General features: G+C 47.5%; 224 protein-coding genes, 2 tRNA genes, 1 other RNA gene, 1 pseudogene, 1 riboswitch and 6 other annotated features (2 of these 235 cut by a window edge). Of the genes and pseudogenes, 38 read left to right on the top strand and 190 right to left on the bottom strand.

Going from position 1 to position 230686, the window contains the following annotated elements; translation table 11 throughout:
* From udk to L3V45_RS12820, 10 genes are all read right to left on the bottom strand, one after another.
* On the bottom strand, nucleotides 1–363 hold the 5' portion of the coding sequence (gene udk, locus L3V45_RS12775) for a uridine kinase (RefSeq protein WP_003152763.1). 273 nt of this gene lie to the left of the window's left edge; only the first 363 of its 636 coding nucleotides appear in the window; its start codon is at nucleotides 361–363; the stop codon falls past the left edge of the window.
* A gap of 6 nt (nucleotides 364–369) precedes the next feature.
* Complete coding sequence (locus tag L3V45_RS12780) at nucleotides 370–1638, bottom strand: peptidase U32 family protein (RefSeq protein WP_057080457.1); 1269 nt, start codon at nucleotides 1636–1638, stop codon at nucleotides 370–372.
* Between the two features lie 17 nt (nucleotides 1639–1655).
* Nucleotides 1656–2585 (bottom strand): peptidase U32 family protein, encoded by a 930-nt coding sequence (locus L3V45_RS12785; protein WP_003152757.1) that lies wholly within the window; start codon nucleotides 2583–2585, stop codon nucleotides 1656–1658.
* Between the two features lie 6 nt (nucleotides 2586–2591).
* Complete coding sequence (locus tag L3V45_RS12790; RefSeq protein WP_060387070.1) at nucleotides 2592–3245, bottom strand: O-methyltransferase; 654 nt, start codon at nucleotides 3243–3245, stop codon at nucleotides 2592–2594.
* Nucleotides 3246–3396: 151 nt separating this feature from the next.
* A complete protein-coding gene (gene mltG / locus L3V45_RS12795; protein ID WP_057080455.1) occupies nucleotides 3397–4488 on the bottom strand; it encodes an endolytic transglycosylase MltG in 1092 nt (363 codons plus the stop codon).
* 110 nt (nucleotides 4489–4598) lie between these two features.
* Nucleotides 4599–4880 carry a DUF1292 domain-containing protein gene (locus L3V45_RS12800; RefSeq protein ID WP_003152751.1) on the bottom strand — a complete coding sequence of 94 codons (282 nt, stop codon included), beginning with the start codon at nucleotides 4878–4880 and terminating at the stop codon, nucleotides 4599–4601.
* Nucleotides 4881–4892: 12 nt separating this feature from the next.
* Complete coding sequence (ruvX, locus tag L3V45_RS12805; RefSeq protein ID WP_003152750.1) at nucleotides 4893–5309, bottom strand: Holliday junction resolvase RuvX; 417 nt, start codon at nucleotides 5307–5309, stop codon at nucleotides 4893–4895.
* 8 nt (nucleotides 5310–5317) lie between these two features.
* The gene (locus L3V45_RS12810) at nucleotides 5318–5584 is read right to left on the bottom strand and encodes an IreB family regulatory phosphoprotein (RefSeq protein ID WP_003152749.1); all 267 of its coding nucleotides are present in this window, start codon (nucleotides 5582–5584) and stop codon (nucleotides 5318–5320) included.
* Nucleotides 5585–5668: 84 nt separating this feature from the next.
* On the bottom strand, nucleotides 5669–8305 hold the full coding sequence (gene alaS, locus L3V45_RS12815) for an alanine--tRNA ligase (protein ID WP_022552894.1): 2637 nt from the start codon (nucleotides 8303–8305) through the stop codon (nucleotides 5669–5671).
* A gap of 80 nt (nucleotides 8306–8385) precedes the next feature.
* Nucleotides 8386–8593, bottom strand: a binding site (T-box leader).
* 43 nt (nucleotides 8594–8636) lie between these two features.
* Nucleotides 8637–9698, bottom strand: a complete 1062-nt coding sequence (locus L3V45_RS12820; RefSeq protein ID WP_060387072.1) for an AI-2E family transporter — start codon at nucleotides 9696–9698, stop codon at nucleotides 8637–8639.
* Between the two features lie 219 nt (nucleotides 9699–9917).
* Between L3V45_RS12820 and L3V45_RS12825 the strand changes: the two genes are divergently transcribed.
* The 4 genes from L3V45_RS12825 to L3V45_RS12840 are packed head-to-tail and all read left to right on the top strand — an operon-like array spanning nucleotide 9918 to nucleotide 12876.
* A complete protein-coding gene (locus L3V45_RS12825) occupies nucleotides 9918–10646 on the top strand; it encodes an amino acid ABC transporter ATP-binding protein (protein WP_003152746.1) in 729 nt (242 codons plus the stop codon).
* 20 nt (nucleotides 10647–10666) lie between these two features.
* On the top strand, nucleotides 10667–11494 hold the full coding sequence (locus L3V45_RS12830; RefSeq protein ID WP_003152745.1) for a transporter substrate-binding domain-containing protein: 828 nt from the start codon (nucleotides 10667–10669) through the stop codon (nucleotides 11492–11494).
* 56 nt (nucleotides 11495–11550) lie between these two features.
* A complete protein-coding gene (locus tag L3V45_RS12835) occupies nucleotides 11551–12201 on the top strand; it encodes an amino acid ABC transporter permease (RefSeq protein WP_003152744.1) in 651 nt (216 codons plus the stop codon).
* Between the two features lie 18 nt (nucleotides 12202–12219).
* Nucleotides 12220–12876: an amino acid ABC transporter permease gene (locus L3V45_RS12840; protein ID WP_024085646.1), complete on the top strand. Its 657-nt coding sequence runs from the start codon at nucleotides 12220–12222 to the stop codon at nucleotides 12874–12876.
* Between the two features lie 35 nt (nucleotides 12877–12911).
* On the opposite strand, the gene L3V45_RS12845 is transcribed toward L3V45_RS12840, so the two are convergent.
* The 8 genes from L3V45_RS12845 to cymR all read right to left on the bottom strand — a co-directional run bounded on the left by L3V45_RS12845 (nucleotide 12912) and on the right by cymR (nucleotide 19677).
* A complete protein-coding gene (locus L3V45_RS12845; protein WP_003152741.1) occupies nucleotides 12912–13043 on the bottom strand; it encodes a YrzQ family protein in 132 nt (43 codons plus the stop codon).
* A gap of 21 nt (nucleotides 13044–13064) precedes the next feature.
* Nucleotides 13065–13256 carry a hypothetical protein gene (locus L3V45_RS12850; RefSeq protein ID WP_003152738.1) on the bottom strand — a complete coding sequence of 64 codons (192 nt, stop codon included), beginning with the start codon at nucleotides 13254–13256 and terminating at the stop codon, nucleotides 13065–13067.
* Between the two features lie 12 nt (nucleotides 13257–13268).
* A complete protein-coding gene (locus L3V45_RS12855) occupies nucleotides 13269–13727 on the bottom strand; it encodes a PRC-barrel domain-containing protein (protein ID WP_236837025.1) in 459 nt (152 codons plus the stop codon).
* A gap of 118 nt (nucleotides 13728–13845) precedes the next feature.
* Complete coding sequence (gene recD2, locus L3V45_RS12860; protein WP_236837026.1) at nucleotides 13846–16224, bottom strand: SF1B family DNA helicase RecD2; 2379 nt, start codon at nucleotides 16222–16224, stop codon at nucleotides 13846–13848.
* Between the two features lie 18 nt (nucleotides 16225–16242).
* Nucleotides 16243–16863, bottom strand: a complete 621-nt coding sequence (locus tag L3V45_RS12865) for a tetratricopeptide repeat protein (protein ID WP_088005508.1) — start codon at nucleotides 16861–16863, stop codon at nucleotides 16243–16245.
* 87 nt (nucleotides 16864–16950) lie between these two features.
* A complete protein-coding gene (gene mnmA, locus L3V45_RS12870; RefSeq protein ID WP_024085647.1) occupies nucleotides 16951–18066 on the bottom strand; it encodes a tRNA 2-thiouridine(34) synthase MnmA in 1116 nt (371 codons plus the stop codon).
* Between the two features lie 36 nt (nucleotides 18067–18102).
* A complete protein-coding gene (locus tag L3V45_RS12875; protein ID WP_003152731.1) occupies nucleotides 18103–19242 on the bottom strand; it encodes a cysteine desulfurase family protein in 1140 nt (379 codons plus the stop codon).
* Nucleotides 19243–19260: 18 nt separating this feature from the next.
* Nucleotides 19261–19677, bottom strand: a complete 417-nt coding sequence (gene cymR, locus L3V45_RS12880) for a cysteine metabolism transcriptional regulator CymR (RefSeq protein ID WP_003152730.1) — start codon at nucleotides 19675–19677, stop codon at nucleotides 19261–19263.
* Nucleotides 19678–19871: 194 nt separating this feature from the next.
* Between cymR and L3V45_RS12885 the strand changes: the two genes are divergently transcribed.
* Nucleotides 19872–21140: a replication-associated recombination protein A gene (locus tag L3V45_RS12885; RefSeq protein ID WP_044053489.1), complete on the top strand. Its 1269-nt coding sequence runs from the start codon at nucleotides 19872–19874 to the stop codon at nucleotides 21138–21140.
* Nucleotides 21141–21215: 75 nt separating this feature from the next.
* Here L3V45_RS12885 and L3V45_RS12890 read toward each other — a convergent pair whose 3' ends face one another.
* From L3V45_RS12890 to L3V45_RS12910, 5 genes are all read right to left on the bottom strand, one after another.
* Nucleotides 21216–21980 carry a tRNA threonylcarbamoyladenosine dehydratase gene (locus L3V45_RS12890; RefSeq protein WP_003152728.1) on the bottom strand — a complete coding sequence of 255 codons (765 nt, stop codon included), beginning with the start codon at nucleotides 21978–21980 and terminating at the stop codon, nucleotides 21216–21218.
* A gap of 71 nt (nucleotides 21981–22051) precedes the next feature.
* Nucleotides 22052–22244: non-coding RNA, 6S RNA (gene ssrS / locus L3V45_RS12895), on the bottom strand.
* Nucleotides 22245–22306: 62 nt separating this feature from the next.
* Nucleotides 22307–24085, bottom strand: a complete 1779-nt coding sequence (gene aspS / locus L3V45_RS12900; protein WP_236837027.1) for an aspartate--tRNA ligase — start codon at nucleotides 24083–24085, stop codon at nucleotides 22307–22309.
* 14 nt (nucleotides 24086–24099) lie between these two features.
* Complete coding sequence (hisS, locus tag L3V45_RS12905) at nucleotides 24100–25374, bottom strand: histidine--tRNA ligase (RefSeq protein ID WP_003152726.1); 1275 nt, start codon at nucleotides 25372–25374, stop codon at nucleotides 24100–24102.
* Nucleotides 25375–25437: 63 nt separating this feature from the next.
* Nucleotides 25438–25670: a binding site (T-box leader), on the bottom strand.
* Nucleotides 25671–25730: 60 nt separating this feature from the next.
* Nucleotides 25731–25901 (bottom strand): YrzK family protein, encoded by a 171-nt coding sequence (locus tag L3V45_RS12910; protein ID WP_003152722.1) that lies wholly within the window; start codon nucleotides 25899–25901, stop codon nucleotides 25731–25733.
* Nucleotides 25902–26031: 130 nt separating this feature from the next.
* On the opposite strand from L3V45_RS12910, the gene L3V45_RS12915 reads away from it, so the two are divergent.
* On the top strand, nucleotides 26032–27594 hold the full coding sequence (locus tag L3V45_RS12915) for an N-acetylmuramoyl-L-alanine amidase family protein (protein WP_015387900.1): 1563 nt from the start codon (nucleotides 26032–26034) through the stop codon (nucleotides 27592–27594).
* A 26-nt stretch (nucleotides 27595–27620) separates the two neighbouring features.
* Here L3V45_RS12915 and dtd read toward each other — a convergent pair whose 3' ends face one another.
* The 8 genes from dtd to L3V45_RS12955 all read right to left on the bottom strand — a co-directional run bounded on the left by dtd (nucleotide 27621) and on the right by L3V45_RS12955 (nucleotide 36944).
* A complete protein-coding gene (gene dtd / locus L3V45_RS12920) occupies nucleotides 27621–28064 on the bottom strand; it encodes a D-aminoacyl-tRNA deacylase (RefSeq protein ID WP_069448893.1) in 444 nt (147 codons plus the stop codon).
* 12 nt (nucleotides 28065–28076) lie between these two features.
* Complete coding sequence (gene relA, locus L3V45_RS12925) at nucleotides 28077–30281, bottom strand: GTP diphosphokinase (RefSeq protein WP_003152716.1); 2205 nt, start codon at nucleotides 30279–30281, stop codon at nucleotides 28077–28079.
* Between the two features lie 157 nt (nucleotides 30282–30438).
* On the bottom strand, nucleotides 30439–30951 hold the full coding sequence (locus L3V45_RS12930) for an adenine phosphoribosyltransferase (RefSeq protein WP_003152714.1): 513 nt from the start codon (nucleotides 30949–30951) through the stop codon (nucleotides 30439–30441).
* A 5-nt stretch (nucleotides 30952–30956) separates the two neighbouring features.
* Entirely contained in the window at nucleotides 30957–33317 is a 2361-nt protein-coding gene (gene recJ / locus L3V45_RS12935; protein WP_196616048.1) for a single-stranded-DNA-specific exonuclease RecJ, read from the bottom strand.
* Between the two features lie 55 nt (nucleotides 33318–33372).
* The gene (locus L3V45_RS12940) at nucleotides 33373–33699 is read right to left on the bottom strand and encodes a LapA family protein (RefSeq protein ID WP_003152709.1); all 327 of its coding nucleotides are present in this window, start codon (nucleotides 33697–33699) and stop codon (nucleotides 33373–33375) included.
* 63 nt (nucleotides 33700–33762) lie between these two features.
* A complete protein-coding gene (locus L3V45_RS12945; RefSeq protein ID WP_236837028.1) occupies nucleotides 33763–34260 on the bottom strand; it encodes a cation:proton antiporter regulatory subunit in 498 nt (165 codons plus the stop codon).
* A gap of 131 nt (nucleotides 34261–34391) precedes the next feature.
* Complete coding sequence (gene secDF / locus L3V45_RS12950) at nucleotides 34392–36611, bottom strand: protein translocase subunit SecDF (protein ID WP_003152704.1); 2220 nt, start codon at nucleotides 36609–36611, stop codon at nucleotides 34392–34394.
* A 36-nt stretch (nucleotides 36612–36647) separates the two neighbouring features.
* Nucleotides 36648–36944 (bottom strand): post-transcriptional regulator, encoded by a 297-nt coding sequence (locus tag L3V45_RS12955; protein WP_003152702.1) that lies wholly within the window; start codon nucleotides 36942–36944, stop codon nucleotides 36648–36650.
* A 115-nt stretch (nucleotides 36945–37059) separates the two neighbouring features.
* Here L3V45_RS12955 and spoVB point away from each other — a divergent pair, with 115 nt between their 5' ends.
* Entirely contained in the window at nucleotides 37060–38616 is a 1557-nt protein-coding gene (gene spoVB, locus L3V45_RS12960; protein ID WP_236837029.1) for a stage V sporulation protein B, read from the top strand.
* A 7-nt stretch (nucleotides 38617–38623) separates the two neighbouring features.
* Here spoVB and L3V45_RS12965 read toward each other — a convergent pair whose 3' ends face one another.
* On the bottom strand, nucleotides 38624–39280 hold the full coding sequence (locus L3V45_RS12965; RefSeq protein ID WP_003152699.1) for a DUF421 domain-containing protein: 657 nt from the start codon (nucleotides 39278–39280) through the stop codon (nucleotides 38624–38626).
* Between the two features lie 166 nt (nucleotides 39281–39446).
* Between L3V45_RS12965 and L3V45_RS12970 the strand changes: the two genes are divergently transcribed.
* Nucleotides 39447–39833, top strand: coding sequence for a TIGR04086 family membrane protein (locus L3V45_RS12970; RefSeq protein WP_003152697.1), 387 nt, complete (start codon nucleotides 39447–39449; stop codon nucleotides 39831–39833).
* 51 nt (nucleotides 39834–39884) lie between these two features.
* Here L3V45_RS12970 and yajC read toward each other — a convergent pair whose 3' ends face one another.
* The 13 genes from yajC to nadB form a co-directional block, all read right to left on the bottom strand.
* Entirely contained in the window at nucleotides 39885–40145 is a 261-nt protein-coding gene (gene yajC / locus L3V45_RS12975) for a preprotein translocase subunit YajC (protein ID WP_003152695.1), read from the bottom strand.
* A gap of 30 nt (nucleotides 40146–40175) precedes the next feature.
* A complete protein-coding gene (gene tgt, locus L3V45_RS12980; RefSeq protein WP_014305500.1) occupies nucleotides 40176–41321 on the bottom strand; it encodes a tRNA guanosine(34) transglycosylase Tgt in 1146 nt (381 codons plus the stop codon).
* A 27-nt stretch (nucleotides 41322–41348) separates the two neighbouring features.
* Nucleotides 41349–42377, bottom strand: coding sequence for a tRNA preQ1(34) S-adenosylmethionine ribosyltransferase-isomerase QueA (gene queA / locus L3V45_RS12985; RefSeq protein ID WP_003152692.1), 1029 nt, complete (start codon nucleotides 42375–42377; stop codon nucleotides 41349–41351).
* A 25-nt stretch (nucleotides 42378–42402) separates the two neighbouring features.
* Complete coding sequence (locus L3V45_RS12990; protein WP_196616052.1) at nucleotides 42403–42603, bottom strand: DUF2905 domain-containing protein; 201 nt, start codon at nucleotides 42601–42603, stop codon at nucleotides 42403–42405.
* Entirely contained in the window at nucleotides 42596–43600 is a 1005-nt protein-coding gene (ruvB, locus tag L3V45_RS12995) for a Holliday junction branch migration DNA helicase RuvB (RefSeq protein WP_003152685.1), read from the bottom strand. The genes L3V45_RS12990 and ruvB overlap by 8 nt, the downstream gene beginning before the upstream one ends.
* 10 nt (nucleotides 43601–43610) lie before the next feature.
* Nucleotides 43611–44216 carry a Holliday junction branch migration protein RuvA gene (gene ruvA / locus L3V45_RS13000; RefSeq protein WP_003152683.1) on the bottom strand — a complete coding sequence of 202 codons (606 nt, stop codon included), beginning with the start codon at nucleotides 44214–44216 and terminating at the stop codon, nucleotides 43611–43613.
* A 134-nt stretch (nucleotides 44217–44350) separates the two neighbouring features.
* Nucleotides 44351–44860, bottom strand: coding sequence for an intercompartmental signaling factor BofC (locus L3V45_RS13005; protein ID WP_012118093.1), 510 nt, complete (start codon nucleotides 44858–44860; stop codon nucleotides 44351–44353).
* Between the two features lie 131 nt (nucleotides 44861–44991).
* Complete coding sequence (locus L3V45_RS19675; protein ID WP_374700710.1) at nucleotides 44992–45111, bottom strand: hypothetical protein; 120 nt, start codon at nucleotides 45109–45111, stop codon at nucleotides 44992–44994.
* A 133-nt stretch (nucleotides 45112–45244) separates the two neighbouring features.
* Nucleotides 45245–45838 (bottom strand): YhcN/YlaJ family sporulation lipoprotein, encoded by a 594-nt coding sequence (locus L3V45_RS13010; RefSeq protein ID WP_003152677.1) that lies wholly within the window; start codon nucleotides 45836–45838, stop codon nucleotides 45245–45247.
* Nucleotides 45839–45986: 148 nt separating this feature from the next.
* Nucleotides 45987–47189, bottom strand: coding sequence for a SafA/ExsA family spore coat assembly protein (gene safA, locus L3V45_RS13015; protein ID WP_043867317.1), 1203 nt, complete (start codon nucleotides 47187–47189; stop codon nucleotides 45987–45989).
* A gap of 126 nt (nucleotides 47190–47315) precedes the next feature.
* Nucleotides 47316–48419, bottom strand: a complete 1104-nt coding sequence (gene nadA, locus L3V45_RS13020; RefSeq protein ID WP_024085652.1) for a quinolinate synthase NadA — start codon at nucleotides 48417–48419, stop codon at nucleotides 47316–47318.
* 1 nt (nucleotide 48420) lies between these two features.
* Complete coding sequence (gene nadC / locus L3V45_RS13025) at nucleotides 48421–49269, bottom strand: carboxylating nicotinate-nucleotide diphosphorylase (RefSeq protein ID WP_058906216.1); 849 nt, start codon at nucleotides 49267–49269, stop codon at nucleotides 48421–48423.
* Complete coding sequence (nadB, locus tag L3V45_RS13030; protein WP_003152671.1) at nucleotides 49251–50816, bottom strand: L-aspartate oxidase; 1566 nt, start codon at nucleotides 50814–50816, stop codon at nucleotides 49251–49253. Before nadB ends, nadC begins: the two co-directional genes overlap by 19 nt.
* A gap of 105 nt (nucleotides 50817–50921) precedes the next feature.
* Here nadB and L3V45_RS13035 point away from each other — a divergent pair, with 105 nt between their 5' ends.
* The gene (locus tag L3V45_RS13035; RefSeq protein WP_025853099.1) at nucleotides 50922–52073 is read left to right on the top strand and encodes an IscS subfamily cysteine desulfurase; all 1152 of its coding nucleotides are present in this window, start codon (nucleotides 50922–50924) and stop codon (nucleotides 52071–52073) included.
* A complete protein-coding gene (locus tag L3V45_RS13040) occupies nucleotides 52070–52612 on the top strand; it encodes a transcription repressor NadR (protein ID WP_014305508.1) in 543 nt (180 codons plus the stop codon). The genes L3V45_RS13035 and L3V45_RS13040 overlap by 4 nt, the downstream gene beginning before the upstream one ends.
* A 29-nt stretch (nucleotides 52613–52641) precedes the next feature.
* Here the strand turns inward: L3V45_RS13040 and pheA are convergent, their stop codons facing one another.
* The 20 genes from pheA to L3V45_RS13140 form a co-directional block, all read right to left on the bottom strand.
* Entirely contained in the window at nucleotides 52642–53499 is an 858-nt protein-coding gene (gene pheA / locus L3V45_RS13045; protein ID WP_003152668.1) for a prephenate dehydratase, read from the bottom strand.
* Nucleotides 53500–53512: 13 nt separating this feature from the next.
* Nucleotides 53513–53956 carry a transcriptional regulator ThrR gene (thrR, locus tag L3V45_RS13050; protein WP_007408173.1) on the bottom strand — a complete coding sequence of 148 codons (444 nt, stop codon included), beginning with the start codon at nucleotides 53954–53956 and terminating at the stop codon, nucleotides 53513–53515.
* Between the two features lie 53 nt (nucleotides 53957–54009).
* Entirely contained in the window at nucleotides 54010–55296 is a 1287-nt protein-coding gene (gene obgE, locus L3V45_RS13055; RefSeq protein ID WP_236837030.1) for a GTPase ObgE, read from the bottom strand.
* Nucleotides 55297–55327: 31 nt separating this feature from the next.
* The gene (locus L3V45_RS13060; protein WP_025853104.1) at nucleotides 55328–55906 is read right to left on the bottom strand and encodes a sporulation initiation phosphotransferase B; all 579 of its coding nucleotides are present in this window, start codon (nucleotides 55904–55906) and stop codon (nucleotides 55328–55330) included.
* Between the two features lie 317 nt (nucleotides 55907–56223).
* Complete coding sequence (rpmA, locus tag L3V45_RS13065) at nucleotides 56224–56508, bottom strand: 50S ribosomal protein L27 (RefSeq protein ID WP_003152662.1); 285 nt, start codon at nucleotides 56506–56508, stop codon at nucleotides 56224–56226.
* 12 nt (nucleotides 56509–56520) lie between these two features.
* Nucleotides 56521–56862 carry a ribosomal-processing cysteine protease Prp gene (locus tag L3V45_RS13070; RefSeq protein WP_012118103.1) on the bottom strand — a complete coding sequence of 114 codons (342 nt, stop codon included), beginning with the start codon at nucleotides 56860–56862 and terminating at the stop codon, nucleotides 56521–56523.
* Between the two features lie 2 nt (nucleotides 56863–56864).
* Nucleotides 56865–57173, bottom strand: coding sequence for a 50S ribosomal protein L21 (gene rplU, locus L3V45_RS13075; protein ID WP_003152660.1), 309 nt, complete (start codon nucleotides 57171–57173; stop codon nucleotides 56865–56867).
* A gap of 13 nt (nucleotides 57174–57186) precedes the next feature.
* Nucleotides 57187–57260: a sequence feature (ribosomal protein L21 leader region), on the bottom strand.
* A gap of 58 nt (nucleotides 57261–57318) precedes the next feature.
* Nucleotides 57319–58185: a M50 family metallopeptidase gene (locus tag L3V45_RS13080; RefSeq protein WP_003152659.1), complete on the bottom strand. Its 867-nt coding sequence runs from the start codon at nucleotides 58183–58185 to the stop codon at nucleotides 57319–57321.
* A complete protein-coding gene (locus L3V45_RS13085) occupies nucleotides 58178–58981 on the bottom strand; it encodes a M23 family metallopeptidase (protein WP_007408168.1) in 804 nt (267 codons plus the stop codon). The genes L3V45_RS13080 and L3V45_RS13085 overlap by 8 nt, the downstream gene beginning before the upstream one ends.
* A gap of 127 nt (nucleotides 58982–59108) precedes the next feature.
* The gene (minD, locus tag L3V45_RS13090) at nucleotides 59109–59912 is read right to left on the bottom strand and encodes a septum site-determining protein MinD (protein WP_003152655.1); all 804 of its coding nucleotides are present in this window, start codon (nucleotides 59910–59912) and stop codon (nucleotides 59109–59111) included.
* A gap of 2 nt (nucleotides 59913–59914) precedes the next feature.
* Nucleotides 59915–60595: a septum site-determining protein MinC gene (minC, locus tag L3V45_RS13095; protein ID WP_003152653.1), complete on the bottom strand. Its 681-nt coding sequence runs from the start codon at nucleotides 60593–60595 to the stop codon at nucleotides 59915–59917.
* 51 nt (nucleotides 60596–60646) lie between these two features.
* A complete protein-coding gene (gene mreD, locus L3V45_RS13100; protein WP_003152650.1) occupies nucleotides 60647–61165 on the bottom strand; it encodes a rod shape-determining protein MreD in 519 nt (172 codons plus the stop codon).
* Nucleotides 61162–62025, bottom strand: coding sequence for a rod shape-determining protein MreC (gene mreC, locus L3V45_RS13105; protein ID WP_003152649.1), 864 nt, complete (start codon nucleotides 62023–62025; stop codon nucleotides 61162–61164). Before mreC ends, mreD begins: the two co-directional genes overlap by 4 nt.
* 30 nt (nucleotides 62026–62055) lie before the next feature.
* Nucleotides 62056–63069, bottom strand: coding sequence for a cell shape-determining protein MreB (gene mreB, locus L3V45_RS13110; protein WP_003152647.1), 1014 nt, complete (start codon nucleotides 63067–63069; stop codon nucleotides 62056–62058).
* 91 nt (nucleotides 63070–63160) lie between these two features.
* Nucleotides 63161–63856: a RadC family protein gene (radC, locus tag L3V45_RS13115; protein WP_003152646.1), complete on the bottom strand. Its 696-nt coding sequence runs from the start codon at nucleotides 63854–63856 to the stop codon at nucleotides 63161–63163.
* A gap of 31 nt (nucleotides 63857–63887) precedes the next feature.
* A complete protein-coding gene (locus L3V45_RS13120) occupies nucleotides 63888–64457 on the bottom strand; it encodes a Maf family protein (RefSeq protein WP_003152645.1) in 570 nt (189 codons plus the stop codon).
* A 140-nt stretch (nucleotides 64458–64597) separates the two neighbouring features.
* Nucleotides 64598–65599, bottom strand: coding sequence for an SPOR domain-containing protein (locus tag L3V45_RS13125; RefSeq protein ID WP_025853114.1), 1002 nt, complete (start codon nucleotides 65597–65599; stop codon nucleotides 64598–64600).
* Nucleotides 65600–65725: 126 nt separating this feature from the next.
* A complete protein-coding gene (locus tag L3V45_RS13130) occupies nucleotides 65726–66478 on the bottom strand; it encodes a prepilin peptidase (protein ID WP_003152643.1) in 753 nt (250 codons plus the stop codon).
* A 139-nt stretch (nucleotides 66479–66617) separates the two neighbouring features.
* Nucleotides 66618–67910 carry a bifunctional folylpolyglutamate synthase/dihydrofolate synthase gene (locus L3V45_RS13135; protein WP_003152642.1) on the bottom strand — a complete coding sequence of 431 codons (1293 nt, stop codon included), beginning with the start codon at nucleotides 67908–67910 and terminating at the stop codon, nucleotides 66618–66620.
* A 58-nt stretch (nucleotides 67911–67968) separates the two neighbouring features.
* A complete protein-coding gene (locus tag L3V45_RS13140) occupies nucleotides 67969–70611 on the bottom strand; it encodes a valine--tRNA ligase (protein WP_236837031.1) in 2643 nt (880 codons plus the stop codon).
* Nucleotides 70612–70669: 58 nt separating this feature from the next.
* Nucleotides 70670–70891, bottom strand: a binding site (T-box leader).
* A gap of 172 nt (nucleotides 70892–71063) precedes the next feature.
* Between L3V45_RS13140 and L3V45_RS13145 the strand changes: the two genes are divergently transcribed.
* Nucleotides 71064–71255 carry a hypothetical protein gene (locus L3V45_RS13145; RefSeq protein ID WP_003152639.1) on the top strand — a complete coding sequence of 64 codons (192 nt, stop codon included), beginning with the start codon at nucleotides 71064–71066 and terminating at the stop codon, nucleotides 71253–71255.
* 14 nt (nucleotides 71256–71269) lie between these two features.
* Here L3V45_RS13145 and ysxE read toward each other — a convergent pair whose 3' ends face one another.
* The 8 genes from ysxE to hemA form a co-directional block, all read right to left on the bottom strand.
* On the bottom strand, nucleotides 71270–72292 hold the full coding sequence (gene ysxE, locus L3V45_RS13150) for a spore coat protein YsxE (protein WP_012118110.1): 1023 nt from the start codon (nucleotides 72290–72292) through the stop codon (nucleotides 71270–71272).
* Between the two features lie 33 nt (nucleotides 72293–72325).
* A complete protein-coding gene (locus L3V45_RS13155; RefSeq protein WP_236837032.1) occupies nucleotides 72326–74239 on the bottom strand; it encodes a LysM peptidoglycan-binding domain-containing protein in 1914 nt (637 codons plus the stop codon).
* A 132-nt stretch (nucleotides 74240–74371) separates the two neighbouring features.
* Nucleotides 74372–75661, bottom strand: a complete 1290-nt coding sequence (gene hemL, locus L3V45_RS13160) for a glutamate-1-semialdehyde 2,1-aminomutase (RefSeq protein ID WP_003152633.1) — start codon at nucleotides 75659–75661, stop codon at nucleotides 74372–74374.
* 28 nt (nucleotides 75662–75689) lie between these two features.
* The gene (hemB, locus tag L3V45_RS13165) at nucleotides 75690–76664 is read right to left on the bottom strand and encodes a porphobilinogen synthase (RefSeq protein WP_095315573.1); all 975 of its coding nucleotides are present in this window, start codon (nucleotides 76662–76664) and stop codon (nucleotides 75690–75692) included.
* A 2-nt stretch (nucleotides 76665–76666) separates the two neighbouring features.
* A complete protein-coding gene (locus L3V45_RS13170) occupies nucleotides 76667–77449 on the bottom strand; it encodes a uroporphyrinogen-III synthase (protein WP_046559968.1) in 783 nt (260 codons plus the stop codon).
* Nucleotides 77439–78380 carry a hydroxymethylbilane synthase gene (hemC, locus tag L3V45_RS13175; protein ID WP_003152630.1) on the bottom strand — a complete coding sequence of 314 codons (942 nt, stop codon included), beginning with the start codon at nucleotides 78378–78380 and terminating at the stop codon, nucleotides 77439–77441. The genes L3V45_RS13170 and hemC overlap by 11 nt, the downstream gene beginning before the upstream one ends.
* Before the next feature lie 34 nt (nucleotides 78381–78414).
* Nucleotides 78415–79245 (bottom strand): cytochrome c biogenesis protein, encoded by an 831-nt coding sequence (locus L3V45_RS13180; RefSeq protein WP_003152629.1) that lies wholly within the window; start codon nucleotides 79243–79245, stop codon nucleotides 78415–78417.
* Nucleotides 79246–79252: 7 nt separating this feature from the next.
* On the bottom strand, nucleotides 79253–80620 hold the full coding sequence (gene hemA, locus L3V45_RS13185; RefSeq protein ID WP_015387890.1) for a glutamyl-tRNA reductase: 1368 nt from the start codon (nucleotides 80618–80620) through the stop codon (nucleotides 79253–79255).
* A gap of 194 nt (nucleotides 80621–80814) precedes the next feature.
* Between hemA and L3V45_RS13190 the strand changes: the two genes are divergently transcribed.
* Nucleotides 80815–81306 (top strand): hypothetical protein, encoded by a 492-nt coding sequence (locus L3V45_RS13190; protein ID WP_014305520.1) that lies wholly within the window; start codon nucleotides 80815–80817, stop codon nucleotides 81304–81306.
* Nucleotides 81307–81338: 32 nt separating this feature from the next.
* Here L3V45_RS13190 and yihA read toward each other — a convergent pair whose 3' ends face one another.
* The 13 genes from yihA to ilvB form a co-directional block, all read right to left on the bottom strand.
* On the bottom strand, nucleotides 81339–81926 hold the full coding sequence (yihA, locus tag L3V45_RS13195) for a ribosome biogenesis GTP-binding protein YihA/YsxC (protein WP_003152626.1): 588 nt from the start codon (nucleotides 81924–81926) through the stop codon (nucleotides 81339–81341).
* The gene (gene lon / locus L3V45_RS13200; RefSeq protein WP_003152624.1) at nucleotides 81923–84247 is read right to left on the bottom strand and encodes an endopeptidase La; all 2325 of its coding nucleotides are present in this window, start codon (nucleotides 84245–84247) and stop codon (nucleotides 81923–81925) included. The genes yihA and lon overlap by 4 nt, the downstream gene beginning before the upstream one ends.
* 199 nt (nucleotides 84248–84446) lie before the next feature.
* Nucleotides 84447–86105 (bottom strand): ATP-dependent protease LonB, encoded by a 1659-nt coding sequence (lonB, locus tag L3V45_RS13205; RefSeq protein WP_003152622.1) that lies wholly within the window; start codon nucleotides 86103–86105, stop codon nucleotides 84447–84449.
* 149 nt (nucleotides 86106–86254) lie between these two features.
* Nucleotides 86255–87517 carry an ATP-dependent protease ATP-binding subunit ClpX gene (clpX, locus tag L3V45_RS13210; protein WP_003152620.1) on the bottom strand — a complete coding sequence of 421 codons (1263 nt, stop codon included), beginning with the start codon at nucleotides 87515–87517 and terminating at the stop codon, nucleotides 86255–86257.
* 271 nt (nucleotides 87518–87788) lie between these two features.
* Nucleotides 87789–89063, bottom strand: a complete 1275-nt coding sequence (gene tig / locus L3V45_RS13215; RefSeq protein WP_003152618.1) for a trigger factor — start codon at nucleotides 89061–89063, stop codon at nucleotides 87789–87791.
* Between the two features lie 216 nt (nucleotides 89064–89279).
* Nucleotides 89280–90284, bottom strand: a complete 1005-nt coding sequence (gene ddcA / locus L3V45_RS13220; protein ID WP_025853137.1) for a DNA damage checkpoint antagonist DdcA — start codon at nucleotides 90282–90284, stop codon at nucleotides 89280–89282.
* 118 nt (nucleotides 90285–90402) lie between these two features.
* Nucleotides 90403–91002: a 3-isopropylmalate dehydratase small subunit gene (leuD, locus tag L3V45_RS13225; RefSeq protein ID WP_007408146.1), complete on the bottom strand. Its 600-nt coding sequence runs from the start codon at nucleotides 91000–91002 to the stop codon at nucleotides 90403–90405.
* A gap of 15 nt (nucleotides 91003–91017) precedes the next feature.
* The gene (gene leuC / locus L3V45_RS13230) at nucleotides 91018–92436 is read right to left on the bottom strand and encodes a 3-isopropylmalate dehydratase large subunit (RefSeq protein ID WP_014305523.1); all 1419 of its coding nucleotides are present in this window, start codon (nucleotides 92434–92436) and stop codon (nucleotides 91018–91020) included.
* Nucleotides 92437–92486: 50 nt separating this feature from the next.
* Nucleotides 92487–93584 (bottom strand): 3-isopropylmalate dehydrogenase, encoded by a 1098-nt coding sequence (gene leuB / locus L3V45_RS13235; RefSeq protein WP_024085663.1) that lies wholly within the window; start codon nucleotides 93582–93584, stop codon nucleotides 92487–92489.
* A gap of 20 nt (nucleotides 93585–93604) precedes the next feature.
* Nucleotides 93605–95161, bottom strand: a complete 1557-nt coding sequence (locus tag L3V45_RS13240; protein ID WP_052586402.1) for a 2-isopropylmalate synthase — start codon at nucleotides 95159–95161, stop codon at nucleotides 93605–93607.
* Nucleotides 95148–96176, bottom strand: a complete 1029-nt coding sequence (ilvC, locus tag L3V45_RS13245) for a ketol-acid reductoisomerase (protein WP_003152600.1) — start codon at nucleotides 96174–96176, stop codon at nucleotides 95148–95150. The genes L3V45_RS13240 and ilvC overlap by 14 nt, the downstream gene beginning before the upstream one ends.
* Before the next feature lie 22 nt (nucleotides 96177–96198).
* On the bottom strand, nucleotides 96199–96717 hold the full coding sequence (ilvN, locus tag L3V45_RS13250) for an acetolactate synthase small subunit (RefSeq protein WP_003152598.1): 519 nt from the start codon (nucleotides 96715–96717) through the stop codon (nucleotides 96199–96201).
* A complete protein-coding gene (ilvB, locus tag L3V45_RS13255; protein WP_213390973.1) occupies nucleotides 96714–98438 on the bottom strand; it encodes an acetolactate synthase large subunit in 1725 nt (574 codons plus the stop codon). Before ilvB ends, ilvN begins: the two co-directional genes overlap by 4 nt.
* 119 nt (nucleotides 98439–98557) lie before the next feature.
* Nucleotides 98558–98809, bottom strand: a binding site (T-box leader).
* Between the two features lie 422 nt (nucleotides 98810–99231).
* Here ilvB and L3V45_RS13260 point away from each other — a divergent pair.
* On the top strand, nucleotides 99232–99582 hold the full coding sequence (locus L3V45_RS13260; protein WP_014305527.1) for a hypothetical protein: 351 nt from the start codon (nucleotides 99232–99234) through the stop codon (nucleotides 99580–99582).
* A 39-nt stretch (nucleotides 99583–99621) separates the two neighbouring features.
* Here the strand turns inward: L3V45_RS13260 and L3V45_RS13265 are convergent, their stop codons facing one another.
* The 14 genes from L3V45_RS13265 to sdhC form a co-directional block, all read right to left on the bottom strand.
* Nucleotides 99622–99807 carry a hypothetical protein gene (locus tag L3V45_RS13265; RefSeq protein ID WP_003152588.1) on the bottom strand — a complete coding sequence of 62 codons (186 nt, stop codon included), beginning with the start codon at nucleotides 99805–99807 and terminating at the stop codon, nucleotides 99622–99624.
* 250 nt (nucleotides 99808–100057) lie between these two features.
* A tRNA-Arg gene (locus L3V45_RS13270) sits at nucleotides 100058–100131 on the bottom strand.
* A 122-nt stretch (nucleotides 100132–100253) separates the two neighbouring features.
* A tRNA-Arg gene (locus L3V45_RS13275) sits at nucleotides 100254–100327 on the bottom strand.
* A 113-nt stretch (nucleotides 100328–100440) separates the two neighbouring features.
* Nucleotides 100441–100950, bottom strand: a complete 510-nt coding sequence (locus tag L3V45_RS13280; RefSeq protein ID WP_236837033.1) for a YfcE family phosphodiesterase — start codon at nucleotides 100948–100950, stop codon at nucleotides 100441–100443.
* A gap of 15 nt (nucleotides 100951–100965) precedes the next feature.
* Entirely contained in the window at nucleotides 100966–101562 is a 597-nt protein-coding gene (locus L3V45_RS13285; RefSeq protein WP_095315571.1) for an XTP/dITP diphosphatase, read from the bottom strand.
* A gap of 11 nt (nucleotides 101563–101573) precedes the next feature.
* Nucleotides 101574–102311, bottom strand: a complete 738-nt coding sequence (gene rph / locus L3V45_RS13290) for a ribonuclease PH (RefSeq protein WP_003152583.1) — start codon at nucleotides 102309–102311, stop codon at nucleotides 101574–101576.
* A gap of 109 nt (nucleotides 102312–102420) precedes the next feature.
* Nucleotides 102421–103506 (bottom strand): GerMN domain-containing protein, encoded by a 1086-nt coding sequence (locus tag L3V45_RS13295; protein WP_003152582.1) that lies wholly within the window; start codon nucleotides 103504–103506, stop codon nucleotides 102421–102423.
* Nucleotides 103507–103613: 107 nt separating this feature from the next.
* Complete coding sequence (racE, locus tag L3V45_RS13300; protein ID WP_012118125.1) at nucleotides 103614–104432, bottom strand: glutamate racemase; 819 nt, start codon at nucleotides 104430–104432, stop codon at nucleotides 103614–103616.
* A gap of 7 nt (nucleotides 104433–104439) precedes the next feature.
* On the bottom strand, nucleotides 104440–104880 hold the full coding sequence (locus L3V45_RS13305; RefSeq protein ID WP_003152580.1) for a MarR family winged helix-turn-helix transcriptional regulator: 441 nt from the start codon (nucleotides 104878–104880) through the stop codon (nucleotides 104440–104442).
* Nucleotides 104881–105066: 186 nt separating this feature from the next.
* Nucleotides 105067–105291, bottom strand: coding sequence for a spore germination transcription factor GerE (gerE, locus tag L3V45_RS13310; RefSeq protein ID WP_003152579.1), 225 nt, complete (start codon nucleotides 105289–105291; stop codon nucleotides 105067–105069).
* Nucleotides 105292–105411: 120 nt separating this feature from the next.
* Nucleotides 105412–105849 carry an acyl-CoA thioesterase gene (locus L3V45_RS13315; RefSeq protein WP_003152577.1) on the bottom strand — a complete coding sequence of 146 codons (438 nt, stop codon included), beginning with the start codon at nucleotides 105847–105849 and terminating at the stop codon, nucleotides 105412–105414.
* A gap of 59 nt (nucleotides 105850–105908) precedes the next feature.
* The gene (sdhB, locus tag L3V45_RS13320) at nucleotides 105909–106667 is read right to left on the bottom strand and encodes a succinate dehydrogenase iron-sulfur subunit (RefSeq protein WP_003152575.1); all 759 of its coding nucleotides are present in this window, start codon (nucleotides 106665–106667) and stop codon (nucleotides 105909–105911) included.
* 2 nt (nucleotides 106668–106669) lie between these two features.
* Nucleotides 106670–108430 (bottom strand): succinate dehydrogenase flavoprotein subunit, encoded by a 1761-nt coding sequence (gene sdhA / locus L3V45_RS13325; RefSeq protein ID WP_003152573.1) that lies wholly within the window; start codon nucleotides 108428–108430, stop codon nucleotides 106670–106672.
* 33 nt (nucleotides 108431–108463) lie between these two features.
* A complete protein-coding gene (gene sdhC / locus L3V45_RS13330; RefSeq protein WP_003152571.1) occupies nucleotides 108464–109072 on the bottom strand; it encodes a succinate dehydrogenase cytochrome B558 in 609 nt (202 codons plus the stop codon).
* A gap of 296 nt (nucleotides 109073–109368) precedes the next feature.
* Between sdhC and L3V45_RS13335 the strand changes: the two genes are divergently transcribed.
* Nucleotides 109369–109815, top strand: coding sequence for a YslB family protein (locus tag L3V45_RS13335; RefSeq protein WP_003152568.1), 447 nt, complete (start codon nucleotides 109369–109371; stop codon nucleotides 109813–109815).
* Between the two features lie 46 nt (nucleotides 109816–109861).
* Here the strand turns inward: L3V45_RS13335 and L3V45_RS13340 are convergent, their stop codons facing one another.
* The 9 genes from L3V45_RS13340 to L3V45_RS13380 all read right to left on the bottom strand — a co-directional run bounded on the left by L3V45_RS13340 (nucleotide 109862) and on the right by L3V45_RS13380 (nucleotide 120489).
* Nucleotides 109862–111091, bottom strand: a complete 1230-nt coding sequence (locus L3V45_RS13340; RefSeq protein ID WP_014305531.1) for an aspartate kinase — start codon at nucleotides 111089–111091, stop codon at nucleotides 109862–109864.
* Nucleotides 111092–111216: 125 nt separating this feature from the next.
* Nucleotides 111217–111396, bottom strand: a riboswitch (Lysine riboswitch).
* Nucleotides 111397–111457: 61 nt separating this feature from the next.
* Nucleotides 111458–113230, bottom strand: coding sequence for an excinuclease ABC subunit UvrC (gene uvrC, locus L3V45_RS13345; protein ID WP_024085669.1), 1773 nt, complete (start codon nucleotides 113228–113230; stop codon nucleotides 111458–111460).
* Nucleotides 113231–113372: 142 nt separating this feature from the next.
* Nucleotides 113373–113687 carry a thioredoxin gene (trxA, locus tag L3V45_RS13350; protein ID WP_003152560.1) on the bottom strand — a complete coding sequence of 105 codons (315 nt, stop codon included), beginning with the start codon at nucleotides 113685–113687 and terminating at the stop codon, nucleotides 113373–113375.
* A gap of 152 nt (nucleotides 113688–113839) precedes the next feature.
* A complete protein-coding gene (locus L3V45_RS13355) occupies nucleotides 113840–115330 on the bottom strand; it encodes an alpha-N-arabinofuranosidase (protein ID WP_025853172.1) in 1491 nt (496 codons plus the stop codon).
* A 208-nt stretch (nucleotides 115331–115538) separates the two neighbouring features.
* Nucleotides 115539–116516, bottom strand: a complete 978-nt coding sequence (locus L3V45_RS13360) for an electron transfer flavoprotein subunit alpha/FixB family protein (protein WP_015387882.1) — start codon at nucleotides 116514–116516, stop codon at nucleotides 115539–115541.
* 31 nt (nucleotides 116517–116547) lie between these two features.
* A complete protein-coding gene (locus L3V45_RS13365) occupies nucleotides 116548–117321 on the bottom strand; it encodes an electron transfer flavoprotein subunit beta/FixA family protein (RefSeq protein WP_025853174.1) in 774 nt (257 codons plus the stop codon).
* Nucleotides 117322–117334: 13 nt separating this feature from the next.
* Nucleotides 117335–118114, bottom strand: coding sequence for an enoyl-CoA hydratase (locus L3V45_RS13370; RefSeq protein ID WP_003152548.1), 780 nt, complete (start codon nucleotides 118112–118114; stop codon nucleotides 117335–117337).
* A gap of 13 nt (nucleotides 118115–118127) precedes the next feature.
* On the bottom strand, nucleotides 118128–118712 hold the full coding sequence (locus L3V45_RS13375; RefSeq protein ID WP_014470798.1) for a fatty acid metabolism transcriptional regulator FadR: 585 nt from the start codon (nucleotides 118710–118712) through the stop codon (nucleotides 118128–118130).
* An 88-nt stretch (nucleotides 118713–118800) separates the two neighbouring features.
* A complete protein-coding gene (locus L3V45_RS13380; protein ID WP_003152545.1) occupies nucleotides 118801–120489 on the bottom strand; it encodes an AMP-binding protein in 1689 nt (562 codons plus the stop codon).
* Between the two features lie 105 nt (nucleotides 120490–120594).
* On the opposite strand from L3V45_RS13380, the gene L3V45_RS13385 reads away from it, so the two are divergent.
* Nucleotides 120595–121155 carry a DUF2711 family protein gene (locus L3V45_RS13385; protein WP_003152543.1) on the top strand — a complete coding sequence of 187 codons (561 nt, stop codon included), beginning with the start codon at nucleotides 120595–120597 and terminating at the stop codon, nucleotides 121153–121155.
* Nucleotides 121142–121273 (top strand): DUF2711 family protein, encoded by a 132-nt coding sequence (locus tag L3V45_RS19525; protein WP_231135842.1) that lies wholly within the window; start codon nucleotides 121142–121144, stop codon nucleotides 121271–121273. The genes L3V45_RS13385 and L3V45_RS19525 overlap by 14 nt, the downstream gene beginning before the upstream one ends.
* A 138-nt stretch (nucleotides 121274–121411) precedes the next feature.
* On the opposite strand, the gene L3V45_RS13390 is transcribed toward L3V45_RS19525, so the two are convergent.
* From L3V45_RS13390 to zapA, 5 genes are all read right to left on the bottom strand, one after another.
* A complete protein-coding gene (locus L3V45_RS13390; protein WP_003152541.1) occupies nucleotides 121412–121816 on the bottom strand; it encodes a DUF350 domain-containing protein in 405 nt (134 codons plus the stop codon).
* A 16-nt stretch (nucleotides 121817–121832) separates the two neighbouring features.
* Nucleotides 121833–124190, bottom strand: coding sequence for an endonuclease MutS2 (locus L3V45_RS13395; RefSeq protein WP_015387880.1), 2358 nt, complete (start codon nucleotides 124188–124190; stop codon nucleotides 121833–121835).
* A gap of 20 nt (nucleotides 124191–124210) precedes the next feature.
* Nucleotides 124211–125923: a DNA polymerase/3'-5' exonuclease PolX gene (gene polX, locus L3V45_RS13400; protein WP_063174688.1), complete on the bottom strand. Its 1713-nt coding sequence runs from the start codon at nucleotides 125921–125923 to the stop codon at nucleotides 124211–124213.
* A gap of 105 nt (nucleotides 125924–126028) precedes the next feature.
* Nucleotides 126029–126562, bottom strand: a complete 534-nt coding sequence (locus L3V45_RS13405; protein WP_003152534.1) for a CvpA family protein — start codon at nucleotides 126560–126562, stop codon at nucleotides 126029–126031.
* Between the two features lie 7 nt (nucleotides 126563–126569).
* Nucleotides 126570–126827 carry a cell division protein ZapA gene (gene zapA / locus L3V45_RS13410; protein ID WP_043867333.1) on the bottom strand — a complete coding sequence of 86 codons (258 nt, stop codon included), beginning with the start codon at nucleotides 126825–126827 and terminating at the stop codon, nucleotides 126570–126572.
* Nucleotides 126828–126960: 133 nt separating this feature from the next.
* On the opposite strand from zapA, the gene rnhC reads away from it, so the two are divergent.
* Nucleotides 126961–127902 (top strand): ribonuclease HIII, encoded by a 942-nt coding sequence (gene rnhC / locus L3V45_RS13415; RefSeq protein ID WP_012118136.1) that lies wholly within the window; start codon nucleotides 126961–126963, stop codon nucleotides 127900–127902.
* 37 nt (nucleotides 127903–127939) lie between these two features.
* Here rnhC and pheT read toward each other — a convergent pair whose 3' ends face one another.
* From pheT to L3V45_RS13430, 3 genes are all read right to left on the bottom strand, one after another.
* Complete coding sequence (gene pheT, locus L3V45_RS13420; RefSeq protein ID WP_014305542.1) at nucleotides 127940–130354, bottom strand: phenylalanine--tRNA ligase subunit beta; 2415 nt, start codon at nucleotides 130352–130354, stop codon at nucleotides 127940–127942.
* Nucleotides 130355–130367: 13 nt separating this feature from the next.
* Nucleotides 130368–131402 carry a phenylalanine--tRNA ligase subunit alpha gene (gene pheS, locus L3V45_RS13425; protein WP_236837034.1) on the bottom strand — a complete coding sequence of 345 codons (1035 nt, stop codon included), beginning with the start codon at nucleotides 131400–131402 and terminating at the stop codon, nucleotides 130368–130370.
* 361 nt (nucleotides 131403–131763) lie between these two features.
* Entirely contained in the window at nucleotides 131764–132510 is a 747-nt protein-coding gene (locus tag L3V45_RS13430; RefSeq protein WP_003152529.1) for a TrmH family RNA methyltransferase, read from the bottom strand.
* A gap of 120 nt (nucleotides 132511–132630) precedes the next feature.
* Here L3V45_RS13430 and sspI point away from each other — a divergent pair, with 120 nt between their 5' ends.
* The 4 genes from sspI to L3V45_RS13450 all read left to right on the top strand — a co-directional run bounded on the left by sspI (nucleotide 132631) and on the right by L3V45_RS13450 (nucleotide 136829).
* On the top strand, nucleotides 132631–132846 hold the full coding sequence (sspI, locus tag L3V45_RS13435) for a small acid-soluble spore protein SspI (RefSeq protein WP_003152527.1): 216 nt from the start codon (nucleotides 132631–132633) through the stop codon (nucleotides 132844–132846).
* Nucleotides 132847–132907: 61 nt separating this feature from the next.
* On the top strand, nucleotides 132908–133993 hold the full coding sequence (locus L3V45_RS13440) for a CdaR family transcriptional regulator (RefSeq protein ID WP_014305544.1): 1086 nt from the start codon (nucleotides 132908–132910) through the stop codon (nucleotides 133991–133993).
* A gap of 98 nt (nucleotides 133994–134091) precedes the next feature.
* Nucleotides 134092–135504: a glycolate oxidase subunit GlcD gene (gene glcD, locus L3V45_RS13445; protein WP_236837035.1), complete on the top strand. Its 1413-nt coding sequence runs from the start codon at nucleotides 134092–134094 to the stop codon at nucleotides 135502–135504.
* Nucleotides 135501–136829, top strand: a complete 1329-nt coding sequence (locus L3V45_RS13450) for a (Fe-S)-binding protein (RefSeq protein WP_236837036.1) — start codon at nucleotides 135501–135503, stop codon at nucleotides 136827–136829. Before glcD ends, L3V45_RS13450 begins: the two co-directional genes overlap by 4 nt.
* Nucleotides 136830–136897: 68 nt before the next feature.
* Here L3V45_RS13450 and cstA read toward each other — a convergent pair whose 3' ends face one another.
* The 12 genes from cstA to L3V45_RS13510 form a co-directional block, all read right to left on the bottom strand.
* Complete coding sequence (cstA, locus tag L3V45_RS13455; RefSeq protein ID WP_236837037.1) at nucleotides 136898–138694, bottom strand: carbon starvation CstA family protein; 1797 nt, start codon at nucleotides 138692–138694, stop codon at nucleotides 136898–136900.
* A 111-nt stretch (nucleotides 138695–138805) separates the two neighbouring features.
* Complete coding sequence (gene arfA, locus L3V45_RS13460) at nucleotides 138806–140305, bottom strand: arabinosylfuranosidase ArfA (RefSeq protein WP_015387875.1); 1500 nt, start codon at nucleotides 140303–140305, stop codon at nucleotides 138806–138808.
* Between the two features lie 18 nt (nucleotides 140306–140323).
* Complete coding sequence (locus L3V45_RS13465) at nucleotides 140324–141151, bottom strand: arabinooligosaccharides ABC transporter permease AraQ (protein ID WP_007612991.1); 828 nt, start codon at nucleotides 141149–141151, stop codon at nucleotides 140324–140326.
* Between the two features lie 18 nt (nucleotides 141152–141169).
* Nucleotides 141170–142111, bottom strand: coding sequence for an arabinooligosaccharides ABC transporter permease AraP (locus tag L3V45_RS13470; protein WP_003152513.1), 942 nt, complete (start codon nucleotides 142109–142111; stop codon nucleotides 141170–141172).
* Between the two features lie 41 nt (nucleotides 142112–142152).
* Nucleotides 142153–143448 carry an arabinooligosaccharides ABC transporter substrate-binding protein AraN gene (locus L3V45_RS13475; RefSeq protein ID WP_196616062.1) on the bottom strand — a complete coding sequence of 432 codons (1296 nt, stop codon included), beginning with the start codon at nucleotides 143446–143448 and terminating at the stop codon, nucleotides 142153–142155.
* A 31-nt stretch (nucleotides 143449–143479) separates the two neighbouring features.
* The gene (locus L3V45_RS13480) at nucleotides 143480–144664 is read right to left on the bottom strand and encodes a sn-glycerol-1-phosphate dehydrogenase (protein ID WP_236837038.1); all 1185 of its coding nucleotides are present in this window, start codon (nucleotides 144662–144664) and stop codon (nucleotides 143480–143482) included.
* Nucleotides 144661–145467 carry a sugar-phosphatase AraL gene (locus L3V45_RS13485; protein WP_370880546.1) on the bottom strand — a complete coding sequence of 269 codons (807 nt, stop codon included), beginning with the start codon at nucleotides 145465–145467 and terminating at the stop codon, nucleotides 144661–144663. The genes L3V45_RS13480 and L3V45_RS13485 overlap by 4 nt, the downstream gene beginning before the upstream one ends.
* A complete protein-coding gene (araD, locus tag L3V45_RS13490) occupies nucleotides 145445–146134 on the bottom strand; it encodes an L-ribulose-5-phosphate 4-epimerase (protein ID WP_003152509.1) in 690 nt (229 codons plus the stop codon). Before araD ends, L3V45_RS13485 begins: the two co-directional genes overlap by 23 nt.
* Nucleotides 146127–147812, bottom strand: a complete 1686-nt coding sequence (gene araB, locus L3V45_RS13495) for a ribulokinase (protein ID WP_052586414.1) — start codon at nucleotides 147810–147812, stop codon at nucleotides 146127–146129. The genes araD and araB overlap by 8 nt, the downstream gene beginning before the upstream one ends.
* Nucleotide 147813: 1 nt before the next feature.
* On the bottom strand, nucleotides 147814–149307 hold the full coding sequence (gene araA / locus L3V45_RS13500; RefSeq protein ID WP_003152506.1) for an L-arabinose isomerase: 1494 nt from the start codon (nucleotides 149305–149307) through the stop codon (nucleotides 147814–147816).
* Between the two features lie 184 nt (nucleotides 149308–149491).
* Nucleotides 149492–150457 carry an arabinan endo-1,5-alpha-L-arabinosidase AbnA gene (locus L3V45_RS13505; RefSeq protein ID WP_015387871.1) on the bottom strand — a complete coding sequence of 322 codons (966 nt, stop codon included), beginning with the start codon at nucleotides 150455–150457 and terminating at the stop codon, nucleotides 149492–149494.
* Between the two features lie 142 nt (nucleotides 150458–150599).
* Entirely contained in the window at nucleotides 150600–151685 is a 1086-nt protein-coding gene (locus tag L3V45_RS13510) for a M42 family metallopeptidase (protein ID WP_007408096.1), read from the bottom strand.
* 183 nt (nucleotides 151686–151868) lie between these two features.
* Between L3V45_RS13510 and L3V45_RS13515 the strand changes: the two genes are divergently transcribed.
* Nucleotides 151869–152261 (top strand): hypothetical protein, encoded by a 393-nt coding sequence (locus L3V45_RS13515; RefSeq protein ID WP_014305553.1) that lies wholly within the window; start codon nucleotides 151869–151871, stop codon nucleotides 152259–152261.
* A 13-nt stretch (nucleotides 152262–152274) separates the two neighbouring features.
* Here L3V45_RS13515 and L3V45_RS13520 read toward each other — a convergent pair whose 3' ends face one another.
* The 8 genes from L3V45_RS13520 to L3V45_RS13555 all read right to left on the bottom strand — a co-directional run bounded on the left by L3V45_RS13520 (nucleotide 152275) and on the right by L3V45_RS13555 (nucleotide 157854).
* Nucleotides 152275–152541: a DUF1294 domain-containing protein gene (locus L3V45_RS13520; protein ID WP_043867340.1), complete on the bottom strand. Its 267-nt coding sequence runs from the start codon at nucleotides 152539–152541 to the stop codon at nucleotides 152275–152277.
* A 57-nt stretch (nucleotides 152542–152598) separates the two neighbouring features.
* Nucleotides 152599–152958, bottom strand: a complete 360-nt coding sequence (gene rplT / locus L3V45_RS13525) for a 50S ribosomal protein L20 (RefSeq protein ID WP_003152495.1) — start codon at nucleotides 152956–152958, stop codon at nucleotides 152599–152601.
* A 31-nt stretch (nucleotides 152959–152989) separates the two neighbouring features.
* Complete coding sequence (gene rpmI, locus L3V45_RS13530) at nucleotides 152990–153190, bottom strand: 50S ribosomal protein L35 (protein WP_003152493.1); 201 nt, start codon at nucleotides 153188–153190, stop codon at nucleotides 152990–152992.
* A 12-nt stretch (nucleotides 153191–153202) separates the two neighbouring features.
* Nucleotides 153203–153724: a translation initiation factor IF-3 gene (infC, locus tag L3V45_RS13535; RefSeq protein WP_071543361.1), complete on the bottom strand. Its 522-nt coding sequence runs from the start codon at nucleotides 153722–153724 to the stop codon at nucleotides 153203–153205.
* Between the two features lie 58 nt (nucleotides 153725–153782).
* Nucleotides 153783–153913, bottom strand: a sequence feature (ribosomal protein L20 leader region).
* A 181-nt stretch (nucleotides 153914–154094) separates the two neighbouring features.
* The gene (gene lrgB, locus L3V45_RS13540; protein WP_003152487.1) at nucleotides 154095–154778 is read right to left on the bottom strand and encodes an antiholin-like protein LrgB; all 684 of its coding nucleotides are present in this window, start codon (nucleotides 154776–154778) and stop codon (nucleotides 154095–154097) included.
* 12 nt (nucleotides 154779–154790) lie between these two features.
* Nucleotides 154791–155231 carry an antiholin-like murein hydrolase modulator LrgA gene (lrgA, locus tag L3V45_RS13545; RefSeq protein ID WP_003152485.1) on the bottom strand — a complete coding sequence of 147 codons (441 nt, stop codon included), beginning with the start codon at nucleotides 155229–155231 and terminating at the stop codon, nucleotides 154791–154793.
* 129 nt (nucleotides 155232–155360) lie between these two features.
* Complete coding sequence (locus tag L3V45_RS13550; RefSeq protein ID WP_014305554.1) at nucleotides 155361–156095, bottom strand: LytR/AlgR family response regulator transcription factor; 735 nt, start codon at nucleotides 156093–156095, stop codon at nucleotides 155361–155363.
* On the bottom strand, nucleotides 156073–157854 hold the full coding sequence (locus L3V45_RS13555; protein WP_024085678.1) for a sensor histidine kinase: 1782 nt from the start codon (nucleotides 157852–157854) through the stop codon (nucleotides 156073–156075). Before L3V45_RS13555 ends, L3V45_RS13550 begins: the two co-directional genes overlap by 23 nt.
* Before the next feature lie 186 nt (nucleotides 157855–158040).
* On the opposite strand from L3V45_RS13555, the gene L3V45_RS13560 reads away from it, so the two are divergent.
* The gene (locus L3V45_RS13560) at nucleotides 158041–158835 is read left to right on the top strand and encodes an HAD family hydrolase (RefSeq protein ID WP_234949422.1); all 795 of its coding nucleotides are present in this window, start codon (nucleotides 158041–158043) and stop codon (nucleotides 158833–158835) included.
* Between the two features lie 54 nt (nucleotides 158836–158889).
* On the opposite strand, the gene thrS is transcribed toward L3V45_RS13560, so the two are convergent.
* The 9 genes from thrS to L3V45_RS13605 all read right to left on the bottom strand — a co-directional run bounded on the left by thrS (nucleotide 158890) and on the right by L3V45_RS13605 (nucleotide 168222).
* The gene (gene thrS / locus L3V45_RS13565; RefSeq protein ID WP_003152480.1) at nucleotides 158890–160821 is read right to left on the bottom strand and encodes a threonine--tRNA ligase; all 1932 of its coding nucleotides are present in this window, start codon (nucleotides 160819–160821) and stop codon (nucleotides 158890–158892) included.
* A gap of 408 nt (nucleotides 160822–161229) precedes the next feature.
* Complete coding sequence (gene ytxC / locus L3V45_RS13570; RefSeq protein WP_057080669.1) at nucleotides 161230–162060, bottom strand: putative sporulation protein YtxC; 831 nt, start codon at nucleotides 162058–162060, stop codon at nucleotides 161230–161232.
* A 65-nt stretch (nucleotides 162061–162125) separates the two neighbouring features.
* Nucleotides 162126–162767: a TVP38/TMEM64 family protein gene (locus L3V45_RS13575; RefSeq protein ID WP_014305557.1), complete on the bottom strand. Its 642-nt coding sequence runs from the start codon at nucleotides 162765–162767 to the stop codon at nucleotides 162126–162128.
* Nucleotides 162768–162798: 31 nt separating this feature from the next.
* Nucleotides 162799–163734, bottom strand: coding sequence for a primosomal protein DnaI (dnaI, locus tag L3V45_RS13580; RefSeq protein WP_007408085.1), 936 nt, complete (start codon nucleotides 163732–163734; stop codon nucleotides 162799–162801).
* Nucleotides 163735–163758: 24 nt separating this feature from the next.
* On the bottom strand, nucleotides 163759–165168 hold the full coding sequence (locus L3V45_RS13585; RefSeq protein WP_003152474.1) for a replicative helicase loading/DNA remodeling protein DnaB: 1410 nt from the start codon (nucleotides 165166–165168) through the stop codon (nucleotides 163759–163761).
* Between the two features lie 111 nt (nucleotides 165169–165279).
* On the bottom strand, nucleotides 165280–165738 hold the full coding sequence (gene nrdR, locus L3V45_RS13590; protein WP_003152473.1) for a transcriptional regulator NrdR: 459 nt from the start codon (nucleotides 165736–165738) through the stop codon (nucleotides 165280–165282).
* Nucleotides 165739–165986: 248 nt separating this feature from the next.
* On the bottom strand, nucleotides 165987–166367 hold the full coding sequence (gene speD, locus L3V45_RS13595) for an adenosylmethionine decarboxylase (RefSeq protein WP_003152471.1): 381 nt from the start codon (nucleotides 166365–166367) through the stop codon (nucleotides 165987–165989).
* A gap of 238 nt (nucleotides 166368–166605) precedes the next feature.
* Nucleotides 166606–167628 carry a glyceraldehyde-3-phosphate dehydrogenase gene (locus tag L3V45_RS13600; RefSeq protein WP_014305558.1) on the bottom strand — a complete coding sequence of 341 codons (1023 nt, stop codon included), beginning with the start codon at nucleotides 167626–167628 and terminating at the stop codon, nucleotides 166606–166608.
* 207 nt (nucleotides 167629–167835) lie between these two features.
* Nucleotides 167836–168222: a winged helix-turn-helix transcriptional regulator gene (locus tag L3V45_RS13605; protein WP_003152469.1), complete on the bottom strand. Its 387-nt coding sequence runs from the start codon at nucleotides 168220–168222 to the stop codon at nucleotides 167836–167838.
* A 183-nt stretch (nucleotides 168223–168405) separates the two neighbouring features.
* Here L3V45_RS13605 and L3V45_RS13610 point away from each other — a divergent pair, with 183 nt between their 5' ends.
* Together L3V45_RS13610 and L3V45_RS13615 are read left to right on the top strand one after the other, a co-directional pair.
* Nucleotides 168406–169605, top strand: coding sequence for an MFS transporter (locus tag L3V45_RS13610; RefSeq protein ID WP_201489037.1), 1200 nt, complete (start codon nucleotides 168406–168408; stop codon nucleotides 169603–169605).
* Between the two features lie 58 nt (nucleotides 169606–169663).
* Nucleotides 169664–170506, top strand: a complete 843-nt coding sequence (locus L3V45_RS13615) for an aldo/keto reductase (RefSeq protein ID WP_003152464.1) — start codon at nucleotides 169664–169666, stop codon at nucleotides 170504–170506.
* A gap of 38 nt (nucleotides 170507–170544) precedes the next feature.
* Here the strand turns inward: L3V45_RS13615 and coaE are convergent, their stop codons facing one another.
* The 12 genes and pseudogenes from coaE to L3V45_RS13675 form a co-directional block, all read right to left on the bottom strand.
* On the bottom strand, nucleotides 170545–171138 hold the full coding sequence (gene coaE, locus L3V45_RS13620; protein ID WP_032858078.1) for a dephospho-CoA kinase: 594 nt from the start codon (nucleotides 171136–171138) through the stop codon (nucleotides 170545–170547).
* Nucleotides 171139–171153: 15 nt separating this feature from the next.
* Complete coding sequence (gene ytaF, locus L3V45_RS13625) at nucleotides 171154–171786, bottom strand: sporulation membrane protein YtaF (protein WP_014305562.1); 633 nt, start codon at nucleotides 171784–171786, stop codon at nucleotides 171154–171156.
* Nucleotides 171787–171922: 136 nt separating this feature from the next.
* Complete coding sequence (gene mutM / locus L3V45_RS13630) at nucleotides 171923–172753, bottom strand: DNA-formamidopyrimidine glycosylase (protein WP_015387866.1); 831 nt, start codon at nucleotides 172751–172753, stop codon at nucleotides 171923–171925.
* A 24-nt stretch (nucleotides 172754–172777) separates the two neighbouring features.
* Entirely contained in the window at nucleotides 172778–175417 is a 2640-nt protein-coding gene (polA, locus tag L3V45_RS13635; RefSeq protein WP_052586427.1) for a DNA polymerase I, read from the bottom strand.
* A gap of 246 nt (nucleotides 175418–175663) precedes the next feature.
* A complete protein-coding gene (gene pnpS, locus L3V45_RS13640; protein ID WP_236837039.1) occupies nucleotides 175664–177403 on the bottom strand; it encodes a two-component system histidine kinase PnpS in 1740 nt (579 codons plus the stop codon).
* Nucleotides 177396–178115 carry a response regulator transcription factor gene (locus L3V45_RS13645; protein WP_201489038.1) on the bottom strand — a complete coding sequence of 240 codons (720 nt, stop codon included), beginning with the start codon at nucleotides 178113–178115 and terminating at the stop codon, nucleotides 177396–177398. Before L3V45_RS13645 ends, pnpS begins: the two co-directional genes overlap by 8 nt.
* A gap of 215 nt (nucleotides 178116–178330) precedes the next feature.
* A complete protein-coding gene (gene mdh, locus L3V45_RS13650; protein ID WP_003152455.1) occupies nucleotides 178331–179269 on the bottom strand; it encodes a malate dehydrogenase in 939 nt (312 codons plus the stop codon).
* A 45-nt stretch (nucleotides 179270–179314) separates the two neighbouring features.
* A complete protein-coding gene (icd, locus tag L3V45_RS13655) occupies nucleotides 179315–180586 on the bottom strand; it encodes an NADP-dependent isocitrate dehydrogenase (RefSeq protein ID WP_003152454.1) in 1272 nt (423 codons plus the stop codon).
* Between the two features lie 160 nt (nucleotides 180587–180746).
* Nucleotides 180747–181865: a citrate synthase gene (citZ, locus tag L3V45_RS13660; protein WP_014305566.1), complete on the bottom strand. Its 1119-nt coding sequence runs from the start codon at nucleotides 181863–181865 to the stop codon at nucleotides 180747–180749.
* 737 nt (nucleotides 181866–182602) lie between these two features.
* Nucleotides 182603–183013 (bottom strand): YjdF family protein, encoded by a 411-nt coding sequence (locus L3V45_RS13665; RefSeq protein ID WP_236837040.1) that lies wholly within the window; start codon nucleotides 183011–183013, stop codon nucleotides 182603–182605.
* Nucleotides 183014–183175: 162 nt separating this feature from the next.
* A pseudogene (locus tag L3V45_RS13670) lies at nucleotides 183176–183312 on the bottom strand (peptidoglycan-binding domain-containing protein); the annotation flags it as partial.
* A gap of 124 nt (nucleotides 183313–183436) precedes the next feature.
* Complete coding sequence (locus tag L3V45_RS13675; protein WP_003152447.1) at nucleotides 183437–183901, bottom strand: DUF441 domain-containing protein; 465 nt, start codon at nucleotides 183899–183901, stop codon at nucleotides 183437–183439.
* Nucleotides 183902–183998: 97 nt separating this feature from the next.
* Between L3V45_RS13675 and ytvI the strand changes: the two genes are divergently transcribed.
* The gene (gene ytvI / locus L3V45_RS13680; protein WP_003152446.1) at nucleotides 183999–185114 is read left to right on the top strand and encodes a sporulation integral membrane protein YtvI; all 1116 of its coding nucleotides are present in this window, start codon (nucleotides 183999–184001) and stop codon (nucleotides 185112–185114) included.
* A gap of 32 nt (nucleotides 185115–185146) precedes the next feature.
* On the opposite strand, the gene L3V45_RS13685 is transcribed toward ytvI, so the two are convergent.
* The 7 genes from L3V45_RS13685 to dnaE all read right to left on the bottom strand — a co-directional run bounded on the left by L3V45_RS13685 (nucleotide 185147) and on the right by dnaE (nucleotide 195460).
* Entirely contained in the window at nucleotides 185147–185530 is a 384-nt protein-coding gene (locus L3V45_RS13685; protein ID WP_012118168.1) for an FxsA family protein, read from the bottom strand.
* 110 nt (nucleotides 185531–185640) lie between these two features.
* A complete protein-coding gene (gene pyk, locus L3V45_RS13690) occupies nucleotides 185641–187398 on the bottom strand; it encodes a pyruvate kinase (RefSeq protein WP_014305569.1) in 1758 nt (585 codons plus the stop codon).
* 39 nt (nucleotides 187399–187437) lie between these two features.
* A complete protein-coding gene (gene pfkA, locus L3V45_RS13695; protein ID WP_003152443.1) occupies nucleotides 187438–188397 on the bottom strand; it encodes a 6-phosphofructokinase in 960 nt (319 codons plus the stop codon).
* 190 nt (nucleotides 188398–188587) lie between these two features.
* Nucleotides 188588–189565, bottom strand: a complete 978-nt coding sequence (gene accA, locus L3V45_RS13700; protein ID WP_003152442.1) for an acetyl-CoA carboxylase carboxyl transferase subunit alpha — start codon at nucleotides 189563–189565, stop codon at nucleotides 188588–188590.
* On the bottom strand, nucleotides 189550–190422 hold the full coding sequence (accD, locus tag L3V45_RS13705) for an acetyl-CoA carboxylase, carboxyltransferase subunit beta (protein ID WP_003152441.1): 873 nt from the start codon (nucleotides 190420–190422) through the stop codon (nucleotides 189550–189552). The genes accA and accD overlap by 16 nt, the downstream gene beginning before the upstream one ends.
* Nucleotides 190423–190749: 327 nt before the next feature.
* Nucleotides 190750–191982: an NADP-dependent malic enzyme gene (locus L3V45_RS13710; RefSeq protein WP_003152440.1), complete on the bottom strand. Its 1233-nt coding sequence runs from the start codon at nucleotides 191980–191982 to the stop codon at nucleotides 190750–190752.
* 139 nt (nucleotides 191983–192121) lie between these two features.
* Nucleotides 192122–195460 carry a DNA polymerase III subunit alpha gene (dnaE, locus tag L3V45_RS13715; RefSeq protein WP_003152439.1) on the bottom strand — a complete coding sequence of 1113 codons (3339 nt, stop codon included), beginning with the start codon at nucleotides 195458–195460 and terminating at the stop codon, nucleotides 192122–192124.
* Between the two features lie 142 nt (nucleotides 195461–195602).
* Here dnaE and L3V45_RS13720 point away from each other — a divergent pair, with 142 nt between their 5' ends.
* From L3V45_RS13720 to L3V45_RS13730, 3 genes are all read left to right on the top strand, one after another.
* A complete protein-coding gene (locus L3V45_RS13720; RefSeq protein ID WP_003152438.1) occupies nucleotides 195603–195944 on the top strand; it encodes a sporulation membrane protein YtrH in 342 nt (113 codons plus the stop codon).
* A complete protein-coding gene (gene ytrI / locus L3V45_RS13725) occupies nucleotides 195941–196444 on the top strand; it encodes a sporulation membrane protein YtrI (RefSeq protein ID WP_003152437.1) in 504 nt (167 codons plus the stop codon). The genes L3V45_RS13720 and ytrI overlap by 4 nt, the downstream gene beginning before the upstream one ends.
* A gap of 105 nt (nucleotides 196445–196549) precedes the next feature.
* Nucleotides 196550–196741, top strand: a complete 192-nt coding sequence (locus L3V45_RS13730; protein WP_003152436.1) for a YtzJ family protein — start codon at nucleotides 196550–196552, stop codon at nucleotides 196739–196741.
* 17 nt (nucleotides 196742–196758) lie between these two features.
* On the opposite strand, the gene L3V45_RS13735 is transcribed toward L3V45_RS13730, so the two are convergent.
* Complete coding sequence (locus L3V45_RS13735; protein ID WP_003152435.1) at nucleotides 196759–197700, bottom strand: DHH family phosphoesterase; 942 nt, start codon at nucleotides 197698–197700, stop codon at nucleotides 196759–196761.
* Between the two features lie 116 nt (nucleotides 197701–197816).
* Between L3V45_RS13735 and L3V45_RS13740 the strand changes: the two genes are divergently transcribed.
* Entirely contained in the window at nucleotides 197817–198119 is a 303-nt protein-coding gene (locus tag L3V45_RS13740) for a YtpI family protein (protein ID WP_003152434.1), read from the top strand.
* Between the two features lie 28 nt (nucleotides 198120–198147).
* Here L3V45_RS13740 and L3V45_RS13745 read toward each other — a convergent pair whose 3' ends face one another.
* From L3V45_RS13745 to sppA, 14 genes are all read right to left on the bottom strand, one after another.
* Nucleotides 198148–199464 (bottom strand): CBS domain-containing protein, encoded by a 1317-nt coding sequence (locus L3V45_RS13745; protein ID WP_003152433.1) that lies wholly within the window; start codon nucleotides 199462–199464, stop codon nucleotides 198148–198150.
* A 139-nt stretch (nucleotides 199465–199603) separates the two neighbouring features.
* Complete coding sequence (locus L3V45_RS13750) at nucleotides 199604–200290, bottom strand: metal-dependent hydrolase (RefSeq protein ID WP_003152432.1); 687 nt, start codon at nucleotides 200288–200290, stop codon at nucleotides 199604–199606.
* A gap of 60 nt (nucleotides 200291–200350) precedes the next feature.
* Nucleotides 200351–201118: an SDR family oxidoreductase gene (locus L3V45_RS13755; RefSeq protein WP_003152431.1), complete on the bottom strand. Its 768-nt coding sequence runs from the start codon at nucleotides 201116–201118 to the stop codon at nucleotides 200351–200353.
* 137 nt (nucleotides 201119–201255) lie between these two features.
* On the bottom strand, nucleotides 201256–201384 hold the full coding sequence (locus L3V45_RS19530) for a hypothetical protein (protein ID WP_003152430.1): 129 nt from the start codon (nucleotides 201382–201384) through the stop codon (nucleotides 201256–201258).
* Between the two features lie 74 nt (nucleotides 201385–201458).
* Nucleotides 201459–202835, bottom strand: a complete 1377-nt coding sequence (argH, locus tag L3V45_RS13760; RefSeq protein ID WP_003152429.1) for an argininosuccinate lyase — start codon at nucleotides 202833–202835, stop codon at nucleotides 201459–201461.
* On the bottom strand, nucleotides 202832–204043 hold the full coding sequence (locus L3V45_RS13765) for an argininosuccinate synthase (RefSeq protein WP_003152428.1): 1212 nt from the start codon (nucleotides 204041–204043) through the stop codon (nucleotides 202832–202834). The genes argH and L3V45_RS13765 overlap by 4 nt, the downstream gene beginning before the upstream one ends.
* A gap of 151 nt (nucleotides 204044–204194) precedes the next feature.
* Nucleotides 204195–204707 (bottom strand): MogA/MoaB family molybdenum cofactor biosynthesis protein, encoded by a 513-nt coding sequence (locus L3V45_RS13770; protein WP_003152427.1) that lies wholly within the window; start codon nucleotides 204705–204707, stop codon nucleotides 204195–204197.
* 99 nt (nucleotides 204708–204806) lie between these two features.
* On the bottom strand, nucleotides 204807–205994 hold the full coding sequence (locus L3V45_RS13775; RefSeq protein WP_003152426.1) for an acetate kinase: 1188 nt from the start codon (nucleotides 205992–205994) through the stop codon (nucleotides 204807–204809).
* A 311-nt stretch (nucleotides 205995–206305) separates the two neighbouring features.
* Nucleotides 206306–207292 carry a class I SAM-dependent methyltransferase gene (locus L3V45_RS13780; protein ID WP_003152425.1) on the bottom strand — a complete coding sequence of 329 codons (987 nt, stop codon included), beginning with the start codon at nucleotides 207290–207292 and terminating at the stop codon, nucleotides 206306–206308.
* Nucleotides 207293–207353: 61 nt separating this feature from the next.
* Nucleotides 207354–207857 carry a thiol peroxidase gene (gene tpx, locus L3V45_RS13785; protein ID WP_003152424.1) on the bottom strand — a complete coding sequence of 168 codons (504 nt, stop codon included), beginning with the start codon at nucleotides 207855–207857 and terminating at the stop codon, nucleotides 207354–207356.
* 115 nt (nucleotides 207858–207972) lie between these two features.
* Nucleotides 207973–208413, bottom strand: a complete 441-nt coding sequence (ytfJ, locus tag L3V45_RS13790) for a GerW family sporulation protein (protein ID WP_003152423.1) — start codon at nucleotides 208411–208413, stop codon at nucleotides 207973–207975.
* Between the two features lie 12 nt (nucleotides 208414–208425).
* Nucleotides 208426–209115 carry a DUF2953 domain-containing protein gene (locus L3V45_RS13795; RefSeq protein ID WP_003152422.1) on the bottom strand — a complete coding sequence of 230 codons (690 nt, stop codon included), beginning with the start codon at nucleotides 209113–209115 and terminating at the stop codon, nucleotides 208426–208428.
* A 76-nt stretch (nucleotides 209116–209191) separates the two neighbouring features.
* Nucleotides 209192–209683: an RDD family protein gene (locus L3V45_RS13800; RefSeq protein WP_003152421.1), complete on the bottom strand. Its 492-nt coding sequence runs from the start codon at nucleotides 209681–209683 to the stop codon at nucleotides 209192–209194.
* Between the two features lie 13 nt (nucleotides 209684–209696).
* Nucleotides 209697–210704: a signal peptide peptidase SppA gene (gene sppA, locus L3V45_RS13805; RefSeq protein ID WP_003152419.1), complete on the bottom strand. Its 1008-nt coding sequence runs from the start codon at nucleotides 210702–210704 to the stop codon at nucleotides 209697–209699.
* A 181-nt stretch (nucleotides 210705–210885) separates the two neighbouring features.
* On the opposite strand from sppA, the gene L3V45_RS13810 reads away from it, so the two are divergent.
* A complete protein-coding gene (locus tag L3V45_RS13810) occupies nucleotides 210886–211692 on the top strand; it encodes an NAD kinase (RefSeq protein ID WP_095315558.1) in 807 nt (268 codons plus the stop codon).
* A 16-nt stretch (nucleotides 211693–211708) separates the two neighbouring features.
* Here the strand turns inward: L3V45_RS13810 and L3V45_RS13815 are convergent, their stop codons facing one another.
* The 5 genes from L3V45_RS13815 to L3V45_RS13835 form a co-directional block, all read right to left on the bottom strand.
* Nucleotides 211709–213304 carry an amidohydrolase gene (locus tag L3V45_RS13815; RefSeq protein ID WP_032858465.1) on the bottom strand — a complete coding sequence of 532 codons (1596 nt, stop codon included), beginning with the start codon at nucleotides 213302–213304 and terminating at the stop codon, nucleotides 211709–211711.
* A gap of 23 nt (nucleotides 213305–213327) precedes the next feature.
* On the bottom strand, nucleotides 213328–214914 hold the full coding sequence (mbcS, locus tag L3V45_RS13820; RefSeq protein ID WP_014305574.1) for an acyl-CoA synthetase MbcS: 1587 nt from the start codon (nucleotides 214912–214914) through the stop codon (nucleotides 213328–213330).
* A 148-nt stretch (nucleotides 214915–215062) separates the two neighbouring features.
* Entirely contained in the window at nucleotides 215063–215284 is a 222-nt protein-coding gene (locus tag L3V45_RS13825) for an alpha/beta-type small acid-soluble spore protein (RefSeq protein WP_007408043.1), read from the bottom strand.
* An 80-nt stretch (nucleotides 215285–215364) separates the two neighbouring features.
* Nucleotides 215365–216570, bottom strand: a complete 1206-nt coding sequence (gene thiI / locus L3V45_RS13830; protein ID WP_014305575.1) for a tRNA uracil 4-sulfurtransferase ThiI — start codon at nucleotides 216568–216570, stop codon at nucleotides 215365–215367.
* A 3-nt stretch (nucleotides 216571–216573) separates the two neighbouring features.
* The gene (locus L3V45_RS13835) at nucleotides 216574–217719 is read right to left on the bottom strand and encodes a cysteine desulfurase family protein (RefSeq protein WP_003152413.1); all 1146 of its coding nucleotides are present in this window, start codon (nucleotides 217717–217719) and stop codon (nucleotides 216574–216576) included.
* 193 nt (nucleotides 217720–217912) lie between these two features.
* Between L3V45_RS13835 and brnQ the strand changes: the two genes are divergently transcribed.
* On the top strand, nucleotides 217913–219253 hold the full coding sequence (brnQ, locus tag L3V45_RS13840) for a branched-chain amino acid transport system II carrier protein (protein ID WP_003152412.1): 1341 nt from the start codon (nucleotides 217913–217915) through the stop codon (nucleotides 219251–219253).
* A 113-nt stretch (nucleotides 219254–219366) separates the two neighbouring features.
* On the opposite strand, the gene ezrA is transcribed toward brnQ, so the two are convergent.
* Nucleotides 219367–221058 (bottom strand): septation ring formation regulator EzrA, encoded by a 1692-nt coding sequence (ezrA, locus tag L3V45_RS13845; RefSeq protein WP_014305576.1) that lies wholly within the window; start codon nucleotides 221056–221058, stop codon nucleotides 219367–219369.
* A 195-nt stretch (nucleotides 221059–221253) separates the two neighbouring features.
* Between ezrA and hisJ the strand changes: the two genes are divergently transcribed.
* Nucleotides 221254–222066 carry a histidinol-phosphatase HisJ gene (gene hisJ / locus L3V45_RS13850; protein ID WP_014305577.1) on the top strand — a complete coding sequence of 271 codons (813 nt, stop codon included), beginning with the start codon at nucleotides 221254–221256 and terminating at the stop codon, nucleotides 222064–222066.
* Here the strand turns inward: hisJ and refZ are convergent.
* Nucleotides 222056–222679 (bottom strand): forespore capture DNA-binding protein RefZ, encoded by a 624-nt coding sequence (gene refZ, locus L3V45_RS13855; protein ID WP_007408038.1) that lies wholly within the window; start codon nucleotides 222677–222679, stop codon nucleotides 222056–222058. The two genes, hisJ and refZ, sit on opposite strands and share 11 nt — an antisense overlap.
* A gap of 125 nt (nucleotides 222680–222804) precedes the next feature.
* Here refZ and L3V45_RS13860 point away from each other — a divergent pair, with 125 nt between their 5' ends.
* Nucleotides 222805–223287 (top strand): GAF domain-containing protein, encoded by a 483-nt coding sequence (locus tag L3V45_RS13860; RefSeq protein WP_025853271.1) that lies wholly within the window; start codon nucleotides 222805–222807, stop codon nucleotides 223285–223287.
* 34 nt (nucleotides 223288–223321) lie between these two features.
* Here L3V45_RS13860 and L3V45_RS13865 read toward each other — a convergent pair whose 3' ends face one another.
* Nucleotides 223322–225070, bottom strand: coding sequence for a sensor domain-containing diguanylate cyclase (locus tag L3V45_RS13865; RefSeq protein WP_003152407.1), 1749 nt, complete (start codon nucleotides 225068–225070; stop codon nucleotides 223322–223324).
* Between the two features lie 290 nt (nucleotides 225071–225360).
* On the opposite strand from L3V45_RS13865, the gene rpsD reads away from it, so the two are divergent.
* A complete protein-coding gene (gene rpsD, locus L3V45_RS13870) occupies nucleotides 225361–225963 on the top strand; it encodes a 30S ribosomal protein S4 (RefSeq protein WP_003152406.1) in 603 nt (200 codons plus the stop codon).
* 338 nt (nucleotides 225964–226301) lie between these two features.
* Nucleotides 226302–227672: an aldehyde dehydrogenase gene (locus tag L3V45_RS13875; protein ID WP_025853277.1), complete on the top strand. Its 1371-nt coding sequence runs from the start codon at nucleotides 226302–226304 to the stop codon at nucleotides 227670–227672.
* A 137-nt stretch (nucleotides 227673–227809) separates the two neighbouring features.
* On the opposite strand, the gene L3V45_RS13880 is transcribed toward L3V45_RS13875, so the two are convergent.
* A complete protein-coding gene (locus L3V45_RS13880; RefSeq protein ID WP_015387850.1) occupies nucleotides 227810–228367 on the bottom strand; it encodes an SMI1/KNR4 family protein in 558 nt (185 codons plus the stop codon).
* Nucleotides 228368–228623: 256 nt separating this feature from the next.
* Nucleotides 228624–229814 carry an NO-inducible flavohemoprotein gene (gene hmpA / locus L3V45_RS13885; RefSeq protein ID WP_044053527.1) on the bottom strand — a complete coding sequence of 397 codons (1191 nt, stop codon included), beginning with the start codon at nucleotides 229812–229814 and terminating at the stop codon, nucleotides 228624–228626.
* 236 nt (nucleotides 229815–230050) lie between these two features.
* Here hmpA and L3V45_RS13890 point away from each other — a divergent pair, with 236 nt between their 5' ends.
* Together L3V45_RS13890 and L3V45_RS13895 are read left to right on the top strand one after the other, a co-directional pair.
* Nucleotides 230051–230278: a hypothetical protein gene (locus L3V45_RS13890; RefSeq protein ID WP_003152402.1), complete on the top strand. Its 228-nt coding sequence runs from the start codon at nucleotides 230051–230053 to the stop codon at nucleotides 230276–230278.
* A gap of 154 nt (nucleotides 230279–230432) precedes the next feature.
* On the top strand, nucleotides 230433–230686 hold the beginning of the coding sequence (locus tag L3V45_RS13895; protein WP_003152401.1) for a type 1 glutamine amidotransferase domain-containing protein. Its footprint extends 256 nt past the window's final position; 254 of the gene's 510 nt are visible here — the first part of the coding sequence; it begins with the start codon at nucleotides 230433–230435; its stop codon lies beyond the right edge, outside the window.

Consider the following 230686-nt stretch of genomic DNA (forward strand, 5'->3'; position numbering starts at 1 on the left):
AAGTCTTTTATCTTCGAGAACGAGAATGCCTTCCAGAATAATGACATCCTTCGGCTCAACCGGAATGGTTTCCTCAGAACGCGTATGCAGTTTATAATCATAAATCGGCTTTTCTATCGGCCGGTAATTCAAAAGCTCTTGAATATGCTCGATTAAATAGTCATTATCAAATGCGAGCGGGTGATCATAGTTTGTGTTCAGCCTTTCTTCAAACGGAAGATGGCTTTGGTCTTTATAATAAAGGTCTTGCTGGATCATTAAAATCGAGTGTCCTTTAAACTGTTCATAGATGGAACGGGTGACGCTTGTTTTTCCTGATCCGGAACCTCCTGCGATGCCTATAACTACAGGACTCTTACCCATTGGTGATTACTTCCCCTTTCTCATCATGTTGCTCGGATAAATCTTTTTGTCTACTTTAAATCTAACGATTTGCAGGGGATGGCGGGCAGCATCAAGCTCGTTTCCGTCTTCGTCCCAAATAGTGCCGATTGTGAATGTGAAATTGTCGATTTCAGGACCGAAAAATTCCACTTCGTCACCTTGTTTAAAGAAATTGCGCTGCTGGAGCGTCACCATTTGAGTTTCCTCGTCATACGCGAGCACGAGACCGGCAAAATCAAATGTTGTTTTCTTTCCGTGTTCGCCGAACATCTGCTCTTCATACCCGGGCGTGCCTTCAAAGAAAGCAGGCGCGGTATCCCGGTTTGCACATTTGTCCAGCTCATCCAGCCATTCTTTTTGAATGACAAAGTTTTCAGGATCAGCGCAGTATGCGTCGATGACTTTGCGATACACGCTGACAACCGTCGCAACGTAATGAATCGATTTCATCCGGCCTTCAATTTTCAGGCTGTCGATACCCATCTCAATCATTTGCGGAATGGATTCAATCAATTTTAAATCTTTCGGGCTCATCGCAAACGGAGCGTCTTCTTCGTCATAAAGCGCGACCGCGTTTGCACCGTCTGTCTGATACAGGTCATAATCCCAGCGGCAGGACTGACAGCAGCCGCCGCGGTTGGAATCCCGGGCTGTCATGTGATTGCTCAGCACGCATCGTCCTGAATAAGCGATACACATGGCGCCGTGGATAAAGGTTTCGATTTCAATGTCCACCTTTTCCTTCATTTCTTTAATTTCCAGTCCGCTCGTTTCACGGGCAAGCACCACGCGGTCAAGCCCTTCTTCTTTCCAGAACTGCACCGCTTTCCAGTTGGAAAGGGACTGCTGTGTGCTGAGGTGAATTTCTACGTCCGGGGCCACTCTCCGGCATGTTTCAATAATCAGCGGATCAGCGACGATAATTCCGGCAACTTTTGCGTCTCCCAACGCTTTTAAGTATTCTTCCAGACCGTCCATATTTTCATTATGGGCGAAAATGTTTGTTGTCACATATATTTTTGCCCCGTATTTTTTGGCAAATTCTACGCCCTCTGCGATTTCTTCTATTGAGAAGTTATCCGCATTTGAGCGGAGTCCGTATTCCTGTCCTCCGATAAAAACCGCGTCCGCTCCGTAATGAACGGCAATTTTTAATTTTTCAAGGTTTCCTGCCGGAGCAAGGAGTTCAGGTTTTTTCGTAATGACGCGTTTTCCGTTTACGACTTTGGAAATGGTTTGATTTACGGCTGTCATCCGTTGCACCCTCCTTTTTAATAGACCGTTTCTTTAAAGAAGAATCCTGTGTCGATGCTTCTGTTCACAGGCTGAATGCTTTCAATCCGCTCTATCCAGCTCTCTTTTTTCTCTTCGTATGTCTCTCGGCTTTCGAAGCACAGATCGATTGCTTCTCTGTACATGCGGGTCACTTCAGTTAAGTATTCAGGAGACTTCAAAACTCCGTCGATTTTGAAAGAATCGATGCCGGCGTCCATCAGGTCCTCTAATTCATCAATCATGCACACATCGTTCGGGCTCATGATGTGCGTGCCGTTTTCATCTTCAAAAATCGGGTATTTATTGCCCCGTTCCTTGTCATGCAGAAACATTCCCGCTTCTTTTTTCTTCTGTTCGATGTCCATGACTTTTCCCTGGTATTCGAAGTAATGGCCCACTAAAGAACGCTTTGATTGGAACATGCACGTCATGCCGTGGATTTGAATTTCAATTTCAACTTCGGCGTTTTCTTTTATGTCAATGATGCTGTCCATATTTAATTCCTTAGCCAGCACTGCCCGCCGTGCGCCTTTGCGTCCCCAGTAATTGCAGGAATAGTAGTTGGTACCCGTTGTTTCCGTGCTCCAGTGCAGTTTAAGATCGGGAGCCGCTTCACGCGCCGCCATTAAAACGGCCGGATCACCGAAAACAGCCGCATCAACGCCGGCCTCCTGCAAAAAGGCAAGATAGCCGTTCAGCTCGTCCACTTTTTCGTTGTGAAAAATAGCATTGACGGCGGCGTACACTTTCGCGCCTTCCTGATGAGCTGTCTTTACGGCTTCTTTTATATCTTCTCTTGAAAATTCACCGGCCAGTCTCAGGCCGTATCTCTGTTCTCCGACTAACAGGGCCGTTGCGCCCGCTTGAATGAGCGGAAGAATATCCTGTACAGAAGTCGGAGTCACCAAAAGTTCAGGTTTTTTCATGATCATTCACCTCTTCTTTTTACTGATGGCGATGCCGTCTCCGACCGGCAGTATGACCGTTTGATAGTCAGGCCGGTTCATCAGCCATTGGTTATATTGATCAATTTTTTCAACAAGCTTCCGTCTTCTTTTCGGCTCAATGTCCGAGTGATTTTGTGCCACCAGTCCTTTAAACAGAACATTGTCTGTAAAAATGACTCCATCCGGCGCAAGCATCGGTTCATAGAGCTCAAAAAAGTTCGTGTACTGGCCTTTGGCCGCGTCGATAAAAATGGCATCATAAGGAGCCGTGACACGGACAGACTCAGAAAGTTCCAGCGCATCCCCGTGCATTACGTGAACCCGGTTTTCCATTTCAAAGTCTTTTATATTGTTCACAGCTTCTTCATAGCGTTTGTCGTCCCGTTCAATCGTGTAAATATTCGCATCCGGAAGCTCAAGCGCCATCCGTATGGCGGAATATCCGATTGCCGCGCCGATTTCCAAAATGTTTTTCGCCTGTTGAATCGACAGCATTTGAAGCAGCACTTCAATGCCCGCTTCTTCCATAATCGGAACATGGTGCTCTTTTGCATAGGCTTCAAGCTTTTTCACTTTATCAGGCCGAGGCTTCAGCATCGCGTTTATATACTCGTTTATTTGTTCATACCGATCATTCACGGCAAACAGCCTCCGTTCTAAAAAGGAGTGCCCCTGACGAATCCGCGGGGACACTCTCTTAAGACACTTCTTTATCCATAAGTAAACAACCCGATATATTTTATCATAAAACCTTTCAGAATGGAATAAAAGGAGAGCTTTTGCCCTCCTTTTATTCGCTGTCTTTTTTGGAAATATACTTTTCCTTCGCTTTATTATGGTCTTTTAATGTTTTGGTGAAAACGACCTCGCCGTTTGGTTTTGCAAGGAAATAGAGATAATCCGTTTTGTCAGGGCGGAGAGCCGCTTCCCATGATGAATCACCGGCATTTGCAATCGGTCCCGGCGGCAGCCCCTTATGTTTATACGTATTAAACGGAGAATCAATTTTCAGGTCTTTGTAGTAGACCCGGCTTTTATGCTTACCGGCCGCATATAATACCGTCGGGTCAGTCTGCAGCGGCATTTTTTCTGCAAGCCTGTTGTAAAAAACGCTGGCGATTTTGTGACGGTCGGCTTTGGCGGTGGCTTCTTCTTCAATAAGCGATGCCATCGTCAGCGCGTTATGGACGGAAAGTTTCTTTTTTTCCAGTTCAGATTTATACGTTTCGATACGGGTATTTGTTTCCTGAACCATTGCCGTCAAAATCGTGTCAAGCGATGCATCCGGATCATTAAACGGATATGTGGCCGGATACAGATAGCCTTCGAGCGGATGCTTGAGCTTCTTGTTTGAAAGTGCGTCCGTTATTGTATCAGGAAACTGTTTTTTCAGTTTGCCGATGAATGTTTTGTCATCCAGTTTTGCCATGATCTCTTCTTTTGAATATGATGTTTCTTTTGCGATCGCATCCGCAATCTGTGTAAGCTGTTTTCCTTCAGGAACGGAGATCTGAAAGGCATATCCCGTTGATCCCGCGGTCAGTTTTTTGATAATCGCATCCGCATCCATTCCTTTATTCAGGTGGTAAAATCCCGCCTGAAACCCGGAAGCGCCTTTATACTTCACATACAGCTGAAATGCTTTTTTGCTTTTGATGACATGCTGATCCTCAAGAATTTCAGCGATTGCCGAAACGGAAGAACCGCTCGGAATATTAATATTGACTGCCGTTTTGCTGCCTTTGTCAACCGGGGACAGCAGAGATTTTCCATAGAAAAAAGCACCGCAAATGATGATAAGCAGAGCAATCACGGAGGACAGTATTATCGTTGTTTTTTTGTTTTTACGCGGAAATGAATTTTTAGTCTGATTGATATTCATACAAGTATTTTCCTCCCAACAGCTCTTATACTACATGATTCATGTGCATTCGGCAATTTATTACAAAAAAAAGCCGAAGCGCATATGCGCTCCGGCTTTTTCCGTTCATTTTATTCTTCGTCTTCTTCCGCTAAAAACGTGTTCAGCGTTTCTTCGATCATTTCCCACTCTTCATCGGTTTCAATCGGCATCAGTTCGCCGTCTTCACCGTTTTCGTTCGGTTCGAAGCTTGAAGCGTGAATTTCGATTTCATCATCGTCTTGAGCATCAATCGGATAATAAAGTACGTAAGATTTGTTGAATGTGTCGTTTTCAAATGTGAACAGCACTTCGCAAAGCTGTTCGTTGCCTTGATCATCGACAATTGTAATATGTTTTTCGCCGTGTTCCATTTCTTTCACCTCTTAGTTTAAACTGTCCAGATATCCTTGAAGGATCATGACAGCCGCCATTTTATCAATGACTTTTTTTCGTTTTTGCCTGCTGACGTCAGCCGCGATCAGCATTTTTTCAGCCGCCATCGTCGTCAGACGCTCGTCCCACAGCACAACAGGGACATTGTACGCTGTTTCAAGCAGTTTCGCAAATGTTTGGCTGGCTTCGCCTCTCGGACCGATCGTCCCGTTCATGTTTTTCGGAAAACCGAGCACGATCTTCTCTACATTATAGTCTTTCATCAGCTCGGATAAACGGTCCAGACCGTAATCTCCTTCAGCCTCGTTTATTTTTATCGTCTCAATGCCCTGAGCGGTCCAGCCCATTTCATCGCTTAAAGCTACGCCGAGTGTTTTCGTTCCAAGATCAAGTCCCAATATTCTCATGAATGTATTTACGCCTCTTTATGCTGTTCTAGATAGGATTTTACCAATTCCTCGATTAATTCGTCACGTTCCAGTTTGCGAATTAAGTTCCGGGCGTCGCGATGCCTAGGAATGTATGCAGGATCTCCAGACAGCAAGTATCCGACAATCTGGTTGATAGGATTGTACCCCTTTTCCTGAAGCGCATCATATACCGTAATCAGCACTTCTTCGACGTTTGTTTCAGCAGAATCATCGGAGAAATTAAATTTCATCGTTTTATCAAACGAGCTCACCGTTTTGCACCTCTTTCCCAAATTCGCAGGCAAAGTTCAGCCTGAGGTCCTCATCTTATCATCATTCTACACTAGTTGAAAGGATTATAAAACGGATTTTATCCAATCTTCCGCAGATGCGAGCGCCTCTTCCAATTTTTCAGGCTGCTTTCCGCCGGCCTGCGCCATGTCCGGACGGCCTCCGCCTCCGCCTCCGCAGACTTCAGCCGCTTGTTTGACCATTTTGCCGGCGTGAAGGCCTTTTTCAATCAGGTCTTTTGTTACGCCTGCTGAAAGGTTGACTTTCTCGTTTTGCACGGCGCCGAGAATGATGACCGCAGAACCGAGCTTCGCTTTCAGATCATCCACCATAGTGCGAAGGTGGTTCATGTCTTTCGCATTTACTTTTTCAGCCAGCACTTTTACGCCGCCGATGTCTTTTACTTTAGACAGAATGGCTCCGGCTTCCACATTGCCAAGTTTGCTGAGCAATGATTCATTTTCTCTTTGCGCTTCCTTCAGCTCCGCTTGAAGAGACTGAATTCGCTTCGGTACGTCTTTTACGTTTGATTTCAGCTCATCCGCAGCGTGCTGCAGAAGGCTGAGCTGGCTGTTCATTTCCTGATAAGCGCCTTTTCCTGTTACGGCTTCGATTCTTCGCGTACCTGCGCCGATCCCTGATTCGGATACGATTTTAAACAGGCCGATTTCAGCCGTATTCGTGACATGGCATCCGCCGCAAAGCTCCAGGCTGTAATCTCCGACTTGTACGACGCGGACGATATCGCCGTATTTCTCGCCGAACAGGGCCATCGCGCCCATTTCTTTCGCTTCATTGATCGGTTTCAAATCAATCGCTACCGGAATGCTCTCCCAGATTTTTTCGTTGACGATTCCTTCAATGCGTTCAAGTTCTTCTTTCGTCACTTGACCGAAATGAGAGAAGTCAAAACGCAGACGATTTTCGGTAACGAGTGAACCCGCTTGGTTGACATGTGTGCCGAGAACGTCTTTCAGCGCCTGGTGCAGAAGGTGGGTTGCTGTATGGTTTTTCACCACACCGCTTCTCATTTGATCTTCAACTTCAGCCGTCACGCTTGCGCCTTTTTGAATCGTGCCGCTATCCACCGTGCCTTCGTGTACATGCTGACCGTTCGGAGCTTTTTTCACGTCTTTAATGGTTACGACAGCCTGCTCGCTTCTCAGCACTCCTCTGTCACCGATCTGTCCGCCGCTTTCAGCATAGAAAGGCGTTTTGTCAAGAAGAATTTGGACGGTATCCCCTTCATGCGCCTCGCTGATTAATTGCCCGTCATGAAGAAGCTCGATCACCTTCGCTTCAGCTTTTACGGCACTGTAGCCGACAAATGTGCTTTCTGCGGTAATGTCGCGCAATGCGCCGCCCTGCACCTGCATGCTTCCTACATCTTGGCGCGCATTTCTCGCCCGTTCACGCTGTTTTTCCATTTCGGCTTCAAAGCCTTTATGGTCAACCTTCATTTGTTCATCTTCCGCGTATTCCTCCGTCAATTCAACCGGGAATCCGTACGTATCGTACAGTTTGAATACGTCTTTTCCGGAGATGATGCCGCTGCCTTTTTCCTTCTCTTTCTTTATCACGTCAGATAAAATAGCCAGACCTTCGTTTAATGTTTCGTGGAAGCGCTCTTCCTCCGTTTTGATGACTTTGGCGATAAACTCTTGCTTTTCTTTCACCTCCGGATAGAAAGCGTCCATAATTCCTGCAACAGTCGGTACCAGCTCGTACATAAACGGACGGCTGATACCGATGGTTTTCGCGTATCGCACCGCCCGGCGCAAGAGGCGTCTCAGTACATACCCGCGCCCTTCATTTGACGGCAGAGCTCCGTCGCTTACCGCAAATGCGACCGTTCTGATATGATCGGCGATCACTTTAAAGGCCGTATCCTTCACTGCGTCCTTTCCGTAAGCATCTCCGGAAATGCGCTCTGTTGCTTCAATAATCGGCATAAACAAATCAGTGTCAAAGTTTGTCGGGACGTCCTGAATCACGGAGACCATCCGTTCAAGCCCCATGCCCGTATCAATGTTTTTCTTCGGAAGCGGTGTGTACGTGCCGTCCGGGTTGTGGTTGAACTCTGAGAATACCAGGTTCCATACTTCAAGATAGCGGTCATTTTCGCCGCCCGGATACAATTCAGAATCTGACGGGTCATTGCCGTATTTCTCGCCGCGGTCATAGAAAATTTCCGTATTCGGTCCGCTCGGGCCTTCGCCGATATCCCAGAAGTTCCCTTCCAGACGGATGATTCTTTCTTCCGGAACGCCGATTTTTTCCGCCCATAGCGTATAAGCTTCTTCATCCTCAGGGTGAACCGTTACAGACAGCAGCTCCGGATCAAAGCCGATCCACTTTTCGCTCGTTAAAAACTCCCATGCCCACGTGATGGCTTCTTCTTTAAAATAATCACCGATGGAAAAGTTTCCGAGCATCTCAAAGAACGTGTGGTGGCGCGCCGTTTTCCCCACATTTTCAATATCATTTGTGCGGATTGATTTTTGCGCGTTTACAATTCTCGGATTCTCCGGCACAACGCGGCCGTCAAAGTACTTTTTCAGCGTCGCAACGCCGCTGTTGATCCACAGTAAAGACGGATCTTCATGCGGAACCAATGAGGCGCTCGGTTCAACGGCATGACCTTTTTCTTTAAAGAAATCTAAAAACATTTGACGTACTTCAGCAGAAGTTAAGTGTTTCATCTATATTCCTCCTTATCACTACCCGAAATTCTCTTTTGCGACAGCAAAAAAGCTCTCTCCCTATGCAAACCATGCGTTCACACAGGGACGAGAGCTGTCTCGCGGTACCACCCTGATTACAGGCCGAAAAAGGCCTGTCACCTTTCATCCCGTAACGCAGGATTGCGGCAGCCTTTAACTGCACTCAGGATTAGCTTCGGCCGATCTTCTGCTGAAGCTCCTCTCAGCGTATCGGAGCTTCTCTCTTAAACAGGGCTTCGGCGTACTCTTATCCGTCACTCGAGATTCGTATGTATTCTACTCGAAATTATAGACAAGCAGAACCCGAATGTCAATGTTCCGTCCTGATCCGCAAAAAGTGAATGGCCGTCACTTTTAAAACGGCTGCCGCCGGAACAGCGAGAATCATGCCGGGAATGCCCGCGAGCTCTCCTCCGGCAAGAAGCGCAAGCATGATCACGACGGGGTGCATTTTGAGACTTCGCCCGACAATGAGCGGGCTCAAAATGTTTCCTTCTATAAATTGAAGAATAAAAATCGTGACGATTACGATGATCACAGCCTTGGAGGAAATCGCCAGCGAAAGGAGCAGCGCCGGCACAGCGCCGATAAACGGACCGAAATACGGGATAACATTCGTAATCCCGATGGCAAGGCCCAAAATCAGCGGGTAAGGAAGCCCGAACAGCCAAAATGAAACACCGGCTATTAACCCGAGCAAAAAACAAACGAGAAGCTGACCGCGGATGTAATCACCGAGAGAGTCGTCCACATCCCGCAGAAATTCACTCCCCCTTTTTCTCCAGGACTTCGGCGTCAAATACCAGACCGTCTTTTTCATGACGCCTATATCCTTCACCATATAGAACACGAGAAAAGGAATCGTCGCCGCGATCAGGATATAATCAAGCACGAAACGGATGCTTCTGATCGTGCTTTCAATCGTGCCGGCAAGAAACGTTTCTGTCTGCTGAATCATTTTGTCCATCCGATGGTGCATGCCGTCAGGCCAATGATCCGTGTGATTATGCAGATGCCTCAGCATGCTGTTGTAGTTTTCGGCAAGACCGGGAATGCTCTCAGACAGATCCTGCAGCTGTTCAATTAAAACAGGAACCCCTTTATAAACCCCCCAGCCGATTCCGCCGAAAAACAGGCAATAAATCAGAAGCAGGCTTAAAGTTCTAGGCATCCCTTTTCTATGAAGCCATTCAGTAATCGGAAGTAAAAGATAAGCAATAAATACTGCGATGAATATAGGAATAAAGAGAGATTTTATAACAAGCCAAATGGGAGACCATAACATATCGAGCATGCAAAAGACATACACTGTTAACAAAACGAGCAGACATACAGCCGTCCACAGTAAGAGCTGCAGCGGTTTTTGAAGCATGACGTTTCACCTCTTGCTTTATCTTTTGACAGAAAGCCGGAATTATTCTCGTTTCATAAACTCCGCCTTATGACGCAGATCTCTTGACGGGAATAATTATCAGAAATTACGAAATAATCTAAATAATATTCGTAAAAGTCTGTATAACCATCGTAATGTGTTAAAGGATTTCAAAACTGTCCAGTCAATATGACTCATGTTTTTTTAAGGAGGATGGCCATGATTTCATTTCAGGATGTAAATAAGCACTACGGACATTTCCACGTGCTGAAAAACATTAATCTGCACATTAAAAAAGGGGAAGTCGTCGTTATCATCGGACCTTCAGGATCGGGAAAAAGCACGCTTCTCCGCTGCATTAATCAGCTGGAAACAGTTGATGGAGGCGCCTTAACGGTAAACGGCGTCTCCATCCGTGACAAGAAAACGGATATAAATCAGGTCCGCCGGAATATCGGCATGGTGTTTCAGCATTTTCATCTGTACCCGCACAAAACCGTTCTGCAAAATATCATGCTCGCACCGATCAAAGTGCTCAAGCAATCAAAAGAAGAAGCAAAGGAAACGGCCTTATACTATTTGAAAAAAGTCGGTATACCGGACAAAGCGGACGCTTATCCTTCACAGCTTTCCGGCGGCCAGCAGCAGCGTGTCGCCATCGCCAGGGGGCTTGCGATGAAGCCCGAAATTATGCTGTTTGATGAACCCACATCCGCGCTTGATCCGGAAATGATCGGGGAAGTGCTGGATGTCATGAAAACACTCGCAAAGGAAGGCATGACCATGGCAGTCGTCACACATGAAATGGGATTCGCAAAAGAAGTGGCGGACCGCATCGTGTTTATCGACGGCGGATCCATCTTAGAAGAAGCTGCACCGGCTGAATTTTACGAAAGCCCCCGTGAAGAGAGGGCGCGTTTATTCTTAAGCCGTATTTTAAATCACTGAAAAGAAACGGAGGAGCGCTTATGTCACGCGCAACAAAATGGTTGTCATTCGGATTGATATCACTGCTGGCCGTCTTTATGCTGGCAGCCTGCGGAGGGAAAGAAACGTCCGGGGATTCAAAAGGAACGGGAAAAGACACGTTAGCCTCTATTAAAGACAGAGACAAAATCATCTTCGGCGTCAAAACCGATACGAGGTTATTCGGGCTGAAAAACCCAAGCTCTGGTGATATTGAAGGCTTCGATATTGATATCTCAAAACAGCTCGCAAAAGATATTCTGGGGGATGAGAAGAAAGCGGAATTTAAAGAAGTGACGTCAAAAACGAGGATTCCGATGCTGCAAAACGGCGATATCGACGCCATCACCGCCACGATGACGATAACGGATGAGCGGAAAAAAGAAGTTGATTTCTCAGATGTTTATTTTGAAGCCGGGCAATCCCTGCTCGTCAAAAAAGGAAGCAGCATCAAAAGCACCGAAGACCTGGGAAAAGGCTCAAAAGTATTGGCGGTAAAAGGCTCCACTTCCTCACAGAACATCAGAGAAAAAGCGCCTGACGCCTCAGTGCTGGAATTTGAAAATTACGCCGAAGCGTTCACTGCGCTTAAAGCGGGACAGGGAGATGCGCTCACAACCGATAATGCGATTTTATACGGCATGGCCGATGAAAATAAACAATATCAGCTGACGGGCGAAACCTTTACCGATGAACCTTACGGAATCGCCGTCAAAAAAGGCCAATCCGGCCTTGTCAAAGAAATCAACGCCTCTTTGAAAAAAATGAAAGCCGACGGCAGGTACGAAAAAATCTATAAAAAATGGATAAAAGAAGAACCGGCAAAATAGGACGGACCGCGGGATGAGCATGCATGCTCATCCCCGTTTTATAAGGAGTGACATAGATGAACTTTTCAATTTTAACGGAAAACTTCGATATGTATATGGACGGTTTCCTGCACACATTGCTTGCGAGCTTCATCGCGCTGGCAGGCAGCTTTGCGCTGGGCGTTCTGATCGCAGTCATGAGAATCACGGCTTTCAAACCCCTTCAATGGATCGGCACTGCGTATGTGGAATTTATCCGTAACATCCCGCTTCTCCTCATCACATTCGTTTTTTATTTCGGACTTCCGAACGCCGGGCTGAGACTGGACGGCTTTCAGGCGGGAACGATTGCGCTTACGATTTACACGTCCGCCTTTATCGCAGAAGCCATCAGAGCCGGAATTCAGACTGTCCCCAAAGGGCAGATGGAAGCGGCCAGATCGTCAGGCTTCACCTACAGTCAGGCGATGAGATATATCATTCTTCCTCAGGCCGTAAAAATCGTCATTCCCCCGCTCGGAAACCAATTTCTCAACCTTGTCAAAAACTCATCAATACTCGGAGTGGTGGCGGGACTCGATTTGATGTATCAGGCGGATCTCGTGTCCTCGAGCACTCTTGTCGTGTTTGATGTCTATATTTTCGTCGCGCTTTTTTATTTGATATTAACGATCCCGCTCAGCATCGGGGTTCACTATTTGGAAAGACGTCTCGGAAAAAGTTATTAGAGAAGGAGAGTGAATAACATGGATTTTAGCGGCGCCTATACACCTGACCATCTGCTGTTTTTATGGGACGGCTTTTTGGTCACACTTTATGTTGCGCTGATCTCCATTGTCCTGAGTTTTATGTTCGGGCTTGCCGCCGGCACTTTGCGCTATGCGAACATTCCTATCGTCTCGGGCATTATAGCGGCCATTGTGGAAACCATCCGCAACCTGCCGCTCTTATTAATCATTTTCTTTACGTTTTTTGCCCTTCCGGAAATCGGGATCAAACTGGAAATTACCGCGGCCGCCATCACGGCGCTGACGATTTTTGAATCGGCCATGCTGTCAGAAATCATCAGAAGCGGTTTGCAATCCGTTGACAAAGGACAGATTGAAGCGGCGCGTTCTTCAGGACTGACGTACACGCAGACTCTTTTTCTCGTCGTCATGCCGCAGGCGCTCAGGCGTATGGTTCCTCCGATTGTGAGCCAGTTTATCTCCTTATTAAAGGATACGTCACTTGCGGTCGTCATCGCTCTGCCCGAACTGATTCATAACGCGCAGATTTTAAACGGACAAAGCGCTGACGGGGGGTATTTTTTCCCGATCTTTCTGCTGGCGGCCCTGATGTATTTCGCGGTCAATTACAGCCTGTCTCTCGCTGCCAGACGGCTGGAAGCGAGACAAACGTAAAAAGGATACTTCCGGAGAAGTATCCTTTTTTCCGCTTAAAACATTTTCATGACTCGTCTTCTCATCCGTTTCATACCTTTTTTATTCAGCATATCGGACTGAGAAGCCATACGATACATAACGGCTCCAGCTCCTAAAGCCAACAGAGAGGTCATTGTTCTGCCCATCGCGCGTATCTCCTTTCAACTTTAAAAATTGATACTGCGTTCGTCTTCAGAAAACAAATCATCAAGACTGCTTAACGTGCCGTCTTCCTCTACTTGATGTGTCGCAATTTTGCCTTTGGCCACCGTCAGCTCAATGAAGCAGCCCCAGCAATAGTATTGGTTTACGCCGATTTTGCCGATATCTTTACTTTTGCAGTTCGGACATACAAGCACAGACTACACCTCTTATCCGTTCAGGACGATGCCTTCTTTCCCCGCTTCAATAAGCATATCGGCGGCGCGGCGCACTTGGCGTCTGCCAGCCAGATCTGAAAAGAAGCCGTCCGAGAGTTCATATGCTACGATTATGCCCTTGTCCAAACAAAAGTATACATCTTCCAGCAAACCGAACATTTCACCATCAGGCGATTTCACCGGCTGCATTTTAATCTGTTCAAAGGTGAAACAGCTCTTCGGCAAAGGCTGCAAATGAGCATGACCGGCAGCTACGGCTTCTTGATCCATCTCTTTTATATCACTTGCCCCTAAAAAAAGATGACGGTTGTGAAACAGGCGTTTCTGCTCCAGCACGAAACCGAGAAACCGGCCGTCCAGAGAGAAACATACATCCGATATCATCCCGAGACTGCGCCCGGTGTTTTCGTCATATACTGTTCGTCCTTCAGCTGCATGGCATGTTCTCAAAGTGTGATCAACCACCTTTTGTTGAACACGTATAGGTTTTGCCAAGAAGCCGGGTAGCATACTTTGAAATGACTTCCACAGGCGAAAACCCGGCGCATGAACATGTGCCGGGTTTTATTTACGCTTTTTCTTCCATAAAGTCAAAAGGCGTGATGCCTTCCATTCCGATGTTCGCATCATATACACTGAACGGCAGCTCTTTTTGCAGGGCGGCCAGTTCTGCATCCATCTCTTCAGTCTGCTCTGTGAGCCTGTCTTTAAGCGACGTCTGTCTGACGGTGGCATCATTGTTTTTAACGCCCCATTCAAGCGCTTCTTCTTCTCCGCAAAGAATCAGGAATTTTTTGGCTCTTGTAATGGCGGTATAAAGCAGATTTCTCCTGAGCATTCGATAGTAGCCTTTGACGACAGGCAGGACGACAATCGGGAATTCGCTCCCCTGCGACTTATGAATGGAACAGCAGTAAGCGTGGGTAAACTGGCTGAAATCCTTTTTCGTAAAGGTGATTTCGTTGCCGTCAAACGAGACGACGACCATGTCTTCTTTTTCTGTATTTTCTTTGGCATAAAAAATGGACACGATTTCGCCGATATCGCCGTTAAACACATTGTTTTCCGGCTGGTTGACAAGCTGCAATATTTTATCGCCCGTCCTGTAGACGACATCTCCGAATTTCAGCTCCCGCCTTTTTTCTTTCGGCGGATTCATGATGTCCTGAAGAAGCATATTCAGCTCGTTAATTCCCGCTTTTCCCCTGTACATCGGGGCAAGCACTTGAATATCTCTGGAGGTATACCCCTTTTTTAACGCGTTCGAGACGACCTGATCCACGACTTCTTTAATCTGTGAAGAATTACAGCGGATAAATGAGCGGTCCTTTGTCGGCGCGGTCAGCCCCTTTGGAAGCAGTCCTTTTTTCATATCATGGGCAAGTTCCACAATGGATGATCCTTCAGCCTGACGGTAAATATCTGTCAGGCGCACGGTCGGCAGCACTTCAGAAGCCAAAAGATCTCTGAGCACCTGCCCCGGTCCTACTGAAGGAAGCTGGTCTTCATCACCGACAACAATGAGCTGAATGTGCTTAGGAAGCGCCTTAAACAAATGGCTGGCGAGCCAGATATCGAGCATACTCGCTTCGTCTATAATGATCAGTTTCCCTTCAATCGGCTGATCTTCGTTGTAGGTAAAGCCTTCAGCGCCATTCCAGCCGAGCAGCCTGTGAATCGTAACAGCCGGCAGACCCGTAGATTCGCTCATCCGTTTTGCGGCTCTTCCGGTCGGCGCGGCAAGCAGCACCGGAAACGCCTCGTCTTTTTTATAATCACCGGGGTCAAGGGATACGCCGTGCAGTTCACTGTATAATTCCACGATTCCTTTAATAACGGTCGTTTTCCCCGTTCCAGGTCCCCCGGTCAGTAAAAGCATCGGTGAAGACAGCGCTTTTTGAATGGCATCCTTTTGGCTTGGTGCGTATTGAACATTCATCCGTTCTTCCAGTTCACCGAGTGCAAGCAGAAATTCCGATTCAGGAAATTGATCGGCATACTCCGTCTGAGCCGCAATGTCGAGCACGCGTTTTGCGACGTTTTGTTCCGCGTAAAACAAGGACGGAAAATAGCAGCGCTCTCCTTCGATGACGATATCCTTACTCTCCCCGAGGGCGATGATGCCGTCAGCCGCATCCATTTCCGTGACGCGGCCGCCTTCAGCTGACTGATTCAGGAGCGTTTGCGTATTGATAATCAGCTGCTTTGTCTCTATGTACGTATGGCCCTCTGAAAGACAGGTCGATTCAATCGTATATAAGATTGCCGCTTTGATCCGCTCCGGGTGGTTTCCTGACAGACCCATTTTTCCGCCCAGCTCGTCAGCTTTCACAAAGCCGATGCCTTCAACGTCTTTTACAAGCTGATAAGGATTTTCCTGAATTTTCTCCAAGGTTTCCGTTTCGTAGGCCTGATATATTTTCATGGATAGCTGGGGCCCGAAACCGTATTGGTTCAGAGAGATCATAATCTGTTCAAGCCCCTGATGCCGCTGCAGCTCTCCCGCCAGTTTGTCCGCTTTCTTTTTTGACATTTTCGGCACATCATAAAGCACCGACGCATCAGCCAGAATTTTATTGAGCGCGCCGTCTCCAAGCTTTTTGACGATTTCTTCCGCCGTTTTTTTTCCGATTCCTTCAAACAGATCACTTGATAAATAGTGAATGATTCCTTCTTTTGTGGTCGGAATTTCTTTTTTAAAGTGTTCAGCCTGAAATTGCAGGCCGAACTTAGGATGCGTGGCAGTTTTTCCGTAAAATGTATAGGTCTCATCTTCTTGCAGCAGAGGGAAGTAGCCCGTTACGGATACGACCTTGTCTTCGATCGCCTCAGACGTTTCTGCAACCTTGACTTTCAGCACTGTATACAGGTTGGTGTCATTATGATAAATGACCGTATGAATGACGCCTTTTACATACGGCTGTTCTTCGATGTTCAGCTGATCCACGAGCCTTCCCTCCTTTTGTTATGACTGGGTGATAAGCTGTTTCGCATGAAGCGCAAGCATATGATCAGGCTGTATGCCGATTGCGCCTTCCAGCATCTCAAGCGCCTTTTCACGATTTTCTTTGTATGCGTAAGCGACCCCGGCATTATAAAATGCGTCCGCGTGGCCTGGATCCTGCTCGATCACCGTCTCAAACTGCGCAAGAGCTTCATCCAGCATTTCTTCATTTGCAAGACACATTCCGAACTGGAAGCGCGCTTCCGTGTCATTTTCGTTTAATTCAACGGCACGCTGCAGATACGGCAGTGCAAGCTTCGGCCGCTCTAATTTAACGAGAACGGTCCCCAGCATATAAAACAAATCTCCGTTTTCCATTCCGGAACGAAGCGCTTTTTCAAACATATCCTTCGCTTCGGAAAACGATTCTTTCATCACATATACGTTTCCCGCACCGTAATAAGCGGCTGCCGCCGAATTGTCCAATTCAAGCGCTCTGTTATAGAATGCAAGCGCCCGTTCGAGTTCGTTCACAGAAGAAAGCAGATTTGCGAAGTTGATGTACGGCACCGGGTCTTGGCCGTTTTCCTCAATCGCTTTCGTAAAAGCCTCTGCCGCTTTTTCAAAATCGCCCTCCTGCATGGCGTCAATCCCGATTTTATTATAATCCATTTTTAACTTCCTTTCGCTAAAAAACCCCAACATGCGAGTTGAGGTTTTTTACATGTGTTATACGTACCACAGTTTTGTTCCGTCTTTATAAACGTCATCTATCGTTCCGCCGCCGAGGCACTCTTCTCCGTCATAAAAAACGACGGCTTGTCCCGGCGTAACGGCGCGTACCTGCCCGTCAAAAATGATTTCCGCTTCATCATCACCCGTCATTTTCACCGTTACTTTGTGATCTTCCTGACGGTAGCGGAATTTCGCCGTGCATGTCATTTCGCCGCCGTCCATCAGACCGGGACGCGTCCAGCTGACATTTGTCGCCGTGATCTTATCGGAATACAGAAGCGGATTATGGAATCCTTGATCAACATACAGAATGTTTTTTTCAAGATCTTTACCGACGGCGAACCACGGCTCGCCGCTTCCGCCGATTCCAAGACCGTGGCGCTGTCCGATTGTATAATACATCAGACCGTCATGACGCCCTTTTATTTCTCCGTCCATTGTCATCATATCGCCCGGCTGAGCGGGGAGATATTGGCTGAGAAACGTTTTGAAGTTGCGTTCGCCGATAAAGCAGATTCCCGTGCTGTCTTTTTTCGCAGCTGTCGCAAGTTCTGCTTCTTTGGCAATTTCCCGCACGCGGCTTTTTTGCAGATCACCGATCGGGAACATGACTTTACTGAGCTGTTCCTGATTGAGCTGATTCAGAAAATAAGTCTGGTCCTTGTTTTCATCCAGACCGCGGAGCATGCGCACTGTACCTGCGCTTCTGTCCACGCGGGCGTAATGGCCCGTCGCAAGATAATCCGCGCCGAGTGACAGAGCATGATCCAAGAAAGCCTTAAACTTAATTTCTTTATTGCACATGACATCCGGATTGGGGGTTCTTCCGGCTTTATATTCATCAAGGAAATATTGAAATACCTTTTCCCAATATTGCTTCTCAAAATTGACGGCATAATACGGAATTCCGATCTGGTTGCAGACCCGGATGACGTCTTCATAATCTTCCGTCGCCGTGCAAAAACCGTTTTCGTCCGTATCATCCCAGTTTTTCATAAAGATTCCGATTACATCGTAGCCCTGCTCCTTCAGCAGAAGGGCCGCCACGGAAGAGTCCACGCCGCCGGACATGCCGACTACGACTCTTGTATCCTCCGGCCGTTTTTCCATTTGCATTCACTCCATTAAAAACGTAAGTCCGCCGTTTTAAGCAAGCCGTTTAACGACGGCGGCAAGCTTTTCGGCGGCTGTTTCGATTTGTTCCGCCGTATTGCCGAGGCCGAAGCTGAGGCGGATTGACGAAGTCAGCCTGCCGCTCTCACTTCCGAACATGGCCGTAAGCACATGGGACGGAAGAACGGATCCCGCTGTACAAGCAGATCCGCTGGATACGGCAATGCCTTCCATGTCAAGATTGACCAGCAGCGCTTCCACCGGCACACCGGGAAAGTAAAGGTTTAAAATATGAGGCAGGCATTTCTCGGCATCTCCGTTCACCTCCGCTGTAACGCCAGCTTCTTCCAGCGTGCTCATGATGATGTTCTTAAACTCCTTATACTTCGCTGTTTTCTCTTCCCTCTCACGGTTTGAAAGGACGACCGCTTCTTTTAAGCCGGCGATGCCCGGTACATTTTCCGTCCCCGCGCGGCGCTTTCGTTCCTGCTCTCCCCCAAGAAGAATCGGTGACAGCTTCACCTCTTGATTTACATATAAAAAGCCTGTCCCTTTAGGCCCGTTAAGCTTGTGACCGGAAACAGACAGCATGTCAATTCTGCTTTTTTTCACATCAATCGGCATATAACCGAATGCCTGGACGGCATCTGTGTGAAAATAGGCCTGATGCCCGCTTAACAGCTCTCCGATTTCGTCAATCGGCTGAATGGTTCCGACTTCGTTATTGCCATACATGACGGTAACAAGGATTGTATCATCACGGAGCGCTTCTTTCACCTGATTTGCACTGATCCGTCCTGAAGGGCCGGGCATGAGGTATGTCACCTCAAAGCCGTCTTCTTCCAGCTTTTCGCAGGCGTGCAATACAGCATGATGCTCAACAGCGGTCGTAATGATATGCTTTCCTTCATTCTTCCGGGCGGCAGCCGTTCCGAAAATGGCTAAATTATCAGCCTCCGTACCGCCGCTTGTGAAAATAATTTCCTGTTCTTTCGCACTGATTTCGCGCGCGATGTCCGCTCTCGCTTCATCGACCCATTTCCGGGATTCTCTCCCGAATGAATGAATGCTTGACGGGTTGCCGAAACTGCCGAAGAAATGGGGCTTCATTTCTTCGAGCACACGTTCATCCATGGGGGAAGTCGCGGCATGATCTAAATAAATCCGTTCCATTGTCTTTACACCTCTGGTTTAAATATAGAACATATAAGCTTCCTGCTCGCCGTCCGTGTAGCTCGCAAGGTCTTCTAACGTCGTGCTGTCCAGCACGTCTTTTACAGCGTCGCGGATGCGGATCCATAACTCCCGCTTGGCAGGCTCTTCATCCTCAAGCACTTCTACCGGGCTGATCGGCCCTTCCAGCACTCTGATAATATCTCCGGCCGTTATCTCTTCAGGCTGGCCCCCGAGCACGTAACCCCCGTAAGCGCCTCTGATGCTTTTTACGAGTCCGGCGTTTCTGAGCGGTGATACAAGCTGTTCCAAGTAATGCTCAGAAAGGCTGTTTGTTTGGGCGATGCTTTTGAGCGACGTCGGACCGTCTCCGTGCTTTTTCGCCAATTCAATCATAATGGTGAGCCCGTATCTTCCCTTTGTCGATATTTTCAATATGAACACCCCAGTCAATTCTAATTGTTAATTTATACAAGTAAATGGATATGAATAATCTGTTTAGTATCTTATAGACCAACTGTTATTATAACATAACTTATCCTAATTTTCATTGAAACACGGGGCCCGCCGCAATTCGCTTTTCTAATCGTCCGTTTTCCGTTACCCTGTATATGTAAGGAGAGATGTTCATGAAACCATTGGCGTATCGGATGCGGCCTGCCAATATCGAAGACATTATCGGTCAGGAACATTTGGTCAAAGAAGATAAAATCATCGGCAGAATGGTGCGTGCGAAGCACTTATCATCCATGATCCTGTACGGACCGCCGGGCATCGGAAAAACGTCCATCGCCACAGCGATCGCAGGATCGACAAGCATCGCATTCAGGAAATTGAATGCCGTCATTCATAATAAAAAAGACATGGAGATTGTCGTACAGGAAGCGAAAATGTCAGGCCAGGTCATTTTAATCCTTGATGAAGTGCACAGACTTGATAAGGGAAAGCAGGATTTTCTGCTGCCCTATTTAGAAAACGGCATGATTATTTTAATCGGCGCGACGACCGCCAACCCTTATCATGCCATTAACCCGGCCATCAGAAGCCGGACCCAGATATTTGAGCTTGAACCGTTAACACCCGATCTGATCAGGCAGGCATTGAAAAGAGCGCTCACAGATGAACACCGGGGACTCGGTTCCTACAGCGTTTCGGTGGACGACGACGCGATGGATCATTTCGCACAAGGGTGCGGAGGAGACGTCCGCTCCGCTTTGAACGCACTGGAGCTTGCCGTGCTCTCCACAAAGGAATCAAGCGACGGGACGATCCGGATTACACGGGAAACGGCGGAAGAATGTCTGCAGAAAAAAAGCTATACCCATGATAAAAACGGCGATGCGCATTATGACGTCTTATCCGCGTTCCAAAAATCGATCCGGGGCTCGGACGCAAACGCCGCCCTTCATTATCTGGCCCGTCTGATCGAAGCCGGAGACCTTGAAAGCATATCAAGAAGGCTTCTCGTGATCGCCTATGAAGATATCGGCCTCGCAAGCCCGCAGGCAGGCCCCCGGGTGCTGAGCGCGATTCAGACCGCAGAACGGATCGGCTTTCCGGAAGCGAGAATTCCGCTGGCCAATGCGGTAATCGAATTATGCCTCTCGCCGAAATCAAACTCCGCCATTTCAGCCGTTGATGAGGCGCTCAAAGACATCAGGACGGGTAAAATCGGCGATGTGCCGAAACATTTAAAAGACGCCCACTATAAAGGGGCCCAAGAGCTCGGACGCGGGATCGGCTATCAATATCCCCACGATTTCGAGAACGGATGGGTCGAACAGCAATATTTGCCCGATCCGTTAAAAAACAAGCAATACTATAAACCGAAACAAACGGGGAAATTTGAAGCCGCCATAAAGCAAGTGTATGAAAAACTGATGAAGCAGAAAAAATAACCGGACAAGATCTTTCGTGTAAACGGCGGATTCAAATAAAAAAACAGCCTTTCCTGAAGAAGGCTGTTTTTCTTTTTACTTATCTTTAACCCGTTTAATGTCGATGTCCTTTAAGAGCTCCATGACAACATGTCCGCCCATAATCAGACCGGCCACTGACGGAACCCAGGCGTTGGAAGACGGCGGCATTTGCGCTTTGCGGATTTTCGCTTCATCATTCCCGACTTCTTTTCTGACGTCTTCACGGATGACGATCGGGCTTTCATCAGAAAAAATGACCTGTACGCCTTTTTTAATGCCCTCTTTACGAAGCCTTGTGCGGACGACTTTGGCAATCGGATCAGTATGGGTTTTTGAAATATCAGCAATCTGAAAGCGTGTCGGGTCTGTTTTATTCGCCGCTCCCATGCTTGAAATCAGCGGAACATTCCGTTTCAGACATTCTTTCATCAGATGAATTTTATAATGAATCGTATCCGACGCGTCAATGACGTAATCGAGCGGATACTCAAAGAACTGCTCATACGTCTCTTCTGTATAAAACATTTTTAAGGCGACGACGTCACAATCCGGATTAATATCAGCGATCCGCTCTTTCATCAATTCTGTTTTCGGCTGTCCCACCGTCGACAAGAGCGCATGCAGCTGGCGGTTTACATTTGTAATATCAACATCATCTTTATCGACAAGCACGATCCGCCCCACTCCGGACCTCGCCAATGCTTCGGCTGCGAATGAACCGACTCCGCCGACGCCGAGAACGGCCACCGTGCTGTTTTTTAACGTGTCCAACCCTTCTTTTCCAATCGCTAGCTCATTTCTGGAAAACTGATGTAACAAGAACCTCACTCCACATTCTGGTTTTATAAACTCGGCTTGTCAAAAAGCCGCTGGTTTTAGCGCACAAAAAATAAAGTCCCAATTGTGCCGTTGCAGCTTTCCTTCGTTTTGAACCCGCTCTCAGCAGGTGGGTGCCCTTTTTTAAATCTTGTAAGTCCTCTTTAGCGAATGAAAAGAGGCATGTACGCCATTTAAAAATGCGGGCTCCCAAATCAAAAAAATGTTCGGTCAAAACTAGGTGTACAACTAACACATCAGGACTTTATTTAACTTGTCAAAATCATATCACAGCAGATTTTGATTTTCAAGAAACAAACTGCCGATCTTTACTGTTTCACTTTTCTTTTGACAGAAAGGTGAAGTTCTTCAAGCTGGGCGTCGCTCACTTCGCCGGGCGCTTCCGTAAGAAGGCAGCTTGCGCTTGCCGTTTTCGGGAAAGCGATCGTATCTCTTAAGTTAGTGCGGCCTGCAAGAAGCATAACCAACCGGTCTAAGCCGAGCGCGATTCCGCCGTGCGGAGGGGCGCCGTATTCAAAGGCTTCAAGAAGGTATCCGAACTCCTGCTCCGCTTCTTCTTTTGTAAAGCCGAGAAGCCCGAACATTTTTTCCTGAACGTCTTTTTCAAAAATACGGATTGAGCCTCCGCCGAGTTCATAGCCGTTTAAGACGAGGTCGTAAGCCTGCGCTTTCATATCTTCAGGCGCCGTTTCAATCCGGTCAAGATCTTCACGGACAGGCATTGTAAACGGATGGTGAGCCGCATAGAAACGGCCTTCTTCCTCGTCATGCTCCAATAACGGCCAGTCCACAACCCACAGGAAGTTGAAGAGGCTTTCGTCAATCAGGCCGCGTTCTTTGCCGAGCTTTAAGCGAAGCGCGCCGAGGGATTGAGCCACAACCTCAAACTTATCAGCGCCGAACAGGAGCAGATCGCCTTCAGAAGCATCAAGCGCTTCAGCCAGTTTTGCCTGCTTCTCTTCATCAAAGAATTTCGCAATCGGGCCTTTTACGCCGTCAGCTTCTACTTTCACCCAAGCGAGACCTTTCGCGCCGTAATTTCCGGCAAAAACGCCGAGCGCATCGATATCTTTTCTGGAATAGTCGCCGGCAGCGCCTTTGACATTGATCGCTTTTACAACGCCGCCGTTTGCCACGGCTGATGAGAACACCTTAAATTCAGTATCTCTCACTATGTCTGACACGTCCGTCAGCAGCATGCCGAAGCGGGTATCGGGTTTGTCGGAACCGTAGCTGTTCATCGCTTCTTCATATGTCATTTGCGGAAGCGGAAGCGATACTTCAACGCCTTTTGTTTCGAGCATGACTTTCGCCATCATCTCTTCCGCCAGAGCCATGATGTCCTCTTGACTCATAAAGGACATTTCAATATCAATCTGCGTAAATTCCGGCTGGCGGTCGGCACGCAAGTCTTCATCGCGGAAGCAGCGGGCCACTTGATAATACCGTTCAAAGCCCGACACCATCAGAAGCTGTTTAAAAATCTGCGGCGATTGCGGAAGGGCGTAAAATTCCCCTTCATGCACCCGGCTCGGCACTAAGTAATCACGGGCGCCTTCGGGAGAACTTTTTGTTAAAATCGGTGTTTCAATATCAAGAAATCCGTTTTCATCCAAGAAATGGCGGATGGATTTTGTGACTTGATGCCGCATTTGCAATGTTTGAAACATCGCCGGGCGGCGCAAATCCAAATAGCGGTGTTTTAACCGGACGTCTTCAGAAACGTCAGCCGCCTGGTCACTGATCGGAAACGGAGGCGTTTTCGCCGTACTGAGCACCGTCACCGCTTCAGCTTTGATTTCAATTTTACCGGTTTTCAGGTTGGGATTCACCGTGCCTTCTTCACGGGCAGAAACCGTGCCTTCGATATCAAGCACATATTCGTTTCTGATTGCTTCCGCTGCGGCAAGGGCTTCCTTCGATACGTCAGGGTTGAACACGACTTGCACAATACCCGAGCGGTCACGCAAATCAATGAAAATCAAGCCGCCGAGATCGCGCCGCTTCTGCACCCACCCTTTCAGTTTGACGGTTTCGCCAATCGCTTTTTCAGTTATCTCGCCACAATAATATGTTCTTCCAAACATAGCGTTCCTCTCCTTCACTGCTTTTGATCTGCCTTTAACACTTGTATCAGCTCGTCTAACACCACTTCACGCTGCTCTCCTGTTTCCGCATCTTTTACATTGATTTTATTTTGGGCAAGCTCATCTTCCCCTAAAATCGCAATAAAACGTGCGCCGAGACGGTCAGCCGTTTTGAATTGGCCCTTCATCTTTTTATTTTCATAATCGATTTCACTTGAGATGCCCGCTTCTCTCAGTTTGTACACGAGGGAAACGGAATAATCCTTCGCTTTTTCTCCGAGCGTCACGATGTAGCAGTCGATCCCCTGATTGACGGGAAGGTCTGTTTTCTCAGCGTCAATGGCTGCCAGCAGTCGTTCGATGCTCATCGCAAATCCGATACCCGGCGCTTCAGGTCCGCCGATCTGTTCAACAAGCCCGTCATAGCGGCCCCCGCCGGCAAGGGTTGTAATCGCTCCGAATCCTTCGGCATTGCTCATAATTTCAAAAGCGGTATGGTTATAATAATCAAGCCCTCTGACAAGGTTCGGATCTATTTCGAACGGGATGCCGAGACCGTTTAAGTATTGTTTTACTTTCTCAAAATAAGCGGCTGATTCTTCATTTAAGTAATCAAGAATGGACGGAGCCGTTTTCATCAGTTCATGCTCTCTGTCTTTCTTGCAGTCAAGAATTCTGAGCGGGTTTGTGTGCAGACGCGATTGGCAGTCTGAGCAAAATTCTCCGATGCGCGGTTCAAAATGTTTGACGAGCGCTTCCCGGTAGGATTTGCGGCTCTCCTGGTCACCAAGGCTGTTCAGCACAAGCTTGACATGTTTCAAACCGGCTTTACGGTAAATACTCATCGCAAGCGCAATGACTTCTGCATCCACGGCCGGATCTTTGGAGCCGATCGCTTCAATTCCGAATTGATAAAATTGGCGGAAACGCCCTGTCTGCGGACGTTCGTAACGGAACATCGGTCCGACATAATAAAGCTTCGTCGGCTGCACCGGGTTCGCAAATAATTTATTTTCATTGAACGCGCGGACTGCGGCGGCTGTTCCTTCCGGCCGAAGCGTCAAGCTTCTCCCTTTGCGGTCTTCAAACGTGTACATTTCTTTCTGCACGATATCTGTAGACTCACCGACGCCTCTTGCGAATAATTCCGTATGTTCGAAGATCGGCGTGCGGATTTCTTTATATTGATAAGTGCGGCACGTCTCCCTCATAATTTGTTCGACGAACTGCCATCTGTCTGATTCACCCGGCAGTATGTCCTGTGTGCCTCTTGGAATGTGATATGCCATGTTACAGGCCTCCTTAATGTCTTTCTTCAAATAAAAAAACTCCCGCTCCTACTATACATGTATAGTAGGGACGAGAGTTATACCCGTGGTGCCACCCTAGTTGGAATGCCGAAGCATCCCCGCTCTGACCTTTAACGCAGGTTCACGTCCGCTGCCTAATGACTTGCAAAAGCGTTCAGCAGGGAACCTCCGGAGTGTTGTTTCGAGAAAGATGCAGTGCGGATCCGCTTTCAGCCCGGGACGGTTCCTCTCTTTTCCATGCATTCTGACCTACTCTTCTCCATTATCGGTTCAAAATCGTTATCATGAGTTATGTACATCAATTTCTATTATAATAATGGGATTGCACTCCCCTGTCAAGTTTTATTCCGTCTGTTTTTCCTTGCGACCGCTTCTTTCGATAAGAGACCGAACTCCGTCGCCGTCTCTTCAAGAAAACCCGCCTTTTCTCTATCGCTCTGATCACTGAAATGCAGATTTCCTTCCGCATCGTGCAGCGCGCGCCCCATTTTTGGTTGATATTTCATGATTTGCACACCTTTTCGCTGTATTTATGACTAGTATAAACAAACCATTTTATTTTTATTTAACATTCAGCAAGGAAAATACGATATTATACAAGAATGTATTTTAGTTAGTTCAGAAAGGAGGACAGCCATGAAGAAGAGAACTCTTGCTCTTATTTTATGCGGCGTCATCATCACAGCGCTTCTTCCGTCATTTCACACCGCAATCGCCGCAGAGGGAGAAGCGGTCATCGCGACAGACAAGATCAATGTCAGAGGCGGTCCCGGCCTGAGCTACGGAATAAAGGCTGAAGTAAAAAAAGGGGAAAGATACCCGATCGTTAAAGAAGAGGGAGACTGGGTACAGCTTCAGCTGAGCCCCGGTAAAACCGGATGGGTCGTTTCCTGGCTGATATCAAAAACAGCCGGGGGAGCAGACAATTCATCCGCAACAAGCGGAACGGTCACTTCCACTGATCCTGACCTCCGCATCAGAAAAGGCCCGGGGACATCGTATGAAGTCATCGGCAAACTTCCGCAAGGCGCGCATGCATCCGTGCTGGACAAGAACAGCGGATGGGTGAACATTTCTTATCAAGGCACAACCGGGTGGGTTTCTTCCGAATACGTCACCGCGGACAGCGGCGGATCGGATACGAAAGCAACTTCGGCCCGAAGCGGGTCAAAAAGCGGAACGGTCGGCGTTTCTTCATTGAATGTCAGAAGTGCAGCGTCACATGATTCAGCGATTATGACTAAATTATCACGCGGAACAAAGGTTTCCATCTTAAGTGAAGACCACGGCTGGCTGAAAATTGAAGCAAACGGTCAAAAAGGCTGGGCAGCAAGCCACTACATCATAAAGGATTCTGACTCATCGGGCAGCGCATCCGGCTCAGGAGACGGTTCTGCGGGCTCAGGCTCCTCGAAAAAAGCGTATATTGTTTACGGCGGCACCAACTTAAGGAGCTCGGCCTCGACTTCCGCTTCTATCGTAAAAAGAGCAGATAAAGGCGCAGCCTACCCGATTGTCGGCTCAAGCGGCAAATGGTATGAAGTCCGGCTTGAAAACGGACAAACCGCATATGTGGCAGACTGGGTCGTACAAACGTCAAAAAGCGGTGAGGAAACAGGCGAAGCACCTTCTCCCAACACGTCAGGCGGCAGCGGCTCACTTAAAAACAAAACGATCGTCGTTGATCCCGGACACGGAGGAAAAGACAGCGGAACGATCGGCTACTCCGGAAAGTTTGAAAAAAACGTAACGATTAAAACCGCTAAGCTGTTAGCCGGAAAATTGAGAGCGGCCGGTGCAAACGTGTATATCACCAGACAGGATGATACATTTATCAGCCTGCAGGCCAGGGTTTCAACCTCTCATTACCGGAATGCGGATGCCTTTATCAGCATTCACTATGACAGTTATGCCGATACGTCAACGCGGGGAAGCACGGCTTATTATTACAGTCCGTCTAAGGACCGCCAGCTTGCCTCAGACGTCCATTCTGAAGTAGTGAAGCGTTCCCCTATTCCTGATCGCGGCGTTCTGTTTGGCGATTATTACGTCCTGAGGGAAAATAAACGGCCTGCCATGCTGTATGAGCTCGGCTATCTCAGTCAACCGCAAGAAGAAACAATCATACATAGCGGCTCTTATCAGGAAAAAGTGACAGACGGAATTGAAAGCGGATTGGAACATTATTTTCAATCATAAAAAAAAGCTGCCGAACGGCAGCTTTTTTATTGTTTAGAATCCATAATCAATGTAATCGGCCCGGAATTCGTCAGCTGAACATCCATCATGGCTCCGAATATTCCGGTTTTCACTTTGACTCCTTTTTCCCGAAGGAGTTCGTTCCACTTTTCATAAAGGAGCACAGCCTGATCCGGTTTAGCCGCATTCATAAAATTCGGGCGTCTCCCTTTCTTTGTTTCGCCGTAAAGCGTAAACTGGGAAACGGATAAAATCTCCCCGCCCGTATCCAAAAGCGATAAATTCATCTTGCCGCTTTCATCATCAAATATCCGAAGATTCACGATTTTATCCGCCAAGTAAGCGGCATCTTCTTCTGTATCTTCATGAGTGATGCCGACAAGCGCCATAATACCGGGTCCGATCCGGCCGGCGACAGCGCCGTCAACCGTCACACTCGCTTCTGTTACACGCTGAACAACTAATTTCATAGCAAGCTCCTTTTAGTTCATTACCCGCCGGACTGAATAGATGTCTCTGATCTGCTTAATCCGCTCGACCACTTTGTGCAGATGGTTAATGTTTTGAATAAAAATCGCCATATGAATCGTAGCGACTTTATTGCGGTCGGATTTGCCGGAGACAGAGGAGATGTTGGTTTTCGTTTCATTTACGGCTTGGAGCACCTCATTTAAAAGCCCGAGACGGTCATACCCCAAAATCTCAATCTCAACGTTATATTCTTTGCGTCTTTGAACCTGTGATTCATGCTCCCATTCAACGGGAATCAGACGTTCCTGCGCTTCATTCGTTTTGACGTTCGGACAGTCATCCCGGTGAACGGATACACCGCGCCCTTTTGTAATAAAACCGACGATATGGTCGCCCGGCACCGGGTTGCAGCATTTCGACAAGCGGACGAGAAGGTTGTCAATGCCTTTTACGCGCACACCCGCTTCCCGTTTTCTCCCTTGAGGATAATGTTTCGGCTCGGAAGTGACTTCCTGAACGATTTTTTCCTGCTCTTCCTGGTCACGCAGCTTCCGTTCTTTTTCGGTGAGCCTGTTGGCCACCTGAAGAGCGGTAATGCCGTTATATCCGACCGCCGCGTACATATCCTCTTCATTTGAGAAATTGAACTTGTCGGCAACTTTTTGAAGATTTTCGAGCGTTAAAACATCTTTCACTTCAAAATCAAGATTTTTAATTTCTTTCTCGACAAGCTCACGGCCTTTTTCGACATTTTCTTCACGGCGCTGTTTCTTAAAGAATTGGCGTATTTTGTGTTTCGCCTGGGACGTCTGCGCCAGTTTGACCCAGTCTTGGCTCGGACCGTAAGAATGCTTGGACGTCAGAATCTCGACGATGTCGCCCGTCCGGAGCTTATGGTCAAGCGTCACCATTTTTCCGTTCACTTTCGCCCCGATTGTTTTGTTGCCGATCTCTGAGTGGATCCTGTAGGAAAAATCAATCGGCACAGAGCCTGACGGCAGTTCAATGACATCGCCTTTTGGCGTAAATACGTATACCATGTCAGAAAACAGATCGATTTTCAGCGATTCCATAAATTCTTCCGCATCCGTAGACTCGTTTTGGAATTCCAAAATTTCACGGAACCAGGACAGTTTTTTCTCAAATGTCGCTTCTTCGTTTGCAGCCTTGCCTTCTTTATAAGCCCAGTGTGCGGCCACCCCGTATTCAGCGATCTCATGCATCTCAAACGTTCTGATCTGCACTTCCAGCGGATCGCCTTTAGGCCCGATTACGGTCGTATGCAGAGACTGATACATATTCGGCTTAGGCATCGCAATATAATCTTTGAATCTGCCAGGCATCGGCTTCCAGCACGTATGAATAATGCCGAGTACGGCGTAGCAGTCTTTAATGCTTCCGACAAGAATACGGACGGCGAGCAGATCATATATTTCATTGAACTGTTTATTTTGCAGCGCCATCTTGCGGTAAATGCTGTAGATGTGTTTCGGACGCCCTGAAAAGTCCGCTTTAATATTCACTTCTTCAACGCGTTTTTTCACTTCATTGACAACCTCTTCGACATAAAGTTCGCGTTCCGCGCGCTTTTTCTTCATGAGGTTGACGATTCTGTAATATTGCTGAGGATTCAAATAACGGAGAGCGGTGTCTTCCAGCTCCCATTTGATCTTAGAAATCCCGAGCCGATGTGCCAGCGGAGCGAAAATCTCCAGCGTCTCATTTGAAATTCTCCGCTGCTTTTCCTGCGGAAGATGCTTTAACGTCCGCATATTGTGAAGGCGATCCGCCAGCTTGATCAATATGACTCTGATATCCTGAGCCATAGCGACAAACATTTTTCGATGGTTTTCCGCCTGCTGCTCCTCTTGAGATTTATACTTAATTTTACCGAGCTTCGTCACGCCGTCGACAAGCATCGCCACTTCTTCAGAAAATGCTTCCTTCAGGTCGTCGAGGGTGACATCCGTGTCCTCCACCACATCATGCAGAAATCCGCCCGCAATTGTGGAAGGGTCCATTTCCAGATCGACGAGGATCCCCGCCACCTGAATCGGATGAATGATGTACGGCTCACCTGATTTGCGGTACTGTTCGCGATGCGCGTTTTGCGCATACAGGTAAGCTTTCTCAACAAACGCAATCTGCTCCTCCGGCAGATAAGTGCGCGCTTTATCTATTACTTGCTCGGCAGTCAATACTTGTTCGTTCGCCATGGAATCACCTTTTTTAAATGTAAACTGTATTAGTTTATTATCAAGAAAAAAACGAGAGATGTAAAGGGCAGAAGTTCAAAACACCTAAAGAATCTGTCAGGATGATGAAATAATAGGAAAAAAGCACCCTGACACGAGTGCTTTTTTCCATATGCGGTTAATATTTCATTAATGTTAAAATATCATAATCGTCAAGCTTGTCTCTGCCGTCAAGGTAAGAAAGCTCGATTAAGAATGCAATACCGGCTACGACGCCGCCCAGTTCTTCGACCAGCTTAATCGTTGCTTCGATCGTGCCGCCTGTTGCAAGCAAGTCATCAGTAATCAGCACACGCTGTCCCGGCAGGATCGCATCTTTATGAATCGTCAGTACGTCTTTTCCGTACTCCAAACCGTAATCGACTTTAATGACCTCACGCGGAAGTTTTCCTTCTTTCCGAACCGGCGCAAAGCCGACTCCGAGTGCGTATGCAACCGGACAGCCGATAATAAAGCCGCGCGCTTCAGGCCCGACAACTAAATCAATTTCTTTTTCTTTTGCATATTCAACAATTTGGTCAGTGGCGTAACGGTATACGTCGCCTTTGTCCATCAATGTCGTAATATCTTTAAATTGTACGCCTTCTTTCGGGTAATCGGGCACAATTGTTACGTATTTTTTAAGATCCATCTGTTCTATGTCCTCCTCGTACTTTCATAAGCCTCTGAACCTTGGTTCATCAGCTTATTCAGCCATTCCTTCAGCTCATGGGCTGCGGAATAATTGAGCTTCTGGTCTAATTCCATCAGCTGCTGTTTTACCTGATAGGTTTGCGAATCTGCCAGGTCGCGTTTTTTCGCACCGCTCACGACAGACAGCACACCATCTTCTATTTTAACAAAACCGAGATCAAAAAACACCTTTGTCATGAAATTGATTGTGTCAATTGACCATCCTCTGTGTCTCGCAAGCTCTGAACCATGCTTGCCGAAGTCAAAAGCGCCCCTTTTCAAGAGAAATGCGTAAAACCACTTGAAATCATTCCGCGATGGAAATGAGGACAGGAAATGTTCTTCATGATTGATAAAAACAAAATAAATCCGTTCCGGCTTCTTTCCGTCAAGCAAATGCTGCAGGCGATCCGCTGACGGCGGCACATCCAGAAAAACGGCATATTTTCCGTCAAGCTGGAGAGCTTCCGCCTCGGATTCCGAAGTGATCTCGGCAAGCTCGCCCGTCAGCTCTTTTTCACGGAGCTTCTGAGCGGTTTTTTCGTTAAAGCTGATGAGCACCCGTTTTTCCTTCGGCAGTGCGGTGACCGTATCTTCCCACGTCCGCTTGCCTCGAATATCAAAAAGCTGCCATTCCGGCACCGCAGCATCTTTAATCATCAGCTGGGGCTTCTTTCTGTTGTTCCATTCATTAATGGACATCTCGCCGACAATGGAAATCGTTGATCCGGGAACAACTCCGGCTTCCAGCTCTCCTTTGTTAAAGCCGATGCAGTCAAGGACGGCGGAATCACTTTTCACCGTCATTTTCACGTGGTTTTTATTCGCTCCGATCAGGCGCACATCATCAAGCACGGCATTTTTCACCATCACATGCGGTTTAGGGTTAAGCATGCCGAACGGCGACAGCATATTCAATTCTGTAATGCTTTCAACGGTTATGTCTTCAACGCCGCAGACAAGATCAACCTCCTGAACGGGAATAAAATCCTCTTCCGTAAGGGTTTCTTCAGCCATTTGATTCAGCCTGTCCCTTAATTCCGCCACATCTTCAGCCTTCAGCGTCATTCCGGCCGCCATCGGATGCCCGCCGAAATGAGGAAGAATGTCTCTGCACTGTGAAAGGCTCGTAAAAAGGTTGAAACCTCTGATGCTTCGCGCCGACCCTTTGGCGATTCCCTGCTCCTCATCTATCCCAAGCACAACAGCGGGCCGGTAAAAACGTTCAGCCAGCTTCGATGCGACAATACCGACGACGCCCGGATTCCAGCCGGCTTTTGCCACTACAATGGCAGACGGGTTTCCGCCTTGCTGCTGTACCATTTCAACAGCCTCTTCGGTCATGGTTTTCACCATTTTCTGCCGCTCTTTATTCAGCCGGTCAATATCCGAAGCCAGTTCCTCCGCTTCAAACTGATCTTCGGTCATCAGCAGGTGCACAGCGGGATCGGCCTGTTCTATTCTTCCGACGGCATTAAGCCTCGGTGCGACCTGAAATCCAATCGTTTCCTCATCAGCTTGTCCGATATCTCCGCCGGAAAGCTTAATCAGAGCTTTGAGGCCCGGCCGATTTGTCGTACGAAGCCTTTCAATTCCGAGTGACGCAATTAATCTGTTTTCATCATGAAGAGGCACCAGATCTGCAACCGTACCGATTGCCGCCAAGTCCAGCATAGCTTCCGGCAAAGAACCCGTAAGCGCGTGGGCAAGCTTAAACGCCACACCGACGCCGGCCAATTCTTTAAACGGATAGCCGCATCCCGGCTGCTTCGGGTGGATGATCGCAAATACGTCAGGAAGCTCGGGTCCCGGCTCATGGTGGTCGGTAATAATGACGTCTAAGCCCAGCTCTTTTGCGACTTCAGCTTCATGGACGGCGGCGATTCCCGTATCCACTGTAATGATCAGCGAAAATCCCCGCTCTTTTATGGAACGGAAAGCTTGTTCATTCGGGCCGTAGCCTTCTGTAAAACGGTCGGGAATATAAAAGTCAACGTCCGCCGACAGCTGTCTGAGTGCCGTCAGCATCACTGACGTGCTTGTAACGCCGTCTGCATCGTAATCTCCGTAAATCATAATCGGTTCCCCTTGAGAAACCGCCAGTTTTATCCGATCAACTGCTTCCCGCATTCCCTTTAATTCATACGGGTCATAAAAGTCTGCATCCTTTGTATGTAAAAACAGCCTTGCGCTTTCGGCAGTATCAAAACCTCTTTTTACAAGCAGTGATGCCACAAGAGGTGTTATGTCCAATTGTTCTGTGAGTGATTTGACTTTTTCCTGATCCGGCTGCTGGATTTCCCAGCGCATTTTTGACGCTAACATAAATTCACCCCTCAACCACCCTATTATACTAGAGCGGACTGAGGGGTTTCAAATGTTATTCTGATCCTTTTTTCTCTTCAAGCATTTCTTCCGGCGGCGCGGCTGTTTTTTTGCCGTCCGAATCAGCCGTCAATTCACCTGCGGATCTGTTTTCTTTCCGCAGCATTTTAATTTCGCGCTTCAGTTTCATCACTTGAAATATACCGGCTGAAAACACGATCAGCGCTCCCATTAACACAGAGCCTAAAATGACTAAAATCAGCGGCCATTCAGCGGTTCCGAACAGATAATCAACCTCAACCGCCCGCACGTTAATGACTGCAAAGATGGCGACAATCAGAGTAAATAGTAAAGCGAATATAATAGTCCATTGTTTATTCATGCGTCTGCCCCCAATTATTGATTCTTATCTTTTCCCCCATTTTCCCGGGAGTAAACCCCGGTCTCAGGAAATCCGGGCCGTTAATTGCTCGCGGACCAGCTTTTTCAGTCCGCTTCTTTCTCCCGATATAACGAGGGTGTCCCCTTCTTCAATTACGGTATCAATGCCGGGGCTCAGCTGTTTTTGCCGGTTTTTCTTCACGATCGCAATAAGCTGGACGTTGTAATGTTTCTTGATCTCCAAATCTCCGATTGTGCGGCTGACAGCCGGTGCATGAGATTCGGCTTTAAACCACTCAATGACGAGGTCATCAAGCGCGACTTCCACAGATTCCAGCGCTTTCGGCTTATACGTCATCCCGCCTAAAATAGCGGAAATCTGCCTCGCCTCTTCGTCGTTAAATTCAACAGATGCCAAGCATTCGTCATAATCATTCTCATCGAAGTAATAGAGCTCTTTTCTGCCGTCATCATGAAGAATAATACTGATTTTATCGTGATTTTTCGTAATGACTTCTACTTTCTGGCCGATGCCCGGAAGCTCCGACTCACGAACGTTCATAAGAACCCCCCTACATGTTTTTACAATGATGATTGATTATGTAAGCGTATGTCATTATAGCAAATGCAGGTTTTAAGTTCAATGCGGCCTAAAAAAAACAGGCTGCCTTCCGGAAGACAGCCTGTTTCCTTTTACTCTTCGATTGATTTTTTCCCTTTAAATTCTTTTCCTTTCCATACAAGCCACAGCTGCGCGGCGATGTAAAGAGAGGAATAAACGCCCGTCAATAAACCGACCAATAAAGCGACGGAGAAGTTTGTAATTGACGATGAGCCCAAAATGAGCAGCACGACGACCACAATCACAACGGTCAAGACCGTATTGATCGAACGTGTAAAGGTTTGCTGCAAGCTCAGATTCACGATATGTTCCAGATCGGCAAATGACTTCGGCTTGCGTTTTTTCATCTGCTCGCGTATCCGGTCAAATGTAACGATCGTATCATTTATCGAGTAACCGATTATGGTGAGAATAGCGGCGATAAAGGTTACGTCAACCTCCAGCCTTGTAATGCTGAAAAACGCGACGATAAAGAAAGCGTCATACAGCAGGGATACAATCGCGGCGATTGCCATTCTGTACTCGAAACGGATTGACACGTAAATAATGATGCCGATTGATGCAATTGCCACGGCATATAAAGCATTACGGGCCAGTTCTTTTCCGACTGTCGGCGATACCGTGCTGACGTTCGGTTCAGATCCGTATTTGTCCTTAAAGTACGTTTTGATTTCAGCGATTTTTTCTTTAGATGGCTCTCCGACAAAACGGGCCGCGGCAACATGGTTCTCTTTACCCGAGAGCACGATGTTTTCCGGATCCATGCCGAGAGAGTCAAAGTCTTTTTCAACCTGCTGCGCCGTCAATGCATGATTGCTCTGCACATCAATCCGCGCACCGCTTGCAAAATCGATTCCCAGGTTGAGTTTAAAGACCAGTAAGATGATAATTCCCGCAATGGTTACAGCGCTTGAGAAAATAAAGAAATATTTTCGTTTGCTCGTGAAATCCCATTTCTGGAATGCCGTATGCGGTTCAGTATTTTCATCTGTTTTTTGAATGTCCATAATATGTTTTTTCTTGACGCCGAACCAGCTTTTTTTCCGGTCAAGCCATCTGCTTTCCACAAGAAGGGCGAGCAGGAATCTTGAAAGGAAGACAGCTGTAATAAAGCTTGTCAGTATTGACAAAATCAGCATCGTCGCAAACCCTTTTACAGAGCTTGTCCCGAAAATAAAGAGCACGACCGCTGCGATGATCGTTGTGATGTTCGCATCAAAGATCGTCGCAAATGACCGTCTGTTCCCTGAACGGAAAGCTGAGCGGACGGATTTGCCGAGTTTCAGTTCTTCTTTTATCCGTTCATAGGTGATGATGTTGGCGTCAACCGCCATCCCGACACCCAAAATGAGCGCCGCAATACCCGGAAGCGTCAGCACCGCCTGCATCCAGTCAAACACTTGAAGCGTAATATACACGTATACAGAAAGCGTAATGACCGCTATGAGTCCAGGCAGTCTGTAATAAAGCAGCATAAATAAGAAAACAATTGCAATACCGATGATGCCGGCCTCTACCGTATCATGCAAAGCCTGCTGTCCGAATTGCGCCCCTACTGAAGTAGAGTATTTTTCGGTCAGTTTCACAGGCAGCGCACCCGCGTTTAAAATATTGGCCAAGTCCTTCGCTTTTTGAACGGTGAACTGACCTTCAATCGTGACATCCTTCGTGTTTAATTCCTGGCTCACATTCGGAGCGGATACATATTTCGGATGTTTTTTGCCGACTTCTTTTTTAAATGAATCGCCCTTTTGGTAATCAAGCCAGATCACAAGCTGATTATTAGGGGCCATTTTCTTGACTTTTTTCGTCACTTCTCCGAACTTATCCGCATCCTTCAGCTTAACGCTGACAATCGGTTCGTTCGTCGTCGGATCAAAGGTTTGCTTCGCGCCGTTTTCCACGAGATCAGAGCCGTTTAACAGCTCTTTATCATTCGTATCCCTGAACGAGAGCTGCGCTTCCGTTGACAGAATTTCGCGCGCCCTGTTCTGATTCGTGACGCCCGCCAGCTGAACGCGTATGCGGTTATTTCCTTCAATCTGAATGTTCGGCTCGCTTACGCCGAGAACGTTAGCCCGGCGGTTCAGCGCCTGCACCGTGCTGACGAGCACGTCTTTTGTGATTTTATCGCCTTTTTTGACGGGCTGCACATCGTACAGAACTTCAAACCCGCCGCGTAAATCCAATCCTAACGTAATATTATTGGCAGCCGGTTTTGTAAAATACCCCAGCCCTGTGCCGATCAATAATACGATCAGGAAAAACGCAATCAAGCGTCCTTTTTTCATTATGTATTTCCTCCTTAAACCTATGCCGTCAAATCATTATCTCAGCAGTTCATCCAAAGCTTCCTGACCCTCATCGCTTTCCAGCCAATTAGACGACTTAAAAGCTTCAACGGTTGCATAGTTCATAAAATCGCCAATTTTAACTGATAAAATATTACCGGCCAATTCATGCAGCGGCAGTTCCTTTTTCTGTTTCCACTTTTTATGTATTAAGTATGACCATAAACTCTCGTGCTCAACATCATCGTATCCGAGGATTTTGAACTCTTCAAGTTTACTGTACAAGAAAGGCCGCAAATGATCTTTGTACATTTCGGCGGGATGTTTCTCCACTGGGCGCTCGCTCCTTTTTCCATTTTTCTCGAAGACTTGTCATGCTCGGACGACATCGGCGCATATCTTTATTGTATATGATTCCAGGTAGTTTGAGAAGGCAGGGGTTTATAAAATGGGAAAACAGACTTTTTTAAGGGGCACTCTTATTCTCATTGCAGCCGGGATGATTACGAGAATGCTCGGCTTTGTCAACCGGGTGGTTATCGCCCGGTTTATCGGTGAAGAAGGGGTCGGTTTATACATGATGGCTGCCCCGACATTTTTCTTGGCCACCACTTTGACTCAATTCGGCCTCCCCGTTGCCATCAGCAAACTTGTCGCTGAAGCAAGCGCGCGGGGGGACCGGCAGAAAATGAAACACATTTTAGTGATGGCGCTTACCGTCACCGGGATATTAAGTCTCATCTTCACGCCGCTGTTTTTATGCTTTGCGCCGATTATGTCAGAAACGATGCTGACGGATCAGCGCACGGTTTACCCGCTTCTGGCGATTACGCCCGTCGTGCCGATTATCGCGATATCCAGCGTGCTGCGCGGTTACTTTCAGGGCAGGCAGAATATGAACCCGCTGGCGTTTTCCCAAGTGCTTGAGCAGATCGTGCGGATTTCACTTGTCGCAGTCTGCACGACGGTGTTTCTGCCGTACGGAATTGAATATGCCGCAGCAGGAGCCATGATTTCGTCTGTCATCGGGGAGCTTGCCTCTCTTATTTATTTATTCATTTGTTTTAAAGCAAATAAAACAATCAGAATCAGAAAACAATTTTTCAAGTCGATTGCAAATGGAAAAGAAACCTTCCGCCAGCTGATGAGCGTGTCGCTCCCGACAACCGGAAGCCGCTTCATCGGAAATTTATCTTGGTTTTTTGAACCTATTGTCGTCGCGCAGAGCCTTGCGATTGCAGGAGTGGCCACCGCTGCCGCCACCAGCCAGTACGGGGAGCTGACCGGATTTGCCATGACGGTTTTGACGCTGCCCAGCTTTATAACCTATTCTCTGTCAACGGCGCTTGTTCCTGCGATCAGTGAAGGAATGGAGCAAAAAAAGCTGCAAGTTGTCGAATACCGTCTGGAACAGGCGATGAGGCTGTGTCTTTTAAGCGGAGGCATTTCGGTGGTTATTTTATTCTCTTTCGCTGATGAACTGATGTCCGTCATGTACGGATCAACTAATGCGGCGGTATTTGTTAAAGTGATGGCGCCGTTTTTTCTGCTTTACTATTTTCAGGGGCCTCTTCAGGCGGTGCTGCAGGCTCTCAATTTAGCCGGGGCCGCCATGATGAACAGTTTTATCGGCGCCGCTGTCAAAACCGGCCTAATTTTTGTTTTGGCGACCAGGCCTTCCTTAGGCATCATGGGCGCCGCACTTGCGATTGTAACGGGGATGGTCCTTGTCACCCTGCTGCATGCGGCCACCGTAAGCAAGGTGCTTCCGATCAGCATTAAAATAAAAGAATACGCGCTCTGTTTTGCCGTCATATTCATTTGCGGTTATGTCAGCCGCATCATCAAGCACACCGTTCATTTTTCAGGATCAGAGGCTGTTAATCTCACAGGCTGGATTGCAATGACCGCGATTTTGTACATTGCGCTGCTTCTGTTATTCAGGCTGATTAAAAGGGAAGAGCTGATCCGGATTCCGGTCATCGGCAAGTTCGTGACGCGGTGAAGCCGATTTATGGCTCCCCTTTTTCATCTTTGAGATCAATAAAAAAAGCGCCGTCCGTAAACGTGCAGAATGATATAACCGAAAGATCGCGATATCCTCTTTTTGCTAAATTTTTTTCAAGCCAGTGTTTATCTTTCCCGATTCTGTCCAGATGCTCATTCTGAATGACCCCGTCAACGATAAGCGATGTTTCCATCTGCTTATCCTTATTGTTTTTCTTTTTGACGATTGACAGTTTGCCCGAAGACTCCAAAATGGCGTACGACACGTCAGAGATTCTATCGATGTTATTCTCCCTCAGCTGCATAAGAAGATCGTCAAAATTGTAGCGCTGCGATCTCATCGCCCGTTCATCAATTTTTCCCTGTTTTATAATAATGGTGGGTTTTCCGTCAAGCAGCTGCCGTATTTTTTGGCTTTTGAGAGAAATAAAAGCAAGGCTTACTTGAATAATCATTAAAACGACAATCGGCACAATTGTATGCAAAAGCTTATCTTTTACATTTTCAATTGCCAATACGGCAATCTCGGCAATCATAATGGAGACGACAAGGTCTAAAATGCTCAGTTCTCCGATTTCCCGTTTTCCCATCAGTCTGAAAATCACAAGAATGATAAAATAAAGCACAATCGTACGAAACGTAATAATGAAAATATCTTCCATATCGCACCTCCAACGGTCATAGCATTTGCCATCGGCTCTGAATTATGTAAGAAACGGGCTGAACATCATGCATTTACGTCTAATTCGAACATTCAGAGAATACATTTAGAAAAAGACGGGCTCCGGCTTGTCATATATCAGGCCGCAGAGCGGAGAGGAGATAAAAATGGAAGAAACGAAACAAGTGGGAAGAGGCGTCTTGTACGGCTTAGTGGCTATTTTTGCGGTGATGCTTCTTACGAGTTTGGCGATTTCGCTTTTACTGACAGTCACCTCAATGGAAGAATCATCTTTCAGCTGGCTGATCACCGCGCTTTCTTTTCTTTCTTTATTTGCGGGAGGTTTTATATCGGGCGGCAAAGCGAAGGAAAAAGGCTGGATGATCGGAGCGTTAACCGCCGTCTGTTTTTCATTAATCATCTTGCTTTTTCAATATTTAGGGTTCGGAAAAACGTTTACATCCGGTCAGCTTTTGTTTCATCTCGGCTTTTTGGGAGTCAGTATGCTGGGCGGCATTTTCGGAGTGAATTTGAAAGGAAGCAGATCAGCGTAATAAAAAAAGAGCGGATTCTCCGCTCTTTTTTTGTATGTATGAGCTTCGCTGTTATTCAGCGGAAGCTTCTCTGATTGCGCGGCGGTCAAATGTTAAACGGGTGTTATCACCTGTTTTAATGACGACCTTGCTTTCATCAATTGAATCAACAGTGCCGTGCAATCCTCCGATTGTCACCACTGAATCCCCTTTTTTCAGCTCTTCCTGCATCTGGCGGACGGCCTTCTGCTGCTTTTGCTGCGGACGGATGAGCAGGAAATAAAGCACTGCAAACATTAAAATAATAGGAACGATTGTGCCTAAAGTACCCATCTGTTTCCCTCCTTTCATGAATGGTTTTATTTAGAAGCTTTTCGCATTTGGCTTATTATAGCCGTAACGCTCAAAGAACTCTTCTCGGAAATCACCAAGACGATCCTCCCGGATGGCTTGTCTGACCTGCTCCATTAAGTGTAACAGAAAATGAAGGTTATGGTAAGTTGTTAATCGAATTCCAAACGTTTCATTACAGCGGATCAAATGTCTGATGTAAGCGCGGGAGTAATTTTGGCATGTATGGCAGCTGCACTCTTCGTCAATCGGACGGAAATCACGCTCATATTTGGCGTTTTTCATATTCAGACGCCCTTCATTCGTAAACACCGTGCCGTTTCGGGCAATCCGGGTCGGCAGTACGCAGTCAAACATATCCACGCCGCGGATGGCGCCGTCAATTAAGGCATCCGGTGAACCCACACCCATTAAATATCTCGGCTTGTCCTTCGGTAAAAGCGGGGTTGTAAACTCAAGCACTCGGTTCATGACGTGCTTCGGCTCGCCGACAGATAATCCGCCTATGGCATACCCCGGAAAATCAAGCGAAACCAAGTCTTTTGCACTTTGTGTCCGCAGGTCTTCGTATTCTCCGCCCTGTACGATTCCGAACAGCCCCTGCTCATCTGAGCGCCCGTGCGCCTCCAGGCAGCGTTCCGCCCAGCGGCTGGTCCGTTCCACAGAGCGTTTCATGTAATCATACTCTGCCGGATACGGCGGACACTCATCAAACGCCATCATGATATCAGAGCCGAGGGCGTTTTGAATTTCCATCGCTTTTTCCGGAGATAAAAACAGCTTGTCTCCGTTTAAGTGATTGCGGAAATGAACACCTTCTTCTTCTATATTACGAAACTTGCTCAATGAAAAGACCTGAAAACCGCCGGAATCTGTTAAAATCGCGCGGTCCCAGTTCATAAACTTATGAAGCCCGCCCGCTTCTTTTACAATGTCGTGTCCCGGGCGGAGCCATAAATGGTACGTATTGCTTAAAATAATGCCCGCATCCATAGATTTCAGCTCATCCGGAGACATCGTCTTTACCGTAGCAAGCGTGCCGACCGGCATAAATACAGGCGTCTCAAAGGAGCCGTGGGGCGTATGAACTCTGCCCAGCCGCGCTCCCGTTTGTTTGCATTCCTTTATAAATTCATAACGTATCGGTTGTTCAGCCACTTTGTATGAGGCCTCCTGTCATTCAAATTAGATAATCAGCATGGCGTCGCCAAAGCTGAAGAAACGGTATTCCTCCTCTACCGCATGACGGTAGGCGGAAAGAACATGCTCTCTGCCGGCAAGCGCAGAAACGAGCATGATAAGGGAAGATTTCGGCAGATGAAAATTGGTGATCATGCCGTCAATCGCTTTAAATTCATATCCCGGATAAATGAAGATGGACGTCCAGCCGCTTGAAGCGGTAAATACGCCGTCATGCTCGCCGGCAATGGTTTCCAGGGTGCGCGTTGATGTCGTCCCGACCGACACGATGCGCCCTCCCGCCTTTCTGACCTCGTTTAAAGAGGCGGCGGTTTCTTCCGTCATTTCATAAAATTCCGCGTGCATGTTATGCTCTTCCACATCATCCGCACTGACCGGGCGGAATGTGCCGAGTCCCACATGAAGTGTGATAAATTCAATCCGCACACCCTTTTGCTTCAGCTCGTCCAGAATCTCTTCCGTAAAATGAAGTCCGGCCGTCGGAGCTGCGGCAGATCCGATTTCTTTTGAAAAGACGGTCTGATACCGTTCTTTATCATCAAGCTGCTCTTTAATATAAGGAGGCAGCGGCATTTCACCGAGTGATTCAAGCACTTCGTAAAAAATCCCGTCATACCGGAATTCTATTTTTCTGCCTCCGTGATCAAGCTCCTCCGTGCAGACCGCTGTCAGCCGGCCGTCGCCAAATGTCAGGACCGTTCCTTTTTTTACGCGTTTCGCCGGCTTTACGAGCGTTTCCCATGTATCATTTTCTTCCTGTTTTAATAACAGAAGCTCCACTTTCGCTCCCGTATCTTCTTTTGTGCCGAATAATCTTGCAGGCAGCACACGGGTATTGTTCAAGACGAGACAATCCCCTTCATTAAAAAAGCTTACAATCTCTTTAAATGAACTGTCCGTCAGCCCGCCCGTCTGTTTGTCGAGCACCATCAGCCGCGATGCGTCACGTTCTTTCAGCGGCACTTGGGCAATGAGGCGTTCAGGCAGTTCAAAATCAAATAAATCGACTTTCATCATTTCACCTTTATTCTGTCTATTGTTATTTCATTCTGCCGAAAAAATTAAGCAGAATGGATAGTATCACACTGATCACAATACAAGTGACAACGGGAAAGAAAAATGTAACATTTCCCTTCTTAACGAAAATATCTCCGGGCAGCCTTCCGACAAAGTGCCAGACTGCGCCGGCCATAAGCAAAACGGCACCGAGAAACATGAGAACCTTCGGAAAGTCAGTCACGGGCGGGCGCCTCCAATCGAAAATGTTCATACACAGCCGGAGTCACGACCCGTCCCCTCGGCGTCCTCTGGAGAAATCCGATCTGCAGCAGATACGGTTCGTACACATCCTCTATTGTATGCGGTTCTTCGCCGATTGTCGCGGAAATCGTATCAAGGCCGACGGGACCGCCGCTGAATTTTTCGATCATGCCCATCAGCAGCTTATGGTCGATATGGTCAAGGCCGAGCGCATCGACTTGAAGACGTTCGAGCGCGTCGTGAGCGATTTCTTCCGTGATGCGGCTGTCGCCGAGCACCTGGGCAAAATCCCTCACCCTTCTGAGAAGCCGGTTTGCAACCCGCGGCGTTCCCCTTGACCGTCTGGCGATCTCCAGAGCCGGAGCTTCTTCGATATCCACTTCAAAAACGTCAGCCGTTCTTGACACGATATCTGTCAGCTCTTCCTGCGTATAGTATTCAAGACGCGACAGCACCCCGAACCGGTCTCTGAGCGGTGCGGTCAATAATCCGACCCTTGTCGTCGCTCCTACAAGCGTAAAAGGGGGAAGGTCGAGACGGACGGAGCGGGCGGACGGGCCTTTTCCAATGACGATATCAAGGCAGAAATCCTCCATCGCCGGGTACAGCACTTCCTCAATCGAGCGGTTCAGCCTGTGAATTTCGTCTATAAACAGCACATCCCCTGGTTCGAGCGCCGTCAAGATGGCTGCCAAATCTCCCGGTCTTTCGATGGCGGGACCTGACGTCGTCCGCATCTCCACCCCCATCTCATTGGCCACGATAGACGCAAGCGTTGTTTTCCCGAGACCCGGAGGCCCGTATAAAAGAACGTGGTCCAGCGTTTCCTGCCTCATTTTCGCCGCATCGATAAACACGCGCAGATTTTCTTTCACCTTCTTTTGGCCGATATACTGGGCGAGATTCTGCGGCCTGAGGCTTTGCTCGATTATTGATTCATGGCTGTCTGCTTCACTTGAAACGAGCCGTTCATCCATGAACATCACCTTACTTTAATAATTTTTGCAATGCTTTTTTCACATATTGATCTGTTGAAAGCGCCGTTTCCTCTTTTAAGTGAGGAAGCACTTTTTTAATTTCTTTTTCGGCGTAGCCGAGAACCCTAAGCGCTTCAAGCGCCTCGTCAAGCGCCGTTTCAGCCTCTTGTTTTTCAATGCGCGCTTCATGATTGAACAGGTTGTCAATCATTTCAGGCACGACGTCGGCCAGTTTGCCTTTCAAATCAAGAATAATCTGCCGCGCCGTTTTTTTGCCCACACCCGGAAATTTCACCAAAAAGGCTTCATCTTCCTGTTCGATCGCTTCGATGACGGCTCCGGGGTCACCGGAACCGAGGATGGCGAGCGCCCCTTTCGGCCCGATGCCGGTGACGTTCAGCAGCTTTGTGAAAAGCGCTTTTTCTTCCCGGGTTGAAAAACCGTACAAAGAAAAGGCGTCTTCTTTTATATGATGATACGTAAAAATGGTCTCTTGATTGCTTACCTTATAAATAAACGGGTTCGGAGTGAAGACCTGATAGCCGATTCCGCCGTTTTCAATCACGATGTATTGGGGAGATACATAATCAATCGTCCCCTTCACGAATTCAATCACACCTATTCACCTCTTTGACTGCTTATCATTGTAACACAAAAACAGCCAAAGTCTTATAGAAAAGTTAACGTATGTTCGCTTTGACATCTTCCATTCAGAAAAAAAAGACATGTGTCACATGTCTTGCGTCAAAGTCATCCGCTGTAAGTCTTAATATGATCGATCACGCTCTCAAACTCCGCTTTTGTCCTGTACGGTATGCCGTGTTCCAAGTGCTTTTGCAATCGGCTTTCCAGCCTTTCTATATCAATCTGGAAGAAAGATTGGATCGGCTCGGCCAGCGATCCGGGACGGCCGTGAAAAGTGGAGATGACGCCTCCGTCCGTGACGCCGATATAACCGTTAACCTTACTGAGCGGAGAAATGTCATCAACATGCTTACGGAAAAGAACGAAGCCTTTTTTCTGCTCAACGAGCGTCCAACCCGCATATGCGGCCCAAAAATCCTCCATCGCCAAAACGGTTTCATCCGTATGTTCGATGCCGACATCACCGTCCAGATAGACCTTTTCCAGCTGGACGTGCACCCGAAGCGGCCCGTAATGCTCAACCTCCGCCCCGTATGCGCCTTTTCCTCCGCAAATCAGGACTGCAGCCGATAAGATAAGCATAAACAATAGACGAGCACCGCAAATTCGTTTCACCAATAACACCTCTTTATTCAATCAAACTCTTGATGCTAGTTTGACCAAAGATGCCGGTGCTTAACCGTTTTCTTTCATTTGTCTGTTTCAGCCAAAAAAAAGCAGCCTCTACATGAAGGCTGCCCCGATGATTATGTCCGGCCGGCTGAAATCAGTTTCATTTGTCCGGACGTCAGTTTGAGCCGGTATCCCCTTACGGTCAGATACACAGTTTTTTCTCCGAGGCTTTTGTCATGCTCCGTTTTTTTCATTCCGGCCCCTCCGTTACGTTTTATTACTTTTATGTTAACACCGCAACATAAAGAGCGTTTTAAGAATATGTAAAGAAATGATGAAGCTTTATCCATAAAAATACTGCCGGATGAAATCATCCGGCAGTCCCGTTTAACGGCTGTTTCTGTTCATGTCTTGCAGCTTTGTAAAAGTAGCGTTGTCGGTAAACACTTGAATTGTACGGCCGTCCGCAAATCTTTTGGCCGCATGTTTGACATGTTTATCATCATTTTTCGTAAAAGGATGATTTGTTCTGACGGCAATGACGACTCTCGTGTCAGTCACGATGACCTGACTATCCTGTACGCCTTTTACTTTTTTCACGCGGTTTGCAACTTTTGCCGCCAGCCTGATGTTTTCGGCGTTGTCATACCCATTATAAGACATAGCTGCCGGCGGCGTATTGACATTTCGGCCGTTATATGTGCCGTCCGTCGTTAACGGAACCCCGTCATTAGGCGCATACTGGTCAGACACGTTTGTCGTATTATGACGGCCGTTTCGGTTTTCCATCATTTCAGAAACGGGTCCTTGATGGTCCATTCCGTACTGGCGTCTGCCGTTATCATTATCATTCGAATAATATCCGACCGGACGTGTTGACTGATTGTAGCGTCCGTCATTCATGGCATTATTTGCTCCGCATGCCGTTAAGCTTGCCGTCACGGCTAAAACGCCTGCGATCGTCATCAGTTTTTTACCCAATGGAAAAACCCCCCGTGGATTCATCGCTGTTTGAGCGTTTTCCGCTCATGTTTAGGATGTGCGGCCGACGGCGGGTTTAAGCTTGTCAGTTATGTCCATTCCTCAGTTGGACATAAAAAAAAGGAACGACATACATCGTCCCGAAACATTAATCTTCTTCTTCCTCCGGCCGTCCGAATACTTGATTTGGACTCGGCTGATTCGGTGCGGCATTAGGATTTGCTCCGCCGTAAGGCATAAAATATCCGGCGTTTGCACCCATATTCGGATACGGCTGCACAGGCATATTTGCGTGATGGTGATGTGAACCGTGGTGATGATGGTGGTGGTGATGTGAATCATGGCAGCCGCAATCATCATCCTTAAATTTCCCATCATGATGAGGCGCGTTTGCGTAATGTGACGAATATCCGCCGTAATACGGCATTTGACCGTACGGAGCACCGCCGAAACCGGATGCACCATCATAATGCTCTGCATTTTCATGGGCCTGGTTTTCATATTCACCGTAACCCGCTTGCGGCCCAAATCCCGGATGATGGAATCCGTGATGATGGAATCCGTACGGTAACGGCATCGGCATTACCGGAAAGCCTCCATAACCTCCTCCAAAACCGCCGAAACCTCCGCCTACCGGGAAGCACGGATGGCATAGTCCCGAACCCGGCAGCATCGGTGTCACCGGAACCGGACAAGGACAAGGCATGCACGGCATCGGGTAATGCATAAAAGGCGGTTCAACGGCCGGCATATTCGGAAACGGGACATTCGGAATGTTTGGCATGTTCGGCAGATGATAAGCGGCGTTTTCTTCTTCCATCTTTCCGGCTTCAGGCGCCTTCGGCATATTCGGGTAATTCGCGTTTTCCATGTTGATCATTTCCTCCTGTTGTGGAATGTTATTGTCATGCTCTTTTTCTTTCGGCTCGACAAAATGTGTCACCGGTTCCTCCGGCTTAGGAGGCGACCACGGCTGAAACAGCTGATTGGACGGATAATATTGGTTCATATCAGCTTCCGGCAGCACATTTTCATGCTTTTCAGGGATTGGCGGCACATACGGAATTGACGGCTTCGGTTCTTCCGGTATGGTGTCTTCAATGTCCACAACTGATTTCGGTTTTTCTTTGGCATATGGATGCTCATGCTTATGCGCAGACGTTCCGAAGCCGGCCTTGGGTTCTTTTCTGACCGGAACGGCTTCTGAAGGCACCTTTATCTTCATTCCAGGCATAATTAAGTCTGGATTGCTAAGCTGATGATTCAGTTTTTTTAACTCTTCAAGATCAACTCCGTATTTTTCAGCTATTTTCCAGAGCGAATCGCCTTTTTGAACGATATGAATTTTCAACGTTTTCCCCTCCTATGCACAAAACGTGAACGGTACATTTGTCATTACAATACGTTTCTTCACACTATATGCCGGTGGACTGGGCATGATGATAAAAAATTTGGGAAGGAGGGGAAATTTTTATGATTACGTATGACTCAGCATTCTGTTCAAAGCACGAAGCGCTTCTGTCCGAACCGCTTCCGGAACTTTAATGACACCCTTCGGCTCGCCTTTTTCAAGCTGCTCAAGCGACCACAATAAATGCGGCAGGTCGATTCTGTTCATTGTCAGACACGGACACATATCGGGATTCAATGATTCAATCTGTTTATCCGGGTGCGAGTGAATGAGGCGCTGAACAAGATTCATTTCCGTGCCGATCGCCCACTTGCTTCCCGGTTCAGCCTGTTCAATCGTATCAATAATATATTTGGTAGACCCGCTGTCGTCACTGAGCGAGACCACTTCCCGCGAACATTCCGGATGAACGATAATGCGGATGCCGGAATCCCGCTGCCGCAGCTGAGAAATATTTTCCGCTGTAAACTTTTCGTGTACGGAGCAATGTCCTTTCCAAAGGATGACTTTAATGTTTTCCGGATGGTCAGTAAGCAATCGATTCTGCCCCGGGTCCCATACAGCCATTTCTGTCAGCGGAATGCCGAGGTCATAGGCTGTATTTCTGCCTAAATGCTGATCCGGCAAAAATAAAATTCTTTCTTTTTGTTTAAAAGCCCATTTCAGCACACTCCGGGCATTCGAAGAGGTGACGGTCGCTCCTCCGTGCCGACCGACGAATGCTTTAATTTCCGCCGTCGAGTTAACATATGTTAACGGAATGATGGTGTTACCGTACAGTTCTTGAAGCTCTTGCCATGCTTTGTCCGTCTGCTGAATATCTGCCATATCAGCCATCGAGCATCCGGCGCGCATGTCGGGCAATATGACGGTTTGGTTATCATCAGTCAGCATATCAGCGGTTTCCGCCATAAAATGCACGCCGCAAAACACAATATATTCCGCCTCTTTATTTTTTTCTGCCACTTGAGCAAGCTGCAGGGAGTCACCTGCCGTATCGGCGAATTGTATCACTTCGTCTTTTTGATAGTGATGCCCCGGAATGAACAGGCGCTTTCCGAAATCCCGTTTAATGGCGGCGACACGCTTTTCCATTTCTCCGGTGCTCATGTCTTTATAATGGCTCGGCATCATTTCGGCTGATGCAGTTAACACGTCAAAAATAGACATCTTAAAAATCCCCCTGTTCCGCAGCCTCAACATCCATGCTGATGTCGGCGCTTTTTACTGAATGAGTCAGAAATCCGAGTGAAATATATTGGACGCCCGTCCCTTTATAAGCGGGCAATGTGTCGAGCGTTATGCCTCCGGATGCTTCCGTTTTGATATGGCCCGGTGTCATGCCTGCAAAACGCCGGACGGACTCAGGCGGACAGTTGTCAAACATAATAATGTCTGCGCTCGCTTCAATTGCCTCGAGCAGCTGCTGTTCGGATTCGATCTCGACTTCCACCGCAAGCATCTGCCCTGCCGTTTTTCTTGCCCGCTCCACGGCCGCCTTTATCGATCCGCAGGCGGCAATATGATTATCTTTAATCATGATGCCGTCATATAAGCCGAAGCGATGATTAAAGCCGCCTCCGACCCGAACGGCGTATTTTTCCAGCATTCTGAGCCCCGGTGTCGTTTTTCTCGTATCACAAAGCTTGATGGACGGATCATCAAGACGCCTTTTAGCCTCGTCCGTCATTGTCGCAATGCCTGACATTCTTTGTATGAGATTCAGAATGACCCGCTCTCCCGTAAGAAGAGCTGCCGCCCGGCCTTCCATTTCAGCGAGCACGTCTCCTTTTTTCATCCGTTCTCCGTCTTTTTTCAGAGGGCGGATGCGGATATCATCGTGTAAAAGCTTCCATCCTTCACGGATAACGTCTTCTCCGGCAAACACGCCGTCTGTTTTTGCGATGATCCGCGCTTTACATTGCTGATCAGAAAAAATCGCTTGTGACGTCGCATCACCCGTTCCGATATCTTCCTGAAAAAAATGAGTCAGCATTTGTTTCAGCTGCAGAATGTCCATAGTTCCCCAATCCTTTCGTTTTTTCTGATAACCGTTCCAGATGTTGAATGAATGATTTGTTTTCCGTGCCAATCTTTCTCCGTCCCAGGAAAATCAGTGCGAAAATGAGCGCCTCTGCTTTCTTCCCGAATAAGGGCTGAGGTGACAACAAATTGCGCAGTCTTCCATAGGCAGGATAGCTCGGCTTGTTCCATTGTGATATCCTTCACATTTATATGACGCACAGATACGTTGTTAAGCCAGGATGCCAGCGCCTGCAGGTTTTCTTTTTCCCTGACGATGCCCACTCCGGTTGTCATTTTGGCTTGAAGCACATGAAGCGTTGTGTCCGGCACTTGTAAGATGACATCAGTTTTCTTCGGGGTTTTTTTATATCTTCCGTTTAACGGTGTTTGAATGATATGTTCAGCACATCGTTGCCCGCTTGCCAGCGCTTCCAGCAGTGAGTTGCTCGCAAGGCGGTTCGCCCCGTGCAAGCCTGTGCAGGCGGTCTCGCCTATGGCGTACAAATCAGGCACGGACGTTTTCCCCCATGTATCGGCTTTTACTCCGCCCATTAAAAAATGCATTCCGGGTGCTATGGGGATCCCGCTTTCAAGATCAACGCCGGCTGTTTGACAAATTTCTGTTATGGTCGGAAAACGTTTGTTAAAATCGGCTATTCGGCTGCAATTTATAAAAACAGGATTTTCTTTCATCATTTCTTCATAAATCGCCCGTGAAACCACATCCCGGGGCGCCAAATCCTCAAGCGCGTGTCTGCCAGCCATGATCCTGCGCCCGAAGCGATCCGCTAAATATCCGCCTTCTCCTCTCACTGCTTCAGAAATCAGACCGTAAACAGTCCCGTTTTTCACAAGGAGGGTCGGGTGGAACTGGGTGAACTCCATATCCGTGATCTCAGCTCCCGCGCGGAAGGCAAGAGCGATGCCGTCTCCCGTTATGGCGGAATCATTTGTGTGATATTGGTACAGACTGCCGCAGCCGCCTGAAGCAAGCACTACACAATCCGCTCTTCTGTAAGAAACGGCGCCTGAAGCATCCTTTACGGCAACGCCTGCGCATCGCCCGTGTTCAATCAGCAGATCAACAACCGTCTCGTGTTCAATGATCCGAATGCCGTCCCTCAGCTGCCGAACCAGAAACTCAACCAGCATCCGTCCGGTCGCATCTCCCCCGGCGTGCAGAATCCTCCTTTTGGAATGAGCGCCTTCCCTGCCGAGACAAAACGTTCCATCCGACTTCGTATCAAAAGGGAAAAGGCCTTCTATCAGCCTGTTTATCATGCTCTGTCCGCTTTGCAGCAAATGCCGCACGGCTGTCACGTCATTGTGTCCGCATCCCGCATACAGTGTATCGTTCACATGGGATTCTATCGAGTCATCTTTTGCGTATGAAACAGCAATCCCGCCTTGAGCATAATACGAATTGCTGTTCGTTACGTTTCTCTTTGTGATGACGGTTACTTGGTATGACGGAGGAAATGAGGAAGCACAGGCAAGGGCCGCCGTCCCCGTACCAATGACGATAATTGTTTTTTCAGACATACATCACCCTCCCATTATATTTACACCTGTCTTGACACCTATATTTACACAACGATAAAATAAACTCAAGCTTTTTTTAACATAAACGGATAGGAGACGGGCTGTATGATTTATCTTGATTACGCGGCGGGAACGCCTTTAAGCAAAGAAGCCGCAAAAGTCTTTCAGCATCTCAGCACAGAGGTATACGGCAATGCTAGCAGCCTTCATGACGCCGGAGGAAGAGCGGCGGACGTGCTGGAATATTGCAGACATTCTGCAGGAAAATTGATCGGCGGAGCGGCAGACGGCATTCACTTTACAAGCGGCGGAACGGAAGCGAACATCTTGGCCGTCCAATCATTGCTGTACGGTCTGCCCGATCATAAAAAACATTTTATTACGACCGCACTGGAACACCACTCGATCCATAATGCCGCGGCGTTTTTAGCTGACCGGGGAATTGATGTCACCATCATATATCCCGACGAAAACGGCCTTATAACCGAGGACATACTGGCGGCTCATATCCGTCCTGACACGGGGCTCGTTTCCATACAGCACGCCAATTCAGAAACCGGCCTCATCCAGCCTGTGAATCGTCTGGCCGCTTTTCTTCACCAGAGAAACATTTTACTGCATTGCGATTGTGTTCAAAGTTTCGGCAAACTGCCGATTGATGCGGATCAGGCGGGAATCGACGCCCTTTCCGTCTCCGGTCATAAAGTATACGGCCCGAAAGGCACCGGGGCTGTTTACATTCGGCCCGGTGTCAGCTGGAATCCGGTTTATCCGCATACCGTGCATGAAAACGGGTTCAGGCCCGGTACGGTGAATGTGCCGGCCATCGGCGCTTTTACCGCTGCTGCGGAGTATGCAGTGAAACATATGGAGGAACACCGTGAGCATGCTGACAGGCTGAGGAATTATTTGTATGACCAAATTAGGCGTCAAGGCCTCCCCATTTCATTTTCAGAGAAAGAAACCGGCGGTGAATGCCTGCCCCACATTGTCGGGTGTTTTTTTCACTCCTTTGAAGGACAATATATTATGTTAGAATGTAATCGTAACGATATTTGCATCTCAACCGGGAGCGCATGTTCCGCCGGCAGCCACGGCCCTTCTTCAGCTATGAAGGCGCTGAGAAAAACCGAACGGGAAGCGCGGCAGTTTTTCCGGATCTCATTCGGAAACGAAACAACATGTGAACAGCTCGATATGCTGATACATACATTTACAGCGCTATGGGAGCAAAAGAAAGGAGAATCAGCAATTTGACAGAAGGAACGAAGCTTACTGGGGCGAAAAGACGCGACATGCTGCTTCATTGGCTGAAAGAAGCCGGCTCGCCATTAACAGGAGGCGAATTGGCCAAAAAAGCAAATGTTTCAAGACAGGTGATCGTGCAGGACATATCGCTCTTGAAAGCAAAAAGCGAACCGATTATCGCGACGAGCCAAGGCTATTTATACATCAGCATGAATGCCGGCGGCGAAAAAAACGCCGAACGGATTGTCGCCTGTCTGCACGGCCCGGAGCGGACGGAAGAAGAGCTTGAACTCATTGTCGATGAAGGCGTCACCATAAAGGACGTCATTATTGAACACCCCGTATACGGCGATTTAACCGCCGCCATAAGAGTCAGCACACGGAAAGAAGTCAAACAATTCATGGATCACATTAACTCGACAAATGCCGCTTACCTTTCACAGCTGACCGGAGGCGTGCATCTCCATACATTAAGCGCCCCGACAAAAGAGCGGATTGACCAAGCCTGCCAAGCGCTGGACGACGCGGGTATTTTAATAAAAGATTAAAAAAAAAGCCCCCTGAAGGGGAGCTTTTTTTATATCGAATAGGATTGATATGTTCCCAGAAGCTTGACCCGGCAGCCGAGGGCTTCCATCTCTTGAACGGCACCGGGAATGAGAACCTGATCCATCGCCTGTTCAATATCAATAATAAAGAAATAGTTGCCGAGACCCGTTTTGGTCGGGCGCGATTCGATCTTTGATAAATTCAGGTTTCTCCATGAAAAAGCGGACAGCACCCTGTGCAGCGCGCCTGATTGGTCATCTTGGGGAAGCGTTACCATCATCGTCGTTTTCGGCCGTGAAGACAGTTTCGCATTCACTTCGAATGAGACGTCTTTTTCAGGCGAAAGAATGACAAATCTCGTGTGGTTGTCCTGATAATCCTGAATATCCCGCTTCACGATGCTCAATCCGTATGTAGCGGCCGCCATTTCATTTGCAATCACGCCGATCGGAAGGTCCGAATGCTCACTGACATACTTGGCAGCCGCACCTGTTGACTTCGCATACTCATAAGGAACGGACGAAAAATGCCGGTGAAGAAATTTGTGGCATTGCGCAATCGCATGGGAATGAGAATAAATTTTCTCAAGCTTTTTCCACTCATTTTCTCTCGAAGGGTGAACGAGCAGATGCTGGTGAATCGGCAGCGTCATTTCCCCCACGATCGCAAGAGGCTGCTCATGAATCAAGTAGTCAATCGTTAAGTTAACCGAGCCTTCCAGCGCGTTTTCCAAAGGAACAAATGCAAGATCAACTTCTCCCGCAACCGCCGCATCCATGCATGCCGGTATTGTTTGATAAGGTGCTTGTGTCACGCTGTTTTGAAAGCAGGAACTGACTGCTAGATGTGTAAATGTGGCTTCTGGCCCTAAATAACCGACTTTCATGTCTCTTCTCTCCTTACGCGCCTGACCCTAAGATCTCAACTTTTTCTATAAAATCAAATTTTCTCAGTTTATTCATTAACGTATGAATGTTTTCTTCCATTGCGGACGTACTGATTGAGAGCGTGACATTCGCCCTGCCCTGAAGCGGAATCGTCTGGTGAATGGAAAGCACGTTGCTTCCTGAGTCAGCCACCGCCTGCAAAAGCTGGGATAACGCGCCTGACCGATCCTCCAAATGAAAGAAAAGTGTGATTATTTGTTCTTTAACCATCGTGTAAAAAGGGAAAACCGCATCTCGGTATTTGTAAAAAGCGCTTCTGCTTAAATCAACTTTCTGCACGGCATCTGCAACCGATTCAGCCTTTTTTCTGTCGAGCAGCTTTTTGACTTCAAGGGTTTTCCGCATCGCATCAGGCAGAACGTCTTCACGCACTAAATAAAATGTCTCTTCTTTCACCTGCACCCCTCCCTTTTACATCAGAGAGCCTGCATTGCAAGCTCTCCGTCTTTTTAATCAATAAATTCAAATTCAAATTCCAGCAGCCGGATGATATCGCCGTCTTTAGCACCGCGTTCTCTGAGCGCTTCATCAACGCCCATACCGCGCATCTGTCTTGCAAAACGCTTGACGGATTCGTCACGGGAGAAGTCAGTCATTTTAAAGAGACGTTCCAGACTGTCACCTGAAAGCACAAACGCGCCGTCCGGATCACGGGTAATGTCAAATGGAATTTCTTCATCTTCCATCGTGTACATTACACGGTTTTCCGCCAGTTCTTCTTCATCATACAGCGGGAATTCAGGCGTTGTTTCCAGCTGGTTGGCGACTTCAAACAGAAGATCGCGGAGTCCTTCTCTCGTCACCGCGCTGATCGGGAAGACAGGATGGTCATCCTGAAGCTTTTCTTTAAACGTTTTTAGATTTTCAGCCGCTTCGGGCATGTCCATTTTATTCGCAACGATAATTTGCGGACGCTCCGTCAGCCGCAGATTATATTCACTGAGCTCCTGATTAATGGTCACATAATCCTCATACGGATCACGGCCTTCCATCGCTGACATGTCAATGACGTGAACGATGACACGCGTCCGTTCGATATGGCGGAGAAATTGGTGGCCTAAGCCGACTCCTTCGTGCGCTCCTTCAATCAAACCGGGCAGGTCCGCCATGACGAAGCTTCTTCCGTCATCCGTTTCCACCATGCCCAGATTCGGAACAAGCGTCGTAAAATGATAATCGGCGATTTTCGGCTTTGCTGATGAAACGACAGACAGAAGCGTAGATTTTCCGACGCTCGGGAAGCCGACGAGACCTACGTCTGCAAGCACTTTCAGTTCAAGCACGATATAGCGCTCTTTTCCGGGCTCTCCGTGCTCTGACAGCTGCGGCGCCGGGTTGGCCGGGGTCGCAAAGCGGGTATTTCCGCGTCCGCCGCGTCCGCCTTTTGCGATGACGGCGCGCTGCCCGTGCTCTGTCAGATCGGCAATGACCTGTTTTGTATCGTCATCCGTTACGACTGTGCCGGGCGGAACTTTAACAACCATATCGTCCGCATTTCTGCCGTGCTGGTTTTTAGACATGCCGTGCTCGCCGCGTATCGCTTTGAAATGGCGCTGGTACCGGAAGTCCATGAGCGTGCGCAGTCCTTCATCAACCTCAAAAACGACGTCGCCTCCATTACCTCCGTCACCGCCGGCAGGCCCGCCTTTCGGCACATATTTTTCACGGCGGAACGCAACCATTCCGTTACCGCCGTCGCCGCCTTTTACATATACTTTCACCTGATCTACAAACATAATATCCTCCGTTCTAAACCGTAAAAAACCGCTAGTTCATTCCAATTTCGGCCACACATTCATGGCCGGTCAGCTCAAATTGCATGACATCAAAGTCCTCATACCGCGATTTGCGAAATTCATCAAACACATCTGCATTTGCAATCGTTCCATGAAAATCGAGATATACAATAAGCTGTCTGTCAGGGTGATCCGTCTGCAGCGATACGGTCAGATGATTTTCACTTTCATTGCTTACCGCCAGACCGAACAGATGAAACAGTTTTCTCATCAGGTTCGACAGCTTTTGATCATATGCCGATAAATCTTTAATTTCTCCGAGCACTTCGTATTCGAGCCTCATATAACGGGACTTCCAATTAAATGTCAGAAAGTCAAACGCCAAGTGCGGGGTTTTCAGGTTTGAGAGCTTTGACTCGTGCTTTGCATCTATGACCATTTCGTCGATTATTTCAACGACCCTGTCATACTTCTGCAAACTTAAGTTTCCTTTTATCAGCTGCAGCTTATTCATCCAATCATGACGGAAATGGCCCATTAATTGGATCAGTTCATTGATCAGAGCCGCATCGCTTACAGATTCTTCTTGTTTCTTCGATACATCCTTCATTTTCGCACTCCCAATCGTTTAATTTCTTTTTAGGAGTCTTGATAAGTGTGTACTATGAATTATAACAGAGAAGGCTTTGTTAAAAAAACACTTGTTTTTCCTGGTTCATCATGTTCCTTTTTCGGATCGCATACAATGCGGATGCCAGGCAGAAACATTTTTGGTATCACTGCTTGGGGAACATATCCAGTGGGTATGAGAAGCTGATGTCCTCATTCAAGGCGGGGTTCACTCACGCATCCTCTGCTTTTCATTCTTGATGTTACTCCGCTTACTGCAAAAAAAACTCCAGTCAACGACCGGAGTTTTTTGTGTCATTATTGAGCTACAGGATATACGCTCACTTTTTTGCGGTCACGGCCGAAACGTTCGAATTTAACAGTTCCGTCGATTTTAGCAAAAAGAGTGTCATCTCCTCCGCGGCCCACGTTTTCACCTGGGTAGATTTTCGTTCCGCGTTGACGGTAAAGGATAGATCCGCCTGTTACGAATTGACCGTCTGCACGTTTAGCGCCTAAACGTTTAGATTCAGAGTCACGTCCGTTCTTTGTAGAACCTACACCTTTTTTAGAAGCGAAAAACTGAAGATCTAATCTAAGCATGTAACTCACCTCCTATATTTGGTTTGCAGTCAACCGTAAGTGTTCACTGTAATCCCGCTCGATCGTTTCAAGAGAAACAATCATGCCTTCAATCAGCAGCTGCGCTTTTTGCAAAGCTTCCTGATCTGCGGCTTCAGGGAATTCAAAGTAGAAATAACCCCCGTCCTCGCCTATATCAAGAATCGGTTCGAGAGGAGCCAGCGCGATAACCGCATTGACCGCTCCGAAAACGACAGCCGTGACCCCGGCGCAAACGAGATCTCGTCCATGTTCAGCAAAATCGGCATGTCCCGTCATTTCAAAGGACAAAATGCCCCCGTCATTCCGGGATCTTCGAATTGTTGCCTCAATCATGCTTACGCGTTGATTTTTTCGATTGTCAATTTAGTATAAGGCTGACGATGACCTTGTTTTTTATGAACATTTTTCTTTGGCTTGTAACGGAAAACAGTGATTTTTTTCGCACGGCCTTGTTTTTCAACTTTAGCTGTAACTGTCGCGCCTGCAACTGTTGGGTTGCCGACTTTCACGCTGTCTCCGCCAACAAACAATACGTCTTCAAACGTCACTGTTTCACCTGCTTCAGCAGCAAGTTTTTCGATGTAAACAGTTTGACCTTCTTCAACTTTGATTTGTTTTCCGCCTGTTTTAATGATTGCGTACATTCTCTGCACCTCCTATTAGACTAAGACTCGCCAGCAACAGGGGGCTTTAAAGCTCTTATCACCTGTCCCGAGCGGTTGTAGCATTGGTGCTACATCCATAACATTAAAAAATATATCAGAACCAAAAGGATATGTCAATCTATTTCTAGTAAGGCAGCAGCAGGTCTTCCATAGAGGAATCTGTCCGTTTATCGGCAAAATACGCATGAAGCACTTCATTTTCATCGAGCTGGCTGAGCTTTTCGCCGGCTTTTTCAATGATAATGGGATGCTTGCATCCCCGTTTGAATTCGGCCATGACATGCTTTACTTTGGCATCGGCCGCGACCGTCAAAGGATGCAGCATGGCGACATCGCGGTTTTTGCCGTAGTATCTCTCCAAAAGAAACCTCAGCTGAATATAATGCCGCTTCCGGTATTCATCCCATAAAGAAGCGGCGAGAAAGACGAACAGCACCCATGCGCTGACCTGAAGGGGGACGGCCAGCACAATCCAGCAGCAGAGCAAAAGCGCGGAAACGGCCGATGTCTGCAGGCTGAGGAGATGCGCTTTTTGAAAAGCCATTTGTTTAGAGAAGTATAAAAACACGAACTTGCCGCCGTCAAGCGGCCAGATCGGCAAAAGATTGATGAAAAGAATGGAGAGATTATAAAAGGTAAACATCTCAAATGTCTGCTCACTTGCAAAGCCTGACATGAAAAAGAGCCAGGCTGCCGCCTGAAGCCACACATGCTGAAGCGGGCCCGCCAAAATGACCGCGAATTCCTCTTTAAGCGGCCGGTTTCCGTGCTCCTCCACCTCAACCGTCCCGCCGAAAGGGAGCAGAAAGATTCGTTTAATGCGCCACGAAAAAAACACAGCCAGAGCAGCATGCCCCAGCTCATGAACGGATACGACCAGCAAAAGACACAGCAGCGCTTTGATGTGCCCCGTCATAAGACCGAGCCCCATAATAATCCAAAGAAAAGGATGGACATGAATTTTAAAAAGGAGGATGAGCCATTTATTCATCAAATGTGATCACCTGGATCGGATCTATGAATTTATCGCCATCCTGGATCGCGAAATAGTACTGGCCTTTACTTTTATCGTTGAGCTTGATCGAACCGATCTTTTTCCCTTTATCGACAAAGTCGTACAATGAAACGTTAACATCTTTCAGCCGGCCGTAAATGCTGCTTGTATTGTCGGCGTGCTGCACCTTCACCGTCAGCCCTGTTTTTTTATCTTTGCTCACTTCCATAATGTAGCCTTCTTTTACGCTGTCAATGGCTTCACTGGCGGTTTCGACGACGACGCCCTCTCCGTTATTTTGAAAGTCCTGCTGGATTTTCCCCGCGGCAGGAACGGCCATATCCTGACTGACCGCCACCTGACCGTCCTTCTTTTTAGTTCCCGGCGTAAGAAAAGCGAGCGGGTTTCCGAAGGAAGATACGAACCAATTGCTTACGGCAGCAAACTGAAATTCTTTTTGAAAGGTTTGTGCGATTGCCGGTTTGATCTGACTCAGCGGCTGTTTGTCAGTTTTATAGGCAATAGCGGAGATTAGTACGAGACAGGCGGCCAGCAGGCATTTTAAAATAATAGAATGAGCGCTGATCAATGGATGCCGCCCGTTAAATTCGGGCGGGTGTTCCGTTTGATATTCGTAGTCCGGAAGAAGCTTGTGCTTTTCCTGCTCCTTGACCGTCTGCCACGCGGGAAAATTCTGCGTTTGAGCGTTTTGAACGAAAGTCCGTTTTGATTCAGGCCGCTGTTTTCTTCTTTTGGCCAGTCTTTTTCTAATTTCATCAGCTCTGTGACTCATCGCCATCATCCTTTGCAATCGTTGGGTTTGTACATCCTATGTCTTGTCCATTGCAAATATGCGCTCTTAAAAAACAAAAAAGACCTGATAAGCTGGGCTTCATCAGATCTTTGTATTCTGGTATATATTATGAACGCACGCCGAAAAATGACTTGATTTTCGCCATCATCCCTTTTTGCTGCTCTTCAAGCACCTGCAAAGGAACGGATTCTCCTAAAATGCGCCGGGCGATATTGCGGTACGCAATGCTGGCGCGGTTTTTGGAATTCATGGCAATCGGTTCGCCGATATTTGAAGCCCTGATCACTTCATCATCGTCAGCAACGATTCCGAGGAGATCAATAGACAGATGATGAACAACTTCATCCACATCCATCGTGTCACCGTTTTTCACCAGGTGATTTCTGATACGGTTCACGATAAGGCGCGGCGGTTCGATATCTTCCTGCTCCAAAAGTCCGATAATGCGGTCAGCGTCCCGCACCGCTGATATTTCCGGCGTCGTCACAACAATCGCCTTATCAGCTCCGGAGACGGCATTTTTATAGCCTTGTTCAATTCCCGCCGGACAATCAATAATGACATAATCAAATTCCTGCTTAAGCTCCTGCACAAGCGATTTGATCTGCTCAGGGACAACAGCCGTCTTGTCGCTTGTCTGGGCAGCCGGCATTAAATGAAGCAGATCATCAAAACGTTTGTCTTTGACAAGCGCCTGATGCGTCTTGCATCGGCCTTCAATTACATCTACTAAGTCGTAAATAATTCTGTTTTCAAGACCCATTACGACATCAAGGTTGCGCAGTCCGATATCTGTGTCTACCAAACAGACGCGCTTCCCTAAAATGGCTAAGGCGGTACCGAGGTTTGCAGATGTTGTTGTTTTACCTACTCCGCCTTTTCCCGAAGTTATTACGATAGCCTCACCCAATTTCACATTCCTCCCTCAAGCCTTGTTAGATCAGGTCTTAAATGAGCCAATTGCTGAAGGCGTTCAATGACCATATTTCCGTCAGTATCTAAATAAGCACATTCCATGTCGTTCCCTTTCTGAATGTGGTCTGGGGAGCGATTTAACACGTGATTGATCCTCAATTGTGTCGGCATCATTTCGGATGCGGCGATCACAGCCCGGTTATTTCCGTTATAACCCGCGTGGGCAATCCCTTTTAATGAACCGAGAACAAATATATTTCCTCCGGCTCTGATCGTACCGCCGGGATTCACATCTCCGATTAAAAGCAAATCTCCCGTCACGTGAAGCACCTGGCCCGAACGGACGATTTTGGAAACCGAAACAATTTCCTGCTCCTCTTTCATCCGCTGCGCTTCTTCTTTGGCGATGACTTCACTGTCAATTGAATGCACGACTAAATCTTTCTTTGACGCGATCAGATCAGTCAGCTGCTCTGCCTGTTCCTGATACAGATACCGATGCCCGAGTTTAATATGAACACTGATTTTTTGGCCTTTGCCATCAGTATATTGTTCAATCGACAGCATGTTTTGAAGACCATCGAGGAGCTCATCAAAAGAACACGCATCATCCAGATGCAATGTTAAGCCGTTTTTTGTTCCTTTTATTGTTACATATTGCTGCTTTTTGGTCTTCATCAATGTTCACCTCAACAACACTCTTTTCGTCAAAAAAAGATAAAATCCTTTTTACTCATCTCTTAATTCTTTCTTCAGACTTATATAAAACAGCCTGAAGGGCAGGACTAATATAACGGCTCCCGCGATATTCAGCAAAGCGGTCGGCAAGAACCGCTGAATGACAAAATCGTTAAACGTCATAGTGCCGCTGCGGATTAACGTCTGAATGCCGTAGACGTAAAATTCAAGCACACATACGCTCAGCACCGCGACCAGAATGACCATCAGGGCGTTTGTCTGCAGCACTTTAAACGCTTTGGCCGCCAGATAGCATAATCCGGCAAAACCAAACATATAAACGCCTAAAACACCCGTATAATTGATGTCATAAAGAAATCCGAAAATGAAACCGTAGATCACCGCATGCTTTTGGTTGATATAAGCCGACATAAAAATCAGCGCAAGCAAAAGAAAATGCGGAACGACCTGCTGCTCGACGGAAACGAAAGGAAAACGCACCAGATCGGTATAGATGCTTTCCGCACAAAAGACCAAAATCATAATCAAAGGGAGAAGGAAACGTTTCACGATCCTTCCTCCCCTGTTGCTACGCTTCGGTTCACGACGATGACATGGTCAAGATCGTACAAGTCGGCAGCCGGTTTCACATAAGCGATTTTCGTCAGGCCGTAAGCATCTGATTCTACATCGGTCACTTCGCCGACCGTCAGCCCTTGAGGAAATACGCCGCCCGTTCCGGAGGTTTCCACGAGGTCGCCTTTTTTCACTTCACGTTTTTCATCCGGTTCAAGGATGGTCATTTTCAGGGTCTGTTTCTTTTTATCATACCCTTCAATTAAACCGTAGCCTTTGCTTCCCTTTTTGCCGGAGATTTTGGTGGCCACTCTGTTATTGCGGTCAACATCGCTCAGCAGCTGAACGGCGGATGTGAAACTGTTGAGTCCGCTGCTTTTGATCTTCCCGACCAGCGCACCCTTTTCGTTCGTGACAGCCATGTCTTTGGCCACTTTGTGCTTCGTTCCCTTATTGATCATGATCTGCTTGTACCATTGATCAGGGTTTCTGGCGATAACGGTCGCTAAAATCGGATCATAGTCGGAAATTGATTTGACATGCCCGAGTTCATCACGCAGCTTCTTGTTTTCATCTTTGAGTTCTTGGAGCTTCGCTTCATATTGTGTCTGTCCGTCCAGCTTTTGTCTTAAGCGTTCGTTTTCTTTGTACGTGTTTTTCAGGTCTTTTATGTCCCCGAAGAACCCTGCAAAATATTCGGCAGGCGTGTGAAAAATGTTTTGAAATACTCCCGTCGTATCACCGATCAGCTTTTCAGGCCAGGTGGTATTACGGCCGTTCTTCAGCGAGAATCCAATCATAGCCACCAATATGATAATACACAGAAGTAATAGCATTAACCGTTTGTTCGGCATCGTGATACACCTCTTCTATTTAACTCCTGATTATCTTGTTTTTCCTTTGAAAAGATGGATGTGCTCCAGTGCTTTTCCAGTGCCGATCGCAACACAATCCAGCGGATCTTCAGCGATAAGAACAGGCATTTTCGTTTCGTCACTGATGACTTTGTCGAGATTGCGGAGCAGGGCGCCTCCCCCTGTTAATACAATACCTCTGTCCATAATGTCAGCGGCCAGCTCAGGCGGTGTTTTTTCAAGCGTGCTCTTCACCGCATCAACGATTGAGAGAACTGTATCACGCAGTGCATTTGCAATTTCCGTTCCCGTGATTTCGATCGTTTTCGGCAGACCTGTCAGAAGGTCGCGGCCGCGGATTTCCATTGACGCATTTTCTTCACCGGTTTCTGCTGAACCGATTTCCATTTTAATGGCTTCCGCCGTACGGTCACCGATCATCAGATTATATGTTTTTCTGATATAGCTGATGATTGAGTCGTCCATTTCGTCACCGGCTACGCGGATTGACTGAGACGTGACAATGCCGCCTAAAGAAATGATCGCCACTTCAGTTGTTCCGCCGCCGATATCAACGACCATGCTGCCCGTCGGCTCCCATACCGGAAGATTCGCGCCGATTGCTGCCGCAAACGGTTCTTCAATCGGATAAGCGTCACGTGCGCCCGCTTGTCTTGTCGCGTCGATGACCGCCCGTTCTTCAACGGCCGTAATACCTGACGGCACACACACCATAACGTATGGCTTTCTCGCAAACAATCCTTTATTTTTCACAGCCTGATTAATGTAGTATTTCATCATTGTCGCAGTTGTTTCATAGTCAGCGATAACGCCGTCTTTCATCGGACGGAGCGCAACCACGTTGCCCGGAGTTCTTCCGATCATGTTTTTCGCATCGTTACCGACCGCAACGATTGACTTCGTATCCGTTTGCAGAGCAACGACAGACGGCTCTCTCACTACGATTCCTTTACCTTTAACAAACACAAGCGTATTCGCGGTTCCCAAATCTATACCAAGGTCTCTTGTACCAATTCCGAACATATGTATGTATCTTCCTTTCTTAAAGCAAAAATACCCTAAAGGGAAAAACTCATAAAATCTATTATATCTTAAATCAACGAAAAAAAAAGTGTTACAAATATCCTTTTTCCTTTAAACTCACAAATTTTTTATCACCAATGACCAAATGATCCAGCAGCTCGATGCCGATTAAATTTCCGCACTCAAAAAGCCGCCTGGTTACCTCTATATCTTCCCTGCTCGGTGTAGGATCTCCTGAAGGATGATTGTGAACGCAAATGAAGGACGCGGCGGATCGTTTGAAAGCTTCTTTAAACACCTCCCGCGGGTGGACAATAGATGAATTCAGACTTCCGATAAAAACGGTGCGTTTATGAATGACTTGATTTTTGGTATTTAAATATAAACAGACAAAATGCTCCTGGGTTAAAAAGCGCATATCCTCCATCACATACTTCGCCCCGTCTTCCGGAGAGCGGATGACGCAATGCTCCCCGGCGGATGTCTTATGAATGCGGCTCCCCAGCTCAATTGCGGCAAGAATCTGAACGGCCTTCACCGTTCCGATTCCCGGAATGCTGGAAAGCTCCTGGGCAGAGGCGCCTTTTAACAGGCGCAGCCCGTCAAACGTCCGCAGCAGCCGGTGAGCGAGGTTCATGACGGACTCATGTTTCGTTCCCGTCCGCAGCAGGATGGCGAGCAATTCATTGTTAGAGAGATGTTCGGCTCCGAAGTGCAGAAGCCGCTCTCTCGGTTTTTCTTTTTCGGGGAAATCTCTTAATTTTAACGGCAGATCACGGATGATCAACCCCTCCTTGTTCCCCTTCCCGGTTTGAACATCAAGCTTTTATATTAAATTCTTTCAAGGCTCTCATTGTTTTAGCGACAGGAAGCCCGACGACAGAATAAAAATCACCGTCTATTTTTTTCACTAAAAGCGCGCCTTTTCCTTGGATGCCGTATGCACCTGCTTTATCCATCGGTTCTTTTGTTTCAATGTAGAGCTGTATGTCGTCTTCACTGAGCGGCCAAAACGTCACTTCCGTCGTGTCACAGAATGTTTCTTTCCGGTCATGCGTCTGAATGCTGACCGCCGTAATGACTTGATGGCTTCGGCCGGAAAGCCTCCGCAGCATCTGTGCCGCTTCTTCCCTGTCACGCGGTTTGCCGAGGCACTCGCCGTCTGTGCACACCATCGTGTCAGCCCCGATAACGACTGCATCGGGATTTTCGGCCAATACAGCACTAGCTTTTTGCTCGGCCAAACATTGGACGTTTTCTTCCGGCGAAAGGTTTCGATTTAATTTTTCTTCTGTGCGGCTCGCAATAATGCTGTAAGGAATCTGAAGAAGATTAAGGAGTTCTTTTCTTCGCGGAGATTGTGATGCGAGTATTAAGCGTTTTGTCATGGTTGTCATCCTTTCAGGGTTTGCTTAAGAAAAAAAGATACTTGTCTATCCTACCAAATCAAACGGGCAACCACAATTTCAGAAAAATAACTTTTTGATGACAAAATAAAAAATCCCGCCGGATGACGGGAAATGAGATACTATTTTACAACACTTAAAAGCTCTTTTTGGGCTTTCCAGCCGGATTCCGAACCCGACGTTTCCAGTTCTTTCAGCGCTTGAAGCACGGCCTCTTTCTGCTTTTTGTCAGCGGCGTCTGCGCCGTCTGCCGCTTTTGCCGCTTCAGCCACTTCCGTTTTTGAAAGATTTTTGCCGGTAATCGCTTTGGCGGAGAGCTCAGATGCCTGTTTAAAAGAGTCTTCCAGCCCTGAATCGACCGCAAAGCTGAGCTCCTTTCCGCCCCAAGCCTCAAAATCATGGTCTATCAGTGTCTGACCCAATTGCTGTGATAAGCTTTTTTCCGCTGCAAGCCCGGCGATCACGTATGTGTATCCGTCTTCTTTTGCCAGAGAGACGGCCGAGTATCCTTTTTCAGTCAGCTGGTCAACAAGCGTTTGCGCTCCTTTTTCTGATGAAAATTTTCCGGCCTGCACCGCATATGTTTTATAGTTTCCCGCTGAAGATTCCGCATCTCCTGTGCCGGCTGTTTCAGATTTGCCTTTAGAAACATCTCCCGCTTTCACCGTCTGCCCTTGTGAACCTTTGTCAGCTGATGCCGGAGCGGAGGCTTCTTTACTTCCCGACATATTTAATGCGACAAGGCCGAGCCCGGTGCCTAAAACAGCCGCAACGGCAATTGTCGTGACCGCCTTTTTAACTGGAGACGACGGCTGCTTTTTTTTCGGAAAATGAGGGCCGTTTTTTTTCTTCTGGTATGGCGGAACGACTTTCGGGTCATCTTCAAATACCTCAGAATTCTTCTCATGATCCCAATTGAAATCTTCTTCTTTCGGATCTTCATGGGATGCGGCGGTCTCCTGTTCCGCCTTTTTTGTTTCTTCCCAATTGGAAAATGTGACGGTCTTCTCCCCGCCTTCATTCACATCTTCTTGTCCATACATCGTTTCTTCTTGTCCGTTAATGGTTACTTTAAGGGCATTGTTTTTAGCTTTGCTGTGCTTTTTGCTCTTCCTTTTTTTCAACGTCTCTTCCCCCTTGCATTCGTCTTGGCCGTACCTTGAACTGATCATGGTTCACACTTTAGCATAGGCGAAAAAAAAAAGAACAAGACTTTTGTCGTCTTGTCCAAAAAACGTTCGCCAAATTTTTCAAGCCCCGCCTGAAGCGAGCTTGATGTAAAACGAAAACAGCTCATCACCGTATAAATAACTCAAAGCGCTCCCGGCTGAGATGGCCGGCGCAAACGGAAATGGCTGCTTTTTACCAAGACTGCCCCGGGCTGCGGCGCACATACCGTATACCGCTCCGATCATAACGGAAAGAAAGAATGCAATGAGCACGAGCTTCACGCCGAGCGTCAGGCCGATCACCCCAAACAGTTTCACATCACCTGCGCCGATGCCTCCTTTACTGACAAACATGATAAAAACAAGCAGAAAAAATCCGCAAACGGCTCCGGCAAACCCCGCATACCATGAATCCAGCGGAGAAAACATACGGCCGGCGATGAAAAGCGGAAGAAAAAACAGCAGAACTTTGTCAGGAATCAGCATATATTGCAGATCCGTCATAGTAACAATCATGAGGAGAGACAGAAATAACAGCGCGACTAACAGTTCTTTTGAGAAACCGAAATGAATGCCTGCAGCCGTGAATAAACACGCCGTCCAGCATTCCGCCGCCGGATACATAACCGACAGCTTCGCACGGCAGTTTCTGCATCTGCCTCTTTGCAGAATATAGGAGACGACGGGCACAAGCTCCCCCCAGGAGAGCGGCAAGCGGCAAAACGAACAGGATGAACGCGGCGAAATAACCGAGATTCGCAGCGGGATACGGCACGCTGCTGTATAAAAAAAAGAACCGAAAATCAAGCCGAGAAAAAACAGAATTAAAAGCACTCAGACCACACCTTTACTATCAATCTGGCTCAGATTATAGCAAAGAAAAACACCATGACTGAAATGGCTGAAAATATATTTTCAGCATAAAAACACCCGGCAAAACCGGAAAATGGTCTGCCGGGCATCCGAGGGGCTGTCAGATAAGCCGCTTTCTCATCTCTGAAATAAAATATAAGGAGCCGGTAATGATGATGACATCATCCGCCCCGTCTTTTTGTTCTATCCATTCTTTCACACTGTCCGGGTTCTCATCGAAGCTCTTAGATGCAAGACTGCTTGCATTGTAAAGGGCTTCGGCGCTTGAAGCACGCGGAAAGTCAAATGATACAAAGTGAATGGAATCCGCTTCGGTTTCAAGCTTTTTAATCATTTCCTGATACGGTTTGTCTTTTAATGCGCTGAATACGACATGGACGTTTTTACCGGCAAAGCGCTGCCGGATCGTTTCTGTCAGCGTTTCAACACCCTCTTCGTTATGGGCGCCGTCCGCAAACACTAAAGGGCGGCTTTGAAGACGTTCAAACCGGCCCGGCCAGGAAGCTTTTTTCAGGCCGTTTCGCATCGCTTCTTCTGAAATGACTGCGGCTTCCAGGCGGTTCAGCCATTCAGCGGCCAATATCGCCAATGCCGCATTCTGCCTTTGGTGAATGCCGATCAGCGACGTTTGAATGTCTTCATAGCATTTCGTTTCTGTTTCCAGCGAAAAGCTTTCGCCGGACGGAAGCGCCGCTTCATTAAACAGTCTGCACGTTTTATAAAGTGACTGATACGGAGCCTGCTTTTTTTCGGCTTCCGCTTCAATAACGCCGAGTGCTTCCGGCTGATTGACGCCCGTAATGACCGGAATGGAATTTTTAATAATACCGGCTTTCTGCCCGGCGATCTCCTCGATGGTATTGCCTAAAATGGCCATATGGTCATGTCCGATACTTGTAATGACCGACAGAAGCGGTTTCACAATATTGGTTGAATCAAATGTGCCGCCGAGCCCCGCTTCAAAAATGACAAAATCGATATCAGCCCGCTTCGCAAAATATAAAAATGCACACGCTGTAATGATTTCAAATTCCGTCACCGTTCCGGCATCGGTCTTATCAAGCTCATCGACTATCGGTTTTATGTCATTAACGAGCGTTCTCCATTCCTCATCGGTAATCGGCGTGCCGTTGACGCTGATTCGCTCATTAAACGTAATCATGTAAGGCGATGTGAACGTGCCGACCGTATAACCGGCTTCTTGAAGGACGGAACGGATAAAAGAAACGGTTGATCCTTTGCCGTTTGTGCCCGCCACATGAATGGCGCGAATGTTCTTTTCCGGGTGTTCCAGTTTTTCCATCAGCTTTTCCATACGGAGAAGGCCCGGCTTAACGCCGAACTTGAGTCTGCCGTGAATCCAGCTGATCGCTTCTTTGTACGTATTAAACAATGAAATCCCCTCTTTTATACGACAAGGCGGTTTCTTAGGAAACCGCCCCGCTGTTTTATCAGCCTTTCAGCTCTGCAATCCGCTGCCGGACAGCTTCGCGTTTTGCCGTGTAGTCTTTCTCTTTTCCGCGTTCTTCTTCAATGACATGCTCAGGAGCTTTTTTAATGAATCCTTCGTTGCCGAGTTTTTTCTGAACGCGTTCGACTTCTTTTGTCAGCTTGTCGAATTCTTTTTGCAGACGGGCGATCTCCTCATCAATGTTAATCAGCCCTTCAAGCGGCAGAATGACTTCCGCTCCGGTGACGACAGCTGTCATCGCTTTGTCTGCCGCAGCGATATCCGTCCCGATTTTCAGCGTGCTCGGATTCGTAAAGCGTTCAACGTAAGAACGGTTCTTCTCAAGGCGGCCGGCAATGTCTTCGGTAGATGTTTTAATGTAAAGTTCAACCTGCTTGCTCATCGGCGTGTTGACTTCGCTCCGGATATTGCGGACAGAACGGATTAATTCAACGAGCAGTTTCATATCCGCCGCTGCCTCTTTATCCGTATGTTCCGGCACCGGAACCGGCCAAGAGCTGATCGTGATTGACTCGCCTTCATGAGGAAGGTGCTGCCAGATTTCTTCCGTTAAGAATGGCATAAACGGGTGAAGAAGACGCATCGTCTGGTCAAGCACGTATGCCAGAACAGACCGGGTTGTTTTCTTCGCCGCTTCATCTTCCCCGTACAGCGGAAGCTTCGCCATTTCGATATACCAGTCGCACACATCGTCCCAGATAAAGTTGTACAGGTGGCGTCCGACTTCACCGAATTCATAACGATCCGCAAGCTGTGTCACGTCTTCTATCGTTTCATTCAGTCTTGTGAGGATCCACTTATCAGCAACTGATTTTTCACCGGACAGATCAAGCTCGTCATACGTCATGCCGTCCATGTTCATTAATGCAAAACGGGAGGCGTTCCAAATTTTATTTGCGAAGTTCCATGTGGATTCCACTTTTTCATAGCTGAAACGGAGATCCTGTCCCGGTGAACTTCCGGTTGCCAGGAAGTAGCGCAGGGAATCCGCTCCGTACTTGTCGATGACATCCATCGGGTCCACGCCGTTCCCAAGGGATTTACTCATTTTTCTGCCCTGCTCGTCACGGATTAAGCCGTGAATCAGCACGTCTTTGAACGGACGCTCGCCGGTAAACTCAAGACCTTGGAAAATCATCCGGGATACCCAGAAGAAAATGATGTCATATCCCGTTACAAGTACATCGGTTGAGTAATACCGCTTAAAGTCTTCAGCGTTTTCATCAGGCCAGCCCATTGTAGAAAACGGCCAAAGCGCGGAGCTGAACCATGTATCAAGCACGTCTGAATCCTGCTCCCAATTTTCGCTGTCCTCAGGCGCCTCAAGGCCGACGTACACTTCTTTTGTTTCTTTATGATACCAAGCCGGGATGCGGTGGCCCCACCACAGCTGACGGGAAATACACCAATCACGGATGTTTTCCATCCAGTGCAGGTACGTTTTCTCGAAACGGTCAGGAACGAAGTGAACTTTCTCTTCTTTTGCCTGAAGGTCAACCGCAGCATCGGCCAGCGGCTGCATTTTGACAAACCATTGTGTGGACAGGTACGGCTCAACAACGGCGCCGCTTCTCTCACTGTGGCCGACAGAATGCATATGGTCTTCGATTTTAAAGAGAACGCCGGATTCCTGAAGATCTTTGACGAGTTTTTTGCGGCATTCAAACCGATCCATGCCGTTATATTGCAGCGCTTTTTCATTCATTGTTCCGTCTTCATTCATGACGAGAATCCGCTCTAAATTGTGGCGGTTTCCGAGTTCAAAGTCATTCGGGTCATGGGCAGGCGTGATTTTAACGGCGCCTGACCCGAATTCCATATCAACATAATCATCGCCGACAATCGGAATTTCGCGGTTTGTAATCGGCAGAATCACCGTTTTGCCGATTAAGTGCTTGTAGCGCTCATCTTCAGGATGAACCGCGACAGCCGTGTCGCCAAGCATCGTTTCCGGACGGGTGGTCGCGATTTCAATTGAGCCTGAACCGTCTGCTAACGGGTAGCGCAAATGATAAAACGCGCCCTGTACGTCTTTGTAAATCACTTCAATATCGGATAAAGCCGTTTTTGTGGCAGGGTCCCAGTTGATGATATATTCGCCTCTGTAAATCAAGCCTTTCTCGTACAACTTGACGAAGACTTCACGCACGGCTTTGTTCAGCCCTTCATCAAGAGTAAAACGTTCACGTGAATAATCGAGTCCGAGTCCCATCTTGGCCCATTGGCTGCGGATGAAATCAGCATACTCTTCTTTCCACTTCCACGTTTCTTCTAAAAACTTTTCACGGCCGAGGTCATAACGGCTTGTGCCCTGTTCGCGGAGTTTCGCTTCGACTTTTGCCTGAGTGGCGATGCCGGCGTGGTCCATGCCCGGAAGCCAGAGCACGTCATAGCCCTGCATGCGTTTCATACGCGTAACGATATCTTGCAGCGTCGTATCCCACGCATGTCCGAGGTGCAGCCTGCCCGTCACATTCGGCGGCGGAATGACGACAGAATACGGCTGTTTCGTTTGATCGCCGCCCGCTTCAAAATATTTTCCTTTCAGCCAAAAATCATAGCGGCCTTTTTCAATCGCAGACGGATCATATTTTGTCGGTATTGTTTGTTCGTTTGTATCCATGATAACCCTCCAGCATGTTTAGAAATGGCTGAGCAACTAAAAAAGAGCCTTCATCCTGATAAAGGACGAAAAGCTCTTTCGCGGTACCACCTTTTTTCATGAACAGATTTGTTCATGCACTTAAACGGATAACGGGTGCGGCCCGAATTTCTCTACTGTATGTTCAAGAAATTATGCTCCCGGGCGACCTTCCAATGAGACGGCATAAGAAGCCTTTCAGCACAGTAGCTTCTCTCTCTTCATGCGTCTTTCTTGTACTCTTCCCGTTCAAAGCAGGTGTATTTATATCAGCTCATGATCTTATTTATTATGTTCTTTATTATAGTAAAAGTGTTTTTGATTCGTCAATCATCTTTTCCAAAAACCGCTGCCGTCATACATAAATGGGCATGCACCCCGCTCTTCCCCTTACATACGATACATAGAAAGGCGAATGTGAGGAGGAATTGCCCGTGAGAAAAAAATTCAATTCTTATTCGCTCCCCCAGTGGGCCAGACAGGTCCGCCTTGTATCCGTGCAAGTCATTATCCCGATTACGATCTTTCAGGGGATCAGGACGATTTTCTTTCCGACGACTTTTGATGTCCTGCTGCTTGCCATCCTGCTGTTTTTAGCGTGCGCCCTGCATTTGGAATGGATATAAAAAAACGAGTCCCGTTATGAAGAGGACTCGTTTTCCGCTTTTATTTTTTTCTCCCGTTCAATCTGATGAACCTTCATGAGAAAAGGCTCAACGTTTTTCATCTGCCAAAACGCTCTTAATAATTGCGTGCACTCTTCTTTTTCAGAGCCCCTTTGGCCGGTCTGATACCGTTTCAGCACTTTGTACATGGCGGACGGATAAGCCATATAGCTGAGAAACAGACTGATTTCCGCTTCACGGAGCGGGAATGATTTGTGATACGTATAAAACCAGTCCAGACATTCCGGACATGCTTTCGGATAGCTTCTGAACATTCTGGAGTAAAAGCCGAGCAGGTCATTTTGCGGAGGGCCCAGTGCAGCTTTCTCGAAATTCGTGAAAAAGCCCGATCCCGCATCATTATACAGAAAGTGGCGGCTCGATAAACTGCCGTGGTTGATCACCGCTCTCGTCTTGTCATGATCCTTTGCTGCGTCAAACCATTCTTCCAGACGTTCCAGAGCAAAATTGACGGCGGAAACCGTTTCTGTAAGATACGTAACGGCCTGCAGTTCAAAAGGTGAAAGGTACCACTCTTTTTCCGCCCGGTCGGCGAATTGTTCATAGACAAGCTTATCATTTTCCCAATCTCTTTTCGTTGCTTCATAAAAGCCGCTGATATCTTCAGTCCGGATTTGGATGTCCCGCACAGTCGCAGAATGGAGCTTCGCGACCTCTTTAAAAAGGTAAACATGTTTTTGGTCCCGTTCTTCCTCCTGATCGTACTGAAGCCAAGGCATTAAATAATAAGAATTCTCCGTCTGTCTTCCCGCAAAAAAATCGCCGGCATACGTGCGGCAGATCGGCACAAATGATCGGTAGCCTTTCTCCTCAATCTCAATCATAAGATCCGTAAATTCACTGCTGCGGGCCGGCTTGAGCTGTTTCAAAGCAAAAATGCCGTAGTTTGAGTAGACCTTCCAAACATGCGGGCTGACAGGCTCAATATACTCAGCCGCCAGCCCGTATTCCTGAAGCACTGATTGGACTGCTTCCATTCCATTCACCACATTTTTACGGCCTCTTTGTGCTTACACATGGCTGTTATTATATTCAGGTATATACAGAAGCTGACCTTCCTCAAGCTCGTCATCAAACGATAAAGCATTCGTTCGGATGAGCTGCTGGGATGTAATGTCATATCGTTCACACACCCGGTCGATTGTATCTTGCTGCTGCACGATACAAATTTTCATTCTTGAAAACTTTTCTTCTTCCCTTGTAAATAATTTTGTCAAGTAATGAGAGTTGTCATTTTCCTTCTGCTCGGTTCCCGGTGCCGCTTCTTCATTCTTTCTTTCAGGCTTAAGCGGCTCAGGCTGTTCAGCTTGCGCCGGCTCCTCAGGCGGCAGTTTGGAAAACTGAAAAGACAAATCGAGAGGCTTCCCGGTTTCCTCCTCCGGCGGCGCCATCTTCCTTACCTCAATTTCAAACCCATCTTCACCATGATCCTCTTCTTCAAGCAGCTTAGGAGCGCTGTAAAACTCCTCTTCCTGCCGTTCCGGAACGAACTCGCGATAAACGGGCGCCTGCTCCTCTTGAAAAACCGCAGGCTCATCTTCGTCTTCTGCCGCCTTATGATCGCTCTGACGGAGAAGCGGCTCGGCCTCTGGCTGCTCTTCTTTTTGAAGGAAGGGCTGTTCCGCAATTTTTGGTTTTTCTGCATGCGGAGTCAGAGTGAAAGCAGGGAAAACCGGTTCGATATCATCTTTCGGCTCTTCCTGCACTTCTGCTGAATCATCCTCAAATACGGGTTCATTCCTCACAGCTGACATGATTGCAGGCTCCTCAGCTTCTTCCGGCTCTTCTTCGTGCTGGAAGGAAACGGGAGGAGGAGGCTCAGTAAAGGAAACAGGTTTCGGCACCTCTTCTTGCTCCCTCAAAACCGGGGCTGCTTCCTGCTCTTCTTCCCGCTCCCTCAAAATCGGGGCTGCTTCCTGCTCTTCTTCTTCTTGCTCCCTCAAAACCGGGGCTGCTTCCTGCTCTTCTTCTTCCCGCTCCCTCAAAATCGGAGCTGCTTCCTGCTCTTCTTCCTGCTCCCTCAAAATCGGGGCTGCTTCCTGCTCTTCTTCTTCCCGCTCCCTCAGAATCGGAGCTGCTTCCTGCTCTTCTTCCTGCTCTCTCAGAAGCGGGGCTGCTTCCTGCTCTTCTTCCTGCTCCCTCAGAATCGGGGCTGCTTCCTGCTCTTCTTCTTCCCGCTCCCTCAAAATCGGAGCTGCTTCCTGCTCTTCTTCCTGCTCCCTCAGAATCGGGGCTGTTTCCTGCTTTTCTTCTTCCGGCTCCCTCAGAATCGGGGCTGTTTCCTGCTCTTCTTCCTCCTGCCTGAGTAAAGGCGGGATTTCTTCCTCGTTCTTCTCTGTTTCTTGTGCTGCTTCTTCTGATACAGTCAAAGGTATTTCAGGCTCATGGCGTATCATTAATTCTGGTTCATTTTCGTCCTCAGAATGATGTCCGGCAAGATTGATCATTTCTTCTCTGGCAAATTCAGGCGCCACGTACAAAGGGATCTCCGGCTCTTTCGGCTCGGATTCCTCAAGCAGCCCTTCAATTGCCAAATCAGCTTGAATGGTTAAGATCCTTGAATCCGTCAGCTGATAATCAAAGGCATCAATAAATACGAAAACATCATTGAGGTGGCTCACTTTATTTTTCGGAATCGTGATGTCCACCGGGAAACAATGAATGAGCTCGGCCGTGCCATCCTCCCTCGCCCTCACTTCCTCTACATGCCTCAGCTCCCTATCAAGCTCTTCAAAATGACTGCTGTGATCTATGTTGTACTCGCCAGTAAGTTCTAATGATCCTTTAATTGAGACATAATCATTTACTTCCTGCACCCTGATGTCAGGGTCTAATGAAATCGAAAGTAATTCAGAAACTTCCTGTCCTTTTTGGAAACAGATTGATTCTTCAACAGAAAATTGCAATCGGTGATTATGCGGCAAGTTCATATCCTCCTTTCATCTAATCCATACAATTAGATGTCACTAAAGGTGTATGCCGCAATCCGGGAAAATATGATAATGGAGGCATTGAAAAAAGCCGATACAAGTCTTGCTTGCATCGGCTTTTCGGTATCAGCGGCTGATCGCCTGGAACACTTTCTCAGCGGCTTGAATGGTATTTTCAATATCCTCCATTGTATGCGCAGTGGAGAGAAACAATCCTTCAAATTGAGACGGCGGCAGAAATACGCCTGCGTCGGCCATCCCTTTATAATACTTGGCGAACAGCTTTAAATCAGAAGATTTGGCTGCTTCATAGTTAATGACAGGCTCATTGGTGAAAAAGAAGCCGATCATTGACCCCGCCCGGTTAAACGTGTGCGGAATGCCGTGTGCTGCAGCTGCTTTTGAAATGCCTTCTTCAAGCATATCGCCTTTTTTCACAAATTCTTGGTATGATTCAGGTGTGAGCTGCTGTAACGTCTCAAGTCCCGCTGTCATGGCAAGCGGATTTCCAGACAATGTTCCCGCCTGGTAGATCGGACCGCTCGGCGCGATTCGTTCCATAATGTCAGCTTTGCCGCCATACGCACCGACAGGAAGACCTCCGCCGATGACTTTGCCGAGACACGTTAAGTCAGGCGTCACGCCGAAATACCCTTGCGCACAGTTATAATCCACGCGAAAACCGGTCATGACCTCATCAAAAATGAGCAGCGCGCCATACTGTTCCGTAATGTCGCGAAGTCCTTGTAAAAAGCCTTCCTGCGGCGGAACAACGCCCATATTGCCTGCTACCGGTTCAACAATGACCCCGGCAATATCTTCACCGTACTCCCGGAATGCGAGTGCAACGCTTTCCAAGTCGTTGTATGGAACGGTAATCGTATTCATTGCTATTCCTTCCGGCACGCCCGGGCTGTCCGGAAGGCCGAGTGTCGCCACTCCGGATCCCGCTTTGATCAGCAGCGAATCACCATGGCCGTGGTAACAGCCTTCAAATTTCAAAATTTTGTTGCGGCCGGTGTATCCTCTTGCCAGACGCAGGGCGCTCATTGTCGCCTCTGTGCCGGAGCTGACCATCCGCACGATTTCAACAGACGGCACACGGTCAATGACCAATTTGGCCAGTTCGTTTTCCACTTCAGTAGATGCCCCGAAACTTGTCCCGTTCTCGGCTACTTTTTTCAGGCTTTCAACGACCCTGTCGTTCGTGTGGCCCAAAATGAGCGGCCCCCAGCTCAGCACATAGTCGATATATTCATTGCCGTCAATATCAAAAATTTTCGATCCTTTGCCGCGCTGCATAAAGATCGGGTCCATATCAACTGATTTAAACGCGCGCACCGGGCTGTTCACTCCGCCCGGCATCAGTTTCTGCGCTTCTTTAAAAGCGGCTTTTGATTTTTCATAGCTTCTCATCTGCCTCAGCTCCCGTCAAATGAAATCGTTACTCAGCAAGCCATTTCGCTGCGTCTTTTGCATGATACGTCATAATCAGATCGGCTCCTGCACGTTTCATGCCCGTTAAAATTTCCAGCACCATTTCTTTTTCTTTAATCCAGCCGTTTTGGGCTGCCGCTTTCACCATGGAATACTCCCCGCTCACATTATATGCGACCAGCGGCAGGTGATGGCGGTTTTTCACATCACGCATAATATCTAAGTATGACATAGACGGTTTGACGATTAAAAAGTCAGCGCCTTCTGCCACGTCTGATTCAGCCTCACGTAGCGCTTCCAGGCGGTTGGCCGGATCCATCTGGTATGTTTTTCGGTCACCGAACTGCGGCGTGCTGTCAGCCGCGTCGCGGAACGGGCCGTAAAATTCACTTGAATATTTCACGGCATAAGACATAATCGGAATATTCGTGAATCCTTCTTTGTCGAGCGCTTCCCTGATCACTGTGACAAAACCGTCCATCATATTTGAAGGAGCGATGATGTCAGCGCCGGCTTTAGCCTGGCTGACGGCTGTCTGCGCCAGCAGCTCAAGCGACTCGTCATTGAGGATTACTCCGTCTTTCACGACCCCGCAATGGCCGTGATCCGTGTATTCACAGAGACATGTATCAGCGATGACGATCATTTCAGGATAATGCTTTTTAATTTCAGCAATCCCTTTCTGCACAATGCCATGATCGTGAAAAGCCTGGGTTCCGCAGGCGTCTTTTTCTTCCGGCACGCCGAAAACGATGACCGACTTAATGCCGAGCGATATCAGCTCAGCCATTTCATCCTTTAACAAATCGAGTGATACATGATAAACCCCCGGCATGGAAGGAACTTCTTTTTTTCCTTCGAGTCCTTCAACGACAAATAACGGGTAAATAAAATCTGAAGGGTGAAGACGTGTTTCTTTTACTAGATCTCTCATCGCAGCGTTCGCGCGCAAACGGCGGTGTCTGTTAAATGTTTGATTCATCATTATCTATCCTTTCCCGACATGCTGCACATGACGTCCAGCATGCCTTCAATCGTATAGGTGTCAGGCACATGGGATGAGATCCCGTATTCCAAGAGCGCTTTCTCTGTCAAAGGGCCGATGCTGATATAGCTCGCACCGCTGTTTTCCCACGCTTTTTCTCCGTCTCCGACCGCGTGCATAAACGTATGCACCGCCGATGAACTGGTAAACGTAATAAAATCAAAATGAGAGCGGGATGCAGCCCGTCTCAGCTCGTCCATGCCTTTTTCATCCTGAATGGTATTGTATAACACCCATTCCCTTATTTGATAGCCAAGCGGCTCAAGCTCCGCTTTTATGACATCGCGTGATAAATTGCCCTTTATCAATGAAACGGGTTCGGCAGCTGATGCGTGCCGTTTTAAAGTATCAGCCAGACATTCCGCCACATACTCGTCAGGCATCGCATCCGTCCGGGCTCCCCGCTCTTTCAGGGCGCGCGCTGTCTTTTCACCGACGGCTGCAATTTTTTTCCGTTCCGGAAGCGCAAGGCCATGCTGATCAAGGTAGGAAAAAAAGAACCGGACACCGTTTACGCTTGTAAACACAAGCCAGCCCGGTTCAGAAAGGTCTTCCTGCAGACTGTCCGCACATTCATCCGGGAGCGCTTCCTGAAAAGCGATCAGAGAGGCGGAAACAGCCGTTCCGCCGAGCGCCTCCACTTTTTTTCGGAACGGTGCTGCCTGTCTTTTGTTCCGGGTGACGAGCACGGTCTTTCCTTGTAAAGGAAGGTCATTTGCCATCCTGTTCGAGCTCCTGTTTCACGCTGTCGATTAGTGCTTTGGCTCCTTTTTCAGACATCATCGCCGCACAGCGTTTCCCGATTTCTTCCGGATCATGTCCCGCCGCTGTTTCTTTATAAATCGTCTTTCCGTCCGGAGACGCGACAAGACCGACCAATTCAACCTCATCCCGGTCATTGACAGACGCATACCCGGCTATCGGCACTTGGCAGCCGCCTTCCATCGCGTGTAAGAAAGCCCGTTCGGCTGCCACCGTGCGCTGCGTATACTCATCGGTAAATTGCGCAAACAGCTTCAAAAGCTCTTCATCCGACTCTCTGCATTCAATGGCAAGAGCGCCTTGGCCGACCGCAGGCAGACAGCGGTCCGGTTCGAGGAATTCCGATACGACATCATCTTTCCAGCCCATTCTCGAAAGCCCCGCAGCCGCTAAAATAATAGCATCGTAATCTTCCGTTTCAAGCTTTTGAAGTCTCGTATCGATATTGCCTCTGATCCACTTAATTGTAAGATCAGGGCGTTCAGCAAGAATCTGGGCGCTTCTTCTTAAACTGCTGGTGCCGATGATGCCCCCTTCTTTTATGCCGTCCAGCTTTTGATGCCCTTTTGAAATGAGCGCATCACGCGGATCCTCACGTTTCGGTATGCAGCCTATGACAAGACCCTCAGGCAAAACGGCGGGCATGTCTTTCATGCTGTGAACCGCCATATCAATCTCCTGATGCAGCAGCGCCTGTTCAATCTCTTTGACAAACAAACCTTTGCCGCCCACTTTTGACAGTGTAACATCGAGGATGCGGTCGCCTTTTGTGACAATCTCCCGGATTTCAAAGTCATAGGAAGGATTCAATTCCTTCAGTTTGTTAATCACCCATTTTGTCTGGGTCATAGCCAGTTTGCTCCGTCTGGAACCTACCTTAATCGTTCTCATTTTCTTTCCTCCCGAATCTGTTTGGGCGCGTGCGTTAACTGAACCAATGGAATTGTGACAGGCTTCCGAGCAGGAAGTAATTAATCATCAGCACGAGAAAACATGCTGAATTCCATAACGCCGCCACTTTCCCCTGCAGTTCCTTAATCATTCTGATATATAAATAGTAGCTGTATAAAAGCAGCACAATAAACGAGCCGAGCACTTTTGAATCAAACCAGTACAGCGTTTCCAGCGACACATACGCCCAGATCACGCCTAATATCAGGCTCAACAGCAGCATCGGAACCCCGATGACATTTAAAACGTAAGCCATATAATCAAGTTTTGACAAATCTTCAATTCTCAACAGCCATTTTCCCCATTTTTTCTTCTTTAATAAAGAATATTGAAACTGATAAAGAAGCGAAAAGACAAAAGAAAGGGAAAAAGCGCCGTAAGACAGAATCGCCATTGTAATATGAATGACCAAAAGCTCTGAGACCAGCTGGCCGGAAAAGGCGGCCGAATGCTGATCCGTCGGTGAAAACGTATGGATCGCAATCATCGAGAAACCGATGACATTCGTGAAAAACACGATAAAATCAACCCGCAGAATCTGCGTGACCACAAGTGAAAGCGTGACAAGCACCCACGCATAAAAGTAAAGGGCCTCTGTAATATTCAAGACCGGAAATCTGCCCGTCTGCCACATGAAATAAGAAAGATAGACAGTTTGCAGAGTCCAGACAATAGAAAGCAACCAGAAGGCTATTTTTCCAGCCTTCCGGTTGTGTTGAAGAAAATCTATAAAGTAAAAAAGGACGCTTACTGCATAAATAACAATTGTCGCTTCATTAAGTCTTGCCATTGCTGTATCAATCATACAGCCCTCACTCACTTACAAGCGGACGTAAGCCCGTTTTTGCTTCTGCCTTTTGAAACGAATGAACCGTCTGGCGGTTATCCAGGCTTTTGTCCAGCTGGCGGCCGGCCTCTTCCTCAATATCGAAAATCTGCATAAACAGCTTCAGCTTTTCATCTGAATCCGCTTCAGCCGCAAGCTCTTTCGCTTTCAGAATCGGGTCGCGCAGCATTTGGTTAATGATGCTTTTCGTATGTTTGCTGAGAAGTTTTTTCTCTCTTACCGTCAGATGAGGCAGCTTGCGCTCAATGCTCTGCATCGTATCGGACTGGATGGACAGCGCCTTTTCACGCAGCGCCGAAATAACCGGCACGACGCCGAGTGTATTAAGCCACTGCTTAAACTCAACAATTGCCGCTTCAATAAACAGCTCGACTTTTTCAGCGGTTTCGCGGCGTTCTTGTAAGTTGGCTTCAACGATTCCTTCAAGGTCATCAATATCGTACAGAAAAACACCTTCAAGATCGTTAAGCGCCGGATCGAGGTCTCTCGGCACAGCGATATCCACCATAAATAACGGACGGCCTTTCCGCTGTCTGCCCGCTCTCTCCATCATTTCTTTAGACACGACGAAATCACTTGCGCCTGTCGAACTGATTAAAATATCAGCTTCAGCAAGTGCATGTTCAAGCTGGTTTAAGCTGCGCGCTTCTCCGGAGAAACGGTCAGCAAGCGCTTTTGCCTTCAAAAACGTTCTGTTGATGACCGTTACTTTGCCGATACCCTGACCGTGCAGGTTTTCTGCGGCGAGCTCGCCCATTTTTCCCGCACCGAGAATCAAAATGTGCTTATTTGACAATGAGCCGAAGATTTTTTTCGCGAGTTCAACGGCGGCGTAACTGACGGAAACGGCATTGGAGCCGATATCGGTTTCGGCATGCGTGCGTTTGCCGACGGTCACCGCCTGTTTAAACAGCTCATTGAAAATGGTGCCGATCGTCTTTTCTGCCTGCGCCGTTTTAAAGCTCGAGCGGACCTGGCCGAGTATTTGCGTCTCTCCGATGACCATGGAATCCAAACCGCATGCCACACGGAATAAATGCTCGATCGCCGCGTCGCTCTCATAAAATTTCAGAAACGGAGACAGCTCTTCTTTCGGCAGCGAGAACCATTCGGATAAAAATGTCTTTATATAATAACGGCCGGTATGAAGCTGGTCGACCACCGCATATATTTCGGTGCGGTTGCAGGTTGACACGATAATGTTTTCTAGAACGCTTTTTTCTTCTTTTAAGCGGAGCATCGCTTCTGCAAGCTCATCCGGCTGAAAACTTATTTTTTCGCGTATTTCAATAGGGGCGGATTTATAATCTACTCCCACAACAAGAATATGCATCGCTTTCATGCACCCCCGTACATCGCAATTTATTTATAATCATTCTAACATAGAATTTATTATTTATAATAATTATAACATAGTTTCTTCGGGAAAATGTGAACAGATTTCAAAAATGTTATGCTATAGTATAAAAAGCTCGTTCCCACTGTAATCATCATACTAAAAATCCTTTACTGCGGGTAGGTGACAGGATGAAAAAAACATCAATTTTATTACCGGGACTTCTGCTTGCCGCTTCATTATTCGCATGGCTTCAGAGCGGACAGGTTCACCTGTTTGCGAATCAGGGGGAATGGCCGGTGCTCCTTATGCTCTTGGGGGCCGTGCTCTTGTATCAGGGCAAAAAGGAAGCGGCCGGGCCTCACGTCCTGATCGGCATGCTTCTTTTCGGCATAGGTTTACACTTTTTCGCCAAACCTGAGCTCTCATGGTGGCCGGGAGATTTTGAAATGATTCTCTTCGTCTTCGGATTCTCCTTATTTGCGGCTGCCAGAAAAGAATATGTATACGAAGCGGCTGCCATGATTGGTTTTTCCCTCTTTTTATACTTCTTTAAACAAATTACGGCGTGGCTGGAGTCCGTCCATATTCCGACGGAACACTTCAAAACATACTGGCCGTATGTTTTCATCGGAATCAGCCTTTTATTATTGTTTATCAAGCGGAACAAAACTATACGATAAAACCCAAAACGCACTGCGTTTTGGGTTTTTCATTACCGGCTGATCATTTTTTTAATGGCTCCCCATGCTTCATCTTTGCCTTTTTTCGTTTCAGAGGAAAATAAAATCAGCTCATCTTCAGGATCCATATCAAGCGTCTGTTTGACAACCTTTAAGTGCTTGTCCCATTTTCCTTTTGGAATCTTATCCGCTTTTGTCGCAATGACGATGACGGGAATGCCGTAATACTTCAGGAATTCATACATGTTCACGTCTTCAGCAGACGGCGCGTGTCTGAGGTCGACAATCTGCACGCAGGCTTTCAGCTCTTCGCGGGTCGTCATATAGGTTTCAATCATTCTCCCCCATGCTTCCCGCTCGCTTTTGGAAACTTTCGCAAATCCGTACCCGGGAACGTCGACAAAATGCAATTCATCATTGATGATGTAAAAGTTTAAAGTCTGTGTTTTCCCCGGTTTTGATGACGTTCTGGCCAAGTTTTTCCGATTGATTAATGAATTGATAAAAGATGACTTTCCTACATTTGATCTGCCCGCCAGCGCGATTTCCGGAAGCCCCCCATCAGGGTACTGTTCGGGTTTGACCGCGCTGATCACGATTTCTGACTTTGTGACTTTCATTTCTTCTCTCCTACTAAGGCATGTTCCAAAACGTCATCCAGGTGAGAAACGAATATAAACTTCAGTCCTTCTCTGACGCTTTCTGGAATATCCTCTATATCTTTTTCGTTATCTTTAGGCGCAATAATAGTGGTCAGGCCCGCTCTGTGCGCGCCGAGCGCCTTTTCTTTCAGTCCGCCGATCGGAAGCACGCGCCCCCGCAGCGTGATTTCTCCCGTCATACCGACTTCGCGTTTTACCGCACGGTCCGTTAATGCTGAAACGAGCGCCGTAGCCATCGTAATTCCGGCAGAAGGGCCGTCTTTCGGCACCGCTCCTTCAGGGACATGGATATGAATGTCATACTTCTCATGGAATTTCGGGTCGATTCCGAACTGTTCCGCTTTCGAACGGACATAACTGAAAGCGGCCTGCGCTGATTCCCGCATGACATCTCCAAGCTTCCCTGTCAGAACCAGCTTTCCTTTTCCCGGTGACAATGACACTTCGATTGACAGCGTATCTCCGCCGACCGTCGTATACGCGAGCCCCGTGACAACCCCGATTTGATCTTCGGTTTCCGCCTGTCCGTATCTGAATATCCGTTTTCCGAGATAGTCGGCCAGATTTTTCTCTGTAACGGTAATGCGTTTTCTCTCCTCAGACACAATGGCTTTCGCAGCCTTTCGGCAAATGGCGGCAATCTGGCGTTCAAGCGTTCTCACGCCGGCTTCCCTCGTGTAGTAGCGGATGATGTCCGTAATCGCCTGATCCCGAATCTGCAGGTTGCTCTTTGTGAGCCCGTGCTCTTTAATTTGTTTCGGAAGCAGGTGATCTTTCACGATCTCCAGCTTTTCGTTTTCAGTGTAGCCTGACAGGCTGATAATCTCCATTCTGTCTCTGAGAGGGCCAGGGATGGAAGCAAGGTTATTCGCAGTCGCGATAAACAGTACTTTCGATAAATCGAACGTCTCTTCAATATAGTGGTCGCTGAATGTGCTGTTTTGTTCCGGATCCAGCACCTCAAGCATCGCCGAAGACGGATCGCCTCTGAAATCAGACGACATTTTGTCGATCTCGTCGAGGAGAAAGACCGGATTTTGTTTGCCGGCTTTTTTCATCCCCTGTATAATACGGCCCGGCATCGCCCCGACGTATGTGCGCCGGTGCCCGCGGATTTCAGACTCATCGCGCACTCCGCCCAGTGAAATTCTCACAAAAGTGCGCCCCATGCTCTTACTGATTGATTTTGCAAGAGATGTTTTACCGACTCCCGGAGGTCCGGCCAGACAAAGAATCGGCCCTTTCAGCGTTTTCGTCAGCTGTTTCACGGCCAAATACTCCAAAATCCGCTCTTTCACTTTCTCTAAGCCGTGATGCTCTTTATCTAAGATTTCCCCGGCTTTTTTAATATCAAGTTTATCTTCTGTTTCATCCGACCACGGAAGGGCGATGAGCCAGTCAATATAGTTGCGGATAACAGAGCTTTCCGCTGAGCTTGACGGCACTTTTTCGTAACGGCTTAATTCCTTAAGCGCCGTTTCTTTGACACGCTCAGGCATGCCTGCTTCTTCTATCTTTTCCGTGAGCGACTGAACTTCGCCGGTTTTTCCTTCTTTGTCGCCAAGCTCCTTCTGAATGGCTTTCATCTGTTCGCGCAAATAATATTCCTTTTGAGTGCGTTCCATCGAACGTTTGACGCGCTGACCGATTTTTTTCTCAATCTCCAGCACTTCTTTTTCATTATGAATGGAACGAATGACCTTATTCAGACGTTCTTTAATATCCGCCGTTTCTAAAATGTCCTGCTTGTCCTTTAATTTCAGCGGGAGATGAGAAGCGACGATATCCGCCATTCTGCCGGGCTCTTCAATATCAGTCACAGCCGCATACGTTTCTGCGGAAATTTTTTTAGAAATTTTTATGTACTGGTCAAAATGGTCCAGCAGCGTCCGCATAAGCGCTTCGTCTTCCACGTCTTTTGAATCATCCTCATGCATCAGCTGTATATCGACCGAAGTATAATCTTCGAGTTCGGTGTATTCAAGGATCTGCGCCCGCTGAATTCCTTCTACAAGCACTCTGATCGTACCGTTGGGCAGCTTCAGCATCTGTTTAATTTTTGTATAAGTGCCGACGGCGAAAATATCCTCTTCACCCGGTTCGTCTATCGAAATATCCTGCTGAGTGGCTAAAAAAATCATATGATCATGCATCATTGCCTGTTCAAGAGCCTGAACCGACTTGTCACGGCCTACATCTAAATGTAAAACCATTGTCGGGTATACCAATAAGCCTCTTAAAGGGAGGAGCGGGATGCTGCGTTTTGTATCTTCTGCCATGTGACTGACACCTCCGTGACTTTAGTATGAACCATTATAATACAACTTTTTCATCGTTGTACAATTCCGGGATCGGGCTTTAATCGGCTTATCCGCCTGCCCTGTATATAAAACAGTCTCTTCGTAGTATACCCTTTCTTTCTGTTCTGAAAAAGGAAAAGATGTCCTCCATAAAAAAACCCCATTATAAAAATGGGGTTTATACGGATTCTTTATTCATTTGGATATCAAACGGTTTTTGTTCTGAAGGAGGGTCAACCAATATGACGTCAAGCACTTCCTGGAACGTTTTTACCGCTTTAATGGTGATTCCGTCTATTCGTTTCAGAATGGACTGCTGATTTTCATATGGGATAATGACCGTTTTTGCTCCGGCCTGTTTTGCGGCTTTAATTTTCGGAATGACGCCGCCGATCGGTTTGACAAGCCCCGTCAGGCTGATTTCTCCCGTCATCGCCACCGTATGGTCGATCGGGATGCGGTGAATCGCGGAAAAAATCCCCGCGGCCATCGCGATACCTGCTGAAGGTCCGTCAATCGGGCCTCCGCCCGGAAAATTGACGTGAATGTCATAGTCTGAAGGTTTGATGCCCATTGTGCGGAGAACCGTCAGCACATTTTCCACAGATCCCTTCGCCATGCTTTTGCGGCGGATCGACTTCGATTGGCTGCCGATGCTTTCTTCCTCTGCAATTCCCGTGATATTCAGGCTTCCTTTGTCCTGCGCAGGTGTGACATTCACTTCGATTTCCAGCAATGCGCCGCTGTTCGGCCCGTAGACGGCAAGTCCGTTCACGATGCCGACTTGCGGTTCATCGGCGATTTTCTGCTCATTTTTAGGTGTGAGCTGACTGGAATGAACAACCCATTCTATATCTTCAGTCGTGATTTCTTTTCTGTCCTCAGTCACCGCCATGCCGGCAGCGATCTGGATCATATTGACGGCTTCACGTCCGTTTCTCGTATATGCGGTCAGCACGCTGAGAGCTTCGTCAGAAATCTCTTTCTGAATTTTGTCGGCTGCTTTTTTCGCAACGATTTTAAGTTCATCCTTTTCCAGCTCGCGGAAAAATACTTCAAGACAGCGCGAACGGATGGCCGGAGGAATTTCAGTCGGCATTCTCGTTGTCGCTCCGATCAAACGGAAATCCGCCGGAAGCCCATTTTGAAAAATATCATGGATGTGATTCGGTATTTGCGTATTTTCTTCACTGTAATACGCACTGTCTAAAAATACTTTTCGGTCTTCAAGCACCTTCAGCATTTTATTCATCTGAATCGGGTGAAGCTCGCCGATTTCATCAATAAACAATACCCCGCCGTGAGCATGGGTCACAGCCCCCTGTTTCGGCTGCGGAATGCCTGCTTGGCCCATCGCACCCGCTCCCTGATAAATCGGATCATGCACTGAACCGATAAGCGGATCGGCAATCCCCCGTTCATCAAATCGCGCGGTCGTCGCATCAAGTTCAACAAAAACAGCCTGCTTTTGAAACGGTGACTGTTTATGCTTTTTCGCTTCTTCCAATACCAACCGCGCCGCAGCCGTTTTACCGACTCCCGGAGGACCGTAAATAATGACGTGCTGCGGGTTCGGTCCGCAAAGCGCTGCTTTTAACGCTTTAATTCCGTCTTCCTGGCCGACAATGTCCTGAAAGCTTTTCGGCCGCACCTTTTCTGATAAAGGTTCTGATAAACTGATGGCGCGCATTTTGCGCAGCTGTTCCATTTCCTTTTTTGATTCTTTATCTATCGTCACTTTTTGTGTTCGCTGGTTTTTGAGCAGATTCCAAAAATATAGTCCGATGACTATCCCGAAAAACAGCTGTACAAATAATGCGATCCCTGTCCAACTCATGCTGGTCCCTCCTGAAAAAACGATTTATGTATCCAATTCATTCCTCTGTCCGCTAGTATCTCCCAGCAAAGCCCGGAATAAACATTTTCAGAAGGGTCAGGACAAGAAAAAAACCTCCTGATTAATTCGGGTCAGGAGGTTTTGTCGTGTTATGCTGATGTTTTATCTTGGCCGACAACAGTGCCGTCTTTTAATACAAGACGCGGCGCTTCACCGTCTGCGACTGTCGCTCCGGTAATGACACATTTTTCAATATCATCGCGGGACGGCAGATCAAACATGACGTCAAGCATGATGCCTTCAATGATAGAACGCAGGCCGCGTGCGCCTGTTTTACGCTCGATCGCTTTTTTCGCAATTTCAGATAATGCCTCGCCTTCAAATTCAAGCTCGACATCATCAAGTTCTAACATTTTCTTGTATTGTTTGACGAGTGCGTTTTTCGGTTTAGTCAGAATTTCAACCAGTGCCGTTTCGTCAAGCTGCTCAAGGCTTGCAATGACAGGAAGACGGCCGATGAATTCAGGAATCAGACCGAAACGGAGCAGGTCTTCCGGAAGAACTTTAGAAAGCAGTTCTTCTTTTTCCAGGTCTGCCGCTTTATTATCAGAGCCGAAGCCGATGACTTTTTGTCCGAGACGGCGTTTGATGATTTGTTCGATGCCATCAAATGCACCGCCGCAAATGAACAGAATGTTCGTCGTATCGATCTGGATGAATTCCTGATGAGGATGTTTGCGTCCTCCTTGAGGCGGCACGCTTGCAACCGTTCCTTCAAGAATTTTCAGCAGCGCCTGCTGAACGCCTTCGCCTGATACATCGCGTGTAATGGACGGGTTTTCAGATTTTCGCGCTACTTTATCGATTTCATCGATATAGATAATGCCTTTTTCTGCTTTTTCCACATCATAGTCTGCTGCCTGAATCAGCTTGAGGAGGATGTTTTCTACGTCCTCACCGACATATCCGGCTTCAGTCAGAGATGTAGCGTCCGCGATCGCAAACGGAACGTTCAGAATACGCGCAAGCGTCTGGGCAAGAAGTGTTTTCCCGCTTCCAGTCGGTCCGATTAAAGAAATATTACTTTTAGAAAGCTCAACATCATCCACTTTACTGTTGGAATTGATGCGTTTGTAATGGTTGTATACCGCAACCGCAAGTGATTTCTTCGCCTGATCCTGTCCGATGACATATTCATTCAGAATCTCACGGATTTCCTGCGGCTTCGGAACGTCTTTAAATTCGACTTCTTCTTCCGTACCAAGCTCTTCCTCTACGATTTCTGTACAGAGCTCAATACATTCGTCGCATATATATACACCCGGTCCTGCAACCAGCTTACGAACCTGATCTTGCGTTTTTCCGCAGAACGAGCATTTCAATTGTCCTTTTTCCTCGTTGAATTTAAACATTCTTTCACCCCTTAATCTTGTCTCACTTTTTCTTTTACCTGAAGGGCAAAAGAAAACGGTTCTTGCTACGATCGAGTATGTATTGCATTTTACCATACTTTCCAGTAAGACGGTAACAATGTGTTTCGCACTTGCACATTCTATATGTATGACGAAAAACAGCCCGGCAATGACTATCTTGCCCCAAGAAAAAGAGTTATATCATAATTGTACAAAACAAGGCACGAATTAATCGCGCCCTGTTTTATTATGTCTATTATTATGAACCATATTAACGGTTTTCTACAAGAAAATCAATTGCTTTTCGAACTTTTAAATCTTCTTTCATCGCGTCAGTTGAACCGATTGCCTGCTTGATGTTTTCAACCGGCATGTTGTAAGCTTCAGCCATTTTAGTCAGCTCTGCTTCAACTTCTTCGTCCGTTACTTCAAGGTTTTCTGCTTGAGCGATCGCTTCAAGAGTCAGGTTTGATTTTACGCGTTTTGCGGCATCTTCTTTCATTTGCTCTTTTAACGCGTTTTCGTCTTGGCCTGAGAATTGAGTGTAAAGCTCAAGGTTCATGCCTTGCATTTGCAGACGCTGTTCGAATTCTTTCAGCATGCGGTCAAGCTCAGTGTCGATCATCGCTTGAGGAACATCAGCTTCAGCGTTTTCAGATGCTTTCAGAACAAGCTCTTCACGCAATTTAGCGTCAGCTTCGTTTTCTTTTGCTTCTTCAAGGCGTTTTTTTGTTTTCTCGGTTAATTCAGCAAGCGTTTCAACTTCTTCGTCAATGTCTTTTGCGAATTCGTCGTTAAGCTCAGGAAGCTCTTTCGCTTTGATTTCATGAATTTTCACTTTGAAAACAGCTGGTTTTCCGGCAAGCTCTTCAGCGTGGTACTCTTCAGGGAATGTTACTTCAACATCCTTTTCAGCGCCTGCTTCAAGGCCTGTTAACTGCTCTTCGAAGCCCGGGATGAATGAACCTGATCCTACTTCAAGTGAGTAGTTCTCAGCTTTTCCGCCTTCAAACGCTTCGCCGTCAACGAAACCTTCGAAGTCAAGAACGACTGTATCGCCGTTTTCAACAGCGCCTTCTTCTTTCACGACAAGCTCAGCCTGACGCTCTTGAAGCGCTTTAAGTTCGTTTTGTACATCTTCGTCAGTAACGGCAGTGTCATCTTTTTCGATTCCTAAGCCTTTGTAATCGCCAAGTTTCACTTCCGGTTTTACAGTCACTTTTGCAGTGAAAATTAAGCTTTCGCCTTTTTCGATTTTTTCAACATCGATTTCAGGGCGGTCTACAGGCTCAATGCCGGCTTCTTCAACCGCTTTAGGGTATTCTACAGGAAGTAAAATATCTAAAGCATCCTGGTAAAGAGCTTCAACGCCGAAACGCTGTTCGAATAAACCGCGGGGAACTTTCCCTTTGCGGAATCCAGGAATAGAAACCTGTTTTACTACTTTTTTAAATGCATCATCAAGAGCTGTTTTGAACGTATCCGCATCAACTTCAACCGTTAATACGCCTTCGTTGCCTTCTTGTTTTTCCCATTTTACAGACATGTGTTTCCCTCCAAAAATCTATTCAGGTTGTGTCGGTCTTCCATTCTAAAGCAATCCGCGGCTTTGTCAAAGAAAAAACCGCTTTGAATCAGAATCATTATGTAATGAACTGGCAGCCTGTCCAACCGTAATTCTCATTTCAGTTAAACCGCTATACATAAATACAACCACTATATTATAACATAACGCCTACCGCTTTCAACTATATGGTGTGATTTACAAATAAGAAATTTCTTCAATATCCTTAATCATCGTGCAGGCTTCTTCGAGTTCGCGGCTGTCAAACTCGTACATCATATGAAGTTCCTCCGGCTCAATGTCAATGCCGTGCATCTCGTAACCGACCTTATGAAGCGCCGCCGCCCATAAATCCGCGTTCAAAAACTTCGGCATAAAAGGGTGCAGGACGTACAGATGTCTTCTCCACAGCTCCTCGACGGCAGCATATAATGTAGGGTTTTCATTGCCCAGCGTTTCATCAAGCACCCGGAGAACGCGATGCAAAATCGGAGCCGCATCAGGCTGGACCGTTTCACTCGGTATCGCGGTCATTGAATCGCCGAATTTTGTAATATGGACCGGTTTACTGTAGTCGTGCTCGGCCATCAGCGTCAAAATCATTGTCTTAATAAGAGGATGCGCGCCCGGATCTTGAAGAATCGTTTTTAAGAGACCCGTGTATTTTGCAATATTGCGGTCTTTAAGAGAATGAATCAGATTCATTTGTTCAGCGGGGCTGTTCAGCACTTTTTCCGTATCAAGAATGTCCTCGTATTCCTCCTCCCACGCCTCCTCCTGCTGATCGGGATCGGTCATTTTGCGGCTGAATTCGAGCAGCCGGTAGAATTGCTCCGCACTTTCTGCGGGCAGCTGGTTTTCTTCCAGCACAGCTTCAATTGTGCTTTTGACTTCTTCATATTGTTTCAGCTGAATTAAAATGGTCATGTACACCTGCAATACGGTGAAATAATGGCCGTACCCTTCATTCAGCATTTTCTCGCAAACTTGTTTTGCTTCTTCCAATTCCCCGAGTTCCAGAAAACAAATCGCCATGCCTAAATGTACGTCGGACTCGGTATCGCCGTGGCTTACCGCCTCTGAAAACAGTTCGAGGGCCTCCTCATACTGTTTATCCTTCATGGCGGCCATCCCTTTATCAACCAAGCGTTCTTTCAGACGGGGGAAAGGAATGATATCAGCTTTTTTCTTGTCATGCGTCATACTTTATTTCCTTTCAGGCGCTTATTTTGTTCAAGTGTATCAACACGCGTCATGAAACACAAGAAAGGATGATGCACACGGTAAAAAAAGCCGCCGGACAGATGCCGGGCGGCTTTTTTCAGGCTTGAAGCCATGAACTTCTTTTCGATTCAAACTGCTGAATGTCGTCCTCCAGCAGAAGCGTTAATGAAATTTCATCATAACCGTTAATCAGCATTTCCTTCCAGTGCGGATCGACTTCAAATGAAATCTCTTTTCCTTCACTGTCGTGAATGAGCTGGTTTTCCAAATCAACCGTCATATTTAGAGACTGATTTTCATATTGACCGGCGAGTTTTTTCCACTGATCATACGGCATACGGATGGGAAGCATACCGTTTTTAAAACAGTTCTGATGAAAAATATCGGCAAATGACGGAGCAATGATGATTTTGAAGCCGTAATCATCCAGCGCCCAAGGAGCGTGCTCACGGGATGATCCGCAGCCGAAATTCTCTCCGGCAATTAATATGGACGCGCCTTCATAGACTTTGCGGTTTAATTCAAATTCAGGATCAGGCTCACCGTTCTCAAGGTATCTCCAATCAAAAAACGCGAATCTGCCGTATCCGGTTCTTTCAATTCTTTTCAAAAACTGTTTCGGAATAATCTGGTCCGTATCGACGTTGATCCGGTTTAAGACGGCCGCTTTTCCCGTATGCGTTTTTAAAGGTTCCATCTTTTCGCGCACTCCTTACACAACTGTTTTTTCTTGATAAAACTTTCTTACATCGACGAAATGCCCGTGAATGGCCGCCATTGCCGCCATCGCCGGACTGACAAGGTGTGTTCTCGCGCCTTTTCCCTGTCTGCCTTCGAAGTTGCGGTTGGAAGTGGAAGCGCATCGTTCCCCTTCAGGCACGACATCATTGTTCATACTGAGGCACATGCTGCAGCCTGATTCCCTCCATTCAAAGCCGGCCTCGAGAAACACGCGGTGCAGCCCTTCTTCCTCGGCCTGCTGTTTCACGCTTTGAGAACCCGGCACCACAATGGCTCTGACGCTGTCGGCGACTTTTCGGCCTTTGATCATATCCGCAGCCTGGCGAAGATCGGTCATCCGTGAATTTGTACAGGAGCCGATAAACACATGCTCGACTTTAATATCTTCAATTTTTTGATTCGGCGCGATCCCCATGTATTCGTAAGCGCGGATGGCTTCTTTTTTACCGTCTTCAGAATCAATCGTTTCCGGCGCAGGTATTTGGGCATCGACCGGAAGAACCATGCCGGGATTGACACCCCATGTTACCATTGGAGAAATCTCGCTGCCGTCTAACACGATGGAATGATCGTATACGGCGCCCGGATCGGTTTTTAACGCTTTCCATTCTGCGGCGGCTTTTTCAAATTCCTCGCTTTTTGGCGCGTATTTACGGTTTTTACAGTATTCAATCGTCGTGTCATCAGGAGCGATCAGTCCCGCACGGGCTCCCGCTTCTATTGACATATTGCAGACAGTCATGCGTTCGTCCATAGACATGTTTCTGAATACTTCCCCGGTGTATTCAATGACATATCCGGTACCGAATTTCACCCCGTATTTTCCGATGACCGACAAGATGACATCCTTCGCTGTCACTCCTTTTTGGAGCGTTCCGTCAACGCGGATTTCAAGCGTTTTCGGCCGCTGCTGCCATAATGTCTGTGTGGAAAGAACATGTTCCACCTCACTTGTGCCGATACCGAAGGCAAGCGCTCCGAACGCGCCGTGAGTCGATGTATGGCTGTCTCCGCAAACGATCGTTTTTCCCGGAAGTGTCAGACCAAGCTCAGGCCCGACCACGTGAACGATTCCCTGGTCTGCGCTGTGAAGATCCGCAAGACGGACGCCGAACTCCTCGCAATTCCGTTCAAGCGCGGTTACTTGGCGCTTTGCGACTTCATCTTTAATGTCAAAACGGTTGACGGTCGGAATATTGTGGTCCATCGTCGCGAATGTGTTCTGCGGCCGTCTGACCTTTCTTCCCTTCTGCCTTAACCCTTCAAACGCCTGAGGAGACGTCACCTCATGAATGAGGTGCAGATCAATATAGAGAAGGTCGGGTTTTCCTTCACCGCTTTTTACAACATGCCGATCCCAAATCTTTTCGATGATTGTTCGAGGCATCATCTTTGTTTCCTCCCTCTACCTATTGAACTAAGACCGCTTTCTTTAAAGCGTCATACTATAGATTTTGTATTCGAGCCGGCTAATGCGGCTTTTACTTTTTCAGTAATGTCATGCGTTCCGGCATATTGGCCGTCCCGGGCGATATCACGTGTACGGCTGCCGTCTGCAAGCACCTTTGCGACCGCCTTTTCCACCGCCTGCGCTTCGTTTTCAAGTCCGAAAGATGTTCTCAAAAGCATCGCCGCTGATAAAATCGCCGCAAACGGATTGGCCATCCCTTTACCGGCGATGTCAGGCGCAGATCCATGCACGGGTTCAAACAAGTGAAGACCTGAACTTGATAAACTGGCTGACGGCAGCATGCCGAGCGAGCCTGTCAGCATGGAGGCTTCATCGCTTAAAATATCGCCGAACATATTTTCAGTTACGATGACGTCAAACTGGCTCGGAGCGTAGATGAGCTGCATCGCGGCATTATCGACAAGCATATGTTCAAGCGTCACATCAGGAAATTCTTTTGCGATTTCATCTGCCGTTTCACGCCACAGTCTGCTTGAAGAAAGCACATTCGCCTTATCAACGGACGTCACTTTTCCTTTTCTGCCGGCAGCCATCTTAAAGGCTTCTCTGACAACGCGTGCGATTTCTTCTTTCTTATAAAAAAGGGTATCGACCGCTTCCTTTTCTCCCGCTTCATTGACATACTGTCTGCTCGGTTCTCCGAAGTAGAGGCCGCCCGTCAGTTCCCTGACGATTACAAAGTCGACGCCGCTGATATATTCTTTTTTCAGCGGAGACGCCTCAGACAGGCTTTCAAATACGGTCACAGGACGCAGATTGGCAAACAGGCCGAGCTTTTTTCTGATGCCGAGCAGGCCTTTTTCCGGTCTGAGCTCCGGAGGGTTTTGGTCCCATTTCGGCCCGCCGACTGCCCCGAGCAGGATGGCGTCGGATCTTTCACAAAGAGCCACCGTCTCCTCAGGAAGGGGGTTTTGATGGGCGTCAATCGCCGCTCCCCCGATCAGCCCGTTTTCAAATTCAAATTCATGTCCGAATTGTTCGGCAACTCTTTTCAATACATCTGCCGCTGATTCCGCCACTTCCGGTCCGATTCCGTCACCTGGAAGCAAAGCAATGCGTTTTTTCAAATCAAACGTTCTCCTTTCTATTACGAGCCGACCGCAGTCCGTCTCTTTAATCCGTCTATATTGCAATCCAGCACCAACTGCCGGTTCACGGCGTTCAGATAAGCTTTTGCAGAAGCTTCCAGAACATCCTGCGCGATTCCCCGTCCTGATGTTTCTTTTCCGTTCACGGTCACTCTGACATAAACTTGAGCCAGCGCGTCTTCGCCTTTCCGGTTGGATTGGATGCGGTAGTCTGTCAGTTCAATATTTTTATCGATGCAGCGCCCGAGCGTATTATAAACGGCTTCTACGCTGCCCGCCCCCGTTGCCGCCTCTTGAATCAGCTGTTCGTTTTCCTGATTTTTCAAAGAGACTGTTGCAGTCGGCACCTGAGACGTTCCGTAATGCACTTGCAGAGACAGAAATTCATAGCCGATTTTTTTGTCCGTCACTTTTTCTTCTAAAATAAGAGAAATCAAGTCATCATCGGTGATTTCTTTTTTCTTTTCGGTCAGTTCTTTAAACATCGTAAAAAATTTATTGATTTCCTCACTATCAAACTGGAATCCAAGCGCATTCAGGCGGTCTTTGAACGCATGGCGTCCGGAATGCTTTCCGAGTACGAGCGCATCAGCAGTCACGCCGACAAGTTCCGGTGAAATGATTTCATATGTTGATTTTTCTTTCAGGAAACCGTCTTGGTGAATGCCGGATTCATGTGCGAAAGCGTTATCTCCGACGATTGCTTTATTGCGGGGAACGGCCATGCCCGTCAGTTTGCTGACAAGATCACTCGTCCGCTTCAATTCATGAAGATTGAGAGATGAATCAGCTTGATGCGCGTCATTTCTGACATGAAGCGCAACGGCGATTTCCTCTAGCGCGGCGTTCCCGGCTCTTTCTCCTATGCCGTTAATGGCGCATTCAATTTGATCAGCGCCGTTCTCAATTGCCGAAAGTGAGTTGGCAACCGCCATTCCGAGATCATCGTGGCAATGGGCAGAGAGCTTTACCCGGCTGATATTCGGAACGTGTTCCTTCATATATTTAAAGATGTTTCCGTATTCAGCAGGCGTCAGGTAACCTACAGTGTCCGGCAGGTTGATGACGCTCGCGCCGGCATCAATCACTTTTTCTACGATTTCAGCCAGAAACGGAAGTTCGGTGCGGCATGCGTCTTCTGCCGACCATTGAACGATCGGAAAGCGTTCTTTTGCATACTTCACCATTTCAACCGCTTTTTCCTTAACCTCTTCCCGCGTCATTTTCAGCTTATGCTTCAGATGAATGTCAGAGGTGGCGATAAAGATGTGAATGCGCGGGCTGACCCCGTCTTTCAGCGCTTCCCAGGCTGCGTCAATGTCACCTTTGACAGATCGGGCAAGCCCTGTTACCGAACAATTTTTAATCGTTCTTGCGATTTCCTGCACGGCTAAAAAATCACCTCGGGATGAAGCGGGAAATCCCGCTTCAATAATGTCCACCCCGAGTCTTTCAAGCTGCTTGGCTATCGCCAGTTTCTCCCGGGAATTGAGGTTGACCCCGGGAGATTGTTCACCGTCACGAAGGGTCGTGTCGAAAACATTAATTTTGCGCAACGGAGACCACCGCTTCCTTCTTTTTGCCTTGTTTGACAAACGGCATCATTTCACGAAGCTGTCTGCCGACCTTTTCAATCTGATGCTCGTTTTCGCTTGCATTGATCGCATTGAAACGAGGACGGTTCACTTGGTTTTCCACGATCCATTCTTTTGCGAATGTACCGTTTTGAATATCCGTTAATACTTGTTTCATCGATTCTTTTACCTTCGCATCGACTACGCGCGGTCCTGATACAAAGTCTCCCCATTGAGCCGTATCGGAGATAGAGTATCTCATGCCCGCCAATCCTTCTTCATACATCAAGTCTACGATCAGCTTCAGTTCGTGCAGACACTCGAAGTATGCGAGTTCAGGCTGGTAGCCGGCTTCTGTCAGCGTTTCAAAACCCGCTTTGACAAGCGCCGTTAAACCTCCGCACAGAACAGCCTGCTCACCGAACAAATCCGTTTCCGTTTCTTCCTTAAATGTTGTTTCAAGAACCCCCGCACGCGCTCCGCCGATTCCTTTTGCATAAGCAAGAGCCGTATCTTTCGCTTCGCCTGATACATCCTGGTAGATGGCAAACAATGCCGGTACGCCCGCGCCTTGTTCATATGTTCTTCTGACAAGGTGTCCAGGTCCTTTAGGGGCGACAAGGAATACATCCACATCAGCAGGAGGCACGATCTGATGGAAATGGACGTTAAATCCGTGTGCGAATACCAATGACTTGCCCGCCGTCAATTCATCTTTGATTTCAGCTTCATATACTTTTTGCTGCTGCTCATCCGGAAGAAGAACCATAATGATATCAGCCTGGGCAGCCGCTTCTCTTACCGAAAAGACTTTATGACCGTCTTCTTGGGCCTGTGTAAATGATTTGCCTTGTCTGACGCCGACAATGACATCAATTCCGCTTTCTTTTAAGTTCAGCGCGTGTGCATGACCTTGTGAACCGTAACCGATAATCGCTACTTTTTTACCTGCCAATACGTTCTCTTTGATATCACCGTTATAATATACTTTTACCATTTTAATCTCTCCCTTTTTTGTGTTATACAATTGAAATTGTTTTATTGGATGACGCCTTCTGCTGGGTTCCCCTCGCAAAAGCCGTTGTGCCCGTTCTCGCGATTTCTTTAATTCCGTAAGGTTTGAGAAGCTCTATGAGCGCTTCGATTTTATTAGATTCGCCGGTAACCTGAACGACGATGCTGTCTCTTGAGACATCAACGACGGAAGCTCTGAACGGCTCAATGATTCCATTGATTTCCGTTCTGGCCGACGGTGCGGAAACAACTTTGATTAATGCCAGCTCACGCTGTACAATCGATTGGTTTGTAATATCCGTCACTTTCAGGACGTCAATTTGTTTGTTAAGCTGCTTTGTCAGCTGCTCTACGTCATTTTCGCCTTCCACATGGACGACAAATGTAATCCTTGAAACACCGCTTGTTTCCGTGTGGCCTACAGTGATGCTTTCGATATTATAGTGTCTTTTTGTAAACAGGCCGGTGATCCGGTTTAATACCCCCGAGCGGTTGACCACCGTTAATGTGATAATGCGTTTCAAGGTTTCACCCCCACCATTTCATGAAGTCCTTTACCCGGCGCAATCATCGGGAATACTTTCTCGCTTTTGGCGACCCGGACGTCAATAACGGCCGGTTCTTTTGATGAAAGCGCCTTTTTAAGCTCTTCTTCCGCCTCTTCTTCCGATGAAATCCGAACGCCTTTAATGCCGTAGGCTTCTGACAATTTGACAAAGTCAGGCTGCGCCGAGAATTTGGATTCAGAATAGCGTTCTTCATAGAAGATTTCCTGCCACTGTCTGACCATGCCCAGACATTCGTTGTTCAAGATAACCACTTTGACAGGAAGATTCAGCTGCCGGATGACATCTAATTCCTGAAGGGTCATCTGAAAACCGCCGTCTCCGAGGATGGCAACGACCGTGGCGTTACGATCGGCCAGCTGCGCTCCGATGGCCGCCGGAAGGCCGAAGCCCATTGTGCCGAGCCCCCCCGAGGTCACCCACTTATCAGCCTTTCGGAAAGGATAAAACTGAGCCGCCCACATCTGGTGCTGGCCGACATCCGTCGCCACAATCGCCTCACCGTTTGTGAATTGGTGAATATACTCAATCAGCTTTTGGGGTTTCAAGCCCTCTTCTCTGTCGTCTGTATACCAAAGCGGATATTCTTCTTTCCATTCTGAAAGCTGCTGTTTCCATTCCTCTGTCTGTCCCTGTTTTCCGTTTTGCTTCAATAATTCCTGAAGGACGATTTTACTGTCGCCGACCACCGGAATCTGCGTTTCGATAATTTTTCCGATTTCAGCAGGATCAATATCGATATGCGCTACTTTGGCCGATTTTGCAAAATGCTTCAGATTTCCGGTCACGCGATCATCGAACCGCGCTCCGATGCTGATCAGCAAGTCACAGTGGTAAAGCGCCATATTCGCTGTGTATGTGCCGTGCATCCCCGCCATTCCCAGAAAAAGAGGATGGTCTGCCGGGAAACCGCCCAGACCGAGAAGCGTGTGCGCTACCGGAATTTGCTGCTGTTCGGCATAATTTTTTAAATCTTCTGAAGCTTTACCGTGCAAAACACCCGCTCCGGCTAAAATAATCGGCTTTTTCGCACTGCTGACAGCTTCCACGAGCTTTCGGATCTGCAGATAGTTAGGCTCTTTTACCGGCTGATAACCCGGAAGGCTGATCTCGTGATCATATCTGAATTCTCCTTCAAATGCTGCGACATCCTTCGGTATATCAATTAATACCGGGCCCGGTCTTCCCGTCGTGGCAATATGGAACGCCTCTTTAATCACACGGGGGAGATCTTCCGGACGGCGGACTTGGTAGCTGTGTTTCGTAATCGGCATCGTAATTCCTAAAATGTCGGCTTCCTGGAAAGCGTCGCTGCCGATGACCGAAGTGGCGACCTGACCGGTAAACACTACGAGCGGCAGTGAATCAATCATCGCATCCGCAAGACCGGTAACTAAATTTGTCGCTCCGGGTCCGGAGGTAGCAATCACAACCCCCGGCTTTCCGGAGACTCTCGCATACCCTTCTGCCGCATGAATCGCGCCTTGCTCGTGGCGGGGCAGGATGTGAACCAATCCTGATTGATACAGTTTATCGTAAATCGGAAGGACGGCTCCCCCCGGATAGCCGAAGATCATCTCGACATTTTCTTTCTTTAATGATTCAATCAGCATCAGAGCCCCGTTCATTGTTTTTGTACAATCGGCAGACAAAGAATCCGCCTGTACATTTGTGCCCATTTTCAGTTCCTCCTTTTCAATGTTCCCTTCTAAAATCCAATTCATAAAACGCAGCGCCGGCTGACGCAAATAAAAAAGCCTTCCCACCCACATTCAGCCAAGCATTTCATGCGATAGCCAAAAGGGGCGAAAAGGCTTTGCTCTCCGCGGTACCACCCTTGTTTACGGTCATATGCAGACCGTCTCATGGATAATGATTATCCGTTTTGATAACGAGTAAACATTGCGTTCACTCGGCCGAGTCCTACTCTTTACATTTCAGACCGGCACTCTGAGGGGAGTTCACTTTGATTTGTTTTACCGGCTCTCAGCGTTACCGGCTCTCTGTGAAAAACTTCAGCAAAGCTACTTATCCTCTTCTGCGCTTTTTATTATGGCAGCTCTTTTATTAAAAAAGAACCTTCATTTGTTTGTTTTTTCAGTGTTTTATGATTTTTCTTTTTAGCGTGAATCATTTATTTATTTTTGTTTGAACTCATATTACGCCCGTTTGCAGACAGTGTCAACAGCATTTTTATAATTATTAGACAATTTAGATTAATCAATCTATTTTGTATACGCTTTCATTACTGATATAAAAGGATCGGCAAATGTTAAAAGTTTTTATATTTTTTTTATTAATCTCTCAAGATTACATGAAATTTTTCCGTTCATATACGAATATGTCACATTTTATTACGCGATTTTTCTCTGTCCTTCCGGCATGCTTGTCAGATATTCCGTTCGATTGAACAGGCTCTTTATACAGACATACGCATACACTGTTCTTATCTCGTAAGAAATGAGTGATGTCATGAATAAGATGTTATCAGGCATGCAGGGCCTGCCTCCTGGATTTCCGCCTTTACCGGTCTTACCGCCGCAGTCTTACTATCCTCCGGCCCCGATGCATACAGCACCATATCAAGGCGGCCCTTCTTTTCAGCAGGGATTTCCGCCATCCGGATACGGACAGCAGACCCCGCAAAGCACACTGTCATTCGCCGGACAGCAATTCGTTCCGTACCCTTATACATCCGGGTACTACGGCCAAACCTTCAGTGACGTCGGCGGAAGCCTCGGCGCCGGGGCACATCCCGGCGCGCTCGGTGGCGGTTTCAGCGGCCATGCCGGGGGCTTCAGCGCTCCGAGCGGATTCAGATGATACAAAAACCGGTCTCACACGGCCGGTTTCTTTTCTTATTCACAGAGTATAACGTTCATTCCACTGATTCATTTCCTGCTCCGTATAGTAATCAGCCCTTGAAACCTCAACAATGATTAAACCGCATTGAGTGATTAAAAATTGTTTCAGTTCCTCAAACAGCTCGTCTTTTCCGCAAAAGATCGTTTCTATATTGTGATTTTTATATGCAAATGCGTACTTCAAAAGCTAATTCCTCCTGCTGTCTTTCTATCAATCATCAACAAAACGTATGATAGAAATCAGATAATTTATCACTCAAGGGCGCCTTAAGTATCTTTATACATATATTTATTACGGTAAATATTACATTAAGTTTCATTTACATTAAAATTACTTTACAATTTTCATCAAATACGGAACTTTTGTTTCGTAAAACTAAAAATAAAATACAAAAAAACCTCAAACCCATTGTCAGGGCTTGAGGTTTTTTATACGTCCCAGGAGAGATTCGAACTCCCGACCGACGGCTTAGAAGGCCGTTGCTCTATCCGGCTGAGCTACTGGGACATGAAAAACAAATATCTGCTGATTATTTTACCATGATATCAGTGAATTGACAATATAGTCATCCGATAAAAAAGGCCAGCGGCATCAGTTTTCACTCTGATGTCACCAGCTCTTTTTTTGTACGTCCCAGGAGAGATTCGAACTCCCGACCGACGGCTTAGAAGGCCGTTGCTCTATCCAGCTGAGCTACTGGGACAGCTTTTGCTTTATGTATCAGCGACAAGATTTATTATATACAGGTTCAAATCATAAGTCAATATTTTTTTAAAAACTTTTGATGGGGAAGAATGAAATCTCCCCCATCACTTGTTAAAAACTGATTGTATTCCCCAAGTCCTTCAATTCCCGACCCGTTTCGTCGTAAAATGTCACGGCGCCTTCTCTTTCTGTAAGAGTAAGAATGGCATAGCTTTTCACATTGCGGACTCTCGGAAGACGGATGCTGCCCGGATTAATCAAAAGCTTGCCCCGAAGCACTTCACTCCCCGCAATATGTGAATGGCCGAAGCAGACGATATCCGCCCCAAGCTCTTCCGCCCGGTAAAAAACAGTTAAAAGTGACTGTTTAATGCCGTGAAGATGCCCGTGAACGGCCAGAATTTTCTTTGAACCGGCATCCAGAAGGAGTTCATCCTGAAACCCGCCGCCAAAGTCGCAATTGCCTTTCACCTTGTGATACGGCGTGAGTGCCGGATGTGCGGCGTCAAGCTCTGAATCACCGCAATGAATCATCAGATCCGCTTCGTCTTCGTGCCGCTTTGCAATCGTCTCCAGCTCGTCTTCAAGGTCGTGACTGTCACTTATTATCAGCACTTTCATTGCATACGCTCCCCCTTATGAATCAAGCAGCTTTGACAGTTTCTTGAGCGCCTCAGCCCTGTGGCTGATTTTGTTTTTCTCAGCGCTTGTCAGCTGGGCCATGGTTTTATCTTTATCTTTTACAATAAAAATGGGATCATAGCCGAACCCGTTATCTCCTTCGGGTCCTTCCGCAATATACCCTTCAACATGACCTTCGACCGTTTTTGTTTCCTGCCCCGGCATGCTGACGGCAAGGGCGCAGCGGAAACGGGCCGTGCGCTGCTCTTTTTCGATGCCTTTTAATTCTGACAGCACCTTGTCCATATTCGCCTTATCATCTTTTGCTTCTCCGGCATAACGGGCTGAATAAACGCCCGGTCTGCCTCCAAGGTTGTCCACTGATAAACCGGAGTCGTCTGCAATGACCATTTTGTTGACGGCTTTTGCCACGGCTTCCGCTTTTAAGATGGCGTTTTCTTCAAAGGTATGTCCGGTTTCCTCAATTTCTTCCGTAAATCCGATTTCCGCCAAAGAAGAGACGCTGTAGCCTTTCGGTTCGAGTATTTCCTTGAATTCTTTCACTTTTCCCTGATTGTGTGTCGCAATAATGACTTCTTTCACGCTGATCAGGCCTCTCTTTCTTATTTCAGTTCAGGCAATGTTTCTCCCAGCACTTCTTTTTGCTTTTGAATAAGCGTCTGGATTCCTTTTTCGGCAAGGCTTAACAGTCCGTTTAAATCTTCACGGGAGAATGTGGCTTCTTCGCCCGTCCCTTGAAGCTCTACAAAACGTCCGCTTCCCGTCATGATGATATTCATGTCGACTTCAGCCGCCGAATCCTCTTCATAATTCAGATCTAAAAGAAGGCCTTCTTCTTTATCCATCCCGACAGAAATGGCCGCGAGATAATCTGTCACGGGAGAGGTTTTGATAACGCCGCTTTTTACGAGTTTGCCGGTCGCAATGGCCATTGCCAAGAATGCGCCGGTAATGGAAGCCGTTCTTGTTCCGCCGTCAGCTTGAATGACGTCACAGTCGATCCAAATCGTCCGTTCGCCGAGCTTCTCCAAATCAACGACGGCCCGGAGCGCGCGCCCGATCAGCCGCTGAATTTCCATCGTTCTGCCGGAGACCTTTCCTTTTGAAGATTCTCTTATCGTTCTTTGATTCGTCGCGCGGGGAAGCATGCTGTATTCCGCTGTGATCCAGCCTTTTCCTCCGCCGCGTAAAAATGGCGGCACCCGGTCTTCCACAGACGCATTACAGATGACCTTTGTATTTCCCGCTGTAATTAAAACAGAGCCTTCCGGGTGAGTGATAAAATCCAAATCAAATGTGATAGGGCGCAGCTCATCGTGCTGTCTTCCGTCGTGTCTCATATTTTACCTCCGATTATATGTACATAAACCTTTTGTTCCGGATTGCGAATAAAGAAAGAGGCAGCCGGAACGCTAACCTCTTTTTTACTAGTATATCAAAAATCGCAAATTAAAAACTACCCGTATTCACTTGTGCCGGCCTCGAAACAGGTTTTGAAAGGGATTCTCCTTTTTCATTCACCAGTTCTGATTTTCCGTTTACTTTTATAGAAACACTTTTAATCGACGGCTGTTCGGTTAACGTGAGAACGATGCTGTCCAGTACGCCCGATGACACCATTTTTGTTTTTTCGTCGGCGCTTCCGTAAATAGAGCTGTTAAAGTCCAGTGTAACCTGGCCGTCTTTCACTTTCGGCTTGCTGAGAAGCTTAACATCGTTATTAAAGTCCGTCAAAAGCCCGCTTGCTTTGCCCGGTCCGTCGGTGAGCTGTTCAACGGCAGCGGTGATGTCATTTGTTTCCGAATTGTCAATCCGCTTTGTAACAGGCACGTAGTATTCGCTTGTCTCTGTTTCCGCCAGATAATATACAGTCAGCGGATGGGTGTCTGTCAGATCATTCACTCCGGCCGTTTCAATATTAATCCCGTCTTTTCTGCTTAAGTCGCCCGTAATCGGCGTGCCGCCCACAGGCATTTCTTTCAGTTCGTGCCCGTTGATTCTGATTTTGACTTTATCTATTGAGCTGAATTGGGTAAGCGTCCACGTAATCGATTGCAGGATTTTTTGTTCGTCTTCTTTTTTATAGTTTTTAAATTCCTTCGAAAAATCAGCGACGGCAGTGCCGTCTTTTTTAATATCGACATTTACCGTCGTATCCGCAGGGAGCACCGCTCTGAAGCCGTTCGGCAGGATTTCTGATACAGGCCCTCCCTGAACCAAGTACTCAAGGGCCTGCTTTGCGGTTCCCTCACTGTTTGGAAGAGGCAGTGTCTGTGCTGCGACATAGCCGTTTTTATCAATCAGATACAGTTCTCGCATGACTGTATTGGCCGGCTGGTCGGCTTTAGAAGTGCCGTTTTTCTCTGACTGCTTTGGTTTTGCCTGAATTCCCGCTTCATCCTTTACATATGAAATGTCTTGAGGCGGGTCAATTTCCCCGGCTGTTTTATCGGATTGAAATAAACCGCATCCAGATAATACAAAAGCCGAAGTAAGACATGTTGCAGCAATGACTGCAGGTCCTTTTTTCAGCATACTTTTCCCTCCTAAGGCTGTTTGTACTATGATGTATACGAGCCCTGTCCGGGAAATAGACCGGGAAGCGCAAAAAAACCCGCTGTAAACAGCGGGGTTTTTTTGATTTATTTTCTGACCGGCTCTTGAAGGGAGATGCACTCGACATGGCCGATTTCGTGACCGAACCAGTCTTCGGCAATTTTTGCGAAGCCGTTCCGCTCTCCCGTTGTAAGAAATTGATGCTCCGGTGCATGTTTCGATTGGTTTAACAAACCTTTATAAGACAAGATGGTGCTCACTTCTCTCGCCGTCTCGTCTCCGGAGGAAATGATTTTCACATGCTCTCCCATATAATTCTGAATCGGGTCTTTTAAGATCGGATAATGCGTACATCCTAAAATCAAGGTGTCAATTGATGTACCTTTTAAAGGTTCAAGCGATGCTTCAACCGCTTCCTCCGCTGATTCCTGAAGAAACCGTCCGCTTTCCACAAACGGCACGAGCAGCGGACAAGCCGTGTTCTCAACTTGAAGTTCTGCGTTTAACCCGAGCAGCGCCTGCTCATACGCTCTGCTTTTAATGGTATTGACCGTGCCGATGACGCCGATATGCTGGTTTTTCGTGACCTTTATCGCCGTTCTCGCACCCGGCTGAATGACGCCGACAACCGGAATATCCGTTTTGCGCTGAATATCCTCCAAGGCAATGGCCGTGGCCGTATTACAGGCGATCACGAGCATTTTGATATGGTGGTTTTCCAGCAGGTAATCGGTCATTTCCCACGTGTATTGAAGAACTTCTTCTTCAGGACGCGGGCCGTACGGGCAGCGTTTTGTATCTCCCACATAGATGATATTTTCCTTCGGTAGCTGTCTCATGATTTCCTTAGCAACGGTTAACCCGCCAACCCCGGAATCAATGACTCCTATCGGCTGTTCCAACAAAATCGCCTCATTTTCTTTTCATTTCATGCTGTAGTTTCAATAATGATTTTTCGAAAGCGGCTGTTTCTTCTTCGGAAAATGTCGCAAACATATCCCGCAAATAAGCCTGTCTTTTCAAAATCACTTCTTGGATAATGCGCTCTCCTTCAGCGAGAAGATGAATTCTGACGACCCGTCTGTCAGCCGGGTCTTTGACCCGCTCGACAAGCTTATTTTTTTCCATGCGGTCTATCAGATCCGTCGTCGTGCTGCAAGCCAAATACATTTTGCCTGATAATTCGCCTATTGTCATATCCCCCAATTCATAAAGCCATTGAAGCCCCACGAATTGCGGCGGTGTAATTGCATATTGGTTAAGGATTTCTCTTCCTTTTTGTTTAATGATCGCAGCGATATGGCGGAGTGATTTTTCGATATCCGCAACATGCTCTACAGATTTTGATGTCATTTGTCCATCCCTCACTCAAGGATCTTTCTGGGCTATGCGCTCCGTGTCTATTTTCCTTCTTTTTTTAAGAAAATGCAAGACTGACGGAGAAAAAGGAAAAACCGGGATTTTCACCGCATGCCCATCAGCCCGGGCGCCAACGCAAATAACCGGCTCCTTCTCGTAAAGAAGGAAAACCGGCAAGAATCAGAGCTCTAGCTCACCCATTCTAAGAAGCTCGACAACAGCTTGCGAACGCCCTTTCACACCTAACTTCTGCATGGCATTTGAAATGTGATTCCGTACAGTTTTTTCACTGATAAATAGCTCGCTTGCAATTTCCTTTGTTGTCTTGTCTTGAACGAGCAATTCGAATACTTCTCTTTCTCTTTTGGTCAGCAGCGGCTTTGATTGAAAATCTTTCTCCTTCAAGTATTGTAACCCTCCTTGCTAAGGTGAGAGCGAATCTGAAACGAATGGGTTTATATAGTCAAGATATCATATGTAAAGGGCGCTTCGGAGGTGACGTCTCTTAGAGAAATAGTTATCCGTTCAGGCGAGCAGAATGCCTTTCTCCCGCTCCGTCCAGCTGACCGCTTTGCCGCTTTTTTTCGACACTTGAACCATAACGACGGAACCTGTAAAGCACGGCAGGCCCGACTCATTTTCTCCAAGGTAATGAAGGGTGACGGACGCATTTCCGGCAGCGCTTGCTTTCACATAAATCCGCAGATTTTCATACGGCATCACCTGACGCATATAGTCGCACTGCTGGCTTGCGACGACCGTCATCGTTTCCGAGTTTTGCGCCGTCATGCCCCGCTGTTTAAAATAAGCGATCCGTGCTTCTTCAAAATAGATGAAAGGGGTTACATTATTCATATGGCCGAACATATCCGTTTCTGAAAAACGAACCGATACTTCAGTAAAGAAAGAAAACGACTGTCTCCATTCTTCAAACGGGATATCAATATATTGCGGTTGTTTCATCACCTTCAGCTCCTTATAAAAAAACCTCTCCCGTGCGGAAGAGGCTCTTTTTCTCTTTCTTATACTCTGTCGCTTCCGAAGAAATTACGGAATGCTTGTAAATTGGTATCTCTGTTCAAAGCAGCGATTGAAGTCGTAAGCGGAATGCCTTTCGGGCAGGATTGAACACAGTTTTGTGAATTCCCGCAATCTCCGAGGCCGCCGTCTGTCATTAAAGCTTCTAAACGTTCTGCTTTGTTCATCGCGCCCGTCGGATGGGCATTAAACAGACGCACTTGTGACATCGGGGCAGGCCCCATGAATTTCGACTTGCTGTTGACGTTCGGGCAGGCTTCAAGGCAGACGCCGCATGTCATGCATTTAGACAATTCATATGCCCACTGGCGGCGTTTTTCCGGCATTCTCGGCCCCGGCCCCAAATCGTAAGTTCCGTCAATCGGCACCCATGCTTTCACTTTTTTCAGTGAATCAAACATTCTGCTGCGGTCAACCTGAAGGTCACGGACAACCGGGAATGTTTTCATCGGCTTCAGACGGATCGGCTGTTCCAGCTTATCAATCAGCGCCGTACACGACTGGCGCGGTCTTCCGTTGATGACCATGGAGCAGGCGCCGCATACTTCTTCAAGACAGTTCATGTCCCATGCGACCGGAGTGGTTTTCTCTCCTTTTGCATTCACGGGATTTCTGCGGATTTCCATCAGGGCGGAAATCACGTTCAGATTCGGGCGGTAATTGATTTCGAATTCTTCATCGTATGGCGCGCTTTCGGGCGTATCCTGGCGTGTAATGATAAACCGTATCTTTTTCTCACTCATGATTATTTCGCCACCTTCTTCTTCGAGTAGTCGCGTTTACGGGGCGCAATCAGTGATACATCGACATCCTGATATTCAAATTCTGGAGCTTCAAACGGACCGGCATGTTTAGCCATCGTCGTTTTGAGCCACTCATCGTCATTTCTTTCAGGGAAATCCGGTTTATAGTGCGCTCCCCGGCTTTCATTTCGGTTATATGCGCCGAGCGTGATGACTCTGGCAAGCTGAAGCATATTGGAGAACTGGCGGGTAAACATCGCCCCTTGGTTGCTCCATTTTGTCGTATCGTTGATATTGATTTTCTTAAAGCGTTCCATCAGCTCTTGGATTTTGTCATCCGTTTTCAAAAGCTTGTCGTTGTGGCGGACCACCGTGACGTTGGCCGTCATCCATTCTCCGAGCTCACGGTGAAGCACGTAGGCATTTTCGTCGCCGTCCATCTTCATGATATCGGCCCATTTTTCTTCTTCTTTTTTCACATAGGAATCAAATAATGAAGAAGACAGGTCTTCCGCTGATGTTTCAAGTCCGGAAACATATTTCACCGCATTCGGTCCGGCCACCATTCCTCCGTAGATGGCGGAAAGCAGAGAGTTCGCCCCTAAACGGTTTCCTCCGTGCATTGAATAGTCACATTCACCCGCTGCGAACAGTCCGCGGATGCTTGTCATCTGATCATAATCAACCCACAGTCCGCCCATCGAATAGTGAACGGCAGGGAAAATTTTCATCGGAAGCTTGCGCGGGTCATCGCCCATGAATTTTTCATAGATTTCGATAATGCCGCCAAGCTTAACGTCAAGCTCTTTCGGATCTTTGTGCGACAGATCGAGATACACCATGTTTTCTCCGTTGATGCCGAGTTTCTGATTCACGCACACGTCAAAGATTTCACGTGTCGCAATATCCCGCGGCACGAGGTTTCCGTAAGCCGGATATTTTTCCTCGAGGAAGTACCAAGGTTTTCCGTCTTTGTACGTCCAGACTCTACCGCCCTCGCCGCGCGCCGATTCACTCATCAGACGCAGTTTATCGTCCCCCGGGATTGCTGTCGGGTGAATTTGGATAAATTCGCCGTTTGCATAATAAGCGCCCTGCTGATAGACGATTGATGCGGCAGATCCCGTATTGATCATGCTGTTTGTTGATTTTCCGAATACGATTCCGGGTCCTCCCGTCGCCATAATAACGGCGTCAGAACGGAATGACTCGATTTGCATATTGGTCAGATTTTGGGCTACGATACCGCGGCACGTGCGCTCATCGTCAAGAACGGCGCCGAGGAATTCCCAGCCTTCGTATTTTGTGACGAGACCCGCCACTTCATATCTGCGCACCTGCTCGTCCAGTGCGTAAAGAAGCTGCTGACCCGTCGTCGCTCCCGCATAAGCGGTTCTGTGATGCTGTGTACCCCCGAAACGGCGGAAGTCCAAGAGCCCTTCCGGCGTTCTGTTAAACATAACCCCCATGCGGTCCAATAAGTGGATAATGGACGGCGCCGCTTCACACATCGCTTTTACAGGAGGCTGGTTTGCCAAAAAGTCGCCTCCGTATACCGTGTCATCAAAATGCTCAAACGGAGAGTCTCCTTCCCCTTTTGTGTTGACAGCTCCGTTTATCCCGCCCTGCGCGCAGACCGAGTGAGAGCGTTTGACCGGAACGATGGAAAACAATTTAACGGCCGTGCCTGATTCCGCTGCTTTAATTGTCGCCATGAGGCCGGCTAGACCCCCGCCGACTACGATAATGCTTGATTGACTCATGATAGCCCCTCTCCCTCTAGTAATCTAGTTCTCTTACACAAACGCAAAAATCGCTTTTAAACCTACGTATGAAAGCGCTAAAAATATAATCAGCGTCACGTAAGTCGAAATTCTTTGAGAACGCGGCGTAACCGTGATCCCCCATGTGACCGCAAAAGACCATAAGCCGTTTGAAAAGTGGAAAATGACCGATAAAACGCCTACAATGTAAAAACCGAGCATAAACGGCGAGCTCAGAATATTCGCCATCATATCGAAGTTGACTTCAGCGCCCATCTGCGCGGCAATCCGCGTCTGCCACACATGCCAGCTGACGAAAATAAGGGTGAGAATACCAGTGACACGCTGAAGCACAAACATCCAGTTTCTGAAATAACTGTAGTGGCCAGCGTTGTTTTTCGCAGTAAATGCTATGTACACACCGTAAACCGCATGATAAATTAAAGGTAAGAAAATAATAAAAATTTCTAACGCATACCTGAACGGCAGACTGTCCATAAAGCCGGCCGCCTTGTTAAACGCATCCGCTCCCCTTGCGGCAAATTGGTTGACGACTAAATGCTGGATCAAAAAGATGCCGACCGGAATAACACCGAGCAAGGAATGCAATCTTCGAAAATAAAACTCTCTGTTCCCAGACATTACTTTACCCCCTGTTTGATTTAAGTGCGAAATGTACTAAAATCTCTGCCCCCACTTCGTTTCAATTGTAAGCACTTTATTAAAATTTATTGACAATTTCATTTTACTCCTCCCTCAAAAGGGCGTCAAGAAAACGTGTACATAAATTATAATTTTCGGAATTGATTATCTGGAGGGAAAATTTTATTTTCCTGCGATATCTTTCTCACATTTTTTCGCGTGTTTTATAGGATCATCCTGTAATCCTCCCCCCTGTTTAAGCTATAATAAACGAAGGAGAGAGGGGAATACATAATATGAAGAATAATTATGAAGCAGCTTTAGAACCTTTAACTGAACTCGACGTCAGCGCATACGGCTACGAATTAATCCGGGAAATCGTGCTTCCGGATATCCTCGGTCCGGATCATTCATCGATGATGTATTGGGCGGGAAAACGCCTCGCCCGCAAATTTCCTCTTCAATCGTGGGAAGAAATCCCCGCCTTTTTTGAAAAAGCCGGCTGGGGAACTTTGACAAACGCAGGATCGAAAAAACAAGAACTGGAATTTGAACTGGAAGGACCGCTCGTATCCAGCAGGCTCAAACATCAGAAAGAGCCTTGTTTCCAGCTTGAAGCCGGTTTTATAGCCGAACAGATTCAATTGATGAACGATCAGATTGCAGAATCTTATGAACAGGTAAAAAAGAGAGCGGATAAAGTCGTCCTGACTGTAAAATGGGATATGAAGGACCCTGTATAATTGAAAAAGGCGGTGACTCAAAAGTCCCGCCTTTTTGCCTGCCCGTTTATACGGCAGACGGCTGTTTAGACAGCTCAAACGCATCATGAAGCGCTTCGACCGCTTTCACCATATCATTTTCGCTGACAACCGCTGATACTTTTATTTCGGATGTGCTTACCATTTTGACTTGTACATTTTTTTCCGCCAGTACGGCAAACATGTCCGCGGCGACGCCGGGATTTGAAACCATGCCCGACCCGACAATGGAGACTTTCGCCAGTTTTCTTTCGGTTTCAATTTTTTCATAGTTAAGCGCGTTTTTATATTCTTCAAGCACGGCGACCGTTTGGGCGGCATCTTCCGTTTTCACTGAGAAAGAAATATCCGCTTCCCCATCATCCGACTGTGTCTGAATAATGATGTCAACGTTGATGTTTCGTTTTGCCAGCGCGGTGAAGATTGTTGAAAGTGTTGTCAGTCCGCTTGCAAGGCCCGTGACGGACACCCTTGTGATCTGGTCTTCAAATGCAATTCCTCTGACGATTAAATTCTGCTCCATTGATGATTCCTCCTCAATTAATGTTCCGGCTTCATGTTCCGTGCTTGACCGCACTTCTAAAGGCACTTGGTAGTTTTTCGCGAACTCAACCGCCCGCGGGTGAAGAACACCCGCTCCGAGATTTGCAAGTTCCAGCATTTCATCATAAGAAATCCCCGCCAGTTTTCTCGCTGACCGGACATACCGCGGATCTGTCGTAAATACGCCCGGAACATCTGTATAAATGTCGCATTTATCCGCTTCCAGCGCTGCTGCAAGAGCGACCGCCGTCGTATCGGAACCGCCCCGTCCGAGCGTCGTGATGCCGCCGTCTTCCGTTACGCCCTGAAAACCGGCAACGACTGTAATTTTGCCTTCTGCAAGCTGCGAACGAATCGCCGTGATATCAATATCCGTAATTCTCGCATTGCCGTGAACGGCTTCCGTGCGGACACCCGCCTGCCAGCCCGTATAAGAGACGGCGTCATATCCTTTTTCCTGAAGCGCCATGGCCAAAAGCGAAATCGTGACCTGCTCCCCCGTAGACAAAAGCATATCCATCTCGCGTCTGCTTGGTTCAGATGTGATTTCAGCCGCGAGGTTAACGAGCGCGTCGGTTGATTTTCCCATTGCCGAAACGACGACTACGACATCATGGCCTTTTTGCTTTTCAGCAATGGCGCGATTTGCGGCATTTTGAATTTTTTCGGCAGAGCCGACGGAAGTGCCTCCGAATTTTTGTACGATAAGACCCATACTAGACCACCCTTTACATTTTGGTTCGTGCGGGTGAGGAGAAAAGAGCGTTTTGTCCACAATAAAAAAAGCAATGAGAGGAATAGCTCTCATTGCTTTTTCATATCAGTACGATTGATTATGAACAACGAGATAGCCCTCCAAGAAAATGAATTCTTGACAGCCTTACATTTATTTAATGCAAGGCCAGCAAATCACACCGATGGGATGTGATACACTTCGGCGACGCTCCCCTTTCAGCCTTTTTCGCAGAATCCATCATTCTCCAAAGGCTTACTATTGAAGTTCGCACCTCTATCTTCACCATATAACACGATCTTATGAAATTAGTTCACATTCTAGCAGATTTTTCAGAAAAGCACAATACTATTTTTTTAATTTTTCAAACAGCAGCTGGGCCGCCGCGGCCGGCACACCGGCTTTTTTGATATCGTCAAGGCTTGCTTCCTTCATCTTTTTGACAGATCCGAAATGTTTTAAGAGCATTTTTTTTCGTTTTTCGCCGATTCCGGGGATATCATCCAGAACGGATTGAAAGACGCTTTTTCCCCGGATCTGTCTGTGAAAGCTGATCGCAAAACGGTGAACTTCGTCCTGAATGCGCTGAAGCAGGTAAAACTCTTGGCTGTTCCGCTCCAGAAACACCGGTTCAAGCGGGTCGCCGATCAAAAGGTTCGATGTCCGGTGCTTATCATCTTTCGCCAATCCCGCTACCGGGACATCAAGGCCGAGCTCATTCTCGAGCACGTCGCGCGCCGCGTTAATCTGCCCTTTTCCGCCGTCAATGATGATTAAATCCGGCAGCGGAAGATTTTCGCGGAGCACCCTCGTGTATCTTCTTCTGACGACTTCCCTCATTGAGCCGTAATCGTCCGGCCCTGTTACGGTTTTAATTTTATATTTGCGATATTCCTTTTTATTCGGTTTTCCGTCTATAAAGACAATCATGGCCGATACGGGGTTTGTGCCTTGAATATTGGAGTTGTCAAACGCTTCAATCCGATGCGGGGTGTAAATATTCAGTGCGTCGCCGAGCCGTTCGGCTGCACCGATTGACCGTTCCTCATCCCGCTCGATTAACGAGAATTTTTCCCGCAGGGCGATTTTCGCATTTTTGTGCGCAAGCAAAAGCAGCTCTTTTTTCGGACCTTTTTTCGGCTGATGCACGGCGGTTTCCAACAGCTCGCCGATCATGTCCCTGTCAACGCTGTCAGGCACCAGAATTTCCTTAGGCAGAAAGTGATTGTTTTTGGAATAGAACTGGCCGATGAAGGTCAGAAACTCTTCATCCGCTTCCTGATACATCGGAAACATGCTGACATCGCGTTCGATCAGTTTTCCTTGGCGTATAAAAAAGACTTGGACGCACATCCAGCCTTTATCGTAGGCATATGCAAACACATCGCGGTCCAGAAGGTCATTCATGGTCATTTTCTGCTTCTCCATCGTCGATTCGATGTGAGCAAGCTGGTCGCGGAATTCTTTAGCCCGTTCAAATTCAAGCTTTTCGGCCGCTTCTGCCATTTTCGCTTCAAGCTCTTTTTTGATTTCGTTATGCCCTCCCTTTAAAAAACGGGTGATGTCTTCAACAATCTCGCGGTTTGTCTCCTCAGATATATCCTTTACACATGGGGCGAGGCATTGGCCGAGATGATAATAAAGACAGACGCGGTCCGGAAGCTTTGAGCATTTCCTGAGCGGGTAAAGGCGGTCCAGCAGTTTTTTCGTTTCCCGCGCCGCCTGCACATTCGGATACGGGCCGAAATAGCGTCCCTTGTCTTTTTTGACATTCCGGGTGACAATCAGCCGAGGATGACGTTCATGGGTGATTTTAATAAAGGGATAGGTTTTATCATCTTTCAGCATGACATTGTATTTCGGATCGTATTTTTTAATCAGATTCATTTCCAAAATAAGCGCTTCAAGATTGGAGGAAGTCACGATATATTCAAAGTCCTCAATCTCCGTCACAAGCCGTTGGGTTTTCGCGTCGTGAGAACCGGTGAAATAAGACCGCACCCTGTTTTTCAAGACTTTCGCTTTCCCCACGTAGATGACTGTTTTTTGACGGTCTTTCATTAAATAACAGCCCGGCTGATCGGGAAGGAGGGCCAGCTTTTCTTTCAGTTGTTTATTCATACGTTACCCTTCCTTACATTCATTTCTCGTGTCCATTCAGTGTATCACGAACATTTGTTTTTCTCCATTCTCAGCTTTTGGAAGATCAAAAAAGGCGATTCCCTTTCAAAGGAATCGCCCTGCCGTAACGGAAGCTTTCGGCTTACAGATGTTTGTTTACAAGCTCTTCAAGAGCTTCTTTCGGTTTGAAGCCGACAGATGTTTCAACGACTTCTCCGTCTTTTAGCACGAGAAGTGTCGGGATGCTCATGACGCCGTATTTACCGGCAGTTTCTTGGTTTTCATCCACGTCGATTTTGACGATTTTCAGTTTGTCTCCCATTTCTTGATCAAGCTCTTCAAGAACGGGCGCGATCATTTTACAAGGTCCGCACCAAGGAGCCCAGAAATCAGCCAATACGACACCTTCACTTGTTTCAGCTGAGAACGATTGATCAGTTGCTTTTACGATAGCCATTTGTTATTCCTCCAATTGTCAAATGATGATTTTTAGTATAGCATCTCCCATTCGTTCATGCTAATTTAATGCTTATATTATTTTCTCCCGAACCCGCCGGAAATAATCTTATTTATACAGTGTATTATAACCGGGCGGCGGGCGTTCAAAACTTAAGATGGACCTGCAGGCAGCGTGATTAATACAATCGCCATCGGAGGAAGCTCTGCCTCAAGTTTTCCTCCCTTTTGAGCAAACCCGGAAAACGGCTTCGGTTTGACGTTTTCCGGACTGCTGAATGTATTGTGGGCATTCATTTTTTCCGCGTGCAGAATCGTTCCCGAAGGCGTCCCTGTCTTTTTCATGCCCCGCAGTTCAATCTTCACGTCAGCTTTGTGCAGATGATCGATATTGCAAATGCTGATATGTATGTCTCCGTTCTGCTGTTTGGACGCTGAAATGCTGACTTGCGGGAGCCGGCCGTCATTCCATTCGTACCCGGCTGCATTTGTTTCTGCCGCCAAAAGAGATGCGTCCTGGTGCACCTTAAACATATCGAACACATGATACGTCGGCGTCAACAGCATTTCTTTCCCTTCTGTCAGGATCATTGCCTGAAGCACGTTGACGGTTTGCGCGATATTGGCCATCTGTACGCGGTCTGCGTGCTGATGAAAAATGTGAAAATGCACGGCGGCGACAAGGGCGTCGCGGATCGTATTCTGCTGATACAGAAAGCCCGGATTTGTGCCCGGCTCAGGATCAAGCCACGTGCCCCATTCATCAATGATCAGCCCGACTCTTTTTTCGGGATCGTACTGATCCATGATGGCGCTGTGCCTTGTGATCAATTCATCCATATGCGCCGCTTTTTTCATCGTGATGAACCATTCATCTTCCGTAAACTCCGTCGCTGATCCTTTCCCCTTCCAGAAGTCGCCCGGTATTGTGTAATAATGCAGGCTCAGTCCGTCCATGAGATCCGCGGCTTTTTTCATTAAAGTTTCAGTCCAGCGGTAATCGTCGACATTCGCGCCGCCGGCAATTTTATAGATTTCATTACCGCTGTAATTACGGACATAGGTTTGGAAGTTTCTGTAAAGGTCAGCATAATACTCAGGATGCATGTTTCCGCCGCAGCCCCAGTTCTCATTTCCTATTCCGAAATATTTCAGCTTCCACGGTTTTTCCCGCCCGTTTTCTTTTCTCCAGTCGGACATCGGCGTGCCCGCTTCAAACGTCATGTATTCAATCCAATCAGCCATTTCTTTAACCGTTCCGCTGCCGACGTTTCCGGCGATGTACGGTTCGCATCCGAGCAGTTCACAAAGCATCATAAACTCGTGCGTGCCGAATTCATTAAAATCAATCGTCCCGCCCCAATGGGTATTCAGCATTGTTTTGCGTTTCCCTACGCCGTTTGCCCAATGGTATTCATCAGCAAAACAGCCGCCCGGCCATCTGAGGACGGGAATCTGAAGCTGCTTGAGGGCGGCGGCGACATCCGTCCTGACCCCTCCGGTATTCGGAATATCGGAATCTTTTCCGACCCAGATGCCCTCATATATGCCTCTTCCCAGGTGTTCCGCGAAATGTCCGTATATGTTTTTATTAATGGTTCCCCGTGTGATATCAGTTTGAATGACTGCCGTATTGTGAGACAAACTTGATCATTCCTTCCCCTTAATAAGAATGAAAGCACTACAGCCGATCTATCTGGGATGTATGCTGTATGGATAAGTTTGTAAGCGCTTTACAAAAGCTTATTACATTGGTTCGTACATGTCAATCTGTTGTTTTATTAATCTATAATTTGTACGAACTAATTAACACAAACCAAAACCCTCTGACAAATAAGCCAGAGGGTTTTGATTATGAATGAATATTGGCATTTTTAAATTCCTGAGTCAGAAGCGGAACCACTTCGAACAAATCGCCGACAATTCCGTAGTCCGCTATTTTAAATATTTCCGCTTCCGGGTCTTTGTTAATGGCAACGATGACCTTACTGTTTGACATGCCCGCCAAATGCTGAATCGCTCCGGAAATGCCGCAGGCGATATACAAATCCGGCGTGACGACTTTTCCCGTCTGGCCGATTTGAAGAGAATAGTCGCAGTAGTCCGCGTCACACGCGCCGCGCGAAGCGCCCACCGCTGCTCCGAGCACCTCGGCAAGTTCTTTTAACGGTTCAAATCCATCTTTGCTTTTTACACCGCGGCCGCCTGCTACGATAATTTTCGCTTCTGATAAATCCACGCCGTCCGCCGTTTTTTTGACTACTTCTTCAATGACCGTCCGCAAATCTGCCGGAGGCGCCGCAAGCTCTTCAATATCCCCCGTCCGGTTCGCGTCTTTTTCTAATGCCTGAATATTATTCGGACGAATTGTCGCCAGAATGAAAGGATCGGTTGAAATCACCTGTTCAAAGGCTTTGCCGGAATAGATCGGTCTTGTAAAAACGATGTTATCTCCGGTAACGCTTACATCCGTGCTGTCTGAAATCAGCCCCGTTTCAAACCGGGCCGCAAGCTTAGGTGACAAATCTTTTCCCATAGAAGTGTGGCCGAAAATGACCGCATCAGGCTTTTCATTTTCGATCAAATCCCCGAGAATTGCGGCATATCCGTCCGCCGTATACTGAGAAAGCCCCGGCGAATCGGCCGTAAATACTTTGTCGGCGCCGTACTGAATGAGTTCTGATGCTGCATCAGCCGCGCCCTTTCCCATCAGCACGCCGATGACATCTCCTCCGCCGGAAATGGTTTTGCCTGCGGCTATGGCTTCAAAGGTGACGTTCCGTAAGGCGCCGTCACGAATTTCTCCGAGTACGATCACTTTTTTTCCCATTCTGACATCCCCCAGTTTCTTTAATATCAGTTTATATGACTTTGGCTTCTTTTCTCAGCAGTGATACAAGCTCCTTCGCCTGCTCAGCGGCTTCTCCTTCGATCAGTCTGCCCGCTTCTTTTTGCGGCGGCAGAAAACGTTCGATCGTTTTGAGCTTCGGTGCGGCATCATCTTCATCAATGCCGAGATCATCGAGCTCAAGTTCTTCCAGCGGTTTTTTCTTCGCCTTCATAATGCCCGGAAGCGACGGATAGCGCGGCTCGTTTAAGCCTTGCTGTGCCGTGATGACTAAAGGAAGTGAGGTTTTAATGATTTCGGTATCCCCTTCGTTGTCTTTCTCTGCCGCAGCTTCATCGCCGCTGATTGTCAGTTTTGTAATCGTTGTGACGCAAGGAGTGTTCAGCAGTTCGGCAAGCCTTGGAGCCACTTGGCCGGAACCGCCGTCAATCGCGACATTTCCGCCGAGAATCAGATCATATTCCCGGTCCTTGAAATAATGATATAAGATAGTTGAAACGGAGTATTGGTCAGGATCGCTCAGATCATCTTCAATATTGATTAACACCGCCTGGTCACAGCCCATCGCAAGGGCGGTTCTCAGTTCTTTCTCCGCATCTTCTCCGCCGACGGTTACGGCGGTCACGGTTCCGCCGTGCTCTTCCTTCAGCTGAATGGCTTCTTCAATGGCGTATTCATCATACGGATTAATGATAAATTCGGCCCCGTCCTCCTGAATCTTTCCTGCTTCAATGACGATTTTCTCTTCTGTGTCAAACGTCCGTTTCATCAGTACAAATAGATTCATATTCTTATCCCCTTTATCTTCGCCCACCGAATTGAGGCTTTCTTTTTTCGAGAAATGCCTGAATGCCTTCTTTTGCGTCATCTGATGCAAATGCTTCCCCAAAGCGCTTTGCTTCAAGCTTTAAGCCGCCGTCATAAGAATAGACCTTGTTTGAATAAAGGAGCTCAAGCAGAGAAGCCATCGACTGCGGGCTTTTTTCCGCAAACTTGCCCGCGAGCGTTTTCGCTTTTTGCAGCAGCTCTTCTTCATGTTCGGCGCCTATCGTGACAAGACCGAGGCTGAGCGCTTCTTCTCCGGTTACAGGTTCTGAAGTGCCGATCATTTCAAGCGCTTTCGCCGTACCGACGTACCGGGGAAGCCGCTGCGTCCCGGCAAAGCCCGGAATAATGCCGAGATTCAGCTCGGGCAGGCCGAGCTTTGCATCTAATGTAGCGATTCTGATATGGCAGGCCATGGCAAGCTCAAGGCCGCCGCCGAGCGCAGCGCCGTGAATCGCCGCGATAACGGGCTTCGGAAACCCTTCAATTCTTTCCATCAGCTGCTGGCCTTTATCCGCCATGGCAGAAGATTGCTCAAGATTTTCAAGCGACGTAAATTCCTTAATATCAGCGCCCGCCGAGAAAAATTTCCCCTCACCGCGAATAATGATGCTTCTGACGCTGTCATCTGTTTCACAGCGGTCGAACAGACCGGACAACTCATCTAAAACCGCGCCGGACAGTGCGTTGGCCGGCTGATGATTAATGGTGATCACCGCAACAGATTGTTCTACCGCCATCGAAAGGCTGTTCATCCGTCAACCCCCTTTAGTTTTGATGAATCCCTGACACCAACAGCTCCAATACCTTGTCTGACAAATCCGGAAGATCATATTTCTGATCGTTCATCACCCATGTTGTCACTGTTTCATCTATCGTCCCGAATATCATCTGCCGGGCGAGGCGGACGTCGAGATTATCTTTCCATTCGCCCGACTCGATTCCTTCGGTCAAAATGGTGTCCAGCATGTTTAAATAACCTTTTAAAATATCATTGATTTTCAGACGCAGCTTGATATTCGACTGTCTGAGCTCAAGCTGGGTCACAATCGCGAGGTGGCGGTCATTGCCGAGCAGTGTGAAATGCTGCTTAATAACGAGAGCGAGTTTTTCTTTTGCCGTCGTTTTTTCTTTCACTTCTTCTTCCATGCGTTCAATGAACTGGCCCATCTTTTCTTTAAAAAGAGAAATGAGTATATCCTCTTTGTTTTTGAAATATAAATAGATGGTGCCGTCCGCAACGCCGGCCTGCTTGGCGATTTTGGACACCTGTGATTGGTGATAGCCGTTTTCCGCTATGACTTCTACTGCTGCATCAATAATCTGCATATACTTTGGCCGTTTTTGGTTCAATGTCATCGTTCCTTCCTTCGATAAATGAATGACTATTCATTCATAACTTCATGATAAAAAGGAATCCGGATTTTGTCAAGTTTTTCTTTTAAGGCACCTTGTTTTCATGGGAAGCATCTTCCTCTTCGACTAAACGCCTTCTTAATATTTTTCCGACGGCCGTTTTCGGAAGCTCTTTTCTGAATTCGTACAGCTTCGGGACTTTGTACGGCGCAAGCCGCTCTCTTGCAAACGCATCAAGCTCATCGGCATCTGCCTCGGCGCCTTTTTTCAAAACGATAAATGCTTTCACCGTCTCCCCTCTGTAGGAATCAGGGACGCCCGCTACGACGATTTCCTGAACGGCTTCATGCTCATAAAGCGCCTCCTCCACCTCCCGGGGGTAAATGTTATATCCGCCGGCAATGATGATGTCTTTTTTCCTGTCGGCGATGTAGAAAAATCCTTCCTCATCCATATATCCCATATCTCCGGTAAACAGCCAGCCGTCTCTGATGACACGCGCCGTCTCCTCCTGCTTATTCCAATAGCCTTTCATGACCTGAGGGCCTTTTACGATCAGCTCGCCGTGTTCATACGGCTCCGCAAGCCCGCCTTTTTCTTCTGAATAGATTCCCGCATCGGTATTGGGCCAGGGACAGCCGATGCTGCCGGGTTTATTTTTTCCCCAGATGAAGTTTGAATGGGTAACCGGTGATGCTTCGGATAATCCGTAGCCTTCCACAAGCTTTCCTCCGGTCACTTTTTCAAATTTCTGTTTGACCTCAACCGGCAGTGCCGCTGAACCGCTCGGACAGCTTTCAATGGAGGACAGATCATACTTATTCAGCTCCGGGTGATGCAGCAGCCCGATGTAAATCGTCGGCGCCCCGGGGAAAACCGTCGGCTTCAGCCTGTCGATTGTTTTCAGTGTATCCAAAGGATTGAATTTAGGAAGAAGGATCATTTCACATCCCTGCATAATGGAAAAATTGAGCACGGCGGTCAATCCGTACACATGAAAAAAAGGCACGATGCCGAGCACCTTTTCGGCTCCCTTTTTCATTTTGTACATCCAGGCGGCGCACATTTCTGTATTGGCCTGAATGTTTCGGTGTGTGAGCATGACGCCTTTCGGATAGCCGGTTGTTCCGCCCGTGTATTGAAGCACGGCGATGTCATGCGCAGGGTCAATATCAAATGGCTCTGCTTCCTCCGCTTTTTCGTTTTTTAAAATATCCGCTAATTTGTGAATTTGTTCGCAGCCGTCATAATCAATATGCACCTGTTGCTTTTGCGTGAGCGTATAAAGCATATTTTTCGGAAACGGCAAAAAGTCTTTTATACTTGTTGTAATAATGCGTTCGACGAGTGATAACGTTTTCATTTTTATCACTTTCGGAAACAGCATATCGAGGGTGATGATCACGCGCGGCGCACTGTCTTTCAGCTGATACTCAAGCTCGTGTTCCGTGTAGAGAGGATTGGTCTGAACGACAATGCCGCCGGCAAACAATACGCCGTAAAAAGCGATGACCGACTGCGGACAATTGGGCAGCATAATGGCGGCTCTGTCACCTTTTTTCAGGCCTGTTTTGCGTAAAAAAGCGGCAAGCTTTAATGAATCTGTGAGAACGTCTTGGAATGTGAGTTTTTTTCCTAGAAAATAAATGGCGGTATGGTTCGGGAATTGAGCTGCGGAGTTTGTCAGATTGGATGGCAGGGTTTGATCGGTAAATTCAAGCTCATGCGGAATCTCTTCGGGATATTGAGAAAGCCATGGCTTTTCAGACTGCATAATACCTCTCCCTTCTGTTTTCCTATACGCTATTATTATAGCAGAAGGGTGATTGGAATGGGAAAGCGTTTCATGTGAAATTTCGAGTTTCATGAGGTGTTGAGTTTGCTGGAAACGCTGCATTTTGAAGAGGGAGTTCCTATCCTGCGCCAGCTGCCGAAGCCGATTACGTCGGCCGCCTTTTTGCTCCATCCCTTTGTCCGGATGCCGGATGGTCGGGAAGAGCAAAAGCGCAAACGGCCTTATGAACATATGTATCCGAGTGATGAGGAGATCATCGCGATGGGCAGACCCGTTTCCTGGCAAACCGTCATGAGCATTTGCGGCCTGCGTTCTGAAAAAGAAACGGCGCTTGCGCTTATGACTGCTGTCACGGCATTGCGGGAGGAATATGCACATCCTGAATCCGCCGAGCGGTTAAATCGGCTCCATCATCCCGATCTGTACTTGCCGAGCGATGATGTCACTTCGCCATTTTTGATTCCGGGACTTTTGGATGTGTTCCGTTCAAAAGGCATAAAGCGCTGCACTTATTATGAGCCTGTCGAAGAGAAAGGCCTATTTTCACTCAATCAAACGGCGGCTTCGGATGTATGCGGACTGCTGCGGGCTGACATGATCATTGCCGATGAAAAAACGGCGCGCCGCTTTTATGAGCATATATGATTCTTTTACGACACTCTTTCTCATGGAAGAACAAGACATTCAGTCTGTCGTCCGCGCCATGAATTGGGAGTCCGTCATTTGCTCTGATACGGCCTGCATAAACTGGTATTCTCAATAAAAAAGGCCGCCGATTTGAGTTCGGCAGCCTTTTTTCAGTATTAAGATGTCATGACCAGATAAATAAGTCCGATGAACAGAAAAATCCCCGCTGCCGACAGCAGCACTTTCGCAAGCTTCTCCATTTTTCCCCGTCCCCTTAAATCCCGGCGGCCACCACAAATGACAGGCCGACTGAGATGACAAATGAAATAAAGCCGACAGCTCTGTTATCTTTTTCAATTTCTTTATCAATTTTAAACCGGGGCGTCAGAAATTCAAAGATAAAATAGCTGATTAAAAGCATAATAAATCCGTATACGCCCCAGCCGATCATTTGCAAAAGCGAATTATGTTGGGCGATGCTGTGCTGAAAGACATTTGCGATACCGAGAATTTTCCCTCCGGTCGCCATTGCCACCGCAAGATTGCCTTTTTGGATTTCCACCCAGTTTTTATAGGATGTTACCAATTCAAACACGGTCAGAAAAATGACGAGACACAAGACGGCAACACTGTAATAAGCCGCGATTTCAACAAGCTCATTTTCCCAAAAAGCATTCATGACGTTTTCTCCCTTTTTATTTTAGTTCGACAATCGTTACGCCTGATCCTCCTTCTCCCGCTTCCCCGAACCGCGAGCTTTTCACGCTGCGGTGGTTTTTCAGAAGATCCTGCACCCCTTTTCGGAGGGCGCCCGTGCCTTTTCCGTGAATGATGGACACTCTCGGATAGCCGGCGAGCACCGCGTCATCTAAATATTTTTCGACGCGGCTGAGGGCGTTTTCGTAACGCTCTCCCCTGAGGTCAAGTTCAAGGGATACGTGATAATCCTTCCCTTTTACGGCGGTGATTGCTTTTTCTTTTTTCGGTTCAGGAGCCGATTTGAGAAACTCAAGATCTTTTTCCTTCACCTTCATTTTAAGGATGCCGATTTGGACGTTCCATTCTTTCTCACCGGTTTTTTCAAGCAGCGCCCCTTTTTGTCCGAATGTGAGCACCTTTACTTCGTCGCCCGGCTTCAGCTCGCGTTTTTTCTCTGTTTTTCTTTCCGGCTGCTTTGATTTTTCAAAAGCCGGCATCGCGTCTCCGAGACGTTTTTTGGCGTCAATCAGCTCGTGTTCCTTAAAGGATCTGTGTTCTTGCTTGATGGACCTGAGCTCGCGGATAATCTGTTCGGCTTCATTTGCGGCGGCTTCCAGTTTTTCCGCAGCTTTCCGCTCGGCTTCTTCCATCATTTTATCTTTTTGGGCGTTCAGTTCAATGATTTGCTGCTGAAGCTCTTTGTGCAGTTTTTCTGCTTCTTTTCTGAGTGATTCGGTTTCAGAAAGCTCTTCATCCGCTCTTTTTTTGCTTTTTTCAAGCGATGCGATCATCAGATCGACTTCGTTATGTTCGGCGGTCATTTCTGACTTCGCCTGGCCGATGATATGCTCCGGAAGCCCAAGGCGTCTTGAGATTTCAAATGCGTTGCTTCGGCCCGGCACTCCGATCAGAAGTTTATAGGTAGGCGAAAGCGTTTCAATGTCAAATTCAACGCTGGCATTCATGACGCCTTGTCTGTTATATCCGTATGCTTTCAGTTCCGGATAATGGGTTGTCGCAAGCACTCTGGCGTTTGTCCGGTGAACTTCGTCAAGGATGCTCATGGCAAGCGCCGCCCCTTCCTGCGGATCTGTTCCGGCACCGAGTTCGTCAAACAGCACAAGACTGTTTTCAGACACGTCTTTTAAAATATTGACGATATTGACCATGTGAGATGAGAACGTACTCAGACTTTGTTCGATCGACTGTTCATCGCCGATATCGGCAAACACATTGTCAAATACGGCTGCTTCCGAGCCCTCGTCAGCCGGTATGTGCAATCCTGCCTGCGCCATTATCGTCAGCAGCCCGAGTGTTTTTAACGTAACGGTTTTACCGCCCGTATTCGGTCCCGTGATGACGATCGTTGAATAATCTCCGCCCAGTTCAATATCGTTGGCCACGACTTGATCTTGGGGCAGCAGCGGATGGCGCGCTTTTTTCAGACGGATAAAGCCGTCTCCGTTCATGAATGGTTTTGTCGCCTTCATTGCTTTTGCGTATCTCGCCTTGGCGAAAATGAAATCCAGTGTCTGCAGCACTTCCACATTTTGAGCGATTTCTTGTGTGTGTTCAGCCGTATGCTCCGTCAGCATCCGGAGAATCCGTTCGATTTCCTGTTTTTCTTTTACTTTCGCCTGCTGAAGCGAGTTGTTCATATCTACGATCGCCTGCGGTTCAATAAACAGTGTCGCACCGGATGAAGATGTATCGTGGACAATTCCGCCGTAGCTTGATCTGTATTCCTGTTTGACCGGGATGACAAAGCGGTCATTCCGAATCGTAACGATGGTGTCAGACAGCATTTTAGAAGCGGAAGATGAACGCAGCATCGATTCAAGCCGGTCTCTGACTCTTGATTCAAGCGTCCTGAGCTGCGTGCGGATTCCCCTTAAAGCGGGAGACGCATGATCAAGCACTTCACCATGGTCATCAATGCAGGAGTTAATCTCCCTTTCCAAATCGCCTAATGTAATCAGCTCTTCTGCATGGGCCTGTATCAGCGGAATGCCGACGCCGTCTTCTGTCATTTGGCTGATAAAATGCTTCATTTGTTTAACGGCATACAGCAGCCCGGACAATTCGGTGAATTCCGCCGGCGTCAGCACACTGCCGATTTCCGCCCGCCGTAAAGCGGATCTTATGTCGGTCAGGCCGCCGAACGGAGCATGGCCTCTCAAGCGCATAACCGCGGATGCTTCTTCGACTTCATCCAGCTGTTTTTGGATGTCGGCGAGATCCGTCAAAGGTTTCAGCTGCAGAAGCTTCTCCCTGCCGAGCGATGAGGCGGCATGTGCGGTAATCTGTTCTTTTACTTTATGAAATTCAAGTGATGATAACACTTTTTGCTGCACGGTTTTATGGTCCTCCTTACTTAATCATTGCGCGTCAGAAATGCTTTGACCTCATGTAACGGCCGGGCGTTTAACACATGTTTTGTCTCCGTCCAGCCTTTGCGCGCAGCGGTCACGCCCGTTTTCATATCATCGAGCATCTCGATATTATGGGCATCGGTATTAATGACCAAAGTCACACCTTTTTCATTTGCTTTGATCAGATGCTCAGTCCGTAAATCGAGGCGCGCGGGGTTTGCATTCAATTCAAGCGCCGTATTTGTTTTGGCTGCGAGCTCAATCAGCATGTCGATGTCGACTTCATATCCGGCCCGTCTGCCGATCAGGCGTCCCGTCGGGTGGGCGATAATGTCCACGTGCTTATTCGTCAGCGCCTGTTCAAGCCGTTTCATAATGACATGCTCCGGCTGGCTGAAGCTTGAATGAATAGATGCGATGACAAGATCCATTTCAGACAGAACGCTGTCATCATAATCAAGCGAACCGTCGGGGAGAATGTCCATTTCTACGCCTTTAAAAATATGAAAATTTTCAAATTCAGCGTTTAACGCGTCAATTTCTTCCGCCTGTTTTCTGAGCCGTTCGGCCGTTAACCCGTTGGCTACCTTTAAATATTGGGAATGGTCGGTGATCGCCATGTACTGGTAGCCTTTTGCCATACATGCTTCTGCCATTTCTCTGATGGAAAAAGCGCCGTCACTCCAGGCTGAGTGCATGTGGAGATCGCCTTTTATCGCTTTATGCTCCACAAGGTCCGTTTCTTCCCGGTACGTGTCGACCTCCTGCCCGCTTTCTCTGAGCTCAGGAGGAATAAACGGCAGACCGAAGTGGGCGTAAAACGCTTCTTCGCTCGGGAATGTTTTGACGTCTCCCGTTTCTATGGTTTCTACTCCGTATTCACTGATCCGTTCACCGCGCTCTTTCGCCAGCTGACGCATTTTAATGTTGTGATCTTTAGAACCGGTAAAATGATGCAGTGTGGTGGCAAACTGTTCCTCTGTCACAAGCCGGAAATCCACACTCGTCTCGTATTCAAAGGTCAGGATAACCGATACTTTTGTATCCCCGCCCGCTATCACGTCTTTTACGTTCGGGAGGGAAAGAAGCTGTTCTCTGACAGCCTCCGGACGATCTGTAGCGATAATGTAATCCAGATCTTTTACGGTTTCCCGCGCTCTTCTGAGACTGCCGGCCCGGGAATATTTCTGAATATCCGTCAGCCGGGCCAAATGTTCTTCAATGACTGAAGCAATGCTGAGCGCATAGCCGATCGGAAACCGTTCCGGCTGTTTTCCGGCTTCTCCGAGAGCCTGAAGGATTTTCTCCTCCGTTTTTTTGCCGAAACCGGCGAGCCCCTGTACTTTTTGCTGCTCGCATGCTTCTTTCAGCGATTCCGCGTCATGAACGCCAAGCTCCTGGTACAGCTTGGCGATTTTTTTGCCGCCGAGGCCCGGAAGCTTCAAAAGAGGAACCAAGCCTTCCGGGACTTCTTTCTGCAATTGGAGAAGCGTGCCGGACACACCTTCCTGCATATATTCACGAATGACGCCGTAGGTGCCTTTTCCGATTCCGGATAAAGACATCATGTCGTCGATTTCCGACAGGCTGCGGTCATCCTGCTCAAGCGCCGCCGCCGCTTTTCGGAAGGCTGATATTTTAAACGGGTTGTCCCCTTTCAGTTCCATATAGACCGCAATCGTTTCAAGCAGCCTGATGATATCTTTTTTATGCATACTGTTAACCCCCAGTCGTTTCCTGCTTTTCATCATACAAATTTTTCTCTTCCGGCACAACTGACGCAGAGCTTGAAAAAAACTTCTCCGGTCAAGAGAAGTTTTTTATGCCCCGTACTGGGCCCACAGTTCTTGCAGGAGCCCCGACAGATACGGCGTATGATGTGTGATGATATTTGCAAGCGTCGATTGTGCGAGCATATCCTGAAGCGCGCTTACCGGCAGTACGGATGCGACGTATAACAGGATAAACGCAAATAAATAGACTTCCAGAAATCCAAGCACCCCGCCCAGCAGTTTGTTGATCTGTTTAATGACCGGAATGCCGGCGATGATATTAAGCGCCGCTCCGATAATCCGGAGCAGGATCTTTGCGATGATAAACAAAATGACAAACGCGATCGCGTTGTAATAAGCCGTCTCCACGTTTCCTTTAATAAAAGACAGAGCCGCCTGCCCGCCGGAAAAATCAGGGGCGGGTATAAAGCTCAGATGCGGGGCCAGGTTTTTGTAAAAAAGCGCCGCAAACGCAATCGAGAGGATGAAACTCGTCAAGTATATAAATTGGAGGATAAATCCTCTTTTTAATCCAAGCAATGTGCCCATTAAGAGCAGAACTAAGATGATGATATCTATCATATGGTGTTCATTCCTTTTCTTTAAGCTGCCGCTCCAGTATTTCATATTTTTCTTGCAGTTTCATATAATCATGCACGACATTGACCGCAGTCAATACAGCGAGCTTATTTATATCAAGATATGGATTTTTCTCGTTGATTTCTCTCATTTTATCATCAACTATTCCGGCCACATGGCGCATGTGCGCTTTGCTTTCTTCCCCGATAATGGTGAAGTGCTGGCCGTAAATGTTTACTGTCGTTTTGGTTTTTTTGCCGTCAGACAACGTTTCTCCTCCATTCCGCGAGAATCCTAGTTCCTATCATACCACGATTATCGTTTGAATGGAAAGACGAGCCTCGGGCTGTTATGATACACTGGTATATACAGTGAAAAGTGCCAAAAAAGGAGATTATATCGTGTCCCATTCTGTTATAAAAGTATCCGCTTCCGCTATGGAACAAATGAAACAATCCTATGCCGGCTCCCTTACTCCCGCCGTTCCGCAGGGCGCCGTCTTCCAGGCCAAGCCCCCGGGCTGTACCATTACAGCCTACCGCTCGGGCAAGGTTCTCTTTCAGGGAAAAAACGCCGGCACAGAAGCGGCCCGCTGGGGAACGGCTGAGGCGCCGAAGGCAAAGAAAACCGTCAAAAAAGCGGCCGATCCGCTTTACGCTCCCCCGGCGGGCATTGCCTCCATGTCAGTGATCGGCTCTGATGAAGTCGGAACAGGCGATTACTTCGGGCCGATAACGGTTGCCTGCGCTTACGCCGACAAAACAAAGCTTTCTTTAATGAAAGAACTCGGTGTGAAGGATTCGAAGGATTTAAAAGATCCGCAGATTATTGAAATCGCCAAACTGTTAATTAAAACCATTCCTTACAGCCTGCTTGTGTTGAAAAACGAAAAATACAATCAGATGCAGGAAAAAGGCATGAGCCAAGGAAAAATGAAGGCGCTCCTTCATAATCAGGCGATTTCCAATCTGCTGAGAAAAATGAACGGCGTTAAACCGGAAGCGATTCTGATTGACCAATTCGCAGAGCCCGGCATTTATTTTAAGCATCTTTCCGGACGGGATATCGTAAAAGAAAAAACGTTTTTCAGCACGAAAGCGGAAAGCATACATCTTTCCGTCGCCGCAGCCTCTATCATTGCGCGATATTCTTTCTTAATTGAAATGGATAAGCTTTCCCGTGAGGCTGGGATGACGATTCCAAAAGGCGCGGGGCCGCACGTCGATGAAGCTGCCGCCAAGCTGATCATCAATAAGGGAGAAGGTGCGCTCAGAACGTTCACCAAACTTCATTTTGCCAATACGCAAAAAGCGAAACGCCTTGTAGAACGGAAACGGTCATAATAAAAAAAGCTTGCAGAATGATCTGCAAGCTTTTTCTTTATCCTCTTAATACCGCCTGATACGTTTCTTCCAGCGCTTTCAGCACGTTTTCATGTACTTTTGTCACTTCTTCTTCTGTCAATGTTTGTTCAGGGTTAACATATTGGAGCGAGAAGGCGACGGATTTTTTGCCCTCTTCCATATGCTCACCTTCGTACACATCAAATACGGTGACTTCTTTCAGCAGCGCGCCGCCGGCTTCTTTGATCACGGCTTCGAGCTGTCCGCTTGTAACGGTTTTATCTGCCACAAGCGCAATGTCGCGCGTGACGGACGGGTACTTCGGAATCGGCGTATACACGACAGGTTCTGTTTCCTCGGTCAGAAGCGCGTGCAGATCAAGCTCGAACACATACGTTTCTTTGATATCCAGCTCTTTTTCCATTGCCGGATGCACCTGGCCGATAAATCCGGCAAGCGAACCGTTCAATAGAATGTTTGCCGTCCGGCCGGGATGCATGTTTTTGCGTTCTGACTGGACAAATTCAACCCGGTCTGACACATTCAATTGATGCAGCAGGCCTTCAACGATTCCTTTGGCGACGAAGAAATCAACCGGCTTTTTCTCACCCTGCCATAAATTTTTACGCCACAATCCGGTTACAGCTCCGGCAACCCGTTCTTTTTCAACCGGTTTTGTGTTTTCTTCTTTCGTCAGAAATACAGAACCCGTTTCATATAAAGCAACGGAATCAGTCTGTCTGGCCAGATTGTATGAAACGGCTTCAAGAAGATTCGGCACGAGACTGTGTCTGAGAATGCTTCTTTCTTCGCTCATCGGCAGAGCAAGCATCGTGTTGAATGATTTTTCGATCGCAAAAGCGGCCGCTTTTTTATCATTCGTTAATGAATAAGTGGTCGCTTGTGAAAGACCCGCTCCTTCAAGGAAACGTCTCACTTTCCGGCGTTTTGCCTGATACGGTGTCAAGCCGCCTGTCGTGCCGGCCGTTTCCGGAAGCGTGGACGGAATATTGTCATACCCGTACAATCTCGCCGCTTCTTCAATCAGGTCTTCTTCTATTCTAATATCTCCGCGGCGGGACGGCACTGTTACGACGAGAACGTCTTCAGCTTCACCGACTGCAAACCCGAGGCGCTTGTAAATGCTGATGATTTCTTCTTTAGCGATTGCCATGCCAAGCACGGCGTTCACTTTTTCAACAGACACGTGAATGTTGTTTGCTTCGATTTTCAGATGGTTTTCTTCAACCGTGCCTGAGAGCACTTCTCCGCCGGCATATGCCTGAATGAGACTGCAGGCCCGTTCAGCCGCCAGCAAAACGCGGGCCGGATCAATGCCTTTTTCATATCTGGCGCTCGCTTCGCTTCTCAGTCCGAGGTCTCTCGACGCTTTGCGGACGGTCTGTCCGTCGAAATAAGCGGCTTCCAGTAAAATCGCAGTGGTGTCTTCACGGACTTCAGACTCGGCTCCGCCCATGACTCCCGCAACGGCTTGCGCTTTTTTTCCGTTTGTGATGACCAAATGGCTGCTTGACAGCTTGCGCTCTTGTTCATCCAGCGTCACGATGGTTTCGTTTTCCGCCGCTTTTCTGACGACGACCTCTTTTGAACCGAACCGGTCGTAATCGAAAGCGTGAAGCGGCTGTCCGTACTCAAGGAGGACGAAGTTTGTAATGTCCACGACGTTATTATGCGGGCGGATGCCTGCATTCATCAGCTTCGTCTGCATCCAAAGCGGTGACGGGCCGATTTTGACGTTTTTAATGATTTTTGCGGCATAATGCGGATTGGCCTGCGTATCTTCAATCTTGACGGAAACAGCATCCGCCGCTTTTTCTGCCGCTTTTTCATATGAAGCCTCCGGAAGCTTTACCTCTGCGCCGAGGATAGCCGCCACTTCATAAGCCACGCCAAGCATGTTCATCGCGTCGGCGCGGTTCGGCGTTAAGCCCAATTCTAAAATCGCATCATCAAGCTGAAGGGCCGCCATTGCGTCAGCTCCCGTTTCAGCATCATTCGGAAAAACGAAAATGCCTTCCGCATATTCTTTCGCCACGAGCTTGCTTTCAATACCGAGCTCCTGAAGGGAACAGATCATGCCGTGAGACGCTTCGCCGCGCAGCTTGGCTTTTTTAATTTTGAAATTGCCGGGAAGCACGGCTCCGACCGTTGCAACGGCAACCTTCTGTCCTTTATCAACATTCGGGGCGCCGCAGATAATCTGCACGGGTTCCTCCGCACCGATATCAACAAGGCATTTGTTGAGTTTGTCGGCATTCGGATGCTGTTCACGCTCAAGCACGTGTCCGATGACAACGCCTTTTACGCCCTCCCCTTTATACTCGATACCCTCAACTTCAATACCGGCTCTCGTAATTTTTTCTGCAAGCACGGCCGGGTCGATTCCCTGCAAGTCAACGTAATCTTCTAACCATTTATATGAAACAAACATGTGTATCCTCCTCTTACGCCTGTTTAAACTGCGAAATGAATCTGACATCATTGGTATAGAAATGGCGGATATCTTCAATGCCGTATTTCAGCATCGCGATACGTTCCACACCCATTCCGAAAGCAAAACCCTGGTATTCCTCAGGATTGAATCCGGCCATCTTCAGCACGTTCGGGTGAACCATGCCGGCGCCGAGAATTTCGATCCAGCCTGTTTTTTTGCAGACGGAGCAGCCTTGTCCGCCGCACTTAAAGCAGGTCACATCCACCTCGACAGAAGGCTCTGTGAACGGGAAAAAGCTCGGACGGAGCCTGATTTCACGGTCTTGGCCGAACATTTTTTTGGCGACCAATTCAAGCGTGCCTTTCAGGTCGCTCATGCTGATTTTGCGGTTCACGACGAGACCCTCGATCTGCATGAACTGATGGGAATGTGTCGCGTCATCGTTGTCGCGGCGATACACTTTACCGGGACAAATGATTTTGACGGGGCCTTTTCCTTTATGCTTTTCCATCGTTCGCGTCTGCACCGGTGACGTCTGCGTTCTCATCAGCATTTCTTCTGTAATGTAAAAGCTGTCCTGCATGTCGCGGGCCGGATGTTCCTTCGGCAGGTTCAGCGCCTCAAAGTTGTAATAATCCGTTTCCACTTCAGGGCCTTCTTCGACGGTATATCCCATGCCGATAAATAAATCTTCAATTTCTTCAATAACGACCGTCAGCGGATGGCGTCCGCCGATGTTTACCTGGCTGCCCGGCAACGTGACGTCAATCGTCTGGCTGCTGAGTTTTTTATTCATCTCTTCTTGTTCAAGCTGTTCATTTTTCGCCGTAATGGCTGCTGCAATGCGCTCTCTCACTTCATTGGCGAGCGCTCCCATTTTCGGGCGCTCTTCGGCGGACAGTTTGCCCATGCCGCGGAGAACTTCTGTAATCGGCCCTTTTTTTCCGAGATATTGCACCCGAATGTCGTTAACTTCTTTTAATGAACCCGCCGCTTCTACTTTTTCTGCAGCTTCCAGTTCGAGCTGTTTAAGCTTCTCTTCCATCATGCATCCTCCTTTTATGTAAACCAAACCGTTCTATGCCTTTTTCAGAAAACAAAAAAACCCGCCCCTTGAGAGAAGGGACGAGTTGTGGCCGCGGTACCACCCTTTTTAAGGCAGACTTCATCTGCCGACAGCTTCATTGACATAACGGAAACGATCGTTCCGGTTCACCTTTACGCGCGTTTGGCGCGGTCCCGGTGACAACTCGAGAGGTGAAAATCAATTTCTGTGCTGCGATAAAAATGCTCTCAGTCAGCGGCATTTTCTCCCTGGAAGGCAGCGTGTGCAAAAATTGACGTCCTCTGTCACGGTTTTTACATTATTGCTATCTATTATAGTGAAATCCAAGGTTTTTCGCAACCTATCCTCTGAGATGATAAACGAGGATGGCGGCCGCTACCGCCACATTCAGCGATTCCGCCTGTCCGTACAGCGGAACGTACAGATTGAGATCGGTTTTTTGCAGAAGGCCGGCGTCCACTCCCGCCCCCTCGTTCCCGACGATTAACGCGAACGATTCTTCAGGCTTCACGCTTTGATAAGCCGCACCGTTTTCAAGCGCCGTGCCGTAGATCGCGACGCCTTGTGATTTCAGCTCGGCGGTAAACTCATCAAGCGGACGTTTTAAAATGGGAATATGAAAATGAGATCCTTGCGCTGAACGCAGCGTTTTTCCGTTGTACGGGTCTGCCGTTCCCTCACCAAGGACAACGGCGTCGATTCCCGCCGCATCTGCCGTTCTGATCATTGTTCCTAAATTCCCCGGGTCCTGTACGGCATCAATCAGAAGCAGCCGCTTCAGCTGATCAGGCCGCTTATCCGGCATATGGCAGACCGCGGCGATCCGCTGCGGCGTTTCCGTTTCCGTCACGGCTGAAAACGCGTCTTCGCTCAGCACGTAGCACGGAATGCTCATATCCAGATCGGCCGGAATGGCGCTCTCATCGTTTACGAGAATTTCTTTTACCGTTCCCTTTGATTTGAGCGCTTCTTCTGCCAGATGCTCTCCTTCTATCAGAAATGTATTCGTTTTAAGTCTCTCTTTTTTTGTGTGAAGTTTTTTCCAGTCCTTCACTTTTTGGTTTTTTGCAGAGTCGATTCGTTTCACTTTATGTCTGTGCTCTCCTTTTTTCATGCATGTTGTTATTATATCTCAAGAACAGCACATAATAAACCGCGTGCGCGGTAAGAATATGCGTATCACATTCAGGAAAAAGGAGCGGTTGTAATGGATCTTAATTTACGCAACGCCGTTATTGCCAATGTAACCGGCAATAACCAGGATCAGCTGGAGCATACTATCGTTGACGCCATCCAAAGCGGTGAAGAAAAAATGCTTCCGGGCCTCGGCGTCTTATTCGAAGTTCTTTGGCAGCATGCGTCAGACTCAGAAAAAAATGAAATGCTCAAAACACTTGAAGGCGGATTAAAACCTGCGCAATAAGCATGAACCGGGTGATGGCACACCCGGTTTTTTTTGTATAATAATGGCGAGGGGGATCGCCATGCAGTTACAGCCGGAACTGGCAAAGAAATTGATTGCCGAAGTCAAACATATGTACAGCCGCGAAGTGATTATTGCCGATACAAAAGGGATGATCATCGCGGGCACCAATGAGGCGCGCGCCGGATGGTTTCATGAAGGCGCACTGATCTGCGCCCGCGAAAAACGGAATGTCATCATTACGAAAGAAGATGAAAAACGCCTCCAGGGCGTAAAAGCAGGACTGAACCTCCCCGTTTTTTCAGGCCATGAGGTAATCGGAGTGTTCGGTCTGACAGGAGACCCTGACGATATCCTGCCTTTCGGAGAATTGCTCAGGAAAATGACGGAGCTGTTTATTAAAGAAACGCGCCATATGGAAGAAGCGCAGTGGCGTGCGAGAATGCTTGAATCCTTTATGGTTGATTGGCTGCAGCTGAAAGAATGGTCTCCGGGCTTTTTAGAAAAAGCAAAGCTCATCGGCGCAGACCTTCACGCATACCGCCGGATCATACTCATTCAAGGACGTTATGAGCAATATAAAGCGGAGGAGCTCGGGCGGCTCTGGCAGAACGAATGCCCTGAAGACCTGTTTGTCCGCTGGGGAAATGAACGCATTCTCATTAACCATGAAGCAAATTCGGCTTCCAAAACACAGCTCATCAAAAAGATCGGCGCCGTTTTTGGGCAGCCTGTCACCGCCGGCATCGGACGGATCGTTCCGGGAGAGCGCCTCGCGGAATCATACGAACAGGCGGATAAAGCACTTTCAGCCGGAATCGGTGACAAGCAGGCCGTCTTTGAAGAAGATTTAAAACTGGATATGTGTATTGCCGATATCGCGCCCGGCACGAGGTCGGAATTTTCACGGCGGGTTCTCGAGCATGTACTCGGCCGGGAAGAACTTCTGGATACGCTGCGCGCCTTTTTCGACCGGCAATTATCGTTAAAGCGCACCGCAGACGACATGCATATTCATATCAATACATTGCGCTACCGTCTTTCCAAACTGGAATCACTGACAAATATGAAGCTTGACCGCCCCGAAGACATAACGGCTTTTTATTTGGCGCTCCGCTTTTTAGATCAACATACAAAAAGCACGTAATCATATCATCATTTTTCATATGTTTCTCCATAGTGTGAAGAATCGTTTTTCTTTACAATTAAATGAAAACGCTTTTCTTATCAGGGAGGTTGGAGAACATGATTTCACGAGAGGCAAAAGAAGCGTTCATCCGGACGGTCGGGAAGGAGAATTATGATGATTCGGCGGCTGGCCGTCTTGTGTATTCTTACGATGCGGCTCCTCAGCTGCAAGCCATGCCGGATGCGGTAATCGCTCCCCGCAGCGCGGATGACGTGTCCCGTATATTAACGATTTGCAGCAGGCATGACATTCCGATCGTGCCGAGGGGTTCAGGCACAAACTTATGCGGCGGCACATGTCCGTCTGAAGGCGGGCTTGTGCTTTTATTCAAACATATGAACCGCATTCTTGAAATCGATGAAGAAAATTTGACGGCAACCGTCCAGCCGGGCGTGATCACGCAAGATATGATTCATGCGGTTGAACGGAAAGGGTTATTTTATCCGCCTGATCCGAGCAGCATGAAAATATCGACGATCGGCGGGAATATTAATGAAAATTCCGGCGGGCTGCGCGGTTTGAAGTACGGCGTCACCCGGGATTATGTCCTCGGCCTTGAAGCCGTCTTGGCTTCAGGCGATATCATCCGCACAGGAGGGAAGCTGACAAAGGATGTCGCCGGTTATGATCTGACCCGGCTTTTCGTCGGATCAGAAGGTACGCTCGGCGTTGTGACGGAAGCGACTTTAAAGCTGGTTCCAAAGCCGGAAACGAAAAAAACGCTGCTTGCACTCTATGAACATATTGAAGCGGCTGCGGAATCTGTTTCTGCCATCATCGCTGAAAAAATCATTCCGGCGACACTCGAATTTCTGGATCAGCCGACACTGCAGGTCATTGAAGATTACGCCAAGATCGGGCTTCCGACCGATGCAAAAGCGGTGCTGCTGATCGAACAGGACGGTGACATCGAAACGGTCAGACGAGATATGGAAAAAATCGAAGCCATCTGTAAAAACGGAGCAGCCGTATCCGTCCAAACGGCCGAAACCGAGGAAGAGGCATTCGCGCTTACAGAGGCCAGACGGTCCGCATTATCAGCCCTTGCCCGGCTGAAACCGACGACGATTCTGGAAGACGCGACCGTGCCGAGATCACAAATTGCCGGCATGGTCAAAGCCATTAACGAGATTGCAGAAACATACGGCCTGTCCATCTGCACATTCGGCCATGCCGGAGACGGCAACCTCCATCCGACGTGCACCACCGATATCCGAAATACAGAGGAGATGGAACGTGTCGAAAAAGCTTTTGCCGCCATTTTTGAAAAAGCGATTGAGCTGGGCGGGACGATAACGGGTGAACACGGGGTCGGCATCGTAAAAGCGCCGTATTTAGAAATGAAGCTGAAAACAGAAGGCATTACCGCCATGAAAGCGATCAAACAAGCGCTTGATCCCCAAAATCTGCTGAATCCGGGAAAAATATTCGCCAATTCATCAAAGAAACGCGTGGTGATGATGAAATGACAACGGCTAAAGAGAAGCAACACATTCAAACAGAATTCAAAAACCGCATGGATGAAGGTGAATTGCTGAACTGTATGCGCTGCGGCTTCTGCCTTCCTTCCTGTCCGACCTATATCGAATCAGGATTTCAAGAATCCCATTCGCCGCGCGGCCGGATCGCCCTGATGAAAGCCGTCACAGACGGACTGATCGAACCGGATGAAGATGTCGAGCGCTCACTTTCGCTGTGTCTCGGATGCCGGGCATGCGAGCCCGTTTGTCCGGCAGGGGTCAATTACGGACAGCTGCTTGAAGAAGCGAGGGATATCATTCATCAAAATAAAAAACATAAGCCCGGCGTGCGCCTCTTGCGGAAAGCCGCCTTCACCGGGCTTTTCCCTCATCAAAACCGCATGCAGGCAGCCGTGAATCTTCTCGGAATATACCAAAGATCGGGACTGCAGACCGCCATCAGAAAAACCGGTATGCTGCGCGTTTTGCCTGAACATCTGCGCACAATGGAACAAGTGCTCCCGCCCGCCCCGAAACGGAAAGACATGAAGGAAAGGCCGCGTTTTCTTCCTGCCGCGGGTCCCGTCCAAAAACGGGCCGCTTTTTTCTCGGGCTGCTTAATGGATACGATGTTTTTAGCAACAAATCATGCGACAACGGCGCTTTTACAGGCGGCCGGGTGTGAAATCGCGGTTCCGGACGGCCAGGCGTGCTGCGGCGCGCTTCACGGGCACAGCGGAGAAAAAGAGATGGGAAAAGAACTGGCCAAGCGGAATATCGCCGCTTTTGAGGCGCTTGACGCTGATTATATCATTACAAACGCCGGCGGATGCGGCGCCTTTCTTCAGGAATATCCGCATTTACTGAAAGATGAACCTGGATGGGCGGAACGTGCCGAACAATTCGTCCGGAAGCTCAAAGACTTTTCATCCGTACTGGTTGATCTGAAGTTCCATCAAAAAAACCTGCGGGCGCAGTCTCCTCATATCGTCACATATCAGGACTCCTGCCATCTCCGCAATGTGATGCATACGTCAGAGGAACCGCGCACGCTTTTGAAAAGCATTAAAGGGGCTGAGTACAGAGAAATGGAAAAGGCCGACAGCTGCTGCGGGTCGGCGGGAATTTATAATATAACAGAGTCAGAAATGTCTATGAAAATATTAGACAGCAAGATGAAAGCCGCCGGAAAAACGGAGGCGGCCGTCATCGTGACAGCCAATCCCGGATGCCTTCTGCAAATGCAGCTCGGCATTTTACGCGAAGGATTAACAGACCGTGTCCGCGCGGTTCATTTGGCGGATTACCTTTTGGAAGCGGCGGATTTGTCATAAGCCGAAAGCAGAGAGACCGATCGGCTCTCTGCTTTTATGATGCTGCAATGTTCGGATCGGCCGCGGATTTATCCGGGTATTGAAGCTTCCAGTCTGGCACTCGGATCACGCCATACATTCGCCCATTTTTTCACAGCCGCAATGATAATCACAAGCCCGAGAATCAGCATGATAATGGATAAAACGCCATTCAGCACGCTGTATCCCGCCGCTTCGGGGTTCAAATACACATACCGCACCATCCAATAACCCGCATAGTTGACGGTCACGTACAAATAAGCGAGAGGAATCAGACATGTCAGCATATAGCGCCGCTTATCCGCTATTTTTAATACGACGGTCGCACCGATGATTAAGCCGACAGATGCCATAAGCTGATTGGATACGCCGAACAGCGCCCAAATGGAACTGATGTCGCCCGAATACAGAAGATAGCCCCACAGCAGGCAGGCGAGCGCGCTTGAGAAAATCGAGCCCGGCAGCCAGTCTGTTTTTTTCAGCGGCTTATAGACTTCTCCGAAAAACTCTTGAATCAAGTACCGGGCGACACGGGTTCCCGCATCAATCGCCGTTAAAATAAACACCGCTTCAAACATAATGACGAATTGAAAAAAGTACGAAGCCAAATGACTGAAAAACGGAATCTCCGTAAAGATATACGTCATTCCGACGGCAAGCGTAACGGCTCCGCCCGTTCTTCCTTCCAGACTGAGCCCGATTTCTTTACTCAATTCAGGCAGATGGACGACATTCATCCCGAGGGCGCGGAATATTTCAGGCGTGCTGTTAATGGCAAAATAGTCGGCGGGCTCAAGAGCGGCAGCTGCAATGAGCGCCATAATTCCGACGAGACATTCCACAAGCATCGCTCCGAAAGCAACCGGTTTTATATCACTCCATTTATCCAGCATTTTCGGCGTTGTGCCAGAACCGACAAATGCATGAAAGCCCGAAATGGCGCCGCAGGCAATCGTTATTGAAATAAACGGCCAGACAGGACCCGCGATCACCGGCCCTCCGCCGTGAATAAACTCCGTTACGGCCGGGAATTTAATGGCGGGATTGACGAAAAAGACGCCTGCGATCAAAGCGGCAAAAACCCCGATTTTCATAAAACTGCTTAAATAGTCACGCGGAGCCAGCAAAAGCCAAACCGGAAGCGCCGCGGCGAAAAACGCATAGACGGGAAGCGCCACTGCAAGCGTTTTCGCGTCAAGTGTCAGCATGTCCCCGAGAGCCGTTGTCTGCAGCCGCGGCCCGATTACAACACCGGCCATTAACAAAAGAAACCCGACAGTTGATGCGAGTTTGAGATTGACCGTTTTTTTATAGTAGAGGCCGACCCCCATCGCGATCGGAATCGTAATCCCCACCGCAAACGTTCCCCACGGGTTTTTCTCAAGCGCGTGCAGCACAACCATGGACAGACCCGCCATCGTGATCGTAATGATAAACAGCATGGAAAGACCGGTGCAAAAGCCCGCCACCGGGCCGAGCTCTTCTTTGGCGACTTCAGAAAGCGTTTTCCCGTTTTTCCGCATTGATGCAAACAATACGACAATATCGTGCACGGCTCCCCCGATCACTGCTCCGATTAACAGCCATAAAAGCCCGGGCAGATAGCCAAACTGAGCTGCCAGAATCGGTCCGACAAGCGGGCCGGCAGCGGCGATTGCCGCGAAGTGGTGGCCGAATGACACCCACTTATTCGTGGGCACATAATCTTTCCCATCCTCAAGCACATGGGCCGGAGTCGGTGTCTGATCATTGATTTTTAATACTTTGACCATCATAAAGGTACCGTAAAGCCGATAGGCGATCGCCAAAATACATATAGACGCTATGACGATTGTAATCGCATTCATTTAATCCCAGCCCCTTTTCTCTTTTTCTAAATATTATCATAATTATCAGATAACAGGAGATGATTTTTGCGTAAAAAAAAGCCGGCAGCGGCAGCCCGGCTTTTCGGAACATTATTTTCCTGATAAACGGATGACATTCCAGGACAGCGGAGTAAAATGTGCCGTTATCCCTTCAGCGTTTGCCGAAGACGTTCCGTTGGAGTGAGGAATGACTTCTTTTCTGTTTTTTTGATTGGTTGCTTTCATATCCTGATGCTCCAGCACGATATGCTCAATGATGCGGTAATCTTCAAACCCCCTCAGTTTGATCTCCGTTTCCATCGGTTCCTTGCTTTTGTTGACGGCAAAAATGGTCAGTGCTTCATCCTCTTCATGGTAAACGGCCGCGGCATCAACATACGGCACATCCGTAAAGTCCGCCGAGTCGTATTTCGGGGAGGTGATCAGCAGCTTCATCGAAGTCCCTCTCCCGTAGACTGAGGCGTGCATGTAAGGGTAAAAGATCGGCTGCCTCCATGCTTCTCCGCCCTTTTCAGTCATGATAGGCGCAATCACGTTGACAAGCTGGGCGAGACAGGCGATCTTCAGTCTGTCCGCATGCTGCAGCATCGTAATCAGCAGTGAACCGATCAACAGCGCATCTTCAAAATTGTAGATGTCTTCGAGAATCGGCCGGGCCGTAATCCATGGCTCCACTTTTTTATCCGCTTCATTTGAGTGATACCACACATTCCATTCATCTAAAGAAAGGTGAATCGTTTTTTTGCTGCGTTTTTTCGCTTTCATATAATCACATACGGCTGTGACGGATTTAATAAAATGGTCTAAATCCATAGACTTCGCCAAATAGTTCTCAAGATCATTTTCATGGTTGCCGTAATACGTATGCAGTGAAATGTAATCCACATGCTCGTACGTATGCTCAAGCACCTCGGCCTCCCACTCGATGAAGGACGGCATGCCGCTGTTTGAGCTTCCGCAAGCCACCAATTCGATCGTCGGGTCCGTCCATTTCATCACCTTTGCTGTTTCAGCGGCAAGCCGTCCGTATTCATGCGCCGTTTTATGACCGATCTGCCAAGGGCCGTCCATCTCATTTCCTAAGCACCATGTTTTGATGCCGTAAGGTTTTTCATATCCGTGCGATTTTCGTAAGTCGCTCCAGTATGACCCTTCAGGATGGTTGCAGTATTCGACGAGGTTCCGGGCGGCATCGATTCCTCTCGTCCCGAGATTGACCGCCATATTCACTTCGGCGTTCACTTTTTTCGCCCACGTTAAAAATTCATTCGTCCCCACTTCGTTCGTTTCTGTCGTCTGCCATGCCAAATCAAGCCTCCGCGGGCGGTTCTTCACCGGCCCGACGCCGTCCTCCCAATTGTAGCCTGAGAGAAAATTCCCTCCCGGATAGCGGATGAACGGCACTTGCAATTCCTTGATTAACTCCTGCACGTCTGTTCTGAAACCGTCCTTGTCGGCTTTCGGGTGTCCGGGCTCATAAATGCCTTCATACACCGCCCGGCCCATATGTTCTATAAAAGATCCGTACATCCGTTTGTCCACTTCACCGATGATATATTCTTTATCTGCTGTAATCCCCGCTTTTTTCATTACATTTCCTCCCTCTCTCTATCCCTTCACTCCGCCTACTGTGAGGCCGGAAATGAAGTATTTTTGAAAAAACAAGAATATGATGATCACCGGCAGTATCGCAAAAACGGACCCGGAAATCAGCATGTCATAGTTGTTGCCGTACGGACTCAGCAGCCCTGAAAGTCCGATTGGAAGCGTAAACATTTCTTTCGACCGAAGCACGATCAGCGGCCATAAAAAGTTATTCCAGCTGTTTAAAGATTGAAGAATGATCATTGCTCCGAATGCCGGTTTCATGAGCGGCGCCATAATTCTGAAGAAAATGCCGAATTCGGTGCAGCCGTCCATTCTCGCTGAATCAAGCAGATCTTTCGGAAGTCCGAGCGCATATTGCCGGAAAAAGAACACGGCGACAGGCGACACAATAAACGGCAGAATCACCCCCGTATAAGAATCGATTAAATGAAGACCCACCGTCAATTTGAACAACGGGAGCATCATCACTTCAAGAGGCACCATCATAATGATCAGCACAAGAACGAAAATAATATTTCTGCCTTTAAACTCGTAGACACCGAGTCCGTAGCCGATCAAAGAGGAAAAAAACAGCGTGAGAACCGTGGTGAGGACGCCGAGCAGCAGGCTGTTAAAAAACCATTTAAAATAAATGCTCCCCCCGTTGAACAAATAGGTGTAGTTATCAAGGCTCATCACATCCGGATCAAGACGCAGATTCAGCCCGATGCGCATCAGCTCAGATGACGGCTTTAATGAACCGAGCAATAGACAGATCATCGGAAAGATATACAACAGGCTCAGCATGATAAAAAACAAGGTAAACGCGACTCTGTACACGGAAAACATGTGATTGTTACGCAACGCTTATCCCTCCCCTTTAAACGAACCGGACAGTTTCAGTGAAACAAGGCTGACTAGTAAGATGACAAGCAAAAGGACAATTCCGATTGCTGCCCCGTACCCCATTTCGTTGTATGCAAGCCCCTGCTGATATAAATAACCGACAAGCGTGAGGCCGATATTGCCCGGGGAATTATTCTGCCAAAGCACATAGCTTTCCTCAAACATTCTGAAACCGCCGATCATACTGATCGTTAACACATAAACGGACACCGGCTTTAAAAATGGAAGGGTGATATGCCGGAACTTTTTCCACGTACTCGCCCCGTCAATTTCAGCCGCCTCATACAATTCTTTCGGCACATTTTGCAAACCCGCCAGAAAGTAAAGAATGTTAATCCCCATCCACCTCCATGACGCAAGCAGCACCATTAAAAACATGCCGGTACCTTTGTTGTTGAGCCAGTTTTGGGGTGATGCGCCAAGCTTCATCATCAGCTCGTTTGCAAGCGACGTATTCATTTCTCCGAACATCAGCCGGAAAATAATCCCCGCTACGATCGTCGATGTTAAAGCCGGTACAAACAGAGCCGATTTAAACACATTTCTGAACCTGACGAGCTTTGAATTCAGAATCACCGCTAAAAGAAGCGGCACCGGAATCAGCACGATCAGCGTCCAGAAGGTATATTCCAATGTGTTAAATAATGCCGTATAAAAGGTTGGATTAAGAAGAGCGGTATAATTGGAAAACCCGACAAATGTAATTTCTCCCGGCAGTATCCGCTGAAAGCTCATGATAAACACGCTGATGATCGGATACAAAAAGAAAACGAGAAACGAAATGATAAATGGCGCCGTAAAAAGATAAGGCGCCGCTTTTTTTGAATACAGCACATTGCGCCGGCGCGGCTTCTTCCGGACTGCAGAAACGGTTTGCGCTGTCTCTGTCTTTACAGGTCTCATAAAAGCTCCCCCGCTTTCACTGTTAAATAGGGCGGCTTCTCCTATTTTTCTAATTGCTCTGCCGCCTCGTCCAAGGCTTCCTCAGGTGTTTTTTCCTGCGTCTTCAGCGCATCGAACAGCACCTGTCTGACAACGAGATCAGCCGCTTTAGAGAAGTCTTCATGCAGATAAATCGGATTGATCTCATCTTTTATTTCAAGGAGCGAGGAAAAAATTGACGTACCGTTCCGGAAGAAATCCGTGTACTTGTTTTTCTCCTTCAATTCTTTTGAATCCCACACGTCCCAGCGGAGCGGGTCAAAGCCGAGCACCGTCCACAGCTTTATGTTCCCTTCCTTTGAACCTTTCGCAAATCCGAGAAATTCTTTCGCGAGCTCCAGATGTTCAGCCTGCTTCGGCACGACGGTGGCTGTTCCGCCTAAACCCGCTGATCTGTCACCGCCTTCTTTCCAGGCCGGCATAGGGTAAATCGCCATTTTCCCTTTTAAATCAGGCATATAATCGATAAACCGTCCCATGTACCAAATGGGCATCAGCACTGAGGCTGCCCCGCCCTGATTCATAAAACCGTAATATTCTTCGCTGTGATGGCCGCCGCCGGGAGCCGGCAGAAGGGTTTTATCATTTACCATGTCCTTTACATCATTCAGTGTATCTGTATTCGTCTTGCTGTTCAGAATCAATTTTCCGTTTTTGCTGTAGTAGCCTGACCCTTGCTGCGAAATCATGGATAGGAATGTGGCGGAGTCGTTTGTTTCAACCGTTCCCATCGGTTTCCCAGCGGCTTCACGCACTTTTTTTCCTGCCCGCCGGTAATCTTCCCATGTCTTAATGGAGGCGGGATCAACGCCCGCTTTTTTCATGATATCCATGTTGTAAAACATGACGGTCGTCCCCACATGTGTATCAAGGCCGTACAATTTTCCGTTTTTGCTGTATAAGGCCAGACGCGCTTCCACAAACTTATCGCGGTCTTTTTCAATCAGCGGCGTCAGATCGGCAAGCGGGATATCCTTCCCCTTCAGAAAGTTCGAGAACCGGCTTAATTCCACGTCGGCTATATCGGGAAGCCCCTCACCCGCGATCAGCGAAACCGATAAATTATCATGCATTTGTCCATAAGGATAAACAACGGTATTCAGCTTGATTTTGCGATTTGGATATTTCTGATTCCATTCTTTGACCATTTCCTGATAAAACTGTTCGTGCAGACCGTTAAACGTCCAAAACGTCAGCTCCGTTTCTCCCGGCCGGCCGGCAGTCCGTTCTTGTGAACAGCCGGCGGTAAACAAGAAGAGCATCATCAGCACCAAACATACAGCGGTCGTTTTTTTCATGTCATTACCCCTTCCACTTTAGGCCGTGCGGCTATTGATGCAAATGATGTGCAAAGAGCGCTGCATTTTCATTTATGATGGTTAAACCGGTATAACGGTCTCGCAGTGTGTGCGCATGCTTAAGCGCATCGCTGACAAGGTCCTTTTTTACACCGATCTCATCGAAACAGGCGGGACCTCCCGCAGATGAGAGCCACCCGGCAATTGTTTTGCCGTCGGGAAGCCCTTCATATGCGGACTGAATCGCCTCGCGAAAGTGCGGCGGCAGTTCAGCAAGCTTTTCGTGACAAGCCAGTTCTTTGTAAATATCACTCAGCACCGCGCACGCACAGCCGACCTTCGTACCGTGGAGAATCGGAGGCTGTTTTGCCTTCAGCATTTCCATCTCAATCCAATGCGAGATGTGATGCTCTCCTCCTGAGGCGGGGCGGGAGTGGTCAAGAGCAAGCATGACAAGACCCGAAACGATCAGCGCTTCCATCAGTATCTGAATGCCGGCCTCCGTTCCCATGGCAATGTCAGCGCGGTGATCAATGCACTGCCAAAGCGCGTCTTTCACAAGCTTCGCCCCGGCTTCTGAGTACGGCTCACCCGCAAGGCTGCGGGAAATCTCCCAATCAGCCAGCGATGTTATTTTGCCGAGCATGTCACCGAAGCCCGCGGCTGTCATTGAACGGGGCGCTTCTTTTAATACATTCGTATCGGCAAATAAGGCGATGGGCGCTTTCGTTTGAATCGTCGTTTTGATTCCATTTAATATGAGCGGCGCTCCCGCCGATGTAAAACCGTCGACTGACGGAGCGGTGGGGAATGAGATAAACGGCAATCCGCGCTGATAAGCGGCAAACCGCGTAATGTCGTGAATCGTTCCTGAACCTGCCGCAATGATAACATCCGTCTCTTCCGCGAGATTGATCAGCGTATAGACCAGTGTCCTCTCATCAGCCGCGGCGGCCCCGGCTTCATGCTCCGGAATGATGACTTTTGACGCTTTGATTCCGCCTGCCCTTAATTCGTCCGCAAGCAGACGTCCCGCCGCCTCGTACGTGTTCCGGTCACAGACGATGACCGGATGATTCCAGCATTTTTTTTGCAGAAATCTGAGAAGCTCTTCTTTTGCATTCGCCTCGATCACGATATCTTCTATTTGAATCGGTGAGCGGCTGCCCCCTTCCTTGTCAAACTCGGATTGAATGTCCTCAGGAGAACGTTTCATAAAAGGATTCCCTCCTTCGCTAATTCTGTCAGGTCTTTAATAGAATCAAGGACGATGTCAGGTTCATATAGACGGGGCTCCCCAAGTTTGGCCGACCCCGTCAGAACCAATATGCTTTTCATTCCGTACAGCCTGCCCATTGCGATATCAGATTCGAGGCTGTCTCCGATTATGGCGCATTCCTCAGGGGGAAGTCCGAGCGCTTCACATGCCGCCTCAGCCATCAGCCAAGACGGTTTGCCGATGACAAGCTCCGTTTTTGCTCCGGCGGATGCTTCAATGGCCCCGATCATTCCCGCGACATCCATGGCATGACCGCCTTCATTCGGAAAGGAGCGGTCTTTGTTCGTGGCGATGATGCGCGCGCCGGAGGAAGCCGCCTTAAAAGCGAGATTCAGATCCTTATAGGTGACGGTTTCATGCAGGGAGATGACAAGCCAGTCTGCCGCCTGCGGGTTTTGCGCCAGGACGACACCCGCTAAAGCGAGTTCATCAGTCAGCCCTTTCTCTCCTAACACCCAGACCTTTGACAAAGGATAATGCTTCTTTAAAAATGATGCCGTCACACTGGAGGACAGCACGATGCTCCGTTCATCCGTGCGGATACCGGCACCCAGCAGTTTCTTTCGGCACATTGCTCTTGATAGATTGCCGCGGTTGCTTAAAAAGACAACGGCTTTGCCCAGTGACTGAAGGGTATGAACGGCTTCTTTTGCGCCGTCAATCAGCTCCCGCCCCCTGAATACGGTTCCGTCTAAATCAATCAGAAACCCGGCTGCGTCAAGTTTGGCCATAATAAGCATTCGCCCCGTGTTTTCTGTAAAAATGCTTATCATGCAGCACTCTGTCGATCGGACTGAGCTGTTTGTTCAGCATAAGCGAATGGTAGGCCATTTCCGCTACCGTTTCGAGCACAACGGCGTTATGCAGGGCATTCAGCGCGTCCGTCCCCCAGCAGAACGGGCCGTGGCTGTGGACGAGGACACCCGGATTTTGTTCATACGGTTCGTTTTGAAAGGTTTCGGCTATAACTTTGCCTGTATGATACTCGTAATCTTTCACAATTTCTTCTTCATACATTTCCCTCGTGCAGGGTATAGCGCTTTCAAAGTAATCCGCGTGAGTCGTTCCGAGAGCGGGTATGTCTCTTCCGGACTGCGCCCAGCTCGTCGCCCAGCGGGAGTGAGTATGAACGATTCCGCCGATAGCCGGAAACGCTTTATACAGATAAAGATGGGTCGGCGTGTCAGAAGACGGTTTCAGCGAGCCTTCCAAAATGTCTCCGTCCTCATTCAGGACGACCAGTTTGTCAGCGGTCAGCTCACTGTAATCGACACCGCTCGGTTTAATGACGATTCTCCCGCTCTCTCTGTCAATGCCGCTGACATTCCCCCATGTAAACGTGACAAGGTTATGTTCCTCAAGCTTCAGATTGGCGGCGAGCACTTCTTCTTTTAACGCTTCAAGCATGGCGGCTCCCCCCTTTCGCAAAATCACGGTTTTTAATGGCTTTCAGGCGTTTCATGACATTGTTTTCTTTGCCGAAGTAGTGTACGAGCTCTTTATATTCCGCATATAAGCTGTCATAAATCTCAGCTCTTTCCCGGTTCGGGGCATAAAAGCCGTCTTTTAATTTCCCCATATGCGCACATGCTTCAGCAATATTGGAGAATCCTCCGTTTTCCCGTCCCGCGGCGAGCGCTCCGAAAATCGCGGAGCCCAGTGCAGGTGCCTGCGGAGATCCGGATAATTGAATGTCCATATTTGTGACGTCTGCGTAAATCTGCATGATAAACGGATTTTTTTCGGCGATTCCTCCGGCTGCGTAAAGCTCTTCGACCGGAACGCCGTTTTCCCGGAACGTTTCGATAATCATCCTTGTTCCGAACGCCGTCGCTTCAATCAATGCCCTGTAGATTTCTTCGGGCTTCGTGTGCAGCGTCATGCCGAGCATCATGCCCGTCAAATCGGCGTCCACCAAGGTTGACCGGTTTCCGTTCCACCAGTCAAGCGCGAGAAGGCCGCTTTCCCCGGGAACAAGTTCTGCTGCTTTTTTGCTGAGCAGCTCGTGAATGTCTATGTGTTTATCCTCAGCTTCCTTCTCATAGTCTCTCGGAACGCACGTTTTGACGAACCATTCAAAGTGGTCGCCGACACAGGACTGCCCCGCTTCATATCCCGCATATCCGGGCAAAATGCCGTTATTGACGACCCCGCACATACCGGGGACGATATGTTCTTCCTCGCCGAGCAGCACATGGCAGGTAGACGTTCCCATGATCATCAGCATTTTCCCCGGCTCTGTAATACCGACCGCGGGCACTGACACATGAGCGTCGACATTGGCGACGGCAACGGCCGTCCCCGGCAGAAGCCCGGTCAGCTCCGCCATTTTTTCGGTCAAACCTCCTGCTTTTTCCCCGACTGAATAAATCGCGCCGCTTAATTTATCCTGTGTAATCGTTTTCATTAACGGGTTGAGCTTTTCGAAAAAATGATCCGGCGGATACCCCGTCTCCTCATTCCAGATTGCTTTGTAGCCGGCCGTGCAGTTGCTTCGCTTCAATGAACCGCACAATTGATAGACGATCCAGTCTGCCGCTTCCACAATCCGATCTGCCGCCTTGTATATATGCGGCGCTTCTTCCGCGATTTGCATGATTTTCGGGATCATCCATTCAGAAGAAATTTTACCGCCGTATCTTTTAAGGAATGTTTCTTTTGTGTCTTCGGCAATCGTGTTCAAACGGTCTGCATGTTTTTGAGCCGCATGATGCTTCCACAGCTTCACATAACTGTGGGGCTCCCGTTCAAATTCCGGCAGCATACAAAGCGGCTGCCCCGCGCCGTCTATCGGTAAAATCGTGCAGGCGGTAAAATCAATTCCTATGCCGATCACGTCTTTTGGATCAGCGCCCGCCTGCTCAAGCAGGTTCGGAATCGCCGTTTCCAGAACTTCGATATAATCGGCAGGATGCTGAAGCGCCCAGTCCCGAGGGAGTTTTTCACCCGTCTTCGGCAGCGTGCGGTCGATGACGGCATGAGTGTATTCTTTTACCGCAGACGCGATTTCTTCACCCGTGCGGACATTGACAAGCACCGCCCGGCCGGACAATGTGCCGAAATCAACACCAATCGTATACGCCATATCAATTCCCTCCCAGCCGGTATAATACGTCATTCCATTTCAGCTCTTTTTTCAGCTCATGTATTTCGGTATTGCGGGAAATAAAGATGCTTTCAATGCCTGCCATCTCAGCCCAGTCAAGCATCTGTTCAGCCGTAAGCCGGAAGGACATACAGGTATGGTGGGCGCCTCCCGCCAAAATCCACGCTTCCGCAGCTGTTTTCAGCGATGGCTCCGGCTTCCACAGCACCCGCGCCACAGGGAGATTCGGCATATCATGATCAATTTCCCTGCCTTCCGCTTCATTCAGAATGAGACGGAACCGCCCGCCGATATCAATGATGCTGGCGATGATGGCTGAACCGCCGATTCCGTTAAAAACCAGCCGGGCCGGATCTTCCTTCCCTCCGATTGAGAGAGGGTAGACTTCGATTTTCGGCTGATCAAGGGCGATCGTCGGACATACTTCAAGCATATGTGATCCGAGAATCATCGCACGACCCGGTTCAAAATGGTACGTATAATCTTCCATGAAGGAGGTTTGTTCTCCGTCCGCCATTATTTTCATCATTCGCACAAGGGCAGCCGTTTTCCAATCGCCTTCGCCGGCAAATCCGTACCCTTTTTCCATGAGACGCTGAACGGCAAGACCCGGAAGCTGCTTCATTCCGTGCAAAACTTCAAAGGAGGTCGAAAACGCTGTATATCCGCCCCGTTCGAGAAAGGCCGTTAATCCGAGTTCAATTTTCGCCTGTTCTTTAATGGAAGCAACTTTTGCTTCATCCCGCTTCGTTTCGTCGCTGATGACATACAATTTGTCGTATTCCTCATAAAGCGCCTCAATTTCTGCGTCGGTGACATTGTTCATCACCTCGGTAAGATCGCCGATTCCGTACCCGTCAACCTGCCAGCCGAATTGAATGTGGGCGCCGACTTTGTCTCCGTCAGTAACCGCCACATTCCGCATATTGTCGCCGAACCGGGCTACTTTAATATTCCTGCTTTCATTCCAAGCGGCAGCCGTGTTCATCCATTGCGAAATGTCATGTTTGACTTCCTCATCATCCCAATAGCCTGCGATGACTTTTCTCGTCTGCCCCATTCTTGACTGGATATATCCGTACTCCCGGTCTCCGTGAGCGGATTGGTTGCTGTTCATAAAGTCCATATCAATCGTTTCCCACGGGATGTCGCGATGATACTGGGTATGCAGATGAAGCATCGGCTTTTGAAAAGCGGAAAGACCTTCAATCCACATTTTCGCAGGGGAAAATGTATGCATCCACGTCACGACCCCGGCACAGTTTTCTTGATACTGCGCTTCCCGCAAAACCTCTCTGATCGTTTCAGATGACGTGACAACCGGTTTATGCCTGATCTTGTATCTTGATGACACCCCGCTGAGACCGTCACATATTCCCTTTGCGTGTTTATCGACAAGCTGCAGCGTTTCCTCTCCGTATAAGTGCTGGCTTCCCGTTACAAACCAAAATTCATATTCTTTGTTCTGAAGCACATTCATTTCCCCTTCCCATCAAAATAAAGCGCTTGCATTTTTAAATAAATATACGTACGAATGTAAATAATAAAACTTTTATTCTTTTATTTGTACGAACAACTTTATTATAGTTAAGGAGGAATCAAACTGTCAATCTTTTATTGCAAGTAAAAAAGCCGGACACACATGCCCGGCTGATCAATTAATAGGAAGGCCAGCCTGAACTCCAATCGATATCATTGATGAGCATCTTCGGAATTCCGCTGTTTTCGGCATCATACGCATGACGCACTAAAATATTCCCGTTCACAATGTCTTGACCGCCCGGGCCTTTCCAGCGGTCATTGCCGGAATCAAGAATCGTCCCTCCGCCTTCAGACATGCTTTTCCCGCTTTTATCGAGATATGGGCCGGTGATGCTTTTGGATCTTCCATAAGCGATTTTGTACGTACTATTCACCCCTGAACAGCATTTATCAAACGACACCATTAAGTAATAGTAGCCGTTCTGGTAGGTGATGGCCGGCGCTTCCAAAGCTCCGCCGTTATTCGGTCTGGCAGCGATGGAATAAAGTGACCCCGTCGGTTTCATTGTATTTTTATCAAGCTTTGTCAGCTTAATGCCGCTCCAAAAAGAACCGAAGGCAAGCCAAGGGTTTCCGTCTTTATCAATTGTCAGCTCCGGATCAATTGCATTGTAGTTATTGGCGCTTGTCGAACGGATGACAAGCCCTTCGTCCTTCCAGTTTCCCGAACTGAGGCTTGTAGATGATGCAAGACCGATCGCGGAGGTATTTTTGCCGAATGAAGAAACGGCATAATACAGCCAATACTTTCCGTTAAAATATTGAACATCGGGGGCCCATTGATTCAGCCCGTAATTCGGCACATAATTGCCCCACCATGACAGCGGGGAAGTAAAGATTGATTTCTGAACGGTCCATACGCCGCCGCTGCCCGCCTTTAAGACGCGAAGCCCCCTCTCCCCTTCCAAACCGGTTCCGAAAGCGTACCACGTGTTTCCTTCCTTCGCCATTGTCGGATCATGAAGCAATTCATTTGATGCCCCCCAAAACGCGGCAGATGCCGGAGATGAAGACATCAGAAGCAGACCGGCTGTAACGGCTGCGCATGAAAAGCGGATCATGCGTCTGAATCTGTTTTTCATTTGTAAACCTCCCTTTTTTAAAGCGCTTTCAAAAAAACATGTTGTCAGATTTTTCTATGTCTTTTCTTATTGTAGACGCAAGGCTCATATTTGTACAGACAAAAAAAAGAATCTGCTTAAAAAAGCAGATTCTTCCGTATCTTTATTGATAAGTAATACGGTCAACCGTTTCCCGGTCTAATTTTTTAATCACTTCTGTGATCAATTTTACCGTATTCTCATAATCATCCCGATGCAAAATAGCGGCATGAGTGTGAATGTAGCGCGTCGCGATCGTAATGGACAGCGCCGGCACTCCGTTTGCGGTTAAATGAATGGAACCTGAATCCGTGCCCCCTCCGGCAATGGAATCGAATTGATACGGAATTCCCGCTTCTTCCGCCGTGTTCACGACAAGGTCGCGCAGCCCTTTGTGAGATACCATTGACGCGTCATACAGAATAATTTGCGGCCCTTCGCCGATTTTGCTTTGCGCCTCTTTTTCAGAAATTCCCGGTGTATCTCCGGCAATTCCGACATCCACGCCGAACGCGATATCAGGCTGGATCGTATGTGCCGCTGTTTTCGCCCCGCGCAGCCCGACTTCTTCTTGAACCGTTCCGACCCCGTATACTTCATTCGGGTGATCACTGTTTTTCAGATTTTTTAATACATCGATGGCAATCGCACAGCCGATACGGTTGTCCCACGCTTTCGCCAATAAATGCTTTTCATTGTTCATCACTGTAAATTCAAAATACGGCACAATCTGATCACCCGGAAGAACGCCCCATTCCATTGCTTCTTCACGGCTGGACGCCCCGATATCGATGAACATCTCTTTAATATCAGCGGCTTTTTTTCTGGCGTCAGGAGGCAGAATGTGAGGCGGTTTCGAACCGATGATCCCCGTGATGTCCCCTTTTTTTGTCACGACGGTGACGCGCTGGGCCAGCATGACCTGAGACCACCAGCCGCCGACGGTTTGAAAGCGGAGAAAGCCTTTATCAGTGATTTGCGTCACCATAAAACCGACTTCGTCTAAATGCCCTGAGATCATGATTTTCGGACCGTTTTCTTTGCCGGTTTTTTTGGCGATTAAACTTCCCAGCCGGTCTGTTGTGACATCATCGGCAAATGGTTCTATGTATGATTTCATCACTTGTCTTACTTCTCTCTCATTTCCCGGTATCCCTTTTGCATCCGTTAACGCTTTCAGCATGGTGAGCGTTTCATCTAATTTTGTCATCAATAAACCTCCTTTTTTTCACTACCCTTCTTATTATACAAAACCAATGCTGAAGCATACGATTAATTCGCCTGAAAAACGGGTAAATGTTTTTATCTATTTCTTTTAAAAAAATGAAACTTTTTGTTTTGTTTTTCGTATTACATCAGATCATGACAAAGGTGAGGAGGTGCCTTCACACATATGGCCATTACAGTATTGAGGATTGTCTTGCTTGCACTTCTTATTTATTTTATTTACATGTGCGTCAAATTTTACGCAAACCCGAAAAGAAGGCTCAGACTGGCGCAATCAAAAGAGAATTTTTATTTTATTGACGAACAGAAAAACACGCGAAAAAATCTCCAGCTTACTTATAAAGGAGTGCTCTTTGAAGGAGAAAAGCATATCCCTTCCAAAGATCATCCGCTGTTTATCCATACAATATTTGTATGGACCGAAAATCCGGAAAAGCTGAACCGCTTTTCTGCAGATGATTTTGAAGAAGTCGAAAAAAAGGTATTGGAGCGGTACCCGAATTGCAAGATTGATTGGGACCAGCCCATCAAAAAAGCGAAAAAAGCAGGCGAGCGATAAGCTCTCCTGCTTTTTATTTTTTATACATCAAATACATGAGCACAAGGGCGGCTTCAGTGAGAAAAAGCAGCGGCACCCCGTATAAAAAGGATTTGTGTTTCGTCTTATGCCTGAAGGTGCGCATGCCGATCCATACGCCGAGTGAGCCGAACATGGCGGCTGTGAGCCATATTCGTTTCTCTGATATTCTCCACCTGTGCGCCTTTGCTCTTCTTTTATCAGCGCCCATGATCCAAAAGCCGTATCCGTTTATCACTACGGCGTAAATGAAGAGAGCCATTGATTGTCACCCTTTACGTAAAAAAACCGCTCCCGGAAAGAGAGCGGCTTTTTCAACTTACTTGTCTAACTGAGCTTTAGCAGCATCAGCAAGCTGATTGAAAGCAGTAAGATCGTTTACAGCAAGATCAGCAAGCATTTTGCGGTTTACTTCGATGCCTGAAAGCTTAAGACCGTGCATTAAACGGCTGTAAGAAAGACCGTTCATACGTGCAGCAGCGTTGATACGAGTGATCCAAAGCTTACGGAAATCACGTTTTTTCTGACGGCGGTCACGGAATGCATAGTTTCCTGATTTCATGACCTGCTGGTTTGCTACTTTGTATAATGTATGTTTTGAACCGAAATAACCTTTTGCTAATTTAAGAACCTTTTTACGACGCTTACGTGTAACAGTTCCGCCTTTTACTCTTGGCATTAGATTTCCCTCCTAATTGTTCCTTGTCCGATTACTTGATGTTGGCAAGCTGTTGTTTGATGCGTTTGAAGTCTCCTGCGCTCACAATAGCACCCTTGCGAAGCTTACGCTTTTGCTTTTGGGATTTGTTGGCGAATAAGTGACTTGTGTATGCATGAGAACGTTTTAACTTCCCAGAACCTGTCTTTTTAAAACGTTTAGCAGATCCGCGGTGAGTTTTCATTTTTGGCATGGGATTTCCTCCTTATTGCTTTTCGTTTTTCGGCGCGAGCATTAAGAACATGCTGCGGCCGTCCATTTTTGGTTTTGTTTCGACTGTCGCAACTTCCGCACATGCTTCAGAGAAACGGTCCAATACGCGCTGGCCGATTTCTTTATGAGTGATTGCGCGCCCTTTAAAGCGGATAGAAGCTTTCACTTTATCGCCTTTTTCAAGGAATTTAATCGCATTGCGCAATTTCGTGTTAAAGTCATGCTCATCGATCGTCGGACTTAATCTAACTTCTTTTAAGTTAATGATTTTTTGATTTTTGCGTGCTTCTTTGTCCTTTTTCTGCTGCTCGAATCGGAACTTACCGTAGTCCATGATGCGGCAGACAGGCGGTTTTGCATTTGCTGCAACTAACACAAGGTCAAGATTTGCGCGGCCGGCGATTTCAAGTGCTTCCTGACGGGACTTGATGCCGAGCTGATCGCCATTTTGTCCGATCAGACGAACTTCACGTGCACGGATACCCTCATTAACCAATTGATCTTTGCTAATAATGAGCCACCTCCATAGTTTCTTCGAATTGATTCACAACGCTTTTTGACTGCATTCTGCAGGCAAACAAAAAGTGCGGGCATGACAACACACCCACACTACGAACATCTGCATAAATAAAAATGTACGGTCAACCTGCCAACTACATGAATGTGTCAATCAGGTGAGAAGCGGGTGCCTCTGCTTGTGATTTATATTCAATTCAATAACTATTCTACACAATACCGGATCATTAGTCAAGAATGACTTCTCCGGATCAACTTTTTCATTTTAACACGATGCCGGGGTGAGCGCAAGGAAAAATGTGAAATTTCGTTCTTTGCCGCCCGCGGACGTGCCAACACAATAAAAAACCCGGGTCTATGACCCGGGTTTATCCTCCGATGAGCTGAACGAATACCGGAATGACCAGCACCGTCACCACTCCTACAACGACAACCGCGATACTTGCCATTGCCGCTTCTACTTCCCCCATCTCAATGCCGACCGCAACACCGAGTGCGTGTCCGGATGTGCCGAGAGCCAGTCCCTTAGAGATTGGGTGCTTTACTTTAAACAGTTTTAAGAATAAAGCGCCAAGAGCATAGACGATAACGGCGTTGAAAATAACGGCGAAAGCGGTGATGTCGGTGATGCCGCCGATCCCTTTTGACAGCGGAAGGGCAATTGCCGTTGTCGCCGCCTGCGGAAGCATGCTTTTCATAACGGCCGCGTCGAGATGAATGCCTTTTGCGATCAAATAGACAATCGTGACTGAGCAGATAGAGCCGACAATGATGGAAGACATGATCTGCCACCAGTATTTTTTCAGCTTGGCACGCTGTTTGTATAAAGGGATGGCAAAAGCGATCGTCGCGGGCTCCAGGAAGAATTTAATAATGTCTCCTCCGCTTTTATAATCTTCATATGAAAAACCGCCGAGCTTCAGAAAAAGGATTCCAAGCACCATCGCGACAAACAGCGGGGTGAAGAGGAAAAAGCCTCTCGTTTTTTTAAATAAATACGTGCCGATGCCAAAGGCCGCAAGTGAAACGACAATACCGAAATATGGACTCATCCGTTTTCCCTCCTAATGCTGCACAAGTTCGTTTTCCTGATTGGAACGGCGCACCGTTTGTTTATCAGCCGGAGCAGCCTTCTGACGTTTTTGGCTGACAGACAAGATCAGCTGAGAAAAAAGGCCCGTCGCCCCTAACAGAATGATGGTGGCGAGTAAGATGACGAGTGCGATCTGCACGCCGTACTGCTGCATGACGCCAAGTGAATTCATCACGGAGATGCCCGACGGGACAAATAAAAATCCGATCAGTGACGTTAATGATGTTCCCAGCGTTTCTACTTGTTCAAGCTTAATCACTTTCAGGCATAAGAGGACAAATAATAACACCAAACCTACTACGGAAGCGGGTATAGGAATGGGGACAATCGCTGCAATCCCATTAGATATGAGCATAATTACGGCAAAAATAAATGCTTGTGTCAGAAATCCGTACACTTTTTTCGCACTCATTTTCTTCACCTCTTTCTCTTTGTTAGGTCCATTATAAAAGAGAAATCGATTTTTAAAGCGCTTTCATAACAAACGGCTGAATATTCATTCTGAAATGCAAAAAACGGCTGCTGAAATGCAAAAGCCGCCTCATATAATATGAAGCAGCTTTTTTAAGTCCTTTGCGTATGTACGGCTGACGGGAATTTTAGAGCCGTCTTTTAAGATCAGATTGTAAGTCGAATTAAACCACGGATGAATTTCCGTAATATGCTCCGTATTCACGATGAACGCGCGGTGCACTCTCAAGAAACCCGTATCAGGCAGTTTTTTCTCAATGACCGCCAAAGTTTCATGAACGGAATAAGACGCGGCAAACGTTTTGACGGAAACGTGTCCGTCCTCCATGCCGGCGTAAATAATGTCCTTCGTATCTAAAATGACAATAGATTCACCGGCTGATACAGCCAGTTTATGCGCTCCGGCTGCGGACGGCTGCTCCGAGACGGCTCCTGCCCTGTCCTGCTTCACTCTTTTAAACTTTCTGATCGTCTGGCGCACTCTTTCTTCATCAAAAGGCTTCGTTAAATAATCGAGTGCGTCGACTTCAAAAGCTTTTAAAGCAAATTGGTCATACGCCGTCGCAAAAACGACGGCCGGCGGATTTTTCATGTTTTTCAGCCGTTTGGCAATATCAAATCCGTTTTCTCCTGACAAATCAACGTCCAAAAACAGCAGATCCGGTTTTTGATCCATCATACTGTCAAAAGCGGATTCAATATTTTCAGCTTCGTTTATGTCACTTACTTCATTCGTCCGTTTCAGCAAATAAGCTAATTCATCTCTTGCCAGCATTTCATCATCAACGATTAACACCTTCAGCATGTTCTTCTCCTTTAGTCATCAGTTTCAAAGGCAGCTCAAATGATACGTCCGTACCTTTGCCGGTCTCACTTTCCAATCGCAGGGCTGCCTTGGGGCCGAACAGCCCGATCAGCCGCTGATTTAAATTGTAAAGCGCAGTTCCCGTCCCTTCTTTAGACGGGAGCGGACGGTTTCCGAGCACGGACAGCAATTCCGGATCAATTCCCCGCCCGTTATCTCCAACCCGCATTAAAACCGACTGACCGGCGGATACCACGCTCACACTGACGGCACAGCTGTCCTGCTTTCTTGAAAATGCATGGCGAAGCGCATTTTCGACGAGAATCTGCAGCACAAAAGGAGGAATTTCGATGTCCTCCAAACCGCGTTCGATTTCAAGACTGATTTTATATTTCCCGGGAAAACGGGCCTGCTCCAATGATAAATACGCCTGCAGATGGTTCAGTTCTTTAGAAAGCGGGATGAGCAGCTGCCTTGCCCCCTGGAGATTGGAACGGAAATAGACGCTGAGCTGCAGCAGAAGCTTTCGGGTTTTTTCCACATCCGTACGGCAAAGAGCAGAAATCGTATTGATCGCATTAAACAGAAAATGCGGATTGACCTGTGCTTGAAGCGCTTTTATTTCTGCGTCTTTCAGCAATTTGCTCTGCAGTTCCGCCTCGCCGAGTTCAAGCTGTGTGGAAAACAGCATGGCGAGTCCTTCTGCAAGCTCTTCTTCAACCCGGCTTAAACCTGACGGGCTTTTAAAGTACATTTTCAGCGTCCCGATCGTTTTGCCGTTTGACGTCAGCGGCAATACAATCGCCGCATGCAGCGGACAGGGATCGTGCGTGCATTCAATTTCTTCCTTTGATGTCGCTTTCATAATATGACCCGTTTTAATAACGCGCTTTGACAATCCGGTAATCAGGCTTTCAGACGGAATATGATGGTCGGCACCCGCGCCGACGTGCGCCAAAATCTTTTCGTTATCCGTAAGCGATACCGCGTCCGTTCCTGTTTGCCTGTGAATGATGGCGGCGACGCTTTTGCATGAGCTTTCATTCAGCCCCTGGCGGAAATACGGAAGCGTCTGATCGGCAATCATCAGCACCCTGTGGGTTTCAAGGGCTCTCGCCCGTTCTTCCTTCCGGATAATCGACTGAATGATCGAAAGAAAAATAAAAGTCCCTGACCCGTTTACCAATATCATCGGGATGCCGATGATGCTCACAAGCGTCCAAGCATCAGAAAACGGCTTGGCCATCAAGAGGATGAGCAGCATTTGCAGCGATTCCATTCCGAGTCCGACAAGCGCGGCCACCCGCGGTGTCGGCATCCTGTAGCGTTTTCTGAAATACCGTCCGATCCAGCCGGACAAAATGCCCGCTAAAACGGATGAGACGGCACAGCTGACTGCGGTCGCGCCGCCGAGTGATAAACGATGCAGGCCGGCCAGTATGCCGACGCCGATCCCCACATACGGACCGCCTAAGAGTCCGCCGATTTCAACGCCCATAATTCTTGTATTGGCAATTGAACCGGACGGATTAATTTGAAACACCCAGTCATTATTCATGATTGTATTCCGCTGAATTTCTATTCCCGTATAGTTGCTGATGATACTGAACAGCGAGAAAATTGAAATCAGCACCGCTTTGCCTTTATAGCTCTCAGGCTGCTGGAGCGCCTGTCTGAACAATCTGGTATGAGCCAGAACAAATCCCAATATGACGATAATTCCGACTCTTTCCAGCATCATGATGATCAAATGCAGCATACTTTTCACCTGTTCTTTCAAATTTTATTTTATCACGTTTTAGAGCCTGAGACAGAATCTGACACAAACCTGCCTGTTTTTTTCAAATCATCTGAAAACAAATCTTTCACAGTCTATGTATCTATTGTAGAATAAACGGGAGCCTTGCGGCAGAGAGTTTCAGAATATAACAAAGAGGAGAAGATCATGAAAGCCGTATTTTTTGATTTGGACGATACACTGTTATGGGATGAAAAAAGCGTCAGAACAACATTCAGGGAAACATGTTTACAAGCGGAAAAAAAATATGGCCTTGACCCGCAAACATTTGAAGAGGCGGTACGGAAAGCGGCACGGGAATTGTATATGTCATACGAAACCTATCCTTATACGGTCATGATCGGCATTAATCCGTTTGAAGGATTATGGGCGAATTTTTCCGAGCCGGTCAGCGAAGGATTTAAACAGCTGAATCGGATTGCGCCGGAATACAGACGAAACGCCTGGACGAACGGCTTAAAAAGCGTCGGTATAGACGATGCGGCTTACGGCGAATATTTGGCGGAGTTTTTCGCGGCGGAACGCAGACAGCGCCCGTATGTGTATGATGAAACGTTTGCGGTGCTTGATAAGCTGAAAGGTGTTTATGAATTGCTTCTGCTGACAAACGGCGATCCCAGCCTGCAGAAAGAAAAACTAGCCGGCGTTCCTGAGCTCGCGCCTTATTTTAATGAAATCGTCATCTCAGGCGCTTTCGGAAAAGGGAAACCCGATGCCTCCATATTCGAACATTGCCTCGGCCTCCTGAACCTGAAAAAAGAAGACGCCATTATGGTCGGAGATAACCTCAATACTGATATATTGGGAGCGAAACGGGCAGGTATTACGACAGTCTGGATAAACCGGACGCAAAAGAAAAATGATACGGACATTGCGCCTGATTACGTGATCAGCGGTCTTCACGAGCTGTTTGCGATTATAGAGAAACAAAAAGAAAGATAATTTTATACGCTAAAAAACCCCATTCTGAATGAACGGGGTTTTTTGTATTTCCGGTTATTTTTTCGCTTCGGCTACAGCCTTTTTCACAAAATCGTCCAATGAGACGGTTTCTGATTTCTGCTCGCCGTATTTCCGGACGTTTACCGCGCCGTTTTCCGCTTCTTGGTCACCGACCACAAGCATGTACGGGATTTTTTGCATTTGCGCTTCACGGATTTTATAGCCGATTTTTTCGTCCCGGCTGTCAAGCTCGACACGCAGGCCTTCGCGCTGCAGGCGCTCCTGCACTTTTTTCGCGTAGTCAAGATGCACGGACGGTGATACAGGAATGACTTGGAATTGCACCGGCGCAAGCCATGTCGGAAGGGCGCCTTTGTGCTCTTCGATTAAGAAAGCAACGAAACGCTCCATCGTTGATACGACGCCGCGGTGAATAACGACAGGGCGGTGCTGTTTGCCGTCTTCTCCGACGTAAGTGAGATCAAAGCGTTCCGGAAGAAGGAAGTCAAGCTGTACAGTTGACAATGTCTCTTCTTTGCCGATCGCCGTTTTCACCTGCACGTCAAGTTTAGGGCCGTAAAACGCCGCTTCGCCTTCCGCTTCATAATAGTCGTGCCCCATCTCATCCATTGCCGCCTTCAGCATGGATTGCGCTTTGTTCCACATCTCATCATCATCAAAATATTTTTCCGTATCTTCAGGATCGCGGTAAGACAGGCGGAATGTGTAATCACTCAGTCCGAAGTCTTCGTATACGTCTTGAATCAAACGGACGGTGCGGATGAATTCTTCTTTAATCTGATCAGGGCGGACGAAAATGTGCGCGTCATTTAACGTCATGCCGCGTACGCGCTGAAGACCTGAAAGCGCCCCGGACATTTCATAACGATGCATCGTTCCGAGCTCGGCGATGCGGATCGGAAGCTCGCGGTAGCTGTGAATGTCCTGTTTGTAAATCATCATATGATGAGGACAGTTCATCGGACGGAGCACAAGTGTTTCATTGTCCATTTCCATCGGAGGGAACATTGTATCCTGATAATGATCCCAGTGCCCTGATGTTTCGTACAGGTCTTTGCTTCCGAGGACAGGCGTATACACGTGCTCATAACCGAGGCTCAGCTCTTTATCCACAATGTAGCGCTCGATCACGCGGCGGATGGTCGCGCCTTTCGGCAGCCAGAGCGGCAGACCTTGTCCGACTTTTTGAGAGTTGGCAAACAATTTTAATTCTTTGCCCAGTTTTCGGTGGTCACGCTCTTTCGCTTCTTCAAGCATGCGCAAATGCTCTTTCAAGTCATCCTTTTTAAAGAAAGCCGTGCCGTAAATCCGCTGAAGCATTTGGTTTTTGCTGTCGCCGCGCCAGTATGCGCCCGCAAGGCTCAGCAGCTTAAATTCTTTAATTTTGCCTGTAGACGGCACGTGCACGCCGCGGCACAGGTCAAAAAATTCGCCCTGCTCATAAATAGAGACCGTTTCGTCTTCTGGAATCGCATCCAGCAGTTCAAGCTTCAGATTATCGCCGATTTCCGCAAACATGGCTTTTGCTTCATCACGGCTCACTTCTTTTCGGATGATCGGCAGATTTTCACCGATGATGCGTTTCATTTCTTTTTCAATCTTCGGAAGGTCATCCGGCGTCAGCGCCTGCTCCATTTCAACGTCATAATAGAACCCGTTTTCAATGACGGGGCCGACTCCGAATTTCACATCTTTATAAATGCGTTTAATCGCCTGGGCCAATAAATGCGCCGTGCTGTGCCGCATGATGTTCAAACCTTCTTCTGTGCCTTCTGTAATGATTTCTACGGCACCGTCCTCTTGAATCGGCGTTCTTAAATCAATTTCCTGTCCGTTCAGTTTTCCGGCTAAAGACTTTTTCTTTAATCCCGGACTGATGGATGCCGCGATATCTTCTGTTGTTGTTCCTTTCGGAAATTCCTTTACCGCTCCGTCCGGAAATGTGATGTTGATCATATCTGACATCTTCGTCACTCCTTTTTTTATGCAAATCAAAAACCCCGCCCCCTATGAAAGGGACGAGGTTAAATAAACGGAATCGTGGTTCCACCCTTTTTTCCGCGCGGCCGATTGCTTCGGCACTGCGGCTCTAAGCTCTGTAACGGGAGTTCCCGTCAGCTATTACTGGCGCTTATTCCGGCGTTCACAGCTGAAGTTCAAAGGCGGTAAAGACAATGATCCATAGCTGGAAAGCTTTCAGCCTGGGCTCTCCTCTCTTATAAAGCCGGTATCAATGCTTCATGTCCTTATCAATACGTGTAGCAATCATTAATCTTTTATGTATTATAAAATGTCTGTGAGAAAAATGCAACTCGGTTTTCCGTCTGATTTCGCACAGACAGCCCCGCCGCTTACACAAGGCCGTCCGTGCGGCTATCCTTCCGTCTTCTCGGCTGCAAACGCGCCCAGCGGAAAAAGGCGCACCCTCTCCTGAAACACGTTTTGAATGGTTCTTGACATCATATGTTCCGGTTTGTCCGTATACAGTTCGACCGTCTCAGGCGCAATGGAGATCAGCGGCGCAAGGAGATGGGAATCTATATACATCGGGTGCTCCCGCACAAACCGTCTGTCTATGTATTTTTTCTGTTCCCGTTCAGACACATAGCGCAGCTCCCACAGCGTAAAAGCCCGGTCATGTACGATGCGGACTTTCTTCATCCGCGGCGGATTGGATGTCACATAATCTCTCAGAGACTGGATAAAGTTTTGATATTCCTGTTCCATCCGGTATTCATCTATCGCGGCCTCCGTATATTCTCTGAGCCTCTCATAATACCTGCCGAGCCGGAACGTCTGAAACGAACGCACGGAAAAAACACCCGCATCAAGTGAAATCGTCCGGAGCGCATCTGAAATAAACTGTGTGCGCGGCTCTTTCTTCGGCTCAAACGGATGATCCTCAAGCTCTCCTTCCATAATGCTGTGTGCAAGCTGAAGGATTTGCTGCTGTTCATCCTGATCGGTGAAGCAGTATGCGTCCTCAATAAGCGAAAGCATATGCTCGTCTTCTTTGCATTCCAAAAAAAACCTGACAAGTATCGGCTCAATAAAGCGCTGAACGCAAAAAGCCGTTTCAGACCTTGCGATTCCGACTTTTTTTATGCCTTCACGGACAATAAAATGTCTCCGGTCGTCCGATTGCTGAATGAGATGTAAAAAAGCGGCGGTATCGTGGTCATCTTCAAAGATCACTTCAAGCATATTTGTCCCCCCTTACGGCATCTGTTACAAGTATATGGGGGATGTTTTTAAAATAGACGTAAAGGTTAGCTTTCACCGCCGAACAAATGACGCACCTTCTTTTTAAATATAACGGGAAGCGATAAAAATACGACGTAAAGACAGATCACGCAGAGTACGGCCAGCACATTGCCGGACATAAAGCTCGCGCCGAGCACATTCAGGACGATCGTCCCCGGAATGATGCCCGCTGCGGTCGCCAAAAAATACGTTACCGGCCTGACTTTCGATAGGCCCGCGGCATAGCTGATCACATCAAAGTTAACAGGCAGAATGCGCAGGATAAAAATATAAAAGAAGCCATTGGTTTTCATCTGCTTTTGAATGGCTTCCATTTTTCCATGACGGCTTTTCTCATTAAAGGCAAACAGCCCCGCCGCAAAAAAAGACGCGGCGGCAGCGCCCATTGAGCCCGCCAGCGTATACATGGTGCCGAAAAACGGGCCGAACGCCAATCCTCCGGCGACGGAAACGATTGATACGGGAAACAGCACAAAAGGCCTGACGATGGAAATTCCGATAAACACAAGCGGCGCAAAAACACCGAACGATAACACCCACAGCCGGATCTCCTTAGGCGACAGATTCAGATATTTGCGGTTTGCCCACAGCAAAAGACCCGCTCCCGCCGCAGCCGCAGCCCAAGTGACAGCCTTCTTATTCCTCATTCCCTCAAATCCTTCCCATTGGACGCCGGCATCATGAACGGCGGCGGTTTTCCCCGTCAAGACGGACGGGCGAAGCCAAATATAAAATCCGCTCCATCAGTCTTGCCGCTTTTACTTCTTCCTTTTCTCCCCGCTGTGAATACGTAAAATGATGCTTCAGCTCGTCTGGTGAAAAATTAGACGAGAAGAAAGTGGGAAGCTGCTGGCTCATTCTGTGCTGAAGCACGGTGCCGATGACTTCATCCCTGACCCAGCTTGTCATTGACTCCGCTCCGATGTCATCAAGCATCAGTACGGGCGTCGTTTTCACCATATTCAGTTTCGCCTCCAGCGACTGATCCTGAAGCGAGTTTTTCAGCTCTCTGACAAATTCGGGAACATATACGATCATTGATGAATACTCTTTTTCCGCCAGTTCGTTGGCAATGGCGGCTAAAATAAATGTCTTTCCGATTCCGAATTTTCCGTACAGATACAGCCCTTTGCCTTTTCCCGTTTCATTATAGCTCTTCAGAAAATCCGTCACATGCTGGAAAATGCCGAGTCTGCTCGGATCGGTAATGTCGATCTGCTGAAACGTCGCGCCGAGAAGATCCTGCTGGATATACATGCTCTTCATCAGGGACTTTTGCCTTTTCTGGCGGTCGAGCTTTCTCTTTTCCGGACATTCGTAATATTCAATATCAATGGAACGCCCGTTGATCACAAGCTTCGGATGGTAGCCTTCAAGCAGGCTGTTCGTCCGGCTGTCTTTCGAACAGAAGGCGCACTGTTTGCTTTGCTGAACGAATTCGTACAGTTTATTTAACCCTCTGTCAATCATGCTTTGATTGATAACATCTTTCTGTTCCTTCAAAAAAGCCTGGACGTCTTCGTCGGCCATAACTTGCTGCTGCATTCGTTCCAGGCGTTTTTGAAAGTCAGGTCTTTTCGTCACGCCTTCTAAGGATCGGCTGATCGGTTCCATTCAATATCACCCCGCTTCTCTGTCTCAATAGGCAGAGTATTTTTTCAGTTTTTTCATTTCTTCCATCATTTTTTTCTTCTGTTCTTCAAGATCCTGTGCGGAAAGAGCCGTCTGTTCTTGTTTCTTCCCGGTTTCTTCTTCTTTCATCCAATCAGGGCGCTTTTCTTCCCGGACGGTTTTTTTGCCGCGCGCCGCGCCGTTTGTTTTGCCGTCCGCCCAATCAAGATATTGCCTGTGCTCTTCGATTGCGAGCTTCATTGCTTCCCGTACCGTTTTGACTTTCTTTCTGGCCCAGTGGGCGGCGATTTTTTGGATATAGTTTTTGGACAGCTTCATATCCGTTTTCAGCATGACATAATAAATCAGCACATTGGTGACGCCGGGCTCAAGCTTTTGTTCGAACATAATATCGGCGATAATCTGCAGGTCGGCTTTTGACGGCTCGGTCCCGTCCGCAATGTCCTGAAGAAGCTTTCTCGGTGATATGGTCTCAAGCTGTGCGATGAGTTCGCCGTTCAATGAATCGTCCTTTTCCGTCCGATTTTCTCTCAAGGTGACAGGCTGTGTTTTATCAATCAGTTCGGGAAGCTTGCCGCTTCTTTCAATTTGGTACCAGTCGCTGGCCGCTTTCCTCAGCGCTTCGGCCGTTATCGTATCCTGTTCATTAATTGCGGTCATGACGACGTGCTGCATGGAGATAGGATCTATTCCGTATAAATATGAAAGCTTTTTAATGCTCTCCCGCACATCCTGTGTGATTGATTTGCGCGGTATCATCGTTTCTGATAACCCCGCCAAAAACAGCTCAAAATCAAACACTTCCTCCGTCACCGTATAGGATGGCGCTTGTCCGACAGACGCCGTCTCATAGTCCTCGGGGAGCTTCATCGCCTCTTCCATATCAGGCGTCATTTTCCATTCACTCGGCTGAAAAGAGGCAAAAGCGTGATTAAACGGACGGGTAATTTCCCTTGCGCCCGCGCCGACGGAAGGGTGCGTGTAAAATTGTCTCAGCTGCTGGTATTTCGTTTTACCGACTCTGTTATAAAGAAAGACATTCAGCATGCCGTCTTCAAAAAAATCATTCGGCCTGAGCGGGGGCAGCAGCTCATAAATAAACATCCGCTCTTTTTGCTCGGACTCCCGGATATACACTTTCAGCAGTCCGATTCCTTCAAGCTTTCCCTGTTCATGATGAATCTTTTTTAAATTTGACTGCATCATGCCCATCAGCTGCCTGTGCGTGGATTCCGCTCCCCACAAGCGGTTCTGCTCAAGCTCCCCCCACAAGGTCATATAAAGGGAGAATGCAAAAGAACCGATCAGCGGCTGGTACAGATGTGTCAAAACCTGTCTGTCGACATCCTGAAGAAGCGAACGGCTTTTGACCGTATAAGGATCTACAGGCAATACGTCATTCCAATAGTCAGCCATGATTCTCAAACCTTCCGATATGTTTCTACTCTCATTTTACACCGTTTCTGCGATCTATCAAATGCCAATTTTGCTCATGAGAAAAGAGCCAGACACAATCTCTTAGCTCTCTCAGCGTTCTTTCTTTATTAAATCTTTCAATTCATCGATAAACACGTTTATATCCTTAAACTGCCGGTAGACGGAGGCAAAGCGGACATAAGACACCTCATCGATTTTCGCCAGGCGGTCCATTACCATTTCTCCGACAAGTTCGCTTTTGACTTCAGATACGCCTTGGTTTCTCAGCTCTTTTTCAATGTCAAAGCACATGTCTTCCAATGTTTTCAAAGGAACGGGCCTTTTTTCACAAGCTTTAATTAACCCGCGCAGCATTTTTTCACGGCTGAATTCTTCCCGGACGCCTTCTTTTTTCACGACGATCAGAGGCATCTCTTCAAACTTCTCAAATGTAGTGAAGCGGTAATGGCAGGCTTCGCATTCCCGCCTTCTGCGGATTGATTTCCCTTCGTCCGCAGGCCGTGAATCAAGTACGCGGGAACCGTTATGCTGGCATGAAGGACATTTCAAATTGGATCAGCTCCCATCTGTTTCGTTGCTGTAATGCGGTTCGCAAGCTTCCGGTAAATGCCCGCCAACGTTTCTAGGATGAGCCTATTTGTTGGGAGAGCCGATAGACCGGCCTTATCTCTTCTATTTTACAAAAAAAATGCTTAAAGAAAAAGCAATGCTGTTTTTTTACATTAGAAAAGGAGCATCAGCTTCAAAGCGCGTAATGGCTTTTTCAGCTTAGCTCCCTTGTGTTTGCGTTTTGAAAATTACAGTACTTTCGCTTGTGCCTGTTTAATCTGTACAGGCCCCATTCCTCTCGGTATTTCAATGTTTTCTCTTGTATCTGCATGTAATGCGTCCGCAATGTAATCCGCAGCCACATTAGGATCCAGGTCTCCACAAGTATAAACATCAATGCTTGCATATCCGTGTTCAGGAAAACTGTGAATCGTTAAATGTGACTCAGAGATAATAACGACTCCGCTTACGCCTTGCGGTGCAAATTTGTGAAATGCGACCTCGCGCACTTCAGCTCCTGATTTCAAAGCAGCATTTACAAACGTTTTTTCAATAAAATCCATGTCATTGAGCTTATCAAAATCGCATCCCCACAGCTCGGAGATGACGTGACGCCCCATTGTTTCCATAATCATGGACCCCCCTTAACAAGAATTAAAAAAGTGAATTTCCGAGAACTGACCCGGCCATTTACCACGGGGGAAAGTTAGTCCGGAGAGGTCCTAACCCTTTAAGTAATTCCGAAGCAGTCACGAGCAAGAAGTTCACGAAAGATAGTATACTGTGTTTAAGTTTATTTTGCAAGGTGTGTTTTTTGCGAATATGCCGTTAAGGGTTTTTTTCTAACAAATGTCCATGAACTTTAGTCTACACAGCTGACGGGTGTTTCATTCGCGCGGCGACGTGACGGATAAGATCAACGACCCGGCAGGAATATCCCCATTCATTGTCATACCAGGCGAGCACCTTTACTTTTCGGTCTTCCATCACCATCGTTGTCAGTCCGTCGATGATCGCAGAGTGTGAATTCGTATTATAATCTGAAGAAACGAGCGGCTCATCCGAATAATCAAGAATTCCGTACATCGACGTTTTTGAGGCTCTTTGGAAAGCGGCGTTCACTTGCTCGGCCGACACATCTGTTTTCAGATCGCAGACAAGGTCCACTAATGACACATTCGGAACGGGAACACGCAAAGCGAGACCGTGAAGTTTTCCTTTCAAATGAGGCAGCACGAGCGACAGCGCTTTAGCGGCGCCTGTAGAAGTCGGAATGATGGATTCTCCGCACGCTCTCGCCCTCCGCAGATCTTTATGCGGATTGTCGATATTTTTTTGATCATTCGTGTAAGCGTGAACAGTCGTCATCAGCCCGCTTTCAATCCCGAATTCCTGATCAAGCACTTTGACGACCGGCGCAAGACAGTTTGTCGTGCAGGATGCATTTGAAATAATGACATGTTCATCGGGATTGAACTGCTCTTCATTTACTCCCATGACAATGGTAACGTCTTCATTTTTGCCCGGAGCCGTTAAAATGACTTTTTTCGCCCCTGCTTCAATATGGCTCATCGCTTTTTCTTTTGAATTAAATTTCCCCGTTGCCTCTACGACGATGTCTATTCCGCATTCTTTCCACGGAAGCTCTCTCGGGTCCCGGCGATTGAACAGCATAATATGTTTTCCGTTGACGATCAGGCTGTCGTCGGCGGTCTCAACTTCTTGATGGTATTTGCCGTGAATTGTGTCATACTTTATCAAATGAGCAAGCGTTTCCGGGGGATAGCTTGCATTAATGGCTGTTATTTGAATTTGATCATCTTCCATTGCTTTTCTGAACACCATTCTTCCGATTCTTCCAAACCCGTTTATTGCTACTTTTACCTTCATGCTCAGGTCACCCCTTTTTAATATGCCACTCTAATTTACCTTTATTTATATATAGTATAACACATTAAAAGAAATCCGCCAGTACAACTTGATAAAAATCCACCCTTATACCGATCAATATGTTGTTCAATCGGTTTTTTTGCATATAAAATGATCTTTCTTCCATAAAAAAAGCAGGATCAGCGTCTCAGGCTGCCTGCTTTTTTCTTATATTTGTCCCGGTTCTTTAAATTTGTCATTTAAAATGCTGTCCTCTAAAACGGAAGACACCTCGCCGTACCGTTTAGCAATATGCATCGCGCCCCAGTCACACAGCGCATTTAAAATTCTTTCCAGACTGTGCCCGTATTCACTCAGCTCGTATTCCACTTTCGGCGGCACCTGATTGTACACGATCCGGTTGATGACGCCGTCAGCTTCCAGCTCCCGCAATTGCTGTGTCAGCATCTTCTGGGTGATGTCCGGCATAAGCCGCTTCAATTCGCTTGTCCGTTTTTTCCCGCGCATGAGGTGGCAGAGGATCACACACTTCCATTTTCCGCCGATCACTTCAAGCGCCGCCTCTACGGATATATTGTATTTTTTCTTCAGCAACGGTAATTCCTCCTCATCTATAGGAACTAAAAAGTGCCTATGGCACTTAAAAGTACGTTCTTTTCAATGACACTTCTATCAATCATAATGACATTTGCCGGCTGAAAAGGAATGTACTCTTATACTTATATCGTTTACCCGGCATCATTTCAACCATACATTATCGTTTAAGGAGGAAAACAGATGTCTTCACATCGCCAAAGCTATTTACCAGCGCTGCTGGCATTAGCCGTCAGCGCTTTTGCGATCGGCACAACCGAATTTATCAGCGTCGGACTGCTGCCGCTTATATCTCAAGATCTGCATATACCTGTGACAACGGCGGGACTTACCGTTTCCATGTATGCTCTGGGCGTGACATTCGGCGCGCCGGTTTTAACGTCTCTCACATCCGGCATGTCGCGGAAAACACTGCTGCTCTGGGTGATGTTGATTTTTATCGCCGGAAATACACTCGCAGCGAGCGCTTCCTCAATCGGCGTCTTACTGGCGGCACGGGTCATTTCGGCTTTTTCCCACGGCATTTTCATGTCAATCGGGGCAACGATCGCCGCCAATATCGTGCCGGAGCATAAAAGAGCAAGCGCGATTTCCATTATGTTCACGGGGCTGACGGTGGCTACGGTGACCGGCGTTCCGTTCGGCACCTATCTCGGCCAGCAATTCGGATGGAGAATCGCATTTGCCGTGATTGTGGCGGTAGGAATCATCGCATTCCTCACAAACGCGCTTCTCGTTCCGTCTCATTTGCGCAAAGGGACGAAAACCGCATTTTCCGAGCAGCTCAAACTCGTCACAAACGGCCGGTTATTGCTTTTATTTATTATTACAGCGTTAGGCTACGGCGGAACGTTTGTCGTGTTTACGTATTTATCTCCGCTTCTTCAGGAGGTAACCGGTTTTCAGAAAGAAACCGTCGCGGCCATCCTGCTCATTTACGGAATTGCGATTGCCATCGGAAACATGATTGGCGGCCGTTTATCAAACCGGAATCCGCTGAAAGCCTTGTTTTATATGTTCATTGTCCAGGCTGCTGTGCTGTTTGTCCTGACTTTTACCGCGCCGTTTAAAACAGCCGGGCTGATCACCATTATTTTCATGGGGCTGTTGGCGTTTATGAATGTGCCGGGGCTTCAGGTATATGTCGTGATGCTGAGTGAACGTTTTGCGCCAAGCGCCGTTGATACAGCATCAGCCTTAAATATCGCGGCATTTAATGCCGGAATCGCGATCGGCTCGTTTGCCGGCGGAATCATTACAGACTCAATCGGAATCATTCATACCGCTTGGATCGGGGCGCTGATGGTGCTCAGCGCGGTCGTATTAACCGGATGGAGCAGGAAGCTGGAAAAGCGGGATCGCACTGCCCTTGAAAGGAGGTGAGTTTTTCTTCAGCGCATTTTGATTTTTTCGACAGACAAATAATAGGAGGAATATATACATGACAACACATTTACAAGCAAAAGCAACATTGCATAACGGAGTAGAGATGCCTTGGTTCGGCATCGGAGTTTTCAAAGTAGAGGAAGGCGCGGAACTCGTCAACGCGGTGAAAACGGCATTGGTGCACGGCTATCGCAGCGTTGATACCGCCGCGATTTACGGAAATGAAGAAGGTGTCGGCGAAGGGATCCGCCAAGGGCTGCAAGAAGCGGGATTAAAACGTGAAGACATTTTTGTCACGTCAAAAGTATGGAATGCCGATTTAGGATATGAAGAAACGTTAAAAGCGTTTGACACAAGCTTAGAAAAACTCGGTTTAGATTATTTAGATTTATATTTGATCCATTGGCCTGTCGAAGGAAAGTACATCGATGCGTGGCGGGCGCTCGAAACCCTCTACCGGGATGGACGCATTAAGGCGATCGGGGTCAGCAATTTCCAAATTCACCACCTGAAACATCTCATGAAAGAAACGGAAATCAAGCCGATGATCAACCAGGTGGAGTACCACCCGCGCCTGACACAGAAAGAACTGCTTGCTTTCTGCACTGAACAAGGCATTCAGCTTGAAGCGTGGTCGCCATTGATGCAAGGGCAGCTGCTTGATCACCCCGTATTACAGGAGATTGCTGAGAAATACGGCAAATCAGCCGCTCAAGTGATTTTGCGCTGGGATTTGCAAAACGGTGTCATCACCATTCCGAAATCAACTAAAAAACACCGTATTGAAGAAAATGCAAATGTCTTTGATTTCGAACTGTCAGCTGACGATATGAAGCGGATTGATGATCTGAACGAAAATCTCCGTGTCGGTCCGGACCCTGACAATTTTGATTTTTAACCAGAAAAACACCGTTCGGCTTTCCGAACGGTGTTTGTTTATGCCCAGCCGCTCAATACTTCCTCAAGCTGGTGCTTTGTATGTTCAAGACTGCCGCTGTTATCAATGACGGCGTCAGCTTTTTTTGTTTTGTCCGCTAAAGGCATTTGCGACGTTATCCGGCTCATTGCTTCTTCTTCTGTCAGGGAATTCCGCTCCATCAGCCGTTTGAGCTGAATGTCTGCCGGTACGGTGACGACGAGCACTTTGCCGACAAGATAATCAAGCCCGCTTTCATACAAAAGCGGTATATCCAAAACGACGAACTGCTCTTTTCTCGCAATGGCTTCATCCCGCTGTTTCAGCATTTCCGCACGCACTGCCGGATGAACGATCTGATTCAGCTTCAGACGCTTCTGTTCGTCAGTGAAAACGATAGAACCGAGTTTTTTTCTGTCAATATCGTCATTTTCCAGCAGGATGTCTTTTCCGAATGCTTCCACAATTTGTCCGTAAGCCGGCATTCCTTTTTCCACCGCCTGTTTCGCGATGACATCCGCATCAATGACTGTTATTTTTTTGTCGATCAGCATACGCGCTACCGTGCTTTTGCCGCTTGCGATGCCTCCCGTTAAACCGATGACCAAGCTCAAAAAGCCCACTCCTTCTTACATTTTCCAAATCCCGATGATAATCAGCAGGACTCCCGGCAAAAATGTCATTTTATCTATCCAATTCCACCTTGAAAGCAAATGCCCCGCGTTTATGCCGAGTGAAACAAACAGCGAGCTCATCACCCCGACAGTCACGCTCATCATAACCGGAGAAAAGCCGAGAATGGCCGCTCCCAGCCCGGCGCCAAACGCGTCAATGGATAAGGCGATACCGAGCAGAAGCGCCTCGACTCCGTTAATGGTTCCGGATTGATCAATATCGGCGCTGGTCGGTTTTTTCAAAATATGAATGACGATGCCGAGCGATTTCACTTCAAGATTAAGCAGCGTTTTTTCATGCAATAAGTAATCCGGCTCTTTAGCCGGTTTAAAAAATTGCCAGATGACCCATGCCCCTATTCCGATTAAGATCAGCCCGCCCAGTTTCTCCGTGACGGATACGGGAAAAATCTTTGTCAGAAAATGGCCGATCAGCATGGATATAAACATCACAGAGGCTGAACAGCAGGCGATCACGGCAATCGCTTTGAACGGGATTTTCATTTTTCTCAAACCGTACGTAAACCCGACTGAAAAACTGTCCAAGCTGACAGCAAAAGCCAAAAGCAGCAAAGAAACAATCTCCATATCCGTTTCTCCCTTTCTCTTGATCGGCAATTGTGACATATGCCTATTGGGTGAATCACAATATATATATGGAGAAAGGTCATCAACTGTGTTAGAAAAAAGTCATTCTGCTGCCGCCTGCTTGAACAGCTTCAGTTTATGATTTTTTTTGGCAGCGGGCGCAAAAATGAGTGCCCCTTCCGCCGACCACGATTTTAGAAATCATCGTGCCGCACGTTTTGCACGGTTCATCCTTTTTGCCGTATACGTAATGTTTGAGCTGAAACATTCCGATCTCCCCTTGAGAATTGATATAAGACCGGACGGTGCTCCCGCCCGCGTCAATCGCTTCCTGAAGGGTGTCTTTAATTTCTGTATGAAGCGTTTTTATCTGCCCGTCCGACAGACTGTTCGCTTTTGTTTCAGGATGAATACGCGCCCGGAATAAAGCTTCATCGACATAAATATTGCCGAGGCCGACGACCGCTTTTTGGTCGAGCAGGGCGGTTTTTACCGCGCGGTTCGTTTTTGCAAGCCGCTCTTTTAAATAAGCGGCGGTAAATGCTTCATCATCGGGTTCGGGCCCGAGCTGTGAAAGCGGTAATGCATTCCGTTCCTCTCCCGGCGCAAACAAATGCATCGTGCCGAATTTCCGGACATCCCGGTAGCGGAGCTGTGTTCCGTCCGTCATGTGAAACACGACGTGCACATGTTTATCGTCAGGCTCATCGGCCTGATGAAGACCGTATTTCCCCTCCATACGCAGGTGTGACACCATGACATAATGATCCAAATGGAAAAGCAAAAACTTTCCCCTTCTTCCGATGGATCGGATCGTTTCTCCTGCAATCTGCCGCGCGAATTCCTCCGGCTCAGCGGGTTTTTTGATGATATTCGGCCATCTGATATCCGCCGATTCAATCGTTTTCCCCTTCACAAGACCGGTCAGAGTGCGCCGGACCGTTTCAACTTCTGGTAATTCCGGCACAATCATCACTTCCTTTTTTTCTGTTTATTTTGCATCGTACCAAGACGGCCCTGAAGCATAATCCGCCTTCAGCGGCACGTCTAATGCCAAAGCATGCTCCATTACTTCAGGAACCAGCTTCTCTAATATTTCAATTTCTTCCTTAGGCGCTTCAAAAATCAATTCATCGTGCACCTGAAGCAACAGCCGCGCCTTCAGGTTTTTTTCTTTCAGCTCAGCTGCCATGTCAATCATGGCTTTTTTAATAATATCGGCGGCGCTTCCCTGAATCGGCGTATTCATGGCCGTCCGTTCCGCAAAGCTCCGCAGGTTGAAGTTGCGGCTGGTCAGCTCAGGGATATAGCGGCGGCGCTGCATAAGTGTCGTCACATATCCTTTTTGTTTCGCTTCCTGCACCGATTCTTCCATATACGCCTTGACGCCCGGGAAGCTCTCCAAATAGCGGTCAATAAAAGCGCCCGCTTCTTTCCGGGTGATGCCGAGGTTTTGCGACAGCCCGTAATCACTGATGCCGTAAACGATGCCGAAATTGACGGCCTTTGCCTGGCGGCGCATCGCTTGTGTCACTTCATCTTCACTGACATGAAACACGTCCATGGCGGTTTTTGTGTGAATGTCCATGTCATTCGTAAACGCTTCGATCAGATTTTCATCTTTTGAAATATGCGCAAGCACCCTTAATTCAATTTGTGAATAATCGGCGGCGAAAATAAGCCAGTCCGGTTCGGACGGTACGAAAGCCTGACGGATTTTCCGCCCTTCCTCCAGCCGGATCGGAATATTTTGCAGGTTCGGATCCGTTGAGCTGAGGCGTCCGGTTTGCGTCAATGCCTGATTGAATCGTGTATGCACCTTATGAGAACCCTTGCGCGTGACTTTCAGCAGCCCTTCAATATAAGTCGATTGGAGTTTGCCAATTTGTCTGTATTGCAGAATGTATGCGACGATATCATGTTTGTCTGCGAGCTTCTCAAGCACATCAGCTGAAGTGGAATAGCCTGTTTTTGTTTTCTTTACTGGCGGCAGACCGAGTTTTTCAAACAGAATGACGCCGAGCTGTTTTGGTGAATTGATGTTAAACGGCTCACCGGCGATGTCATGGATTTTTTCTTCATATTCTTTCAGTTTTGCCTTGAGCTCTTCTCCCATTCGCTTCAGTCTTTCCACATCCACTTTGACGCCCATTGATTCCATTTCTCCGAGAATTAGCGCAAGCGGGAGTTCAAGATCTTCATAAAGCTCAAGCTGATTATTTTCTTCCAAAGCGTCAAGCAGTTTGTCACGGAGGCTGTTAACGGCAGACGCTTTCCGCGCGAGATGATCGGCAAGCTCTTTTTCAGCGGGAACGGCGCGTTTTGCGCCTTTTCCGTATACTGCTTCATCTTTTGAAACGATATTCAGCCCGTATTCTTTCGCTACGCTCGCGACATCGTCGTACGAATTGCCCGGGTTTATAATGTAGGCAGCAAGAAGCGCGTCAAATTCCGTTCCCTTCAGCTCAATTCCCTGCCAGCGCAAAGCGACGACGGAACGTTTGCTGTCGAACACCCACTTTTTCATCGATTCATCTTCAGCCCAAGATTTAAAAGCTTCAGACTGAATGGCGATTTCTTTCGGAATATAATAAAGACCTGTTTCATTCACGATGGAAAAGCCGAGGATCGGTTCTTCGTGATAGTTATCACCGATTTGTTCGACGACCAAAGCGGACGGCGAAACAAGCATATCTTCGGTGATTTCTTCTGCCGTTTCGACATTGATGTCTTCAAAATTTTCTTCCGCCGTTTCCCCGCTTTCTTCACCGAGCCGCTCAAGAAGCGTATTAAAACCGAGGTCTTTAAAAATGGCAACAACTTGTTCACGGTCAAACCCTTGGTAATCTAAATCTTCGGGCTTGACTTCAATCGGCGCATTTGTCATAATCGTCGCCAGCTCTTTGCTCATCAGGGCTTGTTCCTTATATTCTTCAAGCTTTTCTTTTAATTTTTTTCCGCTGACTTCATCAATGGAATCAAGCAGTTTCTCAACCGAATGGAACTGCTTTAAGAGCTTAATCGCGGTTTTTTCTCCGACGCCGGGGACGCCCGGTATGTTATCGGATGAATCCCCCATTAATCCCTTCATATCAATGATTTGCAAAGGAGTCAGACCGTACTTTTCCCGCACGTGCTCCGGCGTGTAATCTTCTACGTCGGTAATGCCTTTTCTCGTAATGGCAACGGTCGTTTTCCCGGTTGCAAGCTGGGTTAAGTCCTTGTCCCCCGAAACGACCTTCACTTCAAAGCCGTCTTTTTCAGCAGATACGGCAAGCGTGCCGATAATATCGTCCGCTTCATATTCAGGAAGCTCGTAGCGGCTGATGTTGTAGGCATCGAGGAGCTCACGGATGAACGGCATCTGTTCTGAAAGCTCCGGCGGCGTTTTTTGTCTTCCGCCTTTATATTCTTTAAACGTGCTGTGGCGGAAAGTGGTTTTCCCCGCATCAAAAGCCACCAGCATATGGGTCGGTTTTTCATCCTCCAGCATTTTCATTAAAATCATCGCAAACCCGTATACGGCATTTGTATGAATGCCTTTTTCATTGCTTAAAAGCGGCAATGCAAAAAACGCCCGGTACGCCAGACTGTTTCCGTCGACAAGCACTAATTTTTTTCGTTCCGTCATTCAATATCCTCCTAAGAGCAAAAGCTCGTCATTCCTCTGTTTTTTAATCTCACAGCTTCTCTTATTTTAACAAAGTTCAATTTGAAAGGAAAATGAGCGGACCCCGTGAAAACGCAAAAAAGGACGGGAACAAGAAAACGCGTTCCCGCCGTCAAAATTGGCTCCTTGGATGAAGGGGTTCTGTTATATCCTAACAAGATAGGTTTAACAGGTCATGAAGAAATTGTTAATCCTTTGTAAAGCTGATCACGCTGCCGGCGGCCGCTTCAGCGTCACAGTGAACACAGTTCCCTGTCCAGGCTCGCTTGTGACCTCGATTTTACCTTCATGGGCTTCTATTAAGTGCTTCACGATGGCGAGGCCGAGGCCGGTTCCTCCCGAGTTGCGGCTTCTGTCTTTATCCACGCGGTAGAATCTCTCAAATATCCGCGGGATCTCTTCTTTCTGAATGCCGATTCCCGTATCGGACACTTTGATATCGACAACGGTTTCTTTCACATGTACCGAAATCCCCACCGTCCCTTTTTCAGGCGTGTAGGTCAGGGCATTGTTCGCCAGATTCAAAAATACCTGCTTCAGCCTGTGCGCATCACCCGTCACAAAAATCGGCTCTTCCGGGAGATCGAGCTGAAAGCTGATGCCTTTTTCCTCAGCCTTATGCTGCAAAAGCGCCTCAATTTCATGCAGAATTTTTGCAGCATCAAAGGACTCTACGCGCATCGTAAAGTTTTGCTGCTCCATCTTGGATAAATCCAATAAATCCTGCACGAGAGATTGGAGCCGCTCACTTTCTTTCAGAATGATAGACAGAAAGTCTGAAAGCGCCTTTTCGTCTTTCATCGCTCCGTCTAACAGTGTTTCCGTAAATCCTTTAATCGAGGTGATCGGTGTTTTCAGTTCATGGGAGACATTGGCGACGAAGTCCTTTCTCATCTGCTCCAATTTTTTAATTTCCGTCATATCGTGAAAAACGAGGACGATGCCCTTCCATTCATCATCAGGGCCCATGATCGGAACGCCGTCAACTTCAAAGTAGCGCCGCTCAATGTTGATGGGAAGTCTGAGCAGCTGGCATTTTTTCGTCTCCGTCATAAAAATGTCTTCGACAAGCCGAATGATCTCCTCATGTTCAAACGCATCGTGGTAAAGGCGCCGAAGCAGACGTTCAGGCTTTGTATGAAACTGCTTCGTGTATGACCGGTTCACGAGATTGATAAAACCTCTCCCGTCTATTAAAATCAAACCGGATCCGATATTTTCAATGACGGTTAACAGACGATCGCGCTGCATATCCTGCGTTCTTGTCATTTCCATTAAATCGACCGCCAGGCTGTTCATCGCACGCCCGAGACGGTCCGACCGCCTTGCGTAACCGCTGTAGGAGCGGGCGTCGTAATTCCCTTTGGACAGCTCCGTCGCCACCTTTGTCGCGGCGTCGATTGATTTTTTGTAACGCGACGTCATGTTTGTATAAAAGAAAACGATAATGATAAAAGCGGTACAAAGACTTGCTGCCAGCATGCCCCACATTTCTCCGGTAACGCTTGAACCGCCGTTGATATCCGAGGAAACGAGTACATACCCCGCAATTTTCCCGGCGTCATTTTTTACGGCAGTGCCGCGGATGACTCTGCTTTTCGACTGTACGGCTTCCTCGCTTTTATTGTGAGAAATGAACTCCTTTACGGTTGAATCATCAGCACGACTGCCGGAATGATATACGGCGTCACCCTTCTCGTTGAGCAAGGAGACGTTTATACCGAGGGTGCGGCCGGCGTCACGGATTACCGTTTCATTGCTTTTATTGCCGATTCGGCCGGTGTCAAGAAGGCCCGCTATGTATACCGATTCCTTTTTCAGCTGATCCGCCGTTCTTTCTTCAGCGGATGAAGAAATAAGCTGCTGTAAAAAAAGGCCGAGAACACTGAAAACCAATATGATACATACAACGAGTAAAGCGAACAGACGCACACGGACTTTATTCATTCATTTTTGGCTCCTCCAGTTTATACCCCAAACCTCTGATTGTTTTAATATAGATGGGTTTTTTGGTATTTGATTCGATTTTGTCGCGCAGATGGCTGATATGAACGTCAACAATCCGGGTATCCCCGGCAAAATCATAGTTCCAGACCGCGCTCAGCAGAAGATCTCTCGTCAGCACTCTTCCCTTGTGTTTTCCCAAATACAGAAGCAGTTCAAATTCTTTAGGCGTCAATTCCAGCTGTTCTGACTTGAAGTACGCTTCGTAATGCTCCGGAAGAATTTTCAGCTCGCCGATGAGGATCTGCCCGTCCTTTTCCTCTTCTCTGCCTTGTGACAGCGAAGAAATGTCAGCCCTTCTTAAAATGGCTTTCACCCGCGCAGTGACTTCCCGCGGACTGAACGGCTTTGTCATGTAATCATCCGCTCCGAGCTCCAGTCCCAGCACCTTATCAAATTCCTCATCTTTTGCTGTCAGCATCAAGATCGGAACCATCATTTTCTGCTGTCTGAGCTGTTTACAGACGTCGATTCCGTCCACTTTCGGCAGCATGACATCCAGTACGATTAAATCCGGATTTTCATTCTCTGCCAGCTCCAGAGCCTCTTCGCCGTCTGATGCGGTTATGACATCATAGCCGGACCGTTCCAGATTATACTGTAAAAGAGTAACGATAGATTGTTCATCATCTACAATTAAAATTTTTTTGTTCATGCTGCGCCCTCCGCTGTCTATTTTCCCCGACATCCAATTTTCTCTATTTTATGTGCTGCATATCACTTTATGATTTCATTTTATCCAATACTGCCCGTTCAGACAATTCGCCTTTTTGATCATTTTCAGAGAAAGGATCGCTCAGGGAAAAAGAAAACGCTTTCATTAATTGTAAAAAGAGGAAGGCTTCTGATTCGGAAGCCTTCCCTTTTTTCTTATGACAATACTTTCATCACGTTTTTGACAGATTCAACTGATTTACTCAGCTGCGCTTTTTCATAGTCTGTCAGTTCAAGCTCGATGATTTGCTCCAGGCCGTTTCCTCCGATAATCGTCGGTACGCCTAAGTAAATGCCTTCATGACCGTATTCGCCTTCTAAGTAAGCGATGGTCGGAAGCACGCGGCGCTGATCTTTCAAAATGGCTTCTACCATTTCAGTCAGTGATGCAGCAGGCGCGTAGTAGGCGCTTCCGTTTCCGAGAAGGTTGACGATTTCCCCGCCGCCTTTTCTTGTGCGTTCTACAATCGCATCAAGACGGTCTTTCGGGATAAGCGTTTCAAGCGGAATGCCGCCCGCATAGGAATAACGGACGAGAGGAACCATGTCGTCACCGTGTCCGCCAAGAACAAAACCGGTCACATCTTTTACAGACAGGTTTAATTCTTCAGCGACGAATGTTCTGAATCGCGCAGTGTCAAGCACTCCGGATTGTCCGATGACGCGTTCTTTCGGGAAGCCTGATTCTTTGTACACCGCATATGTCATCGCATCAACAGGGTTTGTCAATACAACGATAATGCAGTCAGGAGAATATTTCACGATCTCACGTGTGACGCTTCTCATGATTTTTTCGTTTGTAGATACGAGATCATCACGGCTCATGCCTGGTTTTCTCGCAATTCCGGCTGTGATGACGACGATATCAGAACCGGCTGTGTCCTCGTAGTTGGACGTGCCTGTGATTTTCGCGTCAAATCCTTGAACCGGACTTGCTTCGAGCATGTCTAGCGCTTTTCCTTTTGTCGGGTTTTCTAATTGCGGAATATCAACGAGCACAACGTCCGCAAGCTCTTTTTGAGCTGTAAGAAAGGCTGTTGTCGCTCCCGTAAATCCTGCTCCGATAACAGAAACTTTACTGCGTGTTTTTCCCATGATTCTCTTCTCCTTTTTTGGCTTCATTAGAAGTCTGCTTTAGGTTCAGTCCATGTTTTTGATGAGCTCTTCACCGAACTCTGAACATTTCACTTCAGTTGCACCGTCCATTAATCTAGCAAAATCGTACGTTACTACTTTTGAAGCAATCGTTTTTTCCATAGATTTAATGATCAAGTCAGCAGCCTCATTCCAGTTCAGGTGTTCAAGAAGAAGCACTCCTGAAAGGATGACGGATGACGGGTTGACCTTGTCAAGGCCGGCATATTTAGGAGCCGTTCCGTGAGTCGCTTCGAAAATCGCATGCCCTGTTTCATAGTTGATGTTCGCTCCCGGCGCGATTCCGATTCCGCCTACCTGAGCGGCAAGCGCATCAGAGATATAGTCTCCGTTTAAGTTCATTGTCGCCACGACGTCGAATTCGCTCGGACGGGTCAAGATCTGCTGAAGGAAAATATCAGCGATGCTGTCTTTGACGATGATTTTTCCTGCCGCTTCCGCTTCGCTCTGCGCTTTATCAGCCGCTTCTTTTCCGTCTTTTTCGACAATGCGGTCATATTCAGCCCAAGTGAATACTTTATCTCCGTATTCTCTTTCGGCAAGCTCGTAGCCCCAGTTTTTAAATGCCCCTTCAGTGAACTTCATGATGTTTCCTTTGTGGACAAGCGTGACAGACTTACGGCCGTTTTCGATCGCATACTCAATGGCAGCTCTGACTAAGCGGCTTGTGCCTTCTTCAGAAACAGGCTTGATCCCGATTCCTGACGTTTCAGGGAAACGGATTTTGTTAACGCCCATTTCATTTTGCAGGAAGCTGATCAGCTTTTCAACTTCTTCAGAACCTTTCGCATACTCAATTCCGGCGTAAATATCTTCCGTATTCTCGCGGAAAATGACCATATCCGTATCTTCAGGACGTTTGACCGGAGAAGGCACTCCCGTGAAATATCTGACAGGGCGCAGGCACGTAAACAAATCAAGCTCCTGTCTCAGCGCCACGTTCAGAGAACGGATACCGCCGCCGACCGGCGTCGTCAGAGGACCTTTGATGGCGATGAAGTACTCTCTGATGTCTTCCAGTGTTTCGGCAGGAAGCCACTCACCTGTTTTATTATAAGCCTTTTCACCGGCATAAACTTCTTTCCACGTGATTTTTTTCTCGCCTTTATATGCTTTTTCAACAGCGGCTTCCAATACTTTAGAAGCGGCATTCCAAATATCAGGGCCTGTGCCGTCGCCTTCAATAAACGGGATAATCGGATTATTTGGTACGTTTAATACTCCATTAGAGACTGTAATTTTTTCACCTTGTGACACAATATTACCTCCCAGTATGTAATTCATATTTAGAAAACATTTTATTTTTCTTGTATAAAAAATAAAATGACTTTTCTCAAGATTCTATCAAAATTGTAAACCAATCCGGGCTTGATTAACAAGAGGCTAACGACATGAAAATCACCAGCCTCCCGTTTGATCAGGCTCTTTCATCAAGCGGAACAAAAGTCTGCTTATCCGGACCCGTGTAATCAGCGCGCGGGCGGATGAGGCGGTTGTTATCGTATTGTTCAAGAATATGGGCGATCCATCCTGACATTCTGCTGACCGCAAAGATCGGCGTGAACAGATCGTGATCAATGCCGAGACTGTGGTATACAGATGCGGAATAGAAATCAACGTTAGGCGGAAGTTTTTTCTCCGACGTCACGATTTCTTCGACACGGATTGACATCTCGTACCATTTGCTTTCACCCGTCAGATTGGTCAGGCGTTTGCTCATTTCTTTTAAGTGTTTGGCGCGCGGGTCTCCATGCTTATACACACGGTGTCCGAAGCCCATTACTTTTTCCTTTTTCTCCATTTTGCTGCGGATATAAGGCTCGGCGTTTTCCACTTCGCCGATTTCTGTCAGCATTTTCATGACGGCTTCATTGGCTCCGCCGTGAAGCGGTCCTTTTAAAGCGCCGATTGCGGCAGTGATGCCTGAGTAAATATCAGATAAGGTGGCGACACATACTCTCGCCGTAAATGTTGATGCATTCAGCTCATGATCCGCATGAAGAATGAGCGCTTTGTTAAACGCTTCCACTTCGATCGGAGAAGGCTCTTCACCGTTTAAGGTGTAAAGGAAGTTCTCCGCGATTCCGTACTCTTCCTTCGGTTCAACAGGATCAAGTCCTTTGCGGATTCTTGAGAAAGCGGCGACAATGCCCGGCACTTTCGCCTGCAGACGGATGGCTTTTCTGTAGTTCGCTTCCGGATTCATGACATCGGCTTCACTGTCAGTCAGACCGAGTAATGAAATCGCCGTCCGGAGCGCAGCCATTGGATGTACGTTATTGAGGGGATAGGATTTGAAGTGCTCAATGATTTCTTGTGGAACGGCAGCTTCTTTCGCAAGCTGTTTTTTCAGTTCAGCAAGTTCCGTTTTATTCGGCAGGCGCAGATGCCACAGCAAATAAATGATTTCTTCAAAACTTGCATTCTCTGTCAAGTCGTCAATATCGTACCCTACATATGTAAGGGTATCGTCGATAATAGAGCTTACAGATGATGTTGTTGCTACAACCCCTTCAAGACCGCGTGTTGCTGTCATATTCAACCTCTCCTTTTCAATCAAAATTCCCCTTTAAAGAGTATATAAAACATACGGCTTACTTAAAATGAGTCATGCAAACAATCCCTTTCCCCTTTAAGAAAATGCTTACATTTCACTGGTTGCGGTTACATAACCGGTATGCTTATAGAGGAACATAACAAATTCTTATAAGCTTATTTAAGTTTAAGCCTATTCTTATTATAAACAATAATCTGATTAATTTGTAGACTTTTAACTAAAAATGTTTTAAAAGCCCTATATATCAAGGCTTGGCGTTGATAAATTTAATCGCTTGCTTTCAGATGCTTTGTAAAACCATGTATTCTCATGTTTTCATTTGGGGGGAGCTTTGGGGAAACTTTAAAAGGACAGGCGCAACAACTTCACCGCAAATCCCTCCTTCTTTACCGGAGAAGGGGGGATTTTGTTTACTCGACTGAATCAATGTTCGGATCAGCTTCGGAAATCCATGTCTTGGTTTTAGTTGGCTCCCCGTACATGGACTGGAATCGTTTGACTGCATTTGCGCTGTTTTCGGGCCGTAAATATCCTCATCAAACCGTTCATCAATTGAAACTGACTCATTTACTGATGTAGGTGAAGTTAAATAAATGCAGAAAAACCCTCCTCATCTCGAGAAGGGCTCGATTTCTGCTTCTTTTTTCTAAATCAGTCTGAAGAAAAAACTGATGCCGCTCAACTTTTCAATCGAAGGGCTTCATCGGGTTCTCCAATTATTTGCCCCTATGCTTTTCTTTTGCTTTTTGTTTTCTGATTAAATATTTTTGTTCCTTTATTTTTTCTCTTTGTTTTCTGTTCAGTTGTTTTCTCTTTTCTTTTCTTGCTTCAAGCTCCTGTTTTATCGCTTTTTGCGCCTTAGTTGATATCCCGATATTTTTCATCTCTTTAGAAGCTTGCCGTTGTAATCTTTTTGGGTTTAACTTCTTAGATTTTGCTTTAACACAAACCCCTGCTTGTTCAGTGCGGGAGAGAGTCTGTAAAAGTTGATTATGAACAAAATGCATGATTTCTGAATCCTTGGGCTCTTTTCCAAACAAATGTCGAACTGCTCTTAATTTCCCATCATTCACAACTTCAATGACTCCTACCCAAAACTGACCATCGTAGTAAACCGTTAATTTCATAACGATTCCCTCCTCCTAAATTTACTGAAGAATGATGGACATCCCGAGGAGGGGAAGGTTACTGACATTTTAAATAATGCATCCGGACTACCAACCGAATTGTGTTTTTTCATTCTCATTATAAATTTAACAAACTTTCAAATTGAAGGAAAGGGTCTCCGCTTATTTTAACAACACTTCAAGTTTTGATTTGGTTCAAGTGCATAAATCCCATCAGCTTTTAATCCATTCATCAATTGGAACCGCCTTACTGCATCCGCTGTCATCGCACAATATGCGCCGGCGATTCCGAAGTTCTTTGTTACATGGTAAGCCACTTCATTCCTCGGAATAATGCAAATGGCATTTGTCTGAACTACAAAATGCGCTGCAAACTCTTATTTTCACCCGCAAAAAAAAGCAGCTTTACGCCGCTTTTTTACTTTATGAAGTGAATATTTTAACGATTTGCATGGCCAAGTAGGCGATTCCGGCGCCGATTAACGGGCCGACGGCGACGCCTCCGAAAAGCGCGACGGCAAGTATCGTGCCGATGACCAGCGCCGTTGTAATATGAGGGTCGTTTTCCAATAAGGTGAGACCGTTTTTGGCGATTAAGGCAACCGCGATCCCGGCACCGAGAGCGATCCACGCATAATATGATTTCATCGCTTCTCCGAGCTGTTTAAAACCGATATCACCTGTGGCAATCGGCACTAAAACGGCGATTGTAATGACGGTGACCCCCCAGTTGATGCCTTTTGACTGAATAACCGGAAATAGTTTCTGATCAAGACCGACAGCTTTTATCACAATGAGAAAGCCGACGGCAAAAAGCAATGACTGATTTTTGGCTACCAATGCGATGGCCAGCAATAATAGTAAAAATAAATTCGCCTGTGTAAACATCCTGAAAGCACCCTCTTTCATCATATCTGTAATCATATCCTTTTTTTTGACGAATAAACTAATGTAATAGGACGTGCCGACCGAGAGGAGGATCGATGTGAATCCGCACTATGCAACTGTTTTTTTCCGCGCGCTGTTTGTACTCGCTGCGGCCGGCGGCGCTTTAGCGGCCGGTTACGCCTCATTTCCGTTAACTTATCCGTTTCTGATCGCCCTTATTCTGTCATCAGCGATCATTCCCGTTGTTGACTGGCTGGACAAACTGACGGGGCTGCCCCGGTCAGTCAATACAGTCATTGTCCTGGTCTTCTTTTTGCTTATTCTTCTCGGCGCGGCAACATTTCTCGTTGCGGAAATCATTTCGGGAACCGCCTATCTGGCCAAAACGCTCCCTCCCCATATCAGCGCCTTTATGACGTATTGCGAAGAGCTGTTCACTTCCCGCATTCAGCCATTGTACCACGAGCTGACCGTCCTATTTAACGGGCTGGAAACCAATCAGCAGGCTTCCATCGTGACGCATATTCAGACCCTCGGTGATACAGCCGCTAAAAATGCGGGGCTCATGCTTTCACATCTTTTGGAGCTGGTGCCGAAATGGATTGCCTTCCTTCCCAATACAGCTGCCGTCTTCATTTTCGCAATGCTGGCGACTTTTTTTATGACAAAGGACTGGCATAAGCTGAAGGCGCTGCTTTATTCCATTTTTCCGGAACGGGTTTCGGCAAACGCCAAGGCCGTATCGGGAGAGCTGAAAAAAGCGATGGCAGGTTTCATTAAGGCGCAGGCCGTGCTCATACTTTTCACGATGATCATTGTCTTTATCGGACTTTTTCTTTTAGGGATTGAGCATGCGGCAACCATCGCCTTTTTTATCGGCCTGGTTGATCTGCTCCCGTATCTCGGCGCCGGGTCGGTCTTTGTTCCCTGGATTATGTATTTGGCCATTGCCGGTCAGCTTCCTCAAGCGATCGGTCTCGGTGTTTTATATATTGTGGTTCTCATTCAGCGCCAGCTGACGGAGCCGAAAATTTTAAGCAAGTCAATCGGACTTGATCCGCTTGCGACCTTAATCGCCCTGTTTGCCGGCTTTAAATTGTTCGGAATTTTAGGACTGGCTGCCGGGCCCGCGCTGCTCGTTTTCATTCAGGCCTTTATCACAACGGGCGCTCTAAAAGAAATATGGGCCTATATTACTGTTCAATCCAAATAAAAACAGCAGCCCTGTAAGAAGGCTGCCGTTTTTTATTTGATAATGATCCGCTTGTTTTTTGACATCCCTCTCAGCCATTTGAACAAAAGCGGCTTCATGCGGTTCCGAGTGAACGGAATCAGAAGACAGGCCCCTGCAATATCGGACAGAAAACCCGGAAGCATCAAAAGCAGGCCTCCGAAAAAGACGCATATTCCGTCAAGAAGCGCTTCCCCCGGCATTTTGCCGTGCTGCAGGTCGCGCATCACCCGATGATACACATCGGTTCCCTGTCTTTTTGCCACCAAAGCGCCTAACACGCCTGTCAAAATGATGAGAAGGAAGGTCGGAAAAATACCGAGCCATTTTCCCGCCAGCAGAAACAAACCGATTTCAATTGCCGGACATACGATAAACAGTAAGAATAACACTCTCATTTTTCTGCCCTCCTGCCCTTCTAAAAGCGCGTCACCGCCCGCATGGGAATAGGAAAATCAACCTAAAGACAAAAGAGAAGGGAGAACCCCCCTCTCTTTTTTAAAGCTGTTTAAAGAACGCTTGCGCGGCCTTCATACACAGCGCCGCGGGCAGCGTCAACTGTGATAACCTGTCCTTCTGTTAAAACTGAAGTTGCGTTCTCAAGGCCGACGATAACCGGAATGCCCAAGCTTAAACCGACAACGGCTGCATGGCTTGTCAGACCGCCTTCTTCAGTGATGAGCGCTGATGCTTTTTCAAGTGAAGCGATCATGTCGCGGTCAGTGCTTGAAGCAACCAATACTGCGCCGTCTGTCATTTTTTGTTCAGCTTCTTTCGCATTTTTTGCAACAACGACCGGACCGAATGCAGATTTGCGTCCGATGCCTTGCCCTTTCGCGATAATGCTGCCGACAGTGTGGACTTTCATCAGATTCGTCGTGCCTGATTCACCGACAGAACCTGCTGTAATGACAATCAGATCACCGCGTTTCACGATGCCGCTGTCAAGTGATTTTTGAACCGCGTCTTCAAGCATTTCATCTGTAGAATTCGCGTTTTGGCCGCTTGACGGGAATACACCGAATACAAGGCCGAGTTTGCGTGATACAGACTCATTAACCGTAACGGCTACAATCGGAGCCTGCGGACGGTATTTCGCGATCATACGCGCCGTATGGCCGCTTTCTGTAGGCGTCACGATAGCTGCCGCACTCAGATTGATCGCCGTGTGCGCAACTGATTGGCCGATCGCATCGGTAATCGTCATGCCGACCTGATCTCTGCGTTTAGACAGAATTTCTTTATAGTTCAGAGATTCTTCCGTGCGTGTGGCGATGTTAAACATTGTTTGAACCGCCTCAACAGGATATTGTCCCGCAGCCGTCTCACCGGAAAGCATGATCGCATCTGTGCCGTCGAAAATGGCGTTGGCAACGTCACTTGCTTCAGCACGTGTCGGACGAGGGTTGCGCTGCATGCTGTCTAGCATTTGTGTCGCAGTAATAACCGGTTTGCCCAGCGCGTTGCATTTTTTGATCATTTCTTTTTGCACGAGCGGCACTTCTTCGGCCGGAATCTCTACGCCGAGGTCTCCGCGCGCTACCATTAGGCCGTCAGATACTTCCAGGATCGCATCCAGGTTGTCCACGCCTTCCTGGTTCTCGATCTTAGGAATGATTTGAATGTCAGACGCGTTATGCTCTTCAAGCAGTTCGCGGATTTCCAGGACATCCGTAGAACGGCGTACAAATGACGCAGCGATGAAATCAACGCCTTGCTCGATACCGAATATGATGTCTTTGGCGTCTTTTTCAGTAATTCCGGGAAGGTTGACGCTGACGCCGGGAACGTTTACGCCTTTTTTATTTTTCAGCGTGCCGCTGTTTAAGATTTTTGTTTTGATTTCGTGTTTTTCCGGATTTGATTCCAGCACTTCCAATCCGATTAAACCGTCATCCAGCAGGATGATAGACCCTGCTGACACGTCGTCTGCCAGGCCTTCATAAGAAACTGAGAATTTTTCAAGCGTTCCCAGCACCTGTTTCGTAGAAACGATAATTTCATTTCCCGCCTGAAGCTCAAGCGCGCCGTTTTCCATATCGTGCGTGCGGATTTCCGGACCTTTCGTATCGAGGAGAATCCCCACGTTTTTGCCGAGCTTTTTGCTGGCTTCTCTGATGTTTTTGATTCTTGCGCCGTGCTCTTCGAAATCACCGTGTGAAAAATTCAGACGAGCAACGTTCATACCCGCTTCCATCAATTTTGTCAGCATTTCTACACTTTCACTGGCCGGACCGATTGTACAAACGATTTTTGTTTTTTTCAACTCGTTCACTTCCTTCTGAAATCTTCAGCTTCTTCCGCCTTAAATAGACAGTTCTTTTGAAAGCTGATACATGTTTGGTTCAACAGTATGTTTTGATTCTAAAATTTCTATAATATCATGGTCTACAAGCTTGTTGTTTTGTATACCTACGCAGCGTCCGCCTTTTCCTTTAAGCAGAAGCTCAACCGCGTAAGCGCCGAGGCGGCTTGCAAGAACCCGGTCAGAAGCGCTTGGAGATCCGCCGCGCTGGATGTGCCCTAAAACGGATACCCGTGTTTCAAGGTTCGTTTCTTCTTCGATGCGTTTTCCGAATTCAACCCCGCTGCCTACCCCTTCTGCAACGATGATGATACTGTGTTTTTTGCCGCGGTCGTGCCCTCTCTTCAAACGGCCGATAATTTCCTCCATATCGTAGTCCGCTTCAGGAATTAAAATTGATTCCGCTCCGCCTGCAAGACCTGCCCATAAAGCAATGTCGCCCGCATGGCGCCCCATCACTTCAATAACGTATGTACGCTCATGAGACGTAGCGGTGTCACGGATTTTATCAATCGCATCAATTACGGTGTTTAACGCCGTATCAAATCCGATCGTAAAATCAGTTCCCGGGATGTCATTATCTATCGTACCCGGTACACCTACACACGGAAACCCGTGTTCCGTTAATTTTTTCGCACCCATGTATGAACCGTCTCCGCCGATGACGACAAGACCTTCAATGCCGAGTTTCTTTAAATTTTCGATTCCTTTTTCACGGCCTTCAACTGTTTTGAATTCAGGACATCTGGCCGTATACAGCTTTGTTCCGCCGCGGTGGATGATGTCACCGACCGAACCCAGCTCCAGTTTTTCTATTTTTCCGCTGATTAATCCTGAATAACCGTTATAAATTCCGTACACTTCGACGTCGTGGTAGATAGCTTTCCGCACAACCGCGCGCACCGCAGCGTTCATACCCGGGGAATCCCCGCCGCTCGTTAAAACTCCTATACGCTTCATTTCCTATTCACCTCAGCAACTATATATGTTAAACATATCATGATCATTGCCCTAAAACAATGAAAAGGGACGCCTGAGCTCCCATGAAACCTTACCTATTATACAATTAAATAAATTGTTTTTAAATAAAATTTAAGGAATATCACAAAAATCACAAAAAATAAACGTGAGCCATAGGCTTCACGTCTATTCAGTTTACCCCGATATATTGATCCTCAACCGAAACTTTCCCGATTGCTTTATATTTTTCATAGCGCTGTGAGATCAACTCTTCGGCGTTCAATCGAAGAAGAGATTTTAACGTTTCTTTAAGAATACCGTCAATGTAGCCCGCCTGCTGCTTGATATCATGGTGAGCTCCGCCCTTCACTTCTTTAATCATATCATCAATAATTCCTAATTCTAATAAATCGGGCGCAGTAATCTTCATGGTTTCGGCCGCTTTTTTCGCAAGGCTGGAGTCTTTCCACAAAATGGACGCGGCTCCTTCAGGAGAAATAACGGAATACGTCGAGTTCTCAAGCATCAGCATGCGGTTGCCCACACCTAACGCAAGCGCGCCTCCGCTGCCGCCTTCCCCGATGACGATACAAACGACAGGCACTGTCAGGCCGGCCATCTCGAACAGGTTCTTGGCGATGGCTTCACTTTGTCCCCGTTCCTCCGCCGCTTTACCCGGGTACGCTCCTTTCGTGTCGATGAAGCAGATAATCGGGCGGTTGAACTTATCCGCCTGCTTCATGAGACGAAGCGCTTTGCGGTAGCCCTCAGGGTGAGGCATCCCGAAATTGCGGACAAGGTTTTCTTTCGTGTCTTTTCCGCGCTGATGTCCGATGACGGTGACCGGCATGCCGTGATATTTGGCGACTCCGCCGACAATCGCAGCATCATCTCCGTATGTTCTGTCTCCGTGGCACTCAAAAAAGTCGGTAAACAGGTATTGAATGTAATCAAGCGTCGTCGGCCGGTCGGGAAGGCGTGCGATCTGCACTCTGTCCCACGGCTTCAGGTTTTTATAAATCTCATCCTGGAGCTTGCTGAGCCGGTCTTCAAGCCTTGCGATTTCAGCGCTTAAATCCATCTCCGAATCTTGGGTGAATTTTTTCAGTTCGGCAATTTTCGTCTGCAGTTCAATCACCGGTTTTTCAAATTCTAATCTTGCAGCCACTCATGCTCACCTCCTGTTTGGTGCATGTCCAGCAGAAATGCGAGTTTGTCTTTCATGTCGTTTCGGTGAATCACCGCATCAAGCTGGCCGTGCTTTAATAAAAATTCCGCCGTCTGGAAATCTTCCGGCAGTTTTTCCCCGATCGTCTGTTCAATAATACGTCTTCCTGCAAATCCGATCAAGGCGCCCGGTTCAGCGAAATTATAATCACCGAGAGACGCGAAACTGGCCGATACGCCGCCTGTCGTCGGGTGGGTCATGACAGAAATAATCAGTCCCTGCTCCTCACTGAACAGTTTTAATGCAGAGCTTGTCTTTGCCATTTGCATAAGACTTAAGACCCCTTCCTGCATACGTGCGCCGCCGGAAGCGGTAAAGATGATAAACGGGACTTTTTCCTCTTTTGCTTTTTCAATTGCAAGCGTGATTTTTTCGCCGACAACCGAACCCATGCTGCCCATTCGGAATGTTGAATCCATGATCGCGATCACGGCAGGGAATCCGCTGATGGTTCCTTTGCCGGTAACCACCGCTTCATTCAGCGATGTTTTCTCACGGTCTTTTTCGATTTTTTCTAAGTATTCCGGGAAACCGAGCGGGTTTTCAGATATCATTCCCTGGTTGAATTCTTCGAATGAATCTTCATCCAGGAGGCTTTCAATGCGCTGCTTTGCATTCATCGGGAAATGGTGCCCGCAGTTCATGCAGACGCGCAGGTTTTTATCTAACTCTTTTGTGAGCATGATTTTTTTACATTTGGGGCACTTTGTCATAATGCCTTCCGGAACATCATGTTTTGCCTGCTCAGACGGCACGGAAGCATATTTTTTCTTTTTTGTGAATATATCCTTTAACAAATGATTACCTCCCTTTTGTGAAGGGTTCTCTTCACTGCATGTCTTCCGATTAGATAGACTTAATAATAACTTTACCGAAACTATTGTACTTTTTTTGTCAAACGGTGTCATCCTCCATTCGACATTTTTTGCTGCAAAACAGACGGAAACGGACGGATTTCATACCGTAAAAAGCGTTGTTCAGCCTTATCTGTCAGCGTTTTCAAAAGAAATAAGGATTCTGCTGAAATTTTTTTAAGACCTGCCCTTAAAAAAATGCCAGCAGTCCGTATATTGAACAGCAGCGCGTTGTTTTTTCCAACGCGCTGCCATTTCATTTTTGTGTTATTATTCCCCGATGACTGTGAGCTGTCTTGTTTTTTCAGCCACTTCTTCAGGATCGACCGTAATTCTGGCGACGCCCGTTTCCATCGCTGCTTTCGCAACAGCTTTCGCAACGGCAGGAGCCACGCGTTTGTCAAACGGAGCCGGGATGACATAATCAGCGCTTAATTCTTCCTCTGAAACAAGGGAAGCAATCGCTTCAACCGCAGCAATTTTCATTTCTTCGTTGATGTGAGTCGCGCGAACGTCAAGCGCCCCGCGGAAAATTCCAGGGAATGCCAGCACGTTGTTAACCTGGTTCGGGAAATCAGAACGGCCTGTTCCGATTACGCTAGCGCCGGCTGCGCGCGCGTCTTCAGGCATGATTTCCGGATTCGGGTTGGCCATTGCGAAGATAATCGGATCTTTCGCCATGCTCTCCACCATTTCTTTCGTCAGCGCGCCTTCGACTGATACGCCGATAAAGACGTCTGCATCTTTAATGACATCCTGCAGCGAACCGTCGTTGCGGTCTTGGTTTGTAAACTTGGCCACTTCGTTTTTCACCGCGTTCATGCCGGCCGGACGTCCTTCGTAAATCGCTCCTTTAGAGTCGCACATCACGATGTCGCGTACGCCGAAATGGTAAAGAAGCTTAATGATCGCGATGCCTGCCGCTCCCGCTCCGTTTGCCACAACTTTAATGGATGACATGGATTTTCCTGATAATTTCAGCGCGTTTACAAGTCCGGCAACGGTTACGATGGCAGTGCCGTGCTGATCATCGTGGAAAACCGGAATGTTTGTTTCTTTTTTCAGGCGCTCTTCGATAATGAAGCAGTTCGGCGCCGCAATATCTTCAAGGTTGACACCTCCGAATGTCGGTTCAAGCAGCTTCACAGTGTCAATGATTTTGTCCACATCGTTTGTGTCAAGCGCGATCGGGAATGCATCCACGCCCGCGAAACTTTTAAACAGCACCGCTTTCCCTTCCATGACCGGAAGTGAAGCTTCAGGCCCGATATTACCGAGACCGAGAACGGCTGATCCGTCTGTTACGACTGCTACCATGTTCCCCTTCATTGTATAATCATATACTTTATTTTTATCGTCATAAATCTCTTTACAAGGCTCAGCTACTCCGGGAGAGTAGGCAAGGCTTAAGTCGTCCGCGTTTCTGACTTCTACCTTTGCTTTTGATTCCAGCTTTCCTTGATTTACTTTGTGTAAATGTAACGCTTCTTCTCTTAATGACATTCTAAACACTCCTTTTAAGTACTTTGTTACATATTCTGCCGCATAGACTGGTACAATCGCTGGAGGTGAAAAATTTCAGAATCTTTAAATAAGATAGCACAATTGTTTCAATTGTATAACAAAACGATTATTGTTACCACTATTTTAACACGACGTTTTCGCGGCCCAGCAGCTCTTTTAAACGGTATAACGCCTGATGGTCCGCCTCAATATGAAAAGTATCCGGCAGCCTGATCGTCTGCTTGTCTTTTTCATAATATAGATAAACGCCGGTTTCCCCTTTATGCTCCAGTAAAATACGCTTCATCTTTTCCAAAAACTCCTGATTGTGCCGGCTGCCTTCGATTTTGATGTAAACAGACGGCGCTCTGTCTGTCTCCGTCTGTTCAAGAAGAGAGGCGGATGACATGATGAATTGTGTCTTCTCCTGACGCTCTTCCATTTTTCCGGCGGCGAATAAAAGCGCGCCTTCTTTTAACAGCGGAGACAGCCTTCTATATTGGTCAGGAAACACGACGGCTTCCATTTCTCCCGTTTCATCGCTTAATGTGAGAAACGCCATATGCTGACCTGTCTTTGTCCGAATCGTTTTAATGCCCGCGAGCAAAGCGCCGATTGACAGCTGTCCCTTCGGCATCTGCCGCGCTGCTGTGATCGTTTGCGCCCCCCGTTTTTTCAGGAGATCCCTGAAAGCAGACAAAGGATGGCTTGAGAAATAAACACCGAGAGCTTCTTTTTCGAACCGAAGCTTGTCCACGAGCGGAAATTCCTCAGCCTCTACATATTTTGGCTTAATGGAAAACGATTCTTCCAAAAACAATCCCATTTGGTCATCGTCTGCACGAAAAAGTTCAGCGTGCTCTAAAGCCACATCAACGGAGGCCAGCAAGGCGGCGCGATTTTGATTGAATTCGTCCATGGCGCCAGAAAATATAAGGGCTTCGATGGTTTTCCGATTCACGCTTTTTGCAGGTACGCGAAAGCAGAAATCGAAAAGATCCTCGAACGGTTTATGTGTTCTTGCTTTATAAATATCTTTCACTGCCGAGACGCCTACGTTTTTAACGGCCCGCAAACTGTATCTGACGGCTCCGTTTTCCGGCGCAAACGGAAAACCGCTTTTGTTTATTGACGGCGGAAGGACTTGAATCCCGCTCCCCTTCGCTTCATGCAGATATTGCGATATTTTGTCCTCATTGCCGATGACGCTCGTCAACAGCCCGCACATAAAATATAGCGGATAATGCGCCTTTAAATAGGCGAGCTGATAGCCGATCATGCTGTATGCGACAGCATGGCTTCTGTTGAATCCGTAGTTAGCGAATTTTACAATCAGATCGTAGACCTCGTTTGCAGTGACTACAGAATACTCCTTTTTTAAGCACCCTTCAACAAAATGGCTTCGCTCTCTGTCCAGAATGTCCTTTTGCTTTTTGCTGACAGCCCGTCTGAGCAGATCCGCTTCACCTAATGAAAACCCTGCCATGCGCGAGGCGATCATCATTATCTGTTCTTGATAGACGATGACGCCGTAAGTGTCACTGAGAATATTTCTTACGTCCTCGTGCGGCACTTCCACACGCGCCCGTCCGTGCTTCCGATCGATAAATAACGGAATATTTTCCATCGGTCCCGGCCTGTAAAGCGCGTTAACCGCGACAATGTCTTCCAGTCTTGACGGCTTCAGGCGCTTCAGCACGTTTCTCATTCCTGATGATTCCAGCTGGAAAATACCCGTCGTATCACCGTTTGACAATAGCGAGAACGTTTTTTCATCCTGATAAGAAATCTCGGAAAAATCAATTTTCGTATTCGTCTCTTTTTCAATCATCGTTTTAATGGATTCAATAAGCGTCAGGTTGCGCAAACCTAAAAAGTCCATTTTCAAAAGACCGAGATCTTCCAGGTGATCCATCGCATACTGCGTTAAATACACGCCGTCATGCCCTTCTTGAAGAGGGACAACTTCCGAAAGCGGCTCTTTACTGAGAACGACCCCGGCCGCGTGTGTTGACGTGTGTCTCGGAAGACCTTCGATTTTCCTTGCGATCTGAAACACTTTATGAAGAACGGCGGATTCGGACAGCCGCCTGTTCAGCTGAGCGGACTGCCGCCTTGCCTCCTCAAGCGTCATTCCCGGTTTCGACGGGATCAGGCGGGCAAGCTGGTCGGCTTCTTTCGGGCTGATTCCGAACACTCTCCCGGTATCCCTTAACGCCGCCTTTGCGGCCAATGTCCCGAAGGTGATAATCTGGGCGACGTGCATGGCCCCGTACTTATTTTGCACATACTGAATGACCTCATCCCTTCTCGTATCAGGGAAATCGATATCAATATCCGGCATGCTGATCCGCTCGGGATTAAGAAATCTCTCAAACAGCAGAGAATGTTTAAGCGGATCCACGTCGGTAATGAAAAGCGAGTAAGCGACAAGCGAGCCTGCCGCGGACCCCCTTCCCGGGCCTGTCACAATGCCCTTTTCATGCGCGTACTTCATAAAGTCCCATACGATGAGAAAATAATCACTGAATTTCATGCGCCTGATGACGTCCAGCTCATATTCAAGCCGGCGGACAGCCCGCTCATCAGGAGTGCCGAAACGGAGACGCAGCCCCTCATGACAGATCTCCGCCAAATAGTCATCGGCTGATTTGCCGTCCGGCGCCGGAAAAGACGGAAGCTGTGTCTGTCCGAGGCTGACATCGACCCGGCATTGCCGGGCGATACGGGCGGCTGCTTCAACCGCCTCCGGATGCCGCGTGTAAAGCTCTGCCATTTCTTCAGGCGTCCTCAAGTATAAGTCCGGCAGATTCCCGCTCTGATCCTCCCATTTCTCTCCGGCTTTAATAGCGCACAGACAGCGGTACGCATCTTGATCTTCTTTCTTGATATAGCGGACATCTCCCGCAGCGCAGACAGCGATTTCCGTCTCGGCTGACAGGCGGAGAATCTCTTCTGATAACGTCTCATGTCCTTTAAACGGCTGGTACCCTAAATAAAAACGGCCGTCTCCGAACAGCTCCCGGAATCCTTCGGCAGCCCGGACCGCTTCTTCAAACTTCCCGGCTTGAAGCAGGCTTTCAATGTACCCGTTTTCACCGGGCGTAATGGCGATCAGCCCCTCATGATAGCTCTTCATCCATTTTCGCTTCATGCCGCCCTTTGCCATGGATTGCAGCGCACTTGAGATTTTCACCAGGTTCTGATAACCGGTGTTTGTCTCCGCTAAAAGAATGAGCGGGTGTGCTTCAAGCTCCGTATCGTCCGTGTATATAGAAGCCGTCAGACCGATAATCGGCTTAATTCCGTTTGATTTGCATGCTTTATAAAACTCAATGGCGCCGTACATCACATTTTCGTCCGTCAGCGCCAATGATGAATATCCGAGTTCCTTCGCTTGTGTAACAAGCTCTTTTACAGAAGCGGCGCTGTTTAACAGGCTGTAGCCGCTATGTACTTGCAGGTGAACAAAAGACAATGCCGCCACTCCTTTCCCATACGTTCATTTTGCCTTTCTACATTATAAGACGGGTTTTCTTAAGAAACAAATGTTCTTTTTTGACTCATCATCATACTTGTCCGTTTCGCTCAATATGATAGAAAAGTGAGGTGGTGTATATATGGATCAGGAAGCCGGCTTTATGGCGAATTTCATCAGCAGTTATTTTATCGCCCTCGGTGTGTTGCTCGGCGGCGCGCTGATCGGCGGCCTCGGAGCTTATTTATCAGGCGAGCCTCCGCTGACGGCGATCACAAAATTGGCGAACAGGCTGAAGATCTGGGCGCTTGTCGCGGCCATCGGGGGAACATTTGACGCGGTATACAGTTTCGAGCGGGGGCTGTTTGAAGGCAACACGCGCGACATCTTCAAACAGCTTCTTTTAATTATTTCAGCAATGGGCGGCGCGCAGACCGGCTGGTTGATTATTTCATGGCTGACCCAGGAGAATATGTCATCATGAGAATTCCCGAGTATTATAAAAAACCGGGATGGCAGCGTTTTTTTGCGGGAATGATGTGCGGAGCCATCATCAGCTGGCTGTTCTTTCTGTTTACATACGGAACGTTTCAGGAAGAACAGGTGACGTTAATTGAAAAGCAGCGGGAGCACGCGCGGGATTTAAAAAACCAAATCTCCATCTATCAGAAAGATCTTCATAAATTAAATGAGGATAATAAGCAAAGACTTCTCATCCAAAGTGTTGATGTGAAGCTGATTAATTGGGAAAAATACAGAATCGCCCAGCCTGACAAGATGAAATTTGAGGAACAGGTGAAAGATAATATTTCTGAAGTCATCACAAAGGATATTGAAAGCGTGTATAAAACAAAGGAGCTTTTAAAACGGACGATTGAAAACAAAATATACACCATAAATGAGAAGGAATTTAAAGCTGAAGTAAAGGAACTGACGATTTATACGAGATTGTCTGTCGAAATTCATATTTCTTTTGCGACGTAATTATGTCATTTTTAAAAATTTTCCATAGATCTGTCGCTTTTTTCTCCGCTTTTTTATAAACTGTAGATGAGACATTTTCAACGATTCTGAAGGGAGGAAGGGAAAATGGAGGTTTTTAGTGAACGCCGCTTGGCAAAAGATCATGCAGCCCGAATCAGACAAGGCTATTCCGCATATGCAGAAACAGACACACTCGCTTCCCTCATAAAAAAAGAACTCCAAATCTGTAATCTCCGCGTCTACGAAGACCTGACTGAATTCGGCTGCTGGTTCATCCCCGTGACAGATGAACACTAAGAAAGAGGGTCTCCCCTCTACTTGTGTTCGTTACATACCTCTTCCAGATCAGCAAGAATCTGATCGGTTTCATCCCAGCTGAAGATGGATGCGCCGGCCGCAAGCGGATGTCCGCCGCCATTGTATTTCCGGGCAATTCCGTTGATGACCGGACCTTTTGAACGGAACCGGACTCTGATTTGATCGTCTTCTTCTACGAAAAACACCCAAGCGCGGATACCCGAAATATTTCCGAGTGTTCCGACAAGCTGCGACGCTTCAGAAGCGGTGGTTCCATATGTCTCCAAAATGTCTTTTTTAATGAAAACGGAAGCGACGCCGTTTTCAGACAGTGACACATTTTGATAAATAAAGCCGTTAAGCTTCACCACATTTAATTTTGTTTCATACAATTGATTGAACAGCTCTGACGATGAAAATGGGAACTCAATGAGCTCTCCCGCGTATTTTAATGTCTTTTTTGTGGTGTTCGGGAATAAGAAGCGCCCCGTATCACCGACGATACCAGCGTAGATCAGCTCAGCTGCTTTCGTATTCAGTTTCCAGCCGTGCTGCTTTCCTTCCAGGTACAGCTCATAGATCATTTCGCTTACGGAGCTTGCATTCGTATCGACCCATAACAGATCGCCATACGGATCTTCATTTGGATGGTGGTCTATTTTCATGAGCTTTGCGCCGGAATGGTAGCGCTGATCGTCGACCCTGCCTTGGTTTGCGGTGTCGCACACGATGACAAGAGCATCTTTATAGGTTTCGTCATCCACCTCATCGAGGGAATATAAAAAAGACAAGGACGGTTCAGGCTGTCCGACGGCAAAAATATTTTTTTCGGGATACGTTTCCCGCAGGATTTCCGTAAGGCCGCACTGTGAACCGTAGGCGTCCGGGTCAGGCCTCACATGTCTATGTAAGATAATGGTGTCATATAATGATATGGTTCTGATCAGTTCGGATTTCATCGTTTTCTCCTTTTCGTTTTTATTCATTTAATCATACTCTTTATCCATGGAAAAGGAAAATCTTTCAGCAACGGTATAAACGGTTTTGCAAACTCATATAATGGAGGATTTCATTTATGCTGGTTTTTGTTTTTCTCATCGGGCTTTCTGCCTGCTTTTACGTGTATTACAAAGTAAAAGGAATCCAGACGAAACGGGCGCTGGAGAAGGAATGTTTTTCGGCTAAATCAAGTATGGCATTAGGCGCGCTGGTGCTTTTGTACGGAGTAAACCAAATGATTCTGTTCCACTCCGTCCTGACCCTGGTCATCGGCGGCGTCTTCATTTTAATCGGAGCAGGCAGCGCATGGGCCGGGTATAAAGCCTATAAGCATTATGAGCCCATCCATGCAAAGGAAGCGGAGAGGGACCACGCATAATGAATGCCAAGGGACCCGGGTGTGTCCCTTAACTTCTCTCCATCAGCTGCACCATGAGCATCGCTTTTGAAACGATGCCGCTTTGGCTTGACACTTCCACTTCCATTTTCCCGAATTTCCGGCCCGCCTCTAAAATGCGCGGTTTCACTTCTATGACCGACTCCATCTGTACGGGCTTCAGGAAGAAAATCGTAATGCTTTCAATGACCAGCTCGCCGCGTTTGCGGGAGCGTAAAAATCGGCTGGCGGCCTGGGTTAAAATCGTTGTAAACACCCCGTAAGAAATCGTGCCGAGCTGATTGGTCATTTGCGGCGTGACTTCATATTGATAAACGGCCGGCGTTTTGTTATCTTCCTCTTCTTTAAATCCCCTTGAAACAATATCATCCAGCTTTTCCCCGACCTGAGGCTGCTTTTGAACCATTTGAAGCGCTTTTAAGACATCCTGGCGGCTGATCATTCCGATCAGTTTGTGATGCCCGTCTGTCACCGGAAGCACTTCAATTCCTTCCCAAACCATCATTTGAGCCGCTGAGGCGACAGATGTTTTTCCGATCACCGTGACAGGGTTTTTGGTCATTACTTTTTCAATGGGAACTGACCGGTCATGCCCCGCGATATCTTTCGGTGTGAGGATTCCGTGGATTTTCATCTGCTGATCGATAACCGGAAAGCGGCCGTGTCCGGTTTCATAGTTCTTTTCGTACCATTTCTCCAGTTTATCCTTAGGGAACAGCGTCACTGTCCGATCTGCGGGCGTCAAAATATCTTCCACGAGCACAATCTCTTTTTTTATGAGCTGATCATAGATCGCCCGGTTGATCATCGCGGCTACCGTAAAGGTATCGTAGCTCGTGGAGAGAATCGGAAGCTCAAGCATATCGGCCAGCTCGATAATGCTGTCGTCGGTATTAAACCCTCCTGTTACCAAAACGGCCGCGCCCGCTTCAAGCGCCTGGCGGTGGGCGTTGATTCGGTTCCCGACGATTAACAGGTTCCCCGCGGCCGTATAACGCATCATCGCGTCAAGCTCCATCGCCCCGATCACAAACTTATTCAACGTTTTATGCAGACCCGCTTTTCCGCCGAGCACCTGGCCGTCGATCACATTGACGACCTCAGCGTATGTCAGCTTTTCAATATTTTCTTTTTTCTTCTGTTCAATCCGGATGGTCCCCACACGTTCAATAGTGGAAACGAATCCTTTGTTTTCGGCTTCCTTAATGGCTCTGTAAGCCGTTCCTTCACTGACTTTCATTTCTTTCGCAATTCTTCTGACCGAAATTTTTTCACCGACAGGAAGCGAATCTATGTATGATAGGATTTGTTCATGCTTTGTTGCCAAGCGTTTCACCTCTAAGGACAGTCTTCTGCTTTTATTATAAGGGTACGGGGGATTCATTCGCAATGAGACGCCCGAAAAAAGGCGGCATCACAAAAAAGACCTTCTGAATGCTTGATTCAGAAGGTCTTCGACACATATGTCAGGCAAGCTCAATGGTCTCGCCGACCGCCATGACTTTGCCGACGCCTCCGGGCAGACTTTCTGCGAAAGCGTCAGGGTCCTGTTCAATGACGGGGAATGTATTGTAATGAACGGGGACGACCTGTTTCGCTCTCAGCCATTCAGCCGCGAGTTTCGCATCTTCAGGCCCCATGGTGAAGTTATCACCGATCGGCAGAAACGCCAGGTCAATGTGATTCAGTTCCCCGATCAGTTTCATATCTGAGAACAGCGCCGTATCGCCGGCGTGGAAAATCGTTTTGCCGTCAATCGTTAATAAAATCCCGGCCGGCATCCCGGTGTATGTGATGGTTTTGTTTTCTTCATCAGTGACCGCCGATCCGTGGAACGCCTGTGTCAGTTTTACTTTGCCGAAATCAAATTGGTGCGCCCCGCCGATATGCATCGGGTGGACCTTTAAACCTTTAAAGCCGAGATAAACGGCCAGCTCGTTCGGCGCAATGACGAGCGCATCGTTTTGTTTGGCGATCTGCTCTGTATCTCCGACATGGTCATTGTGTCCGTGAGTAAGCAGGATGACATCCGCTTTCACTTCTTCCGGTTTCAAATTTGTCAGACTGTTTCCGGTCAGAAACGGATCAAAAATAATGTTATGGGTTTTCGTTTCCACTTGAATGACAGAATGTCCGTGATAAGTCACTTTCATCGTTTTCACCTCATAAAAAATTAATATTTATCAAGTTCCCTTTTTGACAAACGAAAAAACTTACAGGGATTGATGCCTGTTAATCACATTCAGCCCGCCTGTTGCTTCAATGACCGTTCCGGTTACAAGATCGGAATCTTCTTCACATAAAAACGCGATGATTCTCGCAATATCCTCTCCGGTTCCGGACCTGCCGATCGGCGTCTTTTCTTTGCCGATTTTCCGTCTTGCTTCCTCTATAGACGCTTCTTTCATATCTCCTACAATATCACCCGGGCAGACCATATTGGCTGTAATGCCTGATTCGGCTTCTTCAATCGCAATGGTTTTCGTTAACGAAGCCAATCCGACTTTAGCCGCTCCGAAAGCGGAACGGTGAAGCCAGCCGGGGGCATGGTCCGCTCCTTGAAAACCGTATGTAATAATCCGGCCGAAGCGCTGCTGTCTCATGACCGGGATAACCGCTTTAAACAGATGGAAAACGGCGCTTAAATTCCCTTCAAGCATGCCATACCATTCGTCATCGGAGTAATCGGCAAGCTTTTTGCGCTCAAATATGTACGGCCCGGCATTGTTAATCAGTATGTCAATCCTTCCAAACCGCTGAAGGGCTGCATCGGCGATCCGCATGAGATCTTCTTTCCGGGTTACATCGCCCTTAACGAATTGCAATCTGTCATGGCACCCGGGATAATCCGCCTTCAGACAAGCGACCGCTTCTTCGTCCTGTCTGTAATTCACTGTGACAGAAAAGCCTTTTTCCAGAAGCATTTCAGTCACTTTTCGGCCCAATCCCTTTGTACCGGCAGTGATTAGAGCATGTCGCACATTGAATACCCTCCCCAGGCAACGTAGCCGCTTCAATAAAATCAAGACGTTTCTCCCTCTACTTTACTATAAACAAACGGCAATATCACTTTTTTGCACTTCGTCCGCACGAAAAAAAAGCCGTCTTTACAGACAGCTTAATTTTCTGAAGGAGCAGAGGCTTCCTCCATGCCGACATAACCGCTTTGGTATGCCTCTGAGATAAGCCTGGCCGTTTCTTCACTTTCTTTTTCATCATAGATGTAACGGTCTTGTTCTTTGCGCATTCCTTCTACCTCCCATCTTTTATAGATGTAGGGTGTCTGATATGACGGGAAAATATGAAGGAAATTTCAGCAAATTAAATGCCGGCGCAGGCTTTTGCTTTTACGAGCGCCTGTTCTACCTGCTGAAAACCCGTTCCGCCGGCGCTCATTCTTTTTTCAACCGCATGATGCGGATCGAGCACGGTATAGATATCTTCTTCAAAGAGACTGCTGGCTTGAAGGAATTCTTCAAATGCCATGTCACTTAAATAGATTCCTTTTTCAATACAGCTGTACACAAGCTTGCCGACCACTTCATGCGCTTCTCTGAACGGCATGCCTTTTTTTGCTAAATAATCGGCAAGTTCCGTCGCGTTTGAAAAATCTTGTTTTGTCGCTTGTTTCATGATGTCTTTGTTTACTTTCATCGTTTCAATCATGCCCGTGAAAATCTGAAGGCTTCCTTCAACGGTTTTCACCGTGTCAAACATGCCTTCTTTATCTTCCTGCAGGTCTTTGTTGTAAGCGAGCGGGAGTCCTTTCATAATTGTGAAAAGACCCATCATATCACCGTATACGCGTCCGGTTTTACCGCGGATCAGCTCCGCCATGTCGGGGTTTTTCTTCTGCGGCATCATGCTGCTTCCCGTGGCGTACGTATCATCCAGTTCAATGAATCTGAATTCCTGCGAGCACCATAGAATGATTTCTTCTGATAAACGTGAAAGATGCATCATCAGCATGCTGCTGCCGCTTAAAAACTCGAGAATAAAATCTCTGTCACTGACTCCGTCAAGACTGTTCTCGTAAATGGAGTCAAAACCGAGCAGCTCCGCCGAATAGTTACGGTCTATCGGAAACGTAGTTCCGGCAAGCGCCCCGCATCCGAGCGGCGATATGTTAATCCGCTTCATAGCATCCCGAAAACGCTCTTTATCCCGTTCAAGCATCCAAAAATAAGCAAGCAGATGGTGGGCGAAAGAAATCGGCTGGGCCCGCTGCAAATGGGTGTACCCCGGCAGAATGGTCTCGACATTGGCCTCCGCTTTTTCGATCAGCGCTTTTTGGAACTGTTCAATCAGCACGATGATATGCGAGACATGATCTTTCAAATATAGATGCATGTCGGTCGCCACCTGGTCATTCCGGCTTCTGCCTGTATGGAGCTTTCCGCCTAGCGGTCCGATTTCTTCAATCAGCATTTTTTCAATGTTCAAATGAATATCTTCATAATCAACAGAGAATTCAAGCGTTCCTTCCTCAGCTTTTTGCAGGAGAGTCTGCAGCCCTTGACGGATGGCACCTTCTTCTTCTTCCGTCAGAATGCCGCATTTTTTCAGCATTGCCGCATGAGCGAGAGACCCTGTAATATCCTCTTTGACTAAGTTTTGGTCGAATGTGATGGATGCGCCGAACTCATCGACCCACTTTTCCGGTGTTTTTTGAAAACGGCCTCCCCAAAGCTTCTTCATGCTTCAATCTGCTCCTTTTTTTTCACAATGCTGTTTACTTTTGTCGGCAGTCCCCAAAGCTCGATAAAGCCGATTGCCGCGTGATGGTCAAACGCATCGTCTTTTGTATATGTCGCAAGTTTTTCGTCGTAGAGAGAATATTCCGACTTACGTCCTTCTACAATGGCATGGCCTTTAAACAGCTTGACGCGCACGACGCCGGTGACGTGTTTTTGGGTTTCTTTCAGGAATGCAAGCAGCGCGTCTTTTAACGGCGAGAACCATAAACCGTTATAGATGATTTCAGACAGTTTTTGTTCAATTGCCGGTTTGAAATGGGCCACTTCTTTCACTAAAGTCAGATCCTCAAGCTCTTTGTGAGCCGTAATCAAAGTCATGGCGCCCGGGCACTCATAAACTTCACGGGACTTAATGCCGACCAGGCGGTTTTCCACATGGTCAATCCGGCCGATGCCGTGTTTTCCGGCAGTCTCGTTCAGCTTGAGAATTAAATCAGCGAGCGGGTAGGTTACGCCGTCGATTGAAACCGGAACACCGGCTTCAAATGCGATTTCGATGATTTCCGGAACGTCCGGCGTGTTTTCAAGAGATGCTGTCAGGTCATATGCCCCTTCAGGCGGCGCCGCCCACGGATCTTCTAGTATACCGCATTCATTAGCGCGTCCCCATAGGTTCTGGTCGATGGAATACGGGCTGTCAAGATTGATCGGAATCGGTATGCCGCGGCTTGCGGCGTATTCAATTTCTTCTTCACGCGACCATTGCCACTCACGGACCGGAGCAATGACCTCCAGATCAGGATTTAATGATTTAATGGATACTTCGAAACGAACCTGATCGTTTCCTTTTCCCGTGCAGCCGTGCGCTACGGCCACCGCGTTTTCCTTTTCCGCCACTTCCACGAGTTTTTTCGCGATTAACGGACGGGATAGTGCAGATACGAGCGGATACTTGCCTTCATACATTGTATGGGCCTGCATAGAAATGAGCGCGTACTCCCGGGCGAATTCTTCTTTCGCATCAATCACATAGGAATTTACGGCGCCAACTTCCAGCGCTTTTTGCTGAACGAATGCCAAATCCTTTCCTTCCCCAACATCTAAGCAGCAGGCAACAACATCGTATCCCTGTTCTTGCAGCCATTTTATCGCTACAGAAGTATCAAGACCTCCTGAGTATGCCAATACAACCTTTTTTTGTTCTGCCATGTTAAAAGCTCCCTTTGTATAAAAATTAGTTTTAATTAATAAAAATGCATTTTGTATGTATACACTGTAACAAGTAAATTCTGTTTTTTCAAGCCTTTTATAAAAAAAACCCCACCCAATTTTTTGAGCGGAGCGGAGCCTTTTTATACATTTATAAATCTTTTCGGATTTCCCGGAGCACATGAGGCAGTTCAGGAATAATCAGTTTACTCATTGCAAGCTTTACGGCGCCTGAGGAGCCGGGCGTGCAGAAGACTGCGGTATTTCGGATCACACCCGCTGCCGCTCTGGACAAAATGGCGGCGGAGCCGATGTCCTCCGTATAGCTCAGCATGCGGAACAGCTCGCCGAACCCCGGGAGTTCTTTTGAAAACAGCGGCGTGACCGCTTCAATTGTGACATCCCTTTCGGCAATGCCCGTCCCTCCGTTTAACAGCACCGCATCTGTATATTCATCCATACAGCCGGATAAAACGGCTTTCTGCAATTCATCTTTTTCATCTTTTACAATGTCATAAGCGACCGTTTCAAATCCAGCTTCTCTGATGAAATCCATCATGACGCGCCCGCTTTTGTCGGTTTCTTTCGTTCTCGTGTCGCTGACTGTTATCACCTTGCAGCGCACGGCTGACGGGGCTTCTTGTTTATGTTCATGCACACTCATTGCTTCACCTCATCGTTTATGTATTAAACATATCGTAACGTTTGATTCTGGGGCATTCAATAAAAAAGCACACCCTAAAGGATGTGCTTTTTTCGCTCATTACTGTGCAAGACGGACGACGTCACGTGCGATCATGACCTCTTCGTCAGTCGGAATGATGATGACTTTGACAGGAGAGTGAGGGTAGCTGATAAACGCTTCCTCGCCGCGCACGTTGTTCAGCGCAGGATCCCAATATACACCCATGAATTCTAAGCCGCGAAGCACGCGTTCTCTGACTTCAACGCTGTTTTCACCGATACCCGCAGTGAAAATAATCGCGTCAACGCCGCTCATTCTCGCAGCGTAAGAACCGATGTATTTATGGATTCTGCTTGCAAACACTTCAAGAGCCGTTTCCGCTCTTTCGTTTCCTTCTTTTGAAGCTTCTACGATATCGCGGAGGTCGCTTGAGAAACCGGATATGCCAAGCAGTCCGCTCTTTTTATTTAATGTATTTAATACTTCATCTGCCGTCTGATCCGTTTTTTCCATAATGTACGGGATCAATGCAGGGTCGATGTTTCCTGAACGTGTTCCCATCGCAACACCCGCAAGCGGTGTGAAGCCCATTGACGTATCAATGGATTTTCCGCCTTCTACGGCCGCGATACTTGCGCCGTTACCGAGGTGGCAGGAAATCAGACGCAAATCTTCAAGCGGGCGGCCGAGAAGCTCAGCTGCGCGCTGTGTCACGTATTTATGAGAAGTGCCGTGGAAACCGTATTTGCGGATGCCGTATTTCTCGTAGTATTCGTACGGAAGGCTGTACAGGTAAGATTGCTCAGGCATCGTTTGGTGGAACGCCGTATCAAACACTGCAACCGCAGGCACATCCGGAAGCACTTCTTTAAAGGCTTTAATGCCGACGATGTTAGCCGGGTTATGAAGCGGCGCAAGTTCTGAAATCTCTTCAATCTCACGGATTGTTTCATCCGTAAGCAAAACAGAATCGCTGAATTTTTCTCCGCCGTGAACCACACGGTGGCCGATTCCGTCAATTTCGTTTAAATCCTTTATAATACCGAATTCAGTCAGCTTGTGAAGCAGCATCTTCACCGCAACCGCATGATCCGGAATATCTGTCACTTCTGTATTTTTTTCGCCGTTAACAGAGATAGTGAAAACGCTGTCGGCGATACCGATCCGTTCTACTAAACCTTTTGTTAGCACCTTTTCTGAAGGCATTTCGAATAACTGAAATTTTAAAGATGAGCTTCCTGCGTTAATTGCAATAATTTTAGACATAAATGACGCTCCTATCAAAATTCTTCTTCGTTTGTTCGTTCTTTTTTCCCAGACCATAACTGCGGTCCAAAAAATATCTGACTTTTCCATTTAAACATTGTCAACTCAGCATTTCAAGTCAACATCCACATTGGTACCGTTTACAATATGAAGTCGATATTTTCTGATAAATCTCATTTGTGCCAAATGGACGGCACGGCCTTACGGAATGTTATTTTCTTTCCTTAATTTGTGTTTTCGCCCTGATTTCCATTCATTTTAAAAAGCGAAAAGCAGCGCGGAATTTTGCGTCTCACACTGCTTTTTCGCCATTATTTTTCTTTTTGAATCCACTGATCCAATTTTGCCATCATCTCCCGCATCGCCTGCTGGTTCGCAAAAGAAGGAAGATTCGCCAAAAGCGCTTGTTTCGGCGGCTTTGCGTCTTCGCCTTTTTTCTGCAGGATTAAAATGCTCTTTGCCTGCGCTTCATCTTTAAACATAGTAGCCGGCAGCTGAAGCAGGGCGTTGATATATACTTTTTCCGCAAAAAACCGCTTCAGTTTATCGCTTTGCGCGCTGTCAAACAGATGGTTCGGAATCATAAAAAATAAGTATCCGCCCGGTTTTGTATGTTTGACGCTCTGCTCAATAAATAAGTGGTGGGCAAATGAGTGGCCTTCATCCGCTTTCAGCTCAAACGCTTCAGCGCCTTCGTCATTGGGATAGTAGCCGACCGGCAAATCGCAGATAACCGCATCGGCCGGTTCGATAAATAACGGCTGAAGACTGTCCTGGCAGAACAGCTCCATTTCTTTTTCCTGCAGATTCGCCTGCGCATATGCGATCTTCAGAAGGACATCGTCGATTTCAATGCCGAAGCTTTTTCCCGCTTTGTCAGAAAGCTGGTTTGCCGCGGTCAGCAGAAGATTTCCGGTGCCGCAGGCGGGGTCCAGCAACGTCAGGCCTTTTCGGCCGCCCGTAAATTTATTCACGAGGTAACTGATGAAAAGGCCGATCGTATCAGGCGTCATCTGTCTGTTCGGATGGGACTTATCTTTCAGTCCTTTTAAAATGGCGAGCTGGAACGCCTTGCGGATCCATTCATGCTCCCATTTTCTGAAGTCTGCTTTCGCAAGCAGGCTTTTAAGCTCGCCGGTTTGTTTTTCCTGAAGCGGAAGCTGGTCCGTCGTTTCAAGAAAATACATCTCTCCCGCCTCCGCAAGCCCCTCAATATAAGAAATCTCAAGGCCTTCTGCTATCACTTGGGCGGCTTCATCTAAAAGTTCATAAATCTGACCGACATGATCGTGTTGCATGCTGTTTCCTCCTTGCCATGAAAAGAGCTCCGCGGCAGCACCCGGAGCTCTTTTTCTCTCTTTACTTGATTAACGCTTTTGCAGCGTCGATAGGCTTTTCATAATTCGGGTGGTTTGTCGCTTCGCTTACGTATTCCGCGTAAACGACTTTTCCGTCCTGATCAAGGACAAATACGGAACGTGCCAAAAGACGAAGTTCTTTGATGTAAACACCGAATGCTTCACCAAATGACATCTCTTTATGATCCGATAATGTTTCCACTTTATCAATTCCGTTCGCTCCGCACCAGCGCGCTTGTGCAAACGGAAGGTCGGCGCTGATTGTATAAACGTTCACATCACCGAGTTTTGCGGCTTCTTCGTTGAAGCGGCGTGTCTGCGCGTCACATACGCCTGTGTCAATGGAAGGAATAACGGATATGATCGTTACTTTCCCTTTCATATCTGCTAATGTCTTCTCTTCTAATCCGTTTGTCAAAACCGTGAAGTCAGGAGCTTGGTCACCCGGTTTCACTTCTTGTCCGATCAGCGTCACGGCTCCGCCTTTAAATGTAATTTCAGCCATTCTGATTCCTCCCTTTATCTATGTATAGCTCTATCATAGTCGAGTTTTATGCAAACTGCAAAGGTTATGCCGCATCGTAAAAAAAGCTAACTGCGGGCGGCAGTTAACTTTTCTGTTATAAATCGATATCCGTTCTTTTTTGGTTCCGGCCTTTTTCATTCTTTTTAAACATATGCTGGATGCGTTCAATCGTTTGAGGCGCGGAGTCTAACAGTTTATCAATCAGATGGGTGTTTTCGTCTAAATGAAGCATACGCACGCCGTTTGTTCCGACAATCAGAAACGCAATCGGCGTAATGGATACTCCGCCGCCGCTTCCGCCGCCGAACGGGAGCTTCTGCTCTTTTCTTTCATCATCATCGGTTCTTTTTTCAGCCGGCTTTCCTCCAAACTCGCTTCCGCCCGCCGCAAATCCGAATCCGACCTTTGAAACCGTTAAGATTACGCTGCCGTCAGGCGTTTCAACAGGGTCGCCGATGATTGTATTCACGTCAATCATTTCTTTTAAATTTTCCATAGCGGTTTTCATTAAACCTTGAATGGGGTGGTCTGCCATATGCGCTCCTCCTTAAACTGATGAATCATTCTTTGAAGCAACCGGAACCGGCTGTTTCTTTCGTATGATAGAAAGTCCGTTCCGCCCGTATTTGAGCAATTTGAAAGCTGCACCTATAAGATGTCCAAAACGAAAAAAGAATATACACTGCAAATGCGTCTTGGATGCAGGCACTTGAAAAGACGGAATGACTTCGCACACCGGTTTATGTATGAAACGCAGATGATCATACAGCATCGCCGTAAGGCCTCCCTTTACGGCCCACAATCCGCCAGCGGCGATTCCCGTAACGGCGGCGTCCTTTATTCCGATAACCGTCACCCATTCAAACTTCGTAACACGGACTCCCGCAAGAAATGAGGCGGCGATTTGGCGCATCTGCAAGACTTGGTGCAGAATCATTTCTATTCTGTGAATGCTCTGTTTGACATCTTCATATGTGATTTTTTTCTTCTCTTTTTTCTGACCTTTCATTTCTGATTTCGTGTCCTGTTTGACATCAATAGACGCGTCTTCGCTGTTTACTTTAATGACGGGCAGCGTTTTTTTAAAACGGACCAGCCCGTATAAGGCCGAGAGTTTAAACGTCAGTTTGTCGTTATCTTTATCGTGAAGATATTCGAAAGTCAGATGGATTTTCATCCTCATGAGCAGCCAGACTAAAATGAGAATGAGAATTACAGCTGCTGCGGCATATCCCATAGGCTTCACTTCCTTAGCAGCATTATCGCCAAAACCAAAAAAAATAAACCCGGACGTTAATCCGGGTTTACTGCATTTATTTGCGGTACAGCGCTTCGTGAATCACCGTTGTGTCGGCGATCAGATCGTGAATGCCCTGCTTTTTGGGCGTAAACGCAATGACGATATAGAGAATCCAGATTTTATCGATATAACGCCCCACCGCTTCTCTGAAAATGACGGTGCTCCAAGTCAGCGGCTTTCCGGGCGTCAAAGAAGTGACCTTTAACCCGAAGACCATCTTGCCGAGTGTCTGATGAAACCATTTCGTCATGAACACAAAATAGGCGAGGTAGACGATCAGGGTTGTGACGGAATAAGCTGAGATTGTAAACATTCCGCTTGTTGCCGGGAGCTTCATCAGCGTGAAAATCGGTGAAACGATGAGATGGTTAAGTCCCCAGACCACCAGCCAATCAAGAAGAAACGCCCAAAACCTGATCCAAAAGCCCGCATATGCCTGCTCGGGCGCCCTCTGTTGTTCGGCTTCCTCTTTTTTGCCGTGAAAGCCTTCGTAAGTCGCGTCCATTCTTTCTTCCCCCCTACTTTGCATAGAGATACATCATCCGCGGCGAACCGGATTGCGAAATGAGTTCTTTCATATTCAGAAAATCAATTTCGCTTTTAAACATTTTCGCTGCGCTCATGGAAAAGAGCGAGCCTAATCCGAATCCTTCCTCGTATGTGATGACTGAAGCGTTTTTCATATTTTTATGGTCCTTTTTCATCGCGCTGATCGTATCATCGTAAAAACCGAGCTCATCAACGAGGCCGATTTTTTTCGCTTGTCTGCCGTCGTAAACACGGCCGTCGGCAATTTTTTTCACATCCGCTTTTGACATGTGCCGGCCTTTTGAAATGACATTGACAAATCCTTCATAAGAATCGTTGACCATTGTCTGCATGATCTTTCTTTCTTCCTTCGTCATGTCGCGGGTCGGGGACATGATGTCTTTATGCGCGCCGCTTTTAATGGTTTCAAACTTGATGCCGAGTTCATCGGCGAGCTTGGAATAATTGACGCTTTCCATGATGACGCCCAGTGAACCCGTGAGCGTTTCCGGTGAAGCATAGATTTTATCGGCGGCCGTTGAAATATAGTAGCCTCCCGATGCCGCCATGGAGCCCATGGATACATAAATCGGTTTCTTCGTTTCTTTCTTTAGTTCTTCCAGTTTTTTATGTATTTCCGCGCTTTCGTACACGCCTCCGCCCGGGGAATTGATTTTCAGTACAATTCCTTTGACGCTTTTATCTTCTTTCGCACGCTCAACCTGTTTTAAAAATGATCTGTGATCATACCCGCCTGAGCTGAGCAGGCCAGCGGACCCGCCGTTATCCTCAATCGTGCCGTCCACTTCAAGCACGGCGATTTTACTGCCGGGGCTGCCCTTATCCAGCGTCACTTCCTCTGTGTCATCTGTCAGTGATGCAAAGTCAGACCCTGTATCTCCGATATTCTTCAGCACCCCGACGGTCACACTTGCAATGACCGATACGCCGAAAATGCCGAGCGCGATGACGAGCGCAATCCATCTTTTTGCATTCATTTGTTCTCCTCCTTTTCTGTCAATATTCGTACGTTCCCCCGTAAAAAAAGATTCATTTTTTTCATGAAGCGCTTTCTCTTAACGGATAAACAGGAAACATGTTACACTATTGCCACAGGTATTTTAACACAATACCTGCTGGGAGAAAAACGTAAATATGACAGCAAAGGGGAATGGGGATATGACCGATCTTCGCCGCAATGTTTATTTTTTTCACAAACAAAACAACGAAACAAAAGAACAAGTCAGCTCTTTGAAGCAGCTTGCTGAATCGCACGGTTTTACAGTTGCGGCTCACCCGGAGGATGCCGGTATTATCGCCAGCATCGGCAGCGACGGCTCATTTCTGCAAGCCGTCAGAAAAACCGGATTCCGTGATGACTGCCTGTATGTCGGCATCGCTAAAAAAGGGAAAGCCCATTTGTACTGTGATTTTCACAGCGATGAGCCTGAAAAAATGGCGGCCAGCATGACCGCGGAACAGCTTGAGGTCAGAAAATACCCGCTCATTCATGTAACGGTGGACGGCAGCAATCATTTTCACTGTTTAAACGAGGTTTCCATCCGTTCAAGCATTATTAAAACGTTTGTGATGGATGTGTTAATTGATGATCTTCATTTTGAGACGTTCAGAGGAGACGGGATGATCATTTCCACCCCGACGGGCAGCACCGCCTACAATAAGTCTGTCTCAGGCGCCGTTGTTGATCCTTTGATTTCCTGCATGCAGGTATCCGAACTGGCGTCGTTGAACAACAACACATACCGTACACTCGGATCTCCGTTTATTTTAAGCTCAAACCGGAAGCTGACACTGCAGGTGGTCCAGGACGGCAATGAGCATCCGATTATCGGGCTTGATAATGAAGCGCTCAGCACGCGGAATGTCAAAAAGGTTGAGATTACACTATCCGATAAAAAAATCAAAACGGTGAAACTGAAAGACAACTCTTTCTGGGAAAAAGTAAAGCGATCATTTTTATCATAAAAAAAGAGGACGGGCATCACTGCCTGTCCTCTTTTTCATATACGATACGGCCGCCGACGACGGTTTTGACAGCTTCCAATTCATGAAGCTTTTTCGGATCCGTCCCGAACGGATCACCGCTGAGTACGGTAAAGTCGGCATCATAGCCGGGGGCGATCCGTCCGCGGCTATGTTCTTTATGGATGATGGCCGCGCTTCCCTCCGTGTAAAGCTGAATGGCTTCGTACACGGTCAGGCACTCTTTTTCATAATAGGCCGGACCTTCCGGATGCTGCTTGCTTGTACGGAGCACAGCCGATTGAATGCCCAGAAGCGGATCGGCCGGCTCAATCGGGGCGTCTGAGCCTCCGGCGCACAGCAGCCCTTTTGACAGCAGTGTTTTCCAGGCGAAAGCCGTTTTCATCCGCTCTTCTCCGAGCCGGTCAATCACCCACGGAAAGTCACTGGCCACAAAATGCGGCTGAAGATCAAGTCCGATCGGCAGCCGGGCGGCTCTTTCAATCAATCCGGCATCTAATACTTGCGCATGAATGAGCCTGTCTAGCTGTCCGGGCTTTGCCGGGTATCTTTCGATAACATCGAGCACCTTTTCAAATGCAAGGTCGCCAATCGCGTGCACGGCGATCTCCATCCCTTTCTCTCTCGCTTTATAAACAAGAGCGGCAAGGGTCTCGTCATCGTGCACCTGAACGCCGGAAACTGACGGATCATCATGATAAGGCTTTTTCAACAGAGCGGTTCTGCCTCCGAGCGCGCCGTCAGCAAAAATTTTCATCGCTCCGTATTCCAGGTAAGGTCCGGTCGATTTATCCAGAGCGCTCCAGCTGTCGACGGCTTCGTGATGAACGAGCAGATGGGCGCGAAAAGGATAAAGGCCGCTGCCGGTTAAAGACTCGTACGCGGCAACGGGAACGGACGGGTCTCCGTAGTATGCCAGATCTTCTGAATGCCCGCCTGTCAGGCCTTTTGACCAGCAGTCCGTAATCGCCGTTTGAAGCGCGCGTTTGACATAGTGAAGTGAGACGGGCGGCAGGGCCTGTGTCACAAGCTCTTGGGCTTTATCCAGCAGAAGGCCTGTCGGACCGGTGCCGTCCCGGACGATAATCCCGCCGTTTGGATCAGGTGTTTCGTTTGTAATCCCCGCCGCGCGCAATGCGGCTGAATTAACCGCAACGGCGTGCCGGCATACCCGCTTCAGCAGGACGGGGCGGTCGGGAAAGAGCGGGTCAAGGTCATGCTTCGTGACGTAATCCGGCCGTTCAAACAGGTTTTCATCCCAGCCTTCGCCGATCAGCCATTCGCCATCTTCCAATTCACGCTCTGCTTCTTTTGCGGCCCGCAGGATCGCTTCTTTTGACGTCAGCTGCGACAAATCGAGGCGAAGCTGTTTTTCCCCATGTCCGATTAAATGCATATGACTGTCCGTAAACCCCGGGAACATGACAGCTCCATGTAAATCGATTTCCTCCGTATCAGGCGAACCGTATGTTCCTTGGAGCTCCCGATAGCTGCCCGTCTGCCTGACGACGCCTTCTTCGGTATAAACGGATTCAGTGACATGATTCTTGTCAAGCATTGTATAGATGGTGCCGCCGTGCCAAATCGCTTTCATCCCCGCTCACCCTTTATCCTGTATTATGCTTTTTTATCAGCCTTCAGCCGTTCTTCACGCTGTCTCAGTTCCACACGTCTGATTTTTGCGGACGCCGTTTTCGGCAGGCTTTCGACAAATTCAATTTCTCTCGGATATTTGTAAGGCGCCGTAATCGTTTTTACGTGGTTTTGCAGTTCTTTGACAAGTTCGCCACTGCGCTTTTCATCGTCTTGTAAAACGACATAAGCTTTTACGATTGAACCTCTGATTTCATCCGGGCTTGCCACGACTGCACATTCTTTCACTTCCGGATGCTTCACGAGCGCGTCCTCTACTTCAAAAGGCCCGATTGTATATCCGGAGCTGACGATAATGTCATCATTGCGGCTCTCAAACCAAAAGTAGCCGTCCTCGTCTTTTTTCGCGCGGTCTCCTGTAAGAAAGTAATCTCCGCGAATCTGCTTTTTCGTTCTTTCGGGATCTTTATAATATTCCTTGAATAAGGCCGGTGTGCTCAAATGCACGGCGATATCGCCCGTTTCGCCTGTTTCGCATATTTCGCCCTTATCGTTTATAATCTCTACTTGATTTCCGGGGGTCGGTTTGCCCATGCTTCCCGGCTTAATATCCATATCCTTCAGGACGCCGACTAACAGGGTGCTCTCCGTTTGGCCGTATCCGTCTCTCACTTTAATACCGAAATGCTTCCGGAATACGTCAATGACTTCCCGGTTTAATGGCTCACCCGCAGAAACTGCGCTGTGAAGGGCAGAAAGATCATATTTGTCCAACTCCTCCACTTTTGCCATCAGGCGGTATTCCGTCGGGGTACAGCAGAAGACATTTACTTGATGGCGCTCCAGCAGCTCTAAATACGTCTTGGCGTTGAATCTGCCGTGATAAATGAATCCTGTCGCGCCGCTTCCCAGAACGGCGAGCAGCGGGCTCCACACCCATTTCTGCCAGCCGGGCGCCGCGGTGGCCCACACTGTATCGTCTTCGGAAATATCCAGCCATGCACCGGCTGAAGTTTTTAAATGGGCAAAGGCCCAGCCGTGTGTATGTACAACGCCTTTAGGCTGGCCGGTCGTGCCTGAAGTATAGGACAAAAACGCCATGTCCTCTCTTGTTGTATCAGCTGTTTGAAAACTGTTTCCGTCCGCTTCAATCGTTAAGAGGTTTTTCCAGCCTGCATCATTTTCACCGATTGACAATGTCACCAGCTGCTCGGTATTCACCTCGTCAAATGCGTTTATAAATGAAGGATAAACGATAGCGCCTTTCACTTCGGCGTGTTTGATCCGGTATTCAAGGTCTTTGGCGCGCAGCATTTCCGAGCAAGGAATGACGACCATCCCCGCTTTTAAGATCGCTAAATAAACGGCATACGCTTCAAGCACTCTCGGAACCATGACAATCAGCTTATCGCCTTTTTCAAATCCGAGACCTTTCAGGCGGGCTCCGATTTTATTCGTTTCTTCCATCAATTTTTCATACGTCCAGACTTTCTTGCCGCCTGTTTGATCTTCCCAAATAAGCGCGTTCTTCTCTTTGGAACGGCTGAACTTTTCGATTTCATTTACAAGGTTATAGTTCTTTGGGGCGATTAAATCTTCTCGTTTTAACACGAACAACTCCTCACTTTCTTTCCCCATTATACATAAACATAGGCCATTACAATAAAAATATGCATAAATTGCTTCCAGCCTTCTATCTATACTCATGAAAAAAGAGCGGGGAATTCCCCGCTCTCTTAGCCATTATGTGAAGTTGTGATTAAAACTGCTGCTGGCTGCTTCCGCCCATGCTTTGCTGAGCAAAAGAGACAAGACGTTTTGTGATTTCTCCACCGACAGAACCGTTGGCGCGAGAAGTTGTTTCCGGTCCAAGGTTTACACCGAATTCAGAAGCGATTTCATACTTCATTTGGTCGATAGCTTGAGCAGCGCCTGGCACTAAAAGCTGGTTGCTGTTTCCGCTGTTTGATTGTTGTGACATGTGTATCACCTCCTTGTGAGTATAGAATGTGATAAAACACATGTCTTCATTCAAAAAAACTTTGGTAATTGTATACAGTTTTAAAACAGGCCGGCAAACTTATCGTGAGCTTCCTGCTCTGAGTAAACAGTGATGGTTTCGATACCGGCAGCGGCCTCTGCAATCAGCGGTTCAAAATCAACGAAGCTTTCGAAGTGCTCGATTTTTTCTTTTTTCGGACGTGTTTTCGGACTTGGCGGCGTAAAGATGGTGCAGCAATCCTCAAACGGCTGAATGCTTGTTTCATAAGTGCCGATTTCTTTTGATTTCTCGATGATTTCTGTTTTGTCCATTCCGATTAAAGGGCGCAAAACCGGCGTTGCCGTCACGGCATTGATCGCATACATGCTTTCAAGCGTCTGGCTCGCTACCTGCCCGAGGCTTTCCCCCGTAATGATCGCGAGCGCTTTTCGTTCTTCTCTGATTCTGTCCGCGATTTGCAGCATAAGACGCCGCGTCGCCGTCATCGTATAGTTTTCCGGGATTTGTTTTTGGATGAGTTCCTGCGTCTTTGTAAACGGCACGATATGAAGCGTCATACTGCCGCCGAACTTCGCGAGGCATCCCGCGAGATCCATGACTTTCTGCTTTGCCCGTTCGCTCGTATACGGCGGACTGAAGAAATGTACGGCTTCAACTGATAATCCCCGTTTCATCGCGTAAAAACCGGCGACCGGACTGTCAAAACCGCCGGAAAGCATCAGCATCGCTTTACCCGCGGAACCGACAGGAAGGCCTCCGGCGCCTTTTTCGTTACGAATGGTCAGGAATGTCGCTTCCTCCCTGATTTCAATCCGAAGCGGAATATCGGGATTTTTCACATCGACGGTTAATCCATCCGTGTTTTTCAAAATATGGCCGCCGATTTCAGCGTTCATCGCATTCGTATCTAATTCAAACTGCTTGTAAGCCCGTTTGGTCTCGACCTTAAACGTATTCCCCGGTTTATATTCGTCTTCTATCGCGGCTAAAGCCGTTTTTTTAATGTCTTCCAGCTTGCTTTCGCATTTAATTGCGAGACTGAAACTTTGAATGCCGAATATATTCTTTAATAAGGAACAAATTTCCTCCGGGTTTTCTCCATTAAGTGTAATTGACATCCGGTCCCGGTTTGAAAAGTATTTTACTTTTTTATAATCCTTTAATACCAGGCGGATATTTTGTTTTAATCTTTCAATAAAACTGCGTCTGTTTTTTCCTTTTGTGGATATTTCACCAAAACGGATTAAAATATGATCGTAATTCATATGCTACCTCATCATTTTTTTTAGTTTTTGAACAGCCGGCACCAGCGCGGCCATAAACGGCTCCGTGATGTCAGCCGTATGGCTGAAGTTCAGGCTGACTCTGATGCTGCTTGATGCAATCTGTTCGCCTTTATTCATTTGCAGAAGAACACGGCTCGGTTTATGCTCTCTTGCCGAACATGCCGCGGTTGTGGAGACATATATTCCTTTTTCCTCAAGCATGTGCAGCAGCACTTCGGCCTTCACGCCCGGAACGGAAAAATTAATGATATGCGGAGCGCTGTTTTCGGCGGGAGTGTTGATGACGACCCCGTCCGCCCCGCTCAGCCTTTCCATGAGCGCATTCTTGGCAGCCTCCACGGAAGAAAGCCGCTCATTCATGTCACGCGAGGAAAGATTGATCGCTTTCGCAAGGGAAACGGCGCCTGCCGTATGTTCTGTTCCGGCCCGGACGCCTTTTTGCTGCGAGCCGCCCGTTATAAGCGGAATGAGCCGCGTTCCTTTTTTGACGATAAGCGCTCCGGTCCCTTTTAAGCCGTGAAACTTATGCCCTGAAACAGTGCAAAGGTCAATGCCCGCTTCTTCTATAGACAGAGGAACTTTATGAATGCCCTGCACATGATCAACATGAAACAGAATATTCCGGTGCTGCTTCAAAAACCCGCCGATTTCCTTTACGGGCTGAATGGAGCCGACTTCGTTATTGACATGCATGACGCTGACGATTATCGTATCCGGCCTGATAGCAGATTTGACGTCTTTCAAAGAAACGAAGCCGTTTTGATCGGCCGGAAGATATGTGACTTCAAAGCCGAACAGCTCTGTCAGCTGATCAAGCGTCTCCGTCACAGAAGGATGCTCAATCGCCGAAGCAATGATATGTCTTCCTTTACTCATGTTTGCCCAGGCCGCTCCCTTTAACGCAGCGTTATTCGCTTCAGTCGCGCCTGATGTAAATACAATATCATAATTTTTTAAACGTAAGGTTCTTTTTATTTGCTGAGCGGCCGCTTCAAGGAGCTGCTCCGTCTCAGTTCCTAACTGGTGCAGAGACGAAGGATTGCCGAAATAACGGCTGCTCGTCTGTTTATACACTTCCAAAACCTCTTCATACGGCTCGGTCGTTGAGCTGTTGTCTAAATATATCATTTTTTTTACTCCTTTTATGAAAACGGTACATCGTATGATATTTATGCTACCATAACAAAAGTAAATAGAAATTCGCAATAAATCGAGTATTGACTTCTCTGTACATTGCCATATAATAAGTAATGTTCGTTTTGTTATATTATCTGACAATTAATTGACAGAATATTTCAACATAGTATTTAGGAGGACTTTTATGAAACACTCACTACCTGTCAAAGATACCGTTATTATCGGTTTCATGCTCTTCGCACTTTTTTTCGGGGCAGGAAATATGATATATCCGCCGGAGCTTGGGCAAGCGGCGGGGCATAATGTCTGGAAAGCGATGGGCGGTTTCTTACTGACCGGCGTAGGACTGCCGCTTTTAGGTATTATCGCCATCGCATTAACGGGCAAAGACGCGAAAGGACTTGCCGATAAGGCTCACCCGGTATTCGGCACTATTTTCACCGTTGTGCTTTATTTATCAATCGGGCCGCTTTTCGCGATTCCGAGAACCGGAACCGTTTCATATGAAATCGGTGCAGTTCCGTTTTTAAGCGGCATTCCGGAAAGATTATCTTTATTTGTTTTCACGTTGATCTTTTTTTCTATTACGTATTATTTAGCTCTTAACCCGTCCAAAATCGTGGACAGAGTCGGAAAGATTTTGACTCCCATTAAATTCGGTATCATTTTAATCATTGTCGTAAAAGCCATCGTCACTCCGATGGGCGGGCTGGGCGCCGTACATCAGGCATATTCCGGAACGCCGGTGTTCAAAGGATTTTTGGAAGGCTATAAAACAATGGATGCACTCGCCTCAATCGTCTTCGGCGTCGTTGTCGTCAACGCTGTTAAAAGCAGGGGCGTCACCCAGCGTAAAGCGCTCGCGGCCGCTTGTATTAAAGCGGGTCTGATTGCAGCGGCGGGTTTGACATTCATTTATTTATCTTTGGCCTATTTGGGAGCGACAAGCACGGACGCTGTCGGGCCGCTCGGCGAAGGCGCAAAGATTTTATCAGCTTCATCTGATTACCTGTTCGGTTCACTGGGAAACATCGTTCTCGGTGCCGCCATCACCGTTGCGTGTTTAACGACAAGCATCGGGCTTGTCACATCTTGCGGCGAATATTTTTCAAAATTGATTCCCGCTTTATCATACAAAATGGTGGTTACGATTGTCACGCTGTTCAGTCTGGCGATTTCAAATTTCGGACTTGCTGAGATTATTGCATTTTCAGTTCCTATTTTATCAGCCATTTACCCGCTGGCGATTGTCATTATCGTCCTTTCCTTTATTGATAAAATCTTTAAGGAAAGACGCGAAGTCTATATCGCCTGCCTGATCGGAACGGGGCTGTTCAGTATCCTGGACGGTTTGAAGGCAGCCGGCATTCCGCTCGGATCATTAGATTCATTCTTAAACGCAAATCTTCCGCTTTACAGCATGGGAATCGGCTGGGTGCTTCCGGGCATTGCCGGAGCGATCATCGGCTGCATCATCACGTTTTTTATCAGCCCGCCTATCGAATTAAATAAAGCAAAATCGTAACATTCAGCGCCTGCGGTTTGATGTATATCAGCCATAGGCGCTTTTTATATTCCGTGAGAAACAAAAAAACTGCACCTCTGATTTCCATCAGGGTGCAGTTTTTGCTTGTGCGTCTATGAAGCAGATTGATCAGCTTTAATTTTTTTCACGGCGCCGGGAGCTGCTTTTTCAACAGCATCTGCCGCCATCTCATAAGCTTCATTATAGCTGTAAGCGTAAAACAGCCGTTCCGCTTCTTTCAGCTGTTCGGATAAAATATGATTCTGGCTTCGGAAACGGTTGCCGTACTGGATGATCCGCTCAATCAGCTTCACCTGAATCACAAGTTGTTCCGCCTCTTCGCTGACTTCCGCAACCACCTTTTCAGCTTCGGTCAGATGTTTGGCGGCTTCCTCCATGTTTAACGGCAGCTCTTCCAATTGGCTGACGGTCTCTTCTATATGATGATTTGCCGTCTCGAGCTTGTCCTTGACTTGTTCAGGAATTCCCGGCACGTTGCTTTTTTGCAGCATTCGGGCCGTGTCAGAAATGGTTTTCCGAAGATTCATCAGCGTTTCCCGCGCCTGCAGTTCTTCTTTTCTGAGCGCCTGCAGATTTTCACGGTATTCGGCATGTTCTTTCTGAGCTTCTTCCATCTGCTTTTCGATGGCCTCGACTTCTTCAATCAGCAGAGAGTAAGCGACATGCTCACCGTCAAGCTTTTCTCTCGCCTGCTCAAGGAGCCGGCCGATCGTTTCCAGCTGTTTTTCGAAAGCATGCTGTCTGCCGATTTCTCCCGCCGTCAGCTGATAGCTTTCCTTGACGAGCTCCGTTTCGGTTTTTGTGCGGTCTTTTTCTTCCTCAAGATTCTCATACGCGATGATCAGCTCAGGCATTTTGCTTAATACGGACTGTCCGGCTTCCACTTCGCCTTCCAGCTGTTCATACATCGATTGAATGGTTTCATCAATCAGCTGAAGAATGGCGGACGCTTCGTCGACATCTAATTCTTCCAAAAGCGCGCTTTCGGCCCGTTTCAATTGATTGGTGAGTGTCTCCAGCTCTTTTTCGATTTGAATATGCTCCAATTTGTAGCCTTTTTCCGTCATTTCCCGGTAGCCGTCTTTCAGCTTGGCAATTTGGTTAGGCACGGTCTGTTTACAGTCAGCGAGCAGTTTCGGAACGTCATCTATGTATGTTTGAAGCTGATCCAGTCTGCGGTCCTGTTCAAGCAGCACTTTTCTCGCTTTGATGTAATTGCCGCTTTCCGTCTCTTCTTCGAACTTTTTTATGCCGCTCCAGATTTCGTCGAGATCCGTCTCCAGACTGTTATATAGCTCTCCGTAGAGATGGCTGTACGCCAGAAGGTTTTTTCGCGCTTTTGAATACCGCTCACGCACCTGTTCAATCTCTCCGCGGCTTTTTTCCTCGCTCGTCACAAGATCGCTGATCTCACGCAGTATGCCTTCTATATTTGATTCGGCTGCAGTGAGGAGGTCGTCGATGTGGACAAGCACCTGATTCGCTTTTTTAAACCGGTATTTGTCGGCGTTCTCTTCGGCATCATAAAGGAGCTCTTCTACTTTCGGCAGATGGGCTGTGACAATTTCATCCCACTCTTCGCGCCATCTTTCAAAGAACTCTTCCGTCTCTCCGGTCATTTTCAGATGTTTGATCTTGGACATTTCTTCCACTATCGAACGGTTTAAAATTTCAATCTTCCATGACTCCAGCCGGTCAATTTCCGTATAAATTTTTTTCCTGAAAAAGTAGCCCGCCGCAAAGAGCGCGAGCAGTATAACCAATAATCCGATGACTAACTCCATAATGAGCCCCCTTGTTGTTCTCTTAATCTGTCAGGGTGTTTTATGTATTCAGAAAGATTTCAATATATGTATTGAGAAAATCTGTCGTTTTCATTGTTATTATGATACCATGTAACCAACATTTTTTGACCAGAAATCAAAAACTTTTTGCATAATTTCGGCAGGATTCTGCAATTTTTTAATGGAGTGACACAAATGGAAAAACGAGACGCTCATATCCACACGCCTTTTTGCCCTCACGGCTCGAAGGATGCGCTGAAAGAATATGTCGAAAAGGCCCTGGAAAGAGGCTTTGACTCGATCACATTTACAGAGCACGCCCCCCTTCCTCCGTCATTTCAAGATCCCGTACCGCTTCAGGACAGCGCGATGGATCTCAGACAGATGGAGGTTTATTTGGAGCGGCTGTCACAGCTGAAAAAGGAATACGATGGACAAATCAGCATTCTGACCGGGCTAGAAACTGATTTTATCACAGGGTATGAAGAGGAAACCGCGGCGTTTCTGAACACGTACGGCCCCTCACTGGATGACGGCATTTTATCCGTTCATTTTTTGAAGACCGGTCCGTCTTATATCTGCCTCGATTTTGACGAGCACGCCTTTCAGCAGCTCGCCGCGCACTTCGGAAGCGTTGAAGCCGTATATGAACAATACTATGAAACTGTGTATTCTTCCATTGTAACACCGCTCGGCCCCTTTAAGCCAAAACGGGTCGGCCATATCACGCTCGTCAAAAAATTCGCGCGCCTTTTCCCTTACAGCATGTCACCTCAAATAAGAGAGCTTGCGGCCCGCTGTCTTGACGCCGTGAAAGAACACGGAATGGAGCTGGATGTGAATACATCCGGGCTCAGAAAGAAGTTTGCCGGGGAAGTATACATGGAGGATTGGATGGCTGAGACGGCGAAGCAAAAAAAAATCCCGCTCATATTCGGGTCGGACGCCCATCAAGCGGAAGATGTCGGCAGTTCCTATGAAACGTACAAAAGCATCATTACTTCATAAGCGCCGCATCAGGCCGTCGGAACACGCTTTCGATCCAGATCTTCACCTCTTCAAAATACCTTTTATAAAAGTACGGTTCATGAGGCTGCATATAGAGCACCTCTGTAATGTATTGAGGCTGAAGATACGGCATCATCAAGAGGGATTTCAATTGCAGAATAAAATGCGGCACGGGCAGCGTCAGCCGTCTGTGGCGTGACTGCCCTTCTTCAATCACCAGCTGGAAAATATATTTTTCTTTCATTAAGTAAGTAGACATAATTTCCCTGATAAGCACGGAATCAATCGTCACTTCCCGGTACACAAACCGCGTTAATTGACGGTTATCGTGCTGATAGGATAAAATATCGAAAATCACCCGCAGGATGCGTTCCTGCGCGTCTTCACCGTTCATACTGACGGCGGCTTTTTCCAGCGCTTCAGTATAGCCTTCGTAAAACTCGGAAACTAAATGTTCCATTAATCCGCCTTTCCCTTTAAAATAGTAGGAGATGTGCGCAACATTTACATCAGCTGACTTTGCGATTTCACGGACGGACGTGCCGGAATAACCTTTTTGGTTAAACAGCTGGACAGCGGCGTTAATAATTTTGTCTTTGGTGCTTACTTTCATACGGCTCACCCCTTTATGTGTAACAATTCAAGCAGAAAGGCGCCGTTCCTGTAAGAACTTCTCGACAAATGCCGGCAGAACGGCCGGAACTTTGTTTGATATTATAGAAAAAGTGAGGGTTTTCCATGTTTCATGTCGAAAAACAATCCGGAGATAAAGAAAAAAGTTATCAGCTTCTGCTTAAACAGCTCGAAGCCATGACAGAAGATGAAACGGATGCGATCGCAAATTACGCGAATGCATCAGCGCTTTTATACCATTCATTACATGAAGTCAACTGGGCGGGGTTTTACTTCGCTAAAGAGGGCGAGCTCGTGCTCGGACCGTTTCAAGGACTTCCTGCCTGTGTGCGCATCCCGTTCGGCAGAGGCGTATGCGGCACTGCCTACTCTAACGGCGCCGTGCAGCGGATTGCCGATGTGAATGCGTTCCCGGGACATATCGCCTGTGACGCGGCTTCCCAGTCAGAAATCGTCCTCCCGATCCGCGTAAACGGTGAAGTGATCGGTGTGCTGGACATTGACAGCCCTGTGAAAAACCGTTTTGATGAAACGGACGAAGCCTATTTAGCAAAGTTTGTTGAAACGCTTGAAAAACGATTAGGATAAAAAAAGGAGCCCGGCCGGCAGGCCGGCTCCTTTTTTATGTCGTCGTGCTGTTTTGGTGGATGATCAGCCGGTTTTTGCCGTTCCGTTTGGCGATATAAAGCGCCTCGTCCGCTTGCTGAACGAGCATTTTCAACGGCATCGGGCCTGTCTTTGACCAGCAGGAAACGCCGCAGGAAATCGTCACGCGCGGCTCGGTGTTTTCCCGGATGGCGCGAACCAGCCTTTTAGCGATGCGTTCTCCGGATGACACGTTGATATTCGGCAGATAGACAGCCAGCTCCTCGCCCCCCCACCTTGCAGCGACATCATGCTCACGAATATGGTTTTTCATAACGGAGGCCACCTGAATCAGGATCGAATCTCCCGTTTGATGACCGTATGTATCATTAATGGTTTTGAAATTATCGATATCAACGAGGATGAATACACCCCGTTTATGAATTTTCATGCTGTATTGAATTTTCTCATCCAAATAGGTTCTTGAATACAGCTCCGTCAGCTGGTCTGTCTGAACAAGATGCTCAAGCCTGTCGCGCAGCATGGAGTTCGTGACCGCCAATGTCGCATGGTGAATGAGCGCTTGAAAAAGCTTATACATTTCAAACGTAAAAGCATACAAATCCTTTTTCAATAAAATCGCGAACCCGAAGACGGTGTCATTTTCGATCATCGGCACCGCCATCAGCGAGCCGAAGCCGTTTTCGCCGAATACAGTCTTTCCGCTGCCGATAAACACGCCCTTTTCTCCCTCGAACAGCTTTTCTTTCACAATGCTGATATAGGGGTTCGCACGTTCTGTCTTAAAAAAAGCGGTATGTCCCGGAAGCAGATTTTGCGTCTCAAAATGATCAATATGAAAAAAAGCCACTTCTTCCGCATGAAATGATTGGGTCATAATGGCGGCGAGTTCCCGCATCGTGTCAGTGAGTCTGAGGCGCTGATTCAGCTGGCGCGATGTTTCATTAATGAGCTCCAGATTCGCAATGCTTTTTTTCGATTGCTCATAGAGCTGCGCATTTTCAAATGCTTTTCCCGCCGCGCCCGCAAGCAGCAGCATTTCACTGAGAGTACTGCACGAAAGAACGGCATCCTGCAGCCCCTCCGTCTTCAGAACCCCGTAAGTCCCCTGCTGGCCTTTGATCGGCAGGTAAGCAGATGACCTGCCTTTTCTGAGCAGTCTCCCCGATAAATAAACCTTCAGGGCAGACGGATCGGCATCTTTTCCATCCATATGTAATTCTTTTGCGGGAAGCTGTCTGTCCGTATCCTGATCCTGCGTGATAAACAGTGAAAAGCGGAAAGACCGGAAAGCCGTACTCAAACTTGCCTGCAGTTTTTCCAAAACCTCATTTTGATCCAAAAGCGAATGGAACATTTCTGTCATTCTGTGAATTTTCCGCTGATGCTTCGTTTTGTCAAACAGCCCGCTTTGTCTCACAGATTGATTGATAAACTGAGTAACGATCTCAGGCAATGATTCCGGGATCGGCAGCCCGCCTTCCGAGCGCAGATAAAAGGATCTGCCGGACGTCTGATTCCTGATCATAAAACGGCCGTCACTCTCTTTCAGCGGAGCATAATGCGGTTCATCTTCTGTTTTTATGGTGAAACGTGTTGATTCTGCCGGTGAAAGGGTCAATGAAAGAGATGTAAAGCAGGATTCTAGAGCTGAGGCCAGCCATAACAGCGAGTCGGATAATGAGACGGATTCAGATTTCGTTAAGAAAAAAGAAAGCATTTTCTGATGAAAGGCCGTCACTTCATCAATTGTTTGTTTTTTCATTTTTATCACCTAAACATGTACTACTCATTTTTGTACATTATATCATAAACCGGCACTCTTCATGGAGAAATGGTTGACGGCGGCGGGGAAAAATCATATAATGTTCTTTGTGTGAAATATTGCAGCCTTTTTGTTCAGCTTCTGTGTTTGCATTTTGTTCCTTAGCTGTAAGGTGTATCGTGTAACTCTCTGCTGCTGGAGCGAGGATACATGAAAACAAAATGTGCACGGTCGGATCGAACAGACGGTTTTTATTTTCCACAAAATAAAACCAAAGGAGGAGTCACATTATGGCTCGCTATACAGGTCCATCTTGGAAACTGTCCCGCCGTTTAGGAATCTCTCTTAGCGGTACAGGTAAAGAATTAGAAAAACGCCCTTACGCACCAGGTCCCCACGGTCCGGGACAGCGTAAAAAACTATCAGAATACGGTTTGCAATTGCAAGAAAAGCAAAAACTTCGTCACATGTACGGTGTAAACGAACGTCAATTCCGCACATTGTTTGACAAAGCGGCAAAAATGACTGGTAAACACGGCGAAAACTTCATGATTCTTTTAGATGCACGTCTTGATAACGTTGTGTACAAGCTCGGTCTTGCACGCACTCGCCGTCAAGCTCGCCAATTAGTTAACCACGGTCACATCCTTGTTGACGGAAGCCGCGTTGACATTCCGTCTTACCAAGTAAAACCTGGTCAAACAATCGGTGTTCGCGAAAAATCAAGAAACCTTTCTATCATCAAAGAATCTGTAGAAGTAAACAACTTCGTTCCTGAGTACCTTACTTTCGACGCTGAAAAGCTTGAAGGTACATTCACTCGTCTTCCAGAGCGCTCTGAGCTTGCTCCGGAAATTAACGAAGCGCTTATCGTTGAGTTCTACTCCCGTTAAGTAAAACGCTCTTTAAAGAGCATTGGATTAAACCCCGGACATGTTGTGATGACAATGTTTCCGGGGTTTTTCTTTTGGGCTGTTCCCTCTCTTTATTAAAAAAGCCCCTGTCCGGGGCTTTTTTTTATGTGCCAACCGGCTTTTCAACTACATGTACATTAGAAAACCCCATAATGCCTGCAACAGATAATGCCGCAAAAAGAATTCTCTTTTTCATCAAATTCCTGCCGAAACGCAGAAATGAGTTTGTTATTTTTTCTGACTCACCTTAATCATTTGACAGGCAGAAGCGATTTTTTACATAATGAATCATCATACTTACAAAAAGGAGAGACGGAATGAACAGCATCCCCTCTATCGTCAGCAAGCACAAAGCCTATTTTGCGGCGGGGCATACGAGACCGCTAGAATCAAGGCTGAACATATTGCAAAAGCTGAAACAAGCCATCAAAACACAAGAAGCCGATATAGCAGCCGCTCTCTATCAGGATCTCCACAAATCCGAACAGGAGGCGTACACGACAGAAATCGGAATTGTTCTGGAAGAAATCAGTTTTGTGATGAAGCGGCTGAGAAAATGGGTCAAACCGAAGCGAGTCAAAACGCCTCTGACTCACCTGGGCTCGAAAAGCATGATTATCCCTGAGCCATATGGAATCGTTTTGGTGATTGCGCCTTGGAATTATCCCTTGCAGCTGGCGCTTTCACCCTTGATTGGAGCCATTGCGGCCGGAAACACAGTCGTTCTCAAACCGTCAGAATATACGCCTGCGGTTTCCGCTGTTCTTTCTAAACTTATCAGCAGCGTTTTTCCGAGTGATTATGTCGCTATGGCGGAGGGCGGGCCCGACGTCAGCACTGTTTTATTACAGCAGCCCTTTGACTATATTTTCTTCACAGGAAGCGTTGCCGTGGGAAAAATCGTTATGGAGGCCGCCTCCAAACAATTAATTCCCGTTACCTTGGAGCTCGGCGGCAAAAGTCCCTGCATTGTCCATAAGGATGCTGATATACAGCTTGCCGCCAAACGCATCGTCTTCGGGAAATTTACAAATGCAGGGCAAACCTGCATCGCACCGGATTATTTAGTTGTCCACCAAGATATCAAAACGAAGCTCATAGAAGAAATGAAGCATGCGATCAGTGAATTTTACGGCCCTCAGCCTGAACAAAATCCGCAGTACGGCAAAATCGTCAGTGAACGCCACTATCAGCGGCTGCTCAGCTTTCTGAATGATGGCGTCCCGCTTACAGGCGGACAATTTAATCCTGAACACCACAAAATAGCGCCGACGATTCTAGATCAAGTGAAGGATGACTCTCCAGTAATGCAGGAGGAGATTTTCGGGCCGATTCTTCCGCTGTTTACATACGGCGATATCGATGAAGTCATCGAGAAAGTCCAATCACGCCCAAAGCCGCTCGCTCTTTATGTCTTCACAACAAACAAAGGAATCGAGCGAACTGTTTTAGAGAATCTGTCATTTGGCGGCGGCTGTGTCAATGATACGTTAATGCACGTCGCGACACCGTATTTGCCATTCGGCGGCGTCGGAGAAAGCGGCATCGGCAGCTATCACGGATTTAACAGCTTTAACGCATTTACGCACAAAAAAAGCGTCGTCAAACAAACGAACCGCTTCGACCTCGCTTTCCGTTATCCTTCTTCCAAAAACGGGCTGCGAATGATCCGGAAAATACTTAAATAAAAAAGCGCAGAGTATCTGCGCTTTTTATAAATCATCTATACACCAATTAATCGGTTCGTCTCCCAAATTAAACCTATTTTTAAAAGTTCAAATCGAAGTCTAACCGCAAAAATGAACCAACCCAACTGTAGGAAAGGTTAATCCTTATCACCCTGGTGAGTCCTATAATAATTTTCAGCGGTATAGATATTCCACTCCCAAAAATTTGCTCCTTGACACAAAATATACCGATCTAAAAATATCTCAAAATTAAGTTTCATTGGTTCATACTCAATAAATCCGCGGAACCATAAATAGTTTGGATCTGTAGAAATTTTGGTTTTGTCAATTAACAAATAACATCCGTCTAACAGATGTGCGACAGGAATAAACTGAGGCTCTAAAAAACCATTTTGCATATACTTTTCAATCTCTTCTAAATCAAGAATATGCAAACCCCCACCTACATTCTCACCGTAAATCAACAAATCAAATATTCTGGCTCCGTTATGCAATTTTAAAAAGGTTTTATAATCTTCAGGAAGTGAGACTTTTATTTTCTTCTCAAAACTCTCAATCTCCAGATCTGTTGCACCTTTAAAGAAAGTACATTCTGTTTCTAAAAGCGTTCCTTCATTCCCTAAAATGTTCAAGCGGCCTTTTTCATCAATTAATTCTTTTAGACCTTGGAGCGTTTTTTCAACAAAAACTGCCATTGAGCCACCTCTTATTATTAGAGCATTGCTATTTTATTCACAAGAGCAGGAGCCAATGTTCCAGTTGAAGTATCAGGAAGAGAACCTTTCCATCCGGCTACTGAAGTATGTTGGGACATAAAAAACTTTGTCTTTTTAGGATAATACGACTTTGAATATGATTTACCTGCTTGAAAATTCTATGTTATGGGGAAAACCTTTCGTATTAAACATATAAAGACAGTCTGTTAAACAGACTGTCTAAGATGTTGTTACATCACACCATACTCAGCTGCGGTTCAAATAATTCATAGTGAATGGATTCCGGCGTTATATTGAATTCAGAAATCAGCTTTTTCATTTCTTTAATGAACGACGGGGATCCGCACAGGTAAAAATCAGCATCTTTATCTGTCATCACTTCTTCTAACAGCTGTTTGTCAATCCGGCCTTCCCGAAAACGAATGTTTTCTGAACGGTCTTGTTCGGACGGTTCGCTGTAAATAAAGACGGTGTCAGCGGATGAGTGTTCCGCGGCTTCTTCAGCTTCATGCCGCAGCGCATGATACTCTCCGCTCCTTGCCGCATGGATAAAGAGAACGTTTCGCTGCGGCTGGGTTTTGGCAACCGTCTTTAACATGCTGATCATCGGGGTAATTCCGACACCGGCACTGATGAGAACCAGATTCTTTTTGGAATCAGGGTCTAATACGAAATCCCCGGCCGGAGCGCTGATCTCAATTGAATCCTTTTCGTGTAATTGGTCATGCAGATATGAAGAAACAATTCCGTCTTTTTTCACGGAAATCCGGTAATAATCCTTACCGGATACATCCGACAAACTGTACTGGCGGATATGCGTATAACCCGTGTCCGGAATGTATACTTTTACACTGATATACTGTCCCGCTTTGAATTCGGGGAGAACTTGTCCGTCTTCCGGTTTTAAATAAAACGACGTTATCTCTTTGCTTTCTTTTACCTTTTTATCAATTTTAAACGCCTTATCGTCTTTCCAGCCGCCTTTTTGCGTTTCCGCTTGTTTATACATGTCCTTCTCAATTCCGATAAAAGCGTCTGCAATGACGCCGTATGCTTTTTCCCATGCCTGAATGACCTCAGGAGCAGCCCCGTCTTTTAGCACATCCTTTATCGCGATTAACAAGTACTTTCCAACGATTGGATAATGCTCGGGCTTAACACCGATACTCCGGTGCTTATGGCTGATTTGTTTAACGACGGGGACTATGTTTTCCAGCCGGTCAATATTGGCTGCGGCCGCAATCACAGCATTCGACAAGGCCGTACGCTGTGTTTTTTTCTTTTGATTCGTCTGATTAAAGATATTCAGCAGCTCAGGGTGATGCTGAAAAAGCAGGTCATAAAATCGGCCTGTGATTTCTTCACCATGCTCTTCTAAGACCGGCACTGTGCTTTTAATGATTTCAATCGTTTTTTCATCGAGCATTCTGAAATCCCCCTAAAGATGTATGCATCTCGATTGACCTGAGAAAAGAATCGTTTTTGAATTCTTTTTTATAGATTTCCCCGTTCAAAAAGGGTTAGCCATTCCAATTTGAGACGGATTCAGGAAAAACCAGAAAAACGAAATTACAGCTGGAAAATTGTGGACTTTCCATAGTGTACTTGTCCGATGCAAAATCCTCCTTTTCAGCATTTAATAAAGTACGGGAGGTGAGATGAATGGGTAAAAAATCGAAAGTGTATTACTGTGACCCTAAGTATATTGTGACTGACAAGTATACTGACAAAGAAGTGGTTTACGTCCATCCCATCAAACACATTAACAGAGAACATATCCGTTATGTTCCCCGCCACGTTTATCAGGAAGAAACAATTCACGAAGTCATTGATCCGGGCGATCCGGGGAAATGCGGGTGTAAAAAGGATAAAAAAAGACGCAAAAAGTAATTGGTTCGATTTCTTGCCTCAGCAGACCTCCGTACCTTTTGGCTCCTCTTTTTCAGAGGGGTCTTTTTTCATGCCGTATCTTCAAGCAAATACGTTGTGAGGCGGCAATCCGCCTGATATTCTTGTCATATACAAATTCACAGGAGGCATGATGATGAGCAAAAAAATCGCAGTTCTGATGACAGATCAATTTGAGGATATTGAATATACAAGCCCGGCGGAAGCATTTAAAGAAGCGGGCCACAGTGTGGTGACAATAGATTTAGAAGCAGGGAAAGAAGTGACGGGCAAGCACGGTGAGAAAGTAAAGATCGATCAAGCGATCTCAGACGCAGACCCCAAGGAATTCGATGCGTTATTGATTCCCGGAGGCTTTTCACCAGATCTTCTGCGGGGAGATGACCGCCC

The sequence above is a fragment of the Bacillus sp. R45 genome (assembly GCF_021729365.1).
Taxonomy (GTDB): domain Bacteria; phylum Bacillota; class Bacilli; order Bacillales; family Bacillaceae; genus Bacillus; species Bacillus velezensis.

Bases quoted from the DNA above. Each gene is read 5' to 3' on its own strand.
- minC (WP_003152653.1), bottom strand. From the start codon at position 60,595: ATGAAGACCAAAAAGCAGCAATATGTAACAATAAAAGGAACAAAAAAC.
- L3V45_RS13380 (WP_003152545.1), bottom strand. From the start codon at position 120,489: ATGCAGTCTGAAAAGCCATGGCTTTCTCAATATCCCGAAGAGATTCCG.
- L3V45_RS12965 (WP_003152699.1), bottom strand. From the start codon at position 39,280: ATGGAAGATATTTTCATTATTACGTTTCGTACGATTGTGCTTTATTTT.
- L3V45_RS13505 (WP_015387871.1), bottom strand. From the start codon at position 150,457: ATGAAAAACAGATTCAGACGCATGATCCGCTTTTCATGCGCAGCCGTT.
- clpX (WP_003152620.1), bottom strand. From the start codon at position 87,517: ATGTTTAAATTCAACGAGGAAAAAGGACAATTGAAATGCTCGTTCTGC.
- sdhB (WP_003152575.1), bottom strand. From the start codon at position 106,667: ATGAGTGAGAAAAAGATACGGTTTATCATTACACGCCAGGATACGCCC.
- L3V45_RS13315 (WP_003152577.1), bottom strand. From the start codon at position 105,849: ATGAAACAACCGCAATATATTGATATCCCGTTTGAAGAATGGAGACAG.
- L3V45_RS12970 (WP_003152697.1), top strand. From the start codon at position 39,447: ATGGAAGAAACGAAACAAGTGGGAAGAGGCGTCTTGTACGGCTTAGTG.
- L3V45_RS13710 (WP_003152440.1), bottom strand. From the start codon at position 191,982: ATGTCATTAAGAGAAGAAGCGTTACATTTACACAAAGTAAATCAAGGA.
- L3V45_RS13140 (WP_236837031.1), bottom strand. From the start codon at position 70,611: ATGGATACAAACGAACAAACAATACCGACAAAATATGATCCGTCTGCG.
- tig (WP_003152618.1), bottom strand. From the start codon at position 89,063: ATGTCTGTAAAATGGGAAAAACAAGAAGGCAACGAAGGCGTATTAACG.
- trxA (WP_003152560.1), bottom strand. From the start codon at position 113,687: ATGGCTATCGTAAAAGCAACTGATCAATCGTTCTCAGCTGAAACAAGT.
- L3V45_RS12785 (WP_003152757.1), bottom strand. From the start codon at position 2,585: ATGAAAAAACCTGAACTTTTGGTGACTCCGACTTCTGTACAGGATATT.
- L3V45_RS13470 (WP_003152513.1), bottom strand. From the start codon at position 142,111: ATGAGACCTGTAAAGACAGAGACAGCGCAAACCGTTTCTGCAGTCCGG.
- araB (WP_052586414.1), bottom strand. From the start codon at position 147,812: ATGGCGTATACGATTGGTGTTGATTTCGGCACATTGTCCGGCCGGGCG.
- L3V45_RS13810 (WP_095315558.1), top strand. From the start codon at position 210,886: ATGACCGATCTTCGCCGCAATGTTTATTTTTTTCACAAACAAAACAAC.
- leuC (WP_014305523.1), bottom strand. From the start codon at position 92,436: ATGATGCCTCGAACAATCATCGAAAAGATTTGGGATCGGCATGTTGTA.
- L3V45_RS13550 (WP_014305554.1), bottom strand. From the start codon at position 156,095: ATGCTGAAGGTGTTAATCGTTGATGATGAAATGCTGGCAAGAGATGAA.
- dnaI (WP_007408085.1), bottom strand. From the start codon at position 163,734: ATGGAACCGATCAGCCGATCCTTAGAAGGCGTGACGAAAAGACCTGAC.
- L3V45_RS13825 (WP_007408043.1), bottom strand. From the start codon at position 215,284: ATGTCACAACAATCAAACAGCGGAAACAGCAACCAGCTTTTAGTGCCA.
- L3V45_RS13260 (WP_014305527.1), top strand. From the start codon at position 99,232: ATGAATAAGATGTTATCAGGCATGCAGGGCCTGCCTCCTGGATTTCCG.
- L3V45_RS13770 (WP_003152427.1), bottom strand. From the start codon at position 204,707: ATGAGTGTGCATGAACATAAACAAGAAGCCCCGTCAGCCGTGCGCTGC.
- nadC (WP_058906216.1), bottom strand. From the start codon at position 49,269: ATGGACATTCTGCAGCTGAAACAAATGCTGACTCATTTTTTTCAGGAA.
- sdhC (WP_003152571.1), bottom strand. From the start codon at position 109,072: ATGTCTGGGAACAGAGAGTTTTATTTTCGAAGATTGCATTCCTTGCTC.
- nadA (WP_024085652.1), bottom strand. From the start codon at position 48,419: ATGTCTATTTTTGACGTGTTAACTGCATCAGCCGAAATGATGCCGAGC.
- pheS (WP_236837034.1), bottom strand. From the start codon at position 131,402: ATGGAAGAGAAGCTTAAACAGCTCGAACTGGAAGCTGCAGAAAAAGTA.
- L3V45_RS13585 (WP_003152474.1), bottom strand. From the start codon at position 165,168: ATGGCTGACTATTGGAATGACGTATTGCCTGTAGATCCTTATACGGTC.
- sdhA (WP_003152573.1), bottom strand. From the start codon at position 108,430: ATGAGTCAATCAAGCATTATCGTAGTCGGCGGGGGTCTAGCCGGCCTC.
- glcD (WP_236837035.1), top strand. From the start codon at position 134,092: ATGATTTCACGAGAGGCAAAAGAAGCGTTCATCCGGACGGTCGGGAAG.
- sspI (WP_003152527.1), top strand. From the start codon at position 132,631: ATGGATCTTAATTTACGCAACGCCGTTATTGCCAATGTAACCGGCAAT.
- L3V45_RS13875 (WP_025853277.1), top strand. From the start codon at position 226,302: ATGAACAGCATCCCCTCTATCGTCAGCAAGCACAAAGCCTATTTTGCG.
- hisJ (WP_014305577.1), top strand. From the start codon at position 221,254: ATGGAAAAACGAGACGCTCATATCCACACGCCTTTTTGCCCTCACGGC.
- brnQ (WP_003152412.1), top strand. From the start codon at position 217,913: ATGAAACACTCACTACCTGTCAAAGATACCGTTATTATCGGTTTCATG.
- L3V45_RS12820 (WP_060387072.1), bottom strand. From the start codon at position 9,698: ATGCTTCAAAAACCGCTGCAGCTCTTACTGTGGACGGCTGTATGTCTG.
- pheA (WP_003152668.1), bottom strand. From the start codon at position 53,499: ATGAAAGTCGGTTATTTAGGGCCAGAAGCCACATTTACACATCTAGCA.
- L3V45_RS12875 (WP_003152731.1), bottom strand. From the start codon at position 19,242: ATGGAACGGATTTATTTAGATCATGCCGCGACTTCCCCCATGGATGAA.
- queA (WP_003152692.1), bottom strand. From the start codon at position 42,377: ATGAAAGTCGATTTATTTGATTTTGAACTGCCTGAACGCCTCATTGCC.
- ytrI (WP_003152437.1), top strand. From the start codon at position 195,941: ATGAGAATTCCCGAGTATTATAAAAAACCGGGATGGCAGCGTTTTTTT.
- hmpA (WP_044053527.1), bottom strand. From the start codon at position 229,814: ATGCTCGATGAAAAAACGATTGAAATCATTAAAAGCACAGTGCCGGTC.
- L3V45_RS13765 (WP_003152428.1), bottom strand. From the start codon at position 204,043: ATGGCAGAACAAAAAAAGGTTGTATTGGCATACTCAGGAGGTCTTGAT.
- L3V45_RS12915 (WP_015387900.1), top strand. From the start codon at position 26,032: ATGAAGAAGAGAACTCTTGCTCTTATTTTATGCGGCGTCATCATCACA.
- L3V45_RS13180 (WP_003152629.1), bottom strand. From the start codon at position 79,245: ATGATTGATACAGCAATGGCAAGACTTAATGAAGCGACAATTGTTATT.
- L3V45_RS13280 (WP_236837033.1), bottom strand. From the start codon at position 100,950: ATGAAAGTGCTGATAATAAGTGACAGTCACGACCTTGAAGACGAGCTG.
- pfkA (WP_003152443.1), bottom strand. From the start codon at position 188,397: ATGAAGCGTATAGGAGTTTTAACGAGCGGCGGGGATTCCCCGGGTATG.
- L3V45_RS13370 (WP_003152548.1), bottom strand. From the start codon at position 118,114: ATGAACAGCCTTTCGATGGCGGTAGAACAATCTGTTGCGGTGATCACC.
- L3V45_RS13560 (WP_234949422.1), top strand. From the start codon at position 158,041: ATGAAAGCCGTATTTTTTGATTTGGACGATACACTGTTATGGGATGAA.
- ddcA (WP_025853137.1), bottom strand. From the start codon at position 90,284: ATGACGCATGACAAGAAAAAAGCTGATATCATTCCTTTCCCCCGTCTG.
- rpmI (WP_003152493.1), bottom strand. From the start codon at position 153,190: ATGCCAAAAATGAAAACTCACCGCGGATCTGCTAAACGTTTTAAAAAG.
- L3V45_RS12780 (WP_057080457.1), bottom strand. From the start codon at position 1,638: ATGACAGCCGTAAATCAAACCATTTCCAAAGTCGTAAACGGAAAACGC.
- polX (WP_063174688.1), bottom strand. From the start codon at position 125,923: ATGCATAAAAAAGATATCATCAGGCTGCTTGAAACGATTGCGGTCTAT.
- L3V45_RS13615 (WP_003152464.1), top strand. From the start codon at position 169,664: ATGACAACACATTTACAAGCAAAAGCAACATTGCATAACGGAGTAGAG.
- hisS (WP_003152726.1), bottom strand. From the start codon at position 25,374: ATGGCATATCACATTCCAAGAGGCACACAGGACATACTGCCGGGTGAA.
- hemC (WP_003152630.1), bottom strand. From the start codon at position 78,380: ATGAGAACGATTAAGGTAGGTTCCAGACGGAGCAAACTGGCTATGACC.
- alaS (WP_022552894.1), bottom strand. From the start codon at position 8,305: ATGAAACACTTAACTTCTGCTGAAGTACGTCAAATGTTTTTAGATTTC.
- L3V45_RS12910 (WP_003152722.1), bottom strand. From the start codon at position 25,901: ATGAAATATCAACCAAAAATGGGGCGCGCGCTGCACGATGCGGAAGGA.
- refZ (WP_007408038.1), bottom strand. From the start codon at position 222,679: ATGAAAGTAAGCACCAAAGACAAAATTATTAACGCCGCTGTCCAGCTG.
- L3V45_RS13365 (WP_025853174.1), bottom strand. From the start codon at position 117,321: ATGAATCTATTTGTACTGATGAAACGGACGTTTGACACAGAAGAGAAA.
- araD (WP_003152509.1), bottom strand. From the start codon at position 146,134: ATGCTTGAAGCGTTAAAAGAAGAAGTGCTCGCCGCCAATCTGAAGCTT.
- thrS (WP_003152480.1), bottom strand. From the start codon at position 160,821: ATGTCAGATATGATCAACATCACATTTCCGGACGGAGCGGTAAAGGAA.
- L3V45_RS13080 (WP_003152659.1), bottom strand. From the start codon at position 58,185: ATGAATAAATGGCTCATCCTCCTTTTTAAAATTCATGTCCATCCTTTT.
- L3V45_RS13795 (WP_003152422.1), bottom strand. From the start codon at position 209,115: ATGGGATATGCCGCAGCAGCTGTAATTCTCATTCTCATTTTAGTCTGG.
- sppA (WP_003152419.1), bottom strand. From the start codon at position 210,704: ATGAATGCAAAAAGATGGATTGCGCTCGTCATCGCGCTCGGCATTTTC.
- dtd (WP_069448893.1), bottom strand. From the start codon at position 28,064: ATGAAATTAGTTGTTCAGCGTGTAACAGAAGCGAGTGTGACGGTTGAC.
- recJ (WP_196616048.1), bottom strand. From the start codon at position 33,317: ATGTTAGCGTCAAAAATGCGCTGGGAAATCCAGCAGCCGGATCAGGAA.
- L3V45_RS12830 (WP_003152745.1), top strand. From the start codon at position 10,667: ATGTCACGCGCAACAAAATGGTTGTCATTCGGATTGATATCACTGCTG.
- hemA (WP_015387890.1), bottom strand. From the start codon at position 80,620: ATGCATATTCTTGTTGTGGGAGTAGATTATAAATCCGCCCCTATTGAA.
- L3V45_RS13575 (WP_014305557.1), bottom strand. From the start codon at position 162,767: ATGAGGAATAAGAAGGCTGTCACTTGGGCTGCGGCTGCGGCGGGAGCG.
- L3V45_RS13800 (WP_003152421.1), bottom strand. From the start codon at position 209,683: ATGGACGCGACTTACGAAGGCTTTCACGGCAAAAAAGAGGAAGCCGAA.
- L3V45_RS13815 (WP_032858465.1), bottom strand. From the start codon at position 213,304: ATGAAAGCGATTTGGCACGGCGGCACCATCTATACAATGCTTGACAAG.
- L3V45_RS13735 (WP_003152435.1), bottom strand. From the start codon at position 197,700: ATGAAATCCGAACTGATCAGAACCATATCATTATATGACACCATTATC.
- mltG (WP_057080455.1), bottom strand. From the start codon at position 4,488: ATGAATATCAATCAGACTAAAAATTCATTTCCGCGTAAAAACAAAAAA.
- L3V45_RS13685 (WP_012118168.1), bottom strand. From the start codon at position 185,530: ATGAGAGTGTTATTCTTACTGTTTATCGTATGTCCGGCAATTGAAATC.
- L3V45_RS13390 (WP_003152541.1), bottom strand. From the start codon at position 121,816: ATGAATGCTTTTTGGGAAAATGAGCTTGTTGAAATCGCGGCTTATTAC.
- lrgB (WP_003152487.1), bottom strand. From the start codon at position 154,778: ATGAGTCCATATTTCGGTATTGTCGTTTCACTTGCGGCCTTTGGCATC.
- hemL (WP_003152633.1), bottom strand. From the start codon at position 75,661: ATGAGAAGCTATGAAAAATCAAAAGCCGCTTTTAAAGAAGCGCAGAAA.
- ytfJ (WP_003152423.1), bottom strand. From the start codon at position 208,413: ATGGCAGACCACCCCATTCAAGGTTTAATGAAAACCGCTATGGAAAAT.
- L3V45_RS13070 (WP_012118103.1), bottom strand. From the start codon at position 56,862: ATGATTGAGGCAACAATTCGAAGATCCCGGAATGACGGGGGCATTTTG.
- aspS (WP_236837027.1), bottom strand. From the start codon at position 24,085: ATGTTTGGAAGAACATATTATTGTGGCGAGATAACTGAAAAAGCGATT.
- rpmA (WP_003152662.1), bottom strand. From the start codon at position 56,508: ATGCTTAGATTAGATCTTCAGTTTTTCGCTTCTAAAAAAGGTGTAGGT.
- L3V45_RS13485 (WP_370880546.1), bottom strand. From the start codon at position 145,467: ATGCTTATTATGGCCAAACTTGACGCAGCCGGGTTTCTGATTGATTTA.
- ezrA (WP_014305576.1), bottom strand. From the start codon at position 221,058: ATGGAGTTAGTCATCGGATTATTGGTTATACTGCTCGCGCTCTTTGCG.
- spoVB (WP_236837029.1), top strand. From the start codon at position 37,060: ATGGGAAAACAGACTTTTTTAAGGGGCACTCTTATTCTCATTGCAGCC.
- L3V45_RS13465 (WP_007612991.1), bottom strand. From the start codon at position 141,151: ATGTTTTCCGTGTACAGAGTCGCGTTTACCTTGTTTTTTATCATGCTG.
- pnpS (WP_236837039.1), bottom strand. From the start codon at position 177,403: ATGAATAAAGTCCGTGTGCGTCTGTTCGCTTTACTCGTTGTATGTATC.
- L3V45_RS13085 (WP_007408168.1), bottom strand. From the start codon at position 58,981: ATGAGTCACAGAGCTGATGAAATTAGAAAAAGACTGGCCAAAAGAAGA.
- lrgA (WP_003152485.1), bottom strand. From the start codon at position 155,231: ATGAGTGCGAAAAAAGTGTACGGATTTCTGACACAAGCATTTATTTTT.
- mreB (WP_003152647.1), bottom strand. From the start codon at position 63,069: ATGTTCGGAATTGGTACAAGAGACCTTGGTATAGATTTGGGAACCGCG.
- L3V45_RS13890 (WP_003152402.1), top strand. From the start codon at position 230,051: ATGGGTAAAAAATCGAAAGTGTATTACTGTGACCCTAAGTATATTGTG.
- L3V45_RS13120 (WP_003152645.1), bottom strand. From the start codon at position 64,457: ATGACAAAACGCTTAATACTCGCATCACAATCTCCGCGAAGAAAAGAA.
- L3V45_RS13880 (WP_015387850.1), bottom strand. From the start codon at position 228,367: ATGGCAGTTTTTGTTGAAAAAACGCTCCAAGGTCTAAAAGAATTAATT.
- uvrC (WP_024085669.1), bottom strand. From the start codon at position 113,230: ATGAATAAACAACTGAAAGAAAAGCTGGCCCTCCTTCCCGATCAGCCG.
- ilvC (WP_003152600.1), bottom strand. From the start codon at position 96,176: ATGGTAAAAGTATATTATAACGGTGATATCAAAGAGAACGTATTGGCA.
- L3V45_RS12885 (WP_044053489.1), top strand. From the start codon at position 19,872: ATGAAACCATTGGCGTATCGGATGCGGCCTGCCAATATCGAAGACATT.
- speD (WP_003152471.1), bottom strand. From the start codon at position 166,367: ATGGAAACAATGGGGCGTCACGTCATCTCCGAGCTGTGGGGATGCGAT.
- L3V45_RS13675 (WP_003152447.1), bottom strand. From the start codon at position 183,901: ATGTTTACACAGGCGAATTTATTTTTACTATTATTGCTGGCCATCGCA.
- hemB (WP_095315573.1), bottom strand. From the start codon at position 76,664: ATGAATCAAACATTTAACAGACACCGCCGTTTGCGCGCGAACGCTGCG.
- L3V45_RS13775 (WP_003152426.1), bottom strand. From the start codon at position 205,994: ATGTCTAAAATTATTGCAATTAACGCAGGAAGCTCATCTTTAAAATTT.
- L3V45_RS13060 (WP_025853104.1), bottom strand. From the start codon at position 55,906: ATGAAGGATGTATCGAAGAAACAAGAAGAATCTGTAAGCGATGCGGCT.
- L3V45_RS13750 (WP_003152432.1), bottom strand. From the start codon at position 200,290: ATGAAAGTGACTTATCACGGACATTCTGTCATTCAAGTGGAAACGAAA.
- L3V45_RS13340 (WP_014305531.1), bottom strand. From the start codon at position 111,091: ATGGGTCTTATCGTACAAAAATTCGGAGGCACTTCCGTCGGCTCTGCC.
- rph (WP_003152583.1), bottom strand. From the start codon at position 102,311: ATGAGACACGACGGAAGACAGCACGATGAGCTGCGCCCTATCACATTT.
- yajC (WP_003152695.1), bottom strand. From the start codon at position 40,145: ATGGGTACTTTAGGCACAATCGTTCCTATTATTTTAATGTTTGCAGTG.
- polA (WP_052586427.1), bottom strand. From the start codon at position 175,417: ATGACGGAACGAAAAAAATTAGTGCTTGTCGACGGAAACAGTCTGGCG.
- cstA (WP_236837037.1), bottom strand. From the start codon at position 138,694: ATGAATGCGATTACAATCGTCATAGCGTCTATATGTATTTTGGCGATC.
- ysxE (WP_012118110.1), bottom strand. From the start codon at position 72,292: ATGGAAGCAGTCCAATCAGTGCTTCAGGAATACGGGCTGGCGGCTGAG.
- citZ (WP_014305566.1), bottom strand. From the start codon at position 181,865: ATGACAGCAACACGCGGTCTTGAAGGGGTTGTAGCAACAACATCATCT.
- nadB (WP_003152671.1), bottom strand. From the start codon at position 50,816: ATGTCTGAAAAAACAATTATCGTCATTGGTACGGGGACGGCGGCCCTT.
- relA (WP_003152716.1), bottom strand. From the start codon at position 30,281: ATGGCGAACGAACAAGTATTGACTGCCGAGCAAGTAATAGATAAAGCG.
- L3V45_RS19525 (WP_231135842.1), top strand. From the start codon at position 121,142: ATGAGCATATATGATTCTTTTACGACACTCTTTCTCATGGAAGAACAA.
- rpsD (WP_003152406.1), top strand. From the start codon at position 225,361: ATGGCTCGCTATACAGGTCCATCTTGGAAACTGTCCCGCCGTTTAGGA.
- yihA (WP_003152626.1), bottom strand. From the start codon at position 81,926: ATGAAAGTCACAAAGTCAGAAATCGTGATCAGCGCGGTCAAACCCGAA.
- L3V45_RS12940 (WP_003152709.1), bottom strand. From the start codon at position 33,699: ATGAATAAACAATGGACTATTATATTCGCTTTACTATTTACTCTGATT.
- mdh (WP_003152455.1), bottom strand. From the start codon at position 179,269: ATGGGAAAAACACGCAGTAAAGTTTCTGTTATCGGAGCAGGATTTACG.
- L3V45_RS12845 (WP_003152741.1), bottom strand. From the start codon at position 13,043: ATGGGCAGAACAATGACCTCTCTGTTGGCTTTAGGAGCTGGAGCCGTT.
- ruvB (WP_003152685.1), bottom strand. From the start codon at position 43,600: ATGGATGAACGGCTCGTTTCAAGTGAAGCAGACAGCCATGAATCAATA.
- L3V45_RS13835 (WP_003152413.1), bottom strand. From the start codon at position 217,719: ATGATATATTTAGACAACAGCTCAACGACCGAGCCGTATGAAGAGGTT.
- L3V45_RS13170 (WP_046559968.1), bottom strand. From the start codon at position 77,449: ATGGCAAATGACCTTCCTTTACAAGGAAAGACCGTGCTCGTCACCCGG.
- pheT (WP_014305542.1), bottom strand. From the start codon at position 130,354: ATGTTTGTTTCATATAAATGGTTAGAAGATTACGTTGACTTGCAGGGA.
- L3V45_RS13600 (WP_014305558.1), bottom strand. From the start codon at position 167,628: ATGAAGGTAAAAGTAGCAATAAACGGGTTTGGAAGAATCGGAAGAATG.
- L3V45_RS13440 (WP_014305544.1), top strand. From the start codon at position 132,908: ATGCAGTTACAGCCGGAACTGGCAAAGAAATTGATTGCCGAAGTCAAA.
- thiI (WP_014305575.1), bottom strand. From the start codon at position 216,570: ATGAATTACGATCATATTTTAATCCGTTTTGGTGAAATATCCACAAAA.
- lonB (WP_003152622.1), bottom strand. From the start codon at position 86,105: ATGAGTTGGACAGGGATCGCATTATTTGTACAGCTGTTTTTCGGGATA.
- L3V45_RS13740 (WP_003152434.1), top strand. From the start codon at position 197,817: ATGCTGGTTTTTGTTTTTCTCATCGGGCTTTCTGCCTGCTTTTACGTG.
- L3V45_RS13360 (WP_015387882.1), bottom strand. From the start codon at position 116,516: ATGGGAAAAAAAGTGATCGTACTCGGAGAAATTCGTGACGGCGCCTTA.
- L3V45_RS12835 (WP_003152744.1), top strand. From the start codon at position 11,551: ATGAACTTTTCAATTTTAACGGAAAACTTCGATATGTATATGGACGGT.
- rplU (WP_003152660.1), bottom strand. From the start codon at position 57,173: ATGTACGCAATCATTAAAACAGGCGGAAAACAAATCAAAGTTGAAGAA.
- L3V45_RS13295 (WP_003152582.1), bottom strand. From the start codon at position 103,506: ATGCTGAAAAAAGGACCTGCAGTCATTGCTGCAACATGTCTTACTTCG.
- L3V45_RS13720 (WP_003152438.1), top strand. From the start codon at position 195,603: ATGGATCAGGAAGCCGGCTTTATGGCGAATTTCATCAGCAGTTATTTT.
- mreC (WP_003152649.1), bottom strand. From the start codon at position 62,025: ATGCCGAACAAACGGTTAATGCTATTACTTCTGTGTATTATCATATTG.
- L3V45_RS13780 (WP_003152425.1), bottom strand. From the start codon at position 207,292: ATGCAACACGATCATGTCGGTCAGATTTATGAACTTTTAGATGAAGCC.
- L3V45_RS13510 (WP_007408096.1), bottom strand. From the start codon at position 151,685: ATGACAAAATTAGATGAAACGCTCACCATGCTGAAAGCGTTAACGGAT.
- L3V45_RS13515 (WP_014305553.1), top strand. From the start codon at position 151,869: ATGGCCATTACAGTATTGAGGATTGTCTTGCTTGCACTTCTTATTTAT.
- L3V45_RS19675 (WP_374700710.1), bottom strand. From the start codon at position 45,111: ATGAAAAAAACGGAGCATGACAAAAGCCTCGGAGAAAAAACTGTGTAT.
- L3V45_RS12825 (WP_003152746.1), top strand. From the start codon at position 9,918: ATGATTTCATTTCAGGATGTAAATAAGCACTACGGACATTTCCACGTG.
- secDF (WP_003152704.1), bottom strand. From the start codon at position 36,611: ATGAAAAAAGGACGCTTGATTGCGTTTTTCCTGATCGTATTATTGATC.
- L3V45_RS13450 (WP_236837036.1), top strand. From the start codon at position 135,501: ATGACAACGGCTAAAGAGAAGCAACACATTCAAACAGAATTCAAAAAC.
- rplT (WP_003152495.1), bottom strand. From the start codon at position 152,958: ATGCCAAGAGTAAAAGGCGGAACTGTTACACGTAAGCGTCGTAAAAAG.
- L3V45_RS13665 (WP_236837040.1), bottom strand. From the start codon at position 183,013: ATGAAATTAACGGTTTACTACGATGGTCAGTTTTGGGTAGGAGTCATT.
- L3V45_RS12840 (WP_024085646.1), top strand. From the start codon at position 12,220: ATGGATTTTAGCGGCGCCTATACACCTGACCATCTGCTGTTTTTATGG.
- L3V45_RS13190 (WP_014305520.1), top strand. From the start codon at position 80,815: ATGAAAAAAACATCAATTTTATTACCGGGACTTCTGCTTGCCGCTTCA.
- ilvB (WP_213390973.1), bottom strand. From the start codon at position 98,438: ATGGGCACAAATGTACAGGCGGATTCTTTGTCTGCCGATTGTACAAAA.
- L3V45_RS13480 (WP_236837038.1), bottom strand. From the start codon at position 144,664: ATGAAACGTTCTCCTGAGGACATTCAATCCGAGTTTGACAAGGAAGGG.
- L3V45_RS13865 (WP_003152407.1), bottom strand. From the start codon at position 225,070: ATGAAAAAACAAACAATTGATGAAGTGACGGCCTTTCATCAGAAAATG.
- tpx (WP_003152424.1), bottom strand. From the start codon at position 207,857: ATGGCTGAAATTACATTTAAAGGCGGAGCCGTGACGCTGATCGGACAA.
- obgE (WP_236837030.1), bottom strand. From the start codon at position 55,296: ATGTTTGTAGATCAGGTGAAAGTATATGTAAAAGGCGGCGACGGCGGT.
- ruvX (WP_003152750.1), bottom strand. From the start codon at position 5,309: ATGAGAATATTGGGACTTGATCTTGGAACGAAAACACTCGGCGTAGCT.
- arfA (WP_015387875.1), bottom strand. From the start codon at position 140,305: ATGAAAAAAGCGGGGATTACAGCAGATAAAGAATATATCATCGGTGAA.
- L3V45_RS13305 (WP_003152580.1), bottom strand. From the start codon at position 104,880: ATGACATCAAAATCTGTAGAGCATGTTGCGGATATCGAAAAATCACTC.
- ytxC (WP_057080669.1), bottom strand. From the start codon at position 162,060: ATGCTTGAAGTGATCTTTGAAGATGACCACGATACCGCCGCTTTTTTA.
- L3V45_RS19530 (WP_003152430.1), bottom strand. From the start codon at position 201,384: ATGCGCAAAGAACAAGACCGTTACATCTATGATGAAAAAGAAAGTGAA.
- L3V45_RS13730 (WP_003152436.1), top strand. From the start codon at position 196,550: ATGGAGGTTTTTAGTGAACGCCGCTTGGCAAAAGATCATGCAGCCCGA.
- L3V45_RS12800 (WP_003152751.1), bottom strand. From the start codon at position 4,880: ATGGAACACGGCGAAAAACATATTACAATTGTCGATGATCAAGGCAAC.
- L3V45_RS13035 (WP_025853099.1), top strand. From the start codon at position 50,922: ATGATTTATCTTGATTACGCGGCGGGAACGCCTTTAAGCAAAGAAGCC.
- mnmA (WP_024085647.1), bottom strand. From the start codon at position 18,066: ATGGAAAAACGGCCGGAGGATACAAGAGTCGTAGTCGGCATGTCCGGC.
- L3V45_RS13405 (WP_003152534.1), bottom strand. From the start codon at position 126,562: ATGATAGATATCATCATCTTAGTTCTGCTCTTAATGGGCACATTGCTT.
- L3V45_RS13860 (WP_025853271.1), top strand. From the start codon at position 222,805: ATGTTTCATGTCGAAAAACAATCCGGAGATAAAGAAAAAAGTTATCAG.
- L3V45_RS13610 (WP_201489037.1), top strand. From the start codon at position 168,406: ATGTCTTCACATCGCCAAAGCTATTTACCAGCGCTGCTGGCATTAGCC.
- L3V45_RS13475 (WP_196616062.1), bottom strand. From the start codon at position 143,448: ATGAAAAAAACGACCGCTGTATGTTTGGTGCTGATGATGCTCTTCTTG.
- L3V45_RS13335 (WP_003152568.1), top strand. From the start codon at position 109,369: ATGAAGAATAATTATGAAGCAGCTTTAGAACCTTTAACTGAACTCGAC.
- argH (WP_003152429.1), bottom strand. From the start codon at position 202,835: ATGAAGAAGCTTTGGGGAGGCCGTTTTCAAAAAACACCGGAAAAGTGG.
- lon (WP_003152624.1), bottom strand. From the start codon at position 84,247: ATGGCAGAAGATACAAAACGCAGCATCCCGCTCCTCCCTTTAAGAGGC.
- L3V45_RS13645 (WP_201489038.1), bottom strand. From the start codon at position 178,115: ATGAACAAAAAAATTTTAATTGTAGATGATGAACAATCTATCGTTACT.
- L3V45_RS12865 (WP_088005508.1), bottom strand. From the start codon at position 16,863: ATGCAGGAGGGCGATTTTGAAAAAGCGGCAGAGGCTTTTACGAAAGCG.
- L3V45_RS13555 (WP_024085678.1), bottom strand. From the start codon at position 157,854: ATGCTGCATTTGATCATCATGATGCTGGAAAGAGTCGGAATTATCGTC.
- leuD (WP_007408146.1), bottom strand. From the start codon at position 91,002: ATGGAACCTTTAAAAACGCATACGGGAAAAGCGGCCGTCTTAAACCGG.
- L3V45_RS12945 (WP_236837028.1), bottom strand. From the start codon at position 34,260: ATGAACGTTCGTGAGTCGGAGCTTCCGGGCATCGGCCAGAAAGTAGAA.
- L3V45_RS13520 (WP_043867340.1), bottom strand. From the start codon at position 152,541: ATGGCTCTCTTCATTTACGCCGTAGTGATAAACGGATACGGCTTTTGG.
- L3V45_RS12930 (WP_003152714.1), bottom strand. From the start codon at position 30,951: ATGGATCTTAAAAAATACGTAACAATTGTGCCCGATTACCCGAAAGAA.
- ytaF (WP_014305562.1), bottom strand. From the start codon at position 171,786: ATGGAGATTGTTTCTTTGCTGCTTTTGGCTTTTGCTGTCAGCTTGGAC.